Genomic DNA, 227441 nt, shown 5'->3' on the forward strand with positions numbered 1-227441 from the left:
GGCGGCAGCGGGATCTTCTGCACCAGCAGCCCGTTGAGCAGCCCGAAGCCGCCGCAGACGGCGATGCCCAGCGCGATCGCGAGGAGCGGCGGCAGGGAACCCTCGGCGGCCATCTTGGCGATCACGATGCTGCCGAAGGCCATCACGGCGCCGCACGACAGGTCGATGCCCGCCGTGAGGATGATCAGCGTCTGCCCGATGGCGAGGGTGCCGACGACCATGACCTGCTGCACGATCAGCGAGAAGTTGCCGCCGGTGAGGAACTGGTCGGATGAGAAGGAGAAGAAGGCACAGGCCAGAAGCAGCGCGGCCAGCGGACCGGTGGTCGGTGCCGTGAGCAGTCTGCGGGCCGTGGTCGGCGCTTTGAGCCCGGCGTACGGCGATGACGTACTCGGGGGCGTGGACGTGGCGGTCATGCGAAGTCCTTGTCGGAAGACAGCAGTTCTCGTCGGAAGACAGAAGTCCCTGTCGGTCCCTGTCGGCCGGCCCCTGTCAGTCCCTGTTGGTCCATGCCGGACGCAAGGCGAACGAAGGGCGGCCGCCCCTGGTCGGGGGGCCGGCGCCGGCCGCCCCACGGGGGAGAGAAGGGACGTCGTCGTACGGTCTCGGGGGGAGCGGGGCCGGCTCAGCCCCAGCAGTTCTGCAGGCCGAACCCGGTGTCCTTGGACGTCACTCCGCTCTCGGGCTTGTCCGTGATCAGGTTGACGCCCGTGTCGGTGTAGCCGGCCGCCTTCTTGCCGTCCTTGGCGTACGTCACGACGGCCTTGACACCCTGGGCGGCCATCTTCAGCGGGTACTGCTGGGACGTGGCGGCGATCTTGCCGTCCTTGACCGCCTGGGTCCCGGTACAGCCGCCGTCGACGGAGACGATCAGGACGTCCTTCTCCCGGCCCTTGGCCTTGAGCGCGGTGTACGCGCCCAGCGCGGCCGGCTCGTTGATGGTGTAGACGAGGTTGATGCCGGGGTTCTTCTGGAGGCAGTTCTCCATGGCGGTCTGTCCCTTGGCCTGGTCGCCGCCGGTGTCCTGGGCGCACAGGACGTCCTTGTCGGTGGCGCCGAAGCCCTTCAGGAAGCCGCTGTGCCGCTGCACACCCACCGAGACGCCCGGCGCCAGGTCGAGGGTGGCTATCTTCGCTGCCTTGCCCTTCATGGCGGCCTTGGCGTACTCGCCGATGAGCCGGCCGGCGTTGACGTTGTTGGTGGCGAACAGGGCGTCGACCGCGCTCTGCGGCTCCGTCGGCGTGTCCAGGGCGATGACCAGGACGCCCTTGGCGCGTGCCTTCGCGATCGCCGGCACGATCGCCTTGGAGTCGCTCGGGGTGATCAGGATGCCCTTCACACCGGAGGCGACCATGTTCTCGATGGCGGTGACCTGACCGGCGTTGTCGCCGTCGAACTTGCCCGCCGCGGTGACCAGTTGGGCGCCGTTCTCCTTCGCGGCCTTCTCCGCGCCCTCCTTCATCTTCACGAAGAACGGGTTGGTGTCGGTCTTGGTGATCAGGCCGACTTTGACGCTGCCCGAACCGGACCCGGCGGTGCCCGTTCCGGAGCCGGATCCACAGGCCGTCAGCGTGAGGGCTGCCAGGCCGGTGCATGCGGCGGCCCTGAGGAGGGCTGAGGGCAGACGAGGGGTGCGAGACATGAACGACTCCTGCGGGATAGCGGGCGGTGCGGCGGCATCGGAGCATGCCGTCCCGAGATGTCATCGTTGACTTATGTCATCGTTGACACCGCATGGCGAGGATGATGGACTCCGCCTCCCGGAAACGTCAATGCCCTGCACTCGTCACGAATCGGCAACGTTCGCGGCGCCGTCCGCCCGTTGCTGTGCGAAAGCGGCCCGTGACGTGCCCGGTTCGTCCGTACGTCCGCCCGTCCGTCAGAGAAGAGCAGCCCATGAGCGCGCGTCAGACCACCGTCCTGGGAGAGTGCGTCGCGGACGCCTTCGCCACACCCGCGAGTGCCTCGAACGAACTCGCCCTGCGTGTCCTGCCGGGCGGCGGACCTGCGAACACGGCGGTCGCGCTGGCCCGCCTCGGCACCCCTGCCCGGCTCCTCGCCCGTCTGTCCGGCGACGTCTTCGGCCGCCTGTTCCGTGCCCATCTGGAGGCATCCGGGGTCGACCTCTCAAGCGCCGTCGAGGCCGCCGAGCCCAGCACCCTGGCCGTGGCGGAGCTGGACGCCCAGGGGCAGGCCGTGTTCTCCTTCCACGCGCAGAACACGGCCGACTGGCAGTGGACGGCAGAGGAGCTGGCGCGGGTCGACCTGTCCGGCAGTGTCTGCGTGCACACCGGGTCCCTGGCCCTGGTCCGCCGGCCCGGCGCGGCCGCGGTGGAGGACTTCCTGGCGGCGGCCGCCCCCCGGGCGACCATCAGCATCGACCCCAACGTCCGGCCGCTGCTCGTGCACCCCGACGCCTATCGCGCCCGGCTGGCGCACTGGTGCGGCCTCGCCGACGTGCTGCGGCTGAGCGGGGACGACCTGGAGCTGCTGCTGCCGGGCACCCCGCCCGAGCAGGCGTGCGACATCTGGCACGCGGCCGGGGCGCGGCTGGTGGTCATCACCCGCGGTGCCGACGGCGCCCTCGCCTCGCTCGACGGCGCACGGGTGCGGGTGCCGGCGGTGGCGGCACGGGTCGTCGACACGGTCGGGGCCGGGGACTCCTTCACCGCCGGCCTGCTGCACCACCTCGGCGCCCACGGCCGTCTCGGCGGCCGGCTGACGGACCTGCGCCTTGACGAGGTCGCCGAGGCCTGCGCGTTCGGCGCCCAGGTCGCTGCTCTCACCTGCTCGGTCACCGGCCCCAACCCGCCGTACGCGGACCAGCTGGTGCAGTTCGCGGCCGCCGGCGGCGCCTGAAGGGCTGTGGGGCCGCACCGGCGCGACCGCATGGCGACCGTTGACGAGGCAGCAGGCACGCCCTCATCATCGGGCCACCCATGTCATCGATGACATAGGCGGGCGACGACACCCCGGGTCGACGCCGCGGACGACGAGCCCCGGCTCATCGGCTCACCGGCAGCTCGGGTTCTCGGCTCCCCGGCATCTGACACGACTGATCTCCGACCGACACCGACCACAAGGACACCGCACCATGAACAAGACCCTGCTCGCCGAGTTCACCGCACGCGAGGGAGCACAGGACGAGGTCGCCCGCCTGCTGCGCGAGTACGCCCTCAAGGTGCGCGAGGAGGAGGGCAACCTCGCTTTCGACGTCTACACGAAGACGTCCCGCCCCCGCGCCTACTGGATCTTCGAGGTGTACCGCGACGAGGAGGCCTTCCAAGCGCACCTGAAGGCTCCGTACGGCGGCCCGTTCAACGCCGCGCTCACCCCGCTGATCGAGGAGGACGCCTCCGTGCTGACGTTCCTCGACCCGGTGGGCTGAGACTGTCGGCAGGGGCAACGGCCACGCGTACGAAGTCGGCGAACGAGCCGGATGACGCGCCGCCCGGAACCCTGACATGTCGCGGCGCCCGGAGCGCATCCGTGCAAGTCCGTAGACCTGGTGCGGAAGTGGCGCACTTCGACGTGCGGGCCTGCGAAGCGTTCGCCGCGCAGGCCCGCTGACGGAGCGTCATACCGGGTTGGTTCAGCCGTCGATGCGGTGTGTGCTCCAGAACGAGGTCAGGTCCGTGGTCGTGGTGGCCTGGGCTGCGGCCTTGAACTCGGACGTGGTCGAGACGCCGTACCAGTGCGAAGTGGCGTAGTCCTTCAGCAGCTTGGCCATGGCGGTGTCACCGAGCACCCGCCGCAGGTCGTGCAGGGCGCACTTGCCGTAGCCGTAGACGACGGTGGAATAGCGGGACGAGTGGGTGTCCCAGTAGGCCATGGAATTGGTGATCTTCTCCGCGGACGAGGCCCACGAGACGCTGTTCCAGCAGTTGGTGCCGGTCTTGCCCAGGGCCAGGTCGGTGGCGTAGTCGGTGAACGCCTCGTCGAGCCAGGGGCTGTTGTACTCGTCGTCGCCCACGATGCCGTACCACCACTGGTGACCGATCTCGTGGGTGAGCGCGGTGGTGCTCACGAGGTCCAGGACGAACCCCGGGTACTCCATGCCGCCGAACCAGTAGTTGTTGTCGATGACGGCGTCCAACTCGCCGTAGGGATAGGCGCCGAAGCGTGCAGCGTGGGCGTCGACGGCGGTCCTGGCGGTGCTGAGCATCGACTGCGCGTCGGAGGAGCTGATGTCCGAGACGGAGTAGACGTTGATCGCGGTGCCGGCGGCCGAGGTGCCGGAGATCCTGGTGAAGGGGCCGGCCGCCCAGGCGAAGTCACGGACCTTGGACGCGGTGGCGGTGGTGACCGTGCGGCCGCTGGAGCCGGGGGTGTCGGCCGAGGTGCCGGTGGCCGGTACCAGCAGGGTGCTGGGGTGGTCGAGGGCCACCTTGAAGTCGGCGGCCAGGGAGTAGAACGACTCGCCGTTGTTCGTGTACGGGTCCAGGTGCCAGCCCGAGCCGTCCTTGACCGCGAGGACGGGCAGCGCGTTGCCGACGAAGCTGAACGCCCCGTCGTGGCCGAAGCGGTCGGCCCCGCTGGGCACGGTGATTCCGAGGTCGAAGCCGATCGTGGCGGACTGTCCCTGCGCCAGGGGTGCCGGCAGGCTGATCTGCAGGGCCGTGCACGCGACCGACAGCGAACCCGCCGTGCCGCCGGTGACGTTGGTGACGGTGACCGGCATCGACGAGCAGCTGCCGTGGTAGTTGTCCCAGAGCCTCAGGTACACCTCGCTGAGCGCGGTGGCGGAGGCGTTGGTGAAGGTCGCGCTCTCATGGCCGGTCCAGACGGTACCGCTGGTGTTGCTGGTGAGGCTGACGGTGTACGAGGGAGCGGCCGGTGTGCGTGTGGAGTCCGCCGGCGGGGTGGTGTCGCCGGAGGTGTCGAGGGCGATGTCGTCGAGGACGAAGCTCGTCCTGAGGCTGGAGTCCTCGGTGCCGGTGAAGGCGAGGCTGACGGTCTGGCCCGCGAACGCCGACACGTCGAGCGACCTCCGCACGTACCCGGTGTTCTTGTCGAGGTTCGAGTACGTCGCCAGCGTCGTACCGCCGACCTTCGCCGTCAGCTTGTCGTACGCGACGGACGAGGTCGTCTCGGCGGTGTCGGTGTGGAGCCAGAAAGACAGGGTGGCGGTGCTGCACCCGGCCGGGATCGTGACGCTCTGCGAGAGGGTGTCGGTGTGTGTGCTGCCCACCCCGTCCAGCCAGGCGTAGGCGGTGCCGCCGTGGGCGGTCTGGCCGGAGCGGCTGGTGATGACGCTCGTCGACGACTGGGTCCACGGCGAAGTACCGCTCTCGAAGCCGCCGTTGGTGACCACCTGACTCGGGGTGCAGGCGGCGGCCGACGGGGCGGTGGGCGGCGCGGCGGCCGCCGGGGTGACAGGGAGGAGGGACAGGGCGGCCAGCGCGGCGATGGCGAGTGCGCGCGTGGCGATGGTTCTGTGGGGGGTCGATCTCACACGAAACTCCTTTGCGGCGGCCGGGATTCCGGCCTGCTCGGCGACCGCCGGCCGGCTGGGGTGCGCCGGGAGCGGTCGTGGGCTGCGTGTATCGGTTGACCGGAGCATGCCATAAGACTCGACGTGAAGGTGCCGGGTGTGACGGACTGCGCGCAAGGGGGCGAGTTCGGGAGGGTGGTGTCAGGGGGCGAGTTCGAGGGCGGGGGTGAAGCGAGGGGGTGACGAACCCTCAGGACCGAACAGAGCCCGACAGGATCATTGCTTCGCCTTTGCCTTGGACCTAGGGTGCAACTGCTCCGTAGTCACCACGTCACCGTCAGCTGCCGTTCGTCCCGACAGCAACTCCCGTATCCCAACAGCATCCGACAAGATCTGACGCGCCCTCAGTACGTGTACCCGCACCGTCGTCCCGAGGAAGGCAATGATCATGCCGCACCCGTCCCTCGCCGACCGGCTCGTCAGCCGTCGCCGTCTCCTCGAAGGAGGCGCCGCGGTCCTCGGCGCGCTCGCGCTGTCCGGGCCCTCGGCCACCGCACACGCGGCCGGCCCGGGCGCGGCGGCCGGCGGCACGCCCGAGTGGAACGGCGCCATCGACGTCTTCAAGCTGGGCACCGAGCCGCCGCACAGCACGCTGATGCCCTACGCGGACCTCAAGCAGGCCCTGGCCGCCGACCGCACGCGCTCGCCGTACCGGCTGAGCCTGGACGGCACCTGGAAGTTCGCGTACGCCGACCGGCCCGACGACCGTGACACCGACTTCCACCGCACCGATCTCGACGACAGCGCCTGGGAGACCATCCCGGTCCCGTCCGCCTGGCAACTGCACGGCCACGACCGCCCGATCTACGTCAACATCACCTACCCGTGGTGGGGCCCCAACGGCCTGGGCGAGGACGCGCAACCGCCGGCCGCCCCCACCCGGTACAACCCCGTGGGCCAGTACCGCCGCACCTTCACGGTCCCGCGCGACTGGACCGGACGGCGGACGTTCCTCCACTTCGAGGGAGTCAAGTCCGCCCACTACGTCTGGATCAACGGGGAGTTGGTCGGCTACCACGAGTCCTCCTACGACCCCGCCGAGTACGACATCACCCCGCACCTCAGGCCGGGCACCAACCAGATCGCCGTCGAGGTCTACCGCTACTCCGACGGCGACTGGCTGGAGGACCAGGACATGATCCGGCTGAGCGGCATCTTCCGCTCGGTCTACCTGTACTCCACCCCGGCCGTGCACCTGCGCGACTTCCGCCTCGACACCCCGCTGGGCGACGACTACAAGACGGCCGAACTGTCGGTCACCGCAAGCGTGCGGGACTACGGCGGCAAAGGCGGCGGCCAGTACTCCGTCGAGACCCAGCTGTACGACGCGAGCGGGCACCCCGTGTGGCCCAGGCCCCTGCAGCAGACCGTCGCTGTCGACGCCGGCGCCGAGAAGACCGTACGGGCCGCGAAGTCCGTACCCGCTCCGCGCCTGTGGTCGGCCGAACACCCGTACCTCTACACCGCCGTGCTCCGCCTGCGCGACCCGGCCGGAAAGGTGGTCGAAACCCTCTCCCACCGCGTCGGCCTGCGCGAATTCGCGCTCAAGGACGGGCTGATGCGCATCAACGGGCAGCCGGTCTCCCTTCGGGGCACCAACCGCCACGAGATGCACCCCGTGCACGGCACGGCGCTCACCCGTGCCGACCTGGCCGAGGACATCGGCATCATCAAGCGGCTGAACATCAACACCGTGCGCACCTCGCACTATCCCAACAACCCGCAGTGGCTGGAGCTGGCCGACGAGTACGGCCTCTACCTCGTGGACGAGACCAACCTCGAGACCCACGGCATCCGCGGCCAGTACCCGGGCGACCACCCCGAGTGGACCGCCGCGTGTGTCGCCCGCGCGCAGAACATGGTCCACCGCGACAAGAACCACGCCTCGGCGGTGATCTGGTCGCTCGGCAACGAAGCGGGCGGCGGCAGCACCTTCACCGCCATGCACGACTGGATCCGCTCCTACGACACCACTCGCGTCATCCAGTACGAGGGCGACGACCGCCCCGGGATCAGCGACATCCGCTCGGAGATGTACGACAGTCCCTCCCGCGTCGAGCAGCGCGCGGGGGACGCCGCCGACACGCGGCCCTACGTCATGATCGAGTACGCCCACTCGATGGGTAACTCCACCGGCAACCTCAAGAAGTACTGGGACGTGGTCCGCGGTCACAAGGTGCTGCAGGGCGGCTGGATCTGGGACTTCGTCGACCAGGCGCTCAGCTGGCCCACCCCGACCCGCAAACGGTTCACCGAGACCGGCCCCGCCGCGCTCGCCGGGGAGGTCATCGCCCCGGCCGGCACCTTCAGCCGTGACAAGGGTGTGACCGGCGGAACCGTCTTCGCCCGCGACGCGCGCCTCGACCTCACCGGGTCGCTGACCCTGGAAGCCTGGATCACCCCGGGGCCGACCGGCTACGACCAGCCGATCCTCGTCAAGGGCGACACCCAGTACGCCCTCAAGCAGTCGGGGCGCAGCCTGGAGTTCTTCATCCACGGCGGCGGTCAGTGGATGACCGCGACCTGGGCCCTGCCCGCCGACTGGACGGGCCGCGAACACCACGTCGCGGGCGTCTTCGACGCGGACGCGGGCACACTGACGCTCCACGTGGACGGCGAGGTGCGGGCCACCCTGACCACCACACGGCGCCCCGACAACAACACCGCGTCCCTGTCCCTGGCCACCGACGTCGACAACCCGACCCGGGAGTTCAGCGGCACGATCCGGGCCGCCCGCGTCTACGCCCGCGCGCTGAGCGCCGGCGAACTCGCCTCCGGCGGCCGGGGTCCCGGCGACGACGGCGTGCAATTCTGGTTCGACGCCGCCACCGTCGGCCTGACCGAGAAGCGGCCCCGCGAGAAGACGTTCTACGCCTACGGGGGCGACTGGGGCGACAGCCCCAACGACGGCGGCTTCTGCGGGGACGGCATCATCACCGCCGACCGCGGGCACACCGGCAAGGCGGCCGAGGTCAAGCGGATCTACCAGGCCGTCCAGGCCAGTTCGGGCTCCTCGCCCGGCGCGGTCACCCTCACCAACGAGTACCTCTTCACCAACCTGCGTGAGTTCGACGGACGGTGGGAGCTCGTCGGCGACGGAAAGGTGGTGCGGCGGGGCACGCTCAGCCGTGCCCAGCTGGACGTGGCGCCCCTGTCCAGCAAGGACATCACGGTGCCGTTCACTCTGCCGCGCGATCCGGTGCCGGGTGCCGAGTACTTCCTCCAACTGTCCTTCACCACACGGGAGAACACGAAGTGGGCGAAGGCCGGCCACGAGGTGGCCCGGCACCAGCTCCCCCTCGACGCCGGCAGCCCCGCGATCACCCCCGTACCGCTCGACGGCGTCCCTGCGCTCCGCCACGAGGACGGCGCGCGGTCCGTCACCGTCACGGGCCGGGGCTTCTCGGTCACCGTCGACAAGAAGACCGGCGTGATCACCTCGTACCGGGCCGACGGCGCCGAACTGATCTCCTCCGGGCCGGCGCCGAACTTCTGGCGGGCCCCCACCGACAACGACCGCGGCAACGGCCAGCACACCCGCAACCAGACCTGGCGCGACGCGGGCGCCCACCGCAGGGTGACCGATGTCGGCGTGCGTGCCCTGCGCGACAGGGCCGTGGAGATCAAGGTCGCCGGCACGCTGCCGACGACGGTCGAGTCGACGTACACCACCACCTACACGGTCTTCGGCAACGGTGAGATCAAGGTCGACAACACCTTGCACCCGGGCGCGGCCTCCCTGCCCTACATCCCCGAGGTCGGCACCCTGCTCTTCCTGCCCGGCCGCCTGGAGCACCTGCACTACTACGGCCGCGGCCCCGAGGAGAACCACTGGGACCGCAACGACGCCACCGACGTCGGCCTGTACTCCGGCACCGTCTCCGGCCAGTGGACCTCCTATCTGCGGCCGCAGGAGAACGGCAACAAGACGGACGTCCGCTGGGTCGCGCTGACCGACGGACGCGGCAGGGGCCTGCTGGTCTCCGGCGAACCGCTCCTGGAGGTCAACGCCTCGCACCTCACCCCCGAGGACCTCTCGGTCGGGGCCCGCCACGACTACCAGCTCACGCCTCGCGAGGCGGTCGTCCTGCGCCTGAACCACCGGCAGATGGGCATCGGCGGCGACAACAGCTGGGGCGCGCACACGCATGACGAGTACAAGCTCTTCGCGAACCGGGACTACGCGTACACCTACCGGCTGCGCCCGCTCACCGACGTGTCCGACGCGACGGCAGCCGCACGGCGGCCCACGGCGACGGAGTTCTCCGGGTAGCCGGGTCAGTGGCCCCCGCCGGGCACGGGCGCCTGCTCCCCCTGGGCGATCTCGATGCCCGTGTGCAGGTCGGTGGCCGCCTCCAGGGTCGCGGTCGCCGACAGGGCCACGCAGCACAGGAGCAGGCAGGTCAGAGCCCGGGGGAGCAGACGGGAGCGGGGTGCGGGCGTGCTCAGGAGAGCGGTGACGCGGCGGGGGACCGGGCCCGCCGTGGCCGTCAGCGACAGGCGAGGGCGCGGAACCGAGCCTGTCGCATGGGCCGCGAGGGCGGCGCGGCCGACGGCGCGGGCTGCGAGCGCGCGGTCGCCGATCGCGCGCGCGGCGGACTCGTCGGCCCAGCGCTCCAGGGCGTACGACACCGGCGCGCGCAGGCCGCGCAGGGCGGGGTGGAGCGCCGCGGCGAGTTCGGCGGCCGCGAGGAAGAGGTGGTGGCGGCCGGTGAGGTGGGCCCGTTCGTGGGCGAACAGCACCTCGCGTTCCTGTGCACCGAGGGCGCGCAGCATTCCGGTGGTCACCACGACGCGGCCCGGCCGCCCGGGCAGGGCGTACGCGTCGGGCCGGTCGTCCTGCCGCACGCAGAGGTCGCCGGCGCTCGCCTCCCCCCGCAACTGCCGCTGGGCGGCGCGCAGTTCGCGCAGGTGACGACGGGTCCGGCCGAGCGCCAGGGCACCGAGGCCCGCCAGCGCGAGGGCGGCCAGGACCGCGGCCGGCACGGTGGCGGGCGAGCCGTCGCCCAGCAACTGCGGGGAGAGGTGGCCGATCCTGGCGACGAACGGCAGATGCAGGGCGCCGGCGAGAGCGAGCAGCGCCAGCGAAGCCGTACCGGCCAGGGCGAGAACCAGCGCGAGAGCGGTCAGCGCCCAGGCGGCCGACCGCGGCGAGAGCTGCCCGGCACCACGCCGGGCGACGGGCACGGCGAGGAACGGCATCAGCAGCGGGAGCCACACGGCGTAGATCACGGTGCCCCTTCCGCCGTCCCCGGGCCGCCCTCCAGGAGGGACCGCAGGAGCTGTTCGTCCGCGGGGCTCAGGTCGGAGACGAAACGGGCGAGAACGGTGCCGCGGTCCTCGTCCTTGTCGAGTTCGGCATGCATACGGCGGGCGGTCAGGCCGGGGGAGTCCTGGGCCGGGGCGTAGGTGTAGCCGCGGCCCGAGCGCGCGCGGGTGACCGCTCCCTTGGCGTGCAGGCGCGTGAGGATCGTGGTGACGGTGGTGCGTGCGAGATCGCCGCCGAGTTCCCGCTGGACGGCGCCGGGCGTGAGCGATCCGCCGGCGGCCCACAGCGCGGCCAGCACGCTCGCCTCCAGCTCACCGGCCGGCCGACGGTCCGTCCGCCCTCCGGCCGGCTCGTCATTCTGCCCCTCGGGCATGGAACGCTCCTCGGCTCTTCTTCGTCATTCCCCTGCCGTCGGGCTGCGGCGCGGCAGCCCGTCTACGTGACTGTAGTCGCCCGGCGAAGTTCCGTGGTGGTCGGTGGTCGGTGGTCGGTGGTCGGCGGCCCGGGGCGGGTGCGACCTGGTGACCACCGAACCCTACGCACCGTAAGGTGGTGGCCATGGCAGGCACGACCCCTCACGGCAGGGCGACGCGACGCCTTCCCGGTGAGCTGGAGAGCGAGATCCTCACCACCCTCTGGGCGACGGAGCGGCCCCTCACGCCGGCCGAGATCCAGGCCGGCCTCGGCGGCGGCCTCGCCTACAACACCGTGCACACGATCCTGCGACGCCTGCACGACAAGGGTCTCGTCCTGCGGGACGCCGACGGCCGGCGCGGCGCCTACCGGCCCTCGAAGAACGCCGCCCAGCTGACCGCCGAGGCCATGCACAGGGCCCTGGACCGCGGCCCCGACCCGATCGCCGCGCTCCGGCAGTTCGTGACGGGCCTGAGCCCTGCACAGGAGGCCGCGCTGCGGCAGCTCCTCGGCGAGAGCGGTGCGTGAGCCGGTGCCCCTCACCCGGCCGGTGCCCTCGGGACGGGACGGCGCCTCACCCGCGCTGCTCGAAGGCTCGGACCCGGCCGACGGCGTCAGCTCGGCAGGAGGTGAGGCCAAGTGATCCGGACCGGTCCAGTACACGCGAGGTTGATGTCGGATTCTCGCCAGCCCGCGCCCGGCTCATCGCCGATGCTGGACACATGCAGAAAGGGATGCACACCGACCGCGAGCGCTGCGTACGCGCCGTACAGTCCAAGGACGCCCGCTTCGACGGGTGGTTCTTCACGGCCGTCCTGACGACCCGCATCTACTGCCGGCCCAGCTGCCCGGTCGTACCGCCCAAGCCCGAGAACATGACCTTCTACCCGAGCGCGGCCGCCTGTCAGCAGGCCGGCTTCCGGGCCTGCAAGCGATGCCGCCCCGACACCAGCCCGGGCTCCCCGGAGTGGAACCAGCGCGCCGACCTCGTGGCCCGGGCGATGCGCCTGATCGCCGACGGCGTCGTGGACCGCGACGGGGTACCGGGCCTCGCCGCCCGCCTCGGCTACAGCACCCGGCAGATCGAACGCCAGCTCCTCGCCGAGCTCGGCGCCGGCCCTCTGGCGCTGGCCCGCGCCCAACGCGCCCAGACAGCCCGCCTGCTGATCGAGACGACCATTCTGCCCATGGCGGAGATCGCCTTCGCGGCCGGCTTCGCCTCGATCCGCACCTTCAACGACACTGTGCGCGAGGTCTTCGCCCTGGCCCCGAGCGAACTGCGGGCCCGGCTGCCGAAGAGGAAGACACAGGCAGCCACCCCGGGCGCGCTCACCCTCCGCCTGCCCTTCCGCACCCCGCTCAACCCCGACAACCTCTTCGGCCACCTCGCGGCGACCGCCGTACCCGGCGTGGAGGAGTGGCGGGACGGGGCCTACCGCCGCACCCTCCGCCTCCCGTACGGCCATGGCATCGCGACCCTGGCCCCCGAGCCCGACCACATCGCCTGCCGGCTCGTCCTCGGCGACCTGCGCGACCTGCCCGTCGCCATCAGCCGCTGCCGCCGCATGCTCGACCTGGACGCGGACCCGGTCGCCATCGACGACCAGCTCCGTACGGACCCGCTGCTCGCCCCGCTGGTCGACAAGGCCCCCGGCCGACGCGTACCACGCACGGTCGACGAGGCGGAGTTCGCCGTACGTGCCGTGCTCGGCCAGCAGGTCTCCACGGCGGCCGCCCGAACGCACGCGTCCCGCCTGGTCACGGCATACGGCGACCCCCTGGACGACCCGGACGGCGGCCTCACCCACCTCTTCCCCACCCCCGAGGCACTCGCCGCGCTCGACCCCGAGTCCCTGGCGATGCCCCGCACCCGTCGCACCACCTTCACCACCCTCGTACGCCAACTCGCCGACGGAACGCTCCACTTGGGCCCGGAGAGCGACTGGCCCGAAACCCGCACCCGCCTCCTCGCCCTCCCCGGCTTCGGCCCCTGGACCGTCGACGTCATCGCCATGCGCGCCCTCGGCGACCCCGACGCCTTCCTGCCGACCGACCTCGGAATCCGCCGAGCGGCACAGGAGCTGGGCCTGCCGTCCACTCCGGCGGCCCTCACCGCCCGGGCGGCGGCCTGGCGTCCCTGGCGGGCGTACGCGGTCCAGTACCTGTGGGCGACCGACAGCCACCCGATCAACTTCCTCCCGGTATAAGGACGTAGGGACGTTCACCATGAGCCCCAGCCCCGCGAAGCAGCACACCGTGATCGACAGCCCGTACGGCCCCCTCACCCTCGTGGCGGACGACGGCGTCCTGAGCGGCCTCTACATGAGCGGACAACGCCACCGCCCACCGGAGGAGACGTTCGGCGAACACGACGACACGCTCTTCGGCGAGACCGAGGAACAACTGCAGGCGTATTTCGCAGGCGAGTTGAAGACCTTCACGCTGGAACTCCGCCTGAACGGAACGCCGTTCCAGCGCACCGTCTGGGCACAGCTCCAGCGCATCCCCTACGGCGAGACCCGCTCCTACGGCGAACTCGCCGAAGCCCTCGGCAATCCGTCCGCCTCCCGCGCCGTCGGTCTCGCCAACGGCAGGAACCCGATCGGCATCATCGTCCCCTGCCACCGCGTGGTCGGCGCGAGCGGCAGCCTCACGGGCTACGGCGGCGGCCTGGACCGCAAACAACGCCTGCTGGACTTCGAGAGCGGAACGGCCCTGTTCTAGCGCCCCCGGCGAGCAAGGTTCGCCCCGTCGAGACGCCCGGCACCTCCCCCACTGCCTCAAGGGCGGGGGAGGTGCCCCACTCGCCGCACCGGCCACAGGCCCAAGTGCGTTTCAGTACGAGGCCCGCACCCGGCACTGCCCCAGCCTCCGGCCGGGCGGACCTCCAGAGCACGCACCGGACGGCGGCCCAGCCTCCGGCCGGGCGGACCTCCAGAGCACGCACCGGACGGCGTTCCTTTACGGGCAAACGTTGCCTGCCGGGGCACCACGACTAGCTGCTGAGCGTGCGCAGCAGTGCGGGCAGCGCTGTCCCGACGGGTTCTCGGACGACCTCCTCGGCCTGTTCGTCGTACGGCGTCGGCTCGGCGTTGACGACGATCAGCCGGGCTCCGTGGTCGGCGGCGACGCCTGCGAGCCCGGCGGCGGGCTGCACCTGCAGGCTGCTGCCGACGGCGATGAACACCTGGCACGCCTTGCTGATGGCGAGCGCCTCACCGAGCACCGTCGGATCGAGCCGCTCGCCGAACATCACGGTCGCCGGCTTGAGGATCCCCCCGCACTCCCGGCACGGCGGATCCGGCTCCCCGGCCTCGACCCGCGCCAGCGCGTCCTCCATCGGACCGCGTGCATGGCATCCGGTGCACACGAAACTCCGTGCACTGCCGTGCAGTTCGAGCACCTTGCGGGCGGGCATCCCGCCGAGCTGATGCAGCCCGTCCACGTTCTGCGTGATCACCCGCACAGGCACCCCGGACCTCTCCAGTTCCGCCACGGCCCGGTGCGCGGCGTTCGGCTCGGCCCTGAGCGTGTGACTCTTCAGGCGCATCTGCCACGAGCGGCACCGGATCTCCCGATCGCCCATGTAGTACTCGTACGTCACCAGCTTCTCGGCCCCGGGATCCTCGCGCCACAGCCCGTTGGGACCGCGGTAGTCGGGGATGCCGGAGTCGGTCGAGACACCTGCGCCACTCAGGATGGCGACAAGGGGCTTGGTCATGGCGCCGAGGGTAGGGCGGCGGTGCGAGCCGGGCGAATGGATATCCGTGCGCGCCGTCGGGTGCCGGCGTCCGGAAATGGCCAAGGTCAACGTCTCGCTCGATGCCGAACTCGTCGTGGAAATGATGGTCCTCGCGGGCGCCGGCAACCCGCAGGACGCCATCGAGGTCATGGTCCGTGACTACATCGAGCGCGGCCACCGCACCGAGGCGCGGACCGTGGCACGGGACGACGCGCCGCGCGACGTGCACGTCAAACCCCGCGACCCCGAGGGCTGTGTGGGCTGAGCGGGCCGAGTCCGCGCCCGGTCACGCCACCCGCTGACCGTTCTCCAGCTCGGCCGTCCCCGAGCCCTCCGCCAGGACGTCCAGCGCGACCAGAACCCGCGGGCCGAGCGTGCCCAGCAGGTGGTCGGCGAGTTCCTCGCGGGGGACGAGGCGCCAGGAGAGCAGTTCCTCCTCCTGGAGGCGGATCGCCTTGAGGTCGTCCTCGCTCAGCACTCCGCCGTCGTACAGATACGCCACGAGCGGCGGCCAGCTCGGCTTGTACACCCAGTCCACCGCGAGCAGCCGCCCCGGTTCGCGGTCGATTCCGATCTCCTCCAGGGTCTCGCGGCGCGCCCCCTGGCGCGGGGTCTCGCCGTCATCGGACTCGATCGTTCCGCCCGGAAGGGCCCAGCCCTCACGGTAGTTGGGCTCGACGAGCAGTACCCGGCCCTCGGCGTCGCGGAAGAGGGCGGCGGCCCCGGCGAGGATGCGGGGGAGGCCGGCGATGTACGTGGCGAAGTCAGGAGTGGTGGTCATCCAGGAAGCGTAACCAGCCTGCACGGACGCCCCGCCGGCTCGGGCCGCCAGGGCCTAGGGTTCGGCCTCCGCGAGTTGTACCGTCCGCTCCGCCAGCTCGCTGATCCGTGCCCCGTCGAAGCCGAACACCGCGCTGCGGACGGTGTCCTCCAGGGGCTGGGTCCACTGTGCCGGAATCGCGTCCGCGCCGGTCAGTACGCCGGCCACCGAGCCCGCGGTCGCGCCGTTGGAGTCGGTGTCCAGGCCGCCGCGGACGGTGAGGGTGATGGTGCGGGTGAAGTCGCCGTCGCCGTACAGCAGCCCCGCGGTGAGGACCGCGGCGTTCGGGACGGTGTGGATCCAGCCGAGCCCCGCGGTCTCCTCGGCGACCGTGGTGAGCGTGTCCTCCCACGTCATCCGGGTGTCGTGGAGCGAGACGACCCGGCGTACGGTGCGGGCGAGCCGGCAGCCGGCCGGGATGACGGCCAGCGCCTGGTCCACCGCGTACCGCACCGTCGGCGCCGTGAAGGCGGCCGCGATCAGCGCCGCCGCCCACATCGCGCCGTACACGCCGTTGCCGGTGTGGGACAGCACCGCGTCCCGGCGGGCCAGGGAAGCGGCGCGGCGCGGGAGCCCCGGGCAGGTCCAGCCGTAGATGTCGGCGCGGATCAGGGCGCCGATCCACTCCTGGTACGGGTTGTCGTAGGTGGCCGTCAGCGGCGGCTTGAGCCCGTTGGCGAGGTTGCGGTACGTGGCGCGCTCAGCGGTGAAGGTCTGCCGATACGGCAGTCTCAGCAGCCACAGGTCGCCGACCTGCTCGGTGCTGAAAGCGAAGCCGTGGGTCTCCAGGAGGTCCAGGCCGAGGATCGCGTAGTCGACGTCGTCGTCGCGGCAGCTGCCGTGGATACGGCCGCGCACGCACTGGCGCCACTCGGGTCGCAGCTCGAAGCCGTCGCTCTCGTCGGCGGGCTCGGGGAGGTAGTCGGTCAGGGGCAGGGCGGCGGCCTGCCGCAGGTAGCGGTCGATGCGGTCCCGCGTCCACAGGTCACCTTGCTCGACCGGCTTGCCGAGCATGTTGCCCGCGATCCGGCCCAGCCAGCCCCCGAGGACGCGGTCGGCGAGCTCTGGCTCTGTGCCCACAGGGGTCATAGCTCCGGTCTACCCGATTCCGGAGTCCCCTGCGCGGGGTTTCGCAAGGGTGCCCAGCAGGCGCCCGGCGGCGTCCCAGGCACCGGTCGGTGCATGACGGCGGGGGCGTCCTCCGGTTAAGGTCACAGCGGCGCGACTGGCCTTGACAAGCGTGAGGCCCGGAGAGCAAGGGGAAACAGGTGACACAGCGCGTGCTCATCGCCGCGGACAAGTTCAAGGGATCGCTGACGGCCGTAGAGGTCGCAGAGCGGGTGACGGCCGGGCTGCGCAAGGTCGTACCGGAGGCCCAGGTGGAGGCCCTGCCCGTGGCCGACGGCGGCGACGGAACGGTGGACGCGGCGGTCGCGGCCGGATTCGAGCGGCGCGAGGTACGGGTCGCGGGACCGCTCGGACACGAGGTGACGGCGGCGTTCGCGCTGCGCGGCGGCACGGCGGTCGTGGAGATGGCGGAGGCGAGCGGCCTGCAGAGGCTGCCGGCCGGCGTCTTCGCTCCCCTCACGGCGTCCACGTACGGCTCAGGGGAACTACTGCGGGCCGCGCTGGACGCGGGCGCGCGGGTCATCGTCTTCGGGGTCGGCGGCAGTGCGACCACCGATGGCGGCGCCGGAATGCTGTCCGCGCTGGGCGCGCGGTTCCTGGACGCGGACGGGGAGCCGGTTCCGCCGGGCGGCGGCGGTCTGAGCGAACTCGTCTCCGCCGATCTGTCGGGTCTGGACCCGCGCCTCGGCTCCGTCGAGCTGGTGCTGGCGAGCGACGTCGACAACCCCCTGACCGGTCCCAAGGGCGCGCCGGCCGTCTACGGTCCGCAGAAGGGCGCGTCCCCGGACGACGTGTCGGCCCTGGACGCAGCCCTCGCGCACTATGCGAAGGTGCTGGAGGAAACGGCCGGCGCGAAGGCGGCGGAGTACGCCGCGTCCCCTGGCGCGGGCGCGGCGGGCGGCATCGGCTACGGCGCCCTCCTCCTTGGCGCACACTTCCGTCCCGGCATCGAAGTGATGCTCGAAGTGCTCGGCTTCGCGCCCGCGCTGGAGTGGGCGGACCTCGTGATCACGGGTGAGGGATCCCTGGACGAGCAGACCCTGCACGGCAAGGCCCCGGCGGGCGTCGCCGCCGCCGCCCGCGCGGCGGGCAAGGAGGTCGTCGCGGTCTGCGGCCGGCTCGCGCTGCCGCCGGAGGCGTTGGGGCGGGCGGGCATCCGGCGGGCGTACCCACTGACGGAGGTCGAGCCGGACGTGGCGAAGTGCATCGCGGACGCCGGACCGATCCTGGAACGGGTGGCGGAGCAGATCGGGCAGGACTTCCTCAGCTGAGGGCGCCGTCCTGGTGTCCCGACAGACAACGTTCGCCCCGTCGCGACGCCGGGCACTCTCGCCGCACCGGGGCACAGACCCAGGTACGTCCAGTACGAGGGCCCGCACCCGGTACTCCCCCCAGCCGCCGGCCGGGGGACCCCCCAGAGCACCCATCGGGCGCCGCTCCTTACGGGCAGACCTTGCCCGCCGGGGCACTAGACGAGCGGTGTCAGGATGCCCAGCGAGTCCCGGTAGTAGCTGCCGCTCGTGAGGCCCCACACCTTGTGCTTGTTGTGGAGCCACTGGAACGCGATCTCGTGCACGATCTCCGCGGGGCGCTCCCAGACCACGGAGTGTCCCGCACCCTCCAGCTGGAACATCAGCTTGTTCGACCCCTGGACGGCTGCGTAGAGCGCCGGCACGGAGAAGCGCAGCGCCGGGGGGACGGAGAGAGAAGCTGGGGTGTTGGCCGTCTTGTCCAGCTCGCCGTAGACGATGGCGACGGGAACCAGATCACCGAGGACGTGGTTGCCCGACGTGTCCGTGTGCGGCACCGTTTCGTTGGTCCAGCCCCAGAAATAGGAGTTCCGGAACCGGTGGATGCCCTCGTACACGCCCGGTGACAGCTCCCGCCCCCAGGTGCTGCCGACAGGGTCGTTCTCCATCATGGCCTGCCAGGCATGGTCCTCCATGCCGGGCTCCCGTTGGGGTGGTGTGCCCTGCTCTTTGTCCCACGCGAGCTTGAAGCCCTCCTTGCTGCTGACGTGCATGGGGAAGCCGTACAGAGCGGGTGGCTCGGAGACCGGCAGTGTCGTGGCCGGCGGAAGCACGAAGGGTGCCGAGGGGTCGCCCGACCACCGCCCCTGCGGAGGGAAGATCGGGGCGAGCAGGAACAGGCTCTTGACGATCGTGGGGTGCTGGAGCGTGTAGGGCCCCATGGCCTGCGCTGCGGCGGACCAGCCGATGAAGTCGAGGGGCTTGTTCCTGCCGGGCAGGTTCCTTATGTACTCGACCACGGTGGCCAGCTCCGCGCACTCGCTGTCGGTGTTGCCCAGCTGGTGCGGGTACAGAGGCGGGCCGGAGTATCCCCCTGGCAGGGGGTTGGGATCAAGGACGCTCCGTTGCGCCGGGTTGGCGTTGCGGGGCTCGTCCATCTTCGGGCGTGGCGACCGTCCGTTGCCCTGCAGGTCCATCATGAACACGTCATAGTGGTGCTTGGCCAGATCCTGGGCCCAGTTGTACTCGATGCTGGACCCGGGGACGGTCAGGTCGTACCCGGCCAGGACCGGCACGCTCCTGCCGTGGAGCATCAGCACCGGCTCGCGCGGCTGGTTCCCCTGCGTGCCGTCGTACTCCCGGACGAACAGGTTCACCGTTTCGCCCTCGTTCGCCGGGATGTTCGAGATGTGCGGGACCACGTGGTCCACGGGCGCGGTTGCGGACATGAGTGCCCTCCGATCCGTGAAGCGGAACAAATCCCTGTGAACCCCCTGATTTCCACCGTCCTCTTCTTCCTCACCCGCTGCAACTGGGCGCGGGGGAAAGGTAGTTGACCGGTCAAGGGCAAAGCGCGGATGCCCTTGAACCCGAAACGGGTGTGGCCCGAGTCGCCAGGACTCGGGCCACACCCGTTTCGTTTCGTACGACGGTCAGGGCAGCTGAGCCGCCCGCGCCTCACGACGGTTGTCGCGGAAGTTGTTCACCCGGCGAGCCGTGGCGAACAGGGGGATCACCGCGCCCGTGACCAGCTGCAGCGCGCAGCCCGTCTGAAGGAGCAGCTGGCCGCTGGGAGCGTCGAAGGCCCAGGCCGCCAGCAGGCCCATCGACACGACGATCCAGGACAGCATCGCCACCGCCAGGCGACCGCGCGGCTTCGGGTACTCGACCCGGCTCACCATCAGCCAGGCGGTGCCCAGAATCGCCAGCAGCGTCGCCACGAAGGGCAGCTCCAGCAGGACGATCGAGACGACCGTCAGCGCACCGAACGGCGAGGGCATGCCCTGGAACATGCCGTTAGGGACGGTCACGCACGAGAAGCGCGCCAGACGCAGTACGACGGCCAGGAGCACCACGATTGCCCCGACCGCAGCCACTCTCTGGTGCGCGTCGTCCGCGACCATGCCGTACACGAGGACGAAGTACGCCGGCGCCAGGCCGAAGCTGATCAGGTCGGAGAGGTTGTCCAGTTCCGCGCCCATGGGGGAGGAGCGGAGCTTGCGTGCCACCAGGCCGTCGAACAGGTCGAAGACCGCCGCGCACAGCATCAGGATCACCGCGGTGGCCGCACTGTGGCGGGCCATGCCGGTCTCCTGGTCGCCCGTGAGGTGCGGGATCAGGATCCCGGTGGTGGTGAAGTACACCGCCATGAATCCGCACGTCGCGTTGCCGAGGGTGAGGGTGTCCGCTATTGAGAGGCGGAGGGAGAGGGGCATCTCCTCCTCTTCGTCCACCTCGTCTGCCTCGGGCACCCAGCCCGCCTGGGTCTCAGGATCAATCACGGTCAATGCGAGTCACCCCAGCCACGGTCTTCTGACCGACCTCGACCGCGACCTCCACGCCCTCGGGCAGGTAGATGTCGACGCGCGAGCCGAAGCGGATCAGCCCGATGCGGTCACCCTGCTCGACCTTCGTGCCCTGCGGAATGTAGGGGACGATGCGACGGGCCACGGCGCCGGCGATCTGGATCATTTCGATGTCGCCGAGTTCGGTGTCGAAATGCCAGACTACGCGCTCGTTGTTCTCGCTCTCCTTGTTGAACGCCGGAACGAACCCGCCGGGAATGTGCTCGACCGACGTCACCGTCCCCGAGAGCGGCGCGCGGTTGACGTGGACGTTGAGCGGGCTCATGAAGATCGCGACGCGGGTGCGGCCGTCCTTCCACGGCATGATGCTCTGCACCACACCGTCGGCGGGCGAGATGACCAGACCCGGGGCGATCTCGCGCTCGGGGTCGCGGAAGAACCACAGCATGCCTGCCGCGAGCGCGGTGGCGGGCACGGCCACGGCCTTGGCGGCGCCGGAGCGGCGCGCACGGACCAGGCTGAGGGCTGCGGTGGCGACGGTCGGGAGAAGCCACGGCGATGCTCCGCGCGCAAGACGTACGCCTGCCAGGCTGTCGCGTGGTGCAGAGGTTTGGCTGTGGGGCATGGATGACCTTCGTAGCGGATGATGCCGCGCTGTAACGGGGGACGGCGGCTTTCCCGGGATGGTACCGGTCGCGGGCCACAACTGGGCAAGCCAGGAAGCCGAGTCGGTGACCGGGGAATGTTGACGGGGTGTGATCTTCTTCTCCAAGAAAACACCCCGATCCGGACATCTAGCCCTGGAACCGATACTCTTCGAGCAGCCTGCGACCGATGATCATTTTCTGGATTTCGGCGGTACCTTCACCGATGAGCAGCATCGGGGCCTCGCGGTAGAGGCGCTCGATCTCGTACTCCTTGGAGAAGCCGTAGCCGCCGTGGATCCGGAAGGCGTCCTCCACGACCTCCTTGCAGTACTCGGAGGCGAGGTACTTCGCCATACCGGCCTCAAGGTCGTTTCGTTCGCCAGAATCCTTTTTGCGTGCGGCGTTCACCATCATCGCATGGGCGGCCTCGACCTTGGTGGCCATCTCGGCCAGCTTGAACTGGATGGCCTGGTGCTGGGCGATCGGCTTGCCGAACGTGTGACGCTGCTGGGCGTACCGCACGCCGAGCTCGAAGGCACGCTGAGCGACTCCGCAGCCACGCGCCGCCACGTTGACCCGGCCGACCTCGACCCCGTCCATCATTTGGTAAAAACCTCGGCCGGTGACGCCGCCGAGCACGCGGTCGGCGGGAATGCGCAGGCCATCCATGATCAGCTCAGTGGTGTCGACACCCTTGTACCCCATCTTGTCGATCTTCCCGGGGATGGTGAGGCCGGGGCGGACCTCTCCGAAGCCGGGTTCCTTCTCGATCAGGAAGGTCGTCATCGACTTGTGGGGCTTGGCGGCTGCCTCTTCAGGGGAGTGTCCTTCGTCACTTCGGACCAGAACGGCCACCAGGGACGACGTGCCACCGTTCGTCAGCCACATCTTCTGGCCGTTGAGGACGTACTCGTCGCCGTCCTTCACCGCCTTCGAGGTGATGGCCGACACGTCCGAGCCGAGGCCCGGTTCCGACATCGAGAAGGCGCCGCGGATGTCGCCGGCCGCCATGCGCGGCAGGAAGTGGTCCTTCTGCTCCTGCGTGCCGTGCTGCTTGAGCATGTACGCCACGATGAAGTGGGTGTTGATGATGCCGGACACCGACATCCAGCCACGGGCGATCTCCTCGACGCACAGGGCGTAGGTGAGGAGCGACTCGCCCAGACCCCCGTACTCCTCGGGGATCATCAGGCCGAACAGACCCAACTCCTTGAGACCGTCGACGATCTGCTGCGGGTACTCGTCGCGGTGCTCCAGCTCGGTGGCGACCGGGATGATCTCCTTGTCCACGAAGTCGCGGACGGTGGAGAGGATCTCCTGCTGGATGTCGGTCAGACCGGCGGTCTGGGCGAGTCGCGCCATGGCTACTTCTCCGTGTTCTTTTCCGCAGGTGCGGTCAGCTCGGGGCGGCCGGGCTGCTCGCCGCCGCGCTCCTTGATGTACGTCTCGGTCGGCACCATCACCTTGCGGCGGAACACGCAGACCAGCGTGCCGTCCTGCTTGTAGCCCTTGGTCTCGACGTAGACGATGCCGCGGTCGTTCTTCGACTTGGACGGCCACTTGTCGAGCACGGTCGTCTGGCCGTAGACCGTGTCGCCGTGGAAGGTCGGCGCCACGTGCCTGAGCGACTCGATCTCCAGGTTGGCGATCGCCTTGCCGGAGACGTCCGGGACGGACATGCCGAGCAGCAGGGAGTAGATGTAGTTCCCGACGACGACGTTCTTGCCGAAGTCCGTCGTCTTCTCCGCATAGTTGGAGTCCATGTGGAGCGGGTGATGGTTCATGGTGAGGAGACAGAACAGGTGGTCGTCGTACTCCGTGACCGTCTTGCCCGGCCAGTGCTTGTACGTCGCCCCGACCTCGAACTCCTCATAGGTGCGTCCGAACTGCATCGCGCTCAGTGCTCCTCAGTTGTCGGGGGTCTCGAACTTGCTGGTGCGCTGCATGCCGGCGGCGCGCCCCTTGCCGGAGATGACCAGGGCCATCTTGCGGCTGGCCTCGTCGATCATCTCGTCGCCGAGCATCGCGGAGCCCTTCTTGCCGCCCGCCTCGGACGTGTAGTAGTCGTACGCGTCCAGGATCAGCTCGGCGTGGTCGTAGTCCTCCTGCGAGGGCGAGAAGATCTCGTTGGACGCTTCGACCTGGCCCGGGTGCAGCACCCACTTGCCGTCGAAACCGAGGGCCGCGGCACGGCCGGCGACCTCGCGGTAGCCGTCGATGTTGCGGATCTGGAGGTAAGGGCCGTCGATCGCCTGGAGGTTGTTGGCGCGGGCGGCCATCAGGATCTTCATCAGGATGTAGTGGTAGGCGTCGGCCGGGTAGCCGGGCGGCTGCTCGCCCACGACCAGCGACTTCATGTTGATCGACGCCATGAAGTCGGCCGGGCCGAAGATGATCGTCTCGACACGCGCGGAGGCCGTCGCGATCTCGTTGACGTTGTTGAGGCCCTGGGCGTTCTCGATCTGCGCCTCGATGCCGATCTTGCCGACCTCGAAGCCCATGGTCTTCTCGATCTGGGTCAGCAGGAGGTCGAGGGCGACGACCTGCTGGGCGGTCTGCACCTTCGGCAGCATGATGCAGTCGAGGTTCTGGCCGGCCCCCTCGACGACCGTGACGACATCGCGGTACGTCCACTCGGTCGTCCAGTCGTTGACGCGCACGACCCGCGTCTTGCCCGTCCAGTCACCCTCGTTGAGGAACTTGACGATGGTGTGCCGCGCCTCGGGCTTGGCGAGCGGCGCGCACGCGTCCTCCAGGTCGAGGAAGACCTGGTCGGCGGGGAGGCCCTGCGCCTTCTCCAGGAAGCGGGGGTTGCTCCCGGGGACCGCGAGGCAGGAGCGTCGCGGACGAAGCCGGTTCACGGGGGCGGGCGTGGTCATGCGGGGACCTCCAGGGGGTCGAGCTTGTTCGCTTTCCGGATCTCGTCGACGATGCGGCCGATGATCCCGGTGATGTCGAAGTCCTTCGGGGTGAAGACGGCGGCCACGCCGGCGGCCCTGAGCTGCTCGGCGTCACCATTCGGGATGATGCCACCGGCGATCACCGGTATATCTGTGGCACCGGCCACACGAAGCCGTTCCAGCACGTCAGGGACCAGCTGGGCGTGGGATCCGGAGAGGATCGACAGGCCGACCGCGTGCACGTCCTCCGCGAGGGCGGCGTCCACGATCTGCTCGGGCGTCAGGCGGATGCCCTGGTAGACCACCTCGAAGCCGGCGTCACGGGCCCGTACGGCGATCTGCTCGGCGCCGTTGGAGTGCCCGTCCAGGCCCGGCTTGCCCACCAGGAAGCGGAGGTTGCCGACGCCCAGGTCCTTCGCCGTCAGATCAACCTTGCGGCGGACCTCGGACATGGCCGAGCCCTCCTCGGCGGGGACCGCCACCGGCGCGGACGAGACACCCGTCGGCGCGCGGAACTCCCCGAACACCTCGCGCAGGGCCCCGGCCCACTCACCGGTCGTGGCCCCCGCACGGGCGCATTCCAGGGTGGCCTCCATGAGGTTGCCGGTGCCCTTGGCCGCTTCCTTCAGCTTCTCCAGCGACTTGCACGGGCGCGGGTGGTTGAAGGGCGGCTGGTAGCGAGTGTCCCGCCAGTTCTGCAGCGAGCCGATGACTCGGGCCTCGACAGCTGGATCAACCGTCTGGATGGCTGTATCGAGATCGGCGGTCAATGGGTTGGGCTCGGTCGTCTCGAAGATGTTGACGCCCACGATCTTCTCTTGACCGGACTCAATACGAGCCCGCCGCTCGGCGTGCGAGGCGACGAGCTGCGACTTGAGGTAGCCGGACTCGACGGCGGCCATCGCGCCGCCCATCGCCTGGATCCGGTCGATCTCGGTGAGGGACTCCTCGACCAGCTCCGCGACCTTCGCCTCGACGACATGTGAGCCCTCGAAGATGTCCGCGTACTCCAGCAGGTCGCTCTCGTACGCCAGCACCTGCTGCATGCGCAGGGACCACTGCTGGTCCCAGGGGCGGGGCAGACCCAGCGCCTCGTTCCAGGCAGGCAGCTGCACGGCACGCGCGCGTGCGTCCTTCGACAGGGTCACGGCCAGCATCTCCAGCACGATCCGCTGGATGTTGTTCTCCGGCTGGGCCTCGGTCAGTCCGAGGGAGTTGACCTGGACGCCGTACCGGAAGCGGCGCTGCTTGGCGTTCTCGATGCCGTAGCGCTCGCGGGTGACCTTGTCCCAGATGCGGCCGAAGGCGCGCATCTTGCACATCTCCTCGACGAACCGGACGCCGGCGTTCACGAAGAAGGAGATACGCGCGACGACGTCGCCGAACTTCTCGGCGGGCACCTGGCCGGAGTCCCGGACGGCGTCCAGGACCGCGATCGCCGTCGACATCGCGTACGCGATCTCCTGGACCGGTGTGGCGCCCGCCTCCTGCAGGTGGTAGCTGCAGATGTTGATCGGGTTCCACTTCGGGATGTGGGAGACCGTGTACGCGATCATGTCCGTCGTCAGACGGAGGGAAGGACCCGGCGGGAAGACGTGCGTCCCCCGCGACAGGTACTCCTTGACGATGTCGTTCTGGGTCGTGCCCTGGAGCTTGGTGATGTCCGCACCCTGCTCCTCGGCGACGACCTGGTAGAGCGCCAGCAGCCACATGGCGGTGGCGTTGATCGTCATCGAGGTGTTCATCTGCTCCAGGGGGATGTCCTGGAACAGCCTGCGCATGTCACCGAGGTGCGCGATCGGCACGCCGACCCGGCCGACCTCGCCGCGGGCGAGGATGTGGTCGGAGTCGTAGCCGGTCTGCGTCGGCAGGTCGAACGCGACCGACAGGCCGGTCTGTCCCTTGGCGAGATTGCGCCGGTACAGCTCGTTGGACGCCTCGGCCGTGGAGTGACCGGCGTACGTGCGCATGAGCCACGGCCGGTCCTTCTCCCGCTTGCCTTCGGCGGGCTGACGCTCAGTCATCTATGACCCCGGGTGTCTCAGATGTTGCGGAAGCGGTTGATGGCGTCGAGGTGCTTGGCGCGCATCTCCTCGTCGCGCACGCCGAGGCCCTCCTCGGGGGCGAGGCACAGCACGCCGACCTTGCCCTGGTGGAGGTTGCGGTGCACGTCGTAGGCGGCCTGCCCGGTCTCCTCCAGGGAGTAGACCTTCGACAGCGTCGGGTGGATCTTGCCCTTCGCGATGAGCCGGTTGGCCTCCCAGGCCTCGCGGTAGTTGGCGAAGTGCGAGCCGATGATCCGCTTCAGGGACATCCACAGGTAGCGGTTGTCGTACTCGTGGTTGAAGCCGGAGGTCGAGGCGCAGGTGACGATCGTGCCGCCCTTGCGCGTGACGTAGACCGAGGCGCCGAACGTCTCGCGGCCGGGGTGCTCGAAGACGATGTCGACGTCCTCGCCGCCGGTCAGCTCGCGGATGCGCTTGCCGAAGCGCTTCCACTCCCGCGGGTCCTGCTCGTGCTCGCTCTTCCAGAACTTGTAGCCCTCGGCGTTGCGGTCGATGACCGCCTCGGCGCCCATCGCCCGGCAGATGTCCGCCTTCTCCGGGCTGGAGACGACACAGATCGGCGTGGCGCCGCCGGCCAGCGCGAACTGGGTCGCGTACGAGCCGAGTCCGCCGCTCGCGCCCCAGATCAGGACGTTGTCGCCCTGCTTCATCCCGGCGCCGTTGCGGGAGACCAGCTGGCGGTAGGCGGTGGAGTTGACGAGCCCGGGGGCCGCCGCCTCCTCCCACGAGAGGTGATCGGGCTTCGGCATCAGCTGGTTGGACTTGACGAGCGCGACCTCGGCAAGGCCGCCGAAGTTGGTCTCGAAGCCCCAGATGCGCTGCTCGGGGTCGAGCATCGTGTCGTTGTGCCCGTCCGAGCTCTCCAGCTCCACACTCAGGCAGTGCGCGACGACCTCGTCACCGGGGTGCCAGGCGTTCACACCCGGTCCGGTGCGCAGGACGACGCCCGCGAGGTCGGAGCCGATGATGTGGTACGGCAGGTCGTGGCGCTTGGTCAGCTCGGAGAGCTTGCCGTAGCGCTCCAGGAATCCGAAGGTCGACAGCGGCTCGAAGATCGAGGTCCAGACCGAGTTGTAGTTGACCGAGGAGGCCATCACGGCCACCAGGGCCTCGCCCGGGCCGAGCTCGGGCAGCGCCACCTCGTCGAGGTGGATCGACTTGCGCGGGTCCTTGTCGCGGGTCTCCAGACCCGCGAACATCTCCGTCTCGTCCTTGTGCACGGTGATCGCACGGTACGACTCGGGGAGCGGCAGAGCGGCGAAGTCGGCCGGCGTCGAGTCCGGCGACTGGATCGCGTCCAGGATTTCCTTCACGGTCACGGTGTTGCCTCCGGCGAATGGCGTCTTGAGGGGAGACGCTGAGGGTTACGTCGGTGCTGCTGAGGGTTTTGGGAGGTGCCGTCGGTTCGGCGGTGATGCTGTTCGGCGGCGCTTTGTGGCGCGGGAGGTTGCCTGTGACGCAGGCGTCCGGGCGTGCAGGCCGTGAGCTTGCAGGGACAGCCGGCGTACGAAAGGTCGCTGCACGCCGGCCGCCCGGACTCCTTCAACGTATGACACCGCGTGTCACCCTGCAAGGCACTGAGTGCCAGAGATTGCTCTCAGGTGAAATCTTTACGTAACAAATGAGCGATGATCGATCGAACGGGGCGTGAAAGATGCCGGAAAAGGGGCTCCGACATGCCAAAACGGCCACCCCGAAGGGTGGCCGCCATCACAGCTCGACGGAACGCCTCAGCGCACCTTGAGCGCCTCCTCGATGGTCCGCATGACCTCGTCCAGCGGGGCGTCGGTACGGGCGACGGTGACCAGGACCTCGCCGTGAGCGGACACCGTCGCGGGCGCGGCCGCCGGCTTCTGCGCCGTCGAACGGCCTGCCCCGATGCCCGTCCCGAACGTCTTGCGCACGATGGCGAAGGCGTGGTCCAGCTGCGCCTCCACGTCGCCTTGCCCGCCGGCCCGCAGCCAGCGCCGCAGGACGTGGTTGTGGGCCGTGACGACGGCGGACGCGGCGACCTCCGCCAGCAGCGGGTCGTCGTTGGCGTCGTCGTCGTGCGCGTGCTCGTCGAAGTGGCCGAGGAGGTAGCGGGTGAAGAGCCGCTCGTAGCGGGCCACCGACGCGATCTCCGCCTCGCGCAGGGTGGGTACCTCGCGGGTCAGCTTGTAGCGGGCGACCGAGATCTCCGGCCTGGCCGCGTACATCCGCATGACTTCCTTGATGCCGCGGCACACCGTGTCGAGCGGGTGCTCGTGCGGGGGAGCCGCGTTGAGCACGGCCTCCGCACGGATCAAGGTGTCGTCGTGGTCGGGAAAGATCGCCTCTTCCTTGGAGCGGAAGTGGCGGAAGAACGTGCGGCGCGCGACCCCGGCAGCGGCCGCGATCTCGTCGACGGTGGTCGCCTCGTACCCCTTGGTCGCGAACAGCTCCATCGCCGCGGCCGCCAGCTCGCGGCGCATCTTGAGCCGCTGGGCGGCCGCGCGACTGCCTGCGGCACTTTCCGGTGCGTCGGGCGTGGCTGGTGTACGTGAGGACCTGGCGGGCTGGGACATGACCCGAACGTACTGCATGTGCGCAGCTTGTTGCGCCCGTACGGGGGTCCCCCCGCCCTGTGCGGGCGGGGGAACGTCGAGTCCGTGGACCGGGTGATGACTGCCGGGATCGAGCAGTCCGCCCCAGTCCGTCTCGCCTGCGAACCAGTCGCCGTCGTGCTCAGCGCCGGGCATATTCGCGGAAGCCACGGCCTGTCTTGCGGCCGAGGCAGCCCGCGGCCACCAGGTGCTCCAGGAGCGGCGCGGGTGCCAGGCCCGGGTCACGGAACTCGCGGTGCAGGACCTTCTCGATCGCAAGGGAGACGTCGAGCCCGACGACGTCCAGAAGCTCGAAGGGGCCCATCGGGTAACCGCCGCCCAGCTTCATCGCCGCGTCAATGTCGTCAAGAGATGCATAGTGCTCCTGCACCATCTTGATCGCGTTGTTGAGGTACGGGAAAAGCAGGGCGTTCACGATGAAGCCCGCACGGTCTCCACAGTCGACCGCGTGCTTCTTGATCCGTCCGCACACCTCACGGACGGTGGCGTGGACGTCGTCGGCGGTCAACACCGTACGGACGACCTCGACCAGCTTCATCGCCGGCGCCGGGTTGAAGAAGTGCATGCCGATCACGTCCTGCGGGCGCGAGGTGGCGCGGGCGCAGGCCACGACGGGCAGCGAGGAGGTCGTGGTGGCCAGGACGGCGCCCGGCTTGCAGACCTTGTCCAGCGTCGCGAACAGCTGCTGCTTGATCTCCAGGTCCTCGGCGACCGCCTCGACGGCCAGGTCGACCTCGGCGAAGGACTCGTAGGAACCCGCCGCGGTGATCCGGTCCAGGGTCTGCGCGGCGGCCTCGGCGGTCATCCGCCCCTTGTCGACGGAGCGCGAGAGCGACTTGCCGATACGGGCCTTGGCGACCTGCGCCTTCTCCTCGCTGCGCGCGGCGAGGACGACCTCGTACCCGGCCTTGGCGAAGACCTCGGCGATGCCGGACGCCATGGTGCCGGAGCCGGCGACGCCGACCGAGCGGACCTCGCGGCCCGGGGTGAGCGTGTCGCCGTCCAGAGGGGTCAGCGCGTCCCGCACGACGGTGGCGCTGCCCGGAGCCTCGTACGTGTAGAAGCCGCGGCCCGACTTACGGCCCGTCAGGCCCGCCTCGCTGAGCTGCTTGAGGATCGGGGAGGGTGCGTGCAGCCGGTCGTGGGACTCGGCGTACATGGCCTCCAGGACCGTACGGGCCGTGTCGACGCCGATCAGGTCGAGCAGGGCGAGGGGCCCCATCGGCAGCCCGCAGCCGAGCCGCATGGCGGCGTCGATGTCCTCGCGGGAGGCGTACTTGGCCTCGTACATCGCGGCGGCCTGGTTGAGATAGCCGAACAGCAGCCCGTCGGCGACGAAGCCGGGCCGGTCGCCGACCGCGACGGGCTCCTTGCCGAGGTCCAGGGCGAGGTTGGTGACCGCGGTGACGGCCGTCGGCGCGGTCAGCACGGACGAGACGATTTCGACGAGCTTCATCGCCGGTGCCGGGTTGAAGAAGTGCAGGCCGAGCACGCGCTCCGGGCGGGCCGAGTCGGCGGCCAGGCGGGTCACGGACAGGGCGTTGGTGCCGGTCGCCAGGATCGCCTCCGGGCGCACGATGCCGTCGAGTTCGCGGAAGATCTGATGCTTGATCTCGTACGACTCCGGAGCCACCTCGATGACGAGGTCGGCGTCGGCCGCGTCCCGCAGGTCGGTGGAGGTGCGGACACGGGCGAGGACGCCGGCGCGCTCCTGCTCGGTGAGCCGGCCCCGCTCGACTGCGCGGGCGGTGGCGGCCTCCAGGGTGGCGAGGGCCTTGGCGGTCGCGGCCTCGCTGATGTCGATGCCGACGACCTCGCGGCCGGCCTTGGCGAGGACCTCGGCGATACCGGTGCCCATCGTGCCGAGGCCGACGACGGCAATGGTCGTGAGCGCGGAGGAAGGGGTCTGGGACAGGGGAGTGGCCATCGCGGGACTCCAGGAATGAGGGTGACGACTGGGAGCGCGCCCGGGGCGCCGAGTCAGGCCCGTCGAAGCCGGACCCTGGCGCACCGGGTGCGTGAATGAGTGCGGGTGTTGCCGGGCTGCATGCGCACACGCCCGGTGCCGTCGCCATGGGCGTGCACACGCCTGGAGCGAACGGTGGAGATACGGAGATCCGACCGGCCCTGTCCCGTGGCCGGGTCGTGCTGCGGTACGTGAGGTACCGAACCGACTGCTCTCACAACGGCTGCGTCACCAGGCCGTCGTAAGCGGGTGTGCGAGTGGGTAACTCGCTCTTCTGAGCTTAACCGGCGGGTAACGAGCGCGCTAGTCCTTGTCCTTGTAAGTGTTTGTGATGTACGTCCCGAGAGATCGACGGCCCCTCTAATCTCGGTGGCATGGACGAAGAGTTGCGATCACTCACGGAGCGTTTACGCAGGGAGTCGGGAACGGCAGCCGCGTACGACCGTCTCGTGGCGACCGAGGATCCCGACGAGCTGGCACGGGTGCTCACCGAACCCGGGCAGCCGATGTGGGCCAGGGAGCTGGCCGCGTTCCGGCTGGGGCTCGCAGGCGACCGGCGCGCCTTCGAGTCCCTCGTCCTGTTCCTCAACCACCGTGATCCGCAGCGCTGCGCCTCCGCCGCGTACGCCCTCGCCCGCCTCGACGACCCGCGCACCGCCCGCGCGGCCGCCGCCCTCGCCACCAACGAACTCCGTGTCGCCTACGCCCTCCACCCGGTGCGACTCCTGACCGAGCTGCGCGCCCCCGAGTCCGTCCCGGCGCTGATCACCGCTCTGCAGCGGAGGCTGCGCCCGCACGACCCGTACCGGCGCGTGGCCCTCGCCTGCGTGGAGGGGCTCGGCAGCCTGGAGGACTCCCGCGCCGCACCCGTGCTCAACGAGGCCCTGGCCCACCCCGGGCTGGCGGAGGCGGCGGTACGGGCGCTGGCCCGGATTCCCAGGCAGAGGTGACATCGCGTCAGGCCCCCACGACCGCGAACGCCTCGATCTCCATCAGGAACTCGGGCCGGACCAGCGCGGCGACCTGCACGGCCGAGGATGCGGGGAGCCGGTCGTCGGGCAGGTGGGCGGTGCGGGCCGTGCGGATGGCGGGCAGGTGGGCCATGTCCGTGACGAAGTAGGTGAGTTTGACGACGTCGCCGAAGCTCGCGCCGGCGGCGGCGAGGCAGCGGCGGAGGTTCTCGAAGACCTGGCGGGCCTGGGCCTCGGGGTCGCCCTCGCCGACGATCCTGCCGCCCTCGTCCAGCGCGAGCTGGCCGGCGACCGCGACGAAACGGCCGGTGCCCATGACGACGTGGCTGTACTGGGCGGCGGGAAAGACCCCGTCGGGGGCGGGGATTCTGGTCAGCTCACTCATGCGTCCATCGTGGACCATGGGTCTGACATCGCCCCCGACGGGACTCGCGTCGCAGGTGCGTCAGCCGCGGAAGCCCAGGATGCCGTGCAGCTCCGAGCCGCCGGCGGACTTCGATGCCGCCTTCGTGCTCAGCGGTGTGGGATCGGGCACCTTGGGGCAGACCGCGTCGACCTTGCCGCCGCCGTGCGGCACCGTGCCGGTGGACAGGTAGTTCGCGAGGTACTTGTCCAGGCAGGCGTTCCCGCTGAGCGTGATGCCGTGGTTCCCGCCGCCCTGCTCGACCACGAAGCTCGACCGGGCCAGCAGTCGGTGGACCGTCACGCCCCCCTCGTACGGGGTGGCCGCGTCATTGGTCGCCTGGAACAGCAGTGCCGGCGGCAGCTTGTCGTTGGCGATGTGCACCGGCTTCAGCGTGTCCGTCGGCCAGAAGGCACACGGCGCGTTGTACCAGGCGTTGTTCCAAGCCATGAACGGCGCCGTGTCGTACACCGCCCAGTTGTCCTTGCGCCACTGGTTCCAGTCGCGCGGCCAGGAGGCGTCACGGCACTGCACCGAGGTGTAGACGCTGTAGCCGTTGTCCCCGGAAGCGTCGACGGCGGCGAAGTTCTCATAGGTCTCGACCAGCGGATCGGCGTTCTTGTCGTTCACGTACGCCGCGAACGCCTCGGCCAGGTAGGGCCAGTAGCCGTTGTAGTAGCCGCCGGGGATGAAGGTGTCCTCCAGTTCGGAGGCTCCCACCTTGCCGCCGGCCGGCTTCTTGGCGAGCGCCCCCCGCATCGCGTACCACTTGGCCGCGACCTTGGCCGGGTCGGTGCCGAGCTTGTACGTCGAGTTGTACTTGGCGATCCAGGCCATCAGCGCCTTCTGGCGGGCGTCGAAGGCGTAGTCCTGCCCGATGTTGTCGTCGTACCACACGCCTGTGGGGTCGACGATCGAGTCCAGGACCAGGCGCTTCACGCGCTGCGGGAAGAGCTTGGCGTAGACGGCGCCGAGGTAGGTGCCGTACGAGTAGCCGAAGTAGCTGGTCTTCTCGGCTCCCAGGGCGGCACGGATGGAGTCCATGTCCTGCACGGCCTGGGTCGTGTTGATGTACGGCAGCAGGCTCGCGTACTTCTGGCCGCAGGCTGCGGCGAAGGACTTGGCGCGCTGGAGGTTGGCCTTCTCGATGGCCGGCGTGCTCGGCACGGAGTCCGGGCGCACCGGGTTGAAGTGGCCCGGCTTGCAGTCGAGGGCGGGTGAGCTCCTGCCCACTGCGCGCGGGTCGAAGCCGATGACGTCGTACTGGGCCGCGACCGCCTTGGGCAGCGAGGACGCGACGAATCCGGCGAGTGTGAGGCCACTGCCACCCGGACCGCCTGGATTGACCAGCAGGGGTCCCTGGCTCTTCTTCGCCGTGTGCTGCACCCGCGAGAGCGCGAGCGTGATCTGTTTCCCGTGCGGGTTCCGGTGGTCGAGCGGCACCTTGAGCGAAGCGCACTGCAGCGTCGGGTAGTCGCTGGTGGCGCAGTTCTTCCAGGTGGGTCTCGCCGCGGGAACTGTTTGCGGAGTCTGTGAGGTGTTCGCGTCGGCGGGGAGGGCCGTGAAGGTCCCGGCCACGACGACTGCGGCGCCGCACAGCACGGCTGCGCGTTTTCTCATGGAGTCCTCCCAGGACGGAGGGTTTCGGGCCGCGAGTCTCACGGTCCCCGCCGCATCGTCCCGGAAAGCAGCCCCGGAAGAACTCGTTCTGGCAACACTTGACCCAATTGGGCTGCCGGATGCGCTCGTATGCTCTCAAATAAGCGAAAGTTGGGTTGATTTGGACACCTGCGGCTCGGGCGGCTCCGGTGGCCCGATCCTGCGTGGCATCCCCGCGCGCGTGGGGCCGATCCCGTACTCCTGGGCCAGGTCGTGGACCTGACGGGTGATCCGGCGCTGGTACCACTTCGGGGCGTAGGCGCCGTCCGCGTACAGGCGCTCGTAGCGGCGCACCAGGTGCGGGTGGTGATGGGTGAGCCAGGCCATGAACCACTCGCGGGCGCCGGGGCGCAGATGCAGCACCAGCGGGGTGACGGAGGTGGCTTTGGCGGCCGCGATCGCCCGTACGGTGGCGCGCAGTTGGGCGGGCTGGTCGCTGAGGAACGGGATCACCGGGGCCATCAGGACCCCGCACCCGATGCCGTGCTCGGCGAGCGTGCGGACGACGTCCAGGCGGCGCTCGGGGGCGGGAGTGCCCGGCTCCACCGTGCGCCACAGCTCGGGGTCGGTGAAGCCGACCGACACCGAGATGCCGACGTCCGTCACCTGCGCCGACTGCACCAGAAGATCGAGGTCGCGCAGGATCAGCGTGCCCTTCGTCAGGATGGAGAAGGGGTTCGCGTGGTCGCGCAGCGCGGCCAGGATGCCCGGCATCAGGCGGTAGCGGCCCTCGGCGCGCTGGTAGCAGTCGACGTTCGTGCCCATCGCGATGTGCTCGCCCTGCCAGCGGCGCGAGCCGAGCTGGCGGCCCAGCAGCTCCGGGGCGTTGACCTTGACCACTATCTGCGAGTCGAAGTCGATCCCCGAGTCGAGGTCCAGGTAGGTGTGCGTCTTGCGGGCGAAGCAGTACACGCACGCGTGCGAGCAGCCCCGATAGGGGTTGACGGTCCACTCGAAGGGCATCCGTGAGGCGCCCGGCACCCGGTTGATGATCGTGCGGGCCCGCACCTCGTGGAAGGTGATCCCGCGGAATTCGGGCGTGTCGAAGGTACGGCTGACCACGGCGTCCGCGCCGAACAGCGCGGCGTCGGCCGTGCGGCTGGTGCCGCCGGACTCCAGTGTGAGGTTCTCCCAGCGCATGACGCCTCCTCGATAGCCCTGCCCTCAGAGTGAAACACTTGTTCGAATACCTGTGCAAGTGGTGTTCCCGATCGCTTGACCGCGTCCGGAGCCACCCCGATTTGGGTGGCCGTGGGCGGGGGTGGTTGGCTTGCCCCAACCCCGAGAACGCAAGTCCTGGAGGAACCCAATGGCGCAGGTCGAGGCCACTACCGAGCGGGTCGTCGCGGCAGACGCGGAGAAGGTGTTCGACGCCCTCGCCGACTACAGCGGCACGCGCGCGAAGCTGCTGCCCGAGCAGTTCAGCGAGTACGAGGTGCGCGAGGGCGGCGACGGCGAGGGCACCCTCGTCCACTGGAAGCTCCAGGCCACCAGCAAGCGGATCCGTGACTGCCTCCTGGAGGTCGGCGAGCCCACCGACGGCGAGCTCGTCGAGAAGGACCGCAACTCCTCGATGGTCACCACCTGGCGGGTCACCCCGGCCGGCGAGGGCAAGTCCCGCGTCGTCGTGACCACCGTCTGGAACGGCGCGGGCGGCATCGGTGGCTTCTTCGAGAAGACGTTCGCACCCAAGGGTCTCGCCCGGATCTACGACGCCGTGCTCGCCAGGCTCGCCACCGAGGTCGAGAAGTAAGTCCCCGGTGCGCGGCGGCTGTTGACCCCTCTCACCGGTTCGAGTGGATCTCCGGACGCCGCGCCGGTCCGCCGTAACTCGTCGCGCTTGCTCGTAGTTGTCGCCTCAGGCGGAAATTGTGTGGCAGCGCGACGAGGGGAGCGATACGTGGGCGGGACCACTCTGACGCAGGGCGAACTGCAGGCGGATCTGCAGGGCGAACTGCGGGACGAACCGGCCGTGGCGCCCCCGCCGTCCCCCGCCGCCGCTGCGGCCGAGGCGGCCGAACTGAGCCCGCGCCGGGTGCGGTTGGTCTTCCTCGGGCTGATGCTGGCGCTGCTGCTCGCCGCCCTGGAGCAGATGATCGTCGCCACCGCGCTCCCGAAGATCGTCGGTGAGCTGCACGGCCTGGACAGGATGTCCTGGGCGATCACCGCCTACCTCCTGACGGCCACCGTCGGTCTGCCGGTCTACGGCAAGCTCGGCGATCTGCTCGGCCGCAAGGGCGTCTTCCAGTTCGCCATCGTCGTCTTCGTGATCGGCGCCGCGCTCGCGGGCCGGGCGCAGAGCATGGACCAGCTGATCGCCTTCCGCGCGGTCCAGGGCGTCGGCGCGGGCGGCCTCATGATCGGCGTGCAGGCGATCATCGCCGACATCGTGCCGCCCCGGCAGCGGGGCCGCTTCATGGGGCTGATCGGGGCCGCGTTCGGCCTCGCGTCCGTGGCCGGACCCCTGTTGGGCGGCTACTTCACGGACCACCTCTCCTGGCGCTGGTGCTTCTACTTCAACGTCCCCTTCGGCCTGCTCACCCTGGCCGTCGTCACCGCCGTACTGAAGCTCCCGAAGCCGAAGCGCAAGCCGCGGTTCGACGTCCCGGGCGCCCTGCTGCTCGCCGCCGCCTCAACCTGCCTCGTCCTGCTGACCAGTTGGGGCGGCACCGAGTACGCCTGGGGCTCTCGGACGATCCTCGGCCTCGGAGCGGGAGCCGCGGCCGCCACCGTCCTCTTCGTCGTCGCCGAGCGCTTCGCCGCCGAACCCCTCATCCCGCTCAGGCTGTTCAGGGACTCCGTCTTCACCGTCACCGGCCTCGTGGGACTGGTGATCGGAGTCGCACTGTTCGGGGCCGCCAGCTATCTGCCCACCTTCCTGCAGATGGTCGACGGGGCTTCCGCCACCGAATCGGGGCTGCTGATGCTGCCCATGATGGGCGGGATCGTCGGCGCTTCGATCGTCTCCGGACAGCTCATCAGCCACACCGGGCGCTACAGGCTCTATCCGGTTCTCGGCAGCGCCGTCTCCGTCCTCGGCATGTGGCTGCTGTCCCGGCTCGAAGTCGACACGCCCCGAATGCAGTACAGCATCTGGATGGCCGTCCTCGGCGCCGGCATCGGCATGGTGATGCCGGTCCTCGTCCTCGCCGTGCAGAACTCAGTGCGCCCCGCCGACCTCGGCACTGCGACGAGTGCCAACAACTACTTCCGGCAGATCGGTGGAAGTGTCGGAGCCGCGATCTTCGGCACCCTCTTCGCCGACCGGCTCGCCGACGCCCTCGCGAAACGGCTCCCCACGCGCGCGGGCGCACAGCTGCCCGACCCCGAGTCCCTCACCCCGCAGCTCGTCCACGCGCTGCCCGCGCCGCTGCGCGACGACTACATCCGGGCCTACGCCGACGCGATGCCCCGGATCTTCCTGTACCTCGTCCCGGTGCTCGCCGTCGGCCTGTTCATCGCCTGCTTCCTCAAGGAGAAACCACTGGTGTCCCACAACGCCGCCGAAACGGAGCCCGTGCCCGTGAACGCCCCGATCCCCCAGGCACGCGCCGGGGCTTCGGCCGGGGGGACCCCCACCTCGCCGCACACCGCCGGAATCCCCGTCTGCGGCACCGTGCAGCACCCCGACGGGACCGTGGTCCCCCGTGCGGCGCTCACGCTCATCGACGTGGCCGGACAACAGGTCGGGCGGGGCGCGAGCGGCGAGGACGGGCGGTACGCGCTGTCCACGCCCGGCTCGGGCTCCTACGTCCTCATCGCCGCCGCGGCCGGCCACCAGCCGCAGGCCGTCTCCGTCACCGTCGGCGAGCGCCCCGTCGAGCTGGACGTCGTCCTCGGCGGCGCCGGACGTCTCGCCGGCCGCGTGCTCACCGCCGACGGCACTCCCGTACGGGACGCCATCGTCACCCTCACCAACGTGCACGGCGAGGTCGTGGCCACCACCCGCAGCGGGCGCGAGGGCGGCTACATCATCACCGAGCTGGTGGCCGGCGAGTACACCCTCGCGGCCGGCGCCCCCGCGTTCCGCCCGGCCGCCCTCCCCGTCACCGTCCAGGCCTCCCGGGAGACGCGCCGGGACGTCGAACTCGCGGGCGGCGCCGTGCTGCGCGGCACCGTGCGGGCCGGCGGGGGCCGGCCCGTCGAGGACGCGCGCGTGACGCTGCTCGACGCGGCGGGCAACGTCGTGGACACGCTCACCACCGGACCCGACGGAACATTCCGGTTCGTCGACCTGTCCTCCGGCGAGTACACCGTCATCGCCGCGGGCTATCCGCCCGTCGCCACGGTGCTCCAGGTGGCCGGAGGCGGACGGACCGAGCGGGATCTGCAACTGGGCCACGAGGACTGACCGTTCACCCTCGGCCGGTCATCCTTGTGTACTCGGGAGTCACTTCGGTGGGGCCAATTCCCGTATTGGCGCACATCACAGCCGGCCGTCGCCGTACCGTGGTGAGGACGACGCAGATCTTGCGGAGCCGTGGGAAGAAAGGGCCTGGGGCATGGACCGTGGCACCGAAGTGGGCGTGGACCCCGGCCGCGGAGCCGGAAAGGGCACGGACTCCGGACGCGAGACCGGGGAGGGCGCCGCGGTACGGCATGCCGCGACCGGGCGCATTCCACTGGCCGTGGTCGTCGTGGACCGAGAGAGCCTGGTCTCCCACTGGAGCGCGGGCGCGCGGCGGCTGTTCGGCGCCGCCAGGGAGGACGCGCTGGGGCGCCCCGCCGTCGACCTGCTGCCGGTCTCCGGCGCCCTCGGCGAAGGCTTCGACGGCCTCGGCGCGGCACCCGTGCTCGACGCCTACGGCCCCCATGACGTGTACGACGAGCTGGGCCCCGGCCTGGAGGCATCCCTGGGCGGCGGCGCCGGGTACCCGACGGCCGGCCGCGCCCGGGTCAACGGCCCGCGGCACGAGCGGCTCGACATCCTGTGGTGGGCCTACCCCCTGGTCGGACCCGGACCCGCGCGCCTGCTGGTCCTCGCCGCCGACGCGGCCCGCCTCCAGGCCGAGCGGGGCTACGACGACGTCGTCGAGCGCATCGGCCCCGGCTTCGCCCGCTACACCGAACTCCCGGACACGGACGAGCTGGCCAAGCGGCTGCCGGAGATCCTGCCGAACATGGGACCGGAGCTGAGCAGCCGCATCGTCTCCCAGATCCTCGAACTGGGCTATCCCGTGCTGGAGTTCAGCCAGTTCGACCGCGTGCCCGTCACCCCCGACTGGGGTGTCCCGCGCCGCGCCGGTCGCCGGCGGGCACCGGCCACGGCGCAGGACGCGGCGCACGCCTTCGTGCCGGTCGGCGCCGAGCGCGACCTGGAGTACGCGGCCGTACGCGAGCGGCTGGAGTTCCTCAACGAGGTCAGCACCGGCATCGGCACCTCACTCGACCTCGGCGAGACCATCCACGAGGTGACCAGCGCCGCCGTACCCCGCTTCGCGGACTTCGCCGGCACCCATCTGCGCGCCGCCGTGCTCGCCGGCGAGGGCTTCCCGGACGGGCCGCCGGACGTCACGACCGTATGGCACCGCGTATGGGTCGAGCACAACGACGAACCGGGCCGCTGGGACGACACCGTCCCCGTCGGCGAGGCCATCGCATTTCCCGAACACACGCCGTTCTTCCAGTGCATGAGCACCGGAGAGCCCGTCCTCGTCCCGCGGGTCAGCGAGGAGCTGGGCAACCGCATCGCAGGGGAGTTCGAGAAGCGCGACCTGCGGCCCCTCATCAACGGCCGCTCCCTGCTGATCGTCCCGCTGAAGGCGCGCAACGTGGTGCTCGGTTTCATGGTGCTGATGCGCCGGCCGGACCGCGAGGCCTTCGACGACATGGACCGCACCACCGGCGCCGAACTCGCCGCCCGCGCGGGTCTGGTGCTCGACAACGCCCGCATGTACACCTACCAGGAGAACGTCGCCGAGACGCTCCAGGACAGCATGCTGCCCCAGGTCGCCCCGCGCATGGCGGGCTGCGACATCGCGACGCGCTATCTGCCCGGTGCCCGCCTCGGCCGGGTCGGCGGCGACTGGTTCGACACCATCAAACTGCCCGGCTCGCGTACGGCGATGGTGGTCGGCGACGTCATGGGCCACGGACTCAACTCGGCAGCAATGATGGGCCAGTTGCGTACGGCCGTACAGACCATGGCCACCATGGAGACCCCGCCCGCCCAACTCCTGCGCAACCTCGACGACCTGGCCCGGCGGCTCGGCGAGAACTACCTCGCCACCTGTCTGTACGCGGTGTACGACCCGATCCGCGGCGAACTGCAGCTCTCCAACGCAGGACACATCCCGCCGGTACTGGTGCACGCCGCGGACGGCCGCAGCGAACTGCTCCACCTGCCGACCGGTGCGCCCATAGGAGTGGGCGGGGTTCCGTTCGAGACCGCTCTGGTGCGGGTCGCGCCCGGTGACCGGCTCGTACTGTGCACCGACGGCCTCGTCGAGGTGCGCGGAGCCGATATCGGCGACGGTCTGGCCGCCCTGTGCGAATCCGCGGCGCACCCCGCGGCCTCCATGGACGACGCCTGCGACACCATCATCCGGGCCCTGAACACCCACGGCGGACGCAAGGACGACGTCGCCCTGCTCATGGCCCGGCTCAACGGCATCCCCACCGAGGACGTCGCCGAGTGGCAGCTCTCCCGGGAGCCGGCCGAGGTGGCGCGGGCCCGTCGGCTGGTCCGCGCCCGGCTGCTCGACTGGGGGCTGCCCGACGCGGTGGAGACGGCGGAGCTGCTGGTCAGCGAGGTCGTCACCAATGCCGTACGGCATGCCACGGGCGAGAGCCTCGGGCTGCGGCTGGTGCGCACCGACGCGCTGCTGTGCGAGGTCACGGACGACGAGCCGACTCTGCCCGCACTGCTGAGCGCCGGTGTGCACGAAGTGTCGGGCCGCGGGCTGCGCGTGGTCAGCCACCTCGCACACGAATGGGGTGCGAGCGCCACCGGACACCACAAGACGGTGTGGTTCGAACAGGTTTTGACGCCTCGTCAGCGGACACTGTGACGGGCGCGGAAAGCACCCACAGTCGCTCAGGGGTGCGCGCCGGATCGAACATCCCGTGAAAACCTGCGCCTTCACCTTGCCGTGCACCCGCTGACCGCGATATCCCCGATCATGAAGTCGACCACTGCTGGGGAGGACGCATGAACGTGTCGGAGGACTACCGCAATGCTTGGGAAGGCTACTGGCAGGCGACCTCCGACGCGCCGGGCGAGGCGATCTGGGACTCGGACCCGTCGCTGACCGCCGTACCGCACAGCGAACTGCTGCTGCCGCACGCCGATTCCGGCCGCACCATCGTCGATCTGGGCTGCGGCAACGGCACCCAGACGCGCTATCTCGCCACGCGGTTCGCGCGCGCCGTCGGCGTGGACCTGTCGCACGCCGCCATCGAGCACGCCCGGCGGGCCGGCGACGGTGCGGCGGGGGCCTTCGAGTTCCAGCAGCTCGACCTGACGGACACCGCGGCGGTGGGCGCCCTGCACGCCCGGCTCGGCGACAGCCACGTCTATATGCGGGCCGTCATCCACCAGAGCGAACCGCACGCCCGTGCCGCCGTGGCCGCGGCCGTCGCGGGGATCATCGGCGGTCAGGGGCGGGCCTTCGTCGTGGAACTGACCGCCGAGTCGCGCGAGGTGCTGCGGCGGGCGGCCGGGGGGCCAGAGGGGCCGCCGCCCAAGCTGCGCCGGGTCTTCGAGCACGGCCTCAAGCCCGCCGACGCCGAGGATGCGGAGATCCCGCAGCTGCTGCGGGAGGCCGGGCTGACAATCCTCGCCGACGGCGACACGACACTGCCGCAGACCGAGCACATGGCGGACGGCAGCCGCATCGACCTGCCCGCACGCTGGTTCGTCCTGGCGGGGAGTGGCGCGACCGGGTGAGGAGTTGTCCACAGGCCCGCCCGTAGCTCGCCGGATGCGCGTACGGTTTCGTGGCATGAAGATCCTGATCAGCGCCGACATGGAGGGTGCCACGGGGGTGACCTGGCCGGCCGACGTGCTGCCCGGGACACCGCAGTGGGAGCGGTGCCGCTCGATGTTCACCTCGGACGTCAACGCCGCCGTGCTGGGATTCTTCGACGGCGGCGCCGACGAGGTTCTCGTCAACGAAGCCCACTGGACCATGCGCAATCTGCTGCTGGAGCAGTTGGACGAGCGCACCGAGATGCTCACCGGGCGGCACAAGTCCCTCTCCATGGTGGAGGGCGTGCAGCACGGGGATGTGGACGGCATCGCCTTCGTCGGCTATCACGCCGGCGCCGGCATGGAGGGTGTCCTCGCCCACACCTACCTCGCCAACTCCATCACCGGGGTCTGGCTGAACGACGTACGCGCCAGCGAGGGCCTGCTCAACGCGCAGGTCGTCGCCGAGTACGGGGTCCCCGTCGTCCTGGTCACCGGCGACGACGTGGCCTGCGAGGACGCTCTCGGGTACGCGCCCGGGGCGCTGAAGGTCGCGGTCAAGGACCATGTGTCGCGGTACGCGGCCGTGTGCCGGACGCCGTCCAGGACCGCGTCCGACATCCGCGCCGCGGCGAAGGAGGCCGCCCGGCTGGCGGTCCGTCACCAACCGGTCCGGGAAGGGCCGTTCACCGTCGCCCTCGAGTTCGACGCCGAGCATCTCGCCCTGGCCGCCACCGTCGTGCCCGGCGTCGGCCGGATCGGGGAGCGGAAGGTGGCGTACACCAGCGAGACCATGTACGAGGGGATCCGCGCGTTCAAGGCCGTCACGACGATCGTCTCGGCCGCCGTGGAGGAACAGTATGGCTGACCAGCAGGCATTGGACGAGGTCGTCGAGTTCACCTCCGACCTCATCCGCATCGACACCACCAACCGCGGCGGCGGAGACTGCCAGGAGCGGCCCGCCGCCGAGTACGTCGCCGAGCAGCTGACCGGAGCGGGCCTGGAGCCCACGCTTGTGGAGCGCACCAAGGGCCGAACGAACGTCGTCGCCCGTATCCGGGGCACGGACCCGTCCGCCGACGCGCTACTCGTCCACGGTCATCTGGACGTCGTGCCCGCGCAGGCCGACGACTGGAGCGTGCACCCCTTCTCCGGGGAGGTCCGCGACGGGGTCGTGTGGGGGCGCGGCGCGGTCGACATGAAGAACATGGACGCGATGATCCTCGCCGTCGTGCGCGAGTGGGCGCGCGAGGGCGTCAGGCCGCGGCGTGACATCGTCGTCGCCTTCACCGCCGACGAGGAGGACAGCGCCCGGGACGGCTCCGGGTTCCTCGCCGACCAGTACCCGGGACTCTTCGAGGGCTGCACCGAGGGCGTGAGCGAGTCGGGGGCGTTCACCTTCCACGACGGCGGCGGGCGGCAGCTCTATCCGATCGCGGCCGGTGAGCGCGGCACTGGCTGGCTGAAGCTCACCGCGCGCGGACGGGCCGGGCACGGCTCCAAGATGAACAGGGAGAACGCGGTCACCCGCCTCGCCGCCGCCGTCACCCGCATCGGCGAGTACGAGTGGCCGCTCAGGCTGACCCCGACCGTGCGGGCGGCGCTGACCGAACTCGCCTCGCTCTACGGCATCGAGACCGGCCTGGACGACGTGGACGCGCTGCTGGAGAAGCTCGGCCCGGCCGCGAAGCTGGTCGAGGCGACCGTCCGCAACAGCGCCAACCCGACGTTGCTGGACGCCGGTTACAAGGTCAACGTGATTCCGGGTGAGGCCGTCGCGTATGTCGACGGGCGGTATCTGCCGGGCGGCGAGGACGAGTTCCGCACGACCCTCGACCGGCTCACCGGCCCCGACGTGGACTGGGAGTTCCACCACCGCTCTCAGGCCCTTCAGGCGCCGCTCGACTCGCCGACGTACGCGAAGATGCGTGCCGCCGTCGAGGAGTTCGCGCCCGAGGGGCACGTGGTGCCGTACAGCATGACGGGCGGCACGGACGCCAAGCAGTTCTCCCGGCTCGGCATCACCGGGTACGGGTTCACACCCCTGAAGCTCCCGGAGGGGTACGACTACCAGGCCATGTTCCACGGGGTCGACGAGCGCGTCCCGGTCGAGGCACTGCATTTCGGCGTGCGGGTACTCGACCGGTTCCTGCGGACGGCCTAGGCGAGTTGGGGGAGAACGTGCAGACCCTGCCCTACGGTTCCTGGCCCTCGCCCATCGACGCGGCGCTCGCCGCCGCGCACGACGGGCACCCCGAGTACGTCGGCTTCGTCGGCGACGAGGCGTGGTGGACCGAGCCACGGCCCGCCGAGGGCGGCCGCCGCACCCTGGTGCGGCGGCGCACCGACGGCCAGGAGGAGCCGGTACTGCCCGCCCCGTGGAACGTCCGCAGCCGGGTCATCGAGTACGGCGGCCGGCCCTGGGCCGGTACCGCGCGGGACGGCCGGCCGCTCGTGGTGTTCGTGAACTTCGACGACCAGCGGCTCTACCGCTACGAGCCCGGAAGCGACCCGCGTCCCCTCACGCCCGTGTCCCCCGTGGGCGGCGGACTGCGCTGGGCGGAGCCGCAGTTGCACCCCGAACGCGGTGAAGTGTGGTGTGTGCTGGAGGAGTTCACCGGCGACGGCCCCACCGATGTGCGCCGGGTCCTGGCCGCGGTGCCGCTGGACGGCTCGGGGGCCGGGGACCGCGGCGCCGTGCGCGAACTCACCGACGACCGGCACCGGTTCGTCACCGGGCCCCGCCTCTCGCCCGACGGGCGGCGCGCGGCCTGGCTGGCCTGGGACCATCCCCGCATGCCGTGGGACGGCACGGAGCTGATCGTCGCCGACGTCGGTGACGACGGCACCCTCCGGCAGGCGCGTGCCGTCGCCGGGGGACCGGACGAGTCGATCGCCCAGGCGGACTGGGCACCCGACGGCTCCCTCCTGCACGCGAGCGACCGCACCGGCTGGTGGAACCTCTACCGCGACGGCGCCCCGCTCTGTCCGCGCGAGGAGGAGTTCGGCGGGCCGCTATGGAAGCTCGGCCAACGCTGGTTCGCCCCGCTGGACAGCGGGCTGATCGCCGTCGTGCACGGCCGCGGTGCCGCCGCGCTCGGGATACTGGACCCCGAGACCGGCGAGGTCGTAGACGCGGCCGGCCCCTGGACCGAGTTCGCGTCCACACTCGCGGTGCACGGCGAGCGGGTCGTCGCCGTCGGAGCCGGCCCGCGCAGCGCGTACGAGGTGGTGGAGCTGGACACCAGCACCGGCAGGGCCCGGGTGATCGGCGCCGAGCACGACGACGCCGTCGACCCCGCCCACTACCCCGAGCCCCAGATCCGCACCTTCACGGGACCGGCCGGGCGTGACATCCACGCCCACATCTACGCGCCGCACCACCCCGGCTGTGTCGCGCCGGGCGACGTACTGCCGCCCTACGTCGTCCGGGCGTACGGCGGCCCCACCAGCCGGGCGCCCCTGGTCCTCGACCTGGAGATCGCCTACTTCACCTCCCGGGGCATCGGCGTCGCCGAGGTCAACTACGGCGGCTCGACCGGGCACGGACGTGAGTACCGCAACCGGCTGCGTGAGCAGTGGGGCGTCGTCGACGTCGAGGATTGCGCGGCCGTCGCCCTCGCGCTCGCGGACGAGGGCACCGCCGACCGCGGCCGGCTCGCGATCCGCGGCGGCAGCGCCGGCGGCTGGACCGCGGCCGCCTCCCTCGCCGCCACCGACGTCTACGCCTGCGGCACGATCATCTACCCCATCCTCGACCTCGCCGGCTGGGGCGCGGGGGAGACCCACGACTTCGAGTCGCAGTACCTGGAGACGCTGGTCGGGCCGTTCGCCGAGGTGCCCGGACGGTACGCGCAGCGGTCGCCCGCCGAGAACGCCGACCGGATCACCGCGCCCTTCCTGCTGCTGCAGGGCCTGGACGACGTGATCTGTCCGCCCGCGCAGTGCGAACGATTCCTGGCCCGCATGGAGGGCAGGCGGGTGCCGCACGCGTACATCGCCTTCGAGGGGGAGGGGCACGGGTTCCGGCGGGCCGACACCATGATCCGGGTCCTGGAGTCCGAACTCTCCCTGTACGCGCAGGCCTTCGGGCTGCACCCGCAAGGCGTCCCGACACTGGAACTGTCCGGATGAGAGAGCGTATGAGCGAGCAGGCGAGAGACCTTCTGCGGCCGTCCCGGCTCGCCCCCGGCGCCCGCGTGGCCGTCGTCGCACCCAGCGGACCCGTGCCCGAGGAGCGGCTGCAGGCGGGGCTCGACGTGCTGCGCGGCTGGGACCTCGACCCGGTGGTGGCGCCCCATGTGCTGGACCGGCACGGCGAGTTCGGCTACCTGGCGGGCACGGACACGGACCGGGCCGCCGATCTGCAGGGCGCGTGGTGCGACCCGTCGGTGGCCGCGGTGCTGTGCGCGCGGGGCGGGTACGGAGCGCAGCGGATGATCGATCTGCTCGACTGGGAGGCGATGCGGGCCGCCGGACCCAAGGTCTTCGTGGGCTTCAGCGACGTCACGGCACTGCACCAGGCCTTCGCCACCCGGCTGGGCCTGGTGACCCTGTACGGGCCGGCGGCCGCCGGTGTCGACTTCATCAAGAACACCCGGTCGCAGGAACACCTCAAAGCCACCCTGTTCGCTCCGGAAAGCGTCCGCACCATCGCATCCGGCGGCGCCGCCCTGGTGGCCGGACGGGCCCGGGGCGTCACGCTGGGCGGGTGCCTGAGCCTGCTCGCCTCCGACCTCGGGACCCCGCACGCCCGGGCCGGCGCCCGGGGCGGGCTGCTCCTGATCGAGGACGTCGGCGAACGGGCGTACCGCATCGACCGGACGCTGACCCAGCTGCTGCGCAGCGGCTGGCTCGACGGCCTCACCGGGATCGTGCTGGGGTCGTGGGAGCGGTGCGGCCCGTACGCCGAACTGCGCCCGGTTCTCGTCGACCGGCTCGCCGGGCTCGGCGTCCCCGTCGTCGAGGAGTTCGGATTCGGGCACTGCGAGGGCGCGTCGACTCTCCCCCTCGGTGTGGCGGCCGAACTGGACGCGGAGGCAGGCACTCTGACGCTTGATCAGCCCGCCCTTCGCTGAGCGACTTCGCTGGGCTCCTGCGCTGAGCAGCCCCTGGGTCGATCCTCTTCACTGATCATCCGTCAACAACACTCGTCTGGGCGATTGACCCCCGTCTGACACGTGTCACACCATGACAACCGGCCGGTACCTACTGGTCGGTAGGCAGGGCTGCCCTGAGTGTGGAGGTCTCAGTGTCCCGACGCGTGTCCAGATCCCGAGTTCCCCTCGCCCTCGCCCTGGGCGCGGCGCTCACCGTCCCTCTCGCGTTCACCGCCCCCGCGGCCGCATCCGGCCGATACACCGTCACGGCACTGAAGTTCACGGTCCAGGCGGGCGGCCACACCTGCACGGTCGATGCCGACCTGTACCGGCCGACGGGCGTCGACAAGGCTCACCCGGCTCCGGCCGTGCTCGCCACGAACGGCTTCGGTGGCAGCAAGTCCGACGGCTCGACCGACGCGGTCGGCAAGGCCTTCGCCGAGCGCGGCTATGTCTCCCTGGTCTACTCCGGGCTCGGCTTCGGCGCGTCCGGCTGTCTGATCTCGCTGGACGACCCGGGCGTAGACGGCAGGGCCGCCTCGGGGCTGATCGACTTCCTGGGCGGCAAGCGTGCCGCCGACGACGGCACCAAGGCCGACTTCGTCGCCCTCGACGCCGCCGGCGACCCGCGGGTCGGCATGATCGGCGGCTCGTACGGAGGCGCCATCCAGCTGGCGACGGCCGCGGTCGACCACCGCGTCGACGCGCTCGTCCCGCTGATCACATGGAACGACCTGGTCTACGCGCTCGACCCGAACAACGCCTCCGCCGCCGTCCCCGGCGCCTACAAGTGGCAGTGGGGCAACGGTTTCTACCTCATCGGCGAGAGCCGGCCGCTGACGACGCCGAACCTCGACCCGTCCCGGATCAACTCCCTCACCTGTCTGCACTTCGTGGCCAAGGCCTGCGACACCATCCGCACCCTGAACTCCGGCAGCTATCGCTCCGCACCGACCGCCGCGCTGCTCTCCTACGCCCGCAGTGTCTCCCCGGTGTCCTACCTGAGCCGGGTCAAGGCGCCCACCCTGCTGATCCAGGGGCAGGCCGACAGCCTCTTCAACCTCAACGAGGCGACCGCGACGTACAGGACGCTCAGGGCCCAGGGCACGACCGCCAGGATGATCTGGCAGTCCTGGGGGCACAGCGGCGGCATCACCGATCCGGCCAGCGGTGAACTCAACCTCAACCAGGGCAACTTGGAGTCCAGTTACGTCGGCAAGCGGATCCTCTCCTGGTTCGACCGCTACCTCCGCGGGCAGAGGGAGACCGACACCGGACCGGCCTTCGCCTACTACCGTGACTGGATCGCCGACCCGGGCCATACCTACGCCACCGCCTCCCGGCTGCCCGCTCTCAGCCGGACGTTCTATCTCTCCGGCGACGGCAAGCTCGTCGACAACCGCAACAAGGTGGCGCGCGGCAGCCGTACGTACGCCAACCTGCTCACACCCACCAGCCATTCGGAGAGCTCGCTGTCCCAACTCGCCGGGCTGCCGGACCCGGGGCCGTACGACACCGCGGGCACCTACCTCGGCTGGACCAGCGCACCGCTCACCCGCCCCACCGACGTCGTCGGCGCGCCCAGGGCCACGCTCAGGGTCGTCTCACCGACGGCGGCGAGGGCCCAGAACTCCGGCGACGCCGCCGACCGGCTCGTCCTGTTCGCCAAGCTGTACGACATCGCGCCCGACGGCACCAAGACGCTGGTGCACCGGTTGATCGCGCCGGTCCGGGTGCCGGACGTGACCAAGAACGTCACGGTGACCCTGCCGGGCATCGTGCACCGCTACGAGAAGGGGCACCGGCTGCGGTTCGTGATCGCGGCGAGCGACGACGCGTACTTCGGCAACCGGGGCATCAAGCCGGTGACCGTGGTCAGCGCGCCCCGGGACACGGGTGTGCTGGAGCTGCCCGTGGTCGGCGGATGAGGCCGGCCGCGCCGTCTCGGGAGCGTAATTCACGAGGCGGTGCGGCCGGTCGGCCGTAGGGTTGCGGCATGCCGCACACCGCATCCCGCTACCTCGCCGAGGGCCCCCGCGTGGGCATACGTCACTTCACCTACGAGGACGGTGCCGAGTTCACCACCCGCGCACGCGAGAGCAAGGACCTGCATCAGCCGTGGCTGTTCCCGCCGGACGCCACCAACGCGTACACCGCGTACGCGAGCCGGCTGATCGAGGATCCGGCCAAGGCCGGGTTCCTGGTCTGCGAGAAGGACGGCGAGCAGGGCGACGGGGCCATCGCCGGGTTCATCAACATCAACAACATCGTCGAGGGCGGCTTCCAGTGCGGTGCGCTCGGCTACGGCGCCTTCGCGCACGCGGCTGGGCGCGGGCTGATGCGAGAGGGGCTGAACCTGGTGGTGGGGTACGCGTTCGGGCCGATGCGACTGCACCGGCTGGAGATCAACGCGCAGCCCCAGAACACCGCCTCGATCGCACTGGCCCGCTCCTGCGGCTTCCGCCTGGAGGGCTTCTCGCCGAACATGATCTTCATCGACGGGGCCTGGCGGGACCACGAGCGCTGGGCGGTCACCGCCGAGATGCGGGCTTGAAATTGATCTTCATGGTGTCGAGGTCCGTCACGGTGGACTTCAGGTCCCTGAAGCCGTAGCCGAGGGCCCCGAGCGTCTCCTGCGCGCGGTCCTCGGCGATCGCGCCCGCCATCTCCTCACCGTCGACCGCGTCCGACACCACCACGTAGCGCATCGAGAAGTGCTTGAGCGGCGTCGGCTCGTACGACAGCGAGCCCTCCTCGGTGAACCGCATGCTCGTCAGGCCGTGGCCGGCCGCCTCGGCGAGCAGCCGCTGCCGGGCCTCGTCCCTCAGCCCGTCCCACGTGCCCCGGACGATCACCCGGTACGTGTGCTGCTCGCTCATCGGCCTGCCCCCGCGTCGATTTCCGTTGAAGGGCCGACTGTATGTCGGCGAGGATGCACCGCATGCGGAATTTCGTCGTGCTCGACGCACCCTCCAGCCGGGGGCCTGCGCCCGCCCGCCCCCAGCTCCGTGCCCGACTGCCACAAGCTCGCCGCGCACTGCCCGCGGACACGGTCGTGGCGGCCTTTGCGGAATCCTGACCGGTAGCTCCCCTGGTCAGCTCCCCGGCGAGCGGCTTCCATGGTGATCGTGACGACCATCCGACGTGAGGTACTCACCCTGCCCGCCGCGCAGGCGGGTCCGGACAACCCGCTGCCGCCGTTGCGGATGCTCCACGAGGTGCACCGCATCGAGGACCGGGACCGGGACGAGCTGCCGCGGGACATGGCCCGGCAGGTCGGCCTCGCACCACTGCGCAGCCTGCTGCCGGTGCGCGTGCGGGACGGATACGGGCGGGCGCGCGAACCCCGGGAGATCGACGCCCTGGTGATCGAGAACGACCGGCTGCGCGCGACCGTACTGCCCGGACTCGGAGGCCGTGTCGCCTCTCTGCTGCACAAGCCGACCGGCCGCGAACTCCTTTACCGCAACCCGGTGTTCCAGCCCGCCAACTTCGCCCTCAACGGCGCCTGGTACTCCGGCGGCATCGAATGGAACATCGGCGCCACCGGCCACACCGCCCTCTCCTGCTCCCCCCTGCACGCGGCCCGCGTCCCCGCCCCCGACGGCGGCGAGATGCTCCGCCTGTGGGAGTGGGAACGCCTGCGCGACCTGCCTTTCCAGGTCGACCTCTGGCTGCCGGAGCACTCCGACTTCCTGTACGTCGGTGTCCGCATCCGCAATCCGCACGAGCGGGCCGTGCCGGCCTACTGGTGGTCCAACACCGCCGTGCCGGAGGAACGCCGGGTGCTGGCGCCGGCGCAGGAGGCCTGGCACTTCGGATACGAGCGGCGCCTGCGCCGGGTGCCCGTGCCGTCGTACGAGGGAATCGACCGCACCTACCCGCTCAACAGCCCTTACGCCGCCGACTACTTCTACGAGCTGCCGAACGGCCGGCGCCGCTGGATCGCCGCCCTCGACGCCGACGGCCACGGACTGGTGCAGACGTCCACCGACGTGCTGCGCGGCCGGAAGCTGTTCGTGTGGGGGACCGGCAGCGGCGGCCGGCGCTGGCAGGAGTGGCTCACCGAGCCGGGCACCGGCGGGTACTGCGAGATCCAGGCCGGGCTCGCGCGCACACAGCTGGAGCACGTGCTGATGGACGCGGCGAGCGAGGTGAGCTGGCTGGAGGCGTACGGCCCGTTGGAGTCACCGCGGGCAGGGGAGTGGGACACCGTGGTGGGTGAGGCGGAGACACGGCTGGAGACCGCGCTCCCGCGTGCCGACGTCGACGCCGCCCACGCCGCCTGGAAGCCGCACGCGGACACCGACCCGGGCGACATCCTCGCCACCGGTTCCGGCTGGGGCGCACTCGAAGTACTGCGTGGCGACTGGAAGTTGCCCGGCACCCCCTTCGACGAGGGCACGCTCGGCGAGGCCCAGAAGCCCTGGCTGCAGCTGCTGCGCGCGGGCACCCTCCCGGAGCAGCGCCGGGTGCGGCCGCCCGGCGAGACACTGGTCGCGCCGCACTGGCGGGACATGCTGGAGACCGCTCCCGCGACCCCGCTGACCGAGTACCACCTGGGCGTCGCCCAGTGGCACGCCGGCGACCGGGCGCAGGCGGTGCGCAGTTGGGAGCGGGCCCTCGAACTCGCCCCGTCTCTCTGGCCGTTGCTCCGCTGTCTCGCCGTCGCCGACCAGGAGGCCGGCAACCACGAGCGGGCCGCGGACCGGTACGCCGACGCCTTCGACGACCTGTGCCACGAGCGGCGCGACAACGGGGAGTCGTGGACGGCGGCCACGGCCGCGCTGGGCCGCGAGGCCATCGAGGCGCTGCTCGCCGTGCGCCGCACGGCTCAGGCGCGCGGCATCCTGGAGCGGCTGCACCCGGCGATCCGGGAGCACGGCCGGTTCCGGCTGATCGACGTGCGGCTGCTGCTCGCGGAGGACCGGCCCGACGAGGCGCGGGCCGTCTTCTCCGCGGGCTTCGAGGTCGCCGACCTGCGCGAGGGCGCGGAGGACATCGGCAGCCTGTGGGCGAGGCTCACCGACGAGCCGCTCCCGCCGCACTTCGACTTCCGGATGCGGCCACCGGAGTCCTGAGATCCGGAGTCCGCGGCCCGCCGCGAAGAGGTCGGCACGGACCGTCGCCCGTGACGTGTGAGCGGACGGCTACGGGTTTCGGTCCACGTACTCGTACACCATCCCGTCCGGATGCATCGCGAGCAGAGTGTGGCCCGCCGGTGACGGCACCGGGCCCACGAGGATGTGCGCGCCGAGGTCGGTGAGCACCCGGTGTGCCTCCGCGACGTCCTTGACGGCGATCGTCGCGGAGACCTTGCGCAGCAGGTCCAGCTCCTGCGCGGGCCCGCTCATCAGCAGGAAACAGCCGACGGCTGCCACCTGAACGCCGTCGCGCTCGAAGCGGAGGGCTCTGCCGCCGGCAAGGCGTTCGTAGAAGGGGACCGCAGTCTCCAGGTCGTCGACGCATACGCGCAGCGTGGCTCCCAGAATGTCCATGGGGACGAGCCTAGTTGGGGCGGCCGGGTGAGGAGATCCATTCCGGTGATCATCTCGGCTCCGGGTCCACGCACCCGGGTGGCGGCCATGGCGTTACTCGGCGGTGACCGAGGGTACCCGGCGCTCATGGAAGGCTTGGATCATCTGGAGCATCTGGACAAACACCTGGTCGACGAGCTGGCGCAGGTGGCGCGCGAGACCGTGCGCGACGAGCTGCGCGAACAGACTCGCAAGCAGCGGCGGAGGGCCACGCTGTACGCGGCGTCCGGAGCCGTCGCCCTGTACGCGGGCGCGGCCCTCGCACTCGCGGTCGGACTGGCCCTGGCCATCGCACTGCCGGACTGGGCCGCCGCGCTGATCACGGCGGCGATCCTGGGCGCCGTCGCCTACCTCCTGCGCGGCGCCGCCCGGCCCACGGCATCCCGGTCCGCCGCACACGAGGCCGGCTTCGCCGCCGGCCAGGAGGAGCGTGTCACCGGCGACCGGTCCCCCGCGACACCGCCCACCGCTCTCGGCAAGCCGATTCCGCCGAAGCCGCCGCTCGCACCAGGCGAGGCGGGCGCGGCGGCCGGCGTGCCCGCGGCACCGACCGCCGACGGCATCGACGCCGAGCCGCCGCACCACAGGGCGTGACGAGGAGTGCGTATGCGTTGGGGCGGATCCGAGCCGCGGCTTGGCAGGACCGTTGTGGTGACCGGGGCCAGTGGCGGTGTGGGACGGGCCACGGCCCTGGCCTTCGCCGCCCGGGGCGACCGGGTCGCCCTGCTGGCCCGGGGACGCGAGGGCCTCGCCGCGGCCGCTGACGACGTGCAGCGCGCCGGGGGCGAGGCCCTCGTCGTCAGCGTGGACATGGCCGACGCCAAGGCGGTCGACGACGCGGCCCAGCAGGTCGCCGACACGTTCGGGCACATCGACGTGTGGGTCAACAACGCCTTCGCCGGGGTCTTCGCGCCGTTCACCGAGATCACCGGGGACGAGTTCCGCCGGGTCACCGAAGTGACGTACCTGGGCTGTGTGTCCGGCACCCGGGCCGCGCTGCGCCACATGCTGCCGCGCGACCGGGGCACGATCGTGCAGGTCGGTTCCGCGCTCGCCTACCGGGGGATCCCTCTGCAGTCGGCGTACTGCGGGGCCAAACACGCGATCCAGGGGTTCAACGAGTCGCTGCGGTGCGAACTGCTGCACACGGGCAGCGGTGTCCGTACGACGATGGTGCAGCTCCCCGCGGTCAACACCCCGCAGTTCGACTGGGTGTTGAGCCGGATGCCGGGCAGGGCACGGCCGGTGGCGCCGGTGTTCCAGCCAGAGGTCGCGGCACGGGCGATCGTGCACGCGGCTGCCCACGGGCGGCGGCGCGAGTACTGGGTCGGAGGATCGACGGCGGCCACCCTCATCGCCAACGCCGTGGCTCCCGGGGTACTCGACCGCTATCTCGCCCGCACCGGCTTCGACTCCCAGCAGGACGAGGGCGAGCACGACGAGACCGGCAACCTGTGGAGCCCGGCGGACGGACCGCACGGACGGGACTTCGGGGCGCACGGGCGGTTCGACGACGAGGCGGTCGACGACAGCCCGCAGGACTGGGTCTCCAGGAACCGAGGCCGGTTCGGGACAGCCCTCACCGTCGGCGCGGGCCTCCTGGTGGCAGGGAAAGCGGCGGGCCGACTGAGCCGCAGGGCTCGCGGGTAGAGAACCGGGCCATGGCAGGACCCGGGCTCGCCGTCAGGCGACCCGGTACTCCTCCACCTCCTGCGTCCGCAGCGCAAGCCCGTGTCCGATCCCGCCCAGCGGCCGTACCGTGCCGCCCGTCGGATCCAGTGCACCGTCGAAGAACATGTCCTCGATGCGCACATGGTCGTGGAACCACTCCATGTGCCGGATGTTGGGCAGCGAGGCGGCCGCCGCGGCGTGGACGTGCGGCGCGCAGTGCGTGGAGACCTCCAGGCCGTGGCAGTGAGCCAGCGCCGCGGCGCGCAGGAACTCCGTGATGCCGCCGCAGCGGGTCGCGTCGATCTGCAGGCAGTCGACGGCGCCCGCTGCGATCATGCGGGCGAAGTACGGCAGGTCGTAGCCGTACTCACCCGCCGTCACGTCGCACACCAGGGCGTCGCGGACCAGCCGCAGGCCCGTCAGATCGTCCGAGGACACCGGTTCCTCGAACCAGCCCACGCCGTGCTCGGCGAGGGTCCGGCCGACCCGTACCGCCTGTTTGCGGGTGTAGGCGCCGTTCGCGTCGACATACAACTCGGCCTCGGCGCCGATCACTTGGCGTGCCGCGTGGACACGGGCCAGATCCCGGGAGACCTCCCGGCCCCAGCCCTCACCGATCTTGATCTTGACGCGTGGGATGTGCTGCCCGTGCACCCAGCCGTTCAGCTGGGCAGCCAGGTGGGTGTCGTGATACGTCGTGAAGCCGCCGCTGCCGTACACCGGGACCCGCTCGCGGCAGACGCCGAGGAGCCGGGCCAGGGGGAGTTCGAGGAGGCGGGCCTTGAGGTCCCACAGGGCGATGTCGAGTGCCGATATCGCACAGGCAGCGATCCCGGGGCGGCCCGCGTTGCGGACGGAGCGGCACATCACGTCGTGCGTGGCGGGGATGTCGAGGGCGTCGCGGCCCTCCACCAGCGGGGCGAGATGGCCGCGGAGGAAGTCGCCGACCGCCGCCGGGCCGTATGTCCAGCCCGTGCCGGTCGCGTCGCCCGCCGCCACCTCGGCGATCACCATGGTCGTGGAGTCCCAGGCCAGCGTGCCGTCGGCCTCGGGGGCATCCGTCGGCACCGTGTAGACGGAGACGACGGGACGATGGAGTCTCATCATCGTCGCCCCTCAGTTCTGCTGGAGCTGCGGCAGCACCTTCGTACGGTAGAAGTCGAAGAAGCCGCGCTGGTCGGGGCCGATCTGGTTGACGTAGACCCGGTCGAAGCCGGCGTCGGCGAAGGCGGTCAGGGCCGAGACGTGCTCGTCGACGTCGTCCCCGCAGACCGACTTCTCGCGCACCGTCACCTCCGTGATCAGCGGCTCCAACTGCTCGAAGTGGCTCGGCGAGGGCAGGACCTGGCCCATCTCGCCCGGCAGGAACTGGTTGGACCACCGCTCGTGCACCGTCCGTACGGCCTCGTCGCGGTCGGTGCCGTAGCAGACCTTCGTGCCACCGCTCACCGGCTTGCCGCCCCCGCCTCCCTTGCGGAACTGCTCCACCATCGGGGCGTCCGGCATCATCGTGATGTAGCCGTCGCCCACGCGCGCCGCGAGCTTCGTGGCCGCCGGGCCGAAGCCGGAGATGTCGATCTGCACGGGCTCGTCGGGCACCGTGTAGAGGCGGGCGTTCTCCACCTTGTAGTGGGTGCCGTAGTGGCTGACCTCCTCGCCGGTGAACAGCCGGCGCATGATCTGGATCGCCTCCTCCAGCATCTCCATCCGCACGTGCGCGGGCGGCCAGACATGGCCGAGGATGTGCTCGTTCAGGGCCTCGCCGGTGCCCACCCCCAGCCGGAAGCGGCCGTTCGTCATCACCGCCGAGGTCGCCGCCGCCTGCGCCACCACTGCCGGGTGGATCCGCACGGTCGGGCAGGTCACCGCCGTCTCGACCGGCAGCGACACCGCCTCCGACAGTGCGCCGATCACCGACCACACGAACGGGCTCTGGCCCTGCGAGCCGTTCCACGGGTGGTAGTGGTCCGAGATCCACAGCGACCGGAATCCCGCCTGCTCGGCCATCCTCGCCTGCTCGACGAGGTCCGCGGGACCGAACTCCTCACAGGAGAGGAAGTAGCCGTACTCGGGCATGGGGAGTACCTCCGATGGCTGGTGATGCAAGGGGTGGTTCGCAGTCCGGGTACCCGGCGCCCGGGACGGAAACCGGTGCACGTTCGGGCGCTCCGCCCAGTTTGGGTGCTCTGACCAGGGGGACGCGGAAGGCTCACGTACGAGGTACGCGACAGCGCCGGAGGCCAACCGTGAGTCGACCCCGCATCGTGATCGTCGGTGCCGGCTTCGCCGGCTACAGGACCGCCCGCACCCTGTCCCGGCTGGTCCGGCACAAGGCCGACATCACCCTGCTGAACCCCACCGACTACTTCCTGTATCTGCCCCTGCTGCCCCAGGTCGCCGCCGGCATCCTGGAACCTCGCCGGGTGACCGTCTCCCTGTCCGGCACCCTGCCGCACGTACGGCTGGTGCTCGGCGAGGCCGACGGCGTCGATCTCGGCGGGCGGAGCGTGCACTACACCGACCCCGAGGGCGGCGGCGGCACGCTCGCCTACGACCGGCTGGTGCTCGCCGTCGGCAGCGTCAACAAGCTGCTGCCCATCCCCGGGGTCGCCGAGCACGCGCACGGTTTCCGGGGGCTGCCCGAGGCGCTGTACCTGCGCGACCACGTCACCCGGCAGGTGGAACTCGCCGCCGCCGACGACGACCCGAAGAGCTGCGCCGAGCGGTGCACGTTCGTGGTGGTCGGCGCCGGATACACGGGGACCGAGGTCGCCGCGCAGGGCCGGCGGTACACGGACGCACAGGTCCGCAGGCGCCCGCTGCCAGGCGGTGTGCGGCCGCGCTGGCTGCTGCTCGACACCGCGCCGCGCGTCCTGCCCGAGCTGGACGAAAGGCTCTCGCGCACCGCGGACCGGGTGCTGCGGCAGAGGGGAGTCGAGGTGCGCATGGGGACCTCCGTAAAGGAGGCCACGCACAACGGAGTCCTGCTGACCGACGGCGAGTTCGTGGACAGCCGCACCCTCGTGTGGTGCGTCGGCGTACGGCCGGACCCGCTCGTCGAGAGCACCGGGCAGCCGCTGGAACGCGGCCGGCTTCTCGTCGACCCGCACCTCCAGCTACCGGGCCGCCCCGAGGTGTTCGCGTGCGGTGACGCGGCCGCGGTGCCGGATCTGAACGACCCCGGAAAGTACACCCCGATGACCGCGCAGCACGCCTGGCGGCACGGCACGGTCGTGGCCCACAACGTGGCCGCGTCCCTCGGCACCGGCGAGCGGCGCGTCTACCGCCACCGCGACCTCGGATTCGTCGTGGATCTGGGCGGCGCCCAGGCCGCCGCCAACCCGCTCGGGATCCCCCTGCCCGGCCCGCTGGCCGCCGCGGTCGCCCGCGGCTACCACCTCGCGGCGATGCCCGGCAACCGCGTCCGGGTCGCCGCCGACTGGCTCCTGGATTCCGTACTGCCGCGCCAGGCCGTCCAGCTGGGCCTCGTCCGCTCCTGGTCGGTACCGCTGGACACCGCGTCCCCGGAACTGGCGCGGATGCCGGGCGGACCGCAAGCGGAAGCCGAGGCCCGCTCGGGCCCCGGAGCGGCAACGGCACAGGACATCGAGACCGACTCGGCCGATCCTGAGGCGCCGAAGACGCAGCCCGGTGACGAGCCCGCCAGGAACCGACCGGCGTCCGGAGCGGCCAAGGACCTACCGGCGTCCGGAGCGGTCCGGAACCAGCCGGTGCACGGAACGGCACAGAACCAGCCGGCGTCCGGGCCGGTCGAGAACCCACCGGGCGGTGGGGCCGTGGAAGCCACCGGTCCCGTCAAGCGCCCCGACACCCCCGCGGAGGGAGATTCATGAACACCGCCGAACTCGTCGAGCTTGCCCAGCAGTTGCGGGTGGACAGTGTGCGCGCATCGGACGCGGCGGGGTCCGGGCACCCGACGTCGTCGATGTCCGCCGCGGACCTGATGGCCGTACTCCTCGCCAACCACTTCCGCTACGACTTCGACCGGCCCGCTCACCCGGGCAACGACCGCTTCGTCCTGTCGAAGGGACACGCGTCTCCGCTTCTCTACTCCGCCTACAAGGCGGCCGGCGCCGTCGACGACGCCGAACTGCTCACCTTCCGCAAGCTGGGCAGCCGCCTCGAAGGGCATCCGACGCCGCGCCGGCTGCCGTGGGTCGAGACGGCCACCGGCTCGCTCGGCCAGGGGCTGCCCGTCGGCGTCGGCATCGCACTGTCCGGCAAGCGGCTGGACCGCACCGGCTACCGCGTGTGGGTGCTGTGCGGGGACAGCGAGCTGGCCGAGGGATCGATCTGGGAGGCCGCCGAGCACGCGTCGTACGAGCAGCTGGACAACCTCACCGCGATCGTCGACGTGAACAGGCTGGGGCAGCGCGGACCGACCCGGCACGGGCACGACCTCGACGCCTACGCCCGCCGCTTCCAGGGATTCGGCTGGCACACGATCGAGGTCGACGGACACGACGTGGACGCCATCGACCGGGCGTACGGCGAGGCGATCTCGACGACCGGGCAGCCGACCGTGATCCTCGCCCGCACGCTCAAGGGCAAGGGCGTCGCGTCCGTTCAGGACCGCGAGGGACTGCACGGCAAGCCACTGCCCGACGCCGACGAGGCGATCGCCGAACTCGGCGGCCGCCGTGACCTCCGCGTCCAGGTCCACGAGCCGGCCGCCGCCCGCATCCTGCACGCCGTACCCGCCGGACACCTCGAACTGCCCCGCTGGGACAAGGGGAACGACGGAAAGGGAGTCGCGACACGGAACGCGTACGGGCAGGCGCTCGCCGCACTCGGCACCGGTCGCGCAGACGTCGTCGCCCTCGACGGCGAGGTCGGCGACTCCACCCGGACGGAGTTCTTCGCCAAGGAGCACCCCGACCGCTACTTCGAGTGCTACATCGCCGAGCAGCAGATGGTCGCGACGGCGGTGGGGCTCGCGGCACGCGGCTGGGTGCCGTACGCCGGCACGTTCGCCGCGTTCCTGACGCGCGCGTACGATTTCGTGCGCATGGCGTCCGTCAGCGGCGCAGGCATCAACCTCGTCGGCTCGCACGCGGGCGTCGCCATCGGCCAGGACGGGCCCTCCCAGATGGGCCTGGAGGACCTGGCGATGATGCGGGCGGTGCACGGTTCGACCGTGCTGTACCCGTGCGACGCCAACCAGACCGCACAGCTCGTCGCCGCCATGGCGGGCTGCGAGGGCGTCCGGTACCTGCGCACCTCGCGCGGGGAGAGCAAGGTCATCTACGGCCCCGACGAGGAGTTCCCCATCGGTGGCAGCAAGGTGCTGCGCTCCTCCGCCGACGACCGGCTGACCCTCGTCGCGGCGGGCGTCACCGTGCCCGAGGCGCTGGCCGCCGCCGACGCGCTGGACCGCGACGGCATCCAGGTCCGCGTCATCGACCTGTACTCGGTCAAGCCCGTCGACCGTGACACCCTGCGCCGGGCCGCCGAGGACACCGGCTGCCTCGTCACCGTGGAGGACCACCACGAGGAGGGCGGAATCGGCGACGCCGTCCTGGACGCGTTCCTCGACGGGCGGGCCGTGCCGCGGCTGGTGCGCCTCGCCGTCCGCGACATGCCGGGCTCGGCCTCCCCGGACGAGCAGCTGCACGCGGCGGGCATCGACGCCGAGTCGATCGCCGCGGCCGGGAAGCTGCTGGTGGAGGAGGCGGTCGTGCGGTGAGCGGCGACGAGGTACGCACCGGACGGGCCGGGCGGCGCACGGTGGAGGTCCACCGGGCCGACAAGGTGCTCTTCCCCGGTGAGGGCCGTGCGAAGGAGTACACCAAGGGCGACCTCGTGGACTACTACCGGTCCGCCGCCCCGCTCCTGCTGCCCCATCTGCGCGGCCGTCCGGTGATGCTGGAGCGGCATCCGGACGGCATCGACGGCCCCCGTTTCATGCAGAAGAACACCCCGGACACCTACCCGGAGTGGATCACTCGCGTCGAGGTGCCCAAGGAGGGCGGCACCGTCTGCCACACCGTGTGCGACGACGTCGCCACCCTCCTCTACCTCGCCGACCAGGCCAGTCTCACACTGCACCGCTGGCTGTCCCGGGTCGGCCGCCTCGACCAGCCCGACCGGCTGGTCTTCGACCTCGACCCGGCCGGGGACGACTTCGCGGCGGTGCGCGAGGCGGCCGTGCTGCTCGGGGAACTCCTCGACGAGCTGGAGCTGCCCTCGGCGCTGATGACCACCGGCTCGCGCGGACTGCACGTCGTCGTTCCGCTGGCCGGCCGCCACGACTTCGACGAGGTCCGCGCCTTCGCCCACGACGTCGCCGACACCCTCGCCGAGGCCCACCCCGACCGGCTCACCACCGCCGCACGCAAGAAGGAGCGCGGCGAGAGGCTCTACCTCGACGTGGGCCGCAACGCCTACGCGCAGACCGCCGTCGCACCCCTCACCGTCCGCGCCCGGCCCGGGGCCCCCGTGGCCACCCCGATCACCTGGGCCCAGCTGGACGACCCGGCCCTGCACGCCCGCCGCTGGACCATCGCCGACGCCGTCGAACAGGCCCGCACCGACCCCTGGGCCGGAATCCTGGGCCACGGCCGCGCTCTTGGACCGGCCAGGCGCCGGCTCGACGCGTTGCACGGCGCCTGAATGTTTGGCCAGTGACAAAGGGGCCACCCGGATCACGAGGTGGCCATGGCTGACACAAGAAACACGCAACAGTCGCAAAGCTCACAGAATTCCGACAAGAAGGAAACCGGCGGGGTGAACAAGCGGCCGAATCCGATGGAGGTGCTGCGCCAGGCGCGCGCACAGCTCGCGGAGCTGACCGGCATGTCCGCCGAGACCGTCTCGTCCTTCGAACAGACGGAGGACGGCGGCTGGACGCTGGAGGTCGAGGTACTCGAACTGCAACGAGTGCCGGACACGATGAGCCTGATGGCGAGCTATCAGGTCGATCTCGACGCCGACGGCCAGCTGACGGGCTACCGGCGCGTCCGCCGCTACGAGCGCGGACGCGCCGACGCACACAGGCAAGGCGGCCGATAGGCCGCCGAACCGCTCAGAAACCCATCCTCGAAACCACAGACAAGGAGGCGCGGTCGGCATGACCGTTGTCCCGGCACAGCAGAGCGGCGGAGGGGGCGGCAGCAGCGGCCTCTACGACGTTCTGGAACTCGTCCTCGACAGGGGTCTCGTCATCGACGCGTTCGTGCGTGTGTCCCTGGTAGGCATCGAGATCCTGAAGATCGACGTACGTGTCGTCGTGGCCAGCGTCGACACCTATCTGCGCTTCGCCGAGGCATGCAACCGCCTCGACCTGGAGGCAGGGCCGCGCAAGGACCCGGGGCTTCCGGACCTCGTCGGCGAGATGACCGAATCAGGCGCCCGCGGCAAGTCCAAGGGTGCGCTGTCCGGAGCCGCGGAGACCATCTCCGACGCGTTCAAGCAGGCACGTGACGACGGGCGCGACAACGGTCGCGAGCGGGAGACCGAGTCCCGGCCCCGCGCTCGTAAGACGACGTCCTCGCGAAGGAAGGAGGAGCAGGAGTGAGCACGTATGTCTACGGCATCACCGCGAGCTCGCATCCGGCGCTCCCCGAGAAGCTGAGCGGCGTCGGCGATCCGCCGCTGCCGGTGCGCGTCCTCAAGGAGGGTGAACTCGCGGCCGTCGTGAGCGACGCCCCCGAGGGGCTGCGGCCCAAGCGCAAGGACCTGCTCGCCCACCAGAGCGTGCTCGCCGAGGCGGGCGCGGAGGGCGCCGTGCTGCCCATGCGGTTCGGCAGCATCGCCCCCGACGACGAGTCCGTCACCGGCGTGCTCGCCGAACGCGCCGACCACTACAAGGAGCGGCTGCAGGCCCTGGACGGCAAAGTCGAGTACAACGTCAAGGCCACGCACCAGGAAGACGCCGTCCTGCATCGCGTGATGTCCGAGAACCCGGAGATCCGGGCCATGACCGAGGCCAACAGGCAGTCCGGCGGCGGAAGTTACGAGGAGCGGCTCCGGCTGGGCGAGATGGTCGTGGCCGCCGTCCAGGCCCGGGAGACCGAGGACGCTGCGGACGTGCAGCGCGCTCTGGAGCCGGTCGCCGCCGATGTGAGCGAAGGCCCCGAGTCCACCGGCTGGCTGGTCAACGTGTCCTTCCTCGTGGACCGTGAGTCGGCCGAGCCTTTCCTGACCGCGGTGGAGCAGGTCCGCAGCAGTCACCCGCACATCGAGCTGCGCGTGAACGGCCCGCTGCCGCCCTACAGCTTCGTCGAGCCGGGCCCCGCCCAGCACGCGGGTAGTGCCGTCGGCCCGGGCGTGGCCCAGGAGTGACGTCGTGGGACTGATCAAGGAGCTGATCCTGCTGCCCTTCGCCCCGGTGCGCGGGAGCGGGTGGGTGATCGAGCAGGTGCTGAGCGAGGCGGAACGGATCTACTACGACCCGGCCACCGTCAGGGCCGAACTCGGTCGGCTCGAAGAGCAGTTGGAGGCCGGCGAGATCGACGAGGAGGAGTTCGACCGACAGGAGGACGAACTCCTCGACCGGCTGGAGATCGGCTTGCGCAGCGGCGGGGCCACAGGCCAAGGGACGGCACTATGAATCGAGTGGGACTGGGCCTCGCGGTAGGGGCCGGATATTTCCTCGGACGTACGAAGAAGATGAAAATGGCGTTCGCGCTCGGCACGTTGGTGGCCGGCAAGCGAATGCACCTGAGCCCGCGGGCGATCGCGGACCTGGTGTCCCAGCAACTGCAGAACAACCCGCAGTTCAAGGAGATCGGGGACCAGCTGCGCGAGGACCTGCGCGGTGTCGGCAAGGCGGCCTCCGGCGCGATGGTGGAGCGGCAGATAGACGCCCTCGCCGACCGCCTCCACGGACGCACCGCCGAGGTCCGTGACCAGCTCACGGGCGTGGCGGGACAGGCGACGGGCCTCGGCTCCGACGAGGAGGACGAGAACGGGGAGCCGGAGGACACTGAGGAGGAGCCTCGGGAGGACGAGCCCGAGGACGACGAGCCTCAGGACGAGGAACCTCGCGAGGACGACGACGAGGACGACGACGAGGAGGGGCCGGAGGCCGAGGAGGAGTCTTCGGACCGGGCGGCCCGGCGGGCTCCGGCCAGGAAGACCGCCAAGAAGACGGCGAAGAAGGCCGCGGCCAAGAAGACCGCACCCGCGAAGAAGGCCCCGGCCAAGAAGGCGGCGGCCAAGCGGACCGCGAGCAAGCAGGCCCCGGCGAAGAAGACCGCCAAGAAGACGGCGGCCCGCAAGACGTCCGCGGCCAGGGGCGGTGCCCGTGCGGCGCAGTCCCGTCTGCCGAAGGGAGGCGGTGAGTGATGACCGAGACAGTCGGATCGGCGACCTCCGCCGCGCGCGGGGCGACCGACAAGGCCGCCCCCCTGACCGACCTGGCCCACAGCGAGGCCGCGGACCGGCTCAAGGCCGAACTGCAGGACTACCTCGCCGCACAGGCCACCCGTGTGCTCACCGGCGTCGGCCGCAAGCTCGGTGAGACCACCGGCAAACTCAACGACATCGCCGAGGGCAACAGCCCGGGCTTCGCCAAGCTCGCCCTCGACGGCGGTCGCAAGATCGCCGAGGGAAAGGGCCCACTGCGCTCCGCACTGGAACTCGGGGCCTCGCGCGCCAAGGAGAACGTCGTGGAAGCCTTCAAGAACCTCGGCGGGGGCAAGGGCAAGGGCAAGGGCAAGGGCAGGGGCGGCAACAAACCGACGGTCATCCTCGAGTCCGTCGACGTCGGGGTTCCCCTGCGCACGGCCTACGACCAGTGGACTCAGTACCAGGACTTCAGCACCTTCGCCAAGGGCGTCAAGAGCGCGAGCCGCGCGGACGACACCCAGTCCGACTGGCAGATGAAGATCTTCTGGTCCAACCGCAGCTGGAAGGCGAAGACCACCGAGCAGGTGCCCGACGACAGGATCTCCTGGACGTCGGAGGGCGCCAAGGGCACGACGAAGGGCGTCGTCTCCTTCCACGAGCTGGGCGACAGCCTCACCCGCGTCCTGCTGGTCATCGAGTACTACCCCTCGGGCCTGTTCGAGAAGACCGGCAACATCTGGCGTGCCCAGGGGCGCCGGGCCCGGCTCGACCTCAAGAACTACGTCCGCTTCATCACCCTCAAGGGCGAGGCGGAGGACGCCTGGCGCGGCGAGATCCGCGACGGTGAGGTCGTCCGCAGCCACGAGGACGCGGTCGCCGAGGAAGAGGAGCAGGAGGGCGAGGAGTCGTACGAGGGCGACGACGAGGAGCGCGACGAGTACGAGGAGGGCGAGGAGCCTCGGGGCGAGGAAGAGGAAGAGGAGCCCGAGGAAGAGGAGCCGAGCGAGGACGAAGGGGAAGCGGAGGCGGAGGAGCTGGAGGAGCCGGAGGAGGAGGAAGCGGAAGCTGAGTACGAGGACGAGGAAGAGCCCGAGTACGAGTACGCCGACGGCGGGGGCCGTCGATGAGCATGTCCAGCCGGATGCCCGAACCCTATGGACAGGGTTCGGGCGCCAACCTTGCCGACATCCTGGAGCGCGTGCTCGACAAGGGCATCGTGATCGCCGGCGACATACGGATCAACCTCCTCGACATCGAACTCCTCACGATCAAGCTCCGGCTCATCGTCGCCTCGGTGGACAAGGCGAAGGAGATGGGCATCGACTGGTGGGAGACCGACCCCGCGCTGTCCTCCGGTGCCCGGCGCAACCAACTCGCCCAGGAGAACGCCGAGTTGCGTGAGCGGCTGGCTCGGCTGGAGCAGCTTGAGCCCGGCCGTGAAGTGCGCGACGAGAAGGAGGCCCCGTGACCGGACTGCGGTACGTGTACGCCGTCTGCCGCCCCTTCGGCGCGCCGCTGCAGGCGCAGTTGAAAGGCGTGGCGGGCGACCCGCCCAGGCTGCTGACCCATCACGGCCTGATCGCCGTGGTGAGCCATGTGCCCGAGCAGGACTTCGCTCAGGAGCCGCTGCACCGGCGGCTGGAGGACCTGGAGTGGCTGGCCGAGACAGCTCGCGCCCACCAGAGCGTGATCGACGCGCTCACCGTCGTCACCACGCCGCTGCCCCTCAGGCTGGCGACCGTCTTCCGGGACGACAGCGGTGTCCGCGTGATGATGGAGGCGCGCGAGGACGACTTCCGGCGCACCCTCGACCGACTGGAGGGGCGGGTGGAGTGGGGCGTGAAGGTCTTCGTCGAGACCGAAGCCGGGGCCGAGAAGAGCGGAGGAAGCGAAGCGCCCGCGCGGAAGGCGGTGTCGGGCCGGGACTATCTGCGGCAACGGCGTACGCGGATGCGGGCGACCGAGGACACATGGAAGCAGACGGAGGAATTCGCGGACGAGCTGCACGCGGCGCTTTCCGGGTACGCGGAGGATTCCCGGCTGCACGCCCCGCAGAATCCCGCACTGTCCGGAGTGTCCGGGCGGAATGTCCTGAACGCCGCCTATCTCGTGCCCCGCAGTCATTCCGAGAAATTCGTGGAAATGGTGGATCGCACCAAGGGCGAAACAAAGGCGGACAGCCCGGCAATACGGGTCGAACTCACCGGCCCATGGGCCGCCTACTCGTTTGCCGGAGAAGAGATCGCGGGAGAAGCGTCTGGGGCGGGAGACGCGGCTGCGGGGGAGGGGGCATGACCGTCGTCGAACGCAGGGAGATCGCCCTCGTGGACCTGCTCGACCGGCTCCTCGCCGGCGGAGTCGTCATCACGGGGGACATCACCCTGCGCATCGCGGACGTCGACCTGGTCCGCATCGACCTGAACGCACTGATCAGCTCGGTCAACGAGCAGGTGCCGTCGCCTTGGGGGGACTGACGTGACCGACCGCCGCAACCGGCTCGATCTGGAACCCGACACAGTCGAACGCGACCTGGTCAAACTCGTGCTGACCGTCGTCGAGCTGCTGCGCCAGCTCATGGAACGCCAGGCGCTGCGCCGCTTCGACACGGGAGATCTCAGCGAGGACCAGGAGGAGCGGATCGGGCTCACGCTCATGCTCCTCGACGACCGTATGACCGAACTGCGCGAGCGGTACGGACTGCGGCCCGAGGACCTGAATCTGGACCTCGGGCCGCTCGGACCGCTGCTTCCCAGGGAGTGAACCCCGGGAGCCGCCGCTACTGACTCAACCGTTACTTGCTCAACTCACCACCGGTACCAGCGCCCCCTGCTTCCGGACGCCGTCGTACCGCGCACCAGGAATCCCAGCAGCCACAGCACGATAACGGCAAGTGCAATCCACCAGAGTATCTTCAGTGCGAATCCCGCGCCGAAGAGAACCAGCGCCAGAAGCAATACGAGCAGGACAGCAACCATGTTTCCAACCTCCTGCTCATCCGGTTATCCCGAATTCGCAGATTCAGACACCCTTGCGACACAGAATCTCTGCGTGCAGGACGGCGAACCAGGCGTCCTCCTGTGCGCCCCATTCCCGCCAGGCGTCCGATACGGCCCGCAGTTGTTCCGCGGTGGCGTGGCCCCCCTCGGTGGTCCGCTCCGCGTACGCCGAAGCCAGCGTCCGGTCCGCCCACAGCCCGCTCCACCACGCCCGCTCGTCCGGCGCGGAGAAGGTCCAGGTGCTGGAGGTCGCCGTGATGTCGGTCAGTCCCGCTCGCAGCGCCCAGGACTTCAGCCGCCGTCCGGCGTCCGGCTCGCCGCCGTTGGCGCGGGCCACCCGTCGGTACAGGTCCAGCCAGTCATCCATCCCCTGGGACGCCGGATGCCAGGTCATGGCCGCGTAGTCCGAGTCGCGCACCGCGATGAACCCGCCCGGCCGGGTCACCCGCCTCATCTCGCGCAGCGCCTGCACCGGATCGCCGACGTGCTGCAGCACCTGGTGCGCGTGGACGACGCAGAACGTGTCGTCCGGGTAGTCCAGGGCGTGTACGTCGGCGACCGCGAACCCGACGTTCGTCAGACCTCGTTCGGCGGCCGTGGCCCGGGCCTGGTCCAGGATCCCCGGCGCGTGGTCGACGCCGGTGACGTGGCCGTCGGGGACCAGTGCCGCCAGGTCGGCCGTGATGGTGCCGGGGCCGCAGCCGATGTCCAGGATCTTCATGTGCGGCTTCAGGGAGCCGAGCAGATACGCCGCGGAGTTGGCGGCGGTCCGCCAGGTGTGGGAACGCAGCACCGACTCGTGGTGCCCGTGCGTGTAGACGGCGGTCTCCTGCGGCTTCGACATGGCTGAACTCCCCTGTTCGACGTCCTGTCGGTACGCATCACCGTACGCCCGCATGTCGAATGGTGAGACCCGCGTATTGCAGTTTGGACTGACGGAACGTCAGTAGCGAGGAGTCGGTCCCCGGGTCGGCGGCAGACGGGCCGGCAGGCTGTCCCGCAGGGCGTGCGCCCGGTCGGCATGCCCGAGGCGGTGTTGGCCACCACGACCGGGCCTCGCCCTCCGGCAGCGCAGGGACCGCGGCACGCGGCCGGGCCCGGCCGGCGGACGAGCCGGGCGCGGGGTCGGCAGCGCCTCGTACGGCACCGTGGTCCGCGCCCCGGCTCAGCCGGGGCAGCACGGGCTCCGCGGCGGGTCGGTCCCGCTCGGCGGTGAACTCGACGAGACGGCTGTCAGCCCGAGCAGCCGCTTGCCCGGCCCCAGGAGCCGCTTGCTCGGCCCGAGCGGCCGCTTGCGCGGCAGGTGGAGGCGGTTCCGGGAGGGCGAGGTCCACCTCGGGGCTCATGCGGTGCCGGGTACCCTGAAGTGCCCGTTTCCTGTCCCGCGGGCGCTGACCGACACCCGGAGGGCCCCTGTATGCGTCTGCTCCTCGTACGCCACGGCCAGACCCCCTCGAACGTCGACTTCCTGCTCGACACCGCCGTACCGGGACCGGGCCTGACCGCGCTCGGCGAGCGGCAGGCGGCCGCGCTGCCCGAGGCGCTCGCCGACGAGGACATCGAAGCGCTGTACGCCTCCACCCTCGTACGCACGCAGCTCACCGTGGCCCCGCTGGCGGCCGCCCGCGGCCTGGACGTCCTGGTCCGGGACGGCATCCGCGAGCTCACGGCGGGCGATCTGGAGATGCTGCCCGGTGACACGGAGCAGGGCGCGCTCTACATGAAGACGGTGTTCGCCTGGGCGGCCGGGGACACCGCGCTCCGGATGCCCGGCGGGGAGAGCGGCGCCGAGGCCCTCGCGCGCTACGACGCAGTCGTCGCCGAGGCCGCGGGGAGCGGCGCCGGGACGGTCGCGATGGTCAGCCACGGCGCGGCGATCCGCATGTGGACGGCGGCCCGCGCCGACAACGTCGACGTCTCCTTCGCCGCCGCGCGCCCGCTCGACAACACCGGCGTGGTGATCCTGGAGGGCTCGCCGGCGGACGGCTGGAAGGCCGTCACCTGGGAGGGCGCGACTGTGGCCCCCAGTGGTGACAGCGGACCCGCGGGGCGGCCCGTGGACGAGACGGCCTGACCCCCGGCCGGACCTGATAAGCGTTTGCCCGACCACGCGGACCGCCCGCAGAATGCGACCTCATGGGACATCTGGAAGCCGCACACCTCGAGTACTACCTCCCCGACGGGAGGGCGCTGCTCGGCGATGTGTCCTTCCGGGTGGGCGAAGGGGCCGCCGTGGCCCTGGTCGGGCCCAACGGCGCGGGCAAGACGACCCTGCTGCGGCTGATCTCCGGTGAGCTGAAACCGCACGGCGGCACCGTCACCGTCAGTGGCGGCCTGGGTGTGATGCGGCAGTTCGTGGGGTCCGTACGGGACGAGACGACCGTGCGGGACCTGCTCGTGTCGGTCGCGCCGCCCCGCATCCGCGAGGCAGCCGAGGCCGTCGACAGGGCCGAGCACCTCATCATGACCGTCGACGACGAGGCGGCCCAGCTGAAGTACGCGCAGGCGCTCTCCGACTGGGCCGAGGCGCGCGGGTACGAGGCGGAGACGCTGTGGGACATGTGCACCACGGCCGCGCTCGGGGTGCCGTACGAGAAGGCGCAGTTCCGGCAGGTGGGCACGCTGTCCGGCGGTGAGCAGAAGCGGCTCGTGCTGGAGGCGCTGCTGCGCGGCACCGACGAGGTGCTGCTCCTCGACGAGCCGGACAACTACCTCGACGTGCCCGGCAAGCGATGGCTGGAGGAGCGGCTGAAGGAGACCCGCAAGACGGTCCTCTTCGTCTCCCACGACCGCGAACTCCTCGCCCGGTCCGCCGAGAAGATCGTCTCCGTGGAGCCCTCACCCGCCGGCGCCGACGCCTGGGTGCACGGCGGCGGCTTCGCCACGTACCACGACGCCCGGCGCGAACGCTTCGCCCGCTTCGAGGAGTTGCGCAGGCGGTGGGACGAGAAGCACGCCCAGCTGAAGAAGCTGGTCCTGAATCTCCGTCAGGCGGCCAGCATCAGCCACGAGCTGGCGTCCCGCTACCAGGCCGCCCAGACCCGGCTGCGCAAGTTCGAGGAGGCCGGGCCGCCGCCCGAGCCGCCGCGCGAGCAGGACATCCGGATGCGGCTCAAGGGCGGCCGCACCGGCGTAAGGGCCGTCACCTGCAAGGGACTTGAACTCACCGGTCTGATGAAGCCCTTCGACCTGGAGGTCTTCTACGGCGAACGCGTCGCCGTCCTCGGTTCGAACGGCTCCGGCAAGTCGCACTTCCTGCGGCTGCTGGCCGGCGGCGAGGTGGCGCACACGGGGGAGTGGAAGCTCGGCGCGCGGGTCGTGCCCGGGCACTTCGCCCAGACGCACGCCCACCCCGAGCTCCAGGGCCGCCCGCTGCTCGACATCCTCTGGAAGGAGCACGCCCAGGACCGGGGCGCGGCGATGTCGCGCCTGCGCCGCTACGAGCTCACCGGCCAGGCCGAGCAGACCTTCGACCGGCTCTCCGGCGGCCAGCAGGCCCGCTTCCAGATCCTGCTGCTGGAACTGGAGGGCGTCACCGCCCTGCTCCTCGACGAGCCGACCGACAACCTCGACCTGGAGTCCGCGGAGGCGCTCCAGGAGGGCCTGGAGGCCTTCGACGGCACCGTGCTCGCGGTCACGCACGACCGCTGGTTCGCCCGCTCCTTCGACCGCTACCTGGTCTTCGGCAGCGACGGCCGCGTCCGCGAGACCGCCGAGCCCGTGTGGGATGAGCGTCGCGTGGAGCGGGCGCGGTAGCCGTCGGACGGGCGTACACGGAGGCCCGGCGGCCGGGATGTTCGTAGAGTGGAGGCAGGAAGGCGAGATCCATGGCCCCCGCCCGGGCGCCGCTCGGGACTGCTGCCCACCGGGCGGGTACCCGGACCGCATGGAGAACACGACGAGCGGGGTACCACCATGACCGGAGTCGACCCCAGCCGGCTGGACGACCAGCAGCTCATGAAGGAACTGGAGACGATCCACCGCACGCGCCACGACACGCTGCTCTACGCCTCCACCGACGCGTTGCGGGCCCACAACGATCGTATGGCCCAGCTGGAGGGCGAGTATCTGCGCCGCAACCCGCGGCGCACGGTGGCGGCGGGCCGCACCCGCGAAGGCGCCCGGGACCGCCAGTGCGGGGAGTCGGCGACTCCCCGCAGCTGACCCGCCGTGTCCGACGGCACCCGCTCAGTGACGAGCCGGCGGCCGGTCCCAGTGCCGGTGCGCCGCGATCGCCGCGACGAACGCGCGTACGAACTCCGCGCTCGCGGCGCCCGGCGACGTGTCCGTCACCACGCCGTGATCGTCCACCGTCTGCTGGAACCCGGTCGACAGCCTCAGGCCCTGCGGGTCGAGGGCGGACAGGACGCCGACGCCCGATCCGAGCGCGCCCACCGGCTTCCCGTGCCGGTACGCGTCCCGCACGAACCGCATCGCGTCCGGGTCCCCGGCCGTGGGCGGGGTCCCCGCCGGCCCGCCGGGCAGCAGCACCGCGTCATACAGCACGGAGGCGACCGTCGGCAGCGCCCGGTCGACCGAGTACAGCTCGCCGTCGGCACCCCTCACCGTGCCGTCCGCCGGCGCCAGCGCCTCGACGACCGCACCCTCGGCCGCCAGCGCCTCCCGCACGGAGGCCACCTGCTGGGCGTCGACACCGTCGGTGACGAGCACCGCGATCTGCCGGGTGCGGATCGAGCCGTCGCCGCGCAGTGACTCAAGACTGAGCGCGGGCGAGGCGAGCTTGTACGTCCCCGGCGCGATCCCGTCCGGTTCCGGAACCCCGATGCCGCGCGCCACCTCGGCCGCCAACTCGCCGTCGACCTTGGCCAGTTGCTCGACCGTCCGGGCCCGCACCGTCATCGCGCCGACCTTGCCCAGCTCGAACCGGAAGGCCGCCACGATGTGCTGCTTCTCCCAGTCCGCCATGCTGTTCCAGAACAGCGCGACCTGGCTGTGGTGGTCCTTGAAGCTGTCGCTGCGCCGCCGGATCTTGGCACCGTCGACTCGCTCCGCGTAGTGGGTGTACGCGCTGCCGTCGACCCCGGCGTGGGCGGGACAGCCGCCGCCCAGGGAGTTCGGGAAGTAGTTCGTGCCCCGGTGGATCGCGCTCTGGTGGTAGCCGTCGCGCTGGTTGGTGCGGACGGGCGCCACCGGCCGGTTGACCGGGATCTGCGCGAAGTTGGGGCCACCCAGCCGGATCAGCTGGGTGTCCAGGTAGGAGAAGTTGCGGGCCTGCAGCAGCGGGTCGTTGGTGAAGTCGATGCCCGGGACGACATTGGCGGTGTGGAAGGCGACCTGCTCGGTCTCCGCGAAGAAGTTCTCCGGGTTGCGGTTCAGGACCATCCGGCCGATCGGCCGCACCGGCACCTGCTCCTCCGGAATGATCTTCGTGGCGTCCAGCAGATCGAAGTCGAAGGCGAACTCGTCCTCCTCCGGCACGAGTTGGACGCCCAGCTCCCACTCCGGGTACTCGCCCGCCTCGATCGCGTCCCACAGGTCGCCCCGGTTGAAGTCCGGGTTGCGGCCCTGGCACTCCTGCGCCTCGTCCCATACCAGCGAGTGCACGCCCAGCTTCGGCTTCCAGTGGAACTTCACGAACGTGCCGCGCCCCTCGGCGTTCACGAACCGGAAGGTGTGCACGCCGAAGCCCTGCATCATGCGGTAGCTGCGCGGGATGGCCCGGTCCGACATCAGCCACATGATCGCGTGCAGTGTCTCCGGCTGCAGCGACACGAAGTCCCACAGGGAGTCGTGCGCGGATGCGCCGGTGGGGATGTCGTTGTGCGGCTCCGGCTTCACCGCGTGCACGAAGTCGGGGAACTTGATGCCGTCCTGGATGAAGAAGACCGGGAAGTTGTTCCCGACCAGGTCGTAATTGCCCTCCGACGTATAGAACTTGGTCGCGAAGCCGCGCACGTCCCGTACGGTGTCCGCCGAGCCGCGCGGCCCCTGAACGGTCGAGAACCGCACGAAGACCGGCGTCTGCACCGACGGATCCTGGAGGAAGGCCGCACGGGTGAACTCCGCGCAGGACTCGTACGGTTCGAAGTAGCCGTACGCGCCCGCGCCCCGTGCGTGCACCACCCGCTCCGGGATCCGTTCGTGGTCGAAGTGGGTCAGCTTCTCCCTGAAGTGGAAGTCCTCCATCAGGGTCGGACCGCGTGCGCCGGCGGCCAGCGAGTCGTCGGTGTGGTCGACCTCCACGCCCTGGTCGGTGGTGAGCGGTCCGCCCGCCGGGTCGTCGGCGTGGAAGGACTCGCGCTGTTCCTGCTTGCGGTCGGCGGGGGAGGTCATCGGCCGGCCTCCGCGGAGAACACGTGCAGGAACGCGTCGCAGAACGCCTTCAGGTCGTCCGGCTTGCGGCTGGTGACCAGCTTGGCGGCGCCGTGGTCGCAGATCCTGACCTGCTCGTCGACCCAGGTGCCGCCCGCGTTGCGGATGTCGGTCCGCAGGCTCGGCCAGGAGGTGAGCACCCGGCCGCGCACGACATCGGCCTCGACCAGCGTCCACGGGGCGTGGCAGATCGCGGCGACCGGCAGGCCCTGGTCGAAGAAGTCCTTCACGAACGCCACGGCTTTCTCGTCCATGCGCAGGACGTCGGGGTTGGCCACGCCGCCCGGCAGGACCAGCCCGCCGAAGGAAGCGGCCGAGGTCTCCCCCACGACCTCGTCGACGGGGAAGGTGTCCGCCTTGTCGAGATGGTCGAAGGCCTGGATCTCACCGGACTCGGTCGACACCAGCACGGGCTCGTGGCCCGCGTCCTTCGCCGCCTGCCACGGATCGGTGAGCTCGATCTGTTCGACGCCTTCGGGTGCGGTCAGGAACGCGATACGCATGATTCAACATCCTTTCGTGGCAAGCCAGTTGGATCCGTCACTGGTGGCGCGGTTCTCCTCGCGCCGCGCCGCACGTACACAGCGCACCGGTTCCTCGCCGTACGGCAGCGCGACACAGGTGCCGATCGCGACGGCGATGCCCGCGAGCCGGTCGCGCGACAGCGACAGCGAAAGCGGCCGCCGCCGCCGCGGCACCGGGCGCCAGGCGTCCGGGTGGCCGCGGCCGCCGCGCAGCAGGGCCTTGACCTGGTCGGGGTGCAGACACATCAGCGCGGACAGCGCACCGAAGGGCAGGGACTCCAGGAAGCCGCGGATGTGCTGCTCCAGCGGTGTGACCTCGCGGTCGCTTCGCACCGCCGTGCGCTCCCACAGGCAGCAGCCTTCCGGCTGCCCGCTGCCGGCTCATAGGGGGCCTCGGCCGTCCGGCACGGCCCGGCTGATCTCGGCGAGCGTCGAGTCCGGGTCCTGCACCTCGGCCAGATCGCCGAGGCTCACCATCCCGACCGGCAGCCCGTCCTCGACGACCGGCAGCCGGCGTACGGCGTGTGCGCGCATGAGCGCCACGGCGGCCGCGACGGGGTCGTCCGGGGCGAGCAGCACCGGATCCGGGGTGCACACGGACCGTGCGCTCACCGTCAGCGGATCGAGGCCTTCCGCGACTGCCCGTACCGTGATGTCGCGATCGGTGAGCACCCCGACGACCTCCTGCCCGTCGGCCACCAGGACATCGCCGATGTCCTGCACCCGCATCAGCTGCGCCGCCTCGACGAGTGACGCGTCCGGGCGGACGGCGACCACGCCCGGCGTCATGATCTCCCTGACGAAATCAGCCTTCACTGTGGGTCTTTCCTCCGTTCCCCGGCCGGTGGGGGCGCCGTGGCCGGCGTCGGCGTGACGCCGCCCGCAGTACCCCTGAGCCGGAGGCCCATGCGTTCGGGAGGCGGGCGCCTCCGCGGCATCTCTCCGGTGTCGGGGCCCCGGCGGGCCGGCCTGCGGGCCCAGGCGTGGCCGGTCCTGTCAGCCGTGGGCACGTCGTCCCGCGCGCCCCTCGTCCCGCCGGGCGGGGGTTGGGATGAGTCCGGGCCCGCGCCCGAGTGCGGAGGGCGGGAGGCGCGTCGGGATTCGGCGGCCCGGACCCACGGCCCGGACCCACGGCCCGGACCCACGGCCCGGACCCACGGCCCGGACCGGCGGGCCGTGGATACGGCTGCCGTCAGTCCTTCGTGGCCCGTGCCGAGCGAACCGTGCCTACGCCCGCCGCTTCTGCCCGGCCTCGACGAGGGCCTCCGCCAGTTGCTGCACGGTGGTGAAGCGTGTCGCGCGCGGCAGGTGCTCCACCGGCTCGATGAGGGCGTCGGGGGCGTAGGCCCGGCGCAGTGCGCGGGCCAGTTCGTGCGGGTTCGCGGGGAACGCGTGACGGCTCAGGTACCGGGTCAGCTCCGTACGGACCGCCGCCAGGGAGGCCCGGGAGCGTCCGGGTGCGATGGGGCCGCCCGCGATTTCGGGGTCGTCGTCGGCGGTGGGTTCCGGGTCGTGCCACTCCTCGGTCCGTGTGGGATGCCCGGACCGGAGCAGACCCTGCAGTTCGTGCTTCATCTCTTCGTCGCGGTGGGCGCTCATCCGGTCACTGCCTCGCTGCATGACTCCCTCCAGATCTTCGGGGGTGGGCCACCGCGTACCCGAAGACCGGAGCCCGACACGGGTTTGCACAGGGAAACGGGGGAGACCCGACGAGAGCCCCCCACCCCATTCCCTGGGAGGGAACGGCCATGATGTTCCTCGCTGTGCTCATCCCGCTCCTCATGCTCGGCGTGGTGCTGGCGCTCGGCCGCTATGAGGAGCTGCTGCTGCTGCCCAGGGAGAAGACCGGCAAAAGCGAGGACGCCCTGGCCGGCCCGCAGGGAACCCAGTGCCCCGACAAGCAACGTTCGCTCCGTCGCGATGCCCGGCACGCTCCCCCACTGCCTCAAGGGCGTGGGAGGTGCCCCCACTCGCCGCACCTGGCACGGACCCAAGTACGTCCAGTACAAGGGCCCGCACGCGGCACTCCCCCAGCCTCCGGCCGGGGGGACCCCCAGAGCACGCACCGGACGCCGCTCCTATACGGGCGAACGTTGCCCGCCGGGGCACTGGAACACACCCGACAGAAAGACCCAACGGAGTCCTGCTAGTGCCCCGCTCCGGGGCAGGTCACCTCTTCAGGATCGAGGCGACCGTGGCGATCCATCCGCTCCCGGGTGGCGTGCGGCGGACAGGTGGCGTGCGGCAAAACCGGCGGGACCCGGCCGCAGGCGGCGAGCAGGCCGTTGACGCCGTCTCCGGGACAGCCGAAGACGTTCACGTTCCCCACGACCCACTCCCGCAGCCGCTGCAGGACGCGGTCGGTGGCCTCGGTGGTCGTGCGAGACCCCCCGGGCCGTGACATGGACGGGCGCTGTCGGCTGCCGGCCGGGCCGGCCCACTGGGCTGCCGGAAAACATGTGCCCGTGTTTGTGGCCGGGAGGCGGGGGCAGGCGCAGTCCGAGTGCTTCGGACAGGAGGCACGTCCGTGGGAGTGGCCCTGAGCCGCCCAGGCCGAACCTGTCCCGAAGGCGCGGCCGCGCTCCCACGGTGACCGTCCAACCCAGAGCAGTATCAAGGGAGTTGCGACGCATCATGCCCACCAAAGTGAGCGCGAAGCACCACCCGCACGACGACGCCCCCGACACCGCCGAGGCCTTCCGCAAACTCGCCACGCTCCCCGCCGGTCAGCAGCGCGACACCCTGCGCGAGCAGGTCGTCGCGGCCTGGCTGCCGATGGCCGACCGGCTCGCGGGACGGTTCCGCAATCGCGGCGAGAGCCTCGACGACCTGCGGCAGGTCGCGGCCCTCGGCCTGGTCAAGGCCGTCGACCGGTACGACCCCGCACTCGGCAACGCCTTCGAAAGTTACGCCGTGCCCACCATCACCGGCGAGATCAAGCGGCACTTCCGCGACCACATGTGGACCCTGCACGTACCGCGCCGGGTCCAGGACCTGCGCAACCGCGTCCGGTTCGCCACGCAGGACCTCTCCCAGACCATTTCGGGCCGCCGGCCCACCATCGCGGAGATCGCCGAGCACGCGAACATGACCGAGGAGGACGTCCGGGCCGGCCTGGAGGCGCTGGAGAGCTTCACCGCGCTCTCGCTCGACGCCGAACTGCCCGGCAGCGCGGACGGCTACTCCATGAGCGACGCCCTCGGCTCCCCTGACTCCGCGCTGGACACCGTGGTGGACCGCGAGTCGGTCAAGCCCCGGCTGGCCGCGCTGCCCGAACGCGAGCGGACCATCCTGTACATGCGCTTCTTCGGCGACATGACGCAGAGCCGCATCGCCGACGAGCTCGGGATCTCCCAGATGCACGTGTCGCGGCTGATCAGCCGGTGCTGCGCCCGGATGCGCGACCAGATCATGCGCGAATGCGCATAGCCAGCGCCAGATGGCGGGACACCATGTCCATCGCCTGCGCCTCCGCCATCGAGAACGCCGGGCGGGGCCCGCAACGGAACAGGGTGAGCACCCCGCCCACGGAGCCTTCGGCCTTCAGCGGCGCGCACAGCAGTGAGGTGACGTTCGCCTGTACGAGAACGGGGGCGCCCGTGGCGGTCCGGCCGAAGGCGTCCGGGTCCGGCGGACGTATCTGCAGCGCCGGTGACCCGGTCCGGGCCGTCTCGACGACAAGCGGGCAGGTGGCCGGATCCTGCGCCTCGAGCGCCGCCGCGTCCTCGTCCGGCGGGGCCAGCACAGCCGTACGCGACAGGCCGCCCTGGCCGGTGTCGGCGATCACCCAGTCGGCGAATCCCTCGCGCAGCACCCGTGCCGCCGCCTCCAGGGCAGCCTCCCGGTCCGCCGTCAGCAGGGCCGTGGTCATCGCGTCCAGCAGGTCCAGCACGGACACGTGCCGGGTGGCCTCGGCGAGGTCGGGGATCCGTCCCGTCGGCGGATCCGGCGGCGTGGCCGGGGCGCTGAGCGCGCCGGGCTGGAGCACGACCAGAACCGTCGTGCGCGGCTCGCCGCTCGGGCGCACGGCTGCCAGCGTGGCGTGCACCGGGACGGCGGGCTGCTGCTGGAGGCGGACGGTGAGACTGCGATCGCCCTCGCCGCGGGCCACCGCCGCGGCCTGGGAGCGGAACGCGACCCGGTCGGCGTGGGCGAGGAACCCGGTCAGCGGCCGGCCTGTCGCATGGCCGGCGCGTACGCCGGTGAAGGCACTCGCGGCGCCGTTCACCCGCCGTACCACCGTCTCCTTGTCGATCAACGCCACCGGGAGCGGGAGGCGCTGGAACACGGTGCGCAGCAGGTGCCGCTCCTGGCGCTCCTGAAAGGCTCCAGTGCGCGCTGCGCCCGCCGCCGACAGCTGTTCGTACCAGGGCTCCAACTGGCCTGCCACATGGTCGAGTTCGAAGATCGCCGCATCCAGCACCGTGGGCAGATCCTGGCCGGACACGGATCTCGCTGCCTTCAACTCCGCTACGCGGCGCACGAAATCTTCAAGTTCTTCACCGAATTCGTCCGTCTGCGTCATGCGTCGAACCTAGCGCGACTCCCGTCCCCTGCCGCTGTTTTCGGTCCCGGTGAGAGGGAAGGCGGGCGGGGAGGGGAGGAGTTCACCATGCCGGAAACCGGGCATCACGGCCGCCGTTGGGGTACGGAGTCCGCCGAGCCCGCTCTTGTGGGGCGGCGGCTGTCGGAACTGGTCGAGGAGGCCGTGCGCTGCACCGTGGACTGCTGCGGGGCGAGCAGTATGGTGGCCGAGGGCGGCAGCGAACGGCCCGCTGCCGTCAGCCATCCCGACCTCGCCCCCATGGTGGCCGTGCAGCTCCGATCCGGGGACGGACCCATCCCCACCGCCCTGGAACAGGGGGAGCCCGCCCGGTCCCCGGACCTGCTGCGCGAGGACCGCTGGCCGGACTACCGTGCCCTGGCGCTCGACTCGGGGGTGCGCTCCAGCGTCACGCTGCCCTTCCGGCGCGCCGGCCTCGCCGTGACCCTCAGCCTCTACAGCTTCCGGCCCGGCGCCCTGGAGGACGCCCCGCACGGGGCCGTCCGGGCGCTCGGCGACCTCGCCATGACGTGTATCGTCCGCGACCGTTCGTACCGGGCCGCGCTCACCGAACTCGACCAGCTCGGTACGGCCCTGCGTTCCCGGCCCCTCGTCGACCAGGCCTGCGGCATCGTCATGCATGTGCTGGGCTGCGACGCGGACGACGCGTTCGGGGTGCTGCGCCGCATCTCTCAGGGCAGCAACCGCAAGCTGTCCGACGTGGCCTCGGTGGTGGTCGAGCGGCGGGGCCGTGGGCTGGAACGGGACCTGGCCGCGCTGATGAACTGACGGCCCGCGTCCCAGCCGTGTCACCCACTCGGGTGCGCCTGTCGCGCGAATGGGGCTCGGCCGCGCGCGCCTCGCCACCGTGCGGGCTGTGATGGGCTACGGGGCACGATCACCGTGCTCCTGAGAAGCCGCCCGTCGAAGGAGCCCTCCCCATGCGTTCCACCGCCCGTGTCCTGTCCGTCGCGGCCCTGGCCAGCGCCACGCTCGGCTTCGCCGCCTCGGCCGCCCTCGCGGACCCGGCCGCGGAGGTCAGTCCGAGCACCGTCTCCCCGGGTGGCAGTGTCACCGTCTCGGTCTCCTGCGAAGCGACCGGCGGCCAGGCGCCCGCCACCATCGACGCCACCTCGGACGCCTTCGACGAGGGCACCGTCCAGTTGCAGCGCGTCCCCGGCAACGACGCGGAGACCGCGGGCCCCGCCTACCGCGGCGCCGCCCGTATCTCCTCGGCCGAGGACTTCGCGGCCGACGGCCCCGCCGAGGCGGGCGCGGACTCCGCGTGGACCGTCGACGGCACCTGCCCGGGCGCACCCGGCGGAAAGGGCAAGCCGTGGAGAGCCACTTTCCAGGGGAACCACGGCGAGGGCGGCGTCGAAGGCGATGGTGGCGGTGGCGCCGGTGGCGTCGACGGCAGTGGCGTTGGCAGTGGCGTTGGCGGGGTCGTGGGCGGTGGCGGTGGCGGTGACGTCGGCGGTAGCGGGGTCGTAGGTGGTGGCGGCGTCGGTGATGGCGGGGTCGTCGGCGGTGGAGAGAGCCGGCCCTGCCCCGGGCGGAACACCGACTCCTGTGGCAGCGCACCGGTCCAGCACGGGGTGGAGGCCGGCGAGGGCGGCACGTTCAGCGACTCCGTGCCCGCCCTGGTCATCGGCGGCATCCTGATCGCGGGCGCGATGGGCGCGGCCGCGTACCGGCTGTGGCACAGGGGCACCGTCCTGCGCGGCTGACCCGCCGTGTGACGGGCGCAACTCCAGCGAAAGCCCATGGGCCGGCGGCACCCTGGGTACTCAGAGCCCGACAGCACGACTGCGCGGAGGCACGCATGCGGCGGACGGACCCGGAAGGCCACGGCCCGGTCCGGTACGGGCCGCCGCCGCCCGAGGACGGGCTGCCCGTACTGCCCGCACTGGCCGGCGTGCTAGCGGGGGCCGCCGCCCGGGCCGAGGGGGAACCGACCGGTGGCGGTCCCGAGCTGATCGAGGCCGCGTGCGGCTACTGGCAGCGACGCGGTCTGGCGACCGAGCCGGGCCTCGTGGCCGCCGGCCCCGGGGCGCCTTCGCTGCTGCTCGCGCTGACCGCCGCCCTCGGCGGCGACGTCCTGGTGCCGAGGCCGTGCGCGGCCTGGTGGGCGCCGTACGCACGCCTGTTGGGAAGACCCGTCTTCCATGTCGCGACTCCGGCCGAGTGCGGTGGCGTCCCGGATCCGTACGCACTCCTGGAGACCGTGCGCAGAGTGCGCGCCGAGGGCGGGGACCCGCGACTGCTCGTGCTGTCGGTCGCCGACGACCCCACCGCCACCGTCGCCCCGCCCGAGGTGCTGCACGAGTGCATCGAGGCCGCCGCCGGGGAGGGCCTGCACCTGGTCAGCGACGAGACCTGGCGCGACACTCTGCACGAACCGCACGACACCGTGCTGCTCAGCCCCGCCGAGATGCTGCCCGACCGGGTCAGCGTCGTCACCGATCTGGCGGGCGCGTTGCTGCCGACGGCCTGGCCCGCCGCGGTGGCCCGTTTCCCGGCGGGCGCGACGGGCCCTGACCTCCACGCGCGCGTGCTCGACGTGCTGACCGCGCTCGGCGCCCGCGTCGCCGGCCCGGTCGCGGCCTCCGCCGCCCACGCGCTGCAGGAGCCCGAGCCGGTCACCGCGCGGGTGGCCGCCGCCGTACGCCTGCACGCACGCGTGGCCGCCGAGGTACACGCGGCGGTCGTCGCGGCGGGCGCCCTGTCGCGCCCCCCGCAGGCGGGCCGCCACCTGTACGCCGACCTCGGCCCGCTGCGCGCCGCCCTCACCGCGCACGGCGTCGGCGACGCGCAGGAGCTGGAGGACTTCCTCACCGCCCGGCTCGGCATGCCCGCGCCGGGCGGCCACCGCTTCGGCGACGAACTCGGCGCGCTGCGCGTACGGCTGTCCACCGGCCCGCTGCTGGGCCGTACGGACGAGGAACGCGCGGAATGCCTCATCTCACCCGCGCCGTTGGAACTGCCACACGTGCAACGCGCGTTGAGTCATGTGAAGTCGGTCTTCGACGATCTCCGCGACGACGCTCAGCGATGGGAGCCTCCTCGATGACGCAACAGACCGAGTCGACCACCACCACGAGCAGCACCACCACGAGCAGCACCACGACGAGCAGCACCACGACGAGCAGCATCAGTGCGAGCACCGGTACGGGTACGACGACACGTACGAGCGCCAGGGAAGCCGACGTTCGGGCGCCCACAGCCCCGTTCGCGACCTCGTTCCCACCGCTCACCGAACCCCGCCCGCTGGGCGAGCCCCGGGTGTGGCCGCGTACCTTCCACGACCGCCTGACCGCCCCGCTGCCCGATCTGAAGTCCATGGCCCGCTTCGCCCGCGAGGGTTCCGTCCGCCCCGGGCGCGCGGGCCTCGCCGACATCCCCAGGCTCCCCTTCGCACCCGCGCCGCTGCCCCGCGTCGACGCCCGCACCGTCGCCGTCTCCTGGGCGGGGCACGCCAGTTGGGTCCTCCGGATCGGCGGACTGACCGTCCTCACCGACCCGGTCTGGTCCCGCCGCATCCTCGGCACGCCCGCCCGCATCACCCCGGTCGGCATCCCCTGGAACACCCTGCCGCGCGTCGACGCCGTCGTCATCAGCCACAATCACTACGACCACCTGGACGCCCCCACACTGCGCCGGCTCCCGCGCGACACCCCGGTGTTCGTGCCGGCGGGACTGGGCGGCTGGTTCCGCCGCCGCCGGTTCACCACCATCACGGAACTGGACTGGTGGGAGGCGGCCGAACTGAACGGCGTCCGCTTCGACTTCGTCCCCGCCCACCACTGGTCCAAGCGCACCCTCATCGACACCTGCCGCACCCTGTGGGGCGGCTGGGTCCTCACAGCCCCCGACGGCCGGCGCGTCCACTTCGCCGGCGACACGGGGTACGGCCACTGGTTCGCCCGCATCGGCGAGCGCTACCCGGGCATCGACCTCGCCCTGCTCCCGATCGGTGCCTACGACCCACGCTGGTGGCTCAGCGACGTCCACTGCGACCCGGAGGAGGCGGTAAGGGCGGCCCAGGACCTCGGTGCGAGAAGGATGGCGCCCATGCACTGGGCGACGTTCGTGCTGTCCGCCGAGCCGGTCCTGGAACCGCTCACGCGGGTGCGTGCGGCTTGGGAGAAGGCGGGCCTGGCCCGAGAAGACCTGTGGGACCTGCCAGTTGGAGCCTCCCGGATCCTGTAGCGCCCCCAAGGGGGCGCTGGACCGTGTCCGAGTGCGGCTTTGCCGCGTGGGCACGACCACAGCCTCTACGACCTCGCCGCCCCCTTCCACGCACCGTCACCCCGCGGATCGAACCCGCTTCCACATACTGGGCGCCGCACCGACGACCACCGTCAGCACAACCGCCGCCACCACACCCTCCCAGGGCTCCTTGAACAAGGAGCCCCCCAAGATCCCGATCACCTGATACGTCACCGCCCACGCCAGACAGGCCGGCAGGTTCCCCCGGGCAAACCGCCGCAACGGCCACTTCGCCATCAGACAGGCCAGCATCACCGGAATCCGCCCGGCAGGAACCAGCCGGGACAACACCAGTACGGCGACCCCGTGCTCGGCGAGTTTCGACTGCGCCTGCGCAAGCCGCTCCTCGGGCGCCCGCGCCCGGATCGCCTCCAGCCACCGCGACCCGTTCTTCGACCCCATCCCGCGCCGCCCGAGCCAGTACAGCGCCGCATCCCCGAGGAACGCGGCCAACGACGCCGTCACGAACACCAGCGCCAGCGAGAACGGTGCCGTCTGATGAAACGCCACCACCGCCGCCGAACTCACCAGCGCCCCCGTCGGAATCACCGGCACCAGCGCCCCGAACAGCACCAGCAGGAACAGCGACGGATATCCGAGGGCCTGCTGGGTGGACTCCGGCGGCACCACCGTCGCCGTGGCGGCCAGCCACGTCACCTTGCGACCTCCAGCCGCACGCTCTCCCCATGTCCGAGCCGGTGCACCGCGACCTCGGGCGCGTACTCGGCCGCGAGGCGCGCGAACTCGTCGCCGGGCGAGTGGAATTCGTGCGGGCGCACGGCGTCCATCCCGATCGGCCAGTACGTGCCGTAGTGCACCGGCACCGCACTGCGCGGCGCCAGCCGGGCCAGCGCCTGGGCCGCCCGTCCCGCGTCCAGATGCCCCTCGCCGAGATACGGTCCCCAGCCGCCAACCGGCAGCAGCGCCACGTCGACCGGCCCGACCTCGCCGGCCATGTCGTCGAACAGCCCGGTGTCCCCGGCGAAGTACGTCCGCGCCTGGCCCTCGATGACGTAGCCGAGGGCGGGGCAGCGATGCGGTCCCAGCGGCAGCCGCCGCCCGTCGTGCTGCGCGGGAACGACCCGTACGACCACCTCGCCGACCGTCACCCGGTCCCCGGGCGCCACTTCGCTCACCTTGAGATGAGTGAGCCGCCGCAGTCCCGGCACCGCCCGGGGTGCACCCCGGGGCACCAGCAGCCGCGTGCCCTCGGCGAGCCGCTCCAGAGAGGGAACGTGCAGGTGGTCGGCGTGCAGATGGGACACAAGGGCCACGTCCGCGCGCCACGCTCCGGGCGGCGGCAGCGCCCCGCGACGGCGGCGGAGATGGGCGAGGCGCTGGGCGAACAGAGGGTCGGTGAGCAGGCGTATGTCCGAATCCGCGACCGTGCAGGTCGCATGACCCCACCAGGTGATCTCCACCGGCACCTCTTTGCCTCCTTCGCGCGACTCCCCCGAAGCCTACGGGCAGGAGTAGGGTCGGCGCCGAAACCCAGAGGTGAGGGGGACGCCATGGGAGGGGTGCGGGTCACGGCGATCGCGAGTCTGACGCCGCTGGAGGAACTGGAAGCCGATCCCTTCCTGGTGGACTCCCGCAGCCAGCACGCGATGTGCGCGCGCTGGGCCGCCGAGCGGGGCTACATCGTCAGCCGGGAGCTCCTGGTACGCGGGCTGCGGGCCGACCACTGCGTGCTGTGGGACGGCGTCCGGCCGGGGATCGACCTGTTCGTGGCGCCCAGCCGCCGGGTGCTGGAGAGCGCGCTGTCATCGGTTGAGGAGTTCACCGACGAGTGCGCCCGGCGCGGGGTGCGGGTGGAGACGGTGGGCTCCGCCGAGCCCCGCTACGACGCACAGATGAAGGCACGGGTGCACCGGCGCCTGTCGATGCCGACCGCCGGATACGACGGCCGCTGAAACAGCCCCCGCCCCGGTCACGGACCGCGTTGTCCGACCCTTGTGACAGTCTGAGTAAAAGCCCGCACCGACGACGGGCCAGGACGTGAGGTGGGCTGGGCGTGCGTGGCGTGCGTTGGCGGCGGGCCGCCAGTCAGGTGGGGCGGAGCGTCACGGTGTGGGCGGTGTCCACGGTCACCATGCTCGTCCTCGCCGGGATCCTGCCGGACTTCCGTCTCCAGTCCCCGGACGGCGAGAGCGCCACGCACATCGCCGTCACCGCCGCGTTCGGCGCCGGCGTCTTCGGTGTCCTGTCCGCCCTCGCCTGGCCACTGCTCGTACGACTGCTGCTGCTCGTGCCCGCGCTCGTACTGGGACTGCTCGTCTTCGTCCTGAACGGATCGCTGCTGCTGGTCGCCCTGCGGCTCAACCCGTCCGGCAATGCCGAGGCGGCCCCCGAGACCGCCGTCGTCGTGGCCGCCGTGATGTCCGCCGTGGCCTCCGCGACCGGCGCCGCCCTGGCCGTGCGCGACGACGACGCCTACCGGCGCCGCCTCTACCGCCTCGCCGACCGCCGCCGCAGACGGGGGCCACCGGGTCCGGCCACCCCGGGCACGGTCTTCCTTCAACTCGACGGCGTCGGCCACGACATACTCGTGTCGGCGGTCGCGAAGGGCCTTATGCCCACCGTCGCCGGCTGGCTGGAGGGCAGCCACCGGCTCACCCGCTGGCGCACCGACTGGTCCAGCCAGACCGGCGCCAGCCAGCTCGGCATCCTGCACGGCAGCAACCACGACATCCCGGCGTTCCGCTGGTACGAGAAGGACAGCCGCGAGGTGATGGTCTGCAACCGGCCGACCAGCGCCGCCGAACTCCAGCGCCGCGCCGTCGAGCGCACCGGTGACGGCGGCCTCCTCACCGCCGACGGCGCCAGCCGCGGCAACCTCTTCAGCGGCGGCGCCGACGAACAGGCCCTGGTGCTGTCCATCGCCACCCGCCGACGCGGCCGGGACAACCGGTCCCGTGCGGGCTACTTCGCGTACTTCGCCGACCCGGCCAACGCCGTGCGCACCGCCATGTCCTTCGTCGCCGAGGTCGGCCGTGAGATGGGCCAGTCCACCCGGGCCCGCGCCAGGAAGCAGCGCCCGCGCGTCGCACGCGGCGGCCTGTACCCCCTGGTCCGCGCCTTCGCGACGGTCATCGAGCGGGACGTCGTCGTCACCGCGGTCATGGGCGACATGCTCGCCGGGCGCACCGCCGTCTACGCCGACCTGGTGGCCTACGACGAAGTGGCGCACCACTCCGGGCCGACGAGCCGGGACGCCGAGAAGGTCCTTGAGCGCCTCGACCGCTCGCTGGCGCTGATCGCGAACGTCGCCGAGCACGCCCCGCGGCCGTACCGCATCGTCGTCCTGTCCGACCACGGACAAAGCCCCGGTGAGACGTTCCGCGCCCGCTACGGCCTGGACCTCGCAGACCTGGTGCGGGCCGGCTGCGGGCTGCCCGTACCGCGCAGGGCGCAGCGCACCCACAGTGGCGCCGAGGCCCGCGCGGCCGTGCGTGCGGCGCTGCGCCGGCCCGTGGAGGAAGGCGACGACCAGTACCGGCCCTCCCGCCGCTCGGAGCCGATCGTGCTGGCCTCCGGCAACCTCGGCCTGGTCTCCTTCCCGGACGTGCCGCACCGGATGAGCAAGGAGGAGATCGACGCCCGGCATCCGGCCCTGCTGACGACGCTCGCCAACCATCCCGGCATCGGCTTCCTGCTGGTGCGCAGCGAGGAGCACGGCGGGGTCGTGCTCGGCGCGTACGGCGCGGAGATCCCACTGGAGCGGCTCGACGAGGACCCGGGCCCGCTGGCGGCCTTCGGGCCCGGTGCCGCCGACGCCGTCCGCCGCACGCACTCCTTCCCGCACACCGCCGACATCATGGTCAACTCCTTCCACGACCCGGCCGACGGCGAGGTCCTCGCCTTCGAGGAGCAGATCGGCTCGCACGGCGGGCTCGGCGGCCCGCAGGGCAGACCCTTCCTGCTCTCCCCGATCGCCTTCCCCGAGCCGGTCGAGGACGGGCGGGAACTCGTCGGGGCGGAGGAGATCCACCGCGTGCTGCGGCGCTGGCTGCGGGAGACGGACGGCCCCCAGATACCCCTGGACGCGGAGCCGGAGGAACGGGCCGCCTGAAAATCGGCTGCGCCCGGACGGCCGGGGGAACACACTGTTCGAGTCGCAAACCCCTCGAACACCCCCAAGGAGCCCCTGCGTTGCAGGCTGCCGTCAGCGTCACTCCCGCCCGTGTCCCCGAACTGCTGCTGGGCCTGGCCACCGTGCGGCCGGTCTTCATCTGGGGTGCCCCAGGGATCGGAAAGTCCTCCCTCGTCAGGGACTTCGCAGAGTCGTTGGGGCTTACGTGTGTGAGCCTGCTCGGTACCCAGCTCGCGCCCGAGGACCTCATCGGAGTGCCCCAGATCCGAGACGGGCGCTCGGTGTTCTGCCCGCCGGAGGCCATCGCCCGCGACGAGCCGTACTGCCTGTTCCTGGACGAGCTGAACGCGGCCACACCGGATGTGCAGAAGGCGTTCTACTCCCTCATCCTCGACCGCCGTATCGGCAGCTACGAACTGCCGAAGGGCTCGATCGTCATCGGCGCCGGAAACCGGTCGACGGACAACGCGCTCGCGCGGCCCATCGCCTCCGCCCTCGTCAACCGCCTCACCCACGTCCATCTGGAGGCGTCCGCCAAGGACTGGCTGACCTGGGCCGCGAACAACGCCATCCACCCCTGGATCCTCGACCACCTGACCGACCGGCCCGACCACCTGTGGTCCAAGCCGCCGAAGACCGAGGAGCCCTTCTCCACGCCCCGCTCCTGGCACATGCTCTCCGACGCGCTGCACTCCTTCGGCCAGGGGCTCGACGAGGAGACCCTGAAGGTCCTCGCGCACGGCACGCTGACACCCCGGCACGCCACCGCGTTCTGCGGCTACGTCAAGATCGTGCGCAGCCAGTTCGGCATCGAGGCGATCATCAAGGGCGACGCCCGCTGGCCGAACCGGCTCGCGGACCGCGACCTGCTCTACTACCTCGCCGAGTCCTTCCGCGGCCGCCTGATCAAGGAGCTGCCGGTCAGCAAGGAGCACATGTCGGCGAACGGCCGGCAGACCGCGTACCGGGCCAAGTCGCTGCTCGTGCAGCTCGCGGAGATCTCCGTCGAGGTCGCCCAGACCGTCATCGCCTCCGACGCCGACGGCAACCCCGTCCTGCCCGCGTGGTTCCTCATCGAGGCCGCCCGGGACATGCCCCGGCTGGTGGAGGCGCGCCGGTGAGCAGGACCCGGGGCAAGGGGCAGAAGAAGCGGGACCTCGCGTCCGAGGCGTTCGCCGAGGGGATGCGGCTGGTGAAGGCCAACCCGGCGCTGGCGGCCGTCGACTTCGCCGTCTGCAGGCAGGAGGAGTGCCGGTGCGCGCCCCGCGACCACCTCGTGGTCGTCGACTCCAACGGCGACCTGCACGTCCACCCGAGACGCCTGGCCGAACCCGCCGCCTGGGCCTGGGCCGTCGCGCACGCCGTGCTGCACCTCGGCTTCGGACACGTCCCGGCGGTGAAGGGCCCGCAACCGCGCGAACAGCCCGACCGGTACGACCTCGCCGCGCGCTGCGTCGTCGTCAACCGCTTCCTGCTGAACTTCACCATCGGCACCACCCCCGAGGAACTCCCCGCCTCCTATCCCGACGGCGACGAGGAGCAACTCGCCGCGCGCTGGCGGCGGGACGGGATCCCGCCCGCGTACGAGCGCTGCGGAACGGCGGGCGACGAGCCCGACCTGCTGCTTCTGCCGTGGGCGGGCTGGATGCAGCCCCCGGACCACCAGCTGGCGTTCGCCACCGCCCTGACCCGGACCGTGTCGGCGGCGATGGACATGGCGGGCGGCCGCCGCGACTCCCTCACCGGCGAAGTGGCCCCGCAGCGCCCCTGGCAGCAGGCCCTGAGCTGGTTCATCTCCTCCTACCCGCTGCTCGGCGGCATCGCGGCCGGCATCACCCTCGTCGCCGACGCCGAACTCACCCGCGCCCACGGCATCTCCGTCGCCGCGGTGAACCCGGAGTCCGGCGAGATCTACGTCAACCCCCTGCGCCATTTCGACGACGAGGAATGGCGGTTCATCCTCGCCCACGAGATGCTGCACGCCGCCCTGCGCCACGGCGACCGCTGCGGCACCCGCGACCCCTACCTGTTCAACATCGCCTGCGACTACGTCATCAACGGCTGGCTGTGCGAAATGCAGGTCGGCACCATGCCGGAGGGCCTGCTGTACGACCCCGCCCTCGCCGGTCTCTCGTCCGAGGAGGTCTACGACCGCCTCGCCGGTGACCTGCGCCGGATGCGCCGCCTTGCCACCCTGCGCGGCAAGGGCCTCGGCGACGTCCTCGGCGCCCCGCTGGGCCCGCCCGGCGACTACGTCGACCTCGACGAGTTCTACCGCCGCGGCCTCTACCAGGGCCTGGACCTGCACCAGCAGCAGGAGCGCGGCCTCCTGCCGGGCGGCCTGGTCGAGGAGATCCGCGCGCTGAGCCACCCGCCGCTCCCCTGGGACGCCCAACTCGCCCGCTGGTTCGACGAGTTCGTGCCCAGCCCACAGCCCGTACGGACGTACGCGCGCCCCTCCCGGCGCCAGTCCTCCACCCCGGACATCCCGCGCGCGGGCCGCTACTTCCCGCCCGAGGAGATCGCCCGCTGCACCTTCGGCGTGGTCCTCGACACCTCGGGCTCGATGGAGCGCACGCTGCTCGGCAAGGCCCTCGGCGCCATCGCCTCCTACGCCGGCGCCCGCGACGTACCGGCCGCCCGCGTCGTCTTCTGCGACGCGGCCCCGCACGACGCGGGCTATGTGCCGGTCACCGAGATCGCCGGCCGGGTCCGGGTCCACGGCCGTGGGGGCACGGCCCTGCAGCCCGGCATCGACCTGCTGCACCGCGCGGACGACTTCCCGCCGGGCGCCCCCGTCCTCGTCATCACGGACGGCTGGTGCGACGTGCTGCGGGTGCGGCGCGAGCACGCGTATCTCATCCCGCAGGGCGCACGCCTGCCGTTCACCGCGCGTGGGCCCGTGTTTCGGGTGCAGTAGGCCGGAATGTGATCGGATGGCGTCGCAAGGAACAATCAGAATTCGGAAGGACTCACCGTGGCAACCACGCGCTCCGCACACACCGTCTGGGAAGGCAGCCTGATCGAGGGCAGCGGTGTCGTCAATTTCGACTCCTCCGGTGCCATCGAGGCACAGCCGGTCACGTGGGCTTCACGCTCCCAGGACGCCAATGGCAAGACCAGTCCCGAAGAGCTGATCGCCGCCGCGCACTCCAGCTGCTTCTCCATGGCGCTGTCGCACGCCCTGAACGGCTCCGGCACCCCGCCCACCAAGCTCGTCACCTCGGCGGACGTGAACTTCCAGCCGGGTGAGGGCATCACCGGCATCCACCTCACCGTCGAGGGCACGGTCCCCGGCATCGACGAGGACGCCTTCGTCGCCGCCGCCGAGGACGCCAAGAAGAACTGCCCGGTCAGCCAGGCCCTGACCGGCACGACGATCACTCTGTCGGCCAAGCTCGCCTGACACCCGTACGGCCTGTACGGCCCTCGATGCCGCGCCCCGCGGGCCAGGGGGCGCGGCACCGTCGTTTCCGGGGTACCCGGCGTACGTGGGGTACGCGGCCTACGTGGGGCACGCGGCATTGACAACAGCCCACTCAAGTTTTGTGCTGGAGTCTGGGAAGCGCCCTGGCGGAAGGGGACGGAGATGGCACGTGCGGTCGGGATCGATCTCGGGACCACGAACTCGGTGGTGGCCGTCCTGGAGGGCGGCGAGCCCACGGTCGTCGCCAACGCGGAGGGAGCCCGGACCACACCGTCCGTCGTGGCCTTCGCCAAGAACGGGGAGGTACTGGTCGGCGAGGTCGCCAAGCGGCAGGCGGTGACGAACGTCGAGCGGACCGCGCGCTCGGTGAAGCGGCACATGGGCCACGCGCAGTGGCGCTTCCCCGACGAGGGCTCCGTGGACGGGACGCGCTACCGGGCGCAGGAGCTGTCCGCACGGGTCCTGCAGAAGCTGAAGCGCGACGCGGAGTCCTACCTCGGCGAGGACGTCACGGACGCGGTGATCACCGTACCGGCGTACTTCGACGACTCGCAGCGGCAGGCCACCAAGGAGGCGGGGGAGATCGCGGGGCTGAAGGTCCTGCGGATCATCAACGAGCCCACGGCCGCCGCCCTCGCCTACGGCCTGGACCGGGGCGAGGAGCAGACCGTGCTGGTCTTCGACCTCGGCGGCGGCACCTTCGACGTGTCACTGCTGGAGATCGGGGACGGCGTCATCGAGGTGAAGGCCACCAACGGCGACACCCACCTCGGCGGCGACGACTGGGACCAGCGGATCGTCGAGCACCTGGTCAAGAAGTTCAAGGGCCAGTACGGCATCGACCTCGGCAAGGACAAGATGGCGCTGCAACGGCTGCGGGAGGGCGCCGAGAAGGCGAAGATCGAACTGTCCAGCTCGTCCGAGACGGCGATCAACCTGCCCTACATCACGGCCTCCGCCGAGGGCCCGCTGCACCTGGACGAGAAGATGACCCGCGCCCAGTTCCAGGAGCTCACCGCCGACCTCCTCGACCGCTGCAAGACCCCCTTCCACCAGGCGGTCAAGGACGCCGGCATCAAACTGTCCGCGGTCGACCACGTCATCCTCGTCGGCGGCTCCACCCGGATGCCCGCGGTCACCGACCTGGTCAAGGACCTCACCGGCAAGGACCCGCACAAGGGCGTCAACCCCGACGAGGTCGTGGCCGTCGGCGCGGCCCTGCAGGCCGGTGTCATCCGCGGCGACGTCAAGGACGTCCTGCTGCTCGACGTCACACCGCTGTCCCTGGGCATCGAGACCAAGGGCGGCATCATGACAAAGCTGATCGAGCGCAACACGACGATCCCGACCCGGCGTTCGGAGATCTTCACGACGGCCACCGACAACCAGCCCTCGGTGGGCATCCAGGTCTACCAGGGCGAGCGCGAGATCGCCGCGTACAACAAGAAGCTGGGCGTCTTCGACCTGACCGGGCTGCCGCCCGCCCCGCGCGGGATCCCGCAGATCGAGGTTGCCTTCGACATCGATGCCAACGGAATCATGCACGTGTCGGCCAAGGACCTGGCAACGGGCCGGGAACAGAAGATGACGGTGACCGGCGGTTCCGCCCTGCCCAAGGACGACATCGACCGCATGATGCGGGAGGCCGAGCAGTACGCCGAGGAGGACCGGGGGCGCCGGGAGGCCGCCGAGACCCGCAACCAGGCCGAGCAACTCGTCTACCAGACCGAGAAGTTCATACGGGACAACGAGGAGCGGATTCCCGCGGACACCAGGACGGAGGTCCAGGAGGCCGTCACGGAACTGAAGGGCCTGCTGGAACGGAACGCGGAGACGGGTGAGTTGCGCACCGGCGTCGAGAAACTCGCCACCGTCAGCCAGAAGATGGGCCAGGCCATGTACGCCCAGGCCGACCAGACCCCCACCGACACGGACACCGGCACCGGCACCGGCACCGAACAGCACACGGCACCGCCGGAGGAGGAAGGTGTGGTCGACGCAGAGATCGTCGACGAGGACGACCGTGACACCAAGGGCGGCGCGGCCTAGAACCCCGGCCTGGCGGTGGTTCCCTCGGCCCGGATCAGGCCGGTGAGGAGGAGGGCGACGGCGACATACGGCAGGAAACCCGCAGCGGTGTGGTCATGGGCGCGCCCTCGTGTGTCCGAGGGGGAGGGCGGCGCACACGGCATCCAGGACAGACGCGTACGGAGTGCCGAACTCGGTGAGCCGGCACCGGAGTTGATCGAGTCCGGCACGGTGTTCCGTCAGCACGTCCGTGTCGCCGGTGCGCGCCGCGAACTCCAGCACGGCGGGCAGGAAGTCGGGCAGTTCCTCGCCGGTGAACTCCAGGCCGGCGGCGCGGTATACCTCCTGGAAGCGGACCAGCGCCATGCCGCGCTGCCGGGTGTCCCCGTCCCGCCACCAGCTCAGACAGAGGCTGTGGCGGTTCTCGGAGGCGAAGACCTGGACGTAGTGCGCGGCCAGTTCCTGAGGCGGTGTGACGGCCGCGTGATCCACGAACTCCCGCAGCTGCGGGGCCGCTTCGCGCAGCAGCGGCAGCCGGGCCCGGAAGTCCTCGTCGGGATAGGTCAGGCAGAGTGCTGCCGCCTGGTACAGCACGGCGTCCGAGGGCATCAGGTCTCCTTCACGTCGGCCGGGCCGACCGGGTCGTCGGCCGCCTCGGCCGGATGGTCGGCGCTCCGGCGTCCGCGCAGCAGGTGGAAGTTCTCCACCGGCACCAGCGGCAGCCGCCTGCGCCCCGGGTCCTGACCGAAGGGGCTGTCACCGCCGATCCCTGGCCCGCCGGCGTGGTCGAGACCGCACCTGTCACAGAGCCGGCAGTGGCGGCCGTGGCCTCCGGTCGGCGGGCGTCGCCCACGGCCGCCGTCGGAATCACGTCACTCCGCGTGTGGAGTTCACGGCCTTGTCATGGCTCCAGCGGTCCCGGTGGAAGGCGTCCGCCTCCCGCCCGCAGGTCAGGCCGATGCTGTGCGGATCGGGCGCCGGGATACCGGGCCGGAAGAAGCGGCCGGCGAGCAACAGCGCCGCTCCCGGCCCGGTGGGCGGTATCCGCGTGTCGGCCACGTGCGTCGCTCCCTTGCTCGCTCTGGCCTACGACGCTAGGGGCGAGCGGGGGAACGCACCCGTTCACGGCAGCCGTACGGGTCAGGGGCGGGGCAGAGCCGGGCCGGGCTTGCGGGCGACACCTGCGTACACCGGCACGACACCCTCCGCCTGCACCGCCACGTCCTCGGCCTCCGGGCGCCATCCGGTCACCGGGATCACACCGGGGCCGAGCAGTTCCAGGCCGTCGAAGAAGCGCCGGAACTCGGTGATCGACCGGGGGTGGAAGGGCGTGCCACCGGCCCGGAAGGCACCGGCGGCCTTTGCGACGGCCTCCGGATTCAGGTCGGGGGTGACCTGCGACAGGATCAGACAGCTGCCCGGGGCCAGCGCCGCGACGTAACTCCCCACCATTCCGTAGACATCGTCGCCGTCGGCCTCGTCACCCAGGTAGTGGGTCAACGCGACCAGCGACAGTGCGACAGGCCGCGTGAAGTCCAGGGACTCCTCGGCCCGCGCAAGGAGCGTGCCGACGTCCCGCACGTCCGCGTGCACGTAGTCCGTGCTGCCCTCGGCGGAGCCGTGCAGCAGCGCCTGGGCGTGCCGCAGCACGATCGGGTCGTTGTCCGCGTACACCACCCGGGCCTCAGGTGCCACGCCCTGCGCCACCTGGTGCAGGTTGGGCTCGGTGGGGATGCCCGTGCCGATGTCCAGGAACTGGCGTATCCCCGCCTCGGCAACCGTGCGGACGGCCCGGTGCATGAACCTCCGGTTGGCCCGTGCCCCACGTACCGCGGTGTTGTCCAGGGCGAGAATCCTGCGCGCCAGTTCCTCGTCCACCGGGTAGTTGTCCTTGCCGCCCAGCCACCAGTCGTACACGCGGGCGGGATGCGGCCGGCTGGTGTCGATCTGCGGCGCGGCGTCGGAACCGGTCATGCGGTGTCTGCTCCTCGATGCGATGGGGAACGGTGCCGTGCGTGACTCAGACGTTCGTGGCTGAGGCGTTCGTGACCGGGACGGACTCAGAAGTTCCTGCGGCACTCCCGCAGAATCCTCTTCGTGCGCTGGGCCGACGCGGCCCGCGCCGTCATGTGGTCGAGGACCTCCAGGTGTGCGGAGACCTCCGTGCGCGAGTCGAGGTACAGGGCCCCGGTCAGGTACTCGGTGAAGACCATGTCGGGCAGCTCCGGTTCGCCGAAGCGGAACAGCGTGAAGGGCGCGTACGTCCCCGGGTGAGGGCCGTCCTTGAACTCGGCGATCTGCAGCGTGACCCGGTCGCGCTCGGCGAAGTCCAGCAGCTTGTCCAGCTGTTCGCGCATCACCTCGCCGCGGGTGCTCACCGGACGCCGCAAGACCGTTTCGTCCATGATCACCCACAGGTGGGGCGGATCCGGGCGCTCCAGGAGCCGCTGGCGGGCCATCCGCAGGGACACATGCCGCTCGATGGTCTCCGGTCCGGTCTGCCCGACCGTTCCCGCCTCCATCACGGCATGCGCGTACTGCGCGGTCTGCAGCAGTCCGGGTACGAAGTGCGGCTCGTAGGAGCGGACGATGGTCGCGGCGCCCTCCAGGCTCACATAGAGGCTGAACCAGTCCGGCAGCACGTCGTGGAACCGCTGCCACCAGCCCGGCCGGTTCGCCTCCTCGGCGAGGGCGACGAACGCGGCCGCCTCGTCGTCCGGGACGCCGTACGTCTCCAGCAGCACCTGGACGTACGGGATCTTCAGGGCGACCTCGGCCATCTCCATCCGCCGTACGGTCGCGGGGGCCACCCGCAGGACGCGAGCGGCCTCCTCACGTTTGAGCCGGGCCGTCTCCCGCAGCTCCTGCAGTCGCTTGCCGAGGACCACCTGACCGACGGTGGGCGCGGGACGCCGTTCGCTCACGCCACGCCTCCCCTACCCGCCGAAGTATGCGCGAGCAGTGTGCCATGTTCCGGTGCCGGTCTCACGGGATCGATGGTGAGGCGCTCGCCACGTGGGTCGTCGGCGGGGCCGGCCGGTGCCGCATCACCCCTCGGCACCCGGGTCCCAGCTGCCACGACCGCACCTCGGCGGAGGACGATTCGCCATGTCCGCGACCCAGTTCACCGCGCTCGCCCGGACCCGTGACCCGCACACCGCGCTGCGTCGCTTCCTCGCCCTGGACGCGGCCGTGACCGGCGCCAACGGTCTCCTCTGCCTCGCCGCGTCCGGACCGCTGGGCCGGTTTCTCGGTGTCGGCTCGGGACTGCTCCTCGAACTCGGCGTATTCCTCGCGGTGTTCGCCGCCGGTGTAGGGGTGCTCGCCTCCCGCGCCCGCCCGGCCACGCTGCCCGTGCGGGACGTGGTCGAGGCCAACCTCGCCTGGGCGGCGCTCAGTTGTGTCGCGTTGGCGGTGTGGCTCACGCCCAGTGCGGCCGGTGCGGTGTGGACGGTGCTGCAGGCGGTCACCGTGGCAGGCTTCGCCCTGTTGCAGTACGCGGCCCTGAGGGCACGTCAGGGAAGAAGCGACTGAAGGTACTTGACCGTCGCCGGGTCGGCCGGGAGGAACGTCTCGATGGCCAGCTCGGCGACCGTCACGTCCATGGGGGTGTTGAAGGTGGAGATGGAGGAGATGAAGGACAGCGTCCGGCCCTCGTGCTCGACCTGCATCGGCAGGGCGAAGTAGGGGACCGGGTCCACCGGTTCGCGCGCGTGCTCCGCTTCGCGCACCGGGTAGGCCGCCACCTCCTCGTACAGCGCCCGCAGTGGCTCCGAGCGGTGCAGCGCGATCTGCCGCTCCATCTGGGCGAGCAGATGGCCGCGCCACTCACGGAGGTTGCGGATGCGGGGCGCCAGGCCCTCGGGGTGCAGCGTCAGCCGCATGGCGTTCAACGGCGGTTCGAGCAGGGACTCCGGGACACCTTCCAGCAGCATCGTGATGCCCCGGTTGGCCGCGACGACGTTGTACACCGCGTCGACCACCAGCGCGGGGTAGGGCTCGTAGCCCTGGATGAGGCGTTCCATGCCCTGGCGGAGTGCGTCCAACGCGGGCGAGTCCAGCGGGGTCTCCGGATAGTGCGGGGCGTAACCGGCCGCCAGCAGCAGGGCGTTGCGCTCGCGTACCGGGACGTCCAGGTGCTCGGCCAGCCTGAGCACCATCTGCTCGCTCGGCCGGGAACGGCCCGTCTCGATGAAGCTGATGTGCCGCGCCGAGGAGTCGGCACGCAGTGCCAGCTCCAGCTGGCTGACCCGCCGCCGCTCCCGCCAGGCCCTCAGCAGAGGGCCGACCCCTTTGCCGTCGGAGGTGGCTGCGGATGCCGGGTGTCCGGTCGCGACAGTGGTCATACGTACGACCGTAGCCGAGGAGCGGGTGTGGATCTCCCCGCTCGCCGACGATCTCGGTGCCGTGCGTGTCCGCGGCCCTGTGATCGGGCACCCCCTTACTGACCAGGGCCGTCGTGGCACGGCTGTGGCAGGCTGAGGACATACCCCCAGGAAGGAGCGAGGTCATGGCTGTCGAACCGCTGTCGCAGAAGGAGATCGAGGACCGGCTCGCCGAGCTGCCGGGCTGGTCCCTCGACGGGGACCGCATCACCCGCTCCTACCGGCTCGGCACGCATTTCGCGGCGACGGCGATGGTCGTGCACATCGCCCAGGTCCAGGAGGAGCTCGACCACCACAGCGACCTCGCCCTCGGCTACAACACGGTGTCCCTGTCCGTGAACACGCACAGTGCGGGCGGCAGGGTCACCGAGCTCGACTTCGGTCTGGCCCGCAAGGTCGAGGACCTGGCACAGGGCCACGGGGCACACTGACCGGCGTGCTCGACTACGACAAGGAAGCCGGCGCGTACGACGTCACGCGCGGCGGCGAACCCAGGGCCGCGGCCGCCGCGGACGCCGTGCTGCGCCTGGTCCCCGCCGACGCGGGCCGGCTCCTCGACCTCGCCTGCGGCACCGGGATCGTCACCAGGCGGCTCGCGGCCGCGCGGCCCGCGACCCGGGTGACGGGCGCCGATCTGACGGACGGCATGGCACGGATGGCGGCAGCCCGCCTGCCGGGCTCGGTCCTGCTGGCCGACGGCCGCCGGCTGCCGTTCCCGGATTCGACGTTCGACGCGGTCGCCACCGTGTGGCTGCTGCATCTGCTCGACGAACCCGAGGACGTGCGGGCCACGGTCGCCGAATGCGCCCGTGTACTGCGGCCCGGCGGTGTTTACGTCACCACCGTCGACAAGGCGGCCGCCCACGACGTCGGCAGCGACATCGACGCCGTCCTCGCACCGCGCCCGCGCCGCCCGGCCCGGGACGCCGGACCGCTCGTGGAGGTGTACGCCGCCGCGCACCGCCTGTCCCCGGCCGGGCAGGACCGCTTCCCGGGACACGGCCAGGGCCGTAGCCCTCGGCGCACCGCCGCGGACCTGCGGCGCGGCTGGTTCACGGTACTGCCGCCCGGCGACCCGGTCACCGAGCGGTTCGTGGCGCGGATTCAGGCGCTGCCCGACCAGGACCGGCCGCGCGCCGACCCGGAGTTCACCCTGCGTGCCTTCAGGAAGCCGGCAGCCGACTGAAGTCCATCGTCCAGTTGGCCGACCAGGTCTGCCCGTCGTCGACGGAGAACGCCTGCTCCCAGTGCGCGGAGACCGGCGACACGTCCGCCCACACGTACCTCACCCGGACGTCCTTGCCGTCGTGGGTGTCGTCGCCGTAGAACTCGCCACGATCGCCGTCGAAGCGCCCGAGAACCGGCGGGAACAGCCGGCCGCTGCGGCTCGACGACCAGTTCAGCGACCACTCCTTCGTCTCCGCGTCGAAGAGCCGGAGCGTGAGCCCCTTCGCACCCAGGTGAGGCATGTCGATCTCGTCCACGTTCGCGGCCCCGTCGAACAACGGTCGGCACCAGGCCGTCGCCGGGAACTCCTCCCAGCCGCTGTCCGGGTCGAGGAAGTCGGTGCGGCGGCGGTTCACGACCTGCCACTCGCCGTGGAGGAAGTCGAAGTCGTGCGGGCTGCTCATGAGCGGTCTCCAGTGGTTCCTTCGGGCAGGGAATCGGCCAGGTAGGCGTCGAGGTCCGGGACTTCGGGGCTGAGCAGGTGCCGTACCCAGGCGTCCCGTTCGTGCAGCACCGGCGGCAGTTCGAAGACGCAGCCGATCCAGGGCAGTCCGGGCCTGACGAAGTGCGTCGGGTCGTGGTCGGGGCAGCCGATCACGGGCTGGCCCGCCGCCGCGTTCGCGTAGTGCAGGACGTTGTCCCACACCCAGCTGTACGCGTTGATGTAGGCGCCGTCGTCGTTTCCCCTGTGCACGACGACGAAGGTCGCGGGCGGAGTGCCGTCCGGCTCCGGCAGCAGCTCCGGAAGGAACGCGTACGCCGCCTTCTCGACGTCCGGTGCGATCCCGGCCGGGTCGGCGGTGACGTGGTAGCGCTTGATGCGCCGCCCCGCCACCTCGATCGGCGGCGGCACGGTCAGGAGTTTCTCCTTGAAAGCCATGGCGGGGACGCTAGGCCGACTTCACTGACATCCTGTGTCAGTGAAGTCCAGCCGACTCGTCTCGATCCTGCTCCTGCTCCAGACCCGGGGCCGGATGACCGCCGCCCAGCTCGCCGAGGAACTGGAGGTCTCCGTCCGCACGGTCTACCGGGACGTGGACGCGCTGAGCGCGGCGGGCGTCCCGCTGTACGGCGACGCGGGCCACGCCGGCGGCTACCGCCTGCTCGACGGCTACCGCACCCGGCTCACCGGCCTCACCACGGAAGAGGCGGAGGCCCTCTTTCTCGCCGGCGCCCCCGGTCCGGCCGCCGAACTGGGTCTCGGATCGGTCCTGGCCGCGGCCCAGCTCAAGGTCCGCGCCGCGCTGCCGCCGGAGCTGCGCGCGCACGCCGACCGCATCAGCGGCCGCTTCCACCTGGACGCGCCGGGCTGGTACGCGGACGCCGAACAGGCGCCGTTTCTGCCCGCCGTCGCCGACGCGGTGTGGAACAGCCGCGTGCTCGACGTCCTGTACCGGCGGTGGGCCGAACCCACCGACGTGGAGCGCCGCCTGGAGCCGTACGGACTGGTGCTGAAGGCCGGCCGCTGGTACGTCGTCGCGGGCCCGGGACCGCGCACGTTCCGCGTCGACCAGATCCTCCGACTCGCCCCGGCGGGAGAGGAGTTCACCCGCCCGGACGACTTCGACCTGGCCGCGTACTGGACGGCGTACCAGCGCGACTTCCACGGCCGGCTGTACCGCGGCGAGGCGCTGGTGCGGGTGGCGCCCGGCGTGAAGCCGGCGAGAGCGGTGGACAGCCGTACGGACGACGACGGCTGGACCCTCGCCCGGGTCCCCATCGAGTCCGTCGAGCACGCTCATGGCGAGTTCCTGCGTCTGGGCGCGGACATCGAGGTGCTCCAACCGCCCGAGCTGCGCGCGCGCATCGCCCGTACGGTGGCCGAACTGGCCGGAAGATACGGCAGCTTGCCGGAGACCGGGGGCGACTGAGAGTGCGGAATCAGTCCGTCCTTCTGTGGAACTCCGGTACGGCCGGCGTTGGGCCGGGGGCCGGCCGAGGAGGGATCAACGCCCCTGATGCCGCTGCTCCGCCTGCTCGCGAGGGGCTTCGATGAGCGTGGTGACGTGGGGCCGGTCGCTGCGGCTGATCGCGGCGACGCCGATGTGCCGGATCGGTCCCGGCTGCTTGACCGGGACGGTGCGCAGGCCAGGGATCTCCGGGGCGAGCGCAACTGAGGGGATCAAGGACACTCCCACACCCGCGGCGACGAGCGAGCGGGCGAAGAAGTAGTCAGTGGTCGCGCCGCGCACTTCCGGATCGAAGCCGGCACGCTCGGCGTAGCGGCGCAGATATGCCTCGGTTTTCAGGCAGCCGAGTTCAGCCCGCAACAGATCGCCCTGGCCTGGCTGCTCGCCCGCTCCCCGGCAGTGATCCCGGTGCCGGGAGCCGGCCGCCAGGCCTCCATCACCGACTCGGTCCGCGCCGCCGACCCCACACTGACCACGGAGGAACTGACACGACTCGAGGATGCTCTGCCGGGCTGAGCCGGGTCACGGGTCGCCGCTCGCCGACCTTGAGCGAGGAGGGCCGGGACCCGGTGCCTCGATCCGCCGACGGTGTACGCCCCGACGGAAAGGTGGTCGCCCGCAGGCTGCGGGCGACCACCTCACCGGTCGGTCAGAGGCCGCCGAGCAGGCCGCCCAGGAGACCGGTCACGATGCCCAGGAGGCCGCCCAGCAGATCGCCCGAGGAGCTGTCGTCGTCCGACGGAGTGAGACAGGCCTCGTGACCCATGAGGGACACGTGGGTCGCTCCGGCGCACGTGCTCGGGGTGTCGGTCGTCGTAGCCGCAGAGGCGCTCGGCGCCATCAGGGTCAGAGCGAGTACGGGAGCGGCGAGGACCGCCGCGACGCGGGCGCGCGTCGACTTGCGTGTGCGCTGCGACATAACTGACCTTTCGCAGATATGGGGAAATCTTCCTTGATCAGACTCACGCGGTCGCCTGCACTCCGCAACTCGAACATCGCTCACAGTGACCACGGCCTGGTCGGGCGCAGCTCCCGTGAAGCCGTAGGCCACCCGCCGCCGCCTTCCGAAGCCGTCCTCCTTCCATGGGGGAACGCGCGAGTGCCGGGCGACCCCCAGAGCGGGTGGGGGTCGCCCGGCCGGTGGGCCCCGTCGTCGGGTGACGGGACCGCGGACACGGAGCTTCCAGGCGGCTCCGCGGGAGACACGGTGCCTGCCACGTCCTGTCAGGGGCGTGGGACTGCGTCGCAGTCGGACAACGGCCAACCCGCGGAGCGCCTGGGGGGCTATTCGAGGAGCTCCGCGTACGAGCCCATGGCCATGGCGATGTCCGCCTGGGCCCAGAACCGGTGATACGTGAAGGACGGCGCGGCCCCGCCCGCCAGATACGCCTCGATCTTCGACCAGGCAGGGTCGTTCTTGTAGAAGGACCGCAGTGAGGCGAACGTCGACGACGAGTTGATCGCGTCGCCGTTGGGCATCTTGCCGCTCCAGCCGCTGGGCACGTACACGCTGTCGTTGAAGCGGTTGTAGTCGGCGCGGGTCTCCGGCACGGCGATGCCGAGTCCGTCCTGGTAGTTGTTCCACATGCCGTCGAGCAGCGCCTTCGCCGTTGTCTTCGCCGCCGTGTCACCGGACTTGGCGGCGTAGTACGTCAGGGTCTTGGCGTATGCGGCCGCCACACCGACGTCGTTGGTGTAGTCGGCGACGGTGACGTGAAGTCCGCTGTTGGCGCCGGGACTTGACGCGTTCCAGGTGTCGGGCCGGCCCGACCACTGCAGTGTCGACGGGATCTGGTAGGTGCCGTCCGGGTTGATCGTGGTCTTGGACAGCGCCCACTTGACCCACTTGTCGAGGACCGCCTTGGCCTTCGCGTTGCCCGTCTGCTGGTAGTACTCGGCGACCCGCTCCATCGACCACGCCTGGAAGCCGAACCACTGGTTGGACGGCGGGTCGTGGTAGACGGGCTGCTGGTCGTAGTACATGCCGTAGAAGGTCGGCGTGCCGGCCGGCGGACTCGCGTACCGGCCCGCCCAGCTGTTGGTCGCGCCGCCCGCGATGGCGCCCTCGTCCGACTGAAGCCAGCGGTAGAACTCCAGCTGCCGGGTGAGTGAGGTGCCCCAATCGGCGGCCCCGGTCGAGGACTTGGGCTTCAGGTCGGCGTACGAGCTGAGCGCGTACGCGGCCAGCGGGTTCTGGTAGCCGCCGTGGACGTGGCTGGAGCCGATGCGCCAGGACCAGCCTCCGTTGGTGTCGGTCGAGCCGCCCCAGGCGTAGTACCAGGACAGCAGATAGTCCGAGGCGTCCTTGCCCGTGCCCGCCGCACACGTCGACGGGCCCACGCAGTTGCCGATCTTCTTGAAGTACTTGTCGTACATGGCGTAGCGCAGGTAGTCGCCCATTTTCGCGGCCTTGCCCACGGTCGCGGAGACGTCGCTGCCCTTGCCCTGCTGCTTCGCCCACACGTCGGCCCAGTAGGCGGCCTGCACCGCACGCGCGTCGGCGTCCGGGGCGTCCGTGTACTTCCACTGCTTGGCGTAGGAGGAGTCGCCGGTGAACAGGTCCAGGTAGCCGTTCTTGCCGCCGTACTTGAAGGCGTCGCAGGTCGGCTGCGGCACCGTCTCCCACACCGACTCCTGCGGACCGCGCTGGAAGGTGTTGATGTACGACGGCCCACTCGCCGTCGGCCCGCCCTCGCAGGTTCCGCCGGGGGTGTTGCCGTAGCCGTAGACGTTGTCGACGTCCTCCAGCCAGTGCATGCCGTAGATGTCGTCGGTGCCGTACGCGGACTTCAGCTCACCCGCGATGGGATCCGAACCGACCGAGACCGACTGGTCCAGCTTGGCCGGATACTCGTTCGGGGTGTCCAGCTCGGGCGCGTACGTCGCCGGCTTGGAGGCGTTGTAGAAGGAGGTGGTGGGCTGGTCGGCGTGGGTGGGGATCATGTACTTCTCCATGAGGGCCCACGCGCCGTTGAACTTCGACCAGTCACCGCTGACCTTGCCGTACATCGCCTGCAGCCACAGGAGGTAGCTGTAGGCCTCCGACGTGGTCTCGTGGCCCTGGTCGGGGGCCTCGACGATCAGCGTCTCGACCGAGTGGTAGGGGATGCCCTGCGGTGAGAAGTAGCCGTTCGCCGGGTTGGTGATCTTGCCGTACAGGTCCAGGAAACGGGCGTCGTAGGCCTTGGCGGCCGCCAGCTCCGTCACGGTGACCGAGGCCTTGGCGTGGCCCGGCGCCGTCGACTCGAAGGTCGCCGCACCGGTGCCGGAGGCGTCGGCGGTGACGGTCACCTTCTGCGCGGTGCTCCAGTTGGAGGGCGTGAAGGTGAGCGAGGCGCCGGCGGTGACCGACAGGCCCGAGACGCCGCTCGCGCGGGCCGTCGTGACGGTCACGTTCGACGCGGGCTGCGTCGACAGTTTGACGTCGTACGAGCCGGACTTGCCCTGCTGGACGCCCAGTTGGGTCGGTGAGACCACCACGGCGGGACCCGAGGCGACCGTGATGCCGACGGGTGTCGACTCCGCGGAGGCACCCAGGCTGTCGTACGCCTTCGCCACCAGCGAATGACTGCCCACGGACAAACCGGAGGCCGAGAACGTGTAGGGCGAGCTGGTGTCCGTGCCCAGCAGGGTCGTGTCGTCGTAGAACTCGACCTTGCTGATCGTCGCGTTGTCGGCCGCGGCGGCGGTGGCCGCGAGCGGGACCGCGTCGCCCTGCGTGTAGACCGCGCCCGCTGTGGGACTGGTCAGCATGGCCATCGGCGGCTGGTGTGCGCCGGCGCAGGTGGTGCCGTTGACCGTGAAGGCCGTGGGGGCGGTGTTGGTGCCGCTGTAGGTGAACTGCGCGCCGGTGGAGACGGCGGCGCCAGCGGCGATCTTCGCGTTGTACCCGGCGTCCTTCACGCTGATCGACTGGCCGGACTGGGACCAGGTGCCGCTCCAGCCGTTGGCGAGCTTCTGGTTGCCCCCGTACGCGTAGGTGAGGGTCCAGCCGTCGATCGCGTCGGTGCCGCGGTTGGTGATGGTCAGATCCGCGGTGAAGCCGGATCCCCAGTCGTTCGTCTTGTAGTCGACACTGCACTGGACTGCCGCCGCATGGGCGGGAGTTGTGCCGGTGCCCAGCATCGTGAGCGGAAGGGCGAGGGCAGCCATGGCGGCGGTCCACAGCCGCCGCGTGGTGCGGCGTCTCCGTCTGGAGTGCATGTGCTGGTTCCTCCTTGCGGCTCGGAAAGGAGTGGGGGAAGGGAGGAGCGACAAGCCTTGAACCAGTGGGAGCGCTCCCATAGTGGGGAAGGGGGCGAGGGCGGTCAAGGTGGTTGAAGAGTCGAAAAGATTCGACGGGCTTCGGCGCGAGTGAGTTGAGGGAAAGTCAGCGAATGTCTGTAACTCCCCTGTCCTTTGCTGTCACTTGGCGCTAGCTTCGTTGACACCAGTGGGAGCGATTCCATCAGTCGACGCGTCCGTCACGGCGCGCCCGAACTGTAAGGAGTCGCTCATGCGACACCCCCCGCGTTCATGTCTTTTAGCCGTTGCCGCTGCTGTGGCCCTGGTGGGCACGGCGGTCGCACCGGTCGTCTCGGCACAGGGAGCCACGCCCTCCTGCTCGGTGGAGTACACCGTCACCGGCCAGTGGGACACCGGATTCCAGGGCGCCGTGACCCTCACCAACAACACGGCGGCCGTGAGCAGTTGGAGCGTCGGCTTCGACTTCGCGGACGGCCAGAAGGTCAGCCAGGGCTGGAACGCCAAGTGGGCCCAGTCCGGCACGACGGTCACCGCGACCAACGAGAGCTACAACGGCGCGCTGGCCACCGGCGCGAGCGTCAGCGCCGGGTTCCTCGCCTCCCGGTCGGGGAGCAACACCGTACCGACGTCGTTCACGCTCAACGGGACGACGTGCAACGTCGATTCGGAGCCGACGCCGACGCCGACCGAGCCGCCGGGCTCGGGCGACGCGGCGGCACCGGCCCTGCACGTCTCGGGAAACAAGCTCGTGGACGCCGCAGGCGCGACCCGACGGCTGCTCGGCGTCAACCGCTCCGGCGGCGAATTCATGTGCGTGCAGGGCCGTGGCATCTTCGACGGGCCGGTCGACGACGCCGCGATCCGGGCGATCGCCGACTGGAAGGCGAACACCGTCCGCATCCCGCTCAACGAGGAGTGCTGGCTGGGACTTTCCAACATCCAGTCGCAGTACGGCGGCGCCAACTACGTCAACGCGGTCAAGGACCTGGTGGCCCGCGTCGAGGCGCACGGCATGACGCCGATCGTCGAACTGCACTGGACCTACGGCCAGTACACCGGCAACTCGGCGGGCTGTTCCGACGTGCACGCCACCTGCCAGAAGCCGATGCCCGACATGCAGTACAGCCCGTCCTTCTGGTCCTCGGTGGCCGGCACCTTCAAGAACGACCCGGCGGTCGCCTTCGACCTGTTCAACGAGCCCTACCCGGACCGTGCCACCTCCACGACCACCCAGGCGTGGCAGTGCTGGCGCGACGGCGGCACCTGCCCCGGCATCGGGTACGAGGTCGCCGGAATGCAGGATCTCGTCGACGCCGTGCGAGGCACGGGCGCCCGGAACGTCATCCTGGCCGGCGGCCTGGCGTACTCGAACGACCTCGCTCAGTGGCTCACGTACCAGCCCGCCGACCCGACGGGCAATCTCGCCGCCGCCTTCCACGTCTACAACTTCAACACCTGTGCGAGTGAGAGCTGCTGGAACTCCACCCTGGCTCCGGTGGCGGCCCAAGTGCCGCTGGTGGCAGGGGAGACCGGCGAGAACACCTGCTCGCACTCCTTCACCGACCGGGTCATGAAGTGGTTCGACGACCGGAGCCTGTCCTACCTCGGCTGGACCTGGAACACCTGGGACTGCTCCTCCGGCCCCTCGCTCATCTCCGACTACGACGGCACTCCCACGTCGTACGGCATCGGGCTGCGGGACCACCTGCGCGCCCTGAACGGATAGTCCTCGACAAGCCTCATCGAGCCCCATCAATCCCCTTCAAGCCCCGACAAGAAGGCAGGAACCCGCACTCATGAGTCGTACCAGAACAGCATTACTCGCTTCCCTGGCGCTGGTCGCCTCGGCCGCCGGAACCGCGACGGCCGTCGTCCCCGGAGACGCCGGCGTGGCCGCCGTCCCCTGCACCGTCGACTACAAGGTGCAGAACCAGTGGGACACCGGCTTCACCGCCGCCGTGACGGTCACCAACAACAGTGCCGCCAGGAGCAGTTGGTCGGTGAAGTGGTCGTACGCCGGAAACCAGAAGGTCACCAGCGGCTGGAACGCGAAGGTCAGCCAGAGCGGCGCCGACGTCACCGCGGCCAACGAGACCTACAACGCGGCCCTGCCGACCGCAGGTTCGGTCAGCTTCGGGTTCCAGGGCACCTACAGCGGCTCCAACGCGATCCCGGCCACCTTCAAGCTCGACGGTGTGACCTGCAACGTCGACTCCACCGGCCCTACGGACCCGACTGATCCGACCGACCCGCCGGGACCGGGCACCAAGGTCGACAACCCGTACTCCGGCGCCAAGGTGTACGTGAACCCCGAGTGGTCCGCGAACGCCGCCGCCGAACCGGGCGGCTCCCGTGTCTCCAACCAGCCCACCGGCGTATGGCTCGACCGCATCGCCGCCATCGGCGGCGCGAACGGCCGCATGGGGCTGCGCGCCCACCTCGACGCGGCCCTCGCCCAGAAGGGCAGCGGCGAGGAGGTCGTCCAGCTGGTCGTCTACGACCTGCCCGGGCGTGACTGCTCGGCCCTCGCCTCCAACGGCGAGCTCGGCCCGACGGAGATCGACAAGTACAAGACGCAGTTCATCGACCCGATCGCGGCGATCCTGTCCGACAGCAAGTACAGCTCGCTGCGGATCGTCACCACCATCGAGATCGACTCGGTGCCCAACCTGGTCACCAACACCGGCAGCCGCGCCACCGCCACCCCGCAGTGCGACACGATGCTCGCCAACGGCAACTACCAGAAGGGCGTCGGCTACGCGCTCGCCAAGCTCGGCGCGATCCCCAACGTCTACAACTACATCGACGCCGGCCACCACGGCTGGCTCGGCTGGGACGACAACTTCGGCCCCTCCGCCGCGCTGCTCCACCAGGCGGCCACCAGCGAGGGCGCGACCGTCGACGACGTGCAGGGCTTCATCACCAACACGGCGAACTTCAGCGCCCTGAAGGAGAACAACTTCACCATCGGCGACTCGGTCAACGGCACGTCCGTGCGCCAGTCCAAGTGGGTCGACTGGAACCGGTACGTCGACGAGCTGTCGTACGCCCAGGCCTTCCGCAACCAGGCGGTCTCCGCCGGTTTCAACCCCGGCATCGGCATGCTGATCGACACCTCCCGCAACGGCTGGGGCGGCAGCGCCCGGCCCGCCGGACCGGGTGCCAAGACCAGCGTGGACACCTACGTCGACGGCGGCCGCTACGACCGCCGCATCCACGTCGGCAACTGGTGCAACCAGTCCGGCGCCGGCCTCGGCGAGCGTCCGCAGGCGAACCCGGCCGCCGGAATCGACGCGTACGTGTGGATGAAGCCCCCGGGTGAGTCCGACGGCGCCAGTTCGGCGATCCCGAACGACGAGGGCAAGGGCTTCGACCGCATGTGCGACCCGACGTACACGGGTAACGCCCGCAACGGGAACAACATGTCGGGTGCGCTGCCGAACGCTCCGCTCGCCGGGCACTGGTTCTCGGCGCAGTTCCAGCAGCTGATGACGAACGCGTATCCGCCGCTCTAGGCTCCGGCGGCCCGCGCTGTGTCCGCCGGGGTCAGGCCTCGTGGGTCAGGCCCCGGCGGATGGCGAACTCCACCGGTGAGTAGTCGCCGTCCGGGCGCTGAAGGTCATAGGGAACCGCGGGGTGCAGCGGCGGCTGTGCCATGAAGCGGGGACGTGTGCCGTGATGCGGCTGGGCGGCGTGCACCAGGAACGGGTGGCAGAGGTAGACGTCGCCCGGGCGACCGGTGGCGTAGGCGAGAGGGCGGTCGGCCGAGGCCGCGTCGACCTTCGGGCCGAGCTCCAGGAACGACGCGCCCTCGTCGCCGTAAGGCTCAAGGACCGAGGGCACGTCGAGGTGCGAGCCCACCCGGACGCGGGTCGGGGCGTCGGCCTCGGTGACCTCGCTGAAGAGGAACAGCATGAGCAGGGCGCGCTCCCTGGACCACAGGTTCGTGTGCCACAGGGTGGCGCCTTCGGGGAGATAGCTCCCCTCGATGTGCCAGCCCGTGTCGGCGGGTTCCTCCTTGTGCGGGAACCGGAGCGGGAAGGTGCCGAGCGAGTAGCGTGGCGCCCAGCGGCGCTCTCCCACCAGCAGGTCGAACGCCTCATGCAGGACAGGGGAGTTGACCGCGGCCGCGAACGGTCCCTGCGCCATCCCGGCCACCCGGACCACCGGGTCCTTCCAGGTGCCGGGGTCCTCGGAGTCGTATCCCGTCTCCCGCCACAGCAGTCGCGCACAGTCCTCGGCGACCCGCGGTGGAAACGCTCCCTCGATCTTCACGAACCCGTCCTCGAGGAAGTTCTCCACCAGCCTGTCATCCATCGGGCCATCGTCGGCGACCGGCCGCGGACCACGCATCTCATTTTCTGACGTGGTCCATCCCCGCGTTTTTTGCCGTGGCTTTTTTGCTGCCTCGGCAATGGCACTGGCCGCGCCCCGGTGCGTCGGCGCACGCTGGGCCGGACGCGGACGAGAGGCTGACCACCATGGCGCACGCACACCACCACGGACATGGCGAGCACGACCACACCGACATCGACTGGGCCGAGACGGCTCCGCTGCTGGAGTCGCAGGCGCAGCTGATGACATCGCTGTACGAACGGGCCATGGCCTGGCTGACCGACAAGCAGACCGAACCGGGGCTGATCGTCGACGCCGGCAGCGGGCCCGGCGTCGTCGCCTGCCTGCTGGCCGAGGCGTTCCCGGGTGCGCGGGTCGTCGCGGTCGACAGCTCCGAGCCGCTCCTGGAGCGGGCCCGTGCGCGGGCCGACCGGCTCGGCGTCGGGGACCGCTTCGGCACGCTCGCCGGGGAACTGCCCAGCGTCCTGGACGAGTTGGAGTACCCGGCGGATCTGCTGTGGGCCAGCCGCAGCCTGCACCACCTCGGCGACCAGCGGGCCGCCCTCGCCGCCTTCGCCGCACGGCTGGCACCCGGCGGCACGCTGGCGATCACGGAGGGCGGTCTGCCCGCGCGCTTCCTGCCCCGTGACATCGGAATCGGCCGCCCGGGTCTGCAGGCCCGCCTCGACGTGCTGGAGGAGGAGTGGTTCGCCCAGATGCGGGCGAGCCTGCCCGGCACGGTCGCCGAGACCGAGGACTGGCCGGCCCTGATGACGGCCGCGGGCCTCAGGCCCACCGGTACCCGCACCTTCCTGCTCGACCTGCCCGCACCGGCCAAGGACCGTGCGCGTGCCTATGTGGCCGCGTCCCTCTCCCGCGTCCGGGAGGGCTTCGGCGACCGCCTCGACCCCGACGACCGCACCACCCTCGACCGCCTCCTCGACCCGGACGACAAGGCGAGCGTCCACCACCGGGCGGACGTGTTCGTGCTGGCGGCACACACGGTGCATACGGCAGCGCACGCGATGTGAGCCGTGCCGTGCCGCGACACCTGCGGCTCTTGACTTCGAGAAGGCTCCAACTGATCTACTCCCACCGTCGGTCCGGGACACCGGGTCGAGACACGAGGACGAGACACCGGGGGTAGTCATGTCCACCAGCACCGAATCTCCCGTCGCGCTGATCACCGGCGGGGCCACCGGCATCGGCGCCGCCGCGGCGCGGCAGCTGATCGAGGCCGGGCACCGGGTGGCCGTCACCGGCCGCCGAAAGGAGCGGTTGGACGCGTTCGACGAGCAACTCGGCAGTCCCGAAGGGCTGTTGACTATCGTCGGCAATGCGTCCGAGTACGCGGATGTGCGGGCGGCGGTCGACAGCACGCTCAAGGCTTTCGGCCGACTGGACACGGTCGTGGCCAACGCGGGCTTCGCGACTCACGACACCGTCGCCGACGGTGACCCGGCCGGCTGGACCGAGATGGTACTGACCAACGTCCTCGGCCCGGCCCTCCTCGTCCGCGCCTCTGTCGACGCGCTGAAGGAGACCCGGGGCCGGATCGTCCTGGTGGGCAGTGTCGCCGGTTTCGTGAACGGGCCGGGCAATATCTACGGGGCGACCAAATGGGCGGTGACCGGCCTCGCCGAGAACACCCGCCGTCAGGTCACGGAGTTCGGCATCGGCGTCACGCTGATCGCGCCGGGCCGGGTCGAGACCCCGTTCTGGGACGGCATGGGCAGCCTGCCGCCCGGCCTTCTGCTGACGGCCGACCAGCTTGCCGAGTCGATCGTCTGGGCCATCCGGCAGCCGGAGGGCGTCGACGTCAACACCGTCGTCGTACGGCCGATCGGACAGCCCAACTGACCCCGCCGCAAAGGCCGGTCGGGCTGCCCGACGCCTTCCCCGGGCGGTTCTAGTTGTTCTGCAGGAACTGCTTGGCCAGCTTGTCGCCCAGCGTGACCGCCGCACTGTGGCTCTCGATGGGGGAGACCTGCGAGTTCTTGAACACGATGTAGGTGACGCCGGAGTCGGCGCCGCCGGTCTCGGGGTTGGAGTCGATGCCGAGGGCCCGGGCGGTGGCGTAGGACGCCTCGCCGATGATCTTCGTCGGCCCGGTGTCGCCGACCACGGCGTACTCGACCTTGTTGTTGTAGATCACCGCGACCACGCCGCCGCCCTTGATGCCGGCTCCGGAGTAGTTCCAGATGCTGCTGGAGCTCGGCACGACCACGTACGGCAGTGAATCGGCTTTGAGCGGCTTGCCGTTGGACTGGTGGAACGCCGTGTCGTCCTGGTACCAGGGGTCGGTGTCCTCGTTGCACTTCGAGGTGCGCTGACCGTCGCAGTCGATGTCCATGTCGGCCTTCCAGAACACCGCGCCGTTCTTCCCGCACACGGGGATGCCGGCCGACGTCTCGTCGTCCGTCTTGTACTTGCCGTTCGAGATCTGCTGACACGACGTCACCTTGGCGAGCAGGTCGGCCGCGCTGACCGAGCCCTCCTGGGTGGACGCGGGTCCTGCCGTGCCGGAAGCGCTGGCGGGGAGCACTCCGGCGGCGAGCAGGGCGGCCCCGGAGGCCGCGGCGAGGGTCAGTGTTCGTATGCGCACTGTGGGGGACCCTTCTGTTAGGAAAGTTTCCTTACTCGGGTGGTACAAGGTGGCCCTCATTGCATGCCCTCGTCAACCCCCCTGGTCCAGACTTCTGCAACCCACCCTGATTGCAGTGATTTGCCCGCAGGGGAAGACTGGCCATATCGAACATTCCAGATATGTGGTCACTTCTGGGAGGCGAGGCGTCATGTTCGTTCGCACCGTGTACGCGACCGGAGATCCCTCGAAGGTCGACACGGCCCTCAGGGCGTTGAACTCGCAGGGGCGGGACCTTCTGGAGGAGCGTCCGGGATACCGCGGGTCGGGCATCTTCGTGGACCGTGAGCTCGGCAAACTGCTGGCGGTCAGCTGGTGGGAGTCCGAGGACACCCGGCGCAACAGCGACGAGGTCATGCGTGAGCGGCGGGGGTCGCTGCTGGAGCCGTTCGCGGCCACGACCGCCGTCGACAACTACGAGGCGGTCGTCTTCCATCAGGTCAGGCAGCCCGCGGCCGGCGGCGGACTGCGGCTCACCAGGCTGGAGTTCGACCCCATGGACGCGGACCTGCTCGCCGAGACCTTCCGCGCGTCGGTGGCCCCCAGGCTGGAGACCCTGGCCGGCCTGGCCAGGACATCCCTGCTGGTCGACCGGGAGCGCGGACGCGGCCTGGTGGGCGCCCTGTTCACGGACCGCCACTCCCTCACCGCGTCCCGCGGGGCCCATGCGTCGGCCCGGCACGAGGGTGCGGCCAAGGCGCATGTGACCGTGATCTCGCTGGAGGAGTTCGAGGTCGTCCTCACGGATGTGCGGGGCGGGTGACGCATGTCGGGCGTGACGGTGACCCACGTCCGGCCCGGCGGTGGAAGGCGTCCGGCCTGACGGGGAAACACGTCCGCCCCGCCGCGCGGGAGTCGCGTGGCGGGGCGGACGCCCGTGCGGGGCCGGACCGGTGTCAGCCCATGTTGAAGGTGGACGGGTCGGGGCCCAGGCGCCGGTCCTCGTTCAGTGCGCTGATCGCCGCCAGGTCCTCGGTGTCCAGACTGAAGTCGAAGACCTCGATGTTCTCCTTGATCCGGGACGGCGTCACGGACTTGGGGATCACGACGTTGCCGAGCTGGAGGTGCCAGCGCAGCACGACCTGGGCAGGGGTGCGGCCGTGCTTCTGGGCGATGGCGACCACTGCCGGGACCTCCAGGAGACCCTTGCCCTGGCCGAGCGGTGACCAGGCCTCGGTGGCGATGCCCCGCTCCGCGTGATACTCGCGGGCCGCGTGCTGCTGCAGGTGGGGGTGCAGTTCGATCTGGTCGACCGCCGGGACGACCGACGTCTCGGCGATGAGCCGCCGCAGGTGGTCCGGCTCGAAGTTGGAGACGCCGATCGCGCGGATACGGCCGTCCGCGTGCAGCTTCTCGAACGCCTTGTACGTGTCGACGTACTTGTCCCGCTCCGGGGTCGGCCAGTGGATCAGGTACAGGTCGACGTACTCGAGGCCGAGCTTCTCCAGCGACGTGTCGAACGCGCGCAGGGTGGAGTCGTACCCCTGGTCGGAGTTCCAGAGCTTGGTGGTGACGAAGATGTCCTCGCGGGGGACACCGGAGGTGGCGATCGCCTTGCCGGTGCACTCTTCATTGCCGTAGATCGCCGCTGTGTCGATGCTGCGGTACCCGGACTCCAGCGCGGTGGCGACCGCCCGCTCCGCCTCGTCGTCCGGCACCTGCCAGACGCCGAAGCCCAGCTGGGGCATCTCGACGCCGTTGTTGAGGATGATCGGGGGGACCTTGCTGCTCACGAGCTCTTGATCCTTACGGTTGTCGTCAGGTGGCACTCCCATCGTCAACGATCACGGGCCGTGATGCATTCCTGACGGGAGAATCCACAGCGGATCCACTGAGATTCCACTGGAACTGACCCGTGAGTCAGTGCCTCGCGGTCGAGGTTGGCCGGAAATGCATCCGACGTCTTCGGTCCGGACCATTGACCGCCGCCCCTTTCTGCCGCAACTCTGGATCGCGCCACCGAACGAGTTCGTGAACTTGGTGCATGCATGTGAACGCCTCTCGCCTGTCTGGGCATCTTGAGACCCCTCACCCCTCAGGGAAGCAGGTACAGCCGCATGAACGAGACACTTCTTCACGCCCTTCGGACGGACCAGCCCGCACAGGAACCGCCGGAGACATCGGATGAAAGGGTCTGGCGAAGCCCCGGTTACGTGGTCGTGGAGACCGCGCTCGAAGTGACCGCCTACGCTCTCGGCGACCGCTGACCGGCCGTACGGCGACCGTGCCATGACCGTCTCGGTGCAGCATGCCGATCCGCAGGTCTCAGAACGCATCGCGAGCGTCCGCTCGTTCGCGGCCAAGGAGCGTGCCGCCCGGTTGAACCGCGCCTCCGGACTCCCTTTCGGCCTCAACGTCGTGCTGCACCGCGTCAACCTCGACGCCCTGGACGACCTGATCGCCCTCGGTCTGAAATGGGGCGCCGACCGTATCGAACTCGCGCACACGCAGTTCCACGGCTGGGCCCTGCACAACCGCGCCGCCTTGTTGCCGACCCGCGAACAGGTCGAGCAGGCCCGGGCCTCGGTTGCTCGCTGGCGTGAACTCCTCGGCAGATCGGTGGAGTTGGTGTGGGTCGCTGCCGACTGGGTGGACGCCACGGCGAAACCCTGCATGGGTGGCTGGGGAGCGCTCTCGCTCACCGTCACCCCGGACGGCACGGTCCTGCCCTGCCCGGCCGCGGCAGCGCTGCCGGACCTCGACCCGCCGAACGTGCGTGACCGTCAACTCGCCTGGATCTGGCGGGAGTCGAAGGCCTTCAACGCGTACCGCGGCGAGTCCTGGATGCCGGCACCCTGTCGCGGCTGCGCGCTCCGCTCCACCGACCACGGCGGCTGCCGCTGCCAGGCACACGCGCTCACCGGCGACGCGACCCGCACCGACCCCGCCTGCCGACACGCCCCCGACCACCATCTCGTGCGCGAACTCGGGCAGGGGCCGCGCCGCGCCCTCGCGTACGACTACCGAAAGGGAGGAACATGAGACGCAGTCGTCTGCGGACGGCACTGACGACCCTCACCCTCGTCACCGCCGGCCTGGCCACCCTGCCGGCGGCCGTCCCACCCCCGGCCGCCCCCGCGTCCGTCGCCCCCGCACACCGTCCGGCCGCCGCCCCCGACTGGTCCGTGGCGATGGTCGACTCCACCATGGCCCGCTACACGCCGAGCACCATCGGCGGCTGGTCCTACCCCGTGGGCCTCTACCTCTACGGCGAGTACCTCACCTACCGGCGCACCCACGACGCCCGCTACCTGACGTACATCAAGACCTACGTCGACCGGTTCGTGAAGAGCGACGGCTCCATCGGCCAGTCCTTCAACAGCCTGGACAGCATGCAGGCCGGCCGACTGCTGGTGATCCTGCACCACGAGACGGGCCAGGACCGCTACCGCAAGGCGGCGAAGAAGATCCTCGACCGCCTGCGCACCTACCCGCGCACGGGCGACGGCGGCTTCTGGCACGCGGACACCTCCAGCCGCGCCCACCAACTCTGGGCGGACGGCGTCTACATGGTCAACCCGTTCCTCGTCGAGTACGGCAAGGAGTTCGGCAACAGCGCGTACACCGACGACGAGGCGACGCGGCAGCTCTCCGTCTACGGCAGCCACCTGCAGGTCACGAACGGGCTGCTCAAGCACGCCTACGACGAGTCGAAGAGCGTGAGCTGGGCCGACCCGCAGACAGGACTCGCCCCCGAGCACTGGTGCCGCGCGGTCGGCTGGTACGCCATGGCGACCGTGAACGTCCTCGACGCCATCCCGGCGAATCAGTCCCGCCGTCCCCAACTCCTGGCGATATTGCGCAAGTTGGCGGCCGGCCTGGAGAAGTACCAGGACCCGGCGACCGGACGCTGGTTCCAGGTGATGGACAAGGGCGGCCGCAGCGACAACTGGACCGAGACGTCCTGCTCCAGCATGTTCACCTACGCCCTCTCGCGCGGTGTCCAGCAGGGCTATCTCGATCCGCACTACACGGCCGTGGCCCGGCGCGGCTACCAGGGCGTGCTGGCGAAGCTGTCGGTCGGCTCCGACGGCCGGACGAACCTCGCCGGCATCACGATCGGCACCAACGTCGGCGACTACGCGTACTACATCGACCGCACCCGGGCCACCAACGACTTCCACGGCCTGGGCGCCTTCCTGATCATGAACGAACAGCTGCGAGGTGATTAGTGTCATGAACGCATCCAGAAGGGTGCTGCTGGGTGCCGCCCTGGGCGGAGCCGCCAGCGCGGCCGTCGGGCTGCCCGCGACCACCGCGCACGCCGCGTCCTGGCAGCAGAAGTGGTCCCCGTCCGCGAGCGGTGACGGGCTCGGCGCCTTCGAGACGATCGAGGACGACCGCGCCCGCTCGCACCCGGCCGGCCATCCGCACATCCTCGCCACCGGTGACAACTGGCGCTTCACCATGCACACCGTCGACCGCGACACGTCGACCGACCGCCAGCGCCAGGAGGTCACGGGCCTGCGCAACGGCAGCGGCAGCAACTACCTCAAGTGGACCCAGGGCCAGACCTGGCGGCTCACCTACTCGATGTACATCCCCAGCTCGCTGAAGGCGACCACCACCTTCACCCACATCATGCAGATGAAGCAGCCCGGTACCGGCTCCTCGCCGATCGTCGTGCAGTCGCTGCGCCGGGTGAACGGCAAGCAGACCATCGAGCTGAAGCTTGCCGTCGACGACATCCTCGTCGGCCGCACCGGCCTGGACCCGCTGCACGACAAGTGGACGGACGTCGACTTCCAGATCAAGGTCGGCAACGGCTCGGCGGGCTCGATCCGCTGGATCCTCAAGTCCGGCGGCTCCACCGTCATCGACGCCTCGAAGAGGGGCGTCGACACCTTCCTGGCCGACCGTGTGCGCCCGAAGTGGGGCATCTACCGATCTCTCGGCGACACCTCCGGGTCCCTGCAGGACACCTACCTCCTGCTCACCGGTCTCCGGGGCTACCAGCTCGTGTGAGGAGCAGTCCGCATGAAACCCCCCACCGTTCCACGACACAGAGCAGCGGCCGTCGTCCTGTTCGTCCTCGCGGTCGTCCTCGGACTCACCCACCCCGTGGCCGTCGCGGGGCCGCAGAGCGCCTCACGTGCCGCCGCCCTCATCGACGTACGCGACTACGGCGCAAAGGGAGACGGCTCCGCCAACGACACACCGGCCATCAACAAGGCGATCACTGCGGCGAGTTCGGCCAGTGGCGGCGGCACCGTCCGCTTCCCCGCCGGCAGCTACAAGTCCAGGAACACCATCCACATGAAGAGCCATGTGACGCTCCAGGTCGACAGGGGCGCCACGATCCAGGGTTCCAGCGCCGACACCTACGACAAGGCCGAGTCCAACCCGTACGACGCCTACCAGGACTACGGGCACAGCCACTTCCACGACGCGATGATCTACGGCGACAAGCTGACCGACATCGGCTTCGTCGGGCAGGGCGTGATCGACGGCATGGGCGACCTGATCACCGGCAACCCCAGGCCCGGCGAGGCCGACAAGATCATCTCGCTGACGCGCTGCGACGGGCTCCGCATCGGGGACGGGCTCACCCTCCGCCGCGGCGGCCACTTCGCGGCCCTCGTCAACGGCTGCGAGAACGTCACGTCGGACCACCTCACCATCGACACGGCCGGCGACCGCGACGGCTGGAACGTCATCTCCACCACGGACGTCACGATCACCAACGCCCACATCGAGGCCAACGACGACGCGCTGGTCTTCAAGAGCGACTACGCCCTCGGCGCCAAGCTCGCCAACGGCCACGTACGCGTCAACGACTCCTATCTGTCCGCCCGTTGCTGCAACGCCCTGATGTTCGGCTCCGAGACCTGCGGCGACTTCTCGGACTACCGCTTCGAGAACATCCGCATCGACGGCGCCGACAAGTCAGGGCTCGGCATGGTGTCGATGGACGGCGCGAAGATCTCCGACGTCCACTACCGCGACATCACGATGAGAGACGTCCACTCGCCGATCATGCAGAAGATCGGTACCCGAAAGCGCTGCGGCAACAGTCCCGGCGTCGGATCGATCAGCGACATCACGTACGACGACATCACGGCGACCGGCAACAGCCCGTCCTTCAGCCCGACTCTGTGGGGTGAGACCGGCCACCGCATCGACGGCGTCACCTTCAACAAGGTCGACATCACGGTTCCCGGCGGCAACGGCACCATGTCCACCGCGGTGCCGGGCAACGACCCCAACGACTACAACCCCAAGAGCATCGGCACCCGGCCGGCGTACGGCTGGTACCTGCACAACGCCGACAACGTCCACTTCACCGACAGCTCGGTGAAGTTCGCGGCGAACGACGGCAGGCCGGCCGTCATCGCCAACGCCGCGAGCGGCATCCGTCTCACCCGGTTCACCGCGCAGAAGGGCAGCAACTCGCCGCACGACGTGGGCTTCCAGAACGTCACGGGCTACTGCCTGAGCGACAGCCACACCACCTCCGGCGGTGCGCTGCGGGTGTCGGGCAGCGGGTCGGGCGAGGACTGCGGCCCGAGTCCGGTCGTGAAGCCGCTCGACCTCGACAACCCCCGCCAGGACTTCCTCCGCGCCTCCGTCGGCGGCCTCTTCCTGCACTGGGGCCTGCGCACGGCGTCCGCCCACACCAGCTGCTCCGCCTGGGAGAAGGACGTCACGGACGGCGGCTGGACCCCGGACTACTGGGTGAAGGAGGCGCAGAAGCTGCACACCCAGTACCTGGTCCTCGCCACCTTCCACAGCCGCCTAGGCTACGCCCGCCCCTGGCCCTCGAAGATTCCCGGCTCCTGCTCCACCAAGCGGGACTTCCTCGGTGAACTGATCACCGCGGCCAAGGCCAAGGGCATGAAGGTCATCCTCTACATGACCGACGATCCCCAGTGGCACGACGAGGGCGGCCACGAGTGGCTCGACTCGGCTGCCTACTCCGCACACAAGGGCAAGAACGTCGACCTGACCACCCGCGACGGCTTCGGGCAGTTCAGCTACGACAACTTCTTCGAAGTCATGGACCGCTATCCCGACCTCGGCGGCTTCTGGATCGACAACGACAACGCGTACTGGGAGAGCCACGACCTCTACCAGCAGATCTACCAGAAGCGCCCGAACTACACGCTCAGCAACAACAACGAAGACACGCCGATCATGGACATGATCAGCAATGAGCAGAAGACGGGAATGACGCCCGCCTACGACTACCCGCAGGCCATCTACACCGCCCAACCCCGCCTGACCGAGGCCGACTTCAAGCTGCCCTCGACCGGCGCCTGGTGGTACGACGGCTCCGACCCGGCCGTCGACAAGAAGCTCACCCTCGGCCGGCTGATCACCAACGCGGGCTCCTCCGTGAAGGCCCTGATGGCCGAGACCGCCCAGGTCAACGGGAAGTTCCCCGGCAACCAGGCGTCCTTCAACACCTTCGCGAACTCCTATCTCGGGCCCATCTGGGAGTCCCTGCACGGCACCGAGGGCGGCGGTTACATGTATGGCGGCCTCAAGCCCGGATTCTGGAACGACGGTGCGCACGGTGTCACGACCATCAGCAAGACGGACCCGAACCGGCAGTACGTGCACGTCCTGACCCCGCCCAGTACCAGCACCCTGCGTATCCGCGACAACGGCTACCGCATCGCCTCCGTCACCAACCTCCGTACGGGAGCGGCGGTTTCGTGGTCGCAGTCGGGCGGCGTGCTGACGCTGACCGGACTCGGCGGCTGGGACCCGTACGACACCGTCTTCAAGGTCGTCACCGCCGGACGGCAGGGCATCCTCACCGGCGTCGACGTGAGCGCGAGTGCCTCCGCGAGCGGACACGCCGGGCCGGCCGCCGGCGACGGCGACCACCTCACCTACTGGGACAACAACAAGAAGCTGCCCGTGAACCTCACCTTCGACCTCGGCTCGGCCAGGAAGGTCCAGTACGTCGGGCTCAACCAGCGCGAGGACTCCGTCGCCTACGCCCGCTCGGACACCGAGCAGTCGGCGCGGATCAAGGACTACAAGGTGTACCTGAGCAACGACGGCTCGACCTGGGGGAGCGCGGTCAAGGCAGGGCAGCTCCCAAGCCGCCGCGGAATGCAGGGCATCGACCTCACCGCGGCCACCTCCCGCTACGTCCGCCTGGAGGTCGACACCACCTGGGCCGCGTCCAGCGACGCCACACGCTACAAGCGGCTGCGGATCGACGAGGCATGGATCGGCACCAGCTACGCGACGCCCGTGAACGGGGGACATTCGTGATTCGGACCAGATCACTCACGGCGGCCGTGGCCGGCCTGCTCGTCGCCGCCGCCGTGCCGCTCATGGGCGCCGCACACACGGCGGCCGCCTCCGACAACGGCCAGTCGGTCCGCCCCGCCATGGGCTGGAGCAGCTGGAGTTTCGTGCGCCGCACGCCGACCGAGGCGAAGATCAAGGCCCAGGCGGACGCGCTCGTGTCGAGCGGCCTCAAGGACCACGGCTTCGTCTACGTCAACCTCGACGACTTCTGGCAGAAGTGCGACTCGAACGGCTTCGCCGTCGACAACTACGGCCGCTGGAGCGCCGATTCGGCCAAGTTCCCGGGCGGCATCAAGGCACTGGCCGACTACGTCCACTCCAAGGGCCTGAAGTTCGGCTTCTATGTGACGCCCGGCATCGCCAAGAACGCCGTCACCAGGAACACGCCGATCGAGGGGACCTCGTACCACGCGAAGGACATCGCGGACACCTCGAAGACCGAGAAGAACTACAACTGCAAGAACATGTACTACATCGACTACTCCAAGCCGGGTGCGCAGGAGTTCGTCAACTCGTGGGCCAGGCAGTTCGCCTCATGGGGAGTCGACTACCTGAAGATCGACGGAGTGGGCAGCCAGGACATCCCCGATGTGCAGGCCTGGGACAAGGCCCTGCGGGCGAGCGGACGGCCCATCGACTTCGCGCTCTCCAACAACCTGCCGATCGCCGACGCCACCACCTGGCGGGGGCTCGCCAACAGCTGGCGCACCCAGGGCGACGTCGAATGCTACTGCGGGCCCGGTTCCAACGGCAGCGGCTATCCGCTCACCGACTGGTCGCACGTCTCTGCCCGCTTCAACACGGCCGCCTCCTGGCAGCCGTACGCAGGTCCGGGCGGCTGGAACGACCAGGACTCGCTGGAGATCGGCAACGGCGACCAGGCCGGCCTCACCGCGGACCAGCGCCGCTCCCATTTCACCTTGTGGGCGATGGCCGCCTCGCCGTTGCTCCTGGGCACCGACCTCACTCACCTCGACTCCGTCGACAAGGCGATGCTCACCAACGACCGGCTGATCGGTGTGGACCAGGACGGGGTGGCCGCGAAGCGGGTTGTGAACAGTGGTGTCAAGCAGGTCTTCAGTAAACGGGAGAACAGCGGCGAGTACGTGGTCGCGCTGTTCAACACCGGAACGTCCGGAAACGCCACGGTCGGTGTGAACTGGTCGCAGGTCGGCTTCACCGGTTCCGGAGACGTCACCGACCTGTGGTCCGGCGCACACAAGGGCGTGACCGCAAACTCGTACAGCGCAACGCTGCGACCCGGCGAAACGCGACTTGTGCGGGTGAAGCCGGTTCCCAGCGACAACGTTTCTGCAGTCTCGGCGACCACCGCGGCCGCTCCCGGCATGGCCGTCGCCCCCTACGAATACCTCGGCTGGGGCAACCCGCAGAACCCCGCCTCCCAGTGCACGGGTTGAGGGGAACACCCATGAATCTGAAGAGAGTTCTGCCCTACGGCGTGGCCGCGGCCCTCGCCCTGCCCCTCGCGGGGCTGGGCCAGGGCACCGCGCTCGCCGCCACCGACTACCAGGCCGAGAACGCCCAGATCTCCCAGGGCACTGTGGCCACCAACCACACCGGATACACGGGCACCGGCTTCGTCGACTACACCAACGTCAGGGGTTCCTCCGTCGAGTTCACGGTGAGCGCGGCCTCCGCGGGCACCTCGGCGGTGACCTTCCGGTACGCCAACGGGACGTCCGTGGACCGCCCGATGGACATCTCGGTGGGCGGCACGGTCGTCGCCTCCGGTGTGTCCTTCCCGGCCACCGCCGACTGGAACACCTGGACCACCAAGACCGTCAACGTCCCGCTCACCGCCGGCTCCGACAAGATCCGCGCGACCGCCACCACCGCGAACGGCGGCCCCAACCTCGACCGGATCAGCGTCGACGCGGCGGCCGACGCCCAGGCCCCGACCCGCCCCGGCCGGCCCAGCTGCTCCGACATCGGGGAAGACACGCTCACCCTGGCCTGGGGTGCCTCGACGGACAACGTGGCCGTGACGGCGTACGACCTCTACGAGCACGGCAACAAGATCGGTGAGGCGCCGGGGAGTTCGACCTCCAGGGCGTTGACCGGGCTGACCCCGAACACCACCTACGACCTCACCGTCATCGCCCGCGACGCGGCGGGCAACACCTCATCCGCCAGCCCCGTCGTCGACTGCACCACCAAGCCCAGCTCCGACACCACCCCGCCGACCAGGCCGGGCACGCTCTCCGCCGCCGGCGTCACGGCGAACAGCGCCGACCTGACGTGGGGTGCCTCAACGGACGACCGGGCCGTCGTCGCCTACGACGTGCGCAGCGACAGCACCGTCTACAAGACCGTCACCGCCGGTACCTCCACGACGCTCACCGGGCTCGCCTGCAACAGCCCGTACTCGCTGAACGTGGCCGCCCGTGACGCCGCGGGCAATGTCTCACCGCAGAGCAGCACGGTGAGCTTCACGACCAAGGCGTGCGCGACGGACGGCGGCGTCCCGTCCTCCGTCTCCACCCTCTCCACCGGCTGGACCATCCCCTGGGGCACCTACTGGATGCCCGACGGAAAGACAGCGCTGGTCACCGAGCGGGACGACTTCCGGGTCTGGAAGGTGACCAAGGACGGTACGCGGACCCAGGTCGGCAAGGTCCCCAACGCCGTCACCACCAACGGCGAGGGCGGTCTGCTCGGCGTGGCGGCCGACCCCGAATGGGACACCAACCACTACGTCTACTTCATGCACACCGCGTCCGAGGGCAACCGCGTGGTCCGCATGACCTACGACGGCACGACGCTCAGCGGCTACAAGGTCCTGCTCCAGGGCATCAAGAAGAGCCGCTACCACAACGGCGGCCGCCTCCTCTTCGGTCCCGATGGCTACCTCTACGTCTCCACCGGCGAGGCCCAGACGCCCGACCTCGCGCAGGACAAGAACTCCCTCAACGGCAAGATCCTGCGCATGACGACGGACGGGAAGGCGGCCCCCGGCAACCCGTTCGGCAACTACGTCTACAGCCTCGGCCACCGCAACCCGCAAGGCCTCGCCTTCGACCGCAACGGCCGCCTGTGGGAAGCGGAGTTCGGCAACAGCTCCAAGGACGAGCTGAACCTCATCAAGCCGGGCGCCAACTACGGCTGGCCCACCTGCGAGGGCAACTGCAACGTCTCCGGGATGACCAACCCGAAGGCCACCTGGAACGTCTCCGAGGCCTCGCCCAGCGGCATCGCGATCGTCCGCAACGTCGTCTACATGGCGTCGCTGCGCGGCGAACGGCTGTGGCGGATCCCGATCAACGGCGACAACGAGAGCGTCGGCACACCGACGGCGTACTACGTGGGAACGTACGGCCGTCTGCGGACCGTGACCAAGGTGCCGGGCTCCGACCAGCTGTGGCTGTCGACCACCAACTGCGACAACAACGGAAACGAGCCGGACGGATCGGACAAGCTGCTGCGGGTGAACATCAGCTGAGCGAACATCGCCTGACGTGACGTCAGGCCCGGTAGAGCGCCTCTACCTCGTTGGCGTAGGCGTTCTCGATGGCCTTCCGCTTCAGCTTCAGGGACGGGGTCAGCAGACCGTGTTCCTCGGTGAACGGCTGGGCCAGTATGCGGAAGGTACGGATCGACTCGGCCTGGGAGACGAGGGTGTTGGCGGCGACCACCGCACGCCGCACCTCCGTCTCCAGGTCGGCGTCGCGTACCAGCTGGGCCGGTGACATCTGCGGCTTGCCGCGCATCGTCAGCCAGTGCTCGACGGCCTCCTGGTCGAGGGTGACCAGGGCGGCGATGTACGGGCGGTCGTTGCCGACGACGATGCACTGGTTGACCAGCGGATGGTCGCGGACACGCTCCTCCAGCACCGCGGGCGAGACGCTCTTGCCGCCGGAGGTCACGAGGATCTCCTTCTTGCGGCCGGTGATGGTGAGGTAGCCGTCCTCGTCGAGGGCGCCCAGGTCGCCGGTGGCCAGCCAGCCGTCGTGCAGGGTCGCGTCGGTGGCCTTCTGGTTGTTCAGATAACCCTGGAAGATGTTGGCGCCGTGCAGCCAGATCTCGGCGTCGTCCCCGATGTGCACGGTGACACCCGGGATGGGCTGCCCCACGGTGCCGTAACGGGTGCGCCCGGGCGGGTTGGCGGTCGCGGCCGCCGTCGACTCCGTGAGGCCGTAGCCCTCGTAGATCTGCACACCCGCGCCCGCGAAGAACAGGCCGAGCCGCCGGTCCATCGCCGAGCCGCCCGAGATGGCGTTGCGGAGGCGACCGCCCATCGCGGCCCGGACTTTGGAGTACACGAGCTTGTCGAACAGCTGGTGCTGCATGCGCAGCCCCGCCGACGGGCCCGGGCCGATGCCCCAGGACCTCGCCTCGACGGCGTCCGCGTACTTCACGGCGACCTCGACGGCCTTCTCGAACGGCCCCGCCTTGCCTTCCTTCTCGGCCTTCCGGCGGGAGGCGTTGAAGACCTTCTCGAAGATGTACGGCACCGCGAGGATGAACGTCGGCTTGAACACCTGCAGGTCCGGCAGCAGTGCGGCGGCGTTCAGCTGCGGCTGGTGGCCGAAGCGTATCCCGTGGCGGATCGCGGTGACCTGCACCATCCGCCCGAAGACGTGCGCGAGCGGCAGGAACAGCAGTGTCGCCGCCTCGTCGCCCTTCTTGGAGTGGAACACCGGCCCCATGTGCTCGGCGACCGTGTCCGCCTCGTACATGAAGTTGGCGTGCGTGATGACGCAGCCCTTGGGGCGGCCCGTGGTGCCCGAGGTGTAGATGACCGTCGCCGTCGAGTCGGGCGTGACCGCCTGACGGTGCCGGTGGACCACGCCGTCGTCGATGTGCGCGCCGGCGTCGTAGAGATCCTGCACGGCGTTGGAGTCGAGCTGCCACAGCTGGTGCAGGTGCGGCAGCCGGTCGATGACGGTGGCGATCGTCATCGCGTGGTCCTCGTGCTCCACGACCGCCGCCGTGCACTCGGCGTCGTACAGCGCCCAGAAGCACTGCTCGGCCGACGACGTGGGATAGATCGGCACCACCTGCGCGCCGATCGTCCACAGCGCGAAGTCGAAGAGGGTCCACTCGTAGCGGGTTCGGGACATGATCGCGACGCGGTCGCCGAACCGGATGCCGCGGGCGAGCAGCCCCTTGGCGAGGGCCAGCACCTCGTCCCGGAACTCGGCCGAGGTCACGTCACGCCACTGTTCCTGCTCGTCCTTGCGGCCGAGAGCGATATGGAGCGGGTTGTCCTGGGCACGCTCGAAGACGACGTCGGCCAGACCGCCCACCGGCGGTGACAACGCCAACGGAGGGTTGGTGAACTCGCGCAAACCCCGCTCCCCGCTCCTCAGCGTCCTGTAATGAGTCACACTCCGTGCAGCGCCGTGAAAGCTACCCCACACGAAGAGAGGGCGGGAGGGGGGTCGTAGCCGGGCGGTGTCCACGTACGCGCCGGTCACGGCCGGGAAAATGCGCTCACATCAGGAAGGGTCGGACAGAAAACTGACGGTTGAGTAAGTTTCGGTCCCGTAATCTCCACCGAATCTGTACGACCTCGCTGCGGCCCCTGCCGCACGTCAGCGGCCGCGTCCGCGGGAGCCGATCCTCTCCTCCGCCGGCGTAGGAACGGCGGATCCGGTCACTCCCATCCGGGGCGCCCGCACCGTCCTGACCAGCGCGGCAACGAGGGCTCCCGCGGCCGTCGCGGTCAGTCCCGCCACCACCGCCGCCGAGTTGAGCCCAGCGGCGAACGCGGCACTCCGGTGTCACCGCGACCGCGGCCGTCAGGAGCACCGCCGATCTCTACGCCTACCTCAGTGGCCCCTGGGGCGCCAGGAGGGTGTCCAGCACGTGGAGGCGACGCCGTTTCTGCGCAGCGTCAAGCAGTGGACGTACCGGCAGCGGCCTCGCTAGCCGGCACGCCGGCGCTGCAGCCGGTCCCCGCCCGCGAGGATCGCTCCCGCGAGTGCGTCCGCGGCGCCCTGTGCCGAGGCGCGGCGGCGGCCGTGGACGAGGACGAAGTCGACGCGGCCGAGCTCGGGGAGGCCGGAGCGTTCGGGGACGCGGACCAGTCCCGGCGGGACCAGTCCCCGGGAGTGGGCCATCACACCGAGGCCGGCACGGGCGGCGGCGATCAGCCCGTTGAGGCTGCCGCTCGTGCACGCGATGCGCCACTGCCGCCCCTGGCGCTCCAACGCCTCCAGGGCGAGGGCACGGGTGATGCCCGGCGGCGGATACACGATCAGCGGTACCGGGCGGTCGGCGTCCAGACGCAGCCGTTCCGCGCCGATCCACACCAGCTCGTCGTGCCAGACCAGCTCGCCCCGCGGCTCCTCGGGGCGCCGCTTGGCCAGCACCAGATCCAGCTTCCCGGCGGCGAGCTGCTCGTGCAGGGTGCCCGACAGCTCGACCGTCAGCTCCAGGTCGACCTCGGGATGGTCGTGCCGGAAGCCTTCCAGGATCTCCGGCAGCCGGGTCAGCACGAAGTCCTCGGAGGCGCCGAAGCGCAGCCGGCCGCGCAGCCGGGTGCCCGTGAAGAACGCCGACGCCTGCTCCTGCACCTCCAGGATCCTGCGCGCGAACCCGAGCATCGCCTCGCCGTCCTCGGTCAGCTCCACGGAATGGGTGTCCCGGGTGAACAGCTGCCGCCCGGTGGCGTCCTCCAGCCGCCGCACATGCTGGCTCACCGTCGACTGGCGCAGGCCGAGCCGCCGGGCGGCCTGCGTGAAGCTCAAAGTCTGGGCGACCGCCAGGAAGGTACGCAGGTGAGAGGGGTCGTACATACGGACAACGGTAACGCTTATCGCGAAACGCGATGACAGTCAGAGCGGTATGACGGATTCCCGATCAGCCGGCGGGGGAGGACGATGAGCAGGGCCCCGCGGGCCTCGGACACGACCGGCGATCAGCAAGTGGAGCACCGTGAAGCGCCTGCAATGGCCGGCTTGGATGCCGGTCGACCCGTACATCCTGCTGCTGCTCGGAACGGTGGGTCTGGCGGCCCTGCTCCCGGCGCGCGGGGCCGCGGCCGACGTGGCCTCCGGCGCCTCCACGGCAGCGATCGCCTTCCTCTTCTTCCTGTACGGCGCACGGCTGTCCACCCGTGAGGCGATGGACGGGCTCAAGCACTGGCGGCTGCACGTCACCGTTCTGGCCTGTACGTTCGTGATCTTCCCGCTGCTGGGCCTGGCCGCCCGAGGTCTCGTCCCGCTTCTGCTGACCCACCCGCTCTACCAGGGCCTGCTCTTCCTCACGCTTGTCCCGTCGACCATCCAGTCCTCGATCGCCTTCACGTCCATGGCGCGCGGAAACGTGCCCGCCGCGATCTGCGCGGGCTCCTTCTCCTCTCTGGTCGGCATCGTCATCACCCCGCTCCTGGCCGCCGCCGTGCTCGGCAGCAGCGCCGGCGGGTTCTCCGCCGGCTCACTCGTCCAGATCGTGCTGCAACTACTGGTGCCGTTCCTGGCCGGCCAGGTGCTGCGCCGCTGGATCGGGGGGTTCGTCGCCCGGCACAAGAAGGTCCTCGGCCTGGTCGACCGCGGCTCGATACTCCTCGTCGTCTACACGGCGTTCAGCGAGGGCATGGTCCAGGGCATCTGGCACCAGGTGAGCCCCGTCAGGCTGGGCGGTCTGCTGGTCGTCGAGGCCGTGCTGCTCGCCGTGATGCTCGCCCTGACCTGGTACGGCGCCAGGGCCCTGCGGTTCAACCGGGAGGACCGGATCGCCATCCAGTTCGCCGGCTCCAAGAAGTCCCTCGCCTCCGGACTGCCCATGGCGAGCGTCCTGTTCGGCGCGCACGCCTCGCTGGCCGTGCTGCCGCTGATGCTCTTCCACCAGATGCAGCTGATGGTGTGCGCGGTGATCGCCAAGCGCCGCTCGCACGATCCCGGTGTGGAAGGCGCGGAGGTCATCGGGTCCGCGCCAGCCGCACCGTCACGAAGCGCGGCCGGTACAGGGTCACGTTCGCGTTGATGCCCGCCGAAGCGCCGTTCGTCTCCAGCCAGTTGACGTCGTAGCTCAGCACCAGACGCCCTTCGCCGCTCAGTTCGGGATGCACCTGCGGGTTGTACGCGGCGACTCCCGCATGCGGCAGTGAGGGGCTGAAGTCCCTTGCCGGGCCGTGCCACGGCCCGGTGGGGGAGCACGACCAGTACGAGGTCACCGTGGTCAGCCCCGCGGTGCCCGCGGCCATCGTGAACAGCACATATGTACCGCCCTCCCGCACCACCGAGAAGGCGCTGCCCACGCCGGTGCGGCGTCCGTCGCCGAGCACCGCGCGCGGGCGCGCACCGGCCGCCCACGCGGAACCGTTCCAGTACCGCCAGGCGGCGGGCTCCCCGAGCCGCCCCCGTGGCACTCGCGCCACATACGCCGACGAGGCCGGCCGGGACGCGGCCTGTCCGTCGTCACCGCCGAACACGTACGTCCAGTCGCCCTTCGCGACCAGCGTGGTGCCGAACAGGACCCGCCGGGAGGGATCGGGGACCAGGCTCTGGTCGAGCACCTGCACGACCGACTCGACCCGCAGACCGGGCAGCGAGAGGGTGGCGACCTCGGTGGCGGTGGGCACCCCGTAGATCCACGGCGGCTGCCCGGCGGCCCGCACCCACAGGACCACCCGGACGACCTGCTCCGAGGAGCCGGGGGAGCGGGGCTCGACCCGGGCCGCCACGGGCCAACGCCACTGGTCCGGGGCGGGGTCGGGGAAGAGCGGGGCGGGAAGCGTGCGCTTCAGCCGGCCCCTGCCGTCCATCACCACGGCCGAGTTGCGCACAAGGGGGGCCGTCGTGTCCCGCCAGGCGGACGACTCGCCGACCGGGTCGGGCGGCCCGTGCACCTGGCCGAGATAGGTGTCGGAGAACAGCCACAGCAGCCGCCCGTCCGGCAGCCGCACGGAGTGGGTGCCGTCCCCGCCCGTCCAGTCGTCGCTGCGGGCGGCGTCGTCGCCGTAGCGGGAGAACTCGCCGCTGAGGCGGTCGTCGGCCGACCACGCGGCGACCGTGTGCGGGGTGCAGCCGCCCTCCCGTTCACCGTCGTCCGGGAGGGCGGTGAGCAGCACGGCCCCGAGAACCAGGGCCAGCAGCAGGCCGAGGCCGGTTCCCGTCCGATGTCGTGCTCGTACGTCGTCGGGCACCCACGGGACGTTAGTGGCTGCCGCTCACATGGTCCATGGGCAGCCACAGGACGGTGTCCCGCCTGGACGTGTCACGGCCGGCGAGTTCCTCGTCGCTCAGCGCCCGGTCCCACACATGGACGTCGTCGATCGCGCCGGTGAAGAAGGCCCGGCTGTCCATGCGCTGCCCGATGTGCACGCCGAACGGCGAGTTGCGGCTGACCGACCCCGGTACGTCCGCGGCGCTCGACGGCACCCCGTCGACGGCGATCGTCAACCGGCCCCCGCCGCGCCGCAACGTCAGGTGGTGCCACTCGCCGTCGTTGTGGGCGCCGCTCGTGCGGACGGACACCGACCGCGGGGCCGCCGCGCCGTCGCGCACGGTGATCAGGCCCTGGATGCGCCCGCTCGCGGGCTCGCCGCGCAGCCAGACCTGGGGCTGAGTGGTGCCGATCCCGCCCATCCACAGCAGCGGCTGCTCACCGCCGGTGGCCGTGTACCGGAACCACAGCGAAGCCGTGAAGTCCTTGGTGCCGAGCGGGAGTTCGTCGCTGTACGGCAGGCGTACGGCGTCGTCGGCACCGTCGAACTCCAGCGCTCCGCCGAACACGCCGTCCGTCCTGCGGGCGCCGCCGAGCACGGCCGCCGGCTCGGCTCGCGGGGCGCGGTCCACGGTGGTCGGATCGGGACCGCGGCGCGGCTGCAGCCAGTCCTCGGTGAATCGGGCGAAACGGATCTCGTCGCGCGCGTCGACGGCACCGCCCTCGTACATCAGCCCCACCGTGTCGTGGTCGACGCGCACCAGGTCGGAGTAGCCCGACCAGTCGACGGTGACGACGGTGCCGCGGTCCACGCTGTCCCAGGTGCGTCCGCCGTCGTAGGAGGAGCGGATCATCATGGTCCGGCGGCGGTCGGGGTCGCCGGGGCAGGACAGCAGGATGCGGTTGCCCAGGCGGAGCGTCGCGCCCTGGACCTGGGGTGCGTAGAGGTCCGGCAGGCCGCGGAAGGGGGCGGCGAAGCTGTCGCCGCCGTCGCGGCTGACCGTCTGGGTGCGGTGCCCGAGGTCGGTGCCGTCCTGTTCGCGTCCGCTGATCAGGATCGAGCCGTCGGTGCGCTCGGTGACCGTGACCTCGGAGGGCTTCTGCCGGAAGGTGCCGTCGTCGGCGATCGGCCACGAGTCCGTGGCGCCGATCCGCCAGTGGCCGCCGTCGTCGTCGCTGACGATCAGCGCCGCGTGGTTGGCGGAGACCCTCCCCCAGCCTCCGGCCGGGGGGACCCCCACCTCGCTTCGCTCGCCGTCCCAGGTCTCGGTGTTGACCCCGAAGACCAGCCGGCCGGCGTGCCTGCCGCGGGTGAGCTGGATGCCGTGCACGGGTCCGGTGGCGTACCAGGAGTTCCAGTTCGCGGGCAGGATCTCGGAGCTCAGGTCACGGGGCCGGGACCAGGTGAGCCCGTCGTCGTCGCTGTACTGCAGGTGCGGGGTGCGGTCGCAGGGCACCGTGCAACTCGCGCCGTCCGTACGGCCCGTGTTGTACGTCTCGGCCAGCAGGATGCGGCCGGTGTCACGGTCCACGACCGGCGCGGGATTGCCGTGGGTGTCGCCGCCTCCGCGGCTGACGACCTGCAGCGGGCTCCAGGTGCGGCCGCCGTCCGTGGAGCGCTTGACGACGATGTCTATGTCAGCGGCATCCCCGCAGTTGAGGACCCGCCCCTCGGCGAACGCCAGCAGCGTGCCCCGGGTGGTCCTCACCACCGCCGGGATGCGGAAGCAGGCGTAACCGGGGTCCTGGGAGGCCTTGAAGAGGACCTGCTGCTCGAAGCCGGGGGCCGGGGTGGGGGGTTGGGCGTGTGCCGGATTCGGCAGCGCGGCCAGCGCCGCCGCGGCGGCGAACGCCGTGACGACGGTTCTCAGACGTGCGCGAAGACTTGACGGCATGGTGCGAACCTGCCCTTCGGTGTCTGGACATCAGGACATCCAACGTCCAACGTGCACGTCACAGAGGCTAGTTGGGGTGTCCGCAGCCTCACAAGAAGCGTGCAGCTACTCGACGCGATCGCGGCGGCGCAGTGCCGGCAGGACCGGAAGTACGGCCGCGGGGGCGGGAGCCGACGCAAGTGCGCCCGCGCCCGCGTTGCGGCAGACCGGGGCGTCCGGGTCGGTGGCGGGAACCTGGAGGCTGTAGCCGTTGGGACATGCGGGGGGCCGGGGTCGTCCTTGGGGCCGGGCTCCACCTCGGGCCCTGGACGCCCTGGGAACCCTGGGTGCCGTCGGTGCCTGAGTGGCCCTCGGGACCGGCGGCTCCGCCGGGCCCCGCGGGACCGGGATCACCGGGCGGCCCGGACGGACCGGGGCGCCCTCCGGCCCGTCCTGACCCTCGGGCCCGGTGGCCCCGACGGGCCGGGCTCGCCGCGCGGTCCGGACGCGCCTGCCTCAGACCAGTGTCCCGCCGCCGTTCACCGTGACGACCGAGCCGGTGCTGTAGCCGCCGCCCATCCGGTAGAGGTACGCCTCGGCGGCGTCGGCCGGCTCGCCGAGCCCCTGCGGCGCAGGGGGCGCTCCCCGCCGGCCGGGGCCCCGCCGCCGAGTCACGGAGAGCCGGTCACCCCTGGGCGGCCGCGGTCCGCAGAGCGATGCGGTCCTCGCCCGCGTACACGTTCATGGAGCTGCCCCGCAGGAAGCCCACCAGGGTCAGCCCGGTCTCGGCGGCCAGGTCCACGGCCAGCGACGAGGGCGCCGAGACCGCCGCCAGGAGCGGGATCCCGGCCATGACCGCCTTCTGCGCCAGCTCGAAGGAGGCCCGGCCCGAGACCAGGAGGATCGTGCGGGACAGCGGCAGGTCGCCGTTCTGCAGAGCGCGGCCCACCAGCTTGTCGACCGCGTTGTGCCGGCCCACGTCCTCCCGTATGTCGAGCAGCTCGCCGTCCTCGGTGAACAGGGCCGCGGCGTGCAGACCCCCGGTCCGGTCGAAGACCCGCTGGGCCGCGCGGAGCCGGTCGGGGAGGCTCGCCAGCAGCTCGGGTTCGACGCGGACCGGGGGAGTGTCGGCGATCGGCCAGCGCGCCGTCGTACGCACCGCGTCCAGGCTCGCCTTGCCGCACAGGCCGCAGGACGAGGTGGTGTAGACGTTCCGCTCCAGCGTGATGTCGGGGATCGCGACTCCCGGCGCGGTCCGCACGTCCACCACGTTGTACGTGTTCGACCCGTCGACCGTGGCGCCCGCGCAGTACACGATGTTCTGCAGATCGCCCTGCTCGGCGAGTACGCCCTCGCTGACCAGGAAACCCGCGGCCAGCGCGAAGTCGTCGCCCGGAGTGCGCATGGTGATGGCGAGGGGCTTGCCGTTCAGCCTGATCTCCAGCGGCTCCTCGGCGACAAGCGTGTCGGGGCGGGTGGAGACGGCCCCGTCCCGGATGCGGATCACCTTGCGTCGTTCCGTGACTCGTCCCATATGTCTCAGTCCCGGTTCTGTACGTGCTGGTAGCCGAAGCGGTCCTTGATGCAGACGTTGCCCTGGGCCACCGGGTTGTCGTGCGGCGAGGTGACCCTCACGGTCTCATTGTCCTGCACGTGGAGCGTGAGGTTGCAGCCCACCGCGCAGTACGCGCATGCCGTCGTCGTCTCCGTCTGCTCGGAAAGCCGGTCGGCCCGACCGTTCGGCGCGTCCCGGATGCCGTTCATCGCATACGGCCGACGCTGCGCCTTCTCAATTCCCTTGGTGCTGCATAGCGTTCGGGATCATGAGTCCCCCTGTCGCGCCGGCCGGCTGGAGCCGCTGGCTCGTTCCCCCCGCCGCACTCTCCGTGCATCTTTCCATCGGCCAGGCCTATGCCTGGAGCGTGTTCAAGCCGCCTCTGGAGTCGGCCCTGGGCCTCAGCGGCACCCAGAGCGCGCTGCCCTTCCAGCTCGCCATCGTCATGCTCGGCCTGTCCGCCGCGTTCGGCGGAACTCTGGTCGAGCGCAACGGGCCGCGCTGGGCGATGACCGTCGCACTGATCTGCTTCTCGTCCGGCTTCCTGATCTCCGCCCTCGGCGCGGCCACCGAGCAGTACTGGCTGATCGTCCTCGGCTACGGGTTCGTCGGCGGCATCGGCCTCGGCATCGGCTACATCTCACCCGTGTCCGCGCTGATCAAGTGGTTCCCTGACCGGCCCGGCATGGCCACCGGCATCGCCATCATGGGCTTCGGTGGCGGCGCGCTCATCGCCTCTCCCTGGTCCGCCCGGATGCTTGAGTCGTTCGGCTCCGACCACTCGGGGATCGCGCTCGCGTTCCTCGTGCACGGGCTCGCCTACGCCGTCTTCATGTCGCTGGGCGTGCTGCTGGTGCGGGTCCCGCGCGCCGAAGAACGCAAGGGCACCGAGAACGCACCGAGCGCCGTCCAGGGCCCGCAGGTCTCCGCCAACAGCGCCGTGCGCACCCCGCAGTTCTGGTGTCTGTGGGTCGTGCTCTGCATGAACGTGACCGCCGGCATCGGCATCCTGGAGAAGGCCGCCCCGATGATCACGGACTTCTTCAAGGACACCTCGACTCCGGTCTCGGTCTCGGCCGCCGCCGGCTTCGTCGCCCTGCTGTCCGCCGCCAACATGGCAGGCCGCATCGGCTGGTCGTCGACCTCCGACCTGATCGGCCGCAAGAACATCTACCGCGTCTACCTGGGCGTCGGCGCGGTGATGTACGCGCTGATCGCACTGTTCGGCGACTCGTCCAAGCCGCTGTTCGTCCTGTGCGCGCTGGTGATCCTCTCCTTCTACGGCGGCGGTTTCGCGACCGTCCCCGCCTACCTCAAGGACCTCTTCGGCACCTACCAGGTCGGCGCGATCCACGGGCGGCTGCTCACCGCGTGGTCCACGGCAGGCGTCCTCGGCCCACTGATCGTCAACTGGATCGCCGACCGGCAGGAGGGCGCGGGCAGGCACGGCTCCGCCCTGTACACGCTGTCCTTCGTCATCATGATCGGGCTGCTCGTCGTCGGCTTCGTCGCCAACGAACTCGTCCGCCCCGTCCACACCCGCCACCACATCCCCGCCCCGAGGAAGGAGACCGCCGATGTCGAACGACAGCAGCCAGAGTCCGCCTGACCGGCGCCCGCTGATCGCCTTCGCCTGGCTGTGGGTGGGGGCACCGCTCGCCTACGGGCTCTACGAACTCGTACAGAAGGCGACCCAGCTGTTCACCGGGTGACGGTCCTCGTACACCGGGTCACCGTTCGGGAGGTGTCCGGGCGTCCGATCGTCTGACAGAAGCCGACAACGCGGGCGCCCGTTTCCTGTCGCCTTAGCTGCCGTCGTACCCGCGAGTCACTGATCAGACTGGTGGATCCCGCAACCCAAGGCAAGTAGGGGGACCACTCAATGAACGGCTCGCGCATCGCCGCCGTCGGCCACTACCAGCCCGCGAAGGTGCTCACCAACGCGGACCTGGCGGGCCTGGTCGACACCAGTGACGAGTGGATCACGTCCCGGGTGGGAATCCGCACACGCCACATCGCCGGGCCCGACGAGCCGGTCGACGAGCTGGCCGCCCACGCCGCCGCCAAGGCCCTCGCGGCGGCGGGCCTCGCGCCCGCCGACATCGACCTCGTCCTGGTCGCCACCTCCACCGCCGTCGACCGCTCGCCCAACATGGCGGCCCGCGTCGCCGCCCGGCTCGGCATCCCCTCGCCCGCCGCGATGGACCTCAACGTCGTTTGTGCGGGGTTCACGCATGCGCTGGCGACGGCCGATCACGCGGTCCGTGCGGGCGGATCCACCCGGGCCCTGGTCGTCGGCGCCGACAAGATGTCCGAGGTGACGGACTGGACCGACCGTACGACCTGTGTGCTCGTCGGCGACGGGGCGGGGGCCGCCGTGGTCGAGGCTTCGGACGAGTCGGGCATCGGGCCCGTGCTGTGGGGCTCGGTGCCCGAGATGGGGCACGCCGTGCGGATCGAGGGCACGCCCCCGCGGTTCGCCCAGGAGGGGCAGAGCGTCTACCGGTGGGCGACCACCCAGCTGCCGCCGATCGCCCGCAAGGCCTGCGAGCGCGCCGGGCTGGAGCCGGCCGACCTCGCCGGGGTCGTGCTGCACCAGGCCAACCTGCGCATCATCGAGCCCCTCGCCGAGAAGATCGGCGCCGTGAACGCCGTCGTGGCGCGGGACGTCACCGAGTCCGGCAACACCTCGGCGGCGAGCATTCCGCTCGCGTTCTCCAAGCTCGTCGAACAGGGTGCGATCACCACCGGTGACCCGGTCCTGCTGTTCGGCTTCGGAGGGAACCTGTCGTACGCCGGACAGGTCGTCCGCTGCCCGTGACCTGCGCGTACACCCCGGTGTGACGCACGAGACCCGCCGAACCACTGGTCACTGTGCGCCGTAGACTGTAGACGAAAGACAGTTCGTCACCGGCTTTCCGGCTGCAGTTGCTGCGCGCTGCCCAGGAGGGGACCGACCGATGCTGTCGCCAGGACTGCCACAGGGCGCGGTACCCAAGCTCGAACGGCCCGGCCCGCTGCGCGACCGCGTCTACGAGGCACTGCTCGAACTCATCACCACCCGCGCCCTCCAGCCCGGCCAGCACCTCGTCGAGAGCGAACTCGCGGGCCACCTGGGCGTCTCGCGTCAGCCGGTGCGGGAGGCGCTGCAGCGGCTGAACACCGAGGGATGGGTCGATCTGCGGCCCGCTCAGGGCGCGTTCGTGCACGAGCCGACGGATCAGGAGGCCGACCAGCTCCTCACGGTCCGTGCGCTCCTGGAGGCCGAGGCCGCCCGGCTCGCCGCCGCCAACGCGGACAGCGCCGGCATCACGGTGCTCGAAGAGCTGTGCGCCGAGGGCGAGAAGGCCGTCGCCGCCGACGACGTGGACGTCGCGGTCGGCATGAACGCCCGCTTCCACGCGAAGATCATGGAACTGGCCGGCAACGCGGTCCTCGCCGGACTCGCCGCGCAGGTGGACCGCCGGGTCCGCTGGTACTACACGCCGGTCGCCCGGCAGCGCGGCCGGCAGTCATGGAGCGAACACCGCGCGCTGATCGCGGCGATCATGGACCGGGACGAGCAGCGGGCCACACAGCTGATGCGCGAGCACACGGAGCACACACGGCGGTCGTATCACGACCGGGCGACGGACTGAGATTCCTTCGCGCTGCTGCATGAACGCGTTCATCGCCAGACGCCGGCGATTCGGCTCCGGCGCGCACGGAACACCGCCTCGGCGCCCTCCTCGTCGCGCAAGAAGTACGTCCACCACAGGGCGCCCGCGAGCGCCGGCGAGAGGAACGCCCGCCGAACAGGCCGGGCATGAGCGGCAGTTGGCCGACGCCGGTGCCGATCGCGATGACGGACTCGCCGAACGCGACGATCAGCAGCAGCCCATGGCGCTCCACGAAGTGCGCCGGGTCCAGACTGCCCGGCTGGAGGCGCATGACGGAGGCCGACCGCAGTCTGCCCTGCCCTGCCCTGCCCGGCCCGTGCTCGGCGATGAAGGGCGTCACGAACGGGAGGATCAGCGCGAGCAGCCAGAGGCCGTCCGCCGTGAGCCCGCCGAGCAGGTCGCCGTGACGGAGAGGGCGGCCGGCGCGTTCGGGACGCCGTACCAGACGGAGTCTTGGCCGTGGCTGCGGGTGTGGAGCGCGGTGTGGACGAGGACGACGGCCAGGACGCCGAGACCGAAGACCACTCCGGGGTTGTCGAAGACACGCCGGATTCCTTTGTCCTGTCAGTGGAGGAAGGCGAAGGTCATCCGTGCACGCATTCTTCTCAGATGCGCGGTTCGCTGCTACGTTCGCCTCGAAAGCCCGGACACAGGTGGCCGATTGAGGCGAGGAGGGGCTCGTGAGACGCATGACGGCACGACCCGCGAACGCTCATCAGGCCAAGCTGCTCAAGCTGTTGCGCGACGAGGGACCCAACTCCCGTGCGCAGCTGGGCGATCAGGTCGACCTGTCCCGGTCCAAGCTGGCCGTGGAGGTGGACCGGCTGCTGGAGACGGGCCTGGTCGTGGCCGACGGCCTCGCCGCTTCGCGCGGCGGCCGCCGCTCCCACAACGTCCGGCTCAATCCGCAACTGCGCTTCCTCGGCGTGGACATCGGGGCGACCTCGGTCGACGTCGCCGTCACCAACGCCGAACTGGAGGTCCTCGGACACCTCAACCAGCCCATGGACGTAGGCGAGGGCCCGACCGCCGTCTTCGAACAAGTCCTGTCCATGGAAGCGAAGTTGAGGGCATCCGCGCTCGCGGAGGGTTACGACGGCGCCGGCATCGGCGTACCGGGACCGGTCCGCTTCCCCGAGGGCGTGCCGGTGGCTCCGCCGATCATGCCGGGCTGGGACGGCTTCCCCGTAGGGGAGGCGCTCAGCCAGGAACTCGGCTGCCCGGTCATGGTCGACAACGACGTGAACCTGATGGCGATGGGGGAGATGCACGCGGGCGTCGCCCGCTCCGTGGGCGACTTCCTCTACGTCAAGATCGGCACCGGTATCGGCTGCGGGATCGTCGTCGGCGGTGAGGTCCACCGCGGGGTGACCGGCAGCGCGGGCGACATCGGGCACATCCAGGCTGTGCCCGACGGACGTCCGTGCGCCTGTGGCAACCGGGGCTGCCTTGAAGCCCACTTCAGCGGGGCCGCCCTCGCCCGGGACGCCGTGGAGGCGGCCCAGCAGGGGCTGTCCGAGGCACTCGCCTCGCGCCTGGCGGCGAGCGGCATCCTGACCGCCGTCGATGTCGCCGCCGCAGCCGCCGCGGGCGACCTCACCGCGCTCGACCTGATCCGCGAGGGCGGCAACCGCACCGGCCAGGTCATCGCCGGACTGGTCTCCTTCTTCAACCCGGGCCTGGTGGTGATCGGCGGCGGTGTGACCGGCCTCGGCCACACCCTGCTCGCCGCGATCCGCACCCAGGTCTACCGTAAGTCGCTGCCCCTCGCGACGGGCGACCTGCCCATCGTGCTGGGCGAGTTGGGGCCGACCTCCGGCGTCATCGGCGCGGCCCGGCTCATCAGCGACCACCTGTTCTCACCCGCGTAGGCACCACCTCAGCACGGATCACATCAGTACGGCGCACTGCCTCACCCTGCCCTGAAACCGGCCCGCACGCCCGCCAGGGGGAACCTCATGGCACCAGAACCACGGCCTCCGCGACCGACCTCGCCCGGGCGCTCGGCCAGAGCAAGGGGATCAGCGGTCTCGCCGAGTTCGAGATCCCCGGATCGCTGACCCTCTACTCGGCCGTCGTCGACAAGGACAACGTCGACCAGTACATGCGACGGGCTAGCGCTGACAGATCCCGCCCCGCGCCCCTCACATACAGCGCCATCACGACCAGGACCAGGAGGATATCCGTATGGGACAGCCCCAGCAGCCGGACGGATCGGAGGGCGGGGAGCCGCCACTGCGCGTCGGCATGGTCGGCTACGCCTTCATGGGCGCCGCCCACTCCCAGGGCTGGCGCACCGCGGCCCGCGCCTTCGATCTGCCGCTCCGCCCGGTCCTGGCCGCGATCTGCGGACGTGACGAGGGCGCCGTGCGCCGGGCCGCCGCCCGGCACGGGTGGGCGGCGACCGAGACCGACTGGCGGGCCCTGATCGAACGGGACGACGTCGACCTCGTCGACATCTGCACCCCCGGCGACAGCCATGCGGAGATCGCCCTCGCCGCGCTCGCCGCCGGCAAACACGTACTGTGCGAGAAGCCTCTGGCCAACACCGTCGAAGAGGCCGCGGCGATGACAGAGGCGGCCGAAGCTGCCTGGCGGCGGGGCCGGTTGGCCATGGTCGGCTTCAACTACCGCCGCCTGCCCGCCACTGCGCTGGCCCGGAAGATGATCGCCGAGGGCAAGCTCGGCACCCTGCGGCACGTGAGGGTGACATACCTTCAGGACTGGCTCGTGGACCCGCAGTTCCCGCTCACCTGGCGACTGCGCAAGGAGCTGGCCGGCTCGGGCTCGCTCGGCGATCTGGGCGCACACATCGTCGACCTCGCGCAGTACCTGGCGGGAGAGACGCTGGCCGGGGTCTCCGCCCTGACGGAGACCTTCGTACGGGAACGCCCCCTGCCCGTCGGCGCCACCAGCGGCCTGTCCGCCGTCTCGTCCGCCGGCGCCGGACCCGTCACCGTCGACGACGCCGCCCTGTTCACCGGCCGCTTCACCTCCGGCGCCCTGGCCTCCTTCGAGGCGACGCGCTACGCGACCGGCCGCAAGAACGCATTGTGCATCGAACTCAACGGCGAACACGGCTCGTTGGCCTTCGATTTGGAGCGCCTCAACGAACTGTCGTACTACGACGGTACGGAACCCGGCACGCACGCCGGCTTCCGCCGCATCCTCGCCACCGAACCCGACCACCCCTACCTGGACGCCTGGTGGCCGCCGGGGCACGGCCTCGGCTACGAGCACAGCTTCGTCCACCAGGCCCGCGACCTGGTCCACGCGATCGCCGAGGGCCGGCAACCGGAACCCTCCTTCGCAGACGGGCTGCAGGTGCAGCGCGTGCTGGCCGCCGTGGAGGAGAGCGCCGAGAAGAACTCCGTGTACACGCTCATAACCGCCTGAGGAGGGTTCAGGAGAATGCCGCGTCAGTTCACACTCTTCACCGGCCAGTGGGCCGACCTGCCACTCGAAGAAGTCTGCCGCCTGGCCCGCGAATTCGGCTACGACGGCCTCGAACTCGCCTGCTGGGGAGACCACTTCGAGGTCGACAAGGCGCTCGCGGACCCTGCCTACATCGACTCCAGGAAGCAACTGCTCGACAAGTACGGCCTCAAGTGCTGGGCCGTCTCCAACCACCTGACCGGCCAGGCCGTGTGCGACGCGATCATCGACGAACGCCATCAGGCCATCCTGCCGGGCGAGGTGTGGGGCGACGGAGACCCGGAAGGAGTCCGGCGACGGGCGGCAGAGCGCATGAAGGACACCGCGCGGGCCGCGGCCGACTTCGGTGTCGACACCGTCGTCGGCTTCACCGGCTCCGCCATCTGGCACCTGGTCGCCATGTTCCCGCCCGCGCCCCAGGCGATGATCGAGCGCGGCTACGAGGACTTCGCCGAACGCTGGAACCCGATCCTGGACGTCTTCGACCAGGAGGGCGTGCGGTTCGCGCACGAGGTCCACCCGAGCGAGATCGCCTACGACTACTGGACAACTCACCGTGCACTGCAGGCAGTTGGCGGCCGCCCCGCCTTCGGCCTGAACTTCGACCCCTCGCACTTCGTGTGGCAGGACCTCGACCCGGTCGGCTTCCTGTGGGACTTCCGCGACCGGATCTACCACGTGGACTGCAAGGAGGCCCGCAAGCGCCTCGACGGCCGCAACGGCCGCCTCGGCTCCCACCTGCCGTGGGGCGACCCGCGCCGGGGCTGGGACTTCGTGTCCGCGGGACACGGTGACGTCCCCTGGGAGGACGTCTTCCGGATGCTGCGGTCCATCGACTACCAGGGCCCCGTCTCCGTGGAGTGGGAGGACGCCGGCATGGACCGGCTCCAGGGCGCACCCGAAGCCCTCACCCGCCTGAAGGCGTACGATTTCGAGCCGCCGTCGGCCTCCTTCGACGCGGCGTTCGGCAACTGATGCTCCTGGACCGGCAACTGGCTGGCCGTACTGCACCGGCGCCAACCACAGGGCGATCTTCGACCGACTGCCCCCACAGATCCGCGCTTTCAAGGTCGGCCACGGCAAGCCCAGCTCCCGCGGCGACCGCGACGAACTGTTCGGCGGCTTCGGAGCGTCCTGGCGCGGCGCGTTCGTCGGCGGGGGCTTCTCGTGCGCGCGGTGACGCGGGTCCTGTCGGCGGAGCGGCTGCCGGGAACTTCCCGGACTGCCACCTCATGCCGTGACGAAAGCCGGGTGGCGTCCCGGGTGTACCCAGGCCGTGGCGGACGGCCGGGTGGCCTCCCCGGTCTCCTCGTCCCGAGGACGCCACCCGGCGACGACCTCGGATGACCTCAAATGGCCCCAGGGGCCAACCAGCGTGCCACGCCCGCGGACAGGGGTGCGGCGGATTCGGTACGGCGCGACGCACCGGGAATTCCGCCGGCGCCCGGCGGCTGATGCGAGCCCCGACTCCGAGCCCCACCGCCGGCCGGCCGGCCGAGATCACGTCCTCCGTGGACCCGATCTTGCCCAGCGCGGCCGGTGGACGGATCCGGTTGCTCCTCACGAGCAGCCCGGGCCGAAGGCGCTCCGTCTGCGCGGCAAGGCGCGCTGAGCGGGGTCCTGCCTTCCGCCCTCTATCTGTCCGTCCTCAGGTCCCGCGACCGGCAGAACGCTCCGGAGGACCGAATCCTGGTGCGGCGACGGCGCAGCCCGCAGGACCTGCACAAGAACGTCGTCGAGCTGACGCCCGCCGACGAGGAGTCCTTGCGTCAGGCGGAGAAGGCGCGCCGGGCCGCCGAGCGCCGTTTCCTCGCGTCGCTGGACGAGGAAACAGCGGCCACGCTCCCGCGGGCCCTGCAGATGTTGCCGGCGGCCGAACGTGTCTCGAAACGACCGGCGGTCCGGTACGCCGCCGTAGTGGACCGATCACCTCCGGTGACGTCCCCTCGTGCCCCGTCAGGGCCGTCCGGGGCCGGGCTCCGCGGCCCGGATATGCAGGTGAAGGGCAGTACGAAACCTTGGTATTGTTGTCCATGTCGCCGCGGGGAACACCTCAGTCCAGGCGGCAGACACCTTGTCCGGGTGGCGGAATGGCAGACGCGCTAGCTTGAGGTGCTAGTGCCCTTTATCGGGCGTGGGGGTTCAAGTCCCCCCTCGGACACCAGTAGCAGTTACCAGCTGAGACCCCTGTTGATCAGGGGTCTTTTGCATGTCCGGCCGCGGGTCGGCGGCCCGATGTGCGCCGACCGGTCCGACCTGCGCAGGCGGGGCGCCGCCGAGGAAAGGCAGCCAGGCTGAGACTCAATCCGGCCGAACGAGAGTCCACGCGTGCGACAGCCCAGCTCAGAGCGCCGCCATGTGCAACGGGAGCCGAGACCCTACAACAACGAAGCAGGTCGCCCTGACATCCAATCGAGGCGTTGACACCGAACCCACTCGGCGCTGATCTTTGCCATCCAGTCGAGTCGTCGCAGATCAGCCGACCATGTCAGTGTCCGGTCGCATACTGACGCCCATGCAGATATCGGCGTACACACTCAAGCGGGCCTGGCACCAGGTGTCCGCTGGCTCTGACGTTCTCGACGACGCGATGCTCCCGCCCATCGGCACCTCACCCGACCAGTACGAGCAGCACGTGGGCGAGTCGCACGGTCGACTCTTCCTGGTCCTGGACGACGACGGCACGGTGCGCGGCCACATCGGTCCCTATCGGGAGGTCTTCGTCACTCGGGACCTGGATCAGGTGCTGTACTTCGCAGCCGAGGACGCGGTCCGCAGGCTCGCCGAGCACATCGCGGGCCGGTCCCCGGGTTGCGGCCCGGTGGCCAATCTCGTCTCCGGGCAGGCCGAGCTGCTGGACCGGATCAACCTCGCCTGGGGCAGCCGATTCCGCAACGGCGGCATGGACGGTACGCAGCCCTCCGCTGCGTGCGGGCGCGACCCGCTGGAGCGCCTCGCCTGGATCGCTGGCAGCTGGCGCGAGCAGGACCCCTACACCCACCTCGCCTTCTTCCGCGGCGAGAGCATCAACGCCGAACAGATCGCCCTGCTCCACGGAGCCGACCCCGCACAGATCGCCGCCGGGACCCGTCTTGCGGATCTGCGCAGCATGGATGGCGGGACCTTCGACTACTGGGACATCGTCTGGGAAACCTGCTGCTACGGGCAGGCCGGCGACTGGGCGTTCCTGATGTACCACGAGACCCCCGGCTTCGGGCCCGACCTTGAGGCTCTCGCCCGCCTCGGTGTCACCGAGGCGGTGCACCTGAACGCCACCTCCGCGAAGGCCATCTACACCTTCGACTACATGCGCGACGGCCACCGTGTCGACGATGACTGGGGCGTCCTGGAGCTGATCTGGTACGACCGAGGCCGCGCCCCCTACTTCCGAGGCGGTCAGCTCGACTTCCTCAACCAGGCCCTACGCCGTGCCGAATTGGACCACCCCGAACTCACCAGCGAGTTCGAGCTGTACTTCCACGCTCTGGAGGACGCTTTCGACCTCCAACTGCCCCGGCAGGACATTCAGGAGGGAACGGTCCGGGCCGCGCAGTGGACACGCCGCAACAGTTGACAGTTCCATCCTGAGAGCTGGCCGAGGGCCGTGGCATCTCATGGCAGCCCGCCTGCCCGCGGGCCTCGTGGGCCAGGGCCAGGGCGAGGAGGCCGGCGGAGGCGGTAGGCGAACTCCTGGGTGACGAAGCGCCGGTACCCACGGGTCAGGACGAACACGGCCGGCCGGCGCAGGGGAGGGCGCTGAGGGTACTCACGGGCGGGTCGATCGGGAGGGGCGACCTTGCCGGGTGCCGCGATCAGGCTCGGTGTGCCGGGAGTGCCGGGAGCCGTGCCTCGCAGGGCCCGTCGGTCTGGCGGGCAACGTGGTGGCTCCTGTTGCTCGGTGGGTATCAGGACAACGCTTGTGACCCGGACCGAGTTCCCGGCTCGCGGGCCTGCTGCGGCGCACCGCGTGTGCCCTGTCGAAACGCCCACCCCAATCTCGGCTCCACGGCGAAGCGGAAGATCCGCCGGACGGGCGGTGTGCACAGCACGGTCACGATGGCACCGGCGCTGAGTGTGACGGTGATCTCACCGAGCGGCCCGTGGATCCAGCCAGGGGTGTACCAGCCCCAGAACTTCGACCCCTGGGCGACGAAACCGTGCAGTAGGTAGCCGTACAGGGTGCCCGCGCCCAGTGCGGTGAACCACATGCGGCGCCCCGGCACCCAGGCGAGGAAGCAGGCGACCAGGAGCATCGAGCAGCCGAAGACGGCAAGCGTCATCACCGGCCCGTACCAGGCGGGCGCGCCCAACTCCAGGGCGCTGTCGCGGTGGAAGAACCAGGCGCCGGTCATCCGGGGGGCCGCCCAGTACGACACGGCGAGCGCACCGGCGAACACCGGCACGGCCAGCACGCGCACCCGCCAGCGGCGCACCAGCCGGAAGTGCTCCGGCCGCAGGCACAGGCCGAGCACGAAGTAGGGCAGGAACTGCAGCACACGCTGCAGATCGAGGTCGTTGCCGATGGACGGGGAGACGGTCGCCAGCATCGCGACGACGAGCGCGATCGGTAGTGGCCACCGCGCGTTCTGCCAGATCGGCGTCGTCAGCCGCCAGATGAACAGCGCGATCAGGAACCACGTCAGATACAGGGGGTCCAGGACGGAGACCGGCCGGTCCGGGACACCGTCGGTCCAGCGGGTGAAAAAGGTGTACGCCGCCTCGAAGACGACGTATGGGACGGCGACGCCGGTCACGAGCCGTCTGATCTTCGCCGGGCTCGCGTCGAACCCACGGGAGAAATACCCGGAGATGACGATGAACGCCGGCATGTGGAAGGCGTAGACGAGGTTGTAGAGCGCGGTGACGGTCCGGCTGCCGTCCCGCAGCGGCTCCCACGAGTGGCCCATCGCCACAAGCACGATCGCCAGGTATTTCGCGTTGTCGAAATAGGCGTCGCGCTGTGTCGCCCGCCCTTGTTGCGCACCTCGCGCGGAAACCTCGCTTCCGGGTGGGTGTCCTGCCTGGGTCATGGCTGTGGTCTGGGGGTGGGACATCCCACGCGCCTCACCGGTTCTGTGAGACGTAAACCCCCCTCTCACTACGATGGAGCGGGCGCCGACCGGTGCGGTGCACTACCGGGAGGTGGCGTGGGGAAGAGGGGCAGGAGTGGCGGCCCGGAGGCGGACGTGCCTGCTCGCCGGCGAGGGCAGGAGCAGCTGGAGGCCGCCCAGGTGCTGTCCACCCTGCGGGCCGCGACGGTGCCGGTGCCGGCGGGCTGGGTGCGTGAGCGCCTCGGCGGCACGCTCGCCTACACCACCGTCATCACCATCCTGACCCGGCTCCAGGCCAAGGGCGTGGTGACCCGGCGGCGGGTGGGCCGCTCCTTCGTGTGGATGGCCGCGGCGGACGAGGCGGGCCTGGCCGCGCACCGCATGCGCAGGGTGCTGGACGGTGAGGCCGACCGGGAGGCGGTGCTGGCCAGCTTCGTCTCCTCTCTGCCGCCCCAGGACGAGGAACTGCTGCGCAAGCTCCTTCAGGAGTCCGGAGCCAGTGACGGTGACCCGCGCGAGGAAGGCCGGGAGTCGTGATCAGGGGCAGGAACACCGCCGACCCCGAGGTAGGCGCGACCGTGCCTGTTCCTGATCCTCAAGGCGGCGCCCCCGTGCTAGTGCCCGTCAGGCAACGTTTGCCCGTAAAGGAGCGGCGTCCGGTGCGTGCTCTGGGGGTCCCCCGGCCGGAGGCTGGGGGAGTGCCGGGTGCGGGCCCTTGTACTGGACGTACTTGGGTCTGTGCCAGGTGCGGCGAGTGGGGGCACCTCCCACGCCCTTGAGGCAGTGGGGGAGCGTGCCGGGCGTCGCGACGGAGCGAACGTTGCTTGTCGGGGCGCTAGACAGCCGGGGGCGCCGCCGAACCGGTCAGAGGTCGAATTCGTGCGGCGGCAGGTCGAGGGTGAAGCACGCCTCCCGTACGACGGCCTGCTCCGTCTTGTCGAAGTCGCCGTCGGCTCCGCCGATCACGATGCCGATCTGGACGACGGCACGGGCCTCGGCAGGCTTCTTCTTCGCCTTGGCGATCTCCTGCAGCACGCTGACCTTGCCGAAGGCGAAGTCGGTCGTCAGCTTGTTCAGGTTCTCCTCGAAGCGGCGGCGCAGGTCGTCGGCGGGGAAGTTCTGCAGGACCTCGTTGGTGGCGATGAGCTGGGCGACGCGCTGACGCTCGGCCGGGTCGATGGTGCCGTCGGCCGCGGCGACCAGGGCGCACATCGCCATGCTGGCGTCGCGGAAGGCGCCGCTCTTCAGGTCGTTCTTCTTCGCCACGAGCTGGGTCTGCATCGTCGACGCGGATTCCCTGATGCGGTCCCACAGGGCCATGAGAACTCCAGACGTTCAGGTCGGGGCTCGGTCCGCCCGGTCGGCGGCCCGATGCCTCATCGGTATCTACAGCAACGTAGAAACTATTGGCCCGGCGGATAAGTTCCGACCGTTTCCGCAAAGTTCACGAGGCGCCGGGGCCCGAAGAGTCCGGGGCCCGCAGAAAATGCGGTGCTCCCCTCCCCTCGTATTCCCTACACTCACCACGCATCGTGCGTCGACGTGACGCGCGGGACGAGTGATGAGGGGAGACCGGCCGTGCGGTACCGCACCGATGTCGTCGTCCCCCGCTCTCAGTACGAGGTGATCCTCGTGTCCTCGTTCTCCCGGTGCCCGCTGCGCGGCCGGCACCGGATGCCCGCGACGAGCGGCTGAGTACGCCAACACCTGGTGTACGGCGGGCTGTTGACGTTCCAGCAAGCCATAGTCGTGCCGCAGTCATGCCATGGGTCATGCCATGGGTATGCACCCATTCATACCTCTCATGGCCTCTCATGTCCTCATGCGGGAATCGCGCCGCCACCTGTTCCGATCGCCAAGATCACCAGAAAGGCCAACAGGCCGTGCGCACCAACCTCAACGCCCTCGCCGTCGTTCGCAACCTCGGCATCCTCGCTCACGTCGACGCCGGAAAGACGACCGTCACCGAGCGGATCCTGTACGCCACCGGCACCACGCACCGGCGCGGCGAGGTCCACGACGGCACCACCGTCACCGACTTCGACCCGCAGGAGCGAGACCGTGGAATCACCATCTTCGCCGCCGCGGTGAGCTGCGCCTGGGACGGTCACCGGATCAACCTCATCGACACTCCTGGGCATGTGGACTTCGCCGACGAGGTGGAGCGCTCCTTGCGGGTGCTCGACGGCGCGGTCGCGGTGTTCGACGCCGTGGCGGGGGTCGAGCCGCAGAGCGAGTCCGTGTGGCGGCAGGCCGACCGGCACGGCGTGCCGAGGATCGCCTTCGTCAACAAGCTGGACCGGGCGGGCGCCGACCTCGACGCGGCCGTCGCGTCGATCAGGGAACGACTCCATCCGGCGCCGCTGGTCGTGCAGTTGCCGATCGGCGCGGAGGACGGGTTCAGCGGTGTCGTCGACCTCGTGCGCATGCGGTCGCTGATCTGGGGCGAAGGGAGCGAGACGGCCGTGGAGGGGCCGGTGCCCGAGGAGTTGCGCGAGGAGGCGTGCCGGCGTCGGCGGCAGCTGGAGGAGACAGTGGCTGAACTGCACACCGGCGCGCTGGAGGAGTTCTGTGCCCAGTCGGTCCTGTCCCCGCCGACCCTGGTCGCCGCCCTGCGGGAGCTGACCCGCAGCGGCGACGGCGTGGTGGTGCTGAGCGGTTCGGCCTACCGCAACCGCGGGATCGAGCCGCTGCTCGACGCCGTGGTCTCGTATCTGCCCTCGCCGATCGACGTGCCCGCCGTGCGGGGCACGTTCGAGGGTTCTCAGCAGGAGCGGGCGGCCGATTCGGCGGCTCCCTTCGCGGCGCTGGCGTTCAAGGTGAACGCCACCCCGACCGGGCGGCTGACGTATCTGCGGGTGTATTCGGGAACGGTTGAGAAGGGAGACGCCGTGTGGGACACGGGAGCGCGCCGCACCGAGCGGATCGGGCGGATCCTGCGAGTCCAGGCCGACCGTCACGCCCGCATGGACCGGGCGGTCGCCGGGGACATCGTCGCCGTGGTCGGGCTGAAGTCCGCCCGCGCCGGCTCGACCCTGTGCGCCCCCGGCGCCCCGATCGTCCTCGAACCGCCCGGTGTCACCGAGCCGGTGGTCTCCGTGGCGGTCGAGGCCCGTATGTCGACCGACGCCGACAAGCTGGCCTCGGCGCTCGCGCGGCTGACCGAGGAGGACCCCTCGCTGGTCGTGCGGTCGGATCCCGAGACCGGCCAGACGGTGCTGTCGGGCATGGGTGAACTGCATCTCGAGGTCGCCGCGGAGAAGCTCCGTCGCGCCCACGGGGTGGAGGTCAACGTCGGTCGCCCCAGGGTGAGTTACCGCGAGACGGTCGGACGCGGGGTGTCCGGGATGGCCTTCCGGCACGTCAAACAGGACGGCGGAGCAGGGCAGTTCGCGCATGTCGTCCTCGATGTCGAGCCGCTGGACGACGGGTTCGAGTTCCGCTCGTCCGTCGTCGGCGGGCGGGTGCCGCAGGAGTACGTCCGGGCGGTCGAGGCGGGCTGCCGCGACGCCCTCGCCGAGGGCCCGCTCGGCGCTCACCCCGTGACCGGGCTGCGCGTCACCCTCACCGACGGGGCGACCCATGTGAAGGACTCCTCGGACACCGCCTTCCGCACGGCAGGCAGACTCGGTCTCCGTGAAGCCCTGCGCAGCTGCGCGATGGTTCTCCTGGAACCGGTCGTGGAGGTCACCGTCACCGTCCCCGAGGGCTCCGTCGGCGGCGTCCTCGGCGACCTCGCCGCCCGCCGGGGCCGGGTCTCGGGCTCGGCCACGCGCGGCGGCGCGGCCGTCGTGACGGCCACCGTGCCGCTGGCCGAACTCTTCGGCTACGCAACCCGGTTGCGCAGCCGGACGCAGGGCCGGGGCACCTTCACCGTCCGGCCCACCGGCTACGCACCGGCACCGGCTGTGACACCGGTCCGGTGACCGGCCGGGCGGCCCCTCCCGCACGTGGGAGAGGCCGCCCCCGGCTCACGGGTACGACACCACCGTGGAGGGCACGGTCGACGTCCCCGAGGTGGGAGAACCCGTCTCGTTGATGACGTGCTCGTACTGGCCGTTGCCGCCCAGGGAGACCACCAGCAGGTCGTGGAAGCGCACCCCGGCCCGGTTCGGCGCGGCGAAGCCGCTGTGCTGCACGATCGTCGGATCGACGTTGTAGTAGCAGTAACTGCCCAGGCCCCAGCCCTCGTGCGCGGTGACCCCGTCGCCGACCTTGTAGGCGGCGTAGCCCTTCACCGAGCCGTTCTGGATCGCGGCCTGGTTCGGGGCGTCGTAGGCCTTCTCGTTCTGGAAGAAGATCGTGCGCCCCCGCTGCCCGTTCCACTGCACGTCGTACTTGTTGAAGTGCTCCACGAACAGGCCGGTGCACAGGACGTCGTCGCCGTTCACGACCACTCCGTAGTCCGCCCGGTTGGTCTCCCAGCCGACGCCTTCGCCGTGGTCGGCGCGCCACACCCAGGTGTGGTCGACGATGGTGTGCCGGCTGTTGACGACCATGCTGGTGGTGGCCTTGCCGGCGCCCGCGCCGCCGATGCGGACGAACACGTCCTGGACGGTGGTCGGGTTGGCGGAGTGATCGCGTGTGGCACCGCGCGGGCCGATCTCCAGCAGGGCGGGGGAGTTGACCCGCCCGGCGTCGACCAGGAACCCCGCCAGACGCACACCGTCGACATCGGCGACACGCAGCGCGGTGACTCCGTTGTCGGGTACGAGAGTTGCGTAACCGAGGCCCAGGACGACCGTGTTGGCGCGGTTCACCTGGACAGGCTGGTCGAGGTGGTAGATCCCCGGCGTCAGAAGCAGGTGAAGTCCCTGCGCGAGCGCCTGGTTGAGGGTCGCGGCGGAGACGCCCGGCTTGGCGACGTAGAACTGCGACAGGGGCAGCGAGGTGCCGCGCGGGGTGCCGTTGCCCCAGGTGACGCCGCGGGCGTTCGTCCGCTTCTCCGGCAGGAAGACGTGGAGATCCGAGCTGCCGGTCACGTGGAGGAAGGGCTTCTCCCGGGAGACCGGGGTGGTGTCGAGTGTCGTGTACGGCGGGTTCGGGAAGCTCTGCGCGGGGGCGCCCTCCACGCCGGAGAACACCATGTTCCAGACGCCGTTGAGCCAGCTGCCGATCGCGCTGTCCCGGGTGTACCACTGCTGCTGCGAGTACGGGCCGACCTCGCCGTCGATGCGGCTGTCGGCGATGTAGCCGCCGCTCGCCCAACCGTAGCCCGTGGGCGAGAGGTTGAGGCCACCGCGAACGTGCATACGGCGAAACGGCGCCGCCTGGGCGACCGCCCACCGGTTGGTGCCGTTGGCCGGGACCAGGGCCAGATTCTCCGCCGAACGCCAGAAGTTCTGCGTCGCGTTGCCGTTGAACCAGCCCGCGTCGACGGTGACGTCCCCGTTGATGGTCGTGTCGTCGGGGGAGAGGCCCAGGCCCATGATCGAGGTGTAGAAGCCGAGTTGGGCGTTGAGGCCGTGGTACGTGCCCGGCTTGAACAGCAGCGCGTAGCGGCCGGTGCCGAACTGGGCCGACTCCTGCTGTTTGAACACCTCGTCCAGTTTGGCCTGGATGCCCGCCGTGGACGGGTCGAAGACGAGGACGTTCGGGCCGAGGTCGCCGCCGCCGGGGAGGCGCCGCGGCTTCCTGACGGCGCGCGGCGCGGAAGTGGCGGGGGCCGCGGAGGCGGGGACTGCGGAGGCGGGGGCGGACAGGCCGAGTGCGACGGGGGCTGCGGCGGCCGCCGCAACGAGCACGGATCTCCGGCCGATGTCAGGCAGGGGCATGGGGCGGCTCTCCTGTTCAGGATCTGAACGGCGTGGGGTCTGGGAGCGCTCTCTTGCCGGTGAATGCTTCAACTACCCGAACGGGTGCGTCAAGAGGTGCGGCCGGAGTTCCACAAGGGTTGTCGTACCCCTTGACGAGCCCATGCTTCGAGGTTTAACTCACGTCCTAAATTAAGACGTGAGTGCAATCCCTGAAGGGGCACCGGGAGCCAGGCGCAGCATCCGAGCCGCGGCCGTAGGTGTCGTCACCATGTCACTCGCCCACCGGCATCTACGGGCCCGCCGTCAGCTGGACCGAGGGCAGGCGGCTCAAGCCCGTCGGGCGGGCGGCGGCCACGAAGCCCGACGCTCGGTCCGCGGGGCGCTCCTCGACCCGTACGAGCGCACCCTCGTCGGCACCGGCACCCGGCGCTGAGGTATGCGGCCCAGGATCACCGCGCTTGTGTGGCGCGCCGGACTCGCCCTCGCCCTCGTCTGCGGTATCGGCCTGCTGCCCTGGCTCTCGCGTGCCGACCCGGCGCGCACCGTGCTCAGGGCGCGTTCGGCCGAACGAGACGCCACTCCCCAGGTGCTGGCCGACATCCGGGCGCAACTCGGCCTGGACGACGGACCGTCGCGATTGCTCGGGCGATGGGCCGACGGACTGTGGCGCGGGGACGCCGGGCGGTCCTGGATCTCCGGCACCGAGGTCACGCCCGCCGTGCTCCAGGCCCTCGGCGTCTCCCTGCTGCTGATGGCGGTGGCCCTCGCCGTCGCGGTCCTCACGGCCGGGCTCGTCTGCGCCCCCACCCTGGCGCGGCAGGGCGGGCGCAGGCGCGCCGGAGGCGGCGGTTCCGCGGTCCTGGCCGCGCTGCCCGAGTTCCTCACCGCGTCGGTCCTCGCCACCGTCGTCGGCGTACAACTCGGCTGGCTGCCCGCCCTCGGCTGGTACGGGCCCCGCTGGGCCGTACTGCCGGCGCTCGCCCTCGGTCTGCCCGCCGGGGCCGTGCTCGGGCGGCTCCTCGACGACCTGCTGCCCGGCGCCTTCGCGGAACCCTGGGCGCTCGCCGCCACCGCCCGCGGACTGCGCCGCCGGACCATCGCCCGCCAGGCCGTACGCCGGTGCGTGCCCGGACTGCTGCCCAACGCCGGGCTGTTCGTGGTCGGGCTGACCGGCGGATCCGTCGCCGTGGAGCAGATCTTCGACATCCCGGGGCTCGGCCGCACCACCCTCCAGGCCGCCCTCGCCCAGGACCTGCCGGTCCTGCAGGCCGGAACCCTTCTCCTCGTACTGCTGGCCGCCGCGTCCGCGGCCGCATCCCGACTCGCGGCCCGATGGCTGATCGGACCCGCTGAACGCGACGGGACGCTGTCGTCCCTGCACCGGCCACGGTCGCCCGTCCGCGGGATCCAGGTCCTCGCCTACGGTGGCTTGCTGCTCGCCGTCATCGCGCTCGGCCTGCCCCGCGACCCGCTCGCCCTCGACGCCGGGGTGCGACTCCAACCTCCGTCCTGGACGCACCCGTTCGGCACCGACGCGCTCGGCCGGGACATGCTCGCCCGGGTCGCCCACGGTGCCCTCGACACCCTCCTGCTCACCCTCGCGATCGGTGCCGTGGCCCTGCTCATCGGCGTACTGCTGGGGCTGTTGCCCCGTCTGTCCGGGCCCCTGGTCGACACCGTCAATGCCGTCCCACCGGTGCTCGGCGCACTCCTCGTCACCGCCGTCGCGGGCAGCGGACCGGCCACGCCCGCGCTCGCCGTGAGTGCCGTCGCCTGGGCGCCCCTCGCCGTGCACACCTCCGCGCTGCTGCGGCAGGAACGCGCCGCCCTGCACATCACCGCCACCCGGGGCCTCGGCGCGGGCCGCCGATACCTGCTCCGCCACGAGCTGCTGCCCGCCGTCCTGCCGCCCGTCACCCGCCACGCCCTGCTGCGCCTGCCCGGCACCGCCCTCGCGCTCGCCTCGCTCGCCTTCCTCGGTCTGGGCGCTCAGCCGCCCTCCCCGGAATGGGGCCTGCTGCTCGCCGAGAACCAGCCCTACGCCGAACGCGCCCCCTGGGCGGTCGTCGCCCCCGCCGCCGTCCTCGCCCTGCTCGGCGCGCTGGCGGTCAGCGCGGGCGGGGGAGTGCGACGGCCGAGGCGTCGTACCACCGAGGGCGCCGGGGCTGCCGAACAGCCTTCGCGTACGGGGGAGTTGGTGGGCCGGGTCGCCGCGTAGCCAGGGGCGCCGTCATGGCGATCGGGGAGTGGGTCGTCATCGCCAGGTCGGCGGCCGGCATGCTCCTCGGAGTGGCTGGCTGTGGCCGTGTCCCGGCTGGTGTCCGCCGCGAAAACATCCGTGGCGAGCGGGTTGTTGCCGCGTCGCGCCGCGTTGATGGCCCGCCCTGATGAAGATCCGGGTGAGATCGCCCGGCAGGTGAATCAAACACACGGTGCTGATCGCGTGGGGCGACGGAGTGATCGTCGGCGCTCTGGCTCGCGTCGCTTTCCCCGTGGTGTGCGGGATGCGGGGCCGCGTCGAGGACGTGGAGCGGGCGGCGCGGTCACACGGCGTGGCCGGGCACCGGTGTTGCGGGAGGCGTTGGGCCCCCTCGCCAGCCAGGGCCTACGTGCGGACCGTCGACCTGTTCCTCGCGGGCGGCCCGGGAGCGGCGAACCGGCTCTACGGGTGTCTCGCCTTCCCGGTGCGGGAGTTCACGGTGTACCGGCCGGAGTCGGCGAGGCGAGGGGTGTTCAGGACGCCACAGGCTCCCGCTCCGGCAGTGCCGTCTCCCGCTCCAGCATCTCCTCGACCTCGCCCTCCTGGACCCGCGAGGTCCGCCACAGCCACACGACGTCCCGGCCGAACGACCACAGGAGCGTGGTCAGCGCCGTGGCGACGACGGCGAAGGTCGCCGTGTGGGGCAGCAGGCCCGAGGCGGCCGTCAGCAGGAAGATGCCCTGGAACGCGGCGACCGCCTTGCGAGCCGTGCTCGGCGGCAGCGAGGCGTTCAGCCACGGCCAGACACGGGCCGCGGCGACGAAGCCGTAGCGCATGCCGCCGATGAGCATGACCCAGAGGCCGAGATGCATCGACACGTACACACTGAGCACCAGGATCAGGAACGCGTCGACCTCCATGTCGAAACGGGCGCCCAGCGCGGTCGACGTGCCGGTCCTGCGCGCCACCTTGCCGTCGACACCGTCCAGTATCAGGGCGACCGCCGTCAGGCCGACGAACAGCGTGACCGGCGGGGAACTCTCGAAGGAGTCCGCGACCAGGGCCGTGACACCGCCGACCAGAGTGGCCCGGCCGAGGGTCACCCGGTTGGCCGGGCCGAAGGAGCGCAACCGGGAGCGGTGCAGTGCCCGGGAGAGCACGGCCCAGCTTGCGACGGCGAAGACGAGGCCGGTCAGCCACCCCGCCGGTCCCATGCCGATCGCCGTGCCGAGCAGGGCCAGCAACAGGATCTGAACGCCCGCTCCCACAGCGGTCTCCTGCTGGACCAGCCTTGCGTCGTAAGTGTTGTTCAGGGCCACCGCACACCCTCCGGCCGTATGACAGAGTCGATCAACGCCGCGCTCTGTGCGCGGCCCGTGCACACCTCGGTACGTGAACAACTTCCAGATGGTTCAGGAGGAGGCCGGATGAACTACATCGCACGCGCGTTCTGGCTCAGTCGTCAGGGGCACGGTGAGATACGGAGCACCGATCTGCCGGGGCCCGCGGAGGGCGAGGTGCTGGTGCGCTCGCTTTTTTCGGGAGTCAGCCGTGGCACGGAGACACTCGTCTTCCGCGGCGGCGTCCCCCAGAGCCAGCACGCGGCCATGCGGGCACCGTTCCAGGAGGGCGACTTCCCCGCGCCGGTGAAGTACGGCTACCTCAACGTCGGCGTGGTCGAGGAGGGGCCGGCCGAACTGGCCGGCCGGACGGTGTTCTGCCTCTACCCGCACCAGACGCGGTACGTCGTCCCCGCCGCCGCCGTGACCGTCGTACCGGACACCGTGCCCGCCGAGCGGGCCGTCCTCGCCGGCACCGTCGAGACCGCCGTGAACGCCCTCTGGGACGCGGCGCCCCTGGTCGGCGACCGGATCGCGGTGGTCGGCGGCGGCATGGTCGGCTGCTCGGTGGCCGCCCTGCTGGCCCGCTTCCCCGGCGTCCGGGTCCAGCTGGTCGATGCCGACCCCGCCCGCGCGAAGGTCGCCCAGGCCCTCGGTGTCGACTTCGCCCTGCCCGGCGACGCCCTCGACGGACGCGACCTCGTCGTCCACGCCAGCGCCACCGAACAGGGCCTCGCCCGGTCCCTGGAGCTGCTCAGCGACGAGGGCACCGTCCTCGAACTGAGCTGGTACGGCGACCGGAAGGTCAGCCTCCCGCTCGGCGAGGCCTTCCACTCCCGTCGGCTGGTCATCCGCAGCAGCCAGGTCGGCACCGTCTCCCCGGCCCGCCGCTCCAGCCGTACGTACGCCGACCGGCTCGCCCTTGCCCTCGACCTGCTCGCCGACCCCGCGCTCGACGCCCTCGTCACCGGTGAGTGCGCCTTCGATGAACTGCCGGACGTCATGCCGCGTCTGGCCTCCGGGGAGATCCCGGCGCTGTGCCACCGGGTCAGGTACGAGGACACGGAGTGACTGAGTCGTTCAATTTGGAACGACTCTCGGGGTTGCGAGGCCGCCTAATGGGAGCTACGGAGCCGGGGAATGCTCGGGTCCGTAGCCGCCAGCAGGTGAGCACTACCGACGCCGGAAGCATTCGACTTCTGAGGTCAGACCGTGCCCCTGCTGGTCGGCCGGGAGGCCAGACCGTTGATGGGGTGGCGTGCCCGCCGGGCAGTGGGGCGTGAGCACTGGATCCATTAGGCCGCGTGCCGTGCCTTCCGCAGGCTGCATGGAGCAAAGCACCTGACCAGGAGGACGAGTTGCTGCTGATCGGCGATGACTGGGCCGAAGACCACCACGACGTCGAGGTCCAGGACGAGGCAGGCCGAAAACTCGCCGCGGCGAGGCTGCCCGAGGGCGTGGAGGGAATCGCGAAGCTGCACGAGCTCCTGGCCAAGCACGGCGGCGAGGGCCTGGATGCCGCCGACGTGGTGGTGGGGATCGAGACCGACCGCGGCTCCTGGGTGCAGGCCCTGATCGCCTCCGGCTACCAGGTCTATGCCATCAACCCGCGGCAGGTCGCCCGGTTCAAGGAACGCTATGCCTCCTCCGGCGCCAAGAGCGACAGGGGCGACGCGCACGCGCTGGCGGACATGGTCCGCATCGACCGGGCCCAGCTGCGGCCGGTGGCCGGGGACAGCGAGCAGGCGCAGGCCGTCAAGGTCGTCGCCCGCGCCCACCAGACCTTGATCTGGGAACGCGTTCGCACGTTCCAGCGGCTGCGCAGCACGCTGCGCGAGTACTTCCCCGCCGCCCTGGCCGCCTACGCGAACCTCACACTGACCAGCACGGACGCCCTGGAACTGCTGATCAAGGCCCCTACCCCGGCGGCCGGGGCGAAGTTGACCCGTGCCCAGATCACCGCCGTTCTGGCCCGTGCCCGCCGGCGCAACCGGGACGCGAAAGCGGCCACGATCCAGGCCGCGCTGCGCGAACGGCAGCTGGGCCTGCCCGAGCCGGTCACGACCGCCTACGCGGCCACCGTCACCGCTCACGCGAAGCTGCTGATCGCCCTGAACGAGCAGATAGCCGACCTGGAAGGGCAGGTGAGGGCCCATTTTCTCAAGCACCCAGACGCTGAGATCTACCTCTCGATGCCCGGCATCGCGGAGATCACCGGCGCCCGGGTGCTCGCCGAGTTCGGGGACGACCCCACCCGCTACGCGTCCGCCAAAGCCCGCAAGAACTACGCCGGCACCAGCCCCATCACCCGGGCCTCCGGCAAGAGCCATACCGTCCAGGCCCGATACGTCCGCAACAACCGGCTCGCCGATGCGTTGCAGACCCAGGCGTTCTCCGCCCTGCGCGCCTCGCCCGGCGCCCGCCACTACTACGACAAACAACGCGCCCGCGAGGCCGGTTACAACCCGGCCCTGCGGCAGCTCGGCAACCGCCTCGTCGGCATCCTCCACGGATGCCTCAAGACCCGAACCCTCTACGACGAAGCGACCGCCTGGTCGCACCACGCCCACACCCCTGCCGCTTGACACCAAACGACATGGGGTGTCTGACCTGAGAAAAGAGTGGAGGGCGGTTGAACGCGGGAAACCGAAGAGCCGTATTACCAAGGCATCCCCCGGCGGCCAACGGCCGGGGGGCCAGACGTGCCGCACCTGGAGGGTCGTCCGTTGTTCAGTGTCACCGTCCGCGATCACATCATGATCGCCCACAGCTTCCGCGGCGAGGTCTTCGGACCCGCGCAGCGTCTGCACGGAGCGACGTTCCTGGTGGACGCCACATTCCGGCGCGAGCAGCTGGACGACGACAACATCGTCGTCGACATCGGACTCGCCACGCAGGAACTGGGCGCCGTGGTCAGCGAGCTGAACTACAAAAACCTCGACGACGAGCCCGACTTCGCCGGAGTCAACACCTCCACGGAGTTCCTGGCCAAGGTCATCGCCGACCGGCTCGCAGAGCGGATCGGGAAGGGCGCGCTCGGCGAGGGCGCCAGGGGCATCGCGGCGATCGCCGTGACCCTGCACGAGTCGCACATCGCCTGGGCGAGTTACGAGCGTGCCCTGTGACCGACGTGACCCTGGAGAAGGTGGAGCAGCCGGCGCTCGGCCACGTGCACATCAAGCACTCCGCCCTGAAGAACGCCGAGATCATCCCCATGTCCCTGCGCTCCGTGCACTTCGTCCTGCCGGGCGGTGTCGACGACCCGGCCGCGCCGAGCGGCGGCAACGCCTACGACCGGCGGGTGAGCCTGGATCTGCCCGGCTTCGGCTGGCAGGTCCACCGGCACGCGGTGGCCGGCGAGTGGCCCCGGCCGGGAGCGGCGGCCCGGGCGGAACTCGCCCGTACGCTGCGGGAGTTCCCGGACGGAACGGTCGTCATGCTGGACGGGATCGTCGCCTGTGGCGTCCCGGAGATCGTCGTCCCGGAGGCCGAGCGGCTGCGCCTCGCGGTCCTGGTGCACCTTTCGCTCGGCGACGAGACGGGTCTCGAACCCGCCGTGGCCGCCGAGCTGGACGCCAAGGAGCGCGACGTGCTGCGGGCCGTGCCCGCCGTGATCGCCACCAGCGACTGGGCGGTGCGCCGCCTGGTCGCCCACCACGGCCTCGCCCCCGAGCGGGTCCATGTCGCCGCCCCCGGCGCCGACATCGCGCCCCTCGCCTCCGGCACCGACGGCGTCTCCCGCCTGCTGTGCGTGGCCGCGGTGACCCCGCGCAAGGGGCAGCACCGGCTGGTGCAGGCGCTGGCCGCGGCGAGGGACCTGCCGTGGAGCTGCGTGTGCGTCGGCGGACTCGGGCACGACCCCGAATACGTGGCCCGTCTGCGGCTGCTGATCAAGGAGCACGGTCTGCAGGACCGCATCGAGCTCGCGGGCCCGAAGGCCGGCGCCGAGCTCGACGCCAGCTACAACACCGCCGACCTGATGGTCCTCACCTCGTACGCGGAGACGTACGGGATGGCGGTGACGGAGGCCCTCGCGCGCGGTATCCCCGTGCTGGCCACCGATGTCGGCGGCCTCCCGGAGGCGGTGGGGCGCGCCCCCGACGGCGGCGTCCCCGGCATCCTCGTCCCGCCGGAGGACCCCGCTGCCCTCGCCGCCGAACTGCGCGGCTGGTTCGGCGAGGCCGATGTACGACGCCGGCTGAAGGCCGCCGCCCGGGGCCGACGGGCCGCCCTGGACGGTTGGGCGACCACGGCCCGAAGCCTCGCCGGAGTACTGGGCCGGCTGCCGAGTGAACCCCGGAGGGCGGCATGAACAGGACCGTACAGATCGGTGAGAAGATCCCGGCACAGTCCGGGCCCAGGGAGGACGCCGTGCCCGTGGACTCCGTGATTCCCGGCGCCGGCCCCGCCGCCCCGGGCTCCGGCGAGCGCGCCACCGTACGGCTGCGGGACACCGGGCCGCAGGAGCCGCCCCGTTACGCGCCCGAGTGGCTCGAACTGCGCGAACCGGCCGACGCCGCCGGGCGGGCGCACGAGCTGCTCGACCCGCTGCGGATCCGGCTGGCCAACCTGCCGGGCAAGGCCGGGTTCGTCATCCACGACCTGGGCTGCGGCACCGGTTCGATGGGCCGGTGGCTCGCGCCCCGCCTGGACGGTGCCCAGCACTGGATCCTGCACGACCGCGACCCCTACCTCCTGCACTTCGCGGCCGTCGCCTCGCCGCGCTCCGCCGCCGACGGCAGCCGGGTCACCGTGGAGACCCGCCGCGGCGACGTCGCCCGGCTCACCCCGGACGGCCTGGCCGGCGCCTCCCTGGTGACAGCCTCCGCGCTCCTCGACGTCCTCACCCGCGAGGAGATCGAGACCCTCGCCGACGCCTGCACCGGGGCCGGCTGCCCGGCCCTGCTGACGCTCTCGGTCGCCGGACGGGTCGAGCTCACCCCGTCCGACCCGATGGACGCGGAGATCACCGACGCGTTCAACGCCCACCAGCGCCGGGACGGCATGCTCGGCCCGGACGCGATCACGGTGGCGTGCGAGGCGTTCTCGGAGCGGGGCGCGACGGTACGGGTCGACCCGAGCCCCTGGCGGCTCGGCCCCGGCGAGGCCGCGCTGACCGCCCAGTGGCTGCGCGGATGGGTCGGCGCCGCGGTCGAGGAGCGCCCCGAGCTGAAGGCACGTGCAGAACGGTATCTGCAGGAGCGCCTGGCGGCCTGTGAGGCAGGCGAGCTGCGCGTCACGGTCCACCACGGCGACCTGCTGGCGCTGTCCCGGCCGACGGACGGGGCGTCATGAGCGTGGAGACGGTCAGGGCAGTCGTGGTGCGGCCGGAACAGCGTGAACGAGGCGAGCAGGCAGAGCGGGGCATGGCGGTCGACGGGCGGACCGGGGCCGTGCGGACCGGTGGAGTCGTCTCCGTCCCGCCCGTCGGACCCGCCGTCTCCACCGCCCGTATCGGCGTGATCGTCTCCTCCGGGCGGCCCGGGGCCGCCACCGGGGTGTCCTGGTGGCGCGGTGTCCTGGCCCGGCTCAACTCCCGTGCCGTGCGGACCCACTTCGGCACCGTCGCGGGCGTCGTCATCCTCGGCGCCCTGCTGTGGCATCTCGGTACCGGCGTCCTGCTGGACGGGCTGCGGCGCATCGACGCCACGACGCTGCTGGTGTCGCTCGTCATCGGTGTGGCCACCACCGTGCTCAGCGCCTGGCGCTGGGCGCTGGTGGCCCGGGGCCTGAAGATCCGGCTGCCGCTCGGCGCGGCCGTCGCCGACTACTACCGGGCACTGTTCCTGAACGCCGCCCTGCCCGGCGGTGTCCTCGGCGATGTGCACCGGGCGGTCCGGCACGGGCGGAGCGCCGGCGACATGGGCCGCGGCGTACGCTCCGTGGTCCTCGAACGGGTCGCCGGGCAGGCCGCGTTGACCGTCGTCGGAGCGGCGATGCTGCTGACGATGGACTCGCCGGTACGGGACGAGGTGCGGCACTTCGCACCGCTGGCCGTGCTCACCGCCGTGGGCGCGCTCGCCGTCGTGATCGCACTGCGCATGAACCGCGTGCCGTCCCGGCGCGGACGGGCCCTGCGCTCGACGCTGGCCGAGGCCCGCGAGGGGCTGCTGTCGCGCCGCAACTGGCCGGGCGTGACCGTCTCGTCGCTCCTCATCCTGGCCGGCCACCTCGGGATGTTCGTGCTCGCCGCCCGGGTCGCGGACTCTCATGCCTCCGTCGCCGCCCTGCTGCCCCTCGCGGTACTGGCGCTGGTCGCCATGGGGCTGCCACTCAACATCGGCGGCTTCGGGCCCCGGGAAGGCGTCACCGCCTGGGCGTTCGGGGCGGCCGGCCTCGGCGCGAGCAGCGGCGTGGCCGTCGCCGTGGTGTACGGCGTGCTCAGCTTCGTGGCCGCGCTGCCCGGCGCCGTCGTCCTGGTGACCCGCTGGTACACGGGCCTGCGCGACGGTTCCGGGACGGCACAGGCGGCCCCGGAACCCGGCTCCGGTTATCCGCGCCCGTCCGCCGACGTGAGGAGCGAGAAATACGCGCCGAACGAATCCGCGAGGCTCGCGAGCAGTTCCTTCCCTTTTTCCGCGGAACCCAGCGAAGGACGCCCGATGACACCCGAATCGGTATAGCCGGACATACCGAGGGTGAGCAGATGACGGCGGTCGTCCGCGACGAAATCGGAGGTTTCATATCCGGGCCGGAGGAATTCCGGGTGAGCGTGCAGAAGGATGGAGGTCTCGATTTCTCCAGCGTGCATGTCGGTCAGCAGCGAGGTGGCCACCCCCGCCCGCCCCAGTGCCGCTTCCCAGTCCTCCACGGCCGGGAAGAGCGCCATGCGCTCGCCGCGGGCGGAGGATTCCTGAACGACGTTGCCCAGTACGTAGTTTCCGCCGTGGCCGTTGACCACCACCAGGGCGTCGACGCCGGAGCGACGGAGCGAAGCCGCGATGTCCGACACCACCGCATGAAGGGTCACCGAGGAGATGCTGACGGTCCCGGGCCAGGCCGCGTGCTCGTGCGAGCAGGAGATCGTCACCGGGGGCAGGAGGTGCACCGGGTACGCCGCGGCGATCTCCCGGGCCACGGCACAGGCGACGAGCGTGTCGGTCGCCAGCGGAAGGAAAGCACCGTGCTGCTCGAAGCTCCCGACCGGAAGGACGGCGACCTGCGTTGAGACACCCGCCGCCCTGGTCCGTACCTCTTCCGTAGTGTCCGCCGGCACCAGCCCGTTCGCCGCCGTACGCGCGCCCGAATCACTCATTTCTTCACGGCCCTTCGTCTCTGCTTAGGAATCAGATCATGACAGATAAAATCGGCGTCCTCGGCAAGAAGTCCGCGCAGCGCACGGGCGTGGAGCGGATTGTGAATGCACCGCTGCCCACGGTGTACGGCCAATTCCGGGCGATCGGCTACATGGACCATGACCGCGGTGACGAACAAGTGGCCCTGGTCCACGGTGAGATCGGCACGGACAATGTTCTCACCCGGCTCCATTCCGAGTGCCTGACCGGTGACGCGTTCGGCTCCCAGCACTGCGAGTGCGGTGACCAGCTCGCCTCCGCGCTGAAGGCGGTGGTCGCCGAAGGCAGCGGCATCGTCGTCTACTTGAGGGGCCACGAGGGCCGCGGGATCGGTCTGCTGGCCAAGTTGCGGGCGATGGCGCTGCAGGCGGAGGGCCTGGACACCGTCGAGGCGAACCTCGCGCTCGGACTGCCGGTGGACGCCCGTGACTACGGCGTCGCCGCCGGGATCCTGCAGGACCTGGGCGTGAACTCGGTCCGGCTGATGTCCAACAACCCGCGCAAGCGGGAGGCGCTGGTGCGGCACGGCATCCAAGTGGCCGAGACCGTACCGCTGTTGATCCCGCCGTGCGAGAGCAACATCACCTATCTGCGCACCAAGCGCGAACGCCTCGACCATGTCCTGCCGCATCTGGACGCGGTGGCGCACCTGTCCTGATCACTCCCGTCACCTCGCCGTCGCCGGTGTCCGCCGGGACCCGCCGTCGGCGAGGTGGGCCGTGCCCCGGACCCCGGCCGCGTACTCTTCGTGGACGTCAGCCCCTTGAGCGCCGGCCCTGTCGCGGCCGACGCCCCGCGCCCGGAGGCCCACCTCGTATGACAGAGCTCCATCTGTGGCTGCGCCACGAGGTCCGCAGCACCGAACGCCGCACGCCCCTCGTGCCGTCCGACGCCCGCCGGCTCGTCGACAGCGGGGTGACCCTGACCGTGGAGGAGTCCCCGCAGCGGATCTTCCCCATCGAGGAGTACGAGGCGACGGGCTGCCGCGTCACACCGGCGGGCTCATGGGTGTCGGCTCCGGACGGCGCCGTCGTCGTCGGCCTGAAGGAACTCCCGGACGAGCCCGCCGAACTGACGCGCCGGCACATCTTCTTCGGGCACGCCTACAAGGGGCAGCCCGGTGCCGAGGCCCTGCTGCGGCGCTTCGCCGCCGGGGGAGGGGCGCTCCTCGACCTGGAGTACCTGGTGGACGACGACGGCCGCAGGCTTGCCGCGTTCGGGTTCTGGGCCGGCTATCTGGGCGCCGCCCTGGCCGTGTTGCAGCAGCGGGGCAGGCTCGCAGCGCCCCTCACGCCCACGTCCAAGGAGGAACTGGACGAGACGCTCCGACGCGCCGACGGGGACGAGGAGTTCACGGCTTTGGTGATCGGCGCCCTGGGCCGCAGCGGACGGGGTGCACGCGTCGCCTTCCACACGGCCGGGGTCGAACCGACCTGCTGGGACCTCGCCGAGACCCGCGACCTGGACCGGCCGGCCCTGCTCGCCCACGACGTCTTCGTGAACGCGGTCCTCGCCACCACCCCCATCCCGCCCTTCCTCCGGAAGCAGGACATCCAGGAGGGAGCCGACCCCGCCCGCCGCCTGCGCACCGTCTGCGACGTCACCTGCGACGTCGGCTCCGAGCTGAACGTCCTGCCGGTCTACGACCGCACCACGGACTGGGAGCACCCCGTGCGCCGCCTGCGCGAGAACCCCCCTCTCGACCTGATCGCCATCGACAACCTGCCCTCCCTCCTCCCGCGGGAGTCCAGCACCGACTTCTCGGCGGCACTGGTGCTCCAGCTCCTGGAGTTCGGTGCCGGCGGGGCCTGGGGCCGCTGTCTGGACCGCTTCCGCCAGGCCGGCCGCGAACTCGGCATCACAGAAGGGGAGTTCCGCCATGTCTGACAGCACCGACAGGGTCACCGCGAGCGGTACCGTCCACTGGATCGGCGCAGGTCTGTCCACGGGCAGCGGCCTGGCCCGCCTGTGCGAGACGGCCGAGCGGGTACGACTGTGGCACCGCACCGAAGAACGCGCCGGTCAGGCCCTCGACCGCCTGGGCCTGACCGGCCGCGCCGAGCCCCGCGCGTACACGGTCACCGCCCTCGCCGCCGAACTGGCGCCCGGCGACGTCGTCGTATCGATGCTGCCCGCACCGGAACACGCCGCCATCCTGGCCGTCTGCGTGCGCGAGGGGGCCCACTTCGCCTGCTCCAGCTATGTGTCGGACGCCGTACTGGAACAGGTGCCCGGCGCCGCGAAGGCCGGCCTCGTCGTCCTCACGGAGGCGGGGCTCGACCCGGGCCTCGACCATCTCTTCGCGCACAGCCTCGTCGCCCGCGCCCGGGAGGCGATCGGCGCCGGCACGCCGGCCTCGTACCGCTTCACCTCGTACTGCGGCGGCATCCCGGCGGTCCCGAACGACTTCAGGTACCGCTTCAGCTGGGCGCCCGCAGGGGTGCTCAACGCGCTGCGCTCGCCCGCCCGTTACATCGAGGACGGCGTGCAGACGACCGCCGACCGGCCCTGGGAGGCCACCCGGCCGCACGTCCTCGACGGCGAGAGGTTCGAGGTCTACCCGAACCGGGACAGCATCCCCTTCGTCGAGCAGTACGAACTGCCGGCCGCCTGGCAGGCACGGTCCTTCGTCCGCGGCACCCTGCGCCTCGACGGCTGGCTGCAGGCCTGGGACGCGGTGTTCGAGGAGCTCAACGCCGGCGACGACGCCCGGATCGGCGAGCTGGCACAGGAGTTGGCGGCCCGTCATCCCACCACCGACGCCGACCGCGACCGGGTCGTGCTCGCCGTGTCGCTGGAGGTCCGGGGAGAGGGGGAGCGAAGCTGGTCGGGGGGTTACCTCCTGGACCTGGTGGGCGACGCGGAGGAGAGCGCGATGGCCCGCTGCGTCTCCCGTCCCCTGGCCCTGGGCATCCGCCACATCCTCGACGGCACCCTGCCCGCCGGGCTCGGCCGGGCGGCGGAGACAGCGGACCGGTCGGAGCGGTGGCTGGACGAACTCGCCCACGAGGGGCTGGACTTCACCCTGCGCACCGCCCCGTAGGCGGACTCAGTCCGTGACCGCCTCGTGGACCAGCCTTCTGAGGTCCGGGAAGAGCCTGAGTGACGACTTCGGCCGGACCTGAGTCATGAACTGCACGGTCAGATCACGGCTCGGGTCCACCCAGAACGTCGTCGTCGCCACCCCGCTCCAGCCGTACGTGCCCAGGCCCGACGGCGCCTGGGTGCGCTCGGGATCGATGACGACGGAGACGCCGAGGCCGAAGCCGACGCCGTCGTTGCCCGGCTCGTCGTGGGCCGGGCGGCTGCCGAAGGCGCGCAGGTCGGCGCCGCCGGGAAGATGGTTGCGGGTCATCAGCTCGACCGTCTCGGAGGCCAGCAGACGGACCCCGTCGAGTTCGCCGCGGCGGCGCAGCAGCTCCATGAAGCGGTGCACGTCGTACGCGGAGGCCACCATGCCACCGCTGCCGGACAGGAAGCGGGGCCGTCCGCGCAGCGGCAGCCCGGCGATCGGCTCGATGCCGCCGCCGGCTGTCTCGCCGTACAACTCACTGAGCCGGGGCGCCTGTTCGTCGGAAACGCAGAAGCCCGCGTCGGTCATGCCGAGCGGGCCGAAGACGCGCTCGGCGAAGAACGCGTCGAGCGGCTGCCCGGACACGACCTCGATCACTCTGCCGAGCACGTTGGTGGCGACCGAGTAGTTCCACTGTGTGCCCGGCTCGAACTGCAGCGGCAGGCGCGCGTACGCCTCGACGGTCCCGGCCAGGTCCGAGCCCGGCAGCACCGCCGAGTCGAGGCCGGCCGCGCGGTAGAGGGCGTCGACCGGGTGGGTGCGGTAGAAGGCGAAGGTCAGGCCGGCCGTGTGGGTCAGCAGGTGTCGGATCAGCAGGGGCCGGCCGGCCGGGCGGGTCCGGACGTCGGTGCCCGAGCCGCTCTCGTACACCTGCGGGTCGGCGAAGGCCGGGAGATGGCGGGCGACCGGGTCGTCCAGCGACAGGCGGCCCTCCTCCACGAGTATCAGCGCGGCGACCGTGGTGACCGGTTTGGTCATGGAGTAGATCCGCCACAGGGTGTCGGCCTCGACGGGCAGATCCGCCGCGACGTCGCGGCGGCCGTGGGTGGTGAGGTGGGCGACGCGTCCGCCACGGGCCACCGCCAGCAGAAAGCCGGGCAGGCGTCCTTCGTCGACGTAGTGGGCGACGTGCTGGTCGAGGCGGTCCAGCGCCTTCGCGTCCAGCCCGGCCTCGCCCGGGTCGGCCTCTTGTCGCAGCTGTGCCATCGCTCTCCTCCGAATGCGCTCGTCGAGGTGCGGTCCGGCAGTACCCCGCCCGATCGGCCTCGGACTCATGGTCGCGCAGGAACGCGGGCACGGTCCCCCTCTTGGCCATGATTGATCATCGGGGCCGAACGTTTCGGCAGGGCGCGGCCCGCCATCGCCCCCGCCACGGCCACCACCGCGAGGACGCACAGCGGCAGCCCGTGCCGCTGCCCCGGCCCCATGAGCGTCGTCGCGGCGGCCACGCCCAGTACCGGTCCGACGTTCATCGCGGTCTGCTGCAACCCGCCCGCCACCCCGGCCGACCCGACCGCGGCCAGCCGTACGACGACATGGGTGGCCGCCACCATCACCGTGCCGAACCCCGCCCCCAGCAGCGCGAACGCGGCGCACAGCAGGACCGGGCCCGAGGCCCCGCCCAGCAGCAGGATCCCGGCGCCCAGGACGGTCATCGCGGCCATGGCCGTACGGCGGGCCCCGGCCCGGCGCAGCAGCACCACGCTCCCCGGCGCGGCGACGATCATCGTCGCGGCGAGCGGCAGGCTGAGCAGAGCCATGTGCAGGGGGCCGAATCCGAGGGAGTCCTGCAGCAGGAAGGTGGCGACGAACAGCGTGCCGTTCAGGGCCGCCGACGCGGCGACCAGCATGCCGAGAGCCGAGCCGACGGCCGCCGAGCCGATGACGTCCGGCGGCACCAGCGGGATCGCGGTGCGACGCTCGTGCCGTACGAAGGCGAGGCCCGCGACCAGGGCCGTCGCCAGGCCCGCCGTGCTCGTCGCCGTCCAGCCGCTGTCCGGCAGTCCGACGAGGGTCTGGACGAGGCAGGCCAGGGTCACCGCGAGCAGCAGTGCGCCGGGCAGGTCCAGGCGGGCGGGCGAGGGCTCGGGAAGCGGGGTGCGCACGGTGAGCGCCGAAACGCCGAAGACCAGCGCCGGTACGACGTTGAGGAAGAAGACGGCCCGCCAGCCCGGCCCGGCCACCAGCGCCCCGCCCAGCACGGGCCCCGCAGCGGCCGCCACCCCGATCGCACTCGTGCGGACGGCGATCGGCATCCGCAGCCGCTCCGGCCGGAACGCAGCCCGCAGCATTCCCAGCGTGGCCGGCTGCAGCAGCGCCCCGAACACGCCCTGGACGACCCGTAGTCCGATCACCCAGCCGATGCCAGGGGCGAGCCCGATGGCCGCCGAGGTCACCGCGAAGCCCAGCATCCCGGCACCGAACACGCGGTGGTGCCCGTACCGGTCGCCGAGCCGTCCGGAGAACACGAGCAGCCCCGCCACGGCGATGAGATAGCCGGTGCTGGTCCACTGGACCTGCGCGAAGGACGCGCCCAGGTCCCGTTGCAGGGTGGGCTGAGCGACGGTGAGGACCGTGCCGTCCAGGGCGACCACCATGGCCCCGACCACGCTGCTCGCCAGCGTCAGGGCGCGGTGGAGGCTCATGAGTCCTGCCCGAGGTGCGCGTCGAGGGCCGACCACAGCAGGGGTACGAAGTCGTCGGCTTCCGTGGCGAGTTGAAGGCTGCCCCAGCCCCACAGCTGGGCGATGCCGTGCAGGTTCGCCCACAGCGAGCCCGCGACGAGCCGGGCGTCCACGTCGGGACGGGCCCGCCGCACCAGCTCCACCAGGCGCCCGAACAACGGCAGACTGGTGTCCCGCAGTCCCAAGTGGCCGCTTTGCAGTAGATCATGACGGAACATCAGCTCGTACATGCCGCGGTTGCCCAGAGCGAAATCGAGGTATACGCGCCCCAGGGCCGCCAGTTGCTCGCGCGGCGGCGCCGGGCCGTCGCCGGCGGCCGCCGCCCGGCGGGCCAGCTCTGCGAAACCGCGGCGCGCGATGGCGGACAGCAGCTCCAGGTGAGTGGGGAAGTAGCGGCGGGGAGCCCCGTGCGAGACGCCCGCGCGGCGCGCGATCTCCCGCAGCGTCAGTGCCTGCGCGCCCTCCTGGGCCAACAGCTCCACCCCGACGCCCACCAGCCGGTCCCGCAGTCCCGTCTCGGATCCATCCATGGTCACTTTCTCCATAGACGCTGTCTACCAGCCTCTCGTAGACAGTGTCTACGGGAATGCCGGGATCCGCCCGACGGGTTGACCCGGGTATGACTCAGGACACACTGCTCAGGCTGCTCTCGGACGACCGCAGCGGGGTGCTGGTCACCCTCAAGCGCGACGGCCGGCCCCAGCTGTCGAACGTCAGTCATCACTACTATCCCGACGAGCACATCGTCCGGATCTCGGTCACCGACGACCGCGCGAAGACCCGCAACCTGCTGCGTGACCCGCGGGCGTCGTACCACGTGTCCACGCCCGACCGCCTTGCCTACACGGTTGTCGAGGGCACCGCCGACCTCTCGCCCGTCGCGAAGGACCCGCACGACGACACGGTCGAGGAGCTGATCCGCCTCTACCGCGACGTCATGGGCGAGCACCCGGACTGGGACGACTACCGTGCGGCGATGGTCCGCGACCGACGCCTGGTGGTGCGGCTGAGGGTGGAGCGGGCGTACGGAATTCCCAAGGGTGCCAACAGGGGCTGAGCGCACCACTCCGTCCGCGCACCCCGGCCGCCCCTGAATCCGGCCGGAGCGCGCGGAGGCTCCCATGATTACCGCATCGCGCGCGGTGCCTCAACGGCGCCTTTTACCCCGAGCCGCACGGAGGCCGGTATGACGCGGAGCGGGACGGCGTACGCCCGAGCGGGCCTGGTTCGACGTGTCGCACGGGTGCTTGCCGTCTCCTCCCCGCGCGCATAGCCTCCGCGCGTGATCAATGGGGCCCACGTGGTGATCCATACCCGCGACGCCGAGGCGGACCGCGCCTTCTTCCGGGACGTCCTCGGCTGGGCGCACGTCGACGCCGGACACGGCTGGCTGATCTTCAGGGCGCCGCCCGCGGAGGTCGCCTTCCACCCGGCGGAGGGCGAGCCGTCGCACGAGCTGATGCTGATGTGCGACGACATCGACGCGACGACCGCCGAACTCACCGAAAAGGGGGTGGAGTTGACGCGTCCGCTGGAGGAGGCCCGCTGGGGCCGGGTGACAGGCTTCCGGCTGCCGGGTGGGGGTGAGGTCGGCTTGTACGAGCCGCGTCACCCGCGAGCGACGTAGGGCGACAGAGCGCCGCGTACGCCCCCGCGACACCGCGACACCGCGACCCCCGGGCTCCGGAGCCTGCGTGGCGTCCGGGGCCCGGGGGTGTCCGGGGGTGATCGTGCGGAGCGGTCAGGCCGTGACCGTCTCCGGCTGTGACGTTCCCTGGGGCGTGCGCTCACCCAGGTGACCCGTCGGGATCTTGTGAGTCTCGCGGGCCGAGAGGGCGGCGATCAACGGCGGGACGCACAGGGCCGCCGTGAACAGGGCCACCGATGACCAGTCGCTGCCGTCGGGACCCGCGATCTGGGCGGCGAACGTGACCGCGAAGCCCGCCACGGCGAAGCCGATCTGGGTGCCGACGGCCAGGCCGGACAGGCGGACGCGGGTGGAGAACATCTCGCCGTAGAAGGACGGCCAGACGCCGTTCGCGGCGCTGTAGACCACGCCGAAGGCGACTATGCCCAGGATCAGGGTGAGGGCGTAGTTGCCCGTCGAGATCGCCCAGAGGTAGAGGAACATGGTGATCGCGCTGCCGGCCGCGCCGATCAGGAACACGGGGCGGCGGCCGATGCGGTCCGACAGGGTGGCCCACAGGGGGATCGCGCCGAGTGCCACGAGGTTGGCGAGCGCGCCCACCCAGAGCATGGAGGAGCGGGACATGCCGACCGAGTCGCTGGTGGCGTAGGCGAGGGCCCACACCGTGAAGATCGTGGAGACCGAGGCGATGAGTGCGCCTCCGATCACCCGCAGCACGTCCGCCCAGTGCTCGCGCAGCAGCACGACCAGTGGCAGCTTCACGACCCCTTCGGTGGCCGCCTGCTTCGCAAAGGCCGGCGTCTCCTCCAGCCTGCGACGGATGCCGTAGCCGACGACGGCGACGGCGACGCTCGCCCAGAACGGCACTCGCCAGCCCCACGACAGCAACTGGTCGTCGGGGAGCGCGGCGACCGGGATGAAGACCAGCGTGGCGATGAGCTGGCCGCCCTGAGTGCCACTGAGGGTGAAGCTGGTGAAGAAGCCGCGTCGGTCCGGTGGCGCGTGTTCCAGCGTCATGGAGCTGGCGCTGGCCTGCTCGCCGGCGGCCGAGATGCCCTGCAGGACGCGGCAGGCGACCAGCAGGACCGGGGCGAGGGTGCCGACTTGGGCGCGCGTGGGCAGACAGCCGATGAGGAACGTCGACAGGCCCATCAGGATCAGCGTGAAGACCATGATCTTCTTGCGGCCCACCCGGTCGCCGAAGTGCCCGAGGAAGAGCGCGCCGAAGGGCCGGGCCGCATACGCGACGCCGAACGTGGCCAGCGACAGCAGGGTCGCGGTGGCCGGATCGGACTCGTCGAAGAAGACCTTGGGGAAGATCAGCGCGGCCGCGCTGCCGTAGATGAAGAAGTCGTAGTACTCCAGGGCGCTGCCGATCCAGGCGGCTGCTGCCGCCTTTTTCGGTTGCCCGACGGCTTCGGCAGGGTCGCGGGGTGCGACGGCATGCGTCACGGCGTGCTCCTTCGGGGGGACTCCAACGTAGGCGGAGTGAGCGGAGAGGGGAAGCAGAGGAGGCAGAAGGGGAAGCAGGGGAAGCAGAAGAGGAAGCAGGGGAAGCAGGGAGAGGCAGGGGGCCGATGAAGGGGCCGGATCTCGGCTTAATTAACCCACTGGGTAGTTAGTCCCGGTGGGTAGGGATGTTGCGCCGACGTTTCCCGAGTGTCAAGAGGTGGTGCCGTACGGCCTCAGCCGACCGCCCGCTCCGCCGTCAGGTAGGCGATCACCATGTCGCCGAGCATGGCGCGGTAGTGCTCGCGCTGGGCCGGGTCCACCAGGTCGCGGCCGAACAGGGCGCCGAAGGTGTGCCGGTTGGCGACCCGGAAGAAACAGAACGAGCTGATCATCGCGTGCAGGTCGACCGCGTCGACATCGGCCGTGAACAGGCCGGACTCCTGCCCGGAGGCCAGGATGCGGCGGATCACGTCGAGTGCGGGGGAACCGATCTTGCCGAGCTTCTCCGAGGCGGCGATGTGCTCGGCCCCGTGGATGTTCTCGATGCTGACCAGACGGATGAAGTCGGGGTGCTGCTCGTGGTGGTCGAAGGTCACCTCCGCGAGGCGCCGGATCGCGGCGACCGGGTCGAGGTCCTCGACGTCCAGCTCCTGCTCGGCCTCGCGGATCACGCCGTACGCCCGCTCCAGGACGGCCGTGAACAGCTGCTCCTTGCCGCCGAAGTAGTAGTAGATCATCCGCTTGGTGGTGCGGGTGCGGGCGGCGATCTCGTCGACCCGGGCGCCGTCGTAGCCCGCCCGTGCGAACTCCTGCGTGGCCACGTCGAGGATCTCGGCCTGGGTGCGGGCGGCGTCGCGGATCCGCCCGTTCGGTCGTGCCGGTTCGTCGACGCTGGTCATCGGGTTCCTTCGGGAGTGCGGCCGGTGCCGCAGATTCTAGAAGGCGGGCCGGGTGTCGCCTCCAGGGTCTTCCCCGGGAAGCCGACCGGCTGATATAGCTAACGTACTAGTTCGTACATTAGCGCTCAGTTCGGGAGGGCCACGTGGCCAAGGACTCGTATCTCGTCGGACTGATCGGCGCCGGCATCGGCCCGTCGCTCAGCCCGGCGCTGCACGAGCGGGAGGCGGACCGGCAGGGCCTGCGCTACGTGTACCGGCTCATCGACATCGACACCCTCGGTGTGCCTCCCGAGGCGGTGGGGGACCTGGTGCGGGCCGCCCGCGACCTGGGTTTCGACGGGCTGAACATCACGCACCCGTGCAAGCAGCTGGTCATCGAGCACCTGGACGCACTCGCCCCGCGGGCCGAGGCGCTCGGCGCGGTCAACACCGTCGTCTTCGAGGACGGCCGTGCGATCGGCCACAACACGGACGTCACCGGTTTCGCCGCCTCCTTCGCGCGCAGCCTGCCGGACGCTTCGCTGGAGCGGGTGGTGCAGCTGGGCGCCGGCGGCGCGGGCGCGGCGGTCGCTCACGCGACGCTCACTTTGGGTGCGGAGCGGGTCACCGTGGTCGACGCGCTCGCCGATCGGGCCGCGGATCTTGCCGCTGCGCTGAACCGGCACTTCGGCGCCGGCCGGGCGGCCGCGGCCGCGCCGGATCAGCTCGCCCAGCTGCTCGGCTCGGCCGACGGCGTCGTGCATGCCACTCCGACCGGAATGGCTGCCCATCCGGGGCTGCCGTTCCCCGCCGAGCTCCTGCACCCTGGGCTGTGGGTTGCCGAGGTCGTCTACCGCCCGTTGGAGACGGAGTTGTTGCGTACCGCGCGGGCGGTTGGCTGCGCCGTTTCGGACGGCGGTGGGATGGCTGTTTTCCAGGCCGCTGACGCGTTCCGGCTGTTCACCGGGCGTGAGCCCGACAGCGCGCGGATGCTGGTGGACATCGCGGAGCTGGCCGGCGCCGCGCAGAGCTCGGTCGGCAAGGCGGTCTGAGTCGGCAAGGCGGTCCGAGGCCGCGGGCGCCGGACGTGGTTGCTCGCGCCCACGCGGCGGTCGCCGCCCACCCGCTACAGCCCCGCACCCCTGAAGAGGCGCCGTGACACCCGGCAGTTCGAAGGAGCAGGACCATGCATACGTCCATCGCCACCGTCTCCCTCAGTGGCTCCCTCACCGAGAAGCTCACCGCCGCCTCGCGGGCCGGGTTCGACGGCGTCGAGATCTTCGAGAACGACCTGCTCGCGAGTCCGCTCACCCCCGAGGAGATCCGCGTCCGTTGTGCCGACCTCGGGCTCACCATCGACCTCTATCAGCCGATGCGGGACATCGAGGCCGTGCCCGAGGACGAGTTCGGGCGCAATCTGTGCCGGGCCCGGCACAAGTTCGAGCTGATGCGCCGGCTCGGCGCAGACACGGTTCTCGTCTGCTCCAGCGTCTCGCCGCTCGCCGTCGGCGATGACGCCCTCGCCGCCGAGCAGCTGAGTCAACTCGCCGATCTGGCACAGGACTTCGGCATCCGAGTGGCCTACGAGGCGCTCGCCTGGGGCCGGCACGTCAGTACGTACGACCATGCCTGGCACATCGTCGAGGCGGCGGACCACGCCGCCCTCGGCACCTGCCTCGACAGCTTCCACATCCTCTCGCGCGGTTCCGATCCCAAGGGCATCGAGGACATCCCCGGAGAGAAGATCTTCTTCCTCCAGCTCGCGGACGCCCCGCTGCTCGCGATGGACGTGCTGCAGTGGAGCCGCCACCACCGTTGCTTCCCGGGACAGGGCGGCTTCGATGTCGCCGGGCTCGCGCGGCACGTGCTGCGCACGGGATACGACGGTCCGCTCTCCCTGGAGGTGTTCAACGACGTCTTCCGCCAGGCCGAGGCCGGTCCGACGGCCGTGGACGCGCACCGCTCCCTCCTGGTCCTGCAGGAGACGGTGAGTATGGCCGGCCTGCCCGCCCCGGTCGTTCCCACGGGCCTTGCCTTCGCCGAGCTGGTCACCGCCGACGCCGAGCCGGTCACGGACGTACTGGGCGCCCTGGGCTTCGCCCGCACCGCCCGCCACCGCAGCAAGCCGGTCGACCTGTGGCAGCAGGGCGACGCCCGCATCCTCATCAACACCGGTCCGGCCGCCCAGGCCCACTCCCGGCTTCGTTCGGGCGGGGGGACCCCCGTCGACGGCACCGGGCTCGCCGCGATCGGTCTGGAGTCCCCGGACCCGGCCGGCGCCGCCCGCCGAGCGGAGGCACTGCTGGCGCCGGTGCTGCCGCGCCGCCGCGCACCCGAGGACGCCGCGCTCGACGCCGTGGCGGCTCCCGACGGCACGGAACTCTTCTTCTGCGCCACCGGCCGCCCCGAACTCCCCAGCTGGCGTGCGGACTTCGAGAACACCGAGAACGCCGAGGTCACCGCGGACACCACGACGGACGCCGGCGTGACCCGAATCGACCACCTCGCCCTCGTCCAGCCCTGGCACCACTTCGATGAGGCGACCCTCTTCCATCGCAGCGTTCTGGGCCTGTCCGCCCAGGCGAGTGTGGATGTCGCCGATCCGTACGGCCTGCTGCGCAGCCGTGCGGTGGCCGACGCCGACGGTGACGTCCGCATCGTCCTGTCCGTCGGCGCGGGGCCCGCCGACGACACGGTCCACGCCCAGCACATCGCCTTCGCCACGCACGACGTGCCGGCCGCGGCGCGTCGCTTCCGGGAGGCGGGCGGGCTGCTGCTGACGATGCCGGCGAACTACTACGACGACCTGGCCGCCCGGTTCGCGTTCGCCGAGGGCGAGTTGGAGACGTATCGCGAGCTGGGCATCCTCTACGACCGTGACGCGTACGGCGAGTTCCGGCACTGCTACACCCGGACCGTCGGCCGTGTCTTCTTCGAACTCGTCCAGCGCGACGGGGGCTATCGGGGGTACGGCGCGGCGAACGCTCCCGTCCGCCTCGCCGCCCAGCACACCGCGCGTCGCCTCACTGGCGGCTGACGGTTCTGGTCACGCCGGTGACGACCGTCGTGGCGAGGATCCAGCCGGTGATGATCAGCGCGTAGGCGAGGTACTGGTACCAGAGCGTTCACGACGATCTGCAGCCGGGCCGCAGGAGTTACGCGCGGGTGTTCCACTCGGCGACGACCGGCCGGCCGTGTTCCGTCGACAGACGGCTGACCGTGCCCGTCGCCAACTGGAAGAGCCGTCCGTCCGCGGCCGGCAGGCCCAGCCGACGGGCTGTCAGCACCCGTAGGAAATGTCCGTGGGCCACCAGGATCACATCGCCGTCCAGGAGCGCCGCGGCCACCCCGGACAGCACACGGTCGGCGCGCTGCCCGATCTGCTCCGGCGACTCACCCGGCTGCCCCGCCGGACCGGGCGGCACCCCGTCGGTCCACAGGTCCCAGTCGGGCCGGGTGCGGTGGATCTCGGCACTGGTGACGCCCTCGTAGGCGCCGTAGTCCCATTCGTGCAGGTCGGAGTCGACGACGGCGCCGGTGACGCCCGCGAGTTCGGCGGTGCGTATCGCGCGGTGGAGCGGGCTGGTCAGTGCGAGTGCGAAGGTCCGCGGGGAGAGGAGGGGAGCGAGGGACTTGGCCTGCTCCTCACCGTGCTGGGTGAGGGGCAGGTCGGTCCAGCTGGTGTGCTGTCCCGACACGCTCCACTCCGTCTCGCCGTGGCGGACCAGGAGAAGGTCCCCCACCGCGGGCCTACTTCGACTCGACGGCGTGCCCGCCGAACTGGTTGCGCAGGGCCGCGACCATCTTCATCTGCGGGGAGTCGTCCTGGCGGGACGCGAACCGCGCGAAGAGGGAGGCCGTGATCGCCGGAAGCGGCACGGAGTTGTCGATGGCCGCCTCGACAGTCCAGCGGCCCTCGCCGGAGTCCTGCGCGAAGCCCTTCAGCTTGTCGAGGTGCTCGTCGTCGTCGAGGGCGTTGACCGCGAGATCCAGCAGCCAGGAACGGATGACCGTGCCGTCCTGCCAGGAACGGAACACCTCACGGACGTTGTCCACCGAGTCGACCTTCTCCAGCAGCTCCCAGCCCTCGGCGTAGGCCTGCATCATGGCGTACTCGATGCCGTTGTGGACCATCTTGGAGAAGTGGCCGGCGCCGACCTTGCCCGCGTGGACATAGCCGTAGGGGCCCTCCGGCTTGAGCGCCTCGAAGATCGGCTGCAGCCGCTCGACATGTGCCTTTTCACCGCCGACCATCAGCGCGTAGCCGTTCTGCAGGCCCCACACACCACCGGAGACACCCGCGTCGACGAAGCCGATGTCCTTGGCGCCCAGTTCCGCGGCGTGCTTCTCGTCGTCCGTCCAGCGGGAGTTGCCGCCGTCGACGACCGTGTCACCGGCGGAGAGGAGGCCGCCGAGTTCGTCGACGACGGACTGGGTGGCGGGGCCGGCCGGGACCATCACCCAGATCACGCGCGGAGCTTCGAGCTGCTCGACCATTTCGGCGAGGCTCTTGACATCGGTGACCTCGGGATTGCGGTCGTAGCCGATGACGGTGTGACCTGCGCGGCGGATCCGCTCGCGCATGTTGCCGCCCATCTTGCCCAGACCGATGAGACCGAGCTGCATGTCAGTTGCCTTCCTTGAGTTCGCGGTACGCGGCCACGAGAGCGGTGGTGGAGGGATCGAGACCGGGGACGTCCGCGCCTTCGGTGAGTGCGGGCTCGACGCGCTTGGCCAGGACCTTGCCGAGCTCGACGCCCCACTGGTCGAAGGAGTCGATGTTCCAGACGGCGCCCTGGACGAACACCTTGTGCTCGTACAGGGCGATGAGCTGGCCCAGCACCGACGGGGTCAGCTCGCGCGCCAGGATCGTGGTCGTGGGGTGGTTGCCCCGGAACGTGCGGTGCGCCACCTGCGCCTCGGCAACCCCCTCCGCGCGCACCTCGTCCGCGGTCTTGCCGAAGGCCAGCGCCTGGCCCTGCGCGAACAGGTTGGCCATCAACAGGTCATGCTGTGCGGCCAGTTCGCCGCTCAGCTCGCCGGCCGGACGGGCGAAGCCGATCAGGTCGGCGGGGATGAGCCGGGTGCCCTGGTGGATCAACTGGTAGTAGGCGTGCTGGCCGTTGGTGCCGGGCGTGCCCCACACCACCGGGCCGGTCTCCCATCCGACCACATGGCCGTCACGGTCCACCGACTTGCCGTTGGACTCCATGTCCAGCTGCTGCAGATACGCGGTGAACTTGGACAGGTAGTGGCTGTACGGCAGCACCGCATGCGACTGGGCGTCGAAGAAGTTGCCGTACCAGATGCCCAACAGGCCCAGAATCAGCGGGGCGTTGGCCTCTGCTGGCGCGTTCAGGAAGTGCTCGTCGACGATGCGGAAGCCGTCGAGCAGCTCGCGGAAGCGGTCCGGGCCGATGGCGATCATCAGCGACAGGCCGATCGCCGAGTCGAAGGAGTAGCGGCCGCCGACCCAGTCCCAGAACTCGAACATGTTGTCCGGGTCGATGCCGAACCCGGTGACCTTGCCGGCGTTCGTCGACAGCGCGACGAAGTGCCGGGCGACCGCCTTGTCGTCGCCGCCGAGGCCGGCCAGCAGCCAGGTGCGGGCCGACGTCGCGTTGGTGATGGTCTCGATCGTGGTGAACGTCTTGGACGCCACGATGAACAGCGTCTCCGCCGGGTCCAGGTCCCGCACCGCCTCATGCAGGTCGGCGCCGTCCACGTTCGAGACGAAGCGGAACGTCAACTCCCGCGCCGTGAAGGTGCGCAGCGCCTCGTACGCCATCGCCGGACCGAGGTCGGAGCCGCCGATGCCGATGTTGACGACGTTGCGGATGCGCTTGCCGGTGTGACCGGTCCACTCGCCCGAACGGACCCGCTCGGCGAATGCGCTCATCTTGTCGAGGACCGCGTGGACCTCGGGCACGACGTTCTCGCCGTCGACCTCGATCACCGCGTCCCGGGGCGCCCGCAGTGCGGTGTGCAGCACTGCACGGTCCTCGGTGACGTTGATCTTCTCGCCGCGGAACATGGCGTCGCGCAGACCGGACACATCGGTGGCGACGGCCAGTTCCCGCAGCAGGGCGAGGGTCTCGTCGTTGACCAGGTGCTTGGAGTAGTCGATGCGCAGGTCACCGACGCGCACGACGTACCGCTCCGCACGCCCGGGGTCCTGCGCGAACAGCTCACGCAGCCGCGGGCGCTGCAGCGCGTCCGCGCGGTGGTCCTCCAGCGCCGTCCACTCGGGCCGGCGGCTGAGCCTGGGGGAGTCGGACGAAGAGTCAGACATGTGAGGGGGTCTCCTTGGTGGCCTCGCCGCGCAGGGCGACGGCGTACATCTCGTCCGCGTCGAGGCGCCGCAGCTCCTCGGCGATGAGTTCGGAGGTGGTGCGGACCTTGAGCGCGAGGGTGCGCGAGGGCTGGTCCGGCAGGGTCAGCGTGGCGAGCGGGCCCTCGGGGCGGTCGATGACGATCTCGCCCTGCTCGGTGCCGAGACGGACGGCCGTCACGACCGGACCGGCGGTGACGACACGGTCGATCTTCACGTTCAGCCGCGCCTCCAGCCAGCGCGCCAGCAGCTCCGCCGCCGGGTTGTCGGCCTCCGCCTCCACGGCCCCCGAGATGATCCTGCTGCGGGCCTGGTCCAGGGCCGCAGCCAGCATCGAACGCCACGGGGTCAGCCGGGTCCAGGCGAGGTCGGTGTCACCGGGCGCGTAGGAACGGGCCCGCTGCTCCAGCGCCTCCATCGGGTTCTCCACCGCGTACAGGTCGGTGATCCTGCGCTGGGCGAGGGCGCCCAGCGGGTCCTTGGCGGGCACCTTCGGCGCGTCCACCGGCCACCACACCACGACCGGCGCGTCCGGCAGCAGCAGCGGCAGCACGACGGAGTCGGCGTGGTCGGACACCTCGCCGTAGGTGCGCAGGATCACCGTCTCGCCGGTGCCGGCGTCGGCGCCCACCCGGACCTCGGCGTCCAGCTTGGAGGCCATGCGGTCGCGCGGGGTGCGGGCGTGCCGCTTGATGACCACCAGGGTGCGCGAGGGGTGCTCGTGCGAGGCCTCCTCGGCCGCCTTGGTCGCGTCGTAGGCGTTCTCCTCGTCCGTGACGATGACCATCGTCAGGACCATGCCCACGGCGGGGGTGCCGATGGCGCGGCGGCCCTGCACCAGCGCCTTGTTGATCTTGCTTGCCGTGGTGTCGGTCAGGTCGATCTTCATGGCCTGCGCCAGCTCCGTCCGTCTCGTGCGAGCATCTCGTCGGCTTCCTCGGGTCCCCAGCTTCCCGAGGGGTACTGCGCGGGCTTGCCGTGCCGCGCCCAGTACTTCTCGATCGGGTCGAGGATCTTCCAGGACTCTTCCACTTCCTGGTGACGGGGGAACAGGTTGGCGTCGCCGAGCAGCACGTCCAGGATGAGCCGCTCGTACGCCTCCGGGGAGGACTCGGTGAACGACTCGCCGTAGGCGAAGTCCATCGACACGTCCCGGATCTCCATGGAGGTGCCCGGCACCTTGGAGCCGAACCGCACCGTCATGCCCTCGTCGGGCTGGACGCGGATGACGATCGCGTTCTGGCCGAGCTCCTCGGTGGCGGTGGAGTCGAAGGGGGAGTGCGGGGCCCGCTTGAAGACGACCGCGATCTCCGTGACCCGGCGGCCCAGGCGCTTGCCGGTACGCAGGTAGAAGGGGATGCCCGCCCAGCGGCGGTTGTCCACCTCCAGCTTGACGGCCGCGTAGGTGTCGGTCTTCGACTGCGGGTCGATGCCGTCTTCCTGGAGGTAGCCGGCCACCTTCTCGCCGCCCTGCCAGCCCTCGGCGTACTGCGCGAGAACAGTGTGCTCGCCCAGCTTCTCCGGCACCCGCACCGACTTGAGGACCTTGAGCTTCTCGGTGAGCAGCGACTCGGCGTCGAAGGCGATGGGCTCCTCCATCGCGGTGAGCGCCATCAGCTGCAGGAGGTGGTTCTGGATGACGTCACGGGCGGCGCCGATGCCGTCGTAGTAGCCGGCCCGGCCGCCGATGCCGATGTCCTCGGCCATGGTGATCTGGATGTGGTCGACGTACGACCGGTTCCAGATGGGTTCGTACATCTGGTTGGCGAAGCGGAGCGCCAGGATGTTCTGGACGGTCTCCTTGCCCAGGTAGTGGTCGATGCGGAACACCTGGTCCGGGTCGAACACGTCGTGCAGGAGCGCGTTCAGGTCCCGGGCGCTCGCCAGGTCGTGCCCGAACGGCTTCTCGATCACCGCACGCCGCCAGGAGCCCTCCTGCGCGCGTGCCAGACCGTGCTTCTTCAGCTGCTGGACGACCTTGGGGAAGAACTTCGGCGGTACGGAGAGGTAGAAGGCGAAGTTGCCTCCGGTGCCGCGGGAGGCGTCCAGCTCGTCGACGGCCGACTTCAGCTGCTTGAACGCCGTGTCGTCGTCGAAGTCGCCCGGAATGAAGCGCATGCCCTCGGCCAGCTGCTGCCAGACCTCCTCGCGGAACTCGGTGCGCGCGTGCTCGCGGACCGCGTCGTGCACGACCTGTGCGAAGTCCTGGTCCTCCCAGTCCCGGCGGGCGAACCCGACGAGGGAGAAGCCAGGCGGCAGCAGGCCGCGGTTGGCGAGGTCGTAGACGGCCGGCATCAGCTTCTTGCGGGACAGGTCGCCGGTGACGCCGAAGATGACGAGACCGGACGGGCCCGCGATACGCGGCAGCCGGCGGTCGCGCTCGTCGCGCAACGGGTTGGTCCAGTCGAGTCCCGCCCCCGTCACTGCTTCCTCGGTCATGCTGCGTCAACTCCCTTGCTGTCCAGGGACTTCGCCACGGCGTTCAGCAGGTCCTGCCAGGCCACCTCGAACTTGGCTACGCCCTCGTCCTCCAACTGCTTCACGACCTGGGCGTAGGAGATCCCGAGCGCTTCCACGGCCGCCAGGTCGGCGCGGGCCTGCGCGTAGCCGCCGGTCACCGTGTCGCCCGTGATGTCGCCGTGGTCGGCGGTGGCGTCGAGGGTGGCCTCCGGCATGGTGTTGACGGTGCCGGGGGCGACCAGCTCGTCGACGTACAGGGTGTCCTTGTACGCCGGGTCCTTCACGCCGGTCGAGGCCCACAGCGGGCGCTGCCTGTTGGCCTTGGCGCCGGCGAGGGCCGCCCAGCGCCCGCCTCCGCGTGTCGAATTGTCGGCAGAGCCGAACACATCCTCGTAGGCCTCGTACGCCAGCCGCGCGTTGGCGAGCGCCGCCCTGCCCTTGAGCGCGAGCGCCTCGGCCGTGCCCAGCACGGTCAGCCGCTTGTCGATCTCGGAGTCGACTCGGGAGACGAAGAAGGAGGCCACGGAGTGGATGGCGGAGAGGTCCAGGCCCTTCGCGGCGGCCTTCTCCAGGCCCGCCAGGTAGGCGTCCATGACCTCGCGGTAGCGCTCCAGGGAGAAGATCAGCGTGACGTTGACGCTGATGCCGAGGCCGATGACCTCGGTGATCGCCGGGAGGCCCGCCCTGGTCGCGGGGATCTTGATCATGACGTTGGGGCGGTCGACGAGCCAGGCGAGCTGCTTGGCCTCGGCGATCGTGGCCGCCGTGTGGTGGGCGAGACGCGGGTCGACCTCGATGGAGACCCGGCCGTCGCGGCCGCCGGTGGCGTCGTGCACGGGCCGCAGTATGTCGGCGGCGGCGCGCACGTCCGCCGTGGTCATCATGCGTACGGCCTCGTCGACCGTGACGCCGCGCACGGCGAGGTCGGCGAGCTGCTCCTCGTAGCCCGCGCCGGAGCCGATGGCGGCCTGGAAGATGGACGGGTTGGTGGTCACGCCCACCACGTGCTTGTTCTCGACCAGTTCGGCGAGGTTGCCGGATTCGATCCGGCTGCGCGACAGGTCGTCCAGCCAGATGGAGACGCCTTCGTCGCTGAGGCGCCCCAGGGCTCCCGCGGTCGCGGCTGCTTCGGTCACAGTGCTCATCTTCTTTCTTGCGATCGGATCAACCGCGGGCGGCCGCGAGGGATTCGCGGGCCGCGGCGGCGACGTTCTCGGGGGTGAAGCCGAACTCGGCGAACAGGGTCTCGGCGTCGGCGGAGGCGCCGAAGTGTTCGAGGGAGACGATGCGTCCCGCGTCGCCTGTGAACCGGTGCCACGTCAGACCGATGCCGGCCTCGACGGCGACACGCGCTCGCACGGACGGTGGGAGGACCTGCTCGCGGTACTCGCGCGGCTGCTCCTCGAACCACTCCACGGACGGCATCGACACCACGCGGGCGCCGATCCCCTCGGCCTCCAGCTGTTCACGCGCGGCGACGGCGAGCCGGACCTCGGAGCCGGTGGCGATCAGGACGACGTCCGGAGTCCTGGTGGAGGACTCCTTGAGGACGTAACCGCCCTTCGCCGCATCCGGGTTGGGCGCGTACGTCGGCACACCCTGACGGGTGAGCGCGAGTCCGTGCGGAGCGGGGTTGGTGGCGTGCCGCTCAAGGATCTCGGCCCAGGCGATCGCCGTCTCGTTGGCGTCGGCGGGGCGGACGACGTTCAGGCCCGGGATGGCGCGCAGCGCGGCCAGGTGCTCGACCGGCTGGTGGGTCGGTCCGTCCTCGCCGAGGCCGATGGAGTCGTGGGTCCAGACGTACGTCACCGGAAGCTGCATGAGCGCCGACATCCGTACCGCGTTGCGCATGTAGTCGGAGAACACCAGGAAGGTGCCGCCGTAGATGCGGGTGTTGCCGTGCAGCGCGATGCCGTTCATCTCCGCGGCCATCGAGAACTCGCGGATGCCGAAGTGGACCGTTCGGCCGTACGGGTCTGCCTCGGGCAGCGGGTTGCCCTTCGGCAGGAAGGACGACGTCTTGTCGATGGTGGTGTTGTTCGAGCCGGCCAGGTCGGCGGAACCGCCCCACAGTTCGGGCAGCACCGGGCCGAGGGCCTGCAGCACCTTGCCGGAGGCGGCACGGGTGGCGACCGCCTTGCCCTCCTCGAAGACGGGCAGGACGTCCTGCCAGCCCTCGGGCAGCTGCCCGGCCACGATCCGGTCGAACAGCTCGGCGCGCTGGGGGTTGGCGCCGCGCCACTTGTCGAGCTGCTTGTCCCAGGCGGCGTGCGCCTCGGCACCGCGGTCCAGCGCCCCCCGGGCGTGGGCGAGGACGTCGGCCTCCACCTGGAAGGACTGCTCGGGGTCGAAGCCGAGGATGCGCTTGGTGGCGGCGATCTCGTCGGCGCCGAGCGCCGAGCCGTGGGAGGCCTCGGTGTTCTGCGCGTTCGGGGCGGGCCAGGCGATGATGGTACGCATCGCGATGATGGAGGGCCGGCCGGTCTCGGCCTGGGCGGCCCTGAGCGCCGCGTACAGGGCCGGTACGTCGGTGTCGCCGCCGAGCGAGGGCTCGACGCGCTGCACGTGCCAGCCGTAGGCCTCGTACCGCTTCAGCACGTCCTCGGAGAACGCGGTCGCGGTGTCGCCCTCGATGGAGATGTGGTTGTCGTCGTAGAGGAAGACGAGGTTGCCGAGCTTCTGGTGGCCGGCCAGGGAGGAGGCCTCGGCGGAGACGCCCTCCTCCAGGTCGCCGTCGGAGACGATCGCCCAGATGGTGTGGTCGAAGGGGGAGGTGCCCTCGGGGGCCTCCGGGTCGAACAGACCGCGCTCGTAGCGGGCGGCCATCGCCATGCCGACGGCGTTGGCGAGGCCCTGGCCGAGCGGACCGGTGGTGGTCTCGACGCCGGCGGTGTGCCCGTACTCGGGGTGACCGGGTGTCCTGGACCCGTGCGTCCGGAAGGCCTTCAGGTCATCCAGCTCGACCTCGTACCCCGACAGGAAGAGCTGGGTGTAGAGGGTCAGCGAGGTGTGGCCGGGCGAGAGAACGAAACGGTCCCGACCGGTCCACTCGGGGTCGGCGGGATCGTGACGCATCACCTTCTGAAAGATCGTGTACGCGGCCGGGGCCAGGCTCATCGCCGTGCCGGGGTGGCCGTTGCCGACCTTCTGCACGGCGTCGGCCGCCAGCAGACGGGCGGTGTCGACGGCACGCCGGTCGAGTTCGGTCCATTCGAAGCTGTCCGGTGTCTGCGTACTCATCTTCAAGAAATCCTCGATCGAAGCGGCGTAACTGCTCTGATGCGTTCAAACTTAAAAGTCTGACTTTTACGGGGGAAGGTCGCCGTGTGTCAGCCTGTGGTGAAAGTGGGACACGGAGAGCTTCGGCCGGGCGGCGTGAGAAGGACATGGCGGACAGAACCATCCAAGGTGGAGACGATGACGGCCAGGTGGACGGCATTCGAACGTTCCCCTTCCCGGTCGAGCTGAGCGTGGGCGGAGTCGGCATCCAGGCCGGCCCGATGGAGGCCGGCCGGACCTGGCACGCCGAGGCGCCGCTGGAGCGTGTGCACCGCATCGACTTCCATGTGGTGATGCTCTTCGACGGCGGCCCCGTCCGCCACATGATCGACTTCGCCGAGTACGAGGCGTCGGCCGGTGATGTGCTGTGGATCCGTCCGGGACAGGTCCACCGGTTCTCGCGCACGAGCGAGTACCGCGGAACCGTCCTGACCATGCAGCCCGGCTTCCTGCCCCGTGCCACGGTGGAGGCGACCGGCCTCTACCGCTACGACCTGCCGCCCCTGCTCCACCCGGACGCACCCAGGCTGGCCGGCCTCCGCTCCTCGCTCGCCCAGCTGCAACGCGAGTACGAGGACACGGCGACGCTGCCGCTGAGCCTGCACACCGCGGTACTGCGCCACTCCCTGACGGCGTTCCTGCTGCGCCTCGCGCATCTGGCAGCCAGTTCGGCGGAGGCGGCGCGCCGTCAGTCGGACACGACCTTCACGCTCTTCCGGGACGCCGTGGAGAAGAGCTTCGCCACCAACCACAGCGTCAGCGCCTACGCCGACTCCCTCGGTTACTCCCGCCGCACCCTCGTCCGCGCGGTCCGCGCAGCCACCGGCGAGACCCCCAAAGGCTTCATCGACAAACGGGTCGTCCTGGAGGCCAAGCGCCTGCTGGCCCACACCGACATGCCGATCGGGCGCGTCGGCGCCGCGATCGGCTTCCCGGACGCCGCGAACTTCTCCAAGTTCTTCCAGCAGCACACGGAGCTGACACCGGCGGCGTTCCGGGCGGAGCTGCGCTGACTCAGGACGCCACGGCGTGCGTCGAGTCCGGTCGGCCTCCGAGCCCCGGCTCCCACTTGGCGGCGTACGGGTCCGAGCCCAAGTCGCCCTCAGGCAGGGAGGGTTCGGGCCGGTACGGAAGGCCGACGTGGAAGGTGGAAGGGGGCATGGCGGCGAGGCCGGGGGACGGGGACCCGTATGTGAAGGTCGAGCCGCCCGGCGCCGCCGCCATTCCGGTCAGTGCCCGAAGTCGAACCAGTTCACGTTCACGAAGTCGGCCGGCTGGCCGCTGGTGAAGGTGAGATAGACGTCGTGTGTGCCGGTCACCGGGCTGATGTTGGCCGGGACCGTCCTCCAGGACTGCCAGCCCCCGGTGTTGGCGAGCGAGAAGCTGCCGACGGGCGTGCTGGTCCGGCTGTCCAGGCGGACCTCGACCAGGCCGCTCACGCCGGAGGCCGCGCCGCTCGCCACGCGGGCGTAGAACTGGGTGGCCGCCCTGGAGCCGAAGTCGACGCCCTTGTACAGGGCCCAGTCGCCGTTGGCCAGGGAGCCGATGTCCTGGCCGCCGCCGGTGTCGGCGGCGGCCTCTGCGGCGGTGCCGGACTGGCCGTCGTACGACTCGGCCTGGATGGTGCTGTAGGCGTCACGGTTGCCGGTCGGCGGGGGCGTGGTGCCGCTCCCGGTGGCCGAAAGGACCTGGACGTAGTCGACGACCATCGGGTGGCCCGACTGGGTGTCGCCGTCCAGGCCGCCGCCGAGCGCGTCCGGGAAGGCGCCGCCCATCGCCACGTTCAGGATGATGAAGTAGCCGTGGTTGGTCGCGTTGGCCCAGGTCGTCGCGTCGACCTGATTCGCCGTGACCGTGTGGTAGTTGACGCCGTCGACGTAGAAGCGGATCGCCTCCGGGCTCACCGAGCGGTCCCACTCCATGCTGTAGGTGTGGAAGCCCGACTGGCACGTGGTGGCCGGGCAGGCGACGGAGTTGCCGATGCCCGTCGTCTCGTTGCACGGGCCGCCCGGGTTCGTGCCGCAGTGCATCGTCGCCCACACCTTGTTCAGGCCCTGGACGTTCTCCATCACGTCCAACTCGCCCACGCCCGGCCAGTTCTGGTAGTTGCCGCGATAGGGGGCGCCCAGCGCCCAGAACGCCGGCCAGTAGCCCTCGGCGGCGGTGCCCGTGACGTCGGGCATCTGGATCCGGGCCTCGACGCGCAGCTTGCCGCCGGCCGGGGGCCGGAAGTCGGTGCGGGTGGTCTCGATACGGCCCGAGGTCCAGCGGCCGGCCGAGTCGCGCAGCGGGGTGATGCGGAGGTTGCCGTTGCCGTCGAGCGAGACGTTGTTGGTGCTGTTCGTCATCGTCTCGACCTCGCCGGTGCCCCAGTTGGCGGGGCCGCCCGGATACGAAGTCCCGGTGTCGTACTGCCAGTCGGAGGTGTTCACGCCGGTGCCTGCGGAGCCGTTGAAGTCGTCGAGGAAGGTCTGGGTCCAGCCCGACGGGGGTGTGGGCGCGGAGGCGTCGGCGGACTGGGTGGCGGTCGTAGCGAGCGCCGCCGCCAGGCCGAGCGTGCTGAGTACGGCGACGAGTGCGCGTCGCCGTCTGGGTATGCCGGAGGTTGCACTCATGGGGGTGCCTCTCGGTTACGGAGGGGATGGCCTGCGAGGCACGTTTGAGAGCGCTCTCAGGGTGGCCCCAATGTGCTCCCGGCCACTGACGCCGTCAAGCGTCGCAACAAGGAAACTCCTTCCCTCGCGGATGAGTTCACCTCATGAATGACGCATTGCCACAGTGCAGACAGGCAGCTCAGGCGGCCACGCCGCTGTTGTTGGCGACCTTTTCAGCAAGCTATCGTCACCACTTGCCAATAGGGGGTGGCATGACGGGGCGACGGGGCGGGGCCGTGCCGGAGAGCATTGCGCGTCGCGGAGCCGGCCGGCATCGCTCCCTGCCTGGTGACCCACCGCTTCGGCGCCTACGGCGCGCCGGTCCGGTCCGGAACCGGATCGAGGACGCCGTCCTGCCGCACTGTCCGCCGCACATGGATACGCGCTCGGCAACCGTTCCGGGCCGGCCGGACTCGGGCAGGACCCGGACAACCACCCGGCCCGTACCACCGTCTTCCGTGCTGCCCTGTCATCCACGCCCGCCACGTACCCGACCGGAAGGACCACAGATCAGTGACGTCCAGTGTGCTGTTGGTCATCGGCATCACCGCCGTGATCGTGTGGAGTCAGTTCTCCGCGCGGCCAGTCCGGTCAGCGACCTATGTGTGGGTCGTCCTCCTCATCGTGCGCGGCTGTATTCCACCAGGTCCGAGCCGCACGACCGCGGCCGGAATCGCGTTCCTCGTCGCCGGGCTCGTCGTTTCGGCCCTGGCCGGCTTCCTGCGCGGTCGCACCATGCCGATGTGGCGGGAAGCGGACGGGCGGCTGTTCCGCAAGGGCGGTCGGGAGACGCTGCTGCTGTGGATCGCCACCATCGTCGCCAAGCTGGTCCTGGGCGCCGTCGCGGAAGCCGCGTTCGGCGAGCCGTTCAACGGGACCGCCCTGTGGCTCGGCCTGGGTGTCACCTTGGGGGTCCAGCAGCTGGTGATGACGTACTACGGCCGTCGTGTGCCGGTACCGGAGCCGACGTCGCAACTGTCGACAGACACACGTTGACCAGGACATTCAAGGGCCTTCAGCGGCGCTCGTCTGCCTGGCCGGCCTGCCCGGGGCCCGCGAGGAGGGCGCCCGAGAACAGCCCGCGATCGCCACGGTCCTGACGGCACTGACTTCCACTCAGCGACCGCGGATCGGTGGGGACCGAGACGCGATGGTGATCCGGGGCAGGCCGTGATCAGCACGACTTCCCGGCCTTCCTCGGGCACGGGCAGGACGCCGCAGCTCAACCGCGGCGTGCCGGCTTCCGGGTGGTCGAGGGTTTTGGTGCGGTGCCCGGGAGCGTGGACCGGACGTGTCTGCCCGGTTTACCGGAACTCCTTGCTGCGGGCGTGCGGTTCGGCCGGCAGGGCGGTCAGCCGCGCGTGGTGCGGGTCGCGGTCGGCTGCCCGGCACGGGCGCGCCACCGCTCGGGTTGAGAAGGCCCGAAACCACGGTTGTCCCGGCCCCAGGGTTTGTGAACAGAGTATGAGCGGCCCGGCCGGGGCCCTGAGCATCCGCTGAGTTCCCCGTCACGGCGTGGCTTCCCCACCTCCCCGGTCGGAACAGTTCGAAAGCAGGGAACGACGACCGACCATCGCCGGAGGTATACGTGACCGAAGTCCGCGAGCCGCACACGCACACCGTGGCCGTCGTCGGAGCGGGTGCGGCGGGCACACTGACCGCCGTCCAGCTCTGCGAGACGGCGACGCGCCGCCGGACACCGCTCGACCTCGTCCTGCTCGACCCGTCACCGGAGGCGGGCCGCGGCACCGCGTACGCGACACGCGACCCACGCCACCGCCTCAACGTGCCTGCGGGCGGCATGAGTTGCTACCCCGACGACCCCGGCCACTTCACCCGCTGGCTGTGCCGGCACGGCGAACCGGCCGTCACCGCGGCCGACTTCGCCACCCGCTACCGCTACGGCGCCTACCTCGCCGACACCCTCGCGCAGGCCATCGTCCGGGCCCAGGGGACGGTCTCCGTACGACGGCTGCGCACCCGCGCCGACAGCTGCACCGACACCCCCGACGGCCGGGTGGACCTCCACCTCGCCGACGGGGGACACCTCACCGCCGACGGCGCCGTCCTGGCCACCGGTCCCGCGGCCCCCTCCGCCGACTGGGCCCCGCCCGCCCTGCGCGCCTCGGACCGCTTCGTCGCCGCACCCTGGAGCACGGGCGCCCTCGACGGCCCTCGCTCCGACACCGCCGACATCCTCCTCGTCGGCACCGGCCTGACCGCCGTCGACCTCGCCCTCACCCTCGACCGCCCCGGCCGCACCGTTCACGCCCTCTCCCGCAGCGGCCTGCTGCCCCAGCCGCACGCGCTCACCCCGGCCGGCCCGATGAGTCCGCCCGAGGGCCTCGACGACACCTCGCTGGGCCGACTGCGCCGGGCCGTCTACCGCCACATCAGCCGCTCCGTACGCACCCACGGCGACTGGCGCCCCGCCCTCGACAGCCTGCGCCCGCACACCACCCGCCTGTGGCACAGCCTCACCCCCGAGGACCGCGCCGAGTTCGTCGCCCGCGAGGGCGCTCTGTGGAACACCCACCGCCACCGCATGGCCCCCGCCACCGCCGAGTCCGTCTCACGGGCCCGTACGGCACGCCGGCTCGGCATCCACTCGGGTACCGTGACGGACGCGGCGGAGCACGACGGCCTGCTCGTGGTCACCCTCTCCAACGGCCGGACTCTGCACGTCGGTTGGGTGATCGACTGTACGGGGCCGGGACGCCGCTACGACGATCCCCTGTGGCGCTCACTGCTCGCGTCCGGTGCCGCCGTGCCCGGCCCGCTCGGCATGGGAGTGGCCACCCGCGACGGGCGGCTGCTGGACGCCGAAGGACGCGCCGGACGCCCGCTGTTCACCCTGGGCGCCCCGCGCCGAGGTGAACTGTGGGAGACGACCGCGATCCCCGAGATCCGCGTCCAGGCGGCCGCCCTGGCACGGCAGTTGCTCGCCCCGCTGACGCGCGCATCCCGCCCCTCCCGTCGTCCCGTCGACGGACACGGGCTTCCTCTGAGCACCCACGCCGAGGCGGCCGCCGCCTATCGCAGCGGCCTCGACCGGGTCCTCAAGGTACGGGCCGGCGCCGACGATGCCTTCGCCCGAGCGGTCGGCCTCGACCCCGGGTTCGCTCTCGGCCATGCCGCCCTCGCCCTGCTCGGCCACGAGTGCGGCGCCGACGTCGACGTCCCGCGCGCTCTCGCCGAGGCCCAGCGGTCCGCCCTTGAACGGGCCGACGAGCGGGAGCGGTCCTTCGTGGACGTGGTCACGCGCCGGGTGCACGGCGACTGTGCCGACGGGGGTGGCGGGGCCCTCGTACGACACCTCGACGCGTACCCGGGCGATGCGCTCGCGCTCGCCGCCGCCGTACCGACCATCGCCTTCTCCGGGGTCACCGACCTTGACGGCGACCGGGCCCTGCGGCTGGTCGAGCGGACGTCCGCGGCCCACGACGGGCACTGGTTCCACACCTCGCTGCTTGCCTTCCTCCGGCAGGAGCAGGGCCGGCTGCACGAGGCCGGCGAACTCGCCCACCGCGCCCTGGCCGCCGAGCCCGCCTCCGGGCATGCCGTGCACGCGCTCGCCCACGTCCACTACGAGTCCGGCGCGCACCAGGCGGGCCGGGACTGGCTTGACGGCTGGGTGGCCGGGCAGGGCCGGGGCGCGGTCCACCGGGCCCACTTCTCCTGGCACATCGCCCTGCACGAACTCGCCCTGGACGATCCGGCGGCGGTGCGCAGGCGGTGGTTCGCCCAGCTCGCGCCGGGACGGGTGGTGACCGGGGTGCGGGCGCTGGTCGACTCGGGGTCGCTGCTGTGGCGGGCCCGGCTGAGCGACAGCTGGTTGGGCGAACTGCCCGCCGCGGACGTCCTGGACACCGTCGCGCACGACGTACTGGAACGGCCGGCGACCGCCTTCACCGCCCTGCACGCCGCCGTCGCCCTGGCCGCCGCCGGGGACCTGCCGGCCCTGCACCGGCTGCGCGACCACGCCTCCGGTGCCGACGAGGTGCAGCGGGAGGTCATCGTCCCGCTGTGCGAGGCGTTCGCCGCGCTGGTCGAGGAGCGCTTCCACGAGGCGGCGCGTGGACTCGACGCGCTGCTGCCGGTGCTGCGCCGCGTCGGCGGCAGCGCGGCTCAGCGTGAGGTCGTCGAGGAGACCCTGCTGTACGCCCTGGTGTCGGCGGGCCGCTGCGACGCGGCTCGCCGCCTCCTGGACTCCCGCCTGGACCGCAAGGAGGCACCGCGGGATCGCCGGATGCGGGCCGGCCTGCCGGCCTGAGTGCTTGGTGGGTTGTGGCGGTGCGGATCCGCCGTAGGGCCGTGATGTGTTGTCGGTCGTCTGCGGGTGTGTTGTGGCTGGTCGCGCAGTTCCCCGCGCCCCTTGTGGGGGTGGCGTGGGATTGCTATCACGACGGGTGTGCGCGCTGGGCCTCGCCGGTGTGGGGGATATCCGGGGCCCGGGGGAGCGCAGGCGGGCCGGTTCTACGGTTCCTTGGCCGGTCGCCAGCCCAGCGCCCGCGAGATGCCGAGTGCCGCGAGCCGTACCGCCGGTATCAACGCCGGTACCTGCGCCTCGGCTTGCGGTACGACCACCGACACCGCGGCGAGGACCGCGCCGCCGGGTCCGCGTACCGGGGCGGCCACCGACAGGGCGTCGTCGGTGACTTGACGGCTGCTCACCGCAACTCCCGTGCGCCGTACCTCGGCCAGCACCCGGCGCAGCCGCACCGGCTCGGTGATGGTGTGCGGGGTGAAGGAGGTGAGGGGACCGCCCGAGCAGTACTCCTCCTGGAACGCCGGACCGCAGTGCGCCAGCAGCGCGAGCCCGACCCCGGTGGCGTGCAGCGGCCAGCGCGCGCCGACGCGGATGTGCACGCCGACGGCGCTGCGACCGGACAGCCACTCGATGTAGACGACCTCGTCGCCGTCCCGCACCGCCAGCTGCACGTTCTCGTGGGTCGCCTCGTACAGGTCCTCCAGATACGGCAGCGCGATCTGCCGCAGCACGAGGCCGCGCGGGGCGAGCGCCGCCACCTCCCACAACCTGAGCCCGACGTGGTAGACGCCCGACTCGTCCCGCTCCAGGGCGCCCCAGTCGGTCAGGGCGGCCACGAGCCGGTGGGCGGTGGTGAGGCTCAGCCCGGCCCGCCGGCTGATGTCCGTCAAAGACAGTGCCGGGTGCTCGTGGTCGAACGCGGCGAGCACGGACAGCAGCCGGTCGGGCGCGGAGCGGAGGCTCATGGCCGGGCGTCTCCCGGGTGGGCGAGGTCGTACGGACGGGGGTAGCCGGCCGGCTGGTAGTTCACATAGCGCGGGTCGGTCGTCGCGTCCTCCCGCGCGGCACGGGAGTTGAGGGTCTCGGGTGAGGTGTCCCAGCGGCCCGTGTCCAGCCGGTGCTCCAGGGTGTGCAGGGCGCCGAGCATCTCGCCGGTGCTGAAGGCGCAGTGCCCGGGCCCGTCGACGTACGCCTGGCTGAGCAGCCGCCCCGCGCCGGCCGCGGTGGCGGCGCGCCGGTAGGCGCTCTCGGCCTGGACGGGGATCAGGGCGTCGCCGGTGGTGTGGATGTCGAGCTGGGGGTCGGTGAGCCGGCCGGTGAAGACGCTGGTGTGGCGCATCCACCGCACGGCCGCGGGGTCGGCCTTGATCCGGGGCGCTCGGTTCAGGGCCGTGAGGTCGGTGCCCAAGGACAGTCCCGCCTCCTTGTACAGCTCGGTCACCTCTTTGTACAGCGGGGACCGGCGCAGCATCGCGGTGTAGTCGACGCCGGTGTTCCAGGCCATGTTGCCGCCCGCCCGGCTCTCCGCCTCCTGCCGCCAGCTGAACGCGGGCAGCTGCACCAGCCCGTTGACGGCCGGGTACTGGTTGGCCTCCTGGCCGTCCCAGTCGGTCGGGCCCGGCTTCGTCTGGGCGGCGTCGTTGTAGCCGGGGATGTTGTGCAGGGCGGCGGCGAGCGCGATACGGGCGCGGCCCTCGGGCGACTTCTGGGCCGCAGTGGTCTTCGAGCCGAGCGTGTTCGCCGCGGCGACGGCGGCCGCCTGGTCGGCGAAACCGGTGAGCGGGATCTTCTCGCCGGGCGCGAGCAGCGTGCTCAGGGCGAACACCGGGTCGAGGGTGCTGTTCCAGTTGGCGACGCCGCCCTGCACCAGCCCGCACATCGACAGCGATCCGTCGAAGCGGCCGGCATGCCGCTCGGCGAGGGTCGTCGTGACGAGCCCGCCGTACGACGTGCCCCAGGCGATCGTCCGACGGGCCGTGCCGAACTTCTCCGTGAACAGGTCCAGGGTGGCGAGCTGGTCGGGGACCGCGTCGGTCACCGCCCAGCCGTTGGTGGCGTAGGACGAGCCGATGAGCGCGTAGCCCTCGGCCAGCAGCTTGTCGCGGGTGGCGGGGCTGGGGGAGTCCTGCGCCGGGTTGGGCCGGCCGACGGCACTGTAGCCGTGGCTGTAGAGCAGCACGGTGCCGTTCCAGCCGGCGGGTATGTCCATCAAGTACGCGGCGCCCGAGGGGAGTTGGCCCTTGACGTGGGTGTCGTCGGCCGCGTGCGCGGGCACGGCGGCGGCCGCGCCCAGAGTGAGGGTCAGCGCGGTGAGGCAGATGCGGATTTTCAACGGGGGTCCCTTCCGGTGGGGGGTGCGGGACGAAGCCACGGTGAAGTTAGGCACTTATTCGTCGGGCGTCAATGAATCGCACAACATTAGCTGGGTCCGTCTTCCGTGATCCGCAGCAACAGTGCGTGCAGCGTCTCCCGCTCGGCCGCGTCCAGCGGGGCCAGGAGGTCGTTCGTCACGCGCTGCCCCGCCTCGTCGCTGCCCTGCAGGAAAGTGCGGCCGTCCGCGGTCAGGGCGACGATGCGGCTGCGACGGTCGTCGGGGGAGGGGCGGCGCTCGGCGAAGCCCAGCTTCTCCAGGTCGTCGACCAGGCCGACGATCGCGCTCGGGTCGTAGCCGAGCCGGGTGCTGAGCTCGCGCTGCAGGGCGCCCTCGGAGGTGGCGAGGAAACGCAGGACCGCGTAGTGGCGCAGCCGCAGCCCCGACTCCTGCAGGGACGCGTTGAACAGTTGCCCGGAGCGGATGCCCAGGCGGTAGAGCAGATAGCCGGTGTCCGCGTGCAGGCCGCGCATCCATGGCTCGTCCGCGTCGATCGAGGCTGCGTTCTCGGCGTGCTGGCGGGTGATGGCGGGCTCCCTGGTCTCGGCCCCGCAGGGGGCGTTCTCTCGGTACGGATTCCAGCATGTCGCACCCTGAGGTCTCCAACAACTATTGACGTCAACAATTATTGCTCTTAGCTTCGATCTCGTAGCCGCACCCCCGGTGCTCGTCACCACACGCTCGTATGACCGCACCCTGTGCGACCGCACCTCGTGTGACCGCACCCCATGTGAAGGGACTCCACCCGTGTCCAGCATCGATCTCTCCGGCAAGGTCGCCGTCGTCACCGGCAGTGGCCGGGGCCTCGGCCTCGCCTATGCGCACGCCCTGGCCGCCCACGGAGCCTCCGTGGTCGTCAACGACATCGACGAGGCCGTGGCGGAGGCGGCCGTGAAGTCCATCACCGAGGCCGGCGGCACCGCCGTGGCCGAGGTGGTACCGGTCGGGACGACCGAGGCCGCCGAGCGGCTGGTCGGCCGGGCGGTCGAGGAGTTCGGACGCCTGGACATCCTGGTCACCAACGCCGGCATCCTGCGCGACAAGGTGCTGTGGAAGATGACCGACGACGACTTCGACGCGGTGATCACCACCCACCTCAAGGGCACCTTCACCTGCGCCCGCGCCGCCGCCGTCCGGATGCGCGAGCAGGGCGAGGGCGGCACCCTGATCCTGGTCGGCTCGCCGGCCGGCCAGCGCGGCAACTTCGGCCAGACGAACTACGCCGCCGCCAAGGCCGGCATCGCCGCGTTCGCCCGTACCTGGTCGATGGAGCTGGGCCGCGCGAACATCACCGTCAACGCGATCGTGCCGGTCGCGGCGACCGCGATGACCGAGACCATCCCCGCCTTCGCCCCGTACGTGGAAGCGCTGAAGAACGGAAAGCCCTTCCCGGACTTCCTGCGCAAGGGCGAGGGCTTCGGCACCCCCGAGGACTGCGCCGCCCTCGTCCCCTTCCTCGCCTCTCAGGCCGCCCGCGGCATCACCGGCCAGGCCATCGGCATCGGCGGCGACAAGGTGGCACTCTGGTCGCATCCGCAGGAGATCAAGGCGGCGTACGCGGACGGCGGCTGGACCCCCGACTCCCTGGCCGACGTCTTCCCGACGTCCGTGGGCGCGGAGCTCCAGTCGGTCGGCATCCCGGCACCCAACTTCCCGGAGGCGTGATGGCTCCCTCCATGAACGTCGACGACCTCGTCGCGATCGACGTCCACACCCACGCGGAGGTCTCCTCCCAGGGGCACTCCTCCCTGGACGACGATCTGCACGACGCCTCCTCGGCCTATTTCAAGGTCGAGGGCAAGCGCAAGCCCACCCTGGAGGAGACGGCCGCGTACTACCGGGAGCGGAGGATGGCCGCCGTGATCTTCACGGTGGACGCCGAGTCCGCGACCGGCACCGCACCCGTCCCGAACGAGGAGGTCGCCGAGGCCGCGGCCGCCAACTCCGACGTCCTCATCCCCTTCGCCTCCATCGACCCCTTCCGGGGCAAGGCGGGCGTCAAGCAGGCCCGCCGCCTGGTCGAGGAGTACGGCGTCAAGGGCTTCAAGTTCCACCCGAGCATCCAGGGCTTCTTCCCCAACGACCGCTCGGTGGCCTACGACCTCTACGAGGTGATCGAGGAGACCGGCACGATCGCTCTCTTCCACACCGGCCAGACCGGCATCGGCGCCGGAGTCCCGGGCGGGGGCGGCATCCGCCTGAAGTACTCCAACCCCCTCCACGTGGACGACGTGGCCGCCGACTTCCCGCAGCTCAAGATCATCCTGGCGCACCCGTCCTTCCCCTGGCAGGACGAGGCCCTCGCCGTCGCCACGCACAAGCCGGGCGTGCACATCGACCTGTCCGGCTGGTCACCGAAGTACTTCCCGCCGCAGCTCGTGCAGTACGCCAACACACTGCTGAAGGACAAGGTCCTCTTCGGCTCCGACTTCCCCGTTCTCACCCCGGACCGCTGGCTGGCCGACTTCGAGAAGCTGTCGATCAAGGACGAGGTCAAGCCGAAGATCCTCAAGGAGAACGCCGCCCGTCTGCTCGGGCTGACCAAGCCTTAAGGGGCCGTAGATGCGCAATGAGGGACTGGGGTCGTGGCCCGCACGCCGGGCCCGCAAGACTCCGCACCGCTCCGCCCTGATCCACGGCGGCACCTCGCTCACGTACGCGCAGCTGTTCGACCGCACCACCCGCCTCGCCCACGCCCTGCGCGCCCGGGGCGTGCGGCGCGGCGACCGCATCGCCTACCTCGGCCCCAACCACCCCGCCTACCTGGAGACCCTGTTCGCGGCGGGCACGCTCGGCGCGGTCTTCGTCCCCCTCAACACCCGCCTCGCGGGCCCGGAGATCGCCTTCCAGCTCGCCGACTCCGGGGCGAAGGCGCTCGTCTACGGCCCCTCGCACGCCGGGCTCGTGGCCGGACTGCCGGGCAGCACCGACGTGCGGACGTACGTCGAGGTGGGCGCCGAGTACGAGGAGGCGCTGGCTTCGGCCTCCGCCGAGCCGGTCGACGAGCCGGTCGTCCCCGACGACACCTGCATCATCATGTACACCTCGGGGACGACCGGCCGCCCCAAGGGCGCGATGCTCACCCACGGCAACCTGACCTGGAACGCGATCAACGTCCTCGTCGACACCGACCTGATCGCCGACGAACGCGCCCTGGTCTCCGCGCCGTTGTTCCACACGGCCGGCCTGAACATGCTGACGCTGCCGGTCCTGCTCAAGGGCGGCACCTGCGTCCTGGTCGAGGCCTTCGACCCGAACGCCACCTTCGACCTGATCGAACAGCACCGGATCACCTTCATGTTCGGGGTGCCGACGATGTTCGAGCAGGTGGCCCGGCACCCCCGCTGGGCGGGCGCGGACCTGTCCTCCCTGCGCATCCTGACCTGCGGCGGCTCCCCGGTGTCGACGCCGCTGATCGCCGCCTACCAGGAGCGCGGGCTCACCTTCCTCCAGGGCTACGGCATGACGGAGGCGTCCCCCGGCACCCTGTTCCTGGACGCCGAACACGCGATCAGCAAGGCGGGTTCGGCGGGCGTGCCGCACTTCTTCAGCGATGTACGCGTCGTACGTCCCGACTTCACCGCCGTCGACCTCGACGAGACCGGCGAGGTCATCGTGCGCGGGCCGCACGTCATGCCCGGCTACTGGGGGCTGCCGGAAGAGACGGCCACCGCCTTCGCCGACGGCTGGTTCCGCAGCGGAGACGCGGCGCGCGTCGACGAGGACGGGTACGTCCACATCGTCGACCGCATCAAGGACATGATCATCTCCGGTGGAGAGAACATCTACCCCGCCGAGATCGAGGACCTGCTCCTCTCCCATCCGGACATCGTCGAGGTCGCGGTCATCGGCGTGCCGGACGAGAAGTGGGGCGAGGTGCCGCGCGCGGTCGTCGTCCCGCGCGAGGGCGCCTCGGTGGATCCCGACGAGGTACTGGCCTCCCTGGCGGGCCGCCTCGCCAAGTACAAGATCCCGAAGTCGCTGGTGCTCGCGGACGACCTCCCGCGCACCGCCTCCGGGAAGCTCCTCAAGTCCCGCGTGCGCAAGCGCTACGGCACCAACTCCTGATCATTTCCTGACTACTCGAAGGACAGTTTCATGAGCGTCACCGTCAACGGCATCGACGAACTGAAGAAGCTCGCGGGCAGCGACCTGGGCACCAGCGAATGGATCGAGGTCACCCAGGAGCGCATCAACACCTTCGCCGACGCCACCGGCGACCACCAGTGGATCCATGTGGACCCCCAGAAGGCCGCAGCGGGCCCCTTCGGCGCCCCGATCGCCCACGGCTACCTCACCCTCTCCCTCTTCATCCCGCTGTTCACCGAGCTGCTGGACGTCCAGGGCGTCACCACGAAGGTCAACTACGGCCTGAACAAGGTCCGTTTCCCGTCGCCGGTGAAGGCCGGCTCCCGCATCCGCCTGGTCGGGAAGCTCGCGGCGGTCGAGGAGGTGCCGGGCGGAGTGCAGATCACCGTGGACGGCACGATCGAGATCGAGGGCGGTGCGAAGCCCGCGGCCGTGCTGCAGAGCCTGTCCCGCTTCTACGCCTGATCCGGGCGGACCGGCACCAGGTCGAGAAGGCGCTCCGAGGCCTCCCGCGCGAGCGGCGTGAGCCGCTCGTGCACCGCCCGGAACGTCTTCTCGGCCCGTTCCGCCGGCCAGTCGTCCGGCAGGTGCTTGACCGGGAGGCGCGGGTCACGGCGGATGATCCGCAGCCACTCGGCCTGCAGCCGCAGCCGCAGCGCCAGGGCGTCGTCCGCGTCCGGCAGCCGGCTCTCCCAGGTCTCCCAGCGGCGCCCGAACTCCTCGTAGCCCGCGGCCAGTTCGGACAGGTCCCAGGTGTCCTCGATCATGGCTCCGATGTCCATGCCGGCGTCGGCGTGCGCCCGGAAGACCTTCACATGGGCGGCGAGGCCCAGCTCGGACACCAGCTCCGCGACGTCGATCTCGCCCGGCGCGATCCACAGACCGCTGAACAGCGCACCGAACCCGCTCCACGTCAGTTTGGAGCGCAGATCGTGGCGCTGACGCTGCCAGGACTCGGGGAGGGAGAAGCCGAGCAGGGTCCAGGTGCCGTCCCAGTGCCGGTTGACGGCGCCGGTCTGCCAGACGCGGTGCTCGCCGTCCCGCAGCACCGCGATCGAGTGCTCGGTCAGGCCGAAGTACATCCTGCGGCCCTCGCGCTGGCGGCGCAGCAGTCCCCGGTTGACCATCCGGGTCAGGGTCGAGCGGGTCGCCTGCTCGCCGACTCCGGCGCGCTCGAAGACGTCGATCACGCTGCCCGAGTACACGCAGACGTCCCGCCCGAGCACCTGGTCGCCCAGGAACGTCAGCAGCAGGGACTGGGGCCGCAACGACTCTTCACCGGTCATGCGGCCCACCGTACGACGTGTCCGATCAGTTCGTGACCTGCTGGTACGAGGACGGGTCCGGCACGAAGTCACAGGCCGGGACGGTGGCGGGCCGGTCGTACGGCTCGCCACTCCCTGCCCGCCGAGGTGACGCTTCAGGCACCTGCCACGTCGACGAAGACGGGGTTCGAATAGAACCAGGTGTCCGCCCACGGGTCACCGTTGCCGGGCTCGTGCGGAATCGGCCCGTTCGGGTCGGTCGAGGCGCCGAGGTAACCCGCGCCGTGACGGTTGCCGTCGCTTCCGCGCAGCCGGACGTAGAAGGACTCGTCCCCCGCCGTCAGCGGGATGCGCAGGGTGTACGTCCCCTTCCGCCCTGCCACGTCCTTCGTCTGTACGACCTTGGTGTCGGGCGCCTTCCAGGTGTCGCGGTCGGTCACCCGGCCACGCACCGCGCCCCGGATCACGTCGACGTGCGCCAGCTCGGGGAGGATTCCCTGCGGGTTGGGGCGGGACGCGGTCGTCACCGTCACGTACAGCGTGATCTTCTCGCCCCTGCGGACACGCAGCCGCCCGCCGAGGGTGACGCCCCGGCCGGCGTCGCAGTCCCGCTTCACCCGGACGTCGAGCCCGTCCAGCAGATGCCCGTGGTCGAGCCAGACGCGGCCCGCGCGCAGGCCCGCCATCACCGCGCGGTAGCCGTAGCGGGTCACGCCGACGTGGGTGCGGCTGAACTCGCCCGGCCAGAAGTCGCTGCCCGGCTGCGGGGTGTCGGTGTTCACCGGGTCCGGCAGCTTGCCGGTGTTGTCGAAGTTCTGCCCGGCCGGCCAGTCGCCGTTCTTCCAGGTGTCGAAGACGGTGCGGTGGTTGTCGGAGTTGGTGGTGATCGAGAACAGCCGGCCCTCGGCCAGCATCGAGTCCCACAGCCCGCCGACGGTCGCGGTCGCCCAGTCGAAACCGCCGTAGGTGAGGTAGGCGTCCGCCGGGTAGCCCGCCCAGGACTGTGCCGACGGCTTGTTCTCGTACTCACCGCGGATGGAGGTGCTGCCGCGCCAGCCGGGAATGGCCGCGCCCTGGGCACCGGGCGCACCCTCCATGCCGATCATGATCTCGGGGGCGGCGTCCCGCCAGTTGCGCATCTCGTGCGGGGAGTCGATGCCGAGGCGCAGCGGGTGGTTGGCGAGGACGAGGACGTCATCGACGTATCCAGAACGGCGTTGCTCCGCAAGCCACTTGATCGCCCTGACGGCGTGCGCCTCGTTGCGGGCGGTGTCGGTGTCGGCGGCGCCGCCCTTGTCGTAGCCGAGCAGCTTGCCGTCGTAGGCCAGCTCGAACTGCGTGAGCAGGTCGACCTCGTGCGGGCCGGGTGCGGCGAACACCGTGCAGTGTTCGGCGGCCGGGATGTACCACTCCAGGCCCTGGAAGATCAGCTGACGCGGGTTGTCCGCACGGGCCTTGAGGATCTCCTTGTGCTCCAGCGCGGCGCCGTAGGAGGCGTGCCCGAAGTTGGAGTGCTCGTTGAACACCATCCAGTCCAGGCCGTACTTGGCGGCCGCCCCGGCCTGCTGGGAGAACGTGTACTTCGCGTCGTGGCTGTAGACGGAGTGCACATGGTGGTCGCCGACGAGGTAGGCCAGACGCGGGTCGTGGCCACCGAGGCCACGGCCGGTGGCGGCGACCGCCGGGGTGGCGGCCCCGCCCAGGGCGAACGCGGCGCCGAACAGGCCCGCGCGGCGCATGAGCTGTCGCCTGGACACGCCCTGGGCGTCGAGGTCGGAGGGGGAGACGGAGGGATCTGCCCAGGCGGGCAGCTGCTGCTCGGTCATGGTCTTGTCACGCGTCCTCTTCTGGGGCGTCAGTGGGTCATGAAGGAGGTGACGGGCAGCGCCCGGGAGACGATCCGCACGTCGCCGAGACGGCCGTGCAGGATCTGGTCGATCTTGTCGGCGTACGTGTAGCCGCCGAGCAGCCAGGGCAGGCCGACGGACGTGATGCCCACCGAGGCGGCCTTCGGGTTGCGGACGACCGGGCAGCCCTCGACATACAGGGTGGTGTGCCGGCCGTCGTTGACGACCGCGAGGTGCCACCAGGTCTCCAGCGGCGTCTCCTGGCCCCAGTTGGTGGCGATGCCCTGCTGGTTGAGCGGGCGCATCGCCCACTGCGGCTCACGGTCGTTGGACAGCGAGAGGGTGGCGAGGGGCTCGTCCGGGTCGTCGGCGGTCTTGCCGGCGGCGCCGCCCGTGCCGGTGCGGCTGACGATGCCGGACCACGCGTTGTGGTCGGGATCCCAGTCGGCGGGCAGCCGGTAGAACGCCTCGATGGTGTAACCGTTTTTGAACGTCGCCGAGTTCAGCGGGGCGCCGTCGACGGTCTTCAGATACGCGCCCTTCAGCGGGGACTTGAATCCCGTGAATTCCAGGCTGCCGTGGCCCGGCTGGTCGGGGTGGTGGTCGCCGGACCAGCCGAGCGAGCCGCCGCCCACGGAGACCACCGTGAGGTCGTTGCCGTGACCGGACAGGTCGCGGACGGTGCCGGAGGCGGCCGACTCGAAGCGCCAGTACGCGGCCGTGTCCCGGATCAGCATCTTCGACGCGGGCCGCGCCGGGCGCGCCGGCACCGGGGCGAAGCCGGCGAAGCGGTCCGCGAAGTCGATGTCGACGGAGAAGCGGTCGGCGTCGCCGCTCAGCTCGATCTCCTGCCGCTCCAGCTCGTTGAGGCCCTTCGCAGCCCGGCCGAGGATCCACGGGGAGACCGTCTCCACGTCGATGACATCGCGGTCCAGGTCGAATCGGTAGAGGCGGATCATCGCCGCGCCGCCGAAGTAGCGGTTCTGGTAGTTGGTGAGGTGCAGGTGCACGTCGTTGCCGGCCGCGTTCTTGCGGATCGCGCGGCCCGCGGGCCAGTAGTGGCCGTTCAGGGTCAGGAAGATCTGGTCGTGGTCCCTGATCAGCTGGTCCCACAGCTGCTGCCCGTAGTCCGACAGCGTGTCGTCCTGGACGACCAGTTCGTGCGTGGTCAGGATGACGGGCGTCTTCGGGTGCCGGGCGAGCACGTCCTTCGCCCAGGTGTACCCCTTCGCCGACAGCCGCCAGTCCAGCGCCAGGACGAGCCACTCGCGCCCGGCCGCTCTGAACAGGTGGTAGGTGTTGTAGCCGTCCTCGGAGGCGCCCCCGAACGTCTTCTTGCCCCTGAAACGCTGCGGGCCGAACGCGTCCAGGTACGGTGTCGAGCCGCGCTGGTCGTCCGTCGACGACTTCACGTCGTGGTTGCCGGCCAGGACGCTGTAGCCGACGCCCCGCCGGTCCAGCAGCCCGAACGCGTCGCTGATTCCCGCGAATTCGGCCTCGGCCCCGTTCTGCGTGAGGTCGCCGAGGTGGGACAGGAAGACGAGGTTCTCGGGGTTCGCGGGATTCGAGGGGTTCTCGCCGGCTTTGCCGCCCTGCTCCAGCAGATAACGCAGCGACGCCTCGACCGGAGCCTTGTCGATGCTCGGTCCGTCGAAGAGGTACTGGGTGTCGGGCATGACGGCGATCGTGAAGCGGCGGCTGTGGGAGTCCGGACGCCAGCCGCTCGTCTCGGCCGCCTCGGCGACGGCCGGCAGTGCGACCCCGGCCCCGATCCCGGCCGTGGCGGCGGCGCCGAGCAGCGCCGTGGCCCTGAGGAAACCGCGTCTTCCGGCACCGGCCTGCGCGGCCTCGCCCTGGTTGTGGTCATGGGAAGTACACACGTGGGCTCCGTGGAATGACATGTCACCTGAGACATGGATCTGGGACAGAAGGGCGGGGGCTCAGAGAACGCGCAGGGTCCAGCTCCAGCGATGGACACCCGGGGGGATGAGGTAGGAGGGGGAGGCGTCGGGGCCGCACGAGGCCGTGCCGAGCCCACGGTGCGCCGCGTCGAGATGCACCACGCACCCGGCGCGCTGCACCAGCTCGTCGTGGTGCGAGGCCCCGGTCAGATCCTCGGCACGAAACCGCGTCACCGAGACCTGGCGCGGTTGGTCCAGCTCGACCGCGAGACCGGTCGCGTCCGGCGCGGACAGCGTGAAGCGGCGCACACCGTGCCGGCCGCCGCTCTCCTGCGGACGGAGGTAAGGGGTGAACAACTCGTCGACGGGGACGCGGTGGTGGCCGACGGGCGCGCCCGCGCTCCGGTCGGGATACGACTCCCACGGCCCCTGCCCGAACCACTCCAGCAGATCGAGGCCCTCCGCCGTCTCGAAGACCGAGCCGACCCGCGCCACATCGTGGAACTCGGCCGGCAGCGTCGCCTCCTCGTCGACCCGGACGCCGCCCTCGACCGAGGTGAACACCTGCCGGTGGCGTACCACGCCGACCGTGCCGGCGTACTCGGCCAGTACGGTCACCCGCCCGCCGTCCTGCCGCACCGACACGACCTTGCGGACCAGCGCGTCGAGCCCCCAGGTCCGCCAGCGCGGCGCCATGCCGCCGAGCTCGTCGTTGTCGGTGGGCGCCCGCCACAGGGACAGGGTGGGGGCGGCCGTCAGCAGTGGATGGAGCAGCAGGCCCTCGCTGTCCACCGCGACGGGCCGGGCCACGGGAACGTCCGTGCGTACGGCGGGCTCGCGCAGCCGGATCTGCGGCGCGCAGATCTCCGTGCCGCTCGGCGCCCAGGGCTGGTCCTCGGCCGTCGTCACCCGCAGCGTCAGCCACGCCTCGCCGCCCTCGCGGGGCACCTCGAAGGGCAGTGGCACGGCCGCCGTCTCGCCCGGCTGCAGATCGGGCAGTTCGGCGGGCGCGGTCAGGGTGGGGCCGTCGGCCAGGGACAGCTCCCATTCGCCGGACAGCCAGTCCAGGCCACGGAAGTGCTGGTGGTTGCCGAGCACGATGCCCTCGTGCTTGTAGCACTCGATGCGTACCGGCGCCGCGATCTCCCGGTGTTCGTACAGGGCCGGCTTGGGGGTGCGGTCCGGGAAGACGACACCGTCGGCGATGAACGCGCCGTCGTGGATCGTCTCGCCGAAGTCGCCGCCGTACGCCCAGCGGTGGCCGGGCGCGGCGACACCGTTGTCATACAGCCCGGCGCCCGCGCGCCCGGCGGGTCTGCCGTCGCTCACGTGTTGCAGGATTCCGTGGTCCCAGAACTCCCAGATGAACCCGCCCTGAAGACCCGGGGTGGCCTCGATGGCAGCCCAGTGGTCGGCCAGCGTGCCGTTGCTGTTGCCCATGGCGTGGGAGTACTCGCACTGGATGAGCGGCCTGGTCTGCCGGCCCGACAGGGCGTGCGCGACGCAGTCCTCGATCGGCGCGTACATGGGGCAGGCGATGTCGGAGGCGTCGTCGGTCGCCGCCCAGTCGAGCTTGGCGGCCCCCTCGTACTGGAGGGGCCGGGTGGGATCGTGCCGCCGCACCCACCCCGCCGCCGCGTCGTGGTTCGCGCCGTAGTCCGACTCGTTGCCCAGCGACCAGATGATGATCGACGGGTGGTTCTTGTCCCGCAGCACCATCCGCGAGACCCGGTCCACGAACGCGCCCAGGTAGCGCGGGTCGTCCGCGATCTCGTGGGCGTGGTCGTGCGACTCGATGTCGGCCTCGTCGACGACGTAGAGGCCGAGTTCGTCGGCGAGGTCGTACAGCGTCGGGTCGTTCGGGTAGTGGGAGGTGCGGATCGCGTTGAAGCCGAACCGCTTCAGCAGGGCGAGGTCCGCACGCATGTCGTCGTACGACACCGTGCGGCCGGTCAGCGGATGGAAGTCGTGCCGGTTGACGCCGCGGATGAAGACCCGTTCGCCGTTGACGAGCAGGTCGCGGCCGATGATCTCGACGTCGCGGAAGCCGACGCGGTGGCACGAGGTGTCGACGACGGTGCCGTCGCCGCGGTGCAGGCGGACGGTCAGGTCGTACAGCTCGGGGGTCTCGGCGTTCCAGGTGCGCACATCCGGGACCGTGGCGTGGATCCGGGCCTCGCCGAGGAAGTCGGAGACACGGTCGTCCTCGGCGTTGACGCGGTCGAACTCCCGGTCCTGGGTCAGGGGCAGGCCCTCCAGCTCGCCGCTGACGTACCACCCCTCGGGCAGCGCGCCGCCCGCGTCCCGCACCCGGCAGTCGACGCGCAGCCCGCCGTCGAAGGCGGCCCGCACGGTGACGTCGGCCAGGTGCAGCGGGTCGGTCGCGTACAGCAGCACCGAGCGGGTGATGCCGCCGTGCCACCACTGGTCCTGGTCCTCGATGTGCGAGGCGTCGGACCACTTGACGACGGTGAGCCGTACGACGGACCGCTCGCCGGGGCGCACGACATCGCTCAGGTCGAAGTCGGCGGCCAGGTGGGAGTCCTTGGACACGCCGACGGGCCGCCCGTCCACGTGCACCAGCAGCACGCTCTCGGCGGCACCGACCTGGAGCACGATCCGGCGTCCGGCCCAGTCGGCGGGGACGTCGACCTCACGCTCGTACACGCCCGTCGGGTTGGCGGCGGGCGAGTGGGGCGGGAACTCGGCGAAGGGCATCCGGACATTCGTGTACTGCGGCAGGTCGTCGGCGTCCTGCATGGTCTGCATCGTCCAGGCGCCCGGGACGTACGAGGACGACCAGGCACCGCCGGCCGGCGCGTCAGGAGCGGGCAGCAACCGGAAGCGCCAGTCGCCGTCCAGGGAGAGGGCCCCCTCGCGCCGGTCGACGGCGTTCATCGGCAGCCGCCCCCAGGAGGTCACCTCGGGTGCGTCCCAGGGGCGGAGCGCCATCAGCGGGTCCATCAGCGGATGGCCCCCTTGCCGAGGTCGCCGATGATCTGCTTGGCGCCGATCGCGAACACGATCAGCAGCGGGAGGAGGGCGAGCACTGCGCCGGTCATGACCATTCCGTAGTCGGTGGTTCCGTGGGTGCCGTTGAGCTGGGACAGCGCCACCTGGAGGGTGACGTTGTCGGGGTTGGTGAGGGCGATCAGGGGCCAGGCGTAGTCGTTCCACTGGCCCATGAAGGTGAAGATGCCGAGGAAGGCCAGACCCGGGCGGACCACCGGGAGGGCCACGTGCCAGTACTGGCGCAGGAAGTTCGCCCCGTCGATCCGCGAGGCGTCGAGGAGTTCGTCGTGGATGGCGCTCTTCATGTACTGGCGCATCCAGAAGATGCCGAACGCGTTCGCCGCCGCCGGCACGATCAGCGAGGTCATCGAGCCGATCCAGCCGAGCTTCGCCATGATCACGAACTGCGGGATGGCCGACAGCTGCGCGGGCACCATGAAGATGACCATCAGCAGCGCGAACAGCACGTTCTTGCCCGGGAAGTCGAACTTCGCGAAGACGAAGGCGGCGAGCGAGTCGAAGAACAGGACCAGGAAGGTCACCGACCCCGCCACCAGCAGCGAGTTGAACATCGAACCGAAGAAATCGATGTTGCCGAAGAGGCTGCGGGCGTTCTGCAGGAAGTGCGAACTCGGCAGCAGCTTCGGCGGGTACGAGAAGATCTCCGACGTGGTGTGCGTCGACATGATCACGGCCCAGTAGAACGGGAAGGCCGAGAGCAGCAGACCGATCACGAGCACGGCGTGCAGCGTGACGGACCGGCTGCGGGTTCCCTTGATGGATGCCATGGTGAGCGGCCTCCCTAGTCTTCGCCCCGGCGCTGCACCAGGCGCCAGTTGATGATCGAGAAGATGATGACGACGAGGAAGATGCCCCACGCCACGGCGGCGCCGTAGCCGAAGTCGTTGTTGTCGAAGGTCTGCTGGAAGAAGTAGAGGACCATGGTCTGGCCGGCGTGGCCCGGACCGCCCGCGAACGTCGAGTCGTTGGCGGTGGTCTGCAGCAGCACCTGTGGTTCGGAGAAGCTCTGCAGGCCGGTCACCGTCGAGATGACGAGCACGAACAGCAGCACCGGCCGCATCAGCGGCAGGGTGATCCGGAAGAAGGTCTGCACGGGACCGGCACCGTCCATGCGGGCCGCCTCGTACAGCTCGCCGGGGATGGTCTGCAGGCCGGCCAGGAAGATGATCGCGTTGTAGCCGGTCCACTGCCAGGTCATCAGCACCGCGATGGCGATCTTGATGCCCCACGGAGTGTTCAGCCACGCCACCTGGTCCAGGCCGACCGCCTGCAGCAGGGCGTTCATCAGGCCGAAGTTGGTGGAGAACACCGAGCCGAAGATGATCGCGATCGCCACGGTCGAGGTGACGTTCGGCAGGAAGTAGGCGAAGCGGTAGACGTTCTTGAAGCGGACCGCCGAGTTGAGCATCACGGCTGTCACCATCGCCAGGAAGATCATGGGGAAGGTGGCCAGCGCCCAGATGATGATCGTGTTCCCGACCGAGGTCCAGAAGTCGCTGTCGCTCAGCAGGTACTGGTACTGCGACAGGCCGGCCCACTCCATCGAGCCGAGGCCGTCCCAGCGGTGGAAGGACACGTAGAGCGAGAAGCCGACGGGGATCAGGCCGAAGCCGATGAACAGGAGGTAGAAGGGGGAGATCGCGGCGTAGAGGTGCCAATACTTGCGCCAGCCCGTCCTGGGCTGCGCGACCGCTGTGCGCTCCACCGTGACCGGGGGCTTGTCCAGGGCGGTGGCCATCAGTAGGTCACCCCCAGGTGCTGCGCGATGCGCCGGCACTTGCTCATGGCGTCACTCCAGGCCTTCTTGGGGTCCTTGCCGAGGACACCGACGTTCTTGATCTCGTCCTTGAGGGGCTGCCCGAGCGCTGTGTCGTACGGGCTGTTGTAGGCGACCGTGATCCGCTGCGCGGCGGGCCCGAAGACATCCATCGTGATCTGGCCGCCGAAGAACGGGTCGGGCGTGCGGAGCAGTTTCAGGTCGTACGAGGCGGGGGTGGACGGGAACAGGCCCGCGTCGACGAAACCCTGCGCCTGGTTGGCCGCGTTCAGGATCCACGTGATGATCTGGAAGGCCTGCTCGGGCTCCCGGCACGCCTTGGTGATCGACAGGAACGAGCCGCCGCTGTTGGACGGACGCACCGGCATCTGGGCCACCCGCCAGCGGCCCTTGGTCTTCGGCACACCGTTCTTCAGGTCGCTGGTGGCCCACGAGGCGTTGAGCTGGGCCGGCAGCTTGCCGGCCTGGATCGCCGACAACTGGTCCGGGGTACCGCTGACCAGGTCCGAGACGATCTTCCGCTGCCTGGCCTCCACGGCCAGCGCCCAGGCGTGGCGCACATGTTCCTGGTCGCCGATGAAGTGGCGGTCCTTGTCGACGTACCGCTTGCTGCCCTGCTGCACGACGTTCTCGAAGACGGCGTTGACGTCGGAGAGCAGATATGTCCCCGGAATCCGCTTCTTGAGCTGCTCGCCGGCCGCGAAGAGGTTCTCCCAGGTGTTCAGCTCCCTGGAGACGTCATCGGGTTCGTAGGGCAGCCCCGCCTTCCGGTAGACGCCGTACTGGTAGTAGTGCGCGACCGGGCCGCAGTCGATCGGGAAGCCGACCATCGTGCCGTCGTCGGCGATGCCCTGGTCCCACTTCCACGGCAGGTACTGGCTCCTGTACCTGTCCGCGCCCAGTGTCCGCAGGTCCACGAACTGGTTGGCGTTGGGCAGGTAGGACGCCATGTCCTCGCCCTTGAGGCCCGCGATGTCGGGTATGTGGGCCCGGCCCGTCATCGTGGTGATCAGCTTGGAGCGGTAGTAGCCGCCGATCTTGATCGCCTCGAGGTCGACCGAGCTGTCGTAACGGGCCTTGGCGTTCTTCAGGACCGTGTCGCCGAGGCCGCCGTCCCAGTACCACAGGACCATGTTCCGGCCGGTGGAACCGGTCGGAACGGCACAGCCGGACGCCAGGCCGCCGAGCGCCGTGGCGGCCGTACCGGCCAGGCCTGCGCGCAGCAGGCCTCTACGTGAGAGCCGCACAGCTCCCACCGCCTTTCGGGTCTTTTCGTCACTTCGCATGAGGGGGCATGTAGGGGTCAGGGGTGCCGTGCGGGTGGGGTCACGGGGGCGTGCTCCACGGGCGGGCCGACGTCCGCCGGCACGCGGTCGGAGAGGAAGCCGTACGCCCGCTTCAGCTCCGGGTCGGTCAGCGAGCGCCACCAGCGGTCGACGCCGTACCAGCCGGGGGCGGCGAGCGCTCCGCCGTGCTGCCGGACCGACAGACCGGCCGCGAGAACGGCGAACCGCAGCCGCTCCGCGAGCGGCCAGCCGCCGAGCGAGGCCGCGGCGAAGCTCGCGCCGAAGACGTCACCGGCGCCCGTCGCGTCCAGGACGTCCACGTCGAGAGCCGGGACCTCCGCGTACTCGCCGGTCGTCTGGTCGACGGCCACCGCGCCGTCGCCGCCCCGGGTGACGACGGCCACCGGCACCAGCTCGGAGAGCGTGCCGAGCGCCGCGAGCGCGCTGTCCGTACGGGTGTAGGCCATCGCCTCGGTCTCGTTCGGGAGGAAGGCGTGGCAGATCCTCAGCTGGTCGAGGAGGTCGCTGGACCACTGCTGGGTGGGGTCCCAGCCGACGTCGGCGTAGATCTGCGTGCCGTTCGCGGCGGCCTTGGCGAGCCATTCGCGGGGCTGGGCCTCGATGTGCACGAGTGCGACGCGCGCCTCGGGCGGGTCGCCCATCAGTGCGTCCTGCGAGTACGGGGGTTCCTGGCCGTGGGTGACGAGGGCGCGGTCGTGCCCGTGCGCGAGGGAGACGGTGACGGGGGTGGGCCAGCCGTCCGCGGTGCGGGAGAGCGACAGGTCGATGTCTTCCTGGTCGCACAGGACGTCCCGGCAGTACTCGCCGTAGAAGTCGTCGCCGAAGACCGTGGCCAGCGAGGTGCGCAGGCCGAAGCGGGACGTGGCCACCGCGAGGTTCGCGATGCCGCCGGGGCCGCAGCCCATGCCGGCCGTCCAGATCTCCTCGCCCGGCGTCGGCGCCTTCCCGAGCCCCGTGAGGACGAGGTCGTAGAAGAGCAGCCCGGTCAGCAGCACATCGGGCCTGTCGTCGTCCACGCGCACAGCCTCTCGTCAAAACGCGTCAATTTCGATGACCGGAATCGTGCGCTGCTCCGCGAGATTGGTCAATACCCGAGCAGAAGTGAGCATGGAAATGATTGAAGATGACGAGTAGTGTTCATGCCGTGCTGGCAGAACGACGACATCAACTCATCCTGCGGGCCCTGCGCTCCGGCGGTCCCGCGGCCGTGACCGATCTCTCCGAGCAGCTGGGTGTGAGCCCTGCCACGGTCAGACGCGACCTGGTCAAACTCGAGGACGACGGACTGCTCACCCGTGTGCACGGCGGTGCCGTCGTCGACGAGGGCGACCAGCCCTTCGCCGAGGTCGCCGAGATGCGCGTGGCGGAGAAGGACGCCATCGCCGCGCGCGCGGCGGCGATGGTCCGCGAGGGCCAGTCGGTGCTGCTGGACATCGGCACCACCGCCTTCCGGCTGGCCCGCCAGCTGCACGGCCGCCGCCTCACCGTGATCACCAGCAACCTGGTGGTCTACGAGGAGCTCGCCGACGACGAGGGCATAGAGCTGGTGCTGCTGGGCGGGATGGTCCGCCGGGAGTACCGCTCCCTGGTCGGCTTCCTCACCGAGGACAATCTGCGCCAGCTGCATGCCGACTGGCTCTTCCTCGGCACCAGTGGAGTGCGTCCCGGTGGGCAGGTGATGGACACGACCGTCGTCGAGGTGCCGGTCAAGCGCGCCATGATCAAGGCGAGCGAGCGGGTCGTCCTGCTGGCCGACTCGGCCAAGTTCCCGGGTACGGGCATGGCGAAGGTCTGCGGTCCCGAGGACCTGGACGTGGTGGTGACGAACACGCCGGCCGACCCGGCGACCAGCGCCTCCCTTCAGGAGGCGGGCGTCGAGGTGGTCGTGGCAGGAAAGGTGCAAGCGTGAGGCTGACGATTCTGGGCGGCGGCGGATTCCGGGTGCCGCTCGTGTACGGGGCGCTCCTGGGCGACCGGGGCGAGGGGCGGGTCACGGAGGTCGTGCTGCACGATCTCGACGCCGGCCGGCTGTCCGCGGTGACCCGCGTGCTCGCCGAACAGGCGGCCGGTGCCGCCGACGCCCCCACGGTGACGGCGACCACCGACCTCGACGAGGCCCTGCGCGGCGCCGACTTCGTCTTCTCCGCGATCCGCGTCGGCGGCCTTGAGGGCAGGGCGAACGACGAGCGGGTCGCCCTGGCGGAGGGCGTCCTCGGCCAGGAGACGGTCGGCGCGGGCGGCATCGCCTACGGCCTCAGGACCGTCCCGGTCGCCGTCGACGTCGCCCGGCGCGTGGCCCGTCTCGCCCCCGACGCCTGGGTCATCAACTTCACCAACCCGGCGGGCCTGGTCACCGAGGCCATGTCCCGCCACCTCGGCGACCGTGTCATCGGCATCTGCGACTCACCGGTCGGGCTCGGCCGCCGTATCGCCCGGGTGCTCGGCGGGAACCCGAAGGAGGCCTGGATCGACTACGTCGGCCTCAACCACCTCGGCTGGGTCCGCGGCCTGCACATCGCGGGGCGGGACGAACTCCCGCGGCTGCTCGCCGACCCCGACCTGCTCGGCTCCTTCGAGGAGGGCAAGCTCTTCGGCGTCGACTGGCTGCAGTCCCTCGGCGCGATCCCCAACGAATACCTGCACTACTACTACTTCAACCGCGAGGCCGTCCGCGCCTACCAGCAGGCCGAGAAGACCCGAGGCGCCTTCCTGCGCGACCAGCAGGCCCACTTCTACGAGGAGATGCGCGACCCCGAGGCGCACGCCCTGACCGCCTGGGACCGCACCCGCGCCGAGCGCGAGGCGACCTACATGGCCGAGAACCGGGAGAGCGCCGGAGCCGGCGAACGCGACGCCGACGACCTCTCCGGCGGCTACGAGAAGGTCGCCCTCGCCCTGATGCGGGCCATCGCCCGCGACGAGCGCACCACCCTGATCCTCAACGTCCGCAACCGCGGCACCCTCTCGGTGCTCGACGCCGAAGCCGTCATCGAGGTCCCGTGCCTGGTCGACGCCAACGGCGCGCACCCGGTCACCGTGGCCCCGCTGCCCGAGCACGCCACCGGCCTGGTCTGTGCGGTCAAGGCGGTCGAGCGCGAGGTGCTGGCCGCCGCGGAGTCCGGCTCCCGTACGACGGCGGTGAAGGCGTTCGCGCTGCACCCGCTGGTCGACTCCGTGAACGTGGCCCGTCGTCTGGTAGAGGGCTACACGGACGCGCATCCCGGGCTGTCGTACCTTAGGTAGACGCTCGCCGGAAAGCGCTTTCCCCAGGCTGTCTCCGCTTCCTTCGCCCGCTCCCTTCCTGGAGAGATCCCATGCACGACGAACGCCGCCGGATCGAGGAGCGCGCCGAGCGCCTCCACAACCAGCGCATCAAGCCCGCGATCTACGCGGCCACCGTCCCCCTGGCGGTCGAGGCCTGGCAGGCGCCGGGCGAGCCGGTCCCCTTCGAGGAGGCCGCGGCCGCCGCGTACGAGCCGTTCGCGATGAACACCCCGTGGGGCCCGCCCTGGGGCACGACCTGGTTCCGGATGAGCGGGCAGGTGCCCGCCGAGTGGGCCGGCCGGCGCGTCGAGACGGTCATCGACCTCGGCTTCGTCGGCGACTGGCCGGGCAACCAGGCCGAGGCGCTGGTCCACCTCCCCGACGGGACGCCCCTGAAGGCGGTCAACCCGCTCAACCAGTACGTGCCTATCGCCAACCCGGCGACGGGCGGCGAGCAGATCGACTACCTGGTCGAGGCCGCCTCCAACCCCGACATCCTGGCCAACGACTTCGCCGCGCCCACCCTCATGGGCGACGTGCTGACCGCCGGCGACAAGCCGCTGTACACCTTCCGGCGCGCCGACCTCGCCGTCCTCGACGAGGAGGTCTTCCACCTCGACCTGGACCTCCAGGTACTGCGCGAACTCATGGTCCATCTCGCCGAGCACGAGCCGCGCCGCCACGAGATCCTGCACGCCCTGGACCGGGCCATGGACGCCCTCGACCTGGACGACGTCTCCGGCAGCGCCGCCGCCGTCCGCGAGGTGCTCGCCCCCGTCCTCGCCAAGCCCGCGCACGCCAGCGCCCACACCATCTCCGGCGTCGGCCACGCGCACATCGACTCCGCCTGGCTGTGGCCCATCCGCGAGACCAAGCGCAAGACGTCCCGCACCTTCTCCAACGTCACCTCGCTCGCCGACGAGTACGACGAGTTCATCTTCGCCTGCTCCCAGGCCCAGCAGTACGAGTGGGTCCGCGACAACTACCCCCAGGTGTGGGCGCGCATCCAGGAGTCCGTGAAGAAGGGCCAGTGGGCGCCGGTCGGCGGCATGTGGGTCGAGTCCGACGGCAACCTGCCCGGCGGTGAGGCCGTCGCCCGCCAGTTCATCCACGGCAAGCGGTTCTTCATCGAGCACTTCGGCATCGAGACCAAGGGCGTCTGGCTGCCGGACTCCTTCGGCTACAACGCCGCCTACCCGCAGCTCGCCAAGCTCGCCGGCAACGAGTGGTTCCTCACCCAGAAGATCTCCTGGAACCAGACCAACAAGTTCCCCCACCACACGTTCTGGTGGGAGGGCATCGACGGCACCCGCATCTTCACCCACTTCCCGCCGGTCGACACCTACAACGCGCGCTTCAGCGGCGAGGAGATGGACCGCGCGGTGCGCAACTACCAGGAGAAGGGCGGCGGTACCCGCTCCCTCGCCCCCTTCGGCTGGGGTGACGGCGGTGGCGGCCCCACCCGCGAGATCATGGAACGGGCGCGCAGGCTCGCCGACCTGGAGGGTTCGCCCAAGGTCGTCGTCGAGCACCCCGACGCCTTCTTCGCCAAGGCCCGCGAGGAGTACCCGGACGCCCCGGTCTGGAACGGCGAGCTCTACCTGGAGCTGCACCGCGCCACCTACACCTCCCAGGCCCGCACCAAGCAGGGCAACCGCCGCTCCGAACACAAGCTCCGCGAGGCCGAGTTGTGGGCGACGACGGCCGCACTGCACGCGCCGGGCTACGCCTACCCGTACGAGAAGCTGGACCGGCTGTGGAAGACGGTGCTGCTGCACCAGTTCCACGACATCCTGCCGGGGTCGTCGATCGCCTGGGTGCACCGTGAGGCGGAGGCCGAATACGCCCGGGTGGCAAAGGAGTTGGAGGAGCTGACGGCGCATGCCGTGGCCGCGCTGGGCGAGGGCGGGAGCCGGGTCTTCAACACCAGCCCCTTCGACCGATCCGAAGTGGTCCGTACCCCCGAGGGCCTGCCCGCGTATGTGCGGGTGCCCGCGAGCGGCAGCGCGCCCCTGGTCGCCGCCGAGCCCGCGCAGCCGGTGACGGCCGACGGCCGCGTCCTCGACAACGGCCTGGTCCGTGTCGAGGTCGCACAGGACGGAACCCTGTCGTCCGTGTTCGACCTGCGGGCCAACCGCGAAGTCCTCGCCGAGCAGGGCAACCTGCTCCGCCTGCACACCGACCTGCCCAACTACTGGGACGCCTGGGACATCGACAAGCACTACAGGAACCGCTACACGGACCTGCTGGAGCCCGAGTCGGTCACCGTGGTCGAGGCGGACCCGCTGGTCGGCGCCATCCGCATCGAGCGCTCCTTCGGCAAGGGCTCCAGGATCACCCAGACGGTCACGCTCCGTGCCGGCAGCCCCCGCATCGACTTCGAGACCGACATCGACTGGCACGAGGCCGAGAAGATCCTCAAGGCGGGCTTCCCCGTCGACATCCGGGCCCCGCACTCCTCCGCCGAGATCCAGTTCGGCCACGTCCAGCGGCCCACGCACACCAACACCAGCTGGGAAGCGGCCCGTTTCGAGGTCTCCGGCCACCGCTGGGTGCACATCGCAGAGCCCGGCTACGGCGTCGCGGTCATCAACGACTCGACCTACGGCCACGACGTGACCCGCACGGTCCGTGAGGACGGCGGCACGACGACCCGGGTCAGCCTCAGCCTGGTCCGCGCCCCGCGCGTCCCGGACCCGGAGGCCGACCAGGGCCGCCACCGCTTCGTCTACTCGCTCCTGCCCGGCGCCAGCATCGACGACGCCGTCGCCGAGGGCTACGCCCTCAACCTCCCCCTGCGGGTGGCGGATTCGGCAGGCGCCCCGGAGCCGGTGGTCTCCGTGGACGGCGAGGGCGTGACCGTCGAGGCGGTCAAGCTCGCCGACGACGCCTCGGGCGATGTCGTCGTACGGCTCTACGAGTCCCGCGGCGGCCGCGCCCAGGGCGTGCTGCGCACCGGCTTCCCGCTCGCCGGCGCCCAGGTGACCGACCTGCTGGAACGGCGACTGGAGGACGCGGACGTGGTCGACGGCGGCGTCCCCGTCGCGCTGCGGCCCTTCCAGATCCTGACGCTCCGACTGCGGAGGAGCTGACCCGTGCCCATGCAACCCTGGTTCACCGACGCCAAGTTGGGGATCTTCGTCCACTGGGGCATCTACGCCGTCGACGGCGTCCAGGAATCCTGGTCGTTCTACGACGACATCGTGCCGCACGACCAGTACATGTCCCAGCTGGAACGCTTCACGGGCGCCCACTACGACCCGAAGGCCTGGGCCGACCTGTTCGCCCGGGCGGGCGCCAGGTACGCCGTCCTGACGAGTCGTCACCATGACGGCGTGGCGCTGTGGGACACGAAGTACGGCGACCTCAACCTCGGCCGGGACTACCTCACCGGCTACGCGGAGGCTTTGCGGGAGAAGGGCCTCAAGGTCGGCTTCTACTACTCCCACTCCGACTGGAGCCACCCCGACTACGCCTCCACACGCAAGCCGGGCCGGCCGCCGGAGCAGGAGGACAACCGCTACTCCGAGGTGGCGGCCGAGAGCGAGGACCTGGACGCCTGGGAGCGGTTCATCGCCTACCGGGACGGCCAGGTCCGGGAGTTGGCATCCCGCCACCGGCCCGACCTGATGTGGTTCGACGGCGAGTGGGACCGCAGCGAGGAACAGTGGCGCATCCCCGAACTCGCCGCGCTCATCCGCTCGTACTCCCCGGACGTCGTCTTCAACGCCCGCATGCTCAGCGAGGGCGACTTCGCCACCCCCGAACAGGGCGCCCCCATCGTGCCGCCGGACGGCCCCTGGGAACTGTGCCTGACGATCAACGACTCATGGGGCTACCAGCACCACGACCACCACCACAAGCCGCTCGCTCAGCTGATCCGCTACTTCACCGAGACCATCGGCGCAGGCGGCAACCTGCTCCTCGACGTGGGCCCGATGGAGGACGGCACCATCCCGCAGCCGCAGGTCGAGCGTCTGGAAGGCCTGGGGGAGTGGATCCGCAAGCACGCGGAGGCGGTGTACGGGACGCAGCGCGGGCTGCCGCCCGGGCACCACTACGGTCCCAGCACCCTGTCCGCCGACCGCCGCACCCTCTACCTCACCCTGTTCGACATCCCCCGTGCCGAGACCGGCGTCCGGGGCCTCGCCACCGGGGTCCGCAGGGTCACCGTGCTCGGCACCGGCACCGAACTCGCCCACCGGGTCGTCGGCGGACTGCACGACGCGGTCGGCGTGCTGTGGATCGACCCGCCGGCCGAGGCCGACCTCGACCCGTACGCCACCGTTCTCGCCGTCGAGTTGGAGGGCGAGCTGGAGCTGTACCGGGGGTCGGGCCGGTTCTGACGGCCACTCACATATAGCCGTCCCGGCTCTGATCGCGCTGCCGGCGGGCTTCCCCGCGGGTTCGCACGAACTCGGTGAGGGGAGCCCGTAGCGCGTAGACGGCGACCAGCGCGGTCGCGACACTGCCCGCCGCGATGAGCCAGTCCTTCGAGGAGCGACAGGCAGCGGCCGGTGATGCTGCGTCTCCTCACGCCTGCGCCGCCTCGGCCATGAGCCGCCCCCGGATCCCGTGCCGTCGAGCCGCGGGAAGGCCCCCGCGGCGGTCGGTTCAAGATTCTTCCCGCCGCGGGGGCCCGGGCGCCAGCCCTTCTTCCAGCCTCCTCAATTGCTCCTCAGCCGGTGAAGCCGGCCGTGATCGAGGTGAACTGCCAGTTGTTCTGGCTGATGCCGGAGCAGTTGCTCACCACGCCCCCGCCCGGGCACGGCCGGTCGCGGTTGACCGACCAGAACGCGAGCCGCGCGATGTGATGGCTGTTGCTCCAGTCCTTGATCTGGGTCCAGATCGCCGGAGTGGTCGTCTCCTGCTGGTCGGACAGGCCGTTCATGCCCGAGATGCCGATGTGGGAGTAGGCGGTGGCGTCGTCCCAGCCGAAGGCCGACTTCAGCTTGGCCTTCAGACCCTCCGCCGCGTTCACGGTGTTGCCGTACATGTCGGAGCCGCCGCCGAAGTCGAACGGCATGATCGTGAAGACGTCGATGCCCGCGCCGAGCGACTGCGCCTGCTCGATGAGCCGGTTGCCGTAGTACGTGGGGCCGGTGGTCGACGTGCCGAAGGTGACGATGGTCTTCAGGCCGGGGTTGTTGGCCTTGACCGTCTTCAGGGCGGTCAGGATCTTCGCCTGCACGGCCTCGTTCTCGAACTCGTCCGAGTTCTCGATGTCCATGTCGATCGCCTTGAGCGAGTAGGCGTCGATCACCTTCTGCAGGGCCCCGGCGAGTGCGCTGGCGGAGGAGCAGTTGGCGCCGAGCTTGCTGCCCTGCCAGCCGCCGAACGACGGCACGATGTCACCGCCGGCGGACCGGATCTGGTTGATGGCGGTCTGGTCGACGCCGCCGGTCAGCGCCCGGCTGCCGTCCCAGGCCGGGGTGCAGCCGCCCGAGTCCAGCACGAAGGCCATGGTGAACCACTTGACGCCGGTCGCGCTCATCACCGTGCTCGGGCTCGGCGGATCACCCCAGCCCTCGTACAGATATGGCGCCGCCTGCTTGAAGCCGGTCCCGCCACCACCGCCCGCGTCCGTGGTCACGCTCACGGAGTTGGAGGCCCCGGAGGTGTTCCCGGCCGCGTCCCGCGCCTTGACGGTGAAGGTGTATCCGGTGCTGGGCGACAGCCCGCCGACCGTGGCGGACGTGCCGGAGACGGTGAGGACGTTGCTCGATCCGCTGTAGACGTCGTACGCCGTGACGCCCACGTTGTCCGTCGAGGCGTTCCACTTCAGCGCCACGCTTGACGACGTCTTGCCGGTGGAGGCCAGCCCGGTCGGCGTGCTCGGCGCCTGCTTGTCCGAGCCGCCACCGCCGCCGGGCCCGTCCAGGCCGATGTCGTCGGCGTAGTAGCTGCCCTGGGCGTACCAGCCGTGGACGTAGATCGTCGCGCTCGTCTGCGAGGCGCCGGTCGTGAAGGAGACGGACAGCAGGCTGTACGCGGAGGGGGACGTCGTCCAGGTGGAGGCGCCGCCGTTCACGCCGAGGTAGACGTACGAGCCCCGCACCCAGCCGCTGAGCGCGTACGTGGTGTTCGGCTGGACCGCGACCGTCTGGCTGCACTGCGCGTTGTCGCTCGAACTCACCGCGCCCTGCAGGGCTTTGGCGCCCCCGTGCACGGGGGAGGAGACGACTGAGCCGAGGTTGCCGGTGCAGCTCCACGGGGAGAGGCCGCCCGATTCGAAGCCGGAATTGGTCAGGATGTTGGCCGCTTGGGCCGTACCGGGAAGAGCGATGGCCCCGGTGAGCGCGAGTGCGGCGGAGCCGAGCAGTGCGAGGAGCCGACGTCTGTGACGTCCGAGTGAGTTGCGCACGCGATCTCCCTGAAAGGAATGGGGGTGTCCGGGAGTGCAGAGAGGTGCGCGACACAAGTTGGTATGGACCAATCCCGGTGTCAAGGTCTGACGCCGAATTGGTCCATACCGGTGAGCGAGTCGCCCTTTCCAAGGGGCGCGGGGGCTACCCGTTTTTGGGGACGCTGGGAACCGCGCGATCAACCACGACGAACTCGCACCCGCCGACCGCCTACAGCGGCATTACGGTCGCCGCCGCCTCGACGGAATCGACCGGTGCCGGCATCGGCACGGCCGGCAACAACGCCTCCGTCGGTTCCTCGACCCTCTGCTGCGGCAGCGAAACCGCCCGCAGGGGCCGCAGCCCGGAAACCACCGTGTAGTCCTGCCCCAGGAACGGCGGGGCCATCTCGCCCGGATCCTCACCGAGAGCCAACTGCACCGCCGCCCAAGGGGCGTTGACCCCGCACAGCGACAGCTGGTGCAGGCCGCCGGCCGGCCGCGTGTTCACATCCATCAGCACCGGCCGGTCGCCGTACATCCGGAACTGGATGTTGGACAGGTAGTGCAGCCCGAAGCTCTCCGCGACCAGCCGCGCCGGCTCCAGCCACTGCTCGTGCAGGGTGAACCCGCGCCGCCGGCCGTTCTTGGTGCGTCCGATCGCCAGCCGCACCCGGTCGTCGGGCCCGGTGAGGCAGTCCACCGACACCTCCGGCTGCTCCAGACGCGGCATCACCAGCCAGTCGACGGGCTCCTCGGCCTGCCGCAGCGCCTCCACGACGAGGTCCAGCGGCACATACGGGCTCGGGAAGCCGCTCAGCTGTGCCATCGAGAACGGAGCACGCGTGATCACACGGAAGCCCACCCCGCCGGCACCGGACGCCGGCTTGAAGCACGCCTTGTGCCCGCCCGCCTCCAACTCCTCGACAGCCGCGACGAGTTCATCCGCCGACCGCACCCGCCACCACGGCGGCACCGGCGCCCCGATCGCCTCCATGGCCTCGTAGGCGATCACCTTGTCCTCGAAGACGGCCACGGCCTCGGGCGGTGGCGCGAGCAGCGCGGTACCGGCCGCCTCGAAATCGGCGCGGTGCGCCACGATCGCCGACTGGTGCAGCCGTGGCACGAACACGTCGATCCCGCGACGCCGGCACTGCGCCAGCGCGAACTCCACGTACCCGGCGGGAGACAGGCCCCCCGGCTCCAGGTCGGCGGTGTCGGCGGCGGCCAGCACGGGAGAGTCCGCGTCCCCGTGCGTCGCATGGATCTCGACCGCCCGATCGCTGGGATTTCGGCGCAGCTGATCCATGAAGAACACGTTCTCCGCGTACGTGCGGTTGAGCCAGACGCGTACGCGAGAGACCATGCAGGGCCGTCCTTTCACGGTTCGCGGGCACGGCGGAGCAGCCCGTGCCCGGGCAGTGGAGTTTGAGGGTCACCAAACCGCCCCTGTCCAAGGGGTTCGTGGCGGAGGTTTCGGGGCGATCATACGGCTTCGCGGAGGCCGCGCGTGCAACGTACGTGTTACGGATCCCCCTCGCGGATCCTCCGATCGTGCCGCCTTGTCCCGCACCGGCGACGTGTGTTCTCGTGGTCCCGTTCATGCGTGCGCCGAGTGTGCGTACGCAGGGTGTACGGAGGGGGCGGGACGTGACGTCGACGGCCGGTGGTGCCGGACAACTGCTGGCCATCAGCGACCTGCACATCGGATATGCCGAGAACCGCGCCCTGGTCGAGGCCATGCGCCCCGAGTCGGACGAGGACTGGCTGCTCGTGGCCGGCGACGTCTCCGAGACCGTGTCCGACATCCGCTGGACCCTGGAGACCCTCGCGGGCCGCTTCCGCAAGGTCATCTGGGCGCCGGGCAACCACGAACTGTGGACCCATCCGAAGGATCCCGTCACCCTGCGCGGCGTCGCCCGCTACGAACACCTCGTCGCCCTGTGCCGCGAGCTGGGCGTCACGACACCCGAGGACCCCTACCCCGTGTGGCAGAGCCCCGACGGCCCCGTGGCCGTGGCACCGCTCTTCCTCCTCTACGACTACTCGTTCCTGCCCGAGGGCTGCGTCACCAAGGAACAGGGACTGGAGTACGCGCACGGGACAGGCATCGTGTGCAACGACGAGTACCTGCTCCACCCCGACCCCTACCCCAGCCGCGAGGCCTGGTGCCGGGCCCGTGTCGCCGAGACCGAACTCAGGCTCGCTGCGCTCCCCGCCGACCTGCCCACCGTCCTCGTCAACCACTACCCGCTGGACCGGCACCCCTGTGACGTCCTGTGGCACCCCGAATTCGCCATGTGGTGCGGCACGGACCTGACCGCGGACTGGCACCGGCGCTTCAGGGTCGAGACGATGGTCTACGGACATCTCCACATCCCGCGGACCACCTGGCACGAGGGAGTCCGCTTCGAGGAGGTCTCCGTCGGCTACCCCCGGGAGTGGCGCAAGCGGGCGGAGCCACCGGGGAGACTGCGCCGCGTACTGCCGAAGGAGGTCGGGGTCGGGTGATCGAGGAGCTGCTGCCGGACGAGGTGGTGGCCGTGGAGGTGCACGGCGACGACGGGAGCGAACCCGCGCCGCTGTACCCCCAGGAGGCCGAGGTCGTCGCGCAGGCGGTCGACAAACGCCGTCGCGAGTTCGCCCTCGTCCGTGCCTGCGCCCGCCGCGCCATGGACAAGCTCGGCGTGCCGCCGCAGCCCGTCCTGCCCGGCGAACGCGGGGCGCCGCACTGGCCGCCCGGCCTGGCCGGCAGCATGACCCACTGCGACGGCTACGCCGCCGCCGCGCTGGCCCGCGCCACCGACCTCGCCTCCCTCGGCATCGACGCCGAACCCCATCAGCCGCTCCCGGAGGGCGTCCTGGAGGCCGTCTCCCTGCCCACCGAAGTTGCCAGGCTGCGCCGGCTGGGCGCGCAGCACCCCGGTATCCACTGGGAGCGGCTGCTGTTCAGCGCGAAGGAATCCGTCTACAAGGCGTGGTTCCCCCTCACCCGACAGTGGCTGGAGTTCACGGAAGCCGACATCGACATGTCCGTCAGTCCGGGCGAGCCGCTGCACGGGCGCTTCCGCGCCCAACTCCTCGTCCCCGGCCCGCTGGTCGGTGGCCGGCGCCTCGGCCACTTCGAGGGCCGGTGGACCGTCCAGCGGGGGCTGGTGGCAACGGCGATCACGGTGTCGCACACCCCCTGAGCCCCCGCCCGGCACGTCACGGCTCGGGGCACCAGCTCTGCAGCAGCCGGAAGAACTCCTCCTCGTTCCCCCTCAACCCCGCGGCCGCCAGCGCCTGCTCCGCCTCGGCGAGCACGCCGGGCGGCACGACGGGTGGTCGGCCGGAGCCAGGGGGACCGTCGAAGGCGGCTCGAACGGTGTGCAGCAGCCGGAGATAAGCCTGTACGGCGGTGCGCTCCTGGTCGGTCAGTACGGCTGTGGGCATGTGTCGGCTCTCCCCGTGTCGGCGTCGTCGTCCTCGCGCCCCTAGGCGCGCGCCCCGCACAGGCGGGCGCAACTCCAGCTTGCCGCCCACCACTGACAATCGGGTTCCCGAACGCGTCCCTTCGCCCGCTTAGCGGAGGCGAAACCTCCCTGAAATCCCACGTGGGACAGCCGCTCTACATTGGATGGCGAGGGCTCTCGGCCGCTTGTGCGGCCGCCACGGAACGGGAGGCGAGCAAGTGGTCGACGTCCCTTCCCGGCGCCCGGTGCGCGCCGTACGGCTGCGCCCGGTGGGCGACGGGGAACTCGAGTTGCAGTACCGCGTGGTGCACGGCTACCGGCGGGCCTTCCGCATGGCCGGCCAGGGCCCGGCACTCGTCCTCGTCCACGGTATCGGGGACTCCTCGGCGACCTGGGCCGAGTTGATCCCCGACCTCGCCCGCACGCACACCGTCATCGCCCCCGACCTGCTCGGTCACGGCGCCTCCGACAAACCCCGCGCCGACTACTCGGTGGCCGCGTACGCCAACGGCGTGCGGGACCTGCTCACCACCCTCGGCATCGAGTCGGCGACGCTGGTCGGGCACTCGCTCGGCGGAGGCGTGGCCATGCAGTTCGCCTACCAGTTCCCCGAGCGCACCGAGCGGCTCGTGCTGGTCAGCGCGGGCGGCGTCGGCCGCGAGGTCAACCCCGTTCTGCGGCTGGTCTCCCTGCCCGGAGCCCACCTGATGCTGTCCACGCTGCGGCTGCCCGGCATGCGACTCCAAGTGGGGCTCGTGGCACGTCTGATGAAGCTCCTGGACACCGACCTCGGCCAGGACGCCCCCGAACTCCTCACCCTTGTGGACGCCTTGCCCGACGAGACCTCCCGCAACGCCTTCATCCGCACCCTGCGTGCGGTCGTCGACTGGCGAGGCCAGGTCGTCACGATGCTCGACCGGTGCTACCTCACCGAGGGCATGCCGACCATGCTGATGTGGGGCGACCGCGACAGTGTGGTGCCGGTGCGACACGCGTTCGGGGCACACGAGGCGATGCCGGGCAGCCGCCTGGAGATATTCGAGGACGCCGGACACTTCCCGTTCCACAGCGACCCCACGCGCTTCGTCTCGCTGATCGAGGACTTCACGGCGAGCACGACACCCGCCCACTGGAGCCGGGAACACTGGCGGAAGCTGCTCGTCGAGGGCCGGCCGGCCACCGGCGCCGGGTGGCCGGACACGGCCCGCAACAGGGAGGTGGAACGCGAACTGAGGGAGGCGAGTGAGCGTAGCGCTACGTGACATGGCACTCGTGGTGGCATGGCAGGTAACCACTCCCGGTGGCATGTGACAGTCCCCCGCGCGCCCAGCTGGCGACGGCTCAGCCCTGAGTGGGCGTTTGATCTAGGTGGATTGCCCTTTACCTCCTAGTACGTTCCTCGCCAGGTGGGTGTCGTCTCGTCCGTTATGCGCTTGGTGAGGTTGTCGATCGAGGCGACGTGGATCATGGCCTCGGAGCTGGCGGGCAGGGTCTCGTAGTCGCGGGCGAGGCGCCGGTGCAGCATGATCCAACCAATACTTCGTTCGACAACCCAGCGCCTCTTGACAACGTGGAAGCCGCGAACTCCTGGGTTTCTGTTGACGACTTCGACGTCGGTGCGGCGTAGTAGGCGTAGACAGTGCCGTGGTTGGGGAAGTCGTGCGGGAGGTATTTCCTAATCTTCAAACCAGACGGACTTCATGCACGAGAACCGGAGTAAACGGGCGGCCAAGTTCGCAGCTCGATGGACGCGAGGGTGTGCGTATGGGGCAAACACCTCAAGCCTGACGGCCATGAAAGTCACTTACCGACATGGACCATCTCTAAATGCCCACTGAGGGCTCGTTAGGGCCAGATGGACTTCAGCTGCCACGCCTGCAAGTGGTTCAGGGTGGCGGTGCCGCCTTCGGCGAAGGTGTCGACGCCGGTGCTGGACGGGTCGGGGAAGATCTGGTCGGTGAGCGTGACCTGTTCGCCGCGGGTGTTCTGGGCGTAGACCTCGACGGAGGAGGCGTCGACCAGGACGTGCAGACTCAGTCGGCCGCCGTGGAGCGCGAGGGGGGCGCGCTGAACGCCGCCGAAGGTCGGGTCGAAGTCGGTGGCACCGGAGGCGGTGCGGTCGATGTAGACCTCGCCGGTGGTGGTGTCGTAGCCGATGCGGGTGTGCTGTCCGGCGCCGGTGCGCACGGCCAGGCCGGCGCGGTCGGCGGTGCCCGGGGTGAGGTCGGCCTGGAGTTCCAGGGCGCTGCCGCGTATGGCGAGCGGGGTGGTGGTGTCCGTGACGCGGGTGCTGGGCACCCGGGTGCCGGCGCCGCGCAACGTGGTCAGTTCGCGGACCGGCTGCTGGATCAGCTGGACCCTGCCGCTCACGGTCTTCAGGGAGAGCTGGCGGGGGAAGGAGTCGGCGCTGCGCCACGGGGTGGTGGGGATGGCCTGTCCGTAGTTCCAGTTGTTCATCCAGGCGGTCATGACGCGGCGGCCGCCGGGGGCGTCGGTCCAGGTGTTGGCGGCGTAGAAGTCGGCGCCGTAGTCGAGCCAGTGGGCGCGCTGGGTGGTGGACAGGGCGGGCTTGTCGGCGGCGGTGAACTGGTCGGCGAGGACGTGTCCCCAGCCGCCGGTGTTCGCGTCGGCGATCTGGAGCTGGACCTTCTTGCCCTTGTAGGCGGTGGTGTTGAAGGAGGCCCAGTCGAGGTTCTCGGAGTCGCCGCCGGTGGCGCTCTGGACGATCTGGCCGTCGACGAGCAGGTTGACGCCGGTCTCATCAGAGCGGGTTTTGGCCTGGGTGTCGGAGAGGACGACCTGGTCGAGGTTGAGGTGGCCCCAGCCGCCTGTGTTGGCGTCCTCGACCTTGATCTGGGCCTGCTTGCCCTGCAGGTCGGACAGGTCCCAGGAAGCCCAGTTCAGGGCCTCGGAGTTGGGGCCGGTGGCGGAGCGCACCGCCTTGCCGTCCACGATGAGTTGGACCGCTGTGGGGGCGTCGGAGCTGGCTGCGTGGTTGCCGCCGCCGATGAGGAAGTCCAGGTACTTCTTGTCGATGGTGAAGGCCGGCGAGGTGAGCGTGCCGGTGGAGGCGTCACCGTTCAGGAAGCTGTTGGCGAGGCCGCCTCCGAGGTAGCCGGTGACCTGCCCCTGGCCGGGGAGGGTGCCCTGGGCCGGTCCGGTGCCGAAGGCGTCGCCGGTCGTCGTCCAGTCGCCGATGGGGCTGGAGTAGGTGCTGGCCTCGAAGTCGGCGAGCATTTCCCCGCTGGGTGCCGGGCTGTCGCCCAGGACGGAGCCGGGCTGGTACGGGTGGTTGCCGCCGCCGACCTTGAAGTTGATGTAGTTGCTGGTCACGGTGAAGGCGGGTGAGGTCAGGGTGCCGGTGGAGGCGTCGCCGCCGTGGAAGCTGTTGGCGAAGGCCTTGCCCTCGAAGCCGGTGACGGTCTGCTGGCCGTCCACCGGCCCGGTCGCCGGTGCGCTGCCGAACGCGTTACCGGTGGCCGTCCAGTCGCCGAAGGAGCCGGACTCGAAGTCCTGTACGACGGTGCCGCTCGGCGGGGTGTAGGTGGCGCCGTCGTCGGAGGTGAACTTCTTGCCGTCGAAGTCGCCGACGAAGTACTGGGCGCCGGAGCCGCCCGCGATGCCGCCGGGGTTGAGGTTGACCGCCAGCACCCACTTGGTCTTCTTCGGGTTGCCGTCCACGGGCAGCGGGAACAGGTCCGGGCACTCCCACACCCCGCCGGTGGCGCCGGCCGGGCCGAAGTCGCTCAGGTGGGTCCAGGCCTTGAGGTTCGAGGAGCTGTAGAAGGCGATTTTGTGCTGGTCGGCGAGGGCGACCGCCATCAGCCAGCTCTTGGTGGGGGCGTACCAGAACACCTTCGGGTCGCGGAAGTTGTTCGAGCCGATGTCGAGGACCGGGTTGCCGGCGTACTTGGTCCAGGTGGTACCGCCGTCGGTGCTGTAGGCGAGGGACTGCTCCTGCCTGCCGGTCGCCTTCTGCGCACTGGTGTACACGGCGACCAGGGGCGGGTTCTTCCTGGTCCCGAAGCCGGTGGAGTTGTTCTTGTCCAGCACCACGCTGCCGGAGAAGATCATTTCCTGGTCGTCCTGAGGAATGGCCAGCGGGAGCTGCTTCCAGTGGGCCAGGTCGGTGCTGACGGCGTGGCCCCAGGACATGTTGCCCCAGGTGTTGCCGGACGGGTTGTACTGGAAGAACAGGTGGTACCGGCCCTTGTAGTAGATCAGTCCGTTGGGGTCGTTCATCCAGTTCTGGGCCGGGGTGAAGTGGAACTGGGGCCGGTACTGCTCGTGGTAGAGGGTGTCGGCCATGGCTGGGGAGGCGCCGATCAGACCGAGCCCGGACAGGACGGCCAGCGCGGCGAGGAGTCTGCGGCGCGGGCAAGTCGTTCTGGACATGGCGGCTCCTTGCAGGCATGCGGGCTTCGGTCCAGCCGTACGGGGACTGGCGCGTGACAAGTGACGCTTGAGGCATGTCGGGTACGGGCGGCGGCTCCGCCGTGGTCCCGTCCGAGGCCATAGGCGGGCCTGCCTCTTGGGACGGCACGGCACCGGCGGTTCCAGCCAGCGGCTGGAAACGTTTCGCCGAACGTACGGGCACCCCGTCGCCGAAGTCCAGACCCTGCGCAGGAAAACTCCCGAATGCGAGGATGAGGACGGCTGCACGGTGCCATCGACCACAGGGGAAAACGTTGCCCAACCAGCAGAACGGCACAGACCGGCGACCGGCGACCATGCGCGACGTCGCAACCGCGGCCGGGGTGGGGCTCGCCACCGTCTCCCGGGTCGTCAACGGCCAGTCCGTCACTCCTGACCTGGCGGAACGGGTGACGCAGGCCGCCGAGTCGCTCGGCTACCGCCTCGATGTGACGGCCAGCAGCCTGCGCCGGGCCGACCGCCGCACCCGCACTCTCGGGCTGGTCCTGGAGGACGCGGCCAACCCCTTCTCGGCCGCGCTGCATCGTGCGGTGGAGGACGCCGCCACCGAGCGCGGCGTACTGGTCCTGGCCGGATCCACCGACGAGGACCCGGTCCGCGAACGCGGCCTGCTGAAGACCTTCACCGGCCGCCGGGTCGACGGCCTCATCGTGGTGCCCACCGGACAGGCCGACGCCGGCCTCGACGCCGCCCGCCGCGGGGGCACACCCGTCGTCTGCGTGGACCGCCCCAGCGCAGCGGCGCAGGTGGATGCCGTGACGGTGGACAACCGCGCAGGCGTACGGGCGGCGGTGAAGAGGCTGCACGCGGCAGGTCACCGGCGCATCGCCTTCCTCGGGGATCTTCGCTCGATCTGGACCGCCGAGGAGCGCTACGCCGGGTTCGTGGAGGGGCTGGCCGAGGCGGGATGCGTCCTGCACCGCTCGCTCGTGCGGCGCGGCCTGCACGGTGCGGAACCCGCCCAGGAGGCGACCCGAGAACTCCTGGCCCTGCCCCATGCGCCCACCGCGTTCATCTCCGGCCAGAACCTCCTGACCGTCGGGGCCCGCATGACCCTGCAGGAGCTCCGCCTGCAGCACCGGGTGGCGCTGATCGGCTTCGACGACCTGCCCCTGGCCGGTCTGCTCGAACCCGGCATCTCGGTGATCGCCCAGGATCACGCCGCAATCGGCCGGGAAGCCGCCGGTCTGCTGTTCGGCCGACTCGACGGCGAGGACGGCCCCGCCCGCCACCGCGTGCTGCCCACCCGCTACCTCGCCCGCGGCTCCGGCGAGATCCCCGCCGCAGAGGACCACTGACGACCGTCTCCGCCACGACGCCCCGGTGCCGGCGGGGTGTCCGAGGCTTGGAAATTCTCTGTAAACGAGTTGATACCGATGTGTTGACGGGCTGAGCCGCTCGGTGCTTCACTGCCGGAACCGGTACCGAAACCGGTTCCGGAACCGCTCCCGGTATCGGTTCCGCGAGTCTCTGTACGATCGGCCCTTCGGTGCGGGAAGACATTCCCGCCGCTGCATGGAGGAGAGGAGGTGGAATGGGAGTCACCATCGCCGACGTGGCCGCTCGGGCGGGCGTCAGTAAGACGACGGTCTCACGCGTGCTGAACAGCAAGGGCGAGATCAACGAGAACACCGTCCTGAAGGTCCGCAAAGCGATCTCGGAGCTCGGCTATGTGCCGAGCGCCGGTGCGGTCGGCCTCGCCCGCGGCACCACACAGATGATCGGCATGCTGGTCCCTGACCTGGCCTGGGCCTGGGCCGGCATCGTGCAGGCGGTCATCGAGACACTGGAGACCGAAGGCTTCGGACTGCGCATGCTGACCTGGAACCACGGTGAGGAATCACTGCGCCGCCTGGGTCTGCAGGTCGCTGCCAAGTCATTCGACGGTCTGCTGGTGATAGAGCCCGAGGGCGCCATGGGCTACATCACCGAACTGCACGAAGCGGGACTGCCGGTCGTGCTGATAGACGACCGCTTCCAGCGGCCGGGGTTCCCCTACGTGGCCACCACCAACCGGGAGGGCGGTGCACAGGCGGCACGGCACCTCCTGGAAATCGGGCGCCGTCGTCCTCTGGTCGTGACCGGTCCCGAGGTGTTCGGCTGTACCCGGGAACGGCTGGGCGGATTCGTCGACGTCTACGCGAAGGCCGGGATCGAGCTCGACCCGCGCGGCATCGTCTGCGGCGACTTCCAGTTCGAGGACAGCCGGAGCGCGGTCGCGCGCGCTCTCGCGGACGGCCTGGAGTTCGACGCGGTCTTCGCGCACAACGATCCCACGGCGGCCGGCGCGCTCGCCGCCCTGCACGAGGCCGGCCTGTGGATTCCGCAGGATGTCGCCGTGGTGGGCTTCGACGACGTCGAGATGGCCTCGTACACCTATCCGGCACTGACCACCATCCGCCAGCCCATGCGGGAGATGGGTACGGCGGCGGCGCGTCTGCTGCTGGACCACGTGCGCGGATCGCCGCAGGCGGCCCCGTCGCGCGTCATTCCCACCAGTCTCGTGGTCCGCGGCTCGACGTTACGGCCGAGCCCGAACTGACGCCATGCCATCGCGATGCCTACGGCGTCGGCGTCCCATCGAACCTTCCGTCTCCGCCGCTCCTGCCCAGCCCCGCAGGCGGAGACGGACCCCCTCCCGACATGGAACCGACCCCACCGGACCTCGCGCGGGCCGGTAGGCCGTCCAGCTCAACCTGAAGCCGGTGCACGTACCGGCACGACCGGCCCGTTCGTCCTTCGGCCGGCCTCACCACCCTGCACGCACAAGCGTGTTCACGCGTCACCGCCGAGGTGCCCGTTCCGTCGGCGCCTCCCCGATCCGGCAATCCGAGCGACACGCCTGGCCCACCCCCGCCCCACCGCTACCGCTCCGGGACGGACGCTCCAGCCGCGACCTGCGGCTGACCGCTGATGCCGCTGGCACCGCCAACGGTCGCCCTCTCGCGGGCCGGCCCATCCGGGCGCCCGCCCGTTCCTTCTCTTCCATACGCCGCCCCCACGCCTGTTTCGCTCAATGGCAAGGAGCCGCACCATGCGTACCCCTACTCGTCACACCGTCAGAACCGTTCAGGTCCTGTGCGTCACCGTCACGGCGGCCCTTGTGGCCACCGGCTGCGGCCGCAGCGCCGACTCCGGGGCGGGCAAGGACGCCCCCGCGAAGATCAGCAGCGGCAAGGCCACCGGCAAGGTGGTCATGTGGTCCATGGGCGACACCGACAAGGACCTTGCGAGCCTGGCCAAGAAGTTCGAGCAGCAGAACCCCGGCGTCAAGGTCCAGATCACCCCGGTGCCCTGGGCCTCCGCCCACGACAAGCTGACCACCACGATCGCCGGCGGCACCACACCGGACCTGTCGGTGATCGGAACCACGTGGATGGCCGAGATGGCCGGGATGAACGGCTTCCAGGCCACCCCGTCGTCGTTCAAGTCGTCGGACTTCTACCCCGGCCAATGGGGCACCACCAAGTACAAGGACACCTCCTACGGTGTGCCGTTCATCGCGAACACCATGGTGGTCTACTACCGCACCGACCTCACCGCGAAGGCCGGCATCAAGGGCGCTCCGGCCGGCGACTGGACGGGGTACCTGAAGGACCTCAAGGCCATCCAGGCCACCGCCGGCAAGCAGAACCCGAAGCTGCGCAACGCCTCCACCTGGAACATCGGCTTCAACTCCTGGATCTTCTGGCTGCCGATGGTGTGGCAGCAGGGCGGTGACATCTACGACG

The 227441-nt window shown here is 70.7% G+C and carries 197 protein-coding genes, 1 tRNA gene and 9 pseudogenes (2 of these 207 running past the window's edge); 114 read left to right on the top strand and 93 right to left on the bottom strand.

Annotated elements, in window-relative coordinates; genetic code table 11:
* Positions 1-416 carry the 5' end (the start) of an ABC transporter permease gene (locus tag OOK07_RS35760; RefSeq protein WP_266800619.1) on the bottom strand. Its footprint begins 598 nt before the window's first position, so 416 of the gene's 1014 nt are visible here — the first part of the coding sequence; its start codon is at positions 414-416; its stop codon lies off the left edge, out of view.
* A 209-nt stretch (positions 417-625) separates the two neighbouring features.
* A complete protein-coding gene (locus OOK07_RS35765) occupies positions 626-1642 on the bottom strand; it encodes a sugar ABC transporter substrate-binding protein (RefSeq protein WP_266686265.1) in 1017 nt (338 codons plus the stop codon).
* 254 nt (positions 1643-1896) lie between these two features.
* On the opposite strand from OOK07_RS35765, the gene OOK07_RS35770 reads away from it, so the two are divergent.
* The gene (locus tag OOK07_RS35770; RefSeq protein ID WP_266800621.1) at positions 1897-2859 is read left to right on the top strand and encodes a carbohydrate kinase family protein; all 963 of its coding nucleotides are present in this window, start codon (positions 1897-1899) and stop codon (positions 2857-2859) included.
* Positions 2860-3094: 235 nt separating this feature from the next.
* Positions 3095-3388: a putative quinol monooxygenase gene (locus tag OOK07_RS35775; RefSeq protein ID WP_266686268.1), complete on the top strand. Its 294-nt coding sequence runs from the start codon at positions 3095-3097 to the stop codon at positions 3386-3388.
* 204 nt (positions 3389-3592) lie between these two features.
* Here the strand turns inward: OOK07_RS35775 and OOK07_RS35780 are convergent, their stop codons facing one another.
* Positions 3593-5455 (bottom strand): M1 family metallopeptidase, encoded by a 1863-nt coding sequence (locus OOK07_RS35780; protein ID WP_266800623.1) that lies wholly within the window; start codon positions 5453-5455, stop codon positions 3593-3595.
* Positions 5456-5882: 427 nt separating this feature from the next.
* Here OOK07_RS35780 and OOK07_RS35785 point away from each other — a divergent pair, with 427 nt between their 5' ends.
* Positions 5883-9767, top strand: a complete 3885-nt coding sequence (locus OOK07_RS35785) for a glycoside hydrolase family 2 TIM barrel-domain containing protein (protein ID WP_266800625.1) — start codon at positions 5883-5885, stop codon at positions 9765-9767.
* A 5-nt stretch (positions 9768-9772) separates the two neighbouring features.
* Here OOK07_RS35785 and OOK07_RS35790 read toward each other — a convergent pair whose 3' ends face one another.
* The gene (locus OOK07_RS35790; protein ID WP_266800627.1) at positions 9773-10726 is read right to left on the bottom strand and encodes a M56 family metallopeptidase; all 954 of its coding nucleotides are present in this window, start codon (positions 10724-10726) and stop codon (positions 9773-9775) included.
* The gene (locus OOK07_RS35795) at positions 10723-11136 is read right to left on the bottom strand and encodes a BlaI/MecI/CopY family transcriptional regulator (protein ID WP_266800629.1); all 414 of its coding nucleotides are present in this window, start codon (positions 11134-11136) and stop codon (positions 10723-10725) included. Before OOK07_RS35795 ends, OOK07_RS35790 begins: the two co-directional genes overlap by 4 nt.
* Positions 11137-11321: 185 nt before the next feature.
* On the opposite strand from OOK07_RS35795, the gene OOK07_RS35800 reads away from it, so the two are divergent.
* From OOK07_RS35800 to OOK07_RS35810, 3 genes are all read left to right on the top strand, one after another.
* Positions 11322-11705, top strand: a complete 384-nt coding sequence (locus OOK07_RS35800) for a BlaI/MecI/CopY family transcriptional regulator (protein WP_266800631.1) — start codon at positions 11322-11324, stop codon at positions 11703-11705.
* 194 nt (positions 11706-11899) lie between these two features.
* On the top strand, positions 11900-13384 hold the full coding sequence (locus OOK07_RS35805) for an AlkA N-terminal domain-containing protein (RefSeq protein ID WP_323183010.1): 1485 nt from the start codon (positions 11900-11902) through the stop codon (positions 13382-13384).
* A gap of 19 nt (positions 13385-13403) precedes the next feature.
* Positions 13404-13901 (top strand): methylated-DNA--[protein]-cysteine S-methyltransferase, encoded by a 498-nt coding sequence (locus tag OOK07_RS35810; protein ID WP_266800633.1) that lies wholly within the window; start codon positions 13404-13406, stop codon positions 13899-13901.
* Between the two features lie 271 nt (positions 13902-14172).
* Here the strand turns inward: OOK07_RS35810 and OOK07_RS35815 are convergent, their stop codons facing one another.
* Entirely contained in the window at positions 14173-14898 is a 726-nt protein-coding gene (locus OOK07_RS35815) for an SIR2 family NAD-dependent protein deacylase (RefSeq protein WP_266800635.1), read from the bottom strand.
* Between the two features lie 76 nt (positions 14899-14974).
* Here OOK07_RS35815 and OOK07_RS35820 point away from each other — a divergent pair, with 76 nt between their 5' ends.
* Entirely contained in the window at positions 14975-15184 is a 210-nt protein-coding gene (locus OOK07_RS35820; protein WP_266686274.1) for a DUF2191 domain-containing protein, read from the top strand.
* 21 nt (positions 15185-15205) lie between these two features.
* Here OOK07_RS35820 and OOK07_RS35825 read toward each other — a convergent pair whose 3' ends face one another.
* Entirely contained in the window at positions 15206-15700 is a 495-nt protein-coding gene (locus OOK07_RS35825; RefSeq protein ID WP_266686275.1) for an NUDIX domain-containing protein, read from the bottom strand.
* 54 nt (positions 15701-15754) lie between these two features.
* Positions 15755-16828 carry an ADP-ribosylglycohydrolase family protein gene (locus tag OOK07_RS35830; protein ID WP_266686276.1) on the bottom strand — a complete coding sequence of 358 codons (1074 nt, stop codon included), beginning with the start codon at positions 16826-16828 and terminating at the stop codon, positions 15755-15757.
* Positions 16829-17019: 191 nt separating this feature from the next.
* Here OOK07_RS35830 and OOK07_RS35835 point away from each other — a divergent pair, with 191 nt between their 5' ends.
* Positions 17020-18138, top strand: a complete 1119-nt coding sequence (locus OOK07_RS35835; RefSeq protein ID WP_266802153.1) for a glycerate kinase — start codon at positions 17020-17022, stop codon at positions 18136-18138.
* Positions 18139-18335: 197 nt separating this feature from the next.
* On the opposite strand, the gene OOK07_RS35840 is transcribed toward OOK07_RS35835, so the two are convergent.
* The 10 genes from OOK07_RS35840 to OOK07_RS35885 form a co-directional block, all read right to left on the bottom strand.
* The gene (locus OOK07_RS35840) at positions 18336-19565 is read right to left on the bottom strand and encodes an alpha/beta hydrolase (protein ID WP_266686277.1); all 1230 of its coding nucleotides are present in this window, start codon (positions 19563-19565) and stop codon (positions 18336-18338) included.
* Positions 19566-19769: 204 nt separating this feature from the next.
* Positions 19770-20588: a CDP-diacylglycerol--serine O-phosphatidyltransferase gene (gene pssA / locus OOK07_RS35845; RefSeq protein ID WP_030936949.1), complete on the bottom strand. Its 819-nt coding sequence runs from the start codon at positions 20586-20588 to the stop codon at positions 19770-19772.
* Between the two features lie 22 nt (positions 20589-20610).
* Positions 20611-21267 carry a phosphatidylserine decarboxylase gene (locus OOK07_RS35850; protein WP_266686278.1) on the bottom strand — a complete coding sequence of 219 codons (657 nt, stop codon included), beginning with the start codon at positions 21265-21267 and terminating at the stop codon, positions 20611-20613.
* Positions 21268-21436: 169 nt separating this feature from the next.
* Positions 21437-22651, bottom strand: a complete 1215-nt coding sequence (locus OOK07_RS35855; protein WP_266800638.1) for an acyl-CoA dehydrogenase family protein — start codon at positions 22649-22651, stop codon at positions 21437-21439.
* Positions 22652-22653: 2 nt separating this feature from the next.
* A complete protein-coding gene (locus OOK07_RS35860) occupies positions 22654-23181 on the bottom strand; it encodes a MaoC family dehydratase (RefSeq protein WP_266686280.1) in 528 nt (175 codons plus the stop codon).
* A gap of 15 nt (positions 23182-23196) precedes the next feature.
* Entirely contained in the window at positions 23197-24168 is a 972-nt protein-coding gene (locus OOK07_RS35865) for an HpcH/HpaI aldolase/citrate lyase family protein (protein WP_266686281.1), read from the bottom strand.
* Positions 24165-26213: an ethylmalonyl-CoA mutase gene (locus OOK07_RS35870; RefSeq protein WP_266686282.1), complete on the bottom strand. Its 2049-nt coding sequence runs from the start codon at positions 26211-26213 to the stop codon at positions 24165-24167. The genes OOK07_RS35865 and OOK07_RS35870 overlap by 4 nt, the downstream gene beginning before the upstream one ends.
* 17 nt (positions 26214-26230) lie before the next feature.
* Positions 26231-27568, bottom strand: a complete 1338-nt coding sequence (gene ccrA, locus OOK07_RS35875; protein WP_266802157.1) for a crotonyl-CoA carboxylase/reductase — start codon at positions 27566-27568, stop codon at positions 26231-26233.
* Positions 27569-27985: 417 nt separating this feature from the next.
* Positions 27986-28819, bottom strand: a complete 834-nt coding sequence (locus OOK07_RS35880) for a TetR family transcriptional regulator (protein WP_266802159.1) — start codon at positions 28817-28819, stop codon at positions 27986-27988.
* Between the two features lie 142 nt (positions 28820-28961).
* On the bottom strand, positions 28962-30767 hold the full coding sequence (locus OOK07_RS35885) for a 3-hydroxyacyl-CoA dehydrogenase family protein (RefSeq protein ID WP_266800640.1): 1806 nt from the start codon (positions 30765-30767) through the stop codon (positions 28962-28964).
* Between the two features lie 413 nt (positions 30768-31180).
* On the opposite strand from OOK07_RS35885, the gene OOK07_RS35890 reads away from it, so the two are divergent.
* On the top strand, positions 31181-31756 hold the full coding sequence (locus tag OOK07_RS35890) for an adenylosuccinate lyase (protein ID WP_266800641.1): 576 nt from the start codon (positions 31181-31183) through the stop codon (positions 31754-31756).
* A gap of 7 nt (positions 31757-31763) precedes the next feature.
* Here the strand turns inward: OOK07_RS35890 and OOK07_RS35895 are convergent, their stop codons facing one another.
* From OOK07_RS35895 to OOK07_RS35905, 3 genes are all read right to left on the bottom strand, one after another.
* Entirely contained in the window at positions 31764-32162 is a 399-nt protein-coding gene (locus OOK07_RS35895) for a RidA family protein (RefSeq protein ID WP_266686285.1), read from the bottom strand.
* A gap of 60 nt (positions 32163-32222) precedes the next feature.
* Complete coding sequence (locus OOK07_RS35900) at positions 32223-33800, bottom strand: alpha/beta hydrolase (protein WP_266800643.1); 1578 nt, start codon at positions 33798-33800, stop codon at positions 32223-32225.
* Positions 33801-33935: 135 nt separating this feature from the next.
* The gene (locus OOK07_RS35905) at positions 33936-34979 is read right to left on the bottom strand and encodes an Rv2578c family radical SAM protein (protein WP_266800645.1); all 1044 of its coding nucleotides are present in this window, start codon (positions 34977-34979) and stop codon (positions 33936-33938) included.
* Positions 34980-35148: 169 nt separating this feature from the next.
* Between OOK07_RS35905 and OOK07_RS35910 the strand changes: the two genes are divergently transcribed.
* From OOK07_RS35910 to OOK07_RS35955, 10 genes are all read left to right on the top strand, one after another.
* Positions 35149-35592 (top strand): SRPBCC family protein, encoded by a 444-nt coding sequence (locus OOK07_RS35910; RefSeq protein ID WP_266686288.1) that lies wholly within the window; start codon positions 35149-35151, stop codon positions 35590-35592.
* Positions 35593-35739: 147 nt separating this feature from the next.
* The gene (locus OOK07_RS35915; RefSeq protein ID WP_406312906.1) at positions 35740-38190 is read left to right on the top strand and encodes an MFS transporter; all 2451 of its coding nucleotides are present in this window, start codon (positions 35740-35742) and stop codon (positions 38188-38190) included.
* A 151-nt stretch (positions 38191-38341) separates the two neighbouring features.
* On the top strand, positions 38342-40849 hold the full coding sequence (locus OOK07_RS35920) for a SpoIIE family protein phosphatase (RefSeq protein WP_266800647.1): 2508 nt from the start codon (positions 38342-38344) through the stop codon (positions 40847-40849).
* 140 nt (positions 40850-40989) lie between these two features.
* Positions 40990-41727 carry a class I SAM-dependent methyltransferase gene (locus OOK07_RS35925; RefSeq protein WP_266800648.1) on the top strand — a complete coding sequence of 246 codons (738 nt, stop codon included), beginning with the start codon at positions 40990-40992 and terminating at the stop codon, positions 41725-41727.
* Between the two features lie 55 nt (positions 41728-41782).
* On the top strand, positions 41783-42616 hold the full coding sequence (locus tag OOK07_RS35930) for a M55 family metallopeptidase (RefSeq protein WP_266800650.1): 834 nt from the start codon (positions 41783-41785) through the stop codon (positions 42614-42616).
* Entirely contained in the window at positions 42609-43913 is a 1305-nt protein-coding gene (locus OOK07_RS35935; protein ID WP_266686293.1) for a M20/M25/M40 family metallo-hydrolase, read from the top strand. Before OOK07_RS35930 ends, OOK07_RS35935 begins: the two co-directional genes overlap by 8 nt.
* A gap of 17 nt (positions 43914-43930) precedes the next feature.
* Entirely contained in the window at positions 43931-45883 is a 1953-nt protein-coding gene (locus tag OOK07_RS35940) for a prolyl oligopeptidase family serine peptidase (protein ID WP_266800651.1), read from the top strand.
* 8 nt (positions 45884-45891) lie between these two features.
* Positions 45892-46827, top strand: a complete 936-nt coding sequence (locus tag OOK07_RS35945) for a S66 peptidase family protein (RefSeq protein ID WP_266686296.1) — start codon at positions 45892-45894, stop codon at positions 46825-46827.
* Positions 46828-47000: 173 nt separating this feature from the next.
* Entirely contained in the window at positions 47001-48776 is a 1776-nt protein-coding gene (locus tag OOK07_RS35950) for a CocE/NonD family hydrolase (RefSeq protein ID WP_406312910.1), read from the top strand.
* A gap of 68 nt (positions 48777-48844) precedes the next feature.
* Entirely contained in the window at positions 48845-49402 is a 558-nt protein-coding gene (locus tag OOK07_RS35955; protein WP_266686298.1) for a GNAT family N-acetyltransferase, read from the top strand.
* Here OOK07_RS35955 and OOK07_RS35960 read toward each other — a convergent pair.
* Positions 49380-49727: a DUF6204 family protein gene (locus OOK07_RS35960; protein ID WP_266686299.1), complete on the bottom strand. Its 348-nt coding sequence runs from the start codon at positions 49725-49727 to the stop codon at positions 49380-49382. The genes OOK07_RS35955 and OOK07_RS35960 overlap by 23 nt on opposite strands.
* Positions 49728-49967: 240 nt before the next feature.
* Between OOK07_RS35960 and OOK07_RS35965 the strand changes: the two genes are divergently transcribed.
* On the top strand, positions 49968-51929 hold the full coding sequence (locus OOK07_RS35965) for a DUF5107 domain-containing protein (RefSeq protein WP_266800655.1): 1962 nt from the start codon (positions 49968-49970) through the stop codon (positions 51927-51929).
* Between the two features lie 69 nt (positions 51930-51998).
* Here OOK07_RS35965 and OOK07_RS35970 read toward each other — a convergent pair whose 3' ends face one another.
* Positions 51999-52346 carry a VOC family protein gene (locus OOK07_RS35970; protein WP_266686301.1) on the bottom strand — a complete coding sequence of 116 codons (348 nt, stop codon included), beginning with the start codon at positions 52344-52346 and terminating at the stop codon, positions 51999-52001.
* A 126-nt stretch (positions 52347-52472) separates the two neighbouring features.
* Here OOK07_RS35970 and OOK07_RS35975 point away from each other — a divergent pair, with 126 nt between their 5' ends.
* Both OOK07_RS35975 and OOK07_RS35980 read left to right on the top strand, forming a co-directional pair.
* Positions 52473-52979 carry a phage holin family protein gene (locus OOK07_RS35975; RefSeq protein WP_266800667.1) on the top strand — a complete coding sequence of 169 codons (507 nt, stop codon included), beginning with the start codon at positions 52473-52475 and terminating at the stop codon, positions 52977-52979.
* A gap of 12 nt (positions 52980-52991) precedes the next feature.
* Positions 52992-54035, top strand: coding sequence for an SDR family oxidoreductase (locus OOK07_RS35980; RefSeq protein ID WP_266686304.1), 1044 nt, complete (start codon positions 52992-52994; stop codon positions 54033-54035).
* 33 nt (positions 54036-54068) lie between these two features.
* Here OOK07_RS35980 and OOK07_RS35985 read toward each other — a convergent pair whose 3' ends face one another.
* Both OOK07_RS35985 and OOK07_RS35990 read right to left on the bottom strand, forming a co-directional pair.
* Complete coding sequence (locus OOK07_RS35985) at positions 54069-55160, bottom strand: enolase C-terminal domain-like protein (protein ID WP_266802163.1); 1092 nt, start codon at positions 55158-55160, stop codon at positions 54069-54071.
* Between the two features lie 12 nt (positions 55161-55172).
* A complete protein-coding gene (locus tag OOK07_RS35990; RefSeq protein ID WP_266800669.1) occupies positions 55173-56132 on the bottom strand; it encodes an LLM class F420-dependent oxidoreductase in 960 nt (319 codons plus the stop codon).
* Positions 56133-56302: 170 nt separating this feature from the next.
* On the opposite strand from OOK07_RS35990, the gene OOK07_RS35995 reads away from it, so the two are divergent.
* From OOK07_RS35995 to gvpK, 13 genes are read left to right on the top strand one after another with little or no spacing between them, the layout of a single operon-like run.
* Positions 56303-57910, top strand: coding sequence for an FAD-dependent oxidoreductase (locus OOK07_RS35995; RefSeq protein ID WP_266800671.1), 1608 nt, complete (start codon positions 56303-56305; stop codon positions 57908-57910).
* A complete protein-coding gene (locus OOK07_RS36000; RefSeq protein WP_266800673.1) occupies positions 57907-59763 on the top strand; it encodes a transketolase in 1857 nt (618 codons plus the stop codon). Before OOK07_RS35995 ends, OOK07_RS36000 begins: the two co-directional genes overlap by 4 nt.
* The gene (ligD, locus tag OOK07_RS36005) at positions 59760-60689 is read left to right on the top strand and encodes a non-homologous end-joining DNA ligase (RefSeq protein ID WP_266800674.1); all 930 of its coding nucleotides are present in this window, start codon (positions 59760-59762) and stop codon (positions 60687-60689) included. The genes OOK07_RS36000 and ligD overlap by 4 nt, the downstream gene beginning before the upstream one ends.
* Positions 60690-60734: 45 nt before the next feature.
* Positions 60735-61088: a gas vesicle protein GvpO gene (gene gvpO, locus OOK07_RS36010; RefSeq protein ID WP_266800675.1), complete on the top strand. Its 354-nt coding sequence runs from the start codon at positions 60735-60737 to the stop codon at positions 61086-61088.
* Positions 61089-61146: 58 nt separating this feature from the next.
* Positions 61147-61593 carry a gas vesicle structural protein GvpA gene (gvpJ, locus tag OOK07_RS36015; RefSeq protein WP_266686309.1) on the top strand — a complete coding sequence of 149 codons (447 nt, stop codon included), beginning with the start codon at positions 61147-61149 and terminating at the stop codon, positions 61591-61593.
* Positions 61590-62360 carry a GvpL/GvpF family gas vesicle protein gene (locus OOK07_RS36020; RefSeq protein WP_266800677.1) on the top strand — a complete coding sequence of 257 codons (771 nt, stop codon included), beginning with the start codon at positions 61590-61592 and terminating at the stop codon, positions 62358-62360. Before gvpJ (OOK07_RS36015) ends, OOK07_RS36020 begins: the two co-directional genes overlap by 4 nt.
* 4 nt (positions 62361-62364) lie before the next feature.
* Positions 62365-62628: a gas vesicle protein GvpG gene (locus OOK07_RS36025; RefSeq protein ID WP_266686311.1), complete on the top strand. Its 264-nt coding sequence runs from the start codon at positions 62365-62367 to the stop codon at positions 62626-62628.
* Positions 62625-63365, top strand: a complete 741-nt coding sequence (locus OOK07_RS36030; protein ID WP_266800679.1) for a DNA primase — start codon at positions 62625-62627, stop codon at positions 63363-63365. Before OOK07_RS36025 ends, OOK07_RS36030 begins: the two co-directional genes overlap by 4 nt.
* A complete protein-coding gene (locus tag OOK07_RS36035) occupies positions 63365-64495 on the top strand; it encodes an SRPBCC family protein (RefSeq protein WP_266800681.1) in 1131 nt (376 codons plus the stop codon). Before OOK07_RS36030 ends, OOK07_RS36035 begins: the two co-directional genes overlap by 1 nt.
* Entirely contained in the window at positions 64492-64836 is a 345-nt protein-coding gene (gvpJ, locus tag OOK07_RS36040) for a gas vesicle protein (RefSeq protein ID WP_266686314.1), read from the top strand. The genes OOK07_RS36035 and gvpJ (OOK07_RS36040) overlap by 4 nt, the downstream gene beginning before the upstream one ends.
* A complete protein-coding gene (locus tag OOK07_RS36045; RefSeq protein ID WP_266800683.1) occupies positions 64833-65663 on the top strand; it encodes a GvpL/GvpF family gas vesicle protein in 831 nt (276 codons plus the stop codon). The genes gvpJ (OOK07_RS36040) and OOK07_RS36045 overlap by 4 nt, the downstream gene beginning before the upstream one ends.
* The gene (gene gvpJ, locus OOK07_RS36050) at positions 65660-65842 is read left to right on the top strand and encodes a gas vesicle protein (protein WP_266525162.1); all 183 of its coding nucleotides are present in this window, start codon (positions 65660-65662) and stop codon (positions 65840-65842) included. Before OOK07_RS36045 ends, gvpJ (OOK07_RS36050) begins: the two co-directional genes overlap by 4 nt.
* Position 65843: 1 nt before the next feature.
* Entirely contained in the window at positions 65844-66128 is a 285-nt protein-coding gene (gene gvpK, locus OOK07_RS36055) for a gas vesicle protein K (protein ID WP_266686317.1), read from the top strand.
* 44 nt (positions 66129-66172) lie between these two features.
* Here the strand turns inward: gvpK and OOK07_RS36060 are convergent, their stop codons facing one another.
* Both OOK07_RS36060 and OOK07_RS36065 read right to left on the bottom strand, forming a co-directional pair.
* Positions 66173-66343: a hydrophobic protein gene (locus OOK07_RS36060; RefSeq protein WP_266686318.1), complete on the bottom strand. Its 171-nt coding sequence runs from the start codon at positions 66341-66343 to the stop codon at positions 66173-66175.
* Between the two features lie 43 nt (positions 66344-66386).
* Positions 66387-67208 carry a methyltransferase domain-containing protein gene (locus OOK07_RS36065; RefSeq protein WP_266800685.1) on the bottom strand — a complete coding sequence of 274 codons (822 nt, stop codon included), beginning with the start codon at positions 67206-67208 and terminating at the stop codon, positions 66387-66389.
* Positions 67209-67781: 573 nt separating this feature from the next.
* Between OOK07_RS36065 and OOK07_RS36070 the strand changes: the two genes are divergently transcribed.
* The 3 genes from OOK07_RS36070 to OOK07_RS36080 all read left to right on the top strand — a co-directional run bounded on the left by OOK07_RS36070 (position 67782) and on the right by OOK07_RS36080 (position 70528).
* Positions 67782-68438 (top strand): histidine phosphatase family protein, encoded by a 657-nt coding sequence (locus OOK07_RS36070; protein WP_266800686.1) that lies wholly within the window; start codon positions 67782-67784, stop codon positions 68436-68438.
* A 62-nt stretch (positions 68439-68500) separates the two neighbouring features.
* Entirely contained in the window at positions 68501-70120 is a 1620-nt protein-coding gene (locus OOK07_RS36075; RefSeq protein ID WP_266800688.1) for an ABC-F family ATP-binding cassette domain-containing protein, read from the top strand.
* 159 nt (positions 70121-70279) lie between these two features.
* Positions 70280-70528, top strand: a complete 249-nt coding sequence (locus OOK07_RS36080; protein ID WP_266686324.1) for a DUF6158 family protein — start codon at positions 70280-70282, stop codon at positions 70526-70528.
* Positions 70529-70552: 24 nt separating this feature from the next.
* Here the strand turns inward: OOK07_RS36080 and OOK07_RS36085 are convergent, their stop codons facing one another.
* The 6 genes from OOK07_RS36085 to OOK07_RS36110 form a co-directional block, all read right to left on the bottom strand.
* The gene (locus tag OOK07_RS36085; RefSeq protein ID WP_266800690.1) at positions 70553-72658 is read right to left on the bottom strand and encodes a catalase; all 2106 of its coding nucleotides are present in this window, start codon (positions 72656-72658) and stop codon (positions 70553-70555) included.
* Complete coding sequence (locus OOK07_RS36090) at positions 72655-73200, bottom strand: type 1 glutamine amidotransferase domain-containing protein (RefSeq protein WP_266686327.1); 546 nt, start codon at positions 73198-73200, stop codon at positions 72655-72657. Before OOK07_RS36090 ends, OOK07_RS36085 begins: the two co-directional genes overlap by 4 nt.
* Before the next feature lie 3 nt (positions 73201-73203).
* Positions 73204-73554 (bottom strand): hypothetical protein, encoded by a 351-nt coding sequence (locus tag OOK07_RS36095; RefSeq protein ID WP_266800691.1) that lies wholly within the window; start codon positions 73552-73554, stop codon positions 73204-73206.
* A 48-nt stretch (positions 73555-73602) separates the two neighbouring features.
* Entirely contained in the window at positions 73603-74037 is a 435-nt protein-coding gene (locus tag OOK07_RS36100) for a CBS domain-containing protein (protein ID WP_266686329.1), read from the bottom strand.
* A gap of 411 nt (positions 74038-74448) precedes the next feature.
* Positions 74449-74841, bottom strand: a complete 393-nt coding sequence (locus OOK07_RS36105; RefSeq protein WP_266686330.1) for a DUF2795 domain-containing protein — start codon at positions 74839-74841, stop codon at positions 74449-74451.
* A gap of 526 nt (positions 74842-75367) precedes the next feature.
* Positions 75368-75625: a hypothetical protein gene (locus tag OOK07_RS36110; RefSeq protein WP_266802346.1), complete on the bottom strand. Its 258-nt coding sequence runs from the start codon at positions 75623-75625 to the stop codon at positions 75368-75370.
* Positions 75626-75855: 230 nt separating this feature from the next.
* Between OOK07_RS36110 and OOK07_RS36115 the strand changes: the two genes are divergently transcribed.
* Complete coding sequence (locus tag OOK07_RS36115; RefSeq protein ID WP_266686331.1) at positions 75856-76650, top strand: RNA polymerase sigma factor SigF; 795 nt, start codon at positions 75856-75858, stop codon at positions 76648-76650.
* On the opposite strand, the gene OOK07_RS36120 is transcribed toward OOK07_RS36115, so the two are convergent.
* Positions 76631-77746 carry a GAF domain-containing protein gene (locus tag OOK07_RS36120; RefSeq protein WP_266800694.1) on the bottom strand — a complete coding sequence of 372 codons (1116 nt, stop codon included), beginning with the start codon at positions 77744-77746 and terminating at the stop codon, positions 76631-76633. The genes OOK07_RS36115 and OOK07_RS36120 overlap by 20 nt on opposite strands.
* Before the next feature lie 87 nt (positions 77747-77833).
* On the opposite strand from OOK07_RS36120, the gene OOK07_RS36125 reads away from it, so the two are divergent.
* The 4 genes from OOK07_RS36125 (at position 77834) to OOK07_RS36140 (ending at position 81976) form a co-directional block, all read left to right on the top strand.
* Positions 77834-78553 carry an ANTAR domain-containing response regulator gene (locus OOK07_RS36125; RefSeq protein WP_266686333.1) on the top strand — a complete coding sequence of 240 codons (720 nt, stop codon included), beginning with the start codon at positions 77834-77836 and terminating at the stop codon, positions 78551-78553.
* A 152-nt stretch (positions 78554-78705) separates the two neighbouring features.
* The gene (locus OOK07_RS36130; RefSeq protein ID WP_266800696.1) at positions 78706-79494 is read left to right on the top strand and encodes a hypothetical protein; all 789 of its coding nucleotides are present in this window, start codon (positions 78706-78708) and stop codon (positions 79492-79494) included.
* A gap of 95 nt (positions 79495-79589) precedes the next feature.
* The gene (locus OOK07_RS36135; protein WP_266686335.1) at positions 79590-80837 is read left to right on the top strand and encodes an aminotransferase class I/II-fold pyridoxal phosphate-dependent enzyme; all 1248 of its coding nucleotides are present in this window, start codon (positions 79590-79592) and stop codon (positions 80835-80837) included.
* Complete coding sequence (locus OOK07_RS36140; protein WP_266800698.1) at positions 80834-81976, top strand: MBL fold metallo-hydrolase; 1143 nt, start codon at positions 80834-80836, stop codon at positions 81974-81976. Before OOK07_RS36135 ends, OOK07_RS36140 begins: the two co-directional genes overlap by 4 nt.
* Positions 81977-82072: 96 nt before the next feature.
* Here OOK07_RS36140 and OOK07_RS36145 read toward each other — a convergent pair whose 3' ends face one another.
* Positions 82073-82693, bottom strand: a complete 621-nt coding sequence (locus tag OOK07_RS36145; RefSeq protein ID WP_266686338.1) for a DedA family protein — start codon at positions 82691-82693, stop codon at positions 82073-82075.
* The gene (locus OOK07_RS36150) at positions 82690-83463 is read right to left on the bottom strand and encodes an MBL fold metallo-hydrolase (protein WP_266686339.1); all 774 of its coding nucleotides are present in this window, start codon (positions 83461-83463) and stop codon (positions 82690-82692) included. The genes OOK07_RS36145 and OOK07_RS36150 overlap by 4 nt, the downstream gene beginning before the upstream one ends.
* Before the next feature lie 84 nt (positions 83464-83547).
* Between OOK07_RS36150 and OOK07_RS36155 the strand changes: the two genes are divergently transcribed.
* From OOK07_RS36155 to dnaK, 6 genes are all read left to right on the top strand, one after another.
* Positions 83548-83949, top strand: coding sequence for a hypothetical protein (locus OOK07_RS36155; protein ID WP_266686340.1), 402 nt, complete (start codon positions 83548-83550; stop codon positions 83947-83949).
* Between the two features lie 101 nt (positions 83950-84050).
* Entirely contained in the window at positions 84051-86108 is a 2058-nt protein-coding gene (locus tag OOK07_RS36160; RefSeq protein ID WP_266800701.1) for a phage holin family protein, read from the top strand.
* An 80-nt stretch (positions 86109-86188) separates the two neighbouring features.
* Positions 86189-87250: an ATP-binding protein gene (locus OOK07_RS36165; protein WP_266686342.1), complete on the top strand. Its 1062-nt coding sequence runs from the start codon at positions 86189-86191 to the stop codon at positions 87248-87250.
* Positions 87247-89049 carry a vWA domain-containing protein gene (locus OOK07_RS36170; protein WP_266800703.1) on the top strand — a complete coding sequence of 601 codons (1803 nt, stop codon included), beginning with the start codon at positions 87247-87249 and terminating at the stop codon, positions 89047-89049. The genes OOK07_RS36165 and OOK07_RS36170 overlap by 4 nt, the downstream gene beginning before the upstream one ends.
* A 57-nt stretch (positions 89050-89106) precedes the next feature.
* The gene (locus OOK07_RS36175) at positions 89107-89535 is read left to right on the top strand and encodes an OsmC family protein (protein WP_266686344.1); all 429 of its coding nucleotides are present in this window, start codon (positions 89107-89109) and stop codon (positions 89533-89535) included.
* Between the two features lie 183 nt (positions 89536-89718).
* Positions 89719-91605, top strand: coding sequence for a molecular chaperone DnaK (gene dnaK / locus OOK07_RS36180; protein ID WP_266800705.1), 1887 nt, complete (start codon positions 89719-89721; stop codon positions 91603-91605).
* A gap of 93 nt (positions 91606-91698) precedes the next feature.
* Here dnaK and narJ read toward each other — a convergent pair whose 3' ends face one another.
* From narJ to OOK07_RS36200, 4 genes and pseudogenes are all read right to left on the bottom strand, one after another.
* Positions 91699-92193, bottom strand: a complete 495-nt coding sequence (gene narJ / locus OOK07_RS36185; RefSeq protein ID WP_266800707.1) for a nitrate reductase molybdenum cofactor assembly chaperone — start codon at positions 92191-92193, stop codon at positions 91699-91701.
* A gap of 264 nt (positions 92194-92457) precedes the next feature.
* Positions 92458-92643 (bottom strand): annotated as a pseudogene (locus tag OOK07_RS36190) (hypothetical protein); the annotation flags it as partial.
* Between the two features lie 81 nt (positions 92644-92724).
* A complete protein-coding gene (locus OOK07_RS36195; protein WP_266800710.1) occupies positions 92725-93558 on the bottom strand; it encodes an SAM-dependent methyltransferase in 834 nt (277 codons plus the stop codon).
* Positions 93559-93644: 86 nt separating this feature from the next.
* A complete protein-coding gene (locus OOK07_RS36200) occupies positions 93645-94508 on the bottom strand; it encodes a Sco1979 family transcriptional regulator (RefSeq protein ID WP_266800712.1) in 864 nt (287 codons plus the stop codon).
* 184 nt (positions 94509-94692) lie between these two features.
* Between OOK07_RS36200 and OOK07_RS36205 the strand changes: the two genes are divergently transcribed.
* Complete coding sequence (locus OOK07_RS36205) at positions 94693-95118, top strand: hypothetical protein (RefSeq protein WP_266686352.1); 426 nt, start codon at positions 94693-94695, stop codon at positions 95116-95118.
* Here the strand turns inward: OOK07_RS36205 and OOK07_RS36210 are convergent.
* Positions 95100-95930, bottom strand: coding sequence for a helix-turn-helix domain-containing protein (locus OOK07_RS36210; RefSeq protein ID WP_266800714.1), 831 nt, complete (start codon positions 95928-95930; stop codon positions 95100-95102). The two genes, OOK07_RS36205 and OOK07_RS36210, sit on opposite strands and share 19 nt — an antisense overlap.
* Positions 95931-96094: 164 nt before the next feature.
* On the opposite strand from OOK07_RS36210, the gene OOK07_RS36215 reads away from it, so the two are divergent.
* Together OOK07_RS36215 and OOK07_RS36220 are read left to right on the top strand one after the other, a co-directional pair.
* The gene (locus tag OOK07_RS36215; RefSeq protein WP_266800716.1) at positions 96095-96400 is read left to right on the top strand and encodes a 4a-hydroxytetrahydrobiopterin dehydratase; all 306 of its coding nucleotides are present in this window, start codon (positions 96095-96097) and stop codon (positions 96398-96400) included.
* 5 nt (positions 96401-96405) lie between these two features.
* Complete coding sequence (locus OOK07_RS36220) at positions 96406-97155, top strand: class I SAM-dependent methyltransferase (protein ID WP_266800717.1); 750 nt, start codon at positions 96406-96408, stop codon at positions 97153-97155.
* Here the strand turns inward: OOK07_RS36220 and OOK07_RS36225 are convergent.
* Together OOK07_RS36225 and OOK07_RS36230 are read right to left on the bottom strand one after the other, a co-directional pair.
* Complete coding sequence (locus tag OOK07_RS36225; RefSeq protein WP_266800719.1) at positions 97133-97600, bottom strand: hypothetical protein; 468 nt, start codon at positions 97598-97600, stop codon at positions 97133-97135. The genes OOK07_RS36220 and OOK07_RS36225 overlap by 23 nt on opposite strands.
* Positions 97597-98076, bottom strand: coding sequence for a hypothetical protein (locus tag OOK07_RS36230; protein ID WP_266800721.1), 480 nt, complete (start codon positions 98074-98076; stop codon positions 97597-97599). Before OOK07_RS36230 ends, OOK07_RS36225 begins: the two co-directional genes overlap by 4 nt.
* 40 nt (positions 98077-98116) lie before the next feature.
* Between OOK07_RS36230 and OOK07_RS36235 the strand changes: the two genes are divergently transcribed.
* Positions 98117-99067 carry a helix-turn-helix transcriptional regulator gene (locus OOK07_RS36235; protein ID WP_266800723.1) on the top strand — a complete coding sequence of 317 codons (951 nt, stop codon included), beginning with the start codon at positions 98117-98119 and terminating at the stop codon, positions 99065-99067.
* Between the two features lie 75 nt (positions 99068-99142).
* On the opposite strand, the gene OOK07_RS36240 is transcribed toward OOK07_RS36235, so the two are convergent.
* On the bottom strand, positions 99143-99466 hold the full coding sequence (locus OOK07_RS36240; RefSeq protein ID WP_406312930.1) for a LysR substrate-binding domain-containing protein: 324 nt from the start codon (positions 99464-99466) through the stop codon (positions 99143-99145).
* A 48-nt stretch (positions 99467-99514) separates the two neighbouring features.
* Here OOK07_RS36240 and OOK07_RS36245 point away from each other — a divergent pair, with 48 nt between their 5' ends.
* Positions 99515-99622 carry a hypothetical protein gene (locus tag OOK07_RS36245; RefSeq protein ID WP_266800724.1) on the top strand — a complete coding sequence of 36 codons (108 nt, stop codon included), beginning with the start codon at positions 99515-99517 and terminating at the stop codon, positions 99620-99622.
* A gap of 133 nt (positions 99623-99755) precedes the next feature.
* On the opposite strand, the gene OOK07_RS36250 is transcribed toward OOK07_RS36245, so the two are convergent.
* Entirely contained in the window at positions 99756-100025 is a 270-nt protein-coding gene (locus OOK07_RS36250) for a hypothetical protein (RefSeq protein ID WP_266686356.1), read from the bottom strand.
* A 365-nt stretch (positions 100026-100390) separates the two neighbouring features.
* Positions 100391-103309, bottom strand: coding sequence for a glycoside hydrolase family 48 protein (locus tag OOK07_RS36255; protein ID WP_266800726.1), 2919 nt, complete (start codon positions 103307-103309; stop codon positions 100391-100393).
* Between the two features lie 292 nt (positions 103310-103601).
* On the opposite strand from OOK07_RS36255, the gene OOK07_RS36260 reads away from it, so the two are divergent.
* Entirely contained in the window at positions 103602-105077 is a 1476-nt protein-coding gene (locus OOK07_RS36260; protein ID WP_266800728.1) for a cellulase family glycosylhydrolase, read from the top strand.
* A 70-nt stretch (positions 105078-105147) separates the two neighbouring features.
* Complete coding sequence (locus OOK07_RS36265) at positions 105148-106866, top strand: glycoside hydrolase family 6 protein (RefSeq protein WP_266800730.1); 1719 nt, start codon at positions 105148-105150, stop codon at positions 106864-106866.
* 31 nt (positions 106867-106897) lie between these two features.
* Here the strand turns inward: OOK07_RS36265 and OOK07_RS36270 are convergent, their stop codons facing one another.
* A complete protein-coding gene (locus OOK07_RS36270; protein WP_266800732.1) occupies positions 106898-107668 on the bottom strand; it encodes a phytanoyl-CoA dioxygenase family protein in 771 nt (256 codons plus the stop codon).
* 164 nt (positions 107669-107832) lie between these two features.
* Here OOK07_RS36270 and OOK07_RS36275 point away from each other — a divergent pair, with 164 nt between their 5' ends.
* Together OOK07_RS36275 and OOK07_RS36280 are read left to right on the top strand one after the other, a co-directional pair.
* A complete protein-coding gene (locus tag OOK07_RS36275; RefSeq protein ID WP_266800733.1) occupies positions 107833-108717 on the top strand; it encodes a class I SAM-dependent methyltransferase in 885 nt (294 codons plus the stop codon).
* A gap of 118 nt (positions 108718-108835) precedes the next feature.
* Entirely contained in the window at positions 108836-109546 is a 711-nt protein-coding gene (locus tag OOK07_RS36280; protein ID WP_266686362.1) for an SDR family oxidoreductase, read from the top strand.
* Positions 109547-109595: 49 nt separating this feature from the next.
* Here OOK07_RS36280 and OOK07_RS36285 read toward each other — a convergent pair whose 3' ends face one another.
* Entirely contained in the window at positions 109596-110291 is a 696-nt protein-coding gene (locus OOK07_RS36285) for a glycoside hydrolase family 75 protein (RefSeq protein WP_266800735.1), read from the bottom strand.
* 190 nt (positions 110292-110481) lie between these two features.
* On the opposite strand from OOK07_RS36285, the gene OOK07_RS36290 reads away from it, so the two are divergent.
* The gene (locus OOK07_RS36290; RefSeq protein ID WP_266686365.1) at positions 110482-111093 is read left to right on the top strand and encodes a hypothetical protein; all 612 of its coding nucleotides are present in this window, start codon (positions 110482-110484) and stop codon (positions 111091-111093) included.
* A gap of 133 nt (positions 111094-111226) precedes the next feature.
* On the opposite strand, the gene OOK07_RS36295 is transcribed toward OOK07_RS36290, so the two are convergent.
* Positions 111227-112063: an aldo/keto reductase gene (locus OOK07_RS36295; RefSeq protein WP_323183011.1), complete on the bottom strand. Its 837-nt coding sequence runs from the start codon at positions 112061-112063 to the stop codon at positions 111227-111229.
* A gap of 324 nt (positions 112064-112387) precedes the next feature.
* Here OOK07_RS36295 and OOK07_RS36300 point away from each other — a divergent pair, with 324 nt between their 5' ends.
* The 7 genes from OOK07_RS36300 to OOK07_RS36330 are packed head-to-tail and all read left to right on the top strand — an operon-like array spanning position 112388 to position 122058.
* Positions 112388-112537, top strand: coding sequence for a pyrroloquinoline quinone precursor peptide PqqA (locus OOK07_RS36300; protein ID WP_266686366.1), 150 nt, complete (start codon positions 112388-112390; stop codon positions 112535-112537).
* A 22-nt stretch (positions 112538-112559) separates the two neighbouring features.
* On the top strand, positions 112560-113312 hold the full coding sequence (locus OOK07_RS36305) for an SPASM domain-containing protein (protein WP_406312936.1): 753 nt from the start codon (positions 112560-112562) through the stop codon (positions 113310-113312).
* Positions 113309-114502 carry a glycoside hydrolase family 88/105 protein gene (locus OOK07_RS36310; RefSeq protein ID WP_266800737.1) on the top strand — a complete coding sequence of 398 codons (1194 nt, stop codon included), beginning with the start codon at positions 113309-113311 and terminating at the stop codon, positions 114500-114502. Before OOK07_RS36305 ends, OOK07_RS36310 begins: the two co-directional genes overlap by 4 nt.
* Positions 114503-114506: 4 nt before the next feature.
* A complete protein-coding gene (locus OOK07_RS36315; protein WP_266800739.1) occupies positions 114507-115295 on the top strand; it encodes a polysaccharide lyase family protein in 789 nt (262 codons plus the stop codon).
* Between the two features lie 12 nt (positions 115296-115307).
* Positions 115308-118559, top strand: coding sequence for a glycosyl hydrolase family 28 protein (locus tag OOK07_RS36320; protein WP_266800741.1), 3252 nt, complete (start codon positions 115308-115310; stop codon positions 118557-118559).
* Positions 118556-120016, top strand: coding sequence for a glycoside hydrolase family 27 protein (locus tag OOK07_RS36325; protein ID WP_266800743.1), 1461 nt, complete (start codon positions 118556-118558; stop codon positions 120014-120016). The genes OOK07_RS36320 and OOK07_RS36325 overlap by 4 nt, the downstream gene beginning before the upstream one ends.
* Positions 120017-120027: 11 nt before the next feature.
* On the top strand, positions 120028-122058 hold the full coding sequence (locus OOK07_RS36330) for a PQQ-dependent sugar dehydrogenase (RefSeq protein WP_266800745.1): 2031 nt from the start codon (positions 120028-120030) through the stop codon (positions 122056-122058).
* Positions 122059-122080: 22 nt separating this feature from the next.
* On the opposite strand, the gene OOK07_RS36335 is transcribed toward OOK07_RS36330, so the two are convergent.
* Positions 122081-123907: an AMP-dependent synthetase/ligase gene (locus OOK07_RS36335; protein WP_266686374.1), complete on the bottom strand. Its 1827-nt coding sequence runs from the start codon at positions 123905-123907 to the stop codon at positions 122081-122083.
* A gap of 428 nt (positions 123908-124335) precedes the next feature.
* Here OOK07_RS36335 and OOK07_RS43825 point away from each other — a divergent pair.
* Positions 124336-124490 (top strand): annotated as a pseudogene (locus OOK07_RS43825) (AsnC family protein); the annotation flags it as partial.
* Here the strand turns inward: OOK07_RS43825 and OOK07_RS36345 are convergent.
* Positions 124487-125359, bottom strand: coding sequence for a LysR substrate-binding domain-containing protein (locus tag OOK07_RS36345; RefSeq protein ID WP_266686375.1), 873 nt, complete (start codon positions 125357-125359; stop codon positions 124487-124489). The pseudogene OOK07_RS43825 and the gene OOK07_RS36345 sit on opposite strands and share 4 nt — an antisense overlap.
* Before the next feature lie 166 nt (positions 125360-125525).
* Here OOK07_RS36345 and OOK07_RS36350 point away from each other — a divergent pair, with 166 nt between their 5' ends.
* Entirely contained in the window at positions 125526-126548 is a 1023-nt protein-coding gene (locus tag OOK07_RS36350) for a bile acid:sodium symporter family protein (protein WP_266802167.1), read from the top strand.
* Here OOK07_RS36350 and OOK07_RS36355 read toward each other — a convergent pair.
* The 5 genes and pseudogenes from OOK07_RS36355 to OOK07_RS36375 form a co-directional block, all read right to left on the bottom strand.
* A complete protein-coding gene (locus tag OOK07_RS36355; protein ID WP_266800748.1) occupies positions 126484-127710 on the bottom strand; it encodes a DUF5005 domain-containing protein in 1227 nt (408 codons plus the stop codon). The two genes, OOK07_RS36350 and OOK07_RS36355, sit on opposite strands and share 65 nt — an antisense overlap.
* A gap of 10 nt (positions 127711-127720) precedes the next feature.
* Entirely contained in the window at positions 127721-129625 is a 1905-nt protein-coding gene (locus OOK07_RS36360) for a sialidase family protein (protein WP_266686378.1), read from the bottom strand.
* A 495-nt stretch (positions 129626-130120) separates the two neighbouring features.
* Entirely contained in the window at positions 130121-130279 is a 159-nt protein-coding gene (locus OOK07_RS36365; RefSeq protein ID WP_266686379.1) for a hypothetical protein, read from the bottom strand.
* Positions 130280-130289: 10 nt separating this feature from the next.
* Positions 130290-131138, bottom strand: a complete 849-nt coding sequence (gene fdhD / locus OOK07_RS36370) for a formate dehydrogenase accessory sulfurtransferase FdhD (protein ID WP_266686380.1) — start codon at positions 131136-131138, stop codon at positions 130290-130292.
* Positions 131139-131143: 5 nt separating this feature from the next.
* A pseudogene (locus tag OOK07_RS36375) lies at positions 131144-131323 on the bottom strand (2Fe-2S iron-sulfur cluster-binding protein); the annotation flags it as partial.
* 104 nt (positions 131324-131427) lie between these two features.
* Between OOK07_RS36375 and OOK07_RS36380 the strand changes: the two are divergent.
* The 4 genes from OOK07_RS36380 (at position 131428) to OOK07_RS36395 (ending at position 134797) form a co-directional block, all read left to right on the top strand.
* Positions 131428-132768, top strand: a complete 1341-nt coding sequence (locus OOK07_RS36380) for an OFA family MFS transporter (protein WP_266800750.1) — start codon at positions 131428-131430, stop codon at positions 132766-132768.
* On the top strand, positions 132737-132871 hold the full coding sequence (locus tag OOK07_RS36385; protein WP_266525301.1) for an MFS transporter small subunit: 135 nt from the start codon (positions 132737-132739) through the stop codon (positions 132869-132871). The genes OOK07_RS36380 and OOK07_RS36385 overlap by 32 nt, the downstream gene beginning before the upstream one ends.
* A 170-nt stretch (positions 132872-133041) precedes the next feature.
* Positions 133042-133980 (top strand): beta-ketoacyl-ACP synthase III, encoded by a 939-nt coding sequence (locus OOK07_RS36390; protein WP_266686382.1) that lies wholly within the window; start codon positions 133042-133044, stop codon positions 133978-133980.
* A 139-nt stretch (positions 133981-134119) separates the two neighbouring features.
* Entirely contained in the window at positions 134120-134797 is a 678-nt protein-coding gene (locus OOK07_RS36395; RefSeq protein ID WP_266800751.1) for a GntR family transcriptional regulator, read from the top strand.
* On the opposite strand, the gene OOK07_RS43525 is transcribed toward OOK07_RS36395, so the two are convergent.
* A complete protein-coding gene (locus OOK07_RS43525; RefSeq protein ID WP_353963545.1) occupies positions 134706-135158 on the bottom strand; it encodes a low temperature requirement protein A in 453 nt (150 codons plus the stop codon). The two genes, OOK07_RS36395 and OOK07_RS43525, sit on opposite strands and share 92 nt — an antisense overlap.
* Before the next feature lie 11 nt (positions 135159-135169).
* On the bottom strand, positions 135170-135343 hold the full coding sequence (locus OOK07_RS36400; RefSeq protein WP_266800752.1) for a hypothetical protein: 174 nt from the start codon (positions 135341-135343) through the stop codon (positions 135170-135172).
* 164 nt (positions 135344-135507) lie between these two features.
* On the opposite strand from OOK07_RS36400, the gene OOK07_RS36405 reads away from it, so the two are divergent.
* From OOK07_RS36405 to OOK07_RS36440, 7 genes and pseudogenes are all read left to right on the top strand, one after another.
* The gene (locus OOK07_RS36405) at positions 135508-136689 is read left to right on the top strand and encodes an ROK family transcriptional regulator (protein ID WP_266802169.1); all 1182 of its coding nucleotides are present in this window, start codon (positions 135508-135510) and stop codon (positions 136687-136689) included.
* 104 nt (positions 136690-136793) lie between these two features.
* Positions 136794-136925, top strand: a pseudogene (locus OOK07_RS36410) (sugar ABC transporter substrate-binding protein); the annotation flags it as partial.
* An 80-nt stretch (positions 136926-137005) separates the two neighbouring features.
* Complete coding sequence (locus OOK07_RS36415) at positions 137006-138214, top strand: Gfo/Idh/MocA family protein (RefSeq protein WP_266800753.1); 1209 nt, start codon at positions 137006-137008, stop codon at positions 138212-138214.
* 15 nt (positions 138215-138229) lie between these two features.
* Positions 138230-139228 carry a sugar phosphate isomerase/epimerase family protein gene (locus tag OOK07_RS36420; protein WP_266800754.1) on the top strand — a complete coding sequence of 333 codons (999 nt, stop codon included), beginning with the start codon at positions 138230-138232 and terminating at the stop codon, positions 139226-139228.
* Between the two features lie 49 nt (positions 139229-139277).
* Positions 139278-139494 (top strand): annotated as a pseudogene (locus OOK07_RS36425) (aldehyde dehydrogenase family protein); the annotation flags it as partial.
* Positions 139495-140329: 835 nt separating this feature from the next.
* Positions 140330-140417 (top strand) — tRNA-Leu (locus OOK07_RS36435).
* Positions 140418-140768: 351 nt separating this feature from the next.
* Positions 140769-141827, top strand: a complete 1059-nt coding sequence (locus OOK07_RS36440) for a hypothetical protein (RefSeq protein ID WP_266800755.1) — start codon at positions 140769-140771, stop codon at positions 141825-141827.
* Positions 141828-142158: 331 nt separating this feature from the next.
* On the opposite strand, the gene OOK07_RS36445 is transcribed toward OOK07_RS36440, so the two are convergent.
* On the bottom strand, positions 142159-143283 hold the full coding sequence (locus tag OOK07_RS36445; protein WP_266800756.1) for an acyltransferase family protein: 1125 nt from the start codon (positions 143281-143283) through the stop codon (positions 142159-142161).
* A 156-nt stretch (positions 143284-143439) separates the two neighbouring features.
* Between OOK07_RS36445 and OOK07_RS36450 the strand changes: the two genes are divergently transcribed.
* On the top strand, positions 143440-143841 hold the full coding sequence (locus OOK07_RS36450) for a BlaI/MecI/CopY family transcriptional regulator (protein ID WP_266800757.1): 402 nt from the start codon (positions 143440-143442) through the stop codon (positions 143839-143841).
* Between the two features lie 327 nt (positions 143842-144168).
* Here the strand turns inward: OOK07_RS36450 and OOK07_RS36455 are convergent, their stop codons facing one another.
* Positions 144169-144624: a tellurite resistance TerB family protein gene (locus tag OOK07_RS36455; protein WP_266686392.1), complete on the bottom strand. Its 456-nt coding sequence runs from the start codon at positions 144622-144624 to the stop codon at positions 144169-144171.
* A gap of 563 nt (positions 144625-145187) precedes the next feature.
* Between OOK07_RS36455 and fusA the strand changes: the two genes are divergently transcribed.
* Positions 145188-147230, top strand: coding sequence for an elongation factor G (gene fusA, locus OOK07_RS36460; RefSeq protein WP_266800758.1), 2043 nt, complete (start codon positions 145188-145190; stop codon positions 147228-147230).
* Positions 147231-147275: 45 nt separating this feature from the next.
* Here the strand turns inward: fusA and OOK07_RS36465 are convergent, their stop codons facing one another.
* Positions 147276-149078: a pectate lyase-like domain-containing protein gene (locus OOK07_RS36465; RefSeq protein WP_266800759.1), complete on the bottom strand. Its 1803-nt coding sequence runs from the start codon at positions 149076-149078 to the stop codon at positions 147276-147278.
* Positions 149079-149328: 250 nt separating this feature from the next.
* On the opposite strand from OOK07_RS36465, the gene OOK07_RS36470 reads away from it, so the two are divergent.
* Together OOK07_RS36470 and OOK07_RS36475 are read left to right on the top strand one after the other, a co-directional pair.
* Complete coding sequence (locus OOK07_RS36470; RefSeq protein WP_266686395.1) at positions 149329-149493, top strand: hypothetical protein; 165 nt, start codon at positions 149329-149331, stop codon at positions 149491-149493.
* Between the two features lie 3 nt (positions 149494-149496).
* A complete protein-coding gene (locus OOK07_RS36475) occupies positions 149497-151278 on the top strand; it encodes an ABC transporter permease subunit (protein ID WP_266800760.1) in 1782 nt (593 codons plus the stop codon).
* Positions 151279-151793: 515 nt separating this feature from the next.
* On the opposite strand, the gene OOK07_RS36480 is transcribed toward OOK07_RS36475, so the two are convergent.
* A complete protein-coding gene (locus tag OOK07_RS36480) occupies positions 151794-152579 on the bottom strand; it encodes a CDP-alcohol phosphatidyltransferase family protein (RefSeq protein WP_266686397.1) in 786 nt (261 codons plus the stop codon).
* Positions 152580-152687: 108 nt separating this feature from the next.
* Between OOK07_RS36480 and OOK07_RS36485 the strand changes: the two genes are divergently transcribed.
* The 6 genes and pseudogenes from OOK07_RS36485 to OOK07_RS36510 all read left to right on the top strand — a co-directional run.
* Entirely contained in the window at positions 152688-153671 is a 984-nt protein-coding gene (locus OOK07_RS36485; protein WP_266686398.1) for a zinc-dependent alcohol dehydrogenase, read from the top strand.
* 287 nt (positions 153672-153958) lie between these two features.
* A complete protein-coding gene (locus OOK07_RS36490; protein WP_266802171.1) occupies positions 153959-155185 on the top strand; it encodes an IS110 family RNA-guided transposase in 1227 nt (408 codons plus the stop codon).
* A gap of 141 nt (positions 155186-155326) precedes the next feature.
* Positions 155327-155725 carry a 6-pyruvoyl trahydropterin synthase family protein gene (locus OOK07_RS36495; RefSeq protein ID WP_266686399.1) on the top strand — a complete coding sequence of 133 codons (399 nt, stop codon included), beginning with the start codon at positions 155327-155329 and terminating at the stop codon, positions 155723-155725.
* On the top strand, positions 155722-156912 hold the full coding sequence (locus tag OOK07_RS36500; protein ID WP_266800761.1) for a glycosyltransferase family 4 protein: 1191 nt from the start codon (positions 155722-155724) through the stop codon (positions 156910-156912). The genes OOK07_RS36495 and OOK07_RS36500 overlap by 4 nt, the downstream gene beginning before the upstream one ends.
* On the top strand, positions 156909-157895 hold the full coding sequence (locus tag OOK07_RS36505) for a class I SAM-dependent methyltransferase (RefSeq protein ID WP_266800762.1): 987 nt from the start codon (positions 156909-156911) through the stop codon (positions 157893-157895). The genes OOK07_RS36500 and OOK07_RS36505 overlap by 4 nt, the downstream gene beginning before the upstream one ends.
* A gap of 71 nt (positions 157896-157966) precedes the next feature.
* Positions 157967-158944 (top strand): annotated as a pseudogene (locus tag OOK07_RS36510) (lysylphosphatidylglycerol synthase transmembrane domain-containing protein); the annotation flags it as partial.
* Between the two features lie 146 nt (positions 158945-159090).
* On the opposite strand, the gene OOK07_RS36515 reads toward OOK07_RS36510, so the two are convergent.
* Positions 159091-159855: a creatininase family protein gene (locus OOK07_RS36515; protein WP_323183012.1), complete on the bottom strand. Its 765-nt coding sequence runs from the start codon at positions 159853-159855 to the stop codon at positions 159091-159093.
* 38 nt (positions 159856-159893) lie between these two features.
* On the opposite strand from OOK07_RS36515, the gene ribA reads away from it, so the two are divergent.
* The 4 genes and pseudogenes from ribA (at position 159894) to OOK07_RS36535 (ending at position 162938) form a co-directional block, all read left to right on the top strand.
* Positions 159894-160553: a GTP cyclohydrolase II gene (gene ribA / locus OOK07_RS36520; RefSeq protein WP_266686403.1), complete on the top strand. Its 660-nt coding sequence runs from the start codon at positions 159894-159896 to the stop codon at positions 160551-160553.
* Positions 160554-160589: 36 nt separating this feature from the next.
* Positions 160590-160715, top strand: a pseudogene (locus tag OOK07_RS36525) (sarcosine oxidase subunit beta); the annotation flags it as partial.
* Entirely contained in the window at positions 160712-161782 is a 1071-nt protein-coding gene (locus tag OOK07_RS36530) for a saccharopine dehydrogenase (protein ID WP_266800764.1), read from the top strand. The pseudogene OOK07_RS36525 and the gene OOK07_RS36530, both read left to right, overlap by 4 nt.
* On the top strand, positions 161775-162938 hold the full coding sequence (locus OOK07_RS36535; RefSeq protein WP_266800765.1) for a saccharopine dehydrogenase family protein: 1164 nt from the start codon (positions 161775-161777) through the stop codon (positions 162936-162938). Before OOK07_RS36530 ends, OOK07_RS36535 begins: the two co-directional genes overlap by 8 nt.
* 6 nt (positions 162939-162944) lie before the next feature.
* Here OOK07_RS36535 and OOK07_RS36540 read toward each other — a convergent pair whose 3' ends face one another.
* The 3 genes from OOK07_RS36540 to OOK07_RS36550 form a co-directional block, all read right to left on the bottom strand.
* The gene (locus tag OOK07_RS36540) at positions 162945-164174 is read right to left on the bottom strand and encodes a serine hydrolase domain-containing protein (RefSeq protein WP_266800766.1); all 1230 of its coding nucleotides are present in this window, start codon (positions 164172-164174) and stop codon (positions 162945-162947) included.
* 65 nt (positions 164175-164239) lie between these two features.
* Positions 164240-165613 carry an MFS transporter gene (locus tag OOK07_RS36545; RefSeq protein WP_266800767.1) on the bottom strand — a complete coding sequence of 458 codons (1374 nt, stop codon included), beginning with the start codon at positions 165611-165613 and terminating at the stop codon, positions 164240-164242.
* Positions 165610-166182: a TetR/AcrR family transcriptional regulator gene (locus OOK07_RS36550; protein WP_266800768.1), complete on the bottom strand. Its 573-nt coding sequence runs from the start codon at positions 166180-166182 to the stop codon at positions 165610-165612. The genes OOK07_RS36545 and OOK07_RS36550 overlap by 4 nt, the downstream gene beginning before the upstream one ends.
* Positions 166183-166271: 89 nt before the next feature.
* On the opposite strand from OOK07_RS36550, the gene OOK07_RS36555 reads away from it, so the two are divergent.
* Positions 166272-166709, top strand: coding sequence for a TIGR03618 family F420-dependent PPOX class oxidoreductase (locus tag OOK07_RS36555; RefSeq protein WP_266800769.1), 438 nt, complete (start codon positions 166272-166274; stop codon positions 166707-166709).
* A 225-nt stretch (positions 166710-166934) separates the two neighbouring features.
* A complete protein-coding gene (locus OOK07_RS36560) occupies positions 166935-167279 on the top strand; it encodes a VOC family protein (protein ID WP_266686412.1) in 345 nt (114 codons plus the stop codon).
* A gap of 114 nt (positions 167280-167393) precedes the next feature.
* Here the strand turns inward: OOK07_RS36560 and OOK07_RS36565 are convergent, their stop codons facing one another.
* Together OOK07_RS36565 and OOK07_RS36570 are read right to left on the bottom strand one after the other, a co-directional pair.
* Positions 167394-168752 (bottom strand): MFS transporter, encoded by a 1359-nt coding sequence (locus OOK07_RS36565; RefSeq protein ID WP_266800770.1) that lies wholly within the window; start codon positions 168750-168752, stop codon positions 167394-167396.
* 233 nt (positions 168753-168985) lie between these two features.
* Complete coding sequence (locus OOK07_RS36570) at positions 168986-169651, bottom strand: TetR/AcrR family transcriptional regulator (RefSeq protein ID WP_266800771.1); 666 nt, start codon at positions 169649-169651, stop codon at positions 168986-168988.
* 143 nt (positions 169652-169794) lie between these two features.
* Here OOK07_RS36570 and OOK07_RS36575 point away from each other — a divergent pair, with 143 nt between their 5' ends.
* Complete coding sequence (locus OOK07_RS36575; protein WP_266800772.1) at positions 169795-170682, top strand: shikimate dehydrogenase; 888 nt, start codon at positions 169795-169797, stop codon at positions 170680-170682.
* Between the two features lie 134 nt (positions 170683-170816).
* Entirely contained in the window at positions 170817-172667 is a 1851-nt protein-coding gene (locus OOK07_RS36580; protein WP_266800773.1) for a bifunctional sugar phosphate isomerase/epimerase/4-hydroxyphenylpyruvate dioxygenase family protein, read from the top strand.
* Positions 172668-172785: 118 nt separating this feature from the next.
* On the opposite strand, the gene OOK07_RS36585 is transcribed toward OOK07_RS36580, so the two are convergent.
* The 7 genes from OOK07_RS36585 to tkt are packed head-to-tail and all read right to left on the bottom strand — an operon-like array spanning position 172786 to position 181661.
* Entirely contained in the window at positions 172786-173373 is a 588-nt protein-coding gene (locus tag OOK07_RS36585; RefSeq protein WP_266686417.1) for a histidine phosphatase family protein, read from the bottom strand.
* A gap of 7 nt (positions 173374-173380) precedes the next feature.
* Entirely contained in the window at positions 173381-174256 is an 876-nt protein-coding gene (gene gnd, locus OOK07_RS36590) for a phosphogluconate dehydrogenase (NAD(+)-dependent, decarboxylating) (protein WP_266800774.1), read from the bottom strand.
* Between the two features lies 1 nt (position 174257).
* Positions 174258-175922 (bottom strand): glucose-6-phosphate isomerase, encoded by a 1665-nt coding sequence (gene pgi, locus OOK07_RS36595; RefSeq protein WP_266800775.1) that lies wholly within the window; start codon positions 175920-175922, stop codon positions 174258-174260.
* The gene (gene opcA / locus OOK07_RS36600) at positions 175915-176850 is read right to left on the bottom strand and encodes a glucose-6-phosphate dehydrogenase assembly protein OpcA (RefSeq protein WP_266800776.1); all 936 of its coding nucleotides are present in this window, start codon (positions 176848-176850) and stop codon (positions 175915-175917) included. Before opcA ends, pgi begins: the two co-directional genes overlap by 8 nt.
* The gene (zwf, locus tag OOK07_RS36605) at positions 176847-178400 is read right to left on the bottom strand and encodes a glucose-6-phosphate dehydrogenase (protein ID WP_266800777.1); all 1554 of its coding nucleotides are present in this window, start codon (positions 178398-178400) and stop codon (positions 176847-176849) included. The genes opcA and zwf overlap by 4 nt, the downstream gene beginning before the upstream one ends.
* On the bottom strand, positions 178397-179566 hold the full coding sequence (tal, locus tag OOK07_RS36610) for a transaldolase (RefSeq protein ID WP_266800778.1): 1170 nt from the start codon (positions 179564-179566) through the stop codon (positions 178397-178399). The genes zwf and tal overlap by 4 nt, the downstream gene beginning before the upstream one ends.
* Positions 179567-179585: 19 nt before the next feature.
* The gene (tkt, locus tag OOK07_RS36615) at positions 179586-181661 is read right to left on the bottom strand and encodes a transketolase (protein WP_266686421.1); all 2076 of its coding nucleotides are present in this window, start codon (positions 181659-181661) and stop codon (positions 179586-179588) included.
* 146 nt (positions 181662-181807) lie between these two features.
* Between tkt and OOK07_RS36620 the strand changes: the two genes are divergently transcribed.
* On the top strand, positions 181808-182713 hold the full coding sequence (locus tag OOK07_RS36620; protein WP_266686422.1) for a helix-turn-helix transcriptional regulator: 906 nt from the start codon (positions 181808-181810) through the stop codon (positions 182711-182713).
* Positions 182714-182929: 216 nt separating this feature from the next.
* On the opposite strand, the gene OOK07_RS36625 is transcribed toward OOK07_RS36620, so the two are convergent.
* Entirely contained in the window at positions 182930-184315 is a 1386-nt protein-coding gene (locus tag OOK07_RS36625; protein WP_266800779.1) for a glycoside hydrolase family 16 protein, read from the bottom strand.
* Positions 184316-184867: 552 nt separating this feature from the next.
* Between OOK07_RS36625 and OOK07_RS36630 the strand changes: the two genes are divergently transcribed.
* The gene (locus OOK07_RS36630; protein ID WP_266800780.1) at positions 184868-185350 is read left to right on the top strand and encodes a hypothetical protein; all 483 of its coding nucleotides are present in this window, start codon (positions 184868-184870) and stop codon (positions 185348-185350) included.
* Here the strand turns inward: OOK07_RS36630 and OOK07_RS43830 are convergent.
* Positions 185290-185637: pseudogene (locus OOK07_RS43830) on the bottom strand (hypothetical protein); the annotation flags it as partial. The gene OOK07_RS36630 and the pseudogene OOK07_RS43830 sit on opposite strands and share 61 nt — an antisense overlap.
* Before the next feature lie 305 nt (positions 185638-185942).
* Here OOK07_RS43830 and OOK07_RS36640 point away from each other — a divergent pair.
* Positions 185943-188627, top strand: a complete 2685-nt coding sequence (locus OOK07_RS36640) for an FAD/NAD(P)-binding protein (protein WP_266800781.1) — start codon at positions 185943-185945, stop codon at positions 188625-188627.
* Between the two features lie 203 nt (positions 188628-188830).
* On the opposite strand, the gene OOK07_RS36645 is transcribed toward OOK07_RS36640, so the two are convergent.
* The 3 genes from OOK07_RS36645 to OOK07_RS36655 form a co-directional block, all read right to left on the bottom strand.
* Positions 188831-189589, bottom strand: a complete 759-nt coding sequence (locus tag OOK07_RS36645; RefSeq protein ID WP_266800782.1) for an IclR family transcriptional regulator — start codon at positions 189587-189589, stop codon at positions 188831-188833.
* Positions 189586-190950: a DUF6351 family protein gene (locus OOK07_RS36650; protein ID WP_266802173.1), complete on the bottom strand. Its 1365-nt coding sequence runs from the start codon at positions 190948-190950 to the stop codon at positions 189586-189588. The genes OOK07_RS36645 and OOK07_RS36650 overlap by 4 nt, the downstream gene beginning before the upstream one ends.
* A 92-nt stretch (positions 190951-191042) precedes the next feature.
* Positions 191043-191468 (bottom strand): MarR family winged helix-turn-helix transcriptional regulator, encoded by a 426-nt coding sequence (locus OOK07_RS36655; RefSeq protein WP_266686430.1) that lies wholly within the window; start codon positions 191466-191468, stop codon positions 191043-191045.
* 274 nt (positions 191469-191742) lie between these two features.
* On the opposite strand from OOK07_RS36655, the gene OOK07_RS36660 reads away from it, so the two are divergent.
* The 4 genes from OOK07_RS36660 to OOK07_RS36675 are packed head-to-tail and all read left to right on the top strand — an operon-like array spanning position 191743 to position 195549.
* Positions 191743-192660 carry an SDR family NAD(P)-dependent oxidoreductase gene (locus tag OOK07_RS36660; protein ID WP_323178153.1) on the top strand — a complete coding sequence of 306 codons (918 nt, stop codon included), beginning with the start codon at positions 191743-191745 and terminating at the stop codon, positions 192658-192660.
* 11 nt (positions 192661-192671) lie between these two features.
* Positions 192672-193547: an amidohydrolase family protein gene (locus OOK07_RS36665; RefSeq protein ID WP_266802177.1), complete on the top strand. Its 876-nt coding sequence runs from the start codon at positions 192672-192674 to the stop codon at positions 193545-193547.
* 10 nt (positions 193548-193557) lie between these two features.
* On the top strand, positions 193558-195063 hold the full coding sequence (gene menE / locus OOK07_RS36670) for an o-succinylbenzoate--CoA ligase (protein ID WP_266800783.1): 1506 nt from the start codon (positions 193558-193560) through the stop codon (positions 195061-195063).
* A gap of 30 nt (positions 195064-195093) precedes the next feature.
* A complete protein-coding gene (locus tag OOK07_RS36675; protein ID WP_266686433.1) occupies positions 195094-195549 on the top strand; it encodes a MaoC family dehydratase in 456 nt (151 codons plus the stop codon).
* On the opposite strand, the gene OOK07_RS36680 is transcribed toward OOK07_RS36675, so the two are convergent.
* The 8 genes from OOK07_RS36680 to OOK07_RS36715 form a co-directional block, all read right to left on the bottom strand.
* Entirely contained in the window at positions 195540-196370 is an 831-nt protein-coding gene (locus OOK07_RS36680) for a PaaX family transcriptional regulator (RefSeq protein WP_266686434.1), read from the bottom strand. The two genes, OOK07_RS36675 and OOK07_RS36680, sit on opposite strands and share 10 nt — an antisense overlap.
* Positions 196371-196504: 134 nt before the next feature.
* On the bottom strand, positions 196505-198175 hold the full coding sequence (locus OOK07_RS36685; protein ID WP_266800784.1) for a histidinol-phosphatase: 1671 nt from the start codon (positions 198173-198175) through the stop codon (positions 196505-196507).
* A 29-nt stretch (positions 198176-198204) separates the two neighbouring features.
* Complete coding sequence (locus OOK07_RS36690) at positions 198205-200076, bottom strand: LamG-like jellyroll fold domain-containing protein (protein WP_266800785.1); 1872 nt, start codon at positions 200074-200076, stop codon at positions 198205-198207.
* A gap of 60 nt (positions 200077-200136) precedes the next feature.
* Entirely contained in the window at positions 200137-203061 is a 2925-nt protein-coding gene (locus OOK07_RS36695) for a glycoside hydrolase family 2 TIM barrel-domain containing protein (protein ID WP_266800786.1), read from the bottom strand.
* Entirely contained in the window at positions 203061-203897 is an 837-nt protein-coding gene (locus OOK07_RS36700) for a carbohydrate ABC transporter permease (RefSeq protein ID WP_266686438.1), read from the bottom strand. Before OOK07_RS36700 ends, OOK07_RS36695 begins: the two co-directional genes overlap by 1 nt.
* Before the next feature lie 14 nt (positions 203898-203911).
* Complete coding sequence (locus tag OOK07_RS36705) at positions 203912-204868, bottom strand: carbohydrate ABC transporter permease (protein WP_266686439.1); 957 nt, start codon at positions 204866-204868, stop codon at positions 203912-203914.
* Positions 204868-206154: an ABC transporter substrate-binding protein gene (locus OOK07_RS36710; protein WP_266800787.1), complete on the bottom strand. Its 1287-nt coding sequence runs from the start codon at positions 206152-206154 to the stop codon at positions 204868-204870. Before OOK07_RS36710 ends, OOK07_RS36705 begins: the two co-directional genes overlap by 1 nt.
* Positions 206155-206210: 56 nt before the next feature.
* The gene (locus OOK07_RS36715; RefSeq protein WP_266686440.1) at positions 206211-207230 is read right to left on the bottom strand and encodes a carbohydrate kinase family protein; all 1020 of its coding nucleotides are present in this window, start codon (positions 207228-207230) and stop codon (positions 206211-206213) included.
* Positions 207231-207358: 128 nt separating this feature from the next.
* Between OOK07_RS36715 and OOK07_RS36720 the strand changes: the two genes are divergently transcribed.
* From OOK07_RS36720 to OOK07_RS36735, 4 genes are all read left to right on the top strand, one after another.
* Positions 207359-208123 carry a DeoR/GlpR family DNA-binding transcription regulator gene (locus OOK07_RS36720; RefSeq protein WP_266800788.1) on the top strand — a complete coding sequence of 255 codons (765 nt, stop codon included), beginning with the start codon at positions 207359-207361 and terminating at the stop codon, positions 208121-208123.
* Positions 208120-209457: a 6-phospho-beta-glucosidase gene (locus OOK07_RS36725; RefSeq protein ID WP_266800789.1), complete on the top strand. Its 1338-nt coding sequence runs from the start codon at positions 208120-208122 to the stop codon at positions 209455-209457. The genes OOK07_RS36720 and OOK07_RS36725 overlap by 4 nt, the downstream gene beginning before the upstream one ends.
* Positions 209458-209528: 71 nt before the next feature.
* On the top strand, positions 209529-212570 hold the full coding sequence (locus tag OOK07_RS36730; RefSeq protein ID WP_266800790.1) for an alpha-mannosidase: 3042 nt from the start codon (positions 209529-209531) through the stop codon (positions 212568-212570).
* A gap of 3 nt (positions 212571-212573) precedes the next feature.
* On the top strand, positions 212574-213824 hold the full coding sequence (locus OOK07_RS36735) for an alpha-L-fucosidase (RefSeq protein ID WP_266800791.1): 1251 nt from the start codon (positions 212574-212576) through the stop codon (positions 213822-213824).
* Positions 213825-214156: 332 nt separating this feature from the next.
* Here OOK07_RS36735 and OOK07_RS36740 read toward each other — a convergent pair whose 3' ends face one another.
* Both OOK07_RS36740 and OOK07_RS36745 read right to left on the bottom strand, forming a co-directional pair.
* Complete coding sequence (locus OOK07_RS36740) at positions 214157-215842, bottom strand: carbohydrate binding domain-containing protein (RefSeq protein WP_266800792.1); 1686 nt, start codon at positions 215840-215842, stop codon at positions 214157-214159.
* A gap of 211 nt (positions 215843-216053) precedes the next feature.
* Entirely contained in the window at positions 216054-217187 is a 1134-nt protein-coding gene (locus tag OOK07_RS36745; protein WP_266686445.1) for an ATP-grasp domain-containing protein, read from the bottom strand.
* A gap of 284 nt (positions 217188-217471) precedes the next feature.
* Here OOK07_RS36745 and OOK07_RS36750 point away from each other — a divergent pair, with 284 nt between their 5' ends.
* Both OOK07_RS36750 and OOK07_RS36755 read left to right on the top strand, forming a co-directional pair.
* A complete protein-coding gene (locus tag OOK07_RS36750; RefSeq protein WP_266800793.1) occupies positions 217472-218332 on the top strand; it encodes a metallophosphoesterase family protein in 861 nt (286 codons plus the stop codon).
* Positions 218329-219012, top strand: coding sequence for a 4'-phosphopantetheinyl transferase family protein (locus OOK07_RS36755; RefSeq protein WP_266686447.1), 684 nt, complete (start codon positions 218329-218331; stop codon positions 219010-219012). Before OOK07_RS36750 ends, OOK07_RS36755 begins: the two co-directional genes overlap by 4 nt.
* 16 nt (positions 219013-219028) lie before the next feature.
* On the opposite strand, the gene OOK07_RS36760 is transcribed toward OOK07_RS36755, so the two are convergent.
* Entirely contained in the window at positions 219029-219256 is a 228-nt protein-coding gene (locus tag OOK07_RS36760; protein ID WP_266686448.1) for a hypothetical protein, read from the bottom strand.
* Between the two features lie 238 nt (positions 219257-219494).
* Between OOK07_RS36760 and OOK07_RS36765 the strand changes: the two genes are divergently transcribed.
* Entirely contained in the window at positions 219495-220538 is a 1044-nt protein-coding gene (locus OOK07_RS36765; RefSeq protein WP_266800794.1) for an alpha/beta fold hydrolase, read from the top strand.
* A gap of 125 nt (positions 220539-220663) precedes the next feature.
* On the opposite strand, the pseudogene OOK07_RS36770 reads toward OOK07_RS36765, so the two are convergent.
* Together OOK07_RS36770 and OOK07_RS36775 are read right to left on the bottom strand one after the other, a co-directional pair.
* Positions 220664-220891: pseudogene (locus tag OOK07_RS36770) on the bottom strand (transposase); the annotation flags it as partial.
* Between the two features lie 230 nt (positions 220892-221121).
* Complete coding sequence (locus tag OOK07_RS36775; protein WP_323183015.1) at positions 221122-223671, bottom strand: GH32 C-terminal domain-containing protein; 2550 nt, start codon at positions 223669-223671, stop codon at positions 221122-221124.
* 335 nt (positions 223672-224006) lie between these two features.
* Between OOK07_RS36775 and OOK07_RS36780 the strand changes: the two genes are divergently transcribed.
* From OOK07_RS36780 to OOK07_RS36790, 3 genes are all read left to right on the top strand, one after another.
* On the top strand, positions 224007-225008 hold the full coding sequence (locus OOK07_RS36780; protein WP_266800795.1) for a LacI family DNA-binding transcriptional regulator: 1002 nt from the start codon (positions 224007-224009) through the stop codon (positions 225006-225008).
* A 236-nt stretch (positions 225009-225244) separates the two neighbouring features.
* The gene (locus tag OOK07_RS36785; protein ID WP_266800796.1) at positions 225245-226252 is read left to right on the top strand and encodes a LacI family DNA-binding transcriptional regulator; all 1008 of its coding nucleotides are present in this window, start codon (positions 225245-225247) and stop codon (positions 226250-226252) included.
* A gap of 492 nt (positions 226253-226744) precedes the next feature.
* Positions 226745-227441, top strand: the 5' portion of a protein-coding gene (locus OOK07_RS36790) for an extracellular solute-binding protein (RefSeq protein ID WP_266800797.1). The gene runs 602 nt beyond the window's last position; 697 of the gene's 1299 nt are visible here — the first part of the coding sequence; the start codon lies at positions 226745-226747; its stop codon lies beyond the right edge, outside the window.

The sequence above is a fragment of the Streptomyces sp. NBC_00078 genome (assembly GCF_026343335.1).
GTDB lineage: Bacteria > Actinomycetota > Actinomycetes > Streptomycetales > Streptomycetaceae > Streptomyces.

Bases quoted from the DNA above. Each gene is read 5' to 3' on its own strand.
- OOK07_RS35765 (WP_266686265.1), bottom strand. From the start codon at position 1,642: ATGTCTCGCACCCCTCGTCTGCCCTCAGCCCTCCTCAGGGCCGCCGCA.
- OOK07_RS35770 (WP_266800621.1), top strand. From the start codon at position 1,897: ATGAGCGCGCGTCAGACCACCGTCCTGGGAGAGTGCGTCGCGGACGCC.
- OOK07_RS35775 (WP_266686268.1), top strand. From the start codon at position 3,095: ATGAACAAGACCCTGCTCGCCGAGTTCACCGCACGCGAGGGAGCACAG.
- OOK07_RS35785 (WP_266800625.1), top strand. From the start codon at position 5,883: ATGCCGCACCCGTCCCTCGCCGACCGGCTCGTCAGCCGTCGCCGTCTC.
- OOK07_RS35795 (WP_266800629.1), bottom strand. From the start codon at position 11,136: ATGCCCGAGGGGCAGAATGACGAGCCGGCCGGAGGGCGGACGGACCGT.
- OOK07_RS35800 (WP_266800631.1), top strand. From the start codon at position 11,322: ATGGCAGGCACGACCCCTCACGGCAGGGCGACGCGACGCCTTCCCGGT.
- OOK07_RS35805 (WP_323183010.1), top strand. From the start codon at position 11,900: ATGCAGAAAGGGATGCACACCGACCGCGAGCGCTGCGTACGCGCCGTA.
- OOK07_RS35810 (WP_266800633.1), top strand. From the start codon at position 13,404: ATGAGCCCCAGCCCCGCGAAGCAGCACACCGTGATCGACAGCCCGTAC.
- OOK07_RS35815 (WP_266800635.1), bottom strand. From the start codon at position 14,898: ATGACCAAGCCCCTTGTCGCCATCCTGAGTGGCGCAGGTGTCTCGACC.
- OOK07_RS35820 (WP_266686274.1), top strand. From the start codon at position 14,975: ATGGCCAAGGTCAACGTCTCGCTCGATGCCGAACTCGTCGTGGAAATG.
- OOK07_RS35825 (WP_266686275.1), bottom strand. From the start codon at position 15,700: ATGACCACCACTCCTGACTTCGCCACGTACATCGCCGGCCTCCCCCGC.
- OOK07_RS35830 (WP_266686276.1), bottom strand. From the start codon at position 16,828: ATGACCCCTGTGGGCACAGAGCCAGAGCTCGCCGACCGCGTCCTCGGG.
- OOK07_RS35840 (WP_266686277.1), bottom strand. From the start codon at position 19,565: ATGTCCGCAACCGCGCCCGTGGACCACGTGGTCCCGCACATCTCGAAC.
- OOK07_RS35850 (WP_266686278.1), bottom strand. From the start codon at position 21,267: ATGCCCCACAGCCAAACCTCTGCACCACGCGACAGCCTGGCAGGCGTA.
- OOK07_RS35855 (WP_266800638.1), bottom strand. From the start codon at position 22,651: ATGGCGCGACTCGCCCAGACCGCCGGTCTGACCGACATCCAGCAGGAG.
- OOK07_RS35860 (WP_266686280.1), bottom strand. From the start codon at position 23,181: ATGCAGTTCGGACGCACCTATGAGGAGTTCGAGGTCGGGGCGACGTAC.
- OOK07_RS35865 (WP_266686281.1), bottom strand. From the start codon at position 24,168: ATGACCACGCCCGCCCCCGTGAACCGGCTTCGTCCGCGACGCTCCTGC.
- OOK07_RS35870 (WP_266686282.1), bottom strand. From the start codon at position 26,213: ATGACTGAGCGTCAGCCCGCCGAAGGCAAGCGGGAGAAGGACCGGCCG.
- OOK07_RS35880 (WP_266802159.1), bottom strand. From the start codon at position 28,819: ATGCAGTACGTTCGGGTCATGTCCCAGCCCGCCAGGTCCTCACGTACA.
- OOK07_RS35885 (WP_266800640.1), bottom strand. From the start codon at position 30,767: ATGGCCACTCCCCTGTCCCAGACCCCTTCCTCCGCGCTCACGACCATT.
- OOK07_RS35890 (WP_266800641.1), top strand. From the start codon at position 31,181: ATGGACGAAGAGTTGCGATCACTCACGGAGCGTTTACGCAGGGAGTCG.
- OOK07_RS35895 (WP_266686285.1), bottom strand. From the start codon at position 32,162: ATGAGTGAGCTGACCAGAATCCCCGCCCCCGACGGGGTCTTTCCCGCC.
- OOK07_RS35900 (WP_266800643.1), bottom strand. From the start codon at position 33,800: ATGAGAAAACGCGCAGCCGTGCTGTGCGGCGCCGCAGTCGTCGTGGCC.
- OOK07_RS35905 (WP_266800645.1), bottom strand. From the start codon at position 34,979: ATGCGCTGGGAGAACCTCACACTGGAGTCCGGCGGCACCAGCCGCACG.
- OOK07_RS35910 (WP_266686288.1), top strand. From the start codon at position 35,149: ATGGCGCAGGTCGAGGCCACTACCGAGCGGGTCGTCGCGGCAGACGCG.
- OOK07_RS35920 (WP_266800647.1), top strand. From the start codon at position 38,342: ATGGACCGTGGCACCGAAGTGGGCGTGGACCCCGGCCGCGGAGCCGGA.
- OOK07_RS35925 (WP_266800648.1), top strand. From the start codon at position 40,990: ATGAACGTGTCGGAGGACTACCGCAATGCTTGGGAAGGCTACTGGCAG.
- OOK07_RS35930 (WP_266800650.1), top strand. From the start codon at position 41,783: ATGAAGATCCTGATCAGCGCCGACATGGAGGGTGCCACGGGGGTGACC.
- OOK07_RS35935 (WP_266686293.1), top strand. From the start codon at position 42,609: ATGGCTGACCAGCAGGCATTGGACGAGGTCGTCGAGTTCACCTCCGAC.
- OOK07_RS35945 (WP_266686296.1), top strand. From the start codon at position 45,892: ATGAGCGAGCAGGCGAGAGACCTTCTGCGGCCGTCCCGGCTCGCCCCC.
- OOK07_RS35955 (WP_266686298.1), top strand. From the start codon at position 48,845: ATGCCGCACACCGCATCCCGCTACCTCGCCGAGGGCCCCCGCGTGGGC.
- OOK07_RS35960 (WP_266686299.1), bottom strand. From the start codon at position 49,727: ATGAGCGAGCAGCACACGTACCGGGTGATCGTCCGGGGCACGTGGGAC.
- OOK07_RS35965 (WP_266800655.1), top strand. From the start codon at position 49,968: ATGGTGATCGTGACGACCATCCGACGTGAGGTACTCACCCTGCCCGCC.
- OOK07_RS35970 (WP_266686301.1), bottom strand. From the start codon at position 52,346: ATGGACATTCTGGGAGCCACGCTGCGCGTATGCGTCGACGACCTGGAG.
- OOK07_RS35975 (WP_266800667.1), top strand. From the start codon at position 52,473: ATGGAAGGCTTGGATCATCTGGAGCATCTGGACAAACACCTGGTCGAC.
- OOK07_RS35980 (WP_266686304.1), top strand. From the start codon at position 52,992: ATGCGTTGGGGCGGATCCGAGCCGCGGCTTGGCAGGACCGTTGTGGTG.
- OOK07_RS35985 (WP_266802163.1), bottom strand. From the start codon at position 55,160: ATGAGACTCCATCGTCCCGTCGTCTCCGTCTACACGGTGCCGACGGAT.
- OOK07_RS35990 (WP_266800669.1), bottom strand. From the start codon at position 56,132: ATGCCCGAGTACGGCTACTTCCTCTCCTGTGAGGAGTTCGGTCCCGCG.
- OOK07_RS36000 (WP_266800673.1), top strand. From the start codon at position 57,907: ATGAACACCGCCGAACTCGTCGAGCTTGCCCAGCAGTTGCGGGTGGAC.
- gvpO (WP_266800675.1), top strand. From the start codon at position 60,735: ATGGCTGACACAAGAAACACGCAACAGTCGCAAAGCTCACAGAATTCC.
- gvpJ (WP_266686309.1), top strand. From the start codon at position 61,147: ATGACCGTTGTCCCGGCACAGCAGAGCGGCGGAGGGGGCGGCAGCAGC.
- OOK07_RS36030 (WP_266800679.1), top strand. From the start codon at position 62,625: ATGAATCGAGTGGGACTGGGCCTCGCGGTAGGGGCCGGATATTTCCTC.
- OOK07_RS36035 (WP_266800681.1), top strand. From the start codon at position 63,365: ATGACCGAGACAGTCGGATCGGCGACCTCCGCCGCGCGCGGGGCGACC.
- gvpJ (WP_266686314.1), top strand. From the start codon at position 64,492: ATGAGCATGTCCAGCCGGATGCCCGAACCCTATGGACAGGGTTCGGGC.
- gvpJ (WP_266525162.1), top strand. From the start codon at position 65,660: ATGACCGTCGTCGAACGCAGGGAGATCGCCCTCGTGGACCTGCTCGAC.
- OOK07_RS36060 (WP_266686318.1), bottom strand. From the start codon at position 66,343: ATGGTTGCTGTCCTGCTCGTATTGCTTCTGGCGCTGGTTCTCTTCGGC.
- OOK07_RS36065 (WP_266800685.1), bottom strand. From the start codon at position 67,208: ATGTCGAAGCCGCAGGAGACCGCCGTCTACACGCACGGGCACCACGAG.
- OOK07_RS36070 (WP_266800686.1), top strand. From the start codon at position 67,782: ATGCGTCTGCTCCTCGTACGCCACGGCCAGACCCCCTCGAACGTCGAC.
- OOK07_RS36075 (WP_266800688.1), top strand. From the start codon at position 68,501: ATGGGACATCTGGAAGCCGCACACCTCGAGTACTACCTCCCCGACGGG.
- OOK07_RS36080 (WP_266686324.1), top strand. From the start codon at position 70,280: ATGACCGGAGTCGACCCCAGCCGGCTGGACGACCAGCAGCTCATGAAG.
- OOK07_RS36085 (WP_266800690.1), bottom strand. From the start codon at position 72,658: ATGACCTCCCCCGCCGACCGCAAGCAGGAACAGCGCGAGTCCTTCCAC.
- OOK07_RS36090 (WP_266686327.1), bottom strand. From the start codon at position 73,200: ATGCGTATCGCGTTCCTGACCGCACCCGAAGGCGTCGAACAGATCGAG.
- OOK07_RS36105 (WP_266686330.1), bottom strand. From the start codon at position 74,841: ATGCAGCGAGGCAGTGACCGGATGAGCGCCCACCGCGACGAAGAGATG.
- OOK07_RS36110 (WP_266802346.1), bottom strand. From the start codon at position 75,625: ATGTCACGGCCCGGGGGGTCTCGCACGACCACCGAGGCCACCGACCGC.
- OOK07_RS36115 (WP_266686331.1), top strand. From the start codon at position 75,856: ATGCCCACCAAAGTGAGCGCGAAGCACCACCCGCACGACGACGCCCCC.
- OOK07_RS36120 (WP_266800694.1), bottom strand. From the start codon at position 77,746: ATGACGCAGACGGACGAATTCGGTGAAGAACTTGAAGATTTCGTGCGC.
- OOK07_RS36125 (WP_266686333.1), top strand. From the start codon at position 77,834: ATGCCGGAAACCGGGCATCACGGCCGCCGTTGGGGTACGGAGTCCGCC.
- OOK07_RS36130 (WP_266800696.1), top strand. From the start codon at position 78,706: ATGCGTTCCACCGCCCGTGTCCTGTCCGTCGCGGCCCTGGCCAGCGCC.
- OOK07_RS36135 (WP_266686335.1), top strand. From the start codon at position 79,590: ATGCGGCGGACGGACCCGGAAGGCCACGGCCCGGTCCGGTACGGGCCG.
- OOK07_RS36140 (WP_266800698.1), top strand. From the start codon at position 80,834: ATGACGCAACAGACCGAGTCGACCACCACCACGAGCAGCACCACCACG.
- OOK07_RS36155 (WP_266686340.1), top strand. From the start codon at position 83,548: ATGGGAGGGGTGCGGGTCACGGCGATCGCGAGTCTGACGCCGCTGGAG.
- dnaK (WP_266800705.1), top strand. From the start codon at position 89,719: ATGGCACGTGCGGTCGGGATCGATCTCGGGACCACGAACTCGGTGGTG.
- narJ (WP_266800707.1), bottom strand. From the start codon at position 92,193: ATGCCCTCGGACGCCGTGCTGTACCAGGCGGCAGCACTCTGCCTGACC.
- OOK07_RS36195 (WP_266800710.1), bottom strand. From the start codon at position 93,558: ATGACCGGTTCCGACGCCGCGCCGCAGATCGACACCAGCCGGCCGCAT.
- OOK07_RS36205 (WP_266686352.1), top strand. From the start codon at position 94,693: ATGTCCGCGACCCAGTTCACCGCGCTCGCCCGGACCCGTGACCCGCAC.
- OOK07_RS36210 (WP_266800714.1), bottom strand. From the start codon at position 95,930: ATGACCACTGTCGCGACCGGACACCCGGCATCCGCAGCCACCTCCGAC.
- OOK07_RS36215 (WP_266800716.1), top strand. From the start codon at position 96,095: ATGGCTGTCGAACCGCTGTCGCAGAAGGAGATCGAGGACCGGCTCGCC.
- OOK07_RS36225 (WP_266800719.1), bottom strand. From the start codon at position 97,600: ATGAGCAGCCCGCACGACTTCGACTTCCTCCACGGCGAGTGGCAGGTC.
- OOK07_RS36230 (WP_266800721.1), bottom strand. From the start codon at position 98,076: ATGGCTTTCAAGGAGAAACTCCTGACCGTGCCGCCGCCGATCGAGGTG.
- OOK07_RS36250 (WP_266686356.1), bottom strand. From the start codon at position 100,025: ATGTCGCAGCGCACACGCAAGTCGACGCGCGCCCGCGTCGCGGCGGTC.
- OOK07_RS36255 (WP_266800726.1), bottom strand. From the start codon at position 103,309: ATGCACTCCAGACGGAGACGCCGCACCACGCGGCGGCTGTGGACCGCC.
- OOK07_RS36260 (WP_266800728.1), top strand. From the start codon at position 103,602: ATGCGACACCCCCCGCGTTCATGTCTTTTAGCCGTTGCCGCTGCTGTG.
- OOK07_RS36265 (WP_266800730.1), top strand. From the start codon at position 105,148: ATGAGTCGTACCAGAACAGCATTACTCGCTTCCCTGGCGCTGGTCGCC.
- OOK07_RS36270 (WP_266800732.1), bottom strand. From the start codon at position 107,668: ATGGATGACAGGCTGGTGGAGAACTTCCTCGAGGACGGGTTCGTGAAG.
- OOK07_RS36275 (WP_266800733.1), top strand. From the start codon at position 107,833: ATGGCGCACGCACACCACCACGGACATGGCGAGCACGACCACACCGAC.
- OOK07_RS36280 (WP_266686362.1), top strand. From the start codon at position 108,836: ATGTCCACCAGCACCGAATCTCCCGTCGCGCTGATCACCGGCGGGGCC.
- OOK07_RS36290 (WP_266686365.1), top strand. From the start codon at position 110,482: ATGTTCGTTCGCACCGTGTACGCGACCGGAGATCCCTCGAAGGTCGAC.
- OOK07_RS36300 (WP_266686366.1), top strand. From the start codon at position 112,388: ATGAACGAGACACTTCTTCACGCCCTTCGGACGGACCAGCCCGCACAG.
- OOK07_RS36305 (WP_406312936.1), top strand. From the start codon at position 112,560: ATGACCGTCTCGGTGCAGCATGCCGATCCGCAGGTCTCAGAACGCATC.
- OOK07_RS36310 (WP_266800737.1), top strand. From the start codon at position 113,309: ATGAGACGCAGTCGTCTGCGGACGGCACTGACGACCCTCACCCTCGTC.
- OOK07_RS36315 (WP_266800739.1), top strand. From the start codon at position 114,507: ATGAACGCATCCAGAAGGGTGCTGCTGGGTGCCGCCCTGGGCGGAGCC.
- OOK07_RS36320 (WP_266800741.1), top strand. From the start codon at position 115,308: ATGAAACCCCCCACCGTTCCACGACACAGAGCAGCGGCCGTCGTCCTG.
- OOK07_RS36330 (WP_266800745.1), top strand. From the start codon at position 120,028: ATGAATCTGAAGAGAGTTCTGCCCTACGGCGTGGCCGCGGCCCTCGCC.
- OOK07_RS36345 (WP_266686375.1), bottom strand. From the start codon at position 125,359: ATGTACGACCCCTCTCACCTGCGTACCTTCCTGGCGGTCGCCCAGACT.
- OOK07_RS36350 (WP_266802167.1), top strand. From the start codon at position 125,526: ATGCCGGTCGACCCGTACATCCTGCTGCTGCTCGGAACGGTGGGTCTG.
- OOK07_RS36360 (WP_266686378.1), bottom strand. From the start codon at position 129,625: ATGCCGTCAAGTCTTCGCGCACGTCTGAGAACCGTCGTCACGGCGTTC.
- fdhD (WP_266686380.1), bottom strand. From the start codon at position 131,138: ATGGGACGAGTCACGGAACGACGCAAGGTGATCCGCATCCGGGACGGG.
- OOK07_RS36380 (WP_266800750.1), top strand. From the start codon at position 131,428: ATGAGTCCCCCTGTCGCGCCGGCCGGCTGGAGCCGCTGGCTCGTTCCC.
- OOK07_RS36385 (WP_266525301.1), top strand. From the start codon at position 132,737: ATGTCGAACGACAGCAGCCAGAGTCCGCCTGACCGGCGCCCGCTGATC.
- OOK07_RS36390 (WP_266686382.1), top strand. From the start codon at position 133,042: ATGAACGGCTCGCGCATCGCCGCCGTCGGCCACTACCAGCCCGCGAAG.
- OOK07_RS36395 (WP_266800751.1), top strand. From the start codon at position 134,120: ATGCTGTCGCCAGGACTGCCACAGGGCGCGGTACCCAAGCTCGAACGG.
- OOK07_RS36405 (WP_266802169.1), top strand. From the start codon at position 135,508: ATGACGGCACGACCCGCGAACGCTCATCAGGCCAAGCTGCTCAAGCTG.
- OOK07_RS36415 (WP_266800753.1), top strand. From the start codon at position 137,006: ATGGGACAGCCCCAGCAGCCGGACGGATCGGAGGGCGGGGAGCCGCCA.
- OOK07_RS36420 (WP_266800754.1), top strand. From the start codon at position 138,230: ATGCCGCGTCAGTTCACACTCTTCACCGGCCAGTGGGCCGACCTGCCA.
- OOK07_RS36440 (WP_266800755.1), top strand. From the start codon at position 140,769: ATGCAGATATCGGCGTACACACTCAAGCGGGCCTGGCACCAGGTGTCC.
- OOK07_RS36445 (WP_266800756.1), bottom strand. From the start codon at position 143,283: ATGACCCAGGCAGGACACCCACCCGGAAGCGAGGTTTCCGCGCGAGGT.
- OOK07_RS36455 (WP_266686392.1), bottom strand. From the start codon at position 144,624: ATGGCCCTGTGGGACCGCATCAGGGAATCCGCGTCGACGATGCAGACC.
- OOK07_RS36465 (WP_266800759.1), bottom strand. From the start codon at position 149,078: ATGCCCCTGCCTGACATCGGCCGGAGATCCGTGCTCGTTGCGGCGGCC.
- OOK07_RS36470 (WP_266686395.1), top strand. From the start codon at position 149,329: ATGTCACTCGCCCACCGGCATCTACGGGCCCGCCGTCAGCTGGACCGA.
- OOK07_RS36475 (WP_266800760.1), top strand. From the start codon at position 149,497: ATGCGGCCCAGGATCACCGCGCTTGTGTGGCGCGCCGGACTCGCCCTC.
- OOK07_RS36485 (WP_266686398.1), top strand. From the start codon at position 152,688: ATGAACTACATCGCACGCGCGTTCTGGCTCAGTCGTCAGGGGCACGGT.
- OOK07_RS36505 (WP_266800762.1), top strand. From the start codon at position 156,909: ATGAACAGGACCGTACAGATCGGTGAGAAGATCCCGGCACAGTCCGGG.
- OOK07_RS36515 (WP_323183012.1), bottom strand. From the start codon at position 159,855: ATGAGTGATTCGGGCGCGCGTACGGCGGCGAACGGGCTGGTGCCGGCG.
- ribA (WP_266686403.1), top strand. From the start codon at position 159,894: ATGACAGATAAAATCGGCGTCCTCGGCAAGAAGTCCGCGCAGCGCACG.
- OOK07_RS36530 (WP_266800764.1), top strand. From the start codon at position 160,712: ATGACAGAGCTCCATCTGTGGCTGCGCCACGAGGTCCGCAGCACCGAA.
- OOK07_RS36535 (WP_266800765.1), top strand. From the start codon at position 161,775: ATGTCTGACAGCACCGACAGGGTCACCGCGAGCGGTACCGTCCACTGG.
- OOK07_RS36540 (WP_266800766.1), bottom strand. From the start codon at position 164,174: ATGGCACAGCTGCGACAAGAGGCCGACCCGGGCGAGGCCGGGCTGGAC.
- OOK07_RS36545 (WP_266800767.1), bottom strand. From the start codon at position 165,613: ATGAGCCTCCACCGCGCCCTGACGCTGGCGAGCAGCGTGGTCGGGGCC.
- OOK07_RS36550 (WP_266800768.1), bottom strand. From the start codon at position 166,182: ATGGATGGATCCGAGACGGGACTGCGGGACCGGCTGGTGGGCGTCGGG.
- OOK07_RS36555 (WP_266800769.1), top strand. From the start codon at position 166,272: ATGACTCAGGACACACTGCTCAGGCTGCTCTCGGACGACCGCAGCGGG.
- OOK07_RS36570 (WP_266800771.1), bottom strand. From the start codon at position 169,651: ATGACCAGCGTCGACGAACCGGCACGACCGAACGGGCGGATCCGCGAC.
- OOK07_RS36580 (WP_266800773.1), top strand. From the start codon at position 170,817: ATGCATACGTCCATCGCCACCGTCTCCCTCAGTGGCTCCCTCACCGAG.
- gnd (WP_266800774.1), bottom strand. From the start codon at position 174,256: ATGCAGCTCGGTCTCATCGGTCTGGGCAAGATGGGCGGCAACATGCGC.
- pgi (WP_266800775.1), bottom strand. From the start codon at position 175,922: ATGTCTGACTCTTCGTCCGACTCCCCCAGGCTCAGCCGCCGGCCCGAG.
- opcA (WP_266800776.1), bottom strand. From the start codon at position 176,850: ATGAAGATCGACCTGACCGACACCACGGCAAGCAAGATCAACAAGGCG.
- zwf (WP_266800777.1), bottom strand. From the start codon at position 178,400: ATGACCGAGGAAGCAGTGACGGGGGCGGGACTCGACTGGACCAACCCG.
- tal (WP_266800778.1), bottom strand. From the start codon at position 179,566: ATGAGCACTGTGACCGAAGCAGCCGCGACCGCGGGAGCCCTGGGGCGC.
- tkt (WP_266686421.1), bottom strand. From the start codon at position 181,661: ATGAGTACGCAGACACCGGACAGCTTCGAATGGACCGAACTCGACCGG.
- OOK07_RS36620 (WP_266686422.1), top strand. From the start codon at position 181,808: ATGGCGGACAGAACCATCCAAGGTGGAGACGATGACGGCCAGGTGGAC.
- OOK07_RS36625 (WP_266800779.1), bottom strand. From the start codon at position 184,315: ATGAGTGCAACCTCCGGCATACCCAGACGGCGACGCGCACTCGTCGCC.
- OOK07_RS36645 (WP_266800782.1), bottom strand. From the start codon at position 189,589: ATGAGCCTCCGCTCCGCGCCCGACCGGCTGCTGTCCGTGCTCGCCGCG.
- OOK07_RS36655 (WP_266686430.1), bottom strand. From the start codon at position 191,468: ATGCGCGGCCTGCACGCGGACACCGGCTATCTGCTCTACCGCCTGGGC.
- OOK07_RS36665 (WP_266802177.1), top strand. From the start codon at position 192,672: ATGAACGTCGACGACCTCGTCGCGATCGACGTCCACACCCACGCGGAG.
- menE (WP_266800783.1), top strand. From the start codon at position 193,558: ATGCGCAATGAGGGACTGGGGTCGTGGCCCGCACGCCGGGCCCGCAAG.
- OOK07_RS36675 (WP_266686433.1), top strand. From the start codon at position 195,094: ATGAGCGTCACCGTCAACGGCATCGACGAACTGAAGAAGCTCGCGGGC.
- OOK07_RS36680 (WP_266686434.1), bottom strand. From the start codon at position 196,370: ATGACCGGTGAAGAGTCGTTGCGGCCCCAGTCCCTGCTGCTGACGTTC.
- OOK07_RS36685 (WP_266800784.1), bottom strand. From the start codon at position 198,175: ATGACCGAGCAGCAGCTGCCCGCCTGGGCAGATCCCTCCGTCTCCCCC.
- OOK07_RS36695 (WP_266800786.1), bottom strand. From the start codon at position 203,061: ATGGACCCGCTGATGGCGCTCCGCCCCTGGGACGCACCCGAGGTGACC.
- OOK07_RS36700 (WP_266686438.1), bottom strand. From the start codon at position 203,897: ATGGCATCCATCAAGGGAACCCGCAGCCGGTCCGTCACGCTGCACGCC.
- OOK07_RS36705 (WP_266686439.1), bottom strand. From the start codon at position 204,868: ATGGCCACCGCCCTGGACAAGCCCCCGGTCACGGTGGAGCGCACAGCG.
- OOK07_RS36730 (WP_266800790.1), top strand. From the start codon at position 209,529: ATGCACGACGAACGCCGCCGGATCGAGGAGCGCGCCGAGCGCCTCCAC.
- OOK07_RS36745 (WP_266686445.1), bottom strand. From the start codon at position 217,187: ATGGTCTCTCGCGTACGCGTCTGGCTCAACCGCACGTACGCGGAGAAC.
- OOK07_RS36760 (WP_266686448.1), bottom strand. From the start codon at position 219,256: ATGCCCACAGCCGTACTGACCGACCAGGAGCGCACCGCCGTACAGGCT.
- OOK07_RS36775 (WP_323183015.1), bottom strand. From the start codon at position 223,671: ATGTCCAGAACGACTTGCCCGCGCCGCAGACTCCTCGCCGCGCTGGCC.
- OOK07_RS36780 (WP_266800795.1), top strand. From the start codon at position 224,007: ATGCGCGACGTCGCAACCGCGGCCGGGGTGGGGCTCGCCACCGTCTCC.
- OOK07_RS36785 (WP_266800796.1), top strand. From the start codon at position 225,245: ATGGGAGTCACCATCGCCGACGTGGCCGCTCGGGCGGGCGTCAGTAAG.